The organism is Methanotorris igneus Kol 5 (genome assembly GCF_000214415.1).
Classification (GTDB): Archaea; AGJL01; Methanococci; order Methanococcales; family Methanococcaceae; genus Methanotorris; species Methanotorris igneus.
The window spans coordinates 1,324,491-1,555,176 of sequence record NC_015562.1 but is presented as its reverse complement, the minus strand read 5'-3'; the positions used below and the strand labels follow the sequence as shown (position 1 = coordinate 1,555,176).

Sequence of the window (230,686 nt, the reverse complement as noted above, 5' to 3'; positions counted from 1 at the left end):
TTTGGATTTGATGGGGTTATTTTAACATCTGAGACTGCATAAACCGATGAGATTAATAAAAGTATTAGGCACGACATTAAAATTTTCTTAATAGAAACCACCCCTTGTTTTATATTACATAGTTAACCTTATGAATTTATTAATTTTTATTTTTTATATACTTTCAGATATTTTAAAAATTGGAATGTATGGATCATACCAATATTGGAATTAAATAAAAAATGATGTTAAAAATAAAAAAATTAAATGAAACAAATAATTTCAAGAATTATATTTTCTTCAATTAAATATTAAAAAATTAAAAGAATTTATTGCTGTTCAATTGCAACAATCTTTTTATCTACTGTATCGTAGGCTATTCCTATGGTGTATGAATTTGGAATATCTCTTATTTCCAATGAAGTTGTATTGGATGTTGTAGGAGCACTATATAGTGCAGATGCTGTTCCATTGAATATTTTTTCAATTATATCAAGTATTTTAGAAGCGTTTAATGTTATAAAGTCACTGTTTTCTATTACTGTTTCAGAACCACTACTTCCAACTACTGATACATTGAATAATACATCGTTTGGATTAGTTCCCTCTATTTTTAACTCTATTCCAACATTGCGGTCTATGGACATTATTCCATATCTTATCTTGTTATTTGGGTTACCGCTTAGTGATATTGTATAGTTGGTTTGGTTTATTCCACTGGTTGTATTTGTTAATGTCATATTATACTTACACGCTATAAATCCACCTACTGCAAGGATTTTCACATTATCTGCGTCACTTGCAACTCCATTTCCTTCTGTAATTATTACTGTTGTATATCCTGTGAAATCACTTGCAGGTACTGTCCAGGTTGCTTTGTCATTGGATACTGTTTGAGTACAATTGTATGTGGAGTATTGGTTCTTTTCTATTATTCCAATTAAATCCGTGGCATCTCCATTATTTAGTAAGGCCCTTAGAGCATTTCTTAGTCCATTTCTATCGTTTATTATGGACATTGTTACATTTTTACCATTCATTTCTGGATTGTTGTAGGTTATTGTAATAGTATCTCCACTGTATGCTATGACATTGAAATTATTCATAGCTTCAATTATTGATTTTACACTTGCATTGTCTTTAAAGTATATTTCTATACCTTTACTTATATCTTTTTTATCTACAACATTTACACTTGCAGTTATTGTAGGCAAATTAATGGTTTTTGCTCCTGCAATGGTTAGTGTGTTAGCATCTTGTCCCATAAATTTAACAGTTTTTCCATTTGCTATTATTGTTATTGCAGGTTTTTCTACTACTGGTTGAGCAACTGAAACTGAGATTACAGATGAAACTTCATAAACTCCATCTGATACAGTTAATGTGATATCGTATGTTCCATCTACTGGGTAAGTTATATTTACTACTTTTCCATTGTCAATATATGTTACAGTTTCATTTCCTGGTATTTCCCATTTGAATGTTAAATTTTTACCTTCTGGATCGTATGATTCTGATGCATTTATTAAGACATTCAATCCATTTATAAGTTCTGTATAGACTATTACTGGAGGTTGATTTACTTCTCCCATATTTAATGTAATCTCTAATAATGGGTCATCCTTCATGAATAAGATTACCAATCCATTGTTTGCATCATAGATATAATAGTTACGCTGAGCTCCGCTTCCATCATACTCTGGAATTGCACTTCCATTTTTGACAATTTTATCAACTGAGTTATTACCTACCGGTATTGCTATTACAACGTATGAGTTGTTGATAGTGTCGTTAAAGCTGATATCCGTATGCAATGTTAATTTATTGGCATCTTCATTTATTGATATATTTTTAATATCAACTGAAACATCTTTTACATCCTTACTTGCAACGAGGATAGGTTTTATAAGGTCTTCTGTTATTATTGATGTATTTTTAATTTTATCAGCTCTGGTAAGTACATCATTTATATTTTCTAAATTAATTGTTATATTTTCCACTACTGATGTGTCTGAAGTATTTGTTGTTGGAATTGCAAAGGTTATTGATTTGTTTCCAACTACTGTTTTTATTTCAAATTCATTGGATTTTGAATCGTTTATCTCAATACTTGTATTGGTTACAGTAGTTGTGTTTACAACTTGTAATGAGACATTTTTACCTGATGTGGTAGCTTTTGTTTCTACCTTTGGAATTGAAATTTCACATACAACTGTTTTATTTATTTCGCTGTGACCACTTAATGCAAATGTAATTTTTGCATCGTAGGTTCTTCCGGGTATTAATGCTGAACTATTGGTTATGGTGTAGTTTATAATTTTATCTTGATGTCCAGGAATTGTTAAATCCCCACTTGCTGAAACTGTAAGGTTACCTGTTGTGATATTAATCAGTGATATACTGGTGTTTTGATAGTTTGTTATAGTTATAGGAATAACTTCATTTACGCCACCACTGACGATTTTTGATATATATTCAGGATTTACATTAAAGTACATTAGATTTACATCTTCTGATTTACTGACTTTCTGATCTGCATCATCATAAACTTCCAATGTTACAATATATTTTCCTTGTAAGATATATGTTTTTGATAAATTTTCAACAACTTCAGTTCCTGATATATTTTTGGTTAGTGTTGTTCCATCACCGTACTTCAATACAATCTTTTTTAGTCCTTCTTTATCTGTAACTTTTATGTTAAATGTTACCTTTAATCCGTCAGTAACAATTTTGAACTCTTTTATTTCTGGTTTTTCATTTATTTTTGGAGCTGGTGTAATGCCTCTTCCACCTCTTCTGGTGGGCTCTGCAACGGTCGTTGAAGTTATACCTAATTTATAGGCAATGTCTGATATAATCTCAGATACGTCAGAAGTGTCGCTGGATATTACAATACCTGACGCAAATGTAGATATTTTAGAAATTAATGACTTCAAAACATCTTCTTTCTTTTCAGGAATTGGAACTACTCCAGATACATCTCCTTTAACAAAACTTACTATTGCATCTAAAATTGGATTATTTGATTTTTCAGCATAAGTAACTGCAACTTTCTTATTTTCAATGTCTGGATTTATCTTTGGAGCATAAGCTAAGGCAGTTTTTATTATCTCATCATCTTTACCTGCAGCAATAAGGATATTCTTGGCTTTAATATCTCTAACAACTTTATTAGGAACTTTTTTACCAAGAATTATAACATTTTCAGGACTTACTTTAACTTCTTTTAAAGCTTCTATTACTTTATCATCCCTATTTAATCCATAGTAAAGAACAGGGGAATCAAATGAAACAGCCACTGGAGTTATTTTCTCATTGAATCCTTCAGCAATAATAATATTCTTAGTAAGTTCTGGCCTTTTTTTAATTAAATCATTAAAGACAGCAATAGACGTTTCTATTCTTGTATCCCCATAAATTCTTTTAGTTTTTACCCCCATTTTCTTTAATTGACTTTCTACTTCATTACTTACAGCCACAGGACCCCCAACAATTATAACTTTATCCACTTGATATCTTTCAAGATCCATTTTAACTGTATCTGATAGTGAATCTTTTTGTGTGTAAAATATCTTATAACCAAGAGCTTTAGCGTAAGGAGCTGCTACAATGGCATCTGCTGGAGTGGAAACTATTACAGCCACTACTTCATTCTCTTCAGCAAAACCTATCGGAACTGCTCCAAGTATTATAAATATTGAAACTAATATAGCATACAGCCTCATATACAATCACCAAATATAAATTAGTTACATTATAGTATATTAATGTAATCCAAATATTTATATATTTTTTGGGTGTTGAATACAAATTCTAAGTAATTTCTACATGAATACTTCTATTAATTAAAATCTTAATTAAAACAATGCTAAGAGCAAATATAAAAATAATTATCTAAATTTAAAGGTGTATGCTTTAGTTAGGTAGTTTATTAGGTTATGAACTTTCATATTCAACATAGATATAATCCATATTTAAATATTACTAAAATAAAAAAACGGTGAAGAGTTATGACTTTAATGAACAAAAACTACAACATTGCAATACTCTTTATTTTTATATTATTTATGATGCCAAAAAGTTATTGTAATAATTTAACGGCCTATCACTATTTTCAAGGGATGATTGATGAGAGTAATGATAAGTTAGAGGCTCTACTAAACGGTGAAAATACCACCCCTATACAAGCGAATATTTTCAATGTATCGGAAGATTTAAAAGAATATGAGATAAATGTTACCTTACTCAACATATCCCCTACTTTTAAAGAATTTTACATAGCAACCAATAATATAATTATAAATTATAATAAAATGATTAAATATAGAAATGTATCAAATCTTAATGATTATGTAATATTCAAAATATCACTAAAAAATGCAAAAAACAATTTAGAACTTTTGAATCACTCCATACAAAAGATAGATAATATTACGTTAAAATATGAAAATAAATCATTAAAATTTAATACAGAAAATATTAAAAAAACAATAAATGAATTAAATAGTGAATTAAACATATATGTTAAAAAATTAGACTATATTAACCCAAGAGGATTTTTTATCTATTCCAATAAAGAAACTGCATTTTTAAACTCAAATATAACTATTTATGGCTATATAGACACTAAAAAACCAATAAACATTACAATTTTTTATGACAATACTCCGTATACAATAGAAAGTATAAACGGTATGTTTTCAAAAAATTTTACAATAAATAGAACTGGTAATCATACATTTTATGCAAAATATGACAGTAGAACATCAAACATTATAAAAATAAAGTGTATCAAAATTCCAACGTATTTCGATATAAAATACAATAAGGAAGAGTACATACTATCTCCAGCAAAGGTTGAAGTCCATTTATACGATTATTATAAAAATGAAATAAACGCTTCTATTTATGTAAATTATCAAAATAAAACTTTAGAACTAAAAGCTCCTTGTACATTATATATAAAAGGAACTTCTGAAAGAATATTGCCCATTGAATTTACCTTTCTTGGAAATAGCCTATATTCTTCTACAAAAAAGGTAATTTATATAAATTTTACAAAGATTCCCACCTACATTAACGCAAGATATGAACATAATAAAATTGTAGGAACCCTTACAGATTTTAATGGGAACAAATTAAATAATAAAAGTATTTACTTAATTGTTAATAATAAAACCTACTCTATAACAAAAACTTATAATGGATCATTTGAATTTTTATTTACTAAAGATATTCCTAAGGAATGTAAGGTAGTATTTAAAGGAGATTCAATATATAAACCTTCAGAAAAAATCGTAAGAAGAAATCTTCTTTTTGGACTTATTGCTCATGAGAATTACAATATGGCAATATTTATTTTTATAATATCTATTATTATATCAATAGCAATCACAATAAAAATAAAGTCTAAAAATAATGACCTACAAGATAAAAAAAGTAAAGAAAAAAGAAAAACGGAAAAGGAAGATATTTACGATATTTTTATTAAACTTATAGAAAATAAAAAATATTTTGAAGGAATTGTAAAAACTTACAATATATTTATCAAAATCCTCGGAGCTCCAAAGTATCTCACTCCAAGAGAGATATGTAAAACTTATAAGATAGTAGGTTTAGAGAAAATAACAAAAATATTTGAAAAAGTTTATTATGGAAATAAAAAACCTAAAAGAAAAGATATTAATGAATATAGGAGATACTTCAAATCCCTTAGAGGTGTAACTAATGAAGATTGAACATTATATTCTACTCCTAATCATCCTAATAGGATTTTTAACACTCCCTTTATCAATTCCATTAATTAAAACTAAACAACCTTTTAGTGTATTTAATACAGAAAATAATGGATGCTCAAAATTCTTTAAAGAGTTATATAAAAACAATAAAGTAAAACCTATTTTATTTCCATATAAAAATTTAAAGGATAATTCCATATTATTTATAATTTCCCCCGATGTTGATTTTACTAAAGAAGAAGGAGAAGTAATAAAGAATTATATAAGAAGGGGGAATATTTTGGTTTTAGTTGATAATTTTAATAAAGGAAATTCACTTTTACAATATTTAAATTTATCGAATAGATTTTCAAATAAACCTCTTTATGATATTGTAAGTCCATATGTCGTTATTAACACCTCCTATTATAAGGGGTACATTTTAATAGAAAATCCTACATCTATCAGTGGTAGTGGAACAGTAATTTTATACTCAAGTTTAGCTAGTAAAGTTGGAGATTACCCAAAACCGGGAGATGAGGGAAAGTATCCCTTAATATTAGAGAAAAATTATGGAAACGGGAAAATTGTATTAATTTCTGATCCTGATATATTTAAAAATTCCCTGTTTAAGCATAATAAAGGATTTCTTTTATCTTACTTTAACTATTCAAATAAAATTATTTATGTTGATGAAATACATCATTCAGACGTAAATCCTCAGAACCTAATGACAATAACCATAAGTAGAAATATAAGTCCAAATAGTTTGATATTTTTAGGATTTGTTTTTTTATTAATATTTATAATAGTTGAAAACTTAGAATTCATAATTAAAAAAGTTCTTTCTAATCCAATTATTAAAAAAATATCACACAGTGTAGGAAAAAAAGAAGAATATTCTATATCTTATTTTATTAAAAAATATAATGTAAATGAAAGAATTGTTAAAGAGATAATAAATAAAATTAAGGTGGAAGAATGAATGCCTTTGAGATGATAAAAAAAGAAATAAAAAAAAATATAATTGGGTTAGACGATATAATTAGAGATTTATTTGTTTGCTTAGTTTCTGAGGGCCATATATTGTTAGAGGGGGCCCCTGGACTGGCTAAAACTACTTTAGCTAAAAGTTTTGCAGAATCCCTAAATCTAAAATTTTCAAGAATCCAAGGATGTCCAGATCTTTTACCTTCAGATTTAACTGGAGGAGAAATTTACAGACTACAATCTGGAACTTTTGAATTTATAGAAGGGCCCATATTTGCAAACATTGTTTTGGTTGATGAAATAAATAGAATGTCTCCAAAAACTCAATCTGGTTTATTAGAAGCTATGGAAGAAAGAACCGTAACTATTGGTAGGAAAACCTACAGCCTTCCAAGACCTTTCATTGTTATAGCCACACAAAACCCCGTAGAGTTTGAAGGTACTTATCCTCTTTCTACAGCACAGATTGATAGATTTATGATGAAAATAAATATGAATTATTTGAGTGAAGAAGAAGAGTTTGAAGTTTTGAAGATGAAACTCCATAATGGAGGAGATGAAATAAAACCAGTTGTGGATAAAGAAATGTTAAACAACATAATTAAGGAAATAACTAATATTCATGTTTCATTGCCTATTCTAAAGTATATAAAAGACATAATAGTGAAAACGAGAAAAGATGAAAGACTAATATTGGGAGCAAGTACAAGGGCAGGAATACATTTGCTGAAAGTTGCTAAGGTTTATGCTTATTTGGATAATAGAACTTACGTAATTCCAGATGATGTAAAAAATAATGTTGTTAAGGTTTTATCCCATAGGTTGATTGTAGATTATGAAGAAGAGAGCTCTGCAGAAGAAATCTTAAAAGACATACTGAAAGATGTAGAAGTTCCAAAGGGAGATTTTAGATTTCATTGAGGGACAAAAATGAAGGTGAAAAATAGGGATCTTTTGATATTAGTGAGTTTGTATTTTTATGGAAGTGGTTATGTTATTGGAAATATTACACCAGTGTTAATTGGGGGAATTATCTTAATATATTTATATTTATCAGACAGTATATTTAAAAAACGTATAGAAGAGTTTTATAGTAAGGAGGTTAAAGTAGAGAGTAATGAACTTAAAGAACATGAAACATCAAAAATATTTATAAAATTTTATTCTAAAGGTTTAATACTAAAATTTAACTTTTTTTCTAATGAAGGAAAAGTGGAAATTTTAGAAGAAAGAGAGGAAAAAGATTATAAAGAATACATCTTGGAGATAACTCCACAGAAAAAGGGAGATTTCATTTTAAAAGTCAGTGGAGAAATATTTGATAGAGTGGAATTGAATAAAGTTTTTTACAAAAATTCGTTTAAATTTAAAGTACTACCTTCAGTTAAAAGCTTAGTATCAGAGTTAGAGAAAGGAGAGAGTTTAAGTTCAACTCTTAGATTTTATGTAGAACCTGAGATTAACGAACTAAAAAGATATGAAATAGGAGACGATATTAGAAGAATCGATTGGAAAAAATCTCTTATGTCAAATGAATTGATTGTTAGGAAAGTTTTGTATAAAGAAAAGAGCCCCATCTATTATTTATTAGATGCTGGATACAGTATGAGAAAATGTGTGAATAAAAAAAGAAGCAAAATAGGATATGCATTAGATATATTAATAAGTTTTTTGAAGAGTAAAAATATTGAAAATGATGAGTATATTTTTATCTATGATGAGTTTAAGGTTAGAGATATTATTTTTGTAAGAAAAACTAAAGTTGAGGATATTATAAATCGTCTAATCATAGAGCCTATAAAAATAGAAAGATACATTCCTTCTGAGATTACTATAGAAGGAGGTAGTAGGGATTTAATAATATATAAGTACCTATCAAAAGGAAAAAAATTTGGGATACTAAACTGTGTTCAGCACTTATTAAAAATGATTCCTGGAGTTGTTATAATAATCACTGACTTAGATTCAAACATCTCTCCATTAATAAAAGGAGTAAGATTACTGAATAGAAAAGGTTTTAGAGTAATAATATTCTCCCTATATTCTCCATCTTTTAATATCGATAAAATTGATGAAGAATTGTTAAAAAAACTCTATGAACATTATATAAGTAGGAAAAAAATTATAGAGAATCTTAGGAGATGTGGAGCTTTAGTAATAGATATTTCTTATAGTGATAAAATAAACAAAATAATAAAAAGGATGAGAAGGAGATTATAATGAGAACTGTCTTGTTATTTATTATAGGTCTATTATTTACCAATATAAAAAATGTAATCTTCATTTTAGCCCTTACAATCTTATCCTTGATATTAAGTTATTTTAAAAGATTCTATGGTCTACTGTTATATTCAATAACACTGATCTATCTTGTAAATCAGTTGGTTTTAGAAAATTTATTTTCCGTAAATGGATTTTATGCTATTATTTTCCTTATACTTCCTTCCTTTCTTTTTTTAGACACTCTCATACAAAGAAATATACAATTTAATGAAAAATACCCTATTTATTTAATCCCATTGATATCTGCCATACTTGGTTTTTATAACATATCCACTTTTCTATATACTGTCCTACTCTTTTATACATTATATGAAAGATTTAGATATTTAGATAAAGTTTTAATAGTTAAAATCTTTTTCCTGTTTATAACTCCAATAATCGCTCTCTATATATTCTACCTTCTTTTTCTAAATATTTTTAATAGTGGGGTCTCACAATGTTCAGTTCTCATTAGTATTTCTGGAATTTTATTAATAATCTATAAAATAAAGAAATTTTAACTGAGTATTTCATGTATCTTCCTAAAGACAATTAATATAAATATGCCAATCAATATATAGACTATTATATTCAATTTTTCCTGAGTCTCTTTAGAGAAGTATGGTTTAAATATTTCATACTCTATAAGAAATCCAATTAATATAAGATTTAGGTAAAGATCTGGAGTTCTTACAAAAATGGAAAGTATAGTGATATATACAACCAAAATAATCAAAAATATTGTTTTATACTTCATTCTCTAACACCATTAATCTTATTCTTATTCTATCCTTATCTTTTTTGATCTCTTCAATCTTTAACATCCTATTTAAAACCCTACTAATAACTAAAATTATAAACCCACACACATGGCAAGGAAATCTCTCACATAATTTTTCTTTTTGCATTCTTTCACAGAATTCAGCATTTTTTATCCTATAATTTATAATTACTTCCCTACCTTTAAATTCCACAACTACATCTCCACCAAAGTTAAAAAGAGATAAAGTATAAGAAAGACAATCTTCCAAATTTTCAGTATTTATATTAGAAAATTCTTCTCTCTCCAAAATTTTTAACATACTTTTACCTAAAAGAGGAAACACCAATCCCATTTCTTTTTTATTATCCGAATTTACAAGTAATATGTTCTCATCTATTAGGGAAAGATTTATTCTATAATCTTTCTCAATAGGAAGAAATATGACTCCAGATCTTATATTACCTCCTTTTGAAATAACTATCCCTTTGTTTTCAATCTCTAAACTTCTTATCAATCTTTTAATTAAATCAATATAATCGTTGAAAAGTTTAGTGTTTATATCATACTCGTACTTTTCATAGGAGAATATTGTCATAATTGAACCTATTAATATTAATCCAACACCTATATTAAAAAAATAAAATATATCTTCTAAGTATCCATAAATTCCCAATGAAATTCCAAATATAACACATAATCCACCAATTACCCTTAAGATATTCATTCGATCCCCTTAAATAAGTTCTTCTTTTTCTTTTACATTAACCCATAAGTGTAGTTCTCTATAAACCTTTCTTTCATCATCTTTTAATAATATAAACTCTATCTTATGTCTTCCAGGGATAGAAATAGAAAAGTTTAAAGGGATTAGTATAGTTTCATTATTTCTTAAATATACCTTTTTTGATAGTGCATATTTGTAGGAAAGAGTCTCATTCCACTTATTTAGGATTGTAATATTTACAGTGTAATTGTAATCATAAACTTTATCTGAAAGAAAAGCCAAGATCGTATAGTTCATATCTTTATACTCATGATTACTAACACCAATAAATACCATAGCTGATTCATTAATTAATAAATCTGTAGGATAATCATAGGCTTTTAAATCTTTATTTAATATATAAAATTCAGTAAATCTCTCTCCTATTTTTGGGGCATATATTAAGTAAATTGTCCCTATAATGCATAAAATTAAAAGAAATAGTAAAAAATATGTTAAAATTTTCTCTAATTTCATATTCATTCTTACTACCTTGGTATTGTTTTATTCTTTTAAAGTTTATATTTTCAAACTTAAAGAGTGATAATTCCACATAAAGAGATTAATATTTAATTTAATATTTAAGCATAATTTTTAACCAAACTTTTATCGTCATGTTTTGTCCCTTCATATTACCGATATTATTTACACCAAATACCTTTTTATTACTTACTGATGCGAAATATAGTCGTGTGCGAAATAGTTGAATAATCTACGATTATTCAACTTCCCTGCAACCGAATGTTGCAGTGGATTTTTAAACTTATTTATACGTTAATGAATTTTTAAATAATCGTTATGCATTCATTAAAATTTGAAATAGCTCTATAATCATTAAAAATTTACCAATAGCATATTTCCAAATTATACGGCAAAACCTAAAGGTTTTGCCAAATTTTCTAACGCATACGAATATAATTTTGGGATACCACAATGGCAAATATTACAAAGAAATGGCTTATGTCCTCCATGAATTGGTGTTATTATATAATAAGCATGAGATTGCAAAAGAAATAGTTGGATACAATAAAATCAAGTATTAAAAAGGGCTAAGGGATTGATGAGATTGCTACTAATCAAAATGAAGTTAATTCATGTTCATAAATATTTAAGTGTGAGATAAAAGTTAGATATTATTACTTTATGGAATTCTTTATAATTTTATTATTAACAAGCAATACCATTAAAAAGATGAAAGAAATTAATTAACATTCATAAATATTTAAATACGTGATGAGAATTAGAATTCCAACAATAAAAAAATAAAAAAGTTTTTAAATGATACACATCCAACAATTAGAATAGAAATGCTAAATGTTGTAGAACATTTATTAAATTCGAGATACGAAAGTGTAGCAAATACATTACTACCAGAACTGTTAAGTTTAATTGACGATGAAAAATAGACTGAAAAAGGAGATTAATATCAATAATACCAAAATTGGTTGTTAAGGATGAAGACATCGATAGTATAATATGCAAATGCATAGACGCACTAAAAAAATGTGAAAATGACTTTGTAATGTATATATTAAGGTTATTGAACCAACTATCACCATCAAAAAAGTATGCTGAAGATGTGATAAATGTCTTAGATAAATTTGTGGATAATTATGATTTTGAAGATATAATTAGCAATATTTTGGAAAAATACAACAATATTATACAATAAGGGGTGGGAATAATGATTGATGCACATATCCATGCAGATACAAGACCTTATGAGGACTTTGAGATGATGGCATTATGTATGGATGGAGCGATAACATTAGCTCATGACCCATTTGAAATGAAATCCTCTGATGCTTGGGTTTCCCATGTTGAGAGATTAATTAATAATGATGTGAAAAGAGCACAGGAAAATGGGCTAAAATTGTTTGTGTGCGTTGGTATCCATCCAAGGGCAATACCAAAAGATTACGAAAATGCTATTGAAAAGATAAAAGATTTTGTTAAAAATGACGTTGTTGTTGGGATAGGGGAGATTGGATTAGAAAAGGCAACAAAAGAAGAAAAAGATGTATTTATAAAGCAGTTGTTGTTGGCGAAGGAGTTAGATTTGCCTGCAGTTGTTCACACTCCAAGAAGAAATAAAGAAGAGATAACAAAAATTATAATAGAGGAAATAAATTCACTCGACTTAAAGAATGAAAAGATTGTTATTGACCACTGCAACAAAAATACAGTGAAGGACGTTCTTGATATTGGATGCTATGCTGGCTTAACCGTCCAACCAAGTAAATTAACCCCAATGGAAGCAGTTGAAATTGTTAAAGAATTTGGTGGGGAAAAGATCTTGTTAGATAGTGATTCATCATCAGCACCATCTGATATACTAAGTGTACCAAAAACAGTATTAAAGATGAAGCTAAATGATGTTGATAAAGAGATTATAAACCTTGTTTCACACGAAAACGCAAAGAAATTGTTCAATTTGACAATCTAAATTTATTCTATACTAAATTTATTTGTTTTATTTTTTTAATGAGGTTGTGGTGATATTATGAGAAAATTGTATATTGCTATGGGTTTTATTTTTATTTTAATACTTGCATTAGTGGTCGGAGGAACCTTGATCCTCTTTTCAGATTTTGATTTTGGTAGAGGAAATATTGCTGTAATAAATATAGAAGGTCCCATAGTTCTAAAATCAGAAGATTCTGGACTTTTTGGGCATAGAAAAATGGGTGCATTGGATTATATAGATTTACTCGACAGAGCTGAAAAAGACAGTAACATAAAAGCCATTCTTTTAAAAATCAACTCTCCTGGAGGAGAAGTTATAGCAAGCGAGAAACTCGCAAGAAAGGTAAAAGAAGTCGCAAAGAAAAAGCCAGTCGTAGCTTACATAGAAACCATTGGAGCTTCTGGGGCATATATGGTTGCATGCCCAGCAGATTACATTATTGCAGAAAAGCACTCAATTGTTGGAAGTATTGGAGTTAGAATGGATGTTTTACATTATTATGGCTTGATGAAGAAATTAGGTATCAATGTAACAGTTATAAAAGCTGGGAAATACAAAGACATTGCTTCACCATATAGACCAATGACAGAGGAGGAGAGAGAATATTTAGAAAAGATGATAAACGAAACATATATGGATTTTGTAATTTGGGTTGCGGAGAATAGGAACTTAACTATAAATGAAACATTAAAAATTGCGAATGGAAAGATATACATGGGAAGTGATGCTAAAAAAGTCGGCTTAGTTGATGAAGTTGGAACAGAAGAAGATGCCATCAACATAACCGCAAAATTGGCAAATATAACAACTCCAAAAGTCGTTGAATACAAAGGTGAGGACTTCGGATTATTTAATGTGCTTTATAGTTTGCTTTATAGTTTTGGTTATGGGATTGGGGAAGGACTAGGTGAAGTTTTGGTAAAAATGGACTATAAACCATACAAAACATACATTATGAACTAATGGAGGGAGTTGATGAAGAAAATAACGCTCTTAGAAATTTTGGTCGTAGTGGCAATACTTACAACCTCTTTTGCAGTTGGATATAAGTTTTTGAAAAGTAATAACAACACTGAGTTTAGTGGAGATGAGATGTATAAATGTGCGTGGATTGCAGATAAGATTATAAAAAAAGGTTTTCCATTATATGCGGAGATAGAGGGTAGATGGACATCATCAAATGAAGAATTTAAAGATAAAGTTTTAATCACAAAAGCTAATGGGGGAACCTTATTTGCTATATACAAAAACCAAACAATAACGATTGGAGGAAAATTAGCATCAAAAGAAGATATAGCGGCAAATAAAATAAAATTAATGCCATTGGGAAACACCATAATAAAGTATGAATTAGCCCCTATCAATGCACATTCATTCAAAGATATAAAAACCAAGATAGACATTCCAGAGCATTTAACAGTTTTAGATGTTTATGTCTATGGAACTTTTGGTATTGATTCAAAAACCTATTCCCCATCTGAGCAACAAAAGATAAAGAACTATATTCAGTATTCTATACCAAATGCTAACCTGTATTTTACTTTTGGCGGGGTAATTTTCAACGGTAAGGTAAATTTAGATTATTTGGATGATTTAGATAACTTATTAAAACCAGAGAACATAACAACTTCAAATTTAGACGTTTATATTATAGTTAATGAAACAATAAGCCAAATAAACATGAGTAAATTAAAATTTAATGACGTAAGGCTGATAACATGGTCTTAAAAATCAAAGATTTTCAAAATCGAAGCGAAGCTAAGAGCTGCAAAATCCAAAAGATTTTACTTAATCTCTTTGAGAAAATAAACATAAATCAGTTGGAAATAAAACCCAATCATCTCTTTTTATTTTTGGTTTGTTTATTTTTGGTGTTTTCCAATGTTTCAATAACAACATCAATTTTGGTATTGTTGTCGTCGTTGTTTTTTTATGTTTCTTTTGAAGTTGGAGAAAAGTGGGGAGAATTAAATATTAAAAAAAGTTATAATCCACATAATATTTTTTGGTATAAAATCGGAGTATTTCTCATATTAATTGGGATTATTTTTACAATTCTTGATTTAATTTGGGTTAGAGGAATTCCACTGTTTGAACCTGCATCAAGAAAGTTTTTGAATGTTCAATTTACTATGCTTTCTCATCTTCTTCCCCTTGGATGGGCAATAGTTGTAAGTTCTTCAAAATTAAATGAAATCTCTAAAAATACACTGCCCAAATTTAATGAAATATCAAAAATAAAACATTTCCTTAAAGATTTCTGTAAGTTTGAATTGTCCTTATTCTCTGACAACACAATAAATATAAAAAGGATTATTGTCTATTCTTTAATATTCTCAATGTTCATAGGACTTTTAGGTTATAGAACACAAGTTATGGTTTTGCTATTGGCAACTGCATTTAGTGTGTATTACTCAAACAAAATAAAAACAAAAGATGTTTTGTTACTATTTTTGCTTATATTTTTGGTTTTGTTTGGTCTGTCAGTTTTTAGGTTGTATGTGCTTGGTGTTGAAGGGAATCCAATAACATCAAGAATAAACTTAACTATGAGCATCTTAGACATCCTAATCCAAAATTACGCTGGCTATTTTAATGGGGTTGTCCATGCATCAATCTTCTCATCTTGGAATCTAATTCCAGGACCTTCAAGTGGACCAAGAACAATAATAGCAAATAGCATTGGCGTTGGTGGGGTTACAATAACACCAACGATCTTTGGGGCTGTTGTAATGGATTATGGCATTTTAGGACTTATCCCATACTTTGGAATCCTTGGCATAATTATGGGCTTTTGTTATAAAGTGGCAAAAAAGGTTAAAGGTATCTGTTTGGGGTTTTATTCCATAATGGTTGCATATTTACTCGTTGGAATAGAAACAGGCATCTTAGATTTTGAGGTCGTTTTGTTTTATGTAATTGGATTTTTATTGTGTTTAAAAGAAGCATTTAAAAATAAAATAACAACTACTCTACATTAACTCAATTTTTATTTTTGACCAAATTTTTTATAGTTCTTCATTACACTTTCTAATCATTTCATAAAGTCAAAAAATAAAAAATCAAAAAATAGAAAATAAAATAGTTATTCAGTTCTCAAAAGTTCATCAACAATGATTTTCTTCAACTCATCAAGCCCTATATCCTTATCTGCTGATATTTTTATTACTCTGTAATCTTTAAGTTTTTCTTCAATTTCCTTCAACCTCTCCCCATCAACTAAATCAATTTTGTTTATTGCAACAATTATCGGCACCTTAAACAAGTCACTAACCTCTTTTAATAAATTTAGTTGCTCCTCTATGCTATACCCACAGTATTCACTTGGATCTAACACAAACAAAATCATATTTGCCAAATAATTCAATGCAAGAACTGCCTGCAATTCAATGTCATTCCTCTCATATAATGGCCTATCCAACACCCCTGGAGTATCAACAACTTGAATATCTTCTCCAATATAACCAACGTTTAACCCCTTTGTTGTGAAAGGGTAGGAATTAATTTCTGGCTCCGCACCGGTTAACTTTCTTAAAAGTGTTGATTTTCCAACGTTAGGATATCCTGCTATAACTAATGTTGGCAACTCCTTCACTGTTGGGAGGTCTTTTAATTTCTCCCTTGCAACAGCAAGAAATGCCAAGTTAGGATAAATTTGCTTTAATATAGATGCTGTTCTTCCAACAAACTCTCTCCTAAACCCTGATGCTTCTTTTGGAGTTTTTGCCCTCCTTGCTTTTTTTGCATATTCATTACCAAGTTTCTTTACAAGGTCTGACGCCCATTTCACGGCACCAAGTGATTTTTTAAATTCATCAATTCCAACCATAACTTCTACAAGTTCTTTATAGAATGGCTTCAACCTGTCTATTGATGGGGTTTTTGATATGATTTTTAATAAGTTATCTGAAACCACAGATGCCATGGTTCTAATTTTGTGTTCCTCAACGGTTCTTGATTTAAGTAATTTTGGAACACCTATTAGTGTAGTCCTTAATTCACTTGCTACCTTTTCACCTCTTCTATAGGCTTTGTCCATAAGTTCTTCTGGGGTTAAAATAGTTGGCATCTTTTTAAATGGGTTAGCATCTCCTTTTTTTCTCATGTTAATCACCTTATAAATTTTAATTTTAATTGTGTTAAAATAGAAAACTGTTAAATTATTTTTAATTCCCAAAAATAGGAATTAATTTAGACTTTTCACTATTTTGTTTTCGTTAGTTATTTAGTTTGCCATTATTTTTACTCTTCTTTTATAATAACAATACCTCTATTTCCATCAACAACAATCCTATCTCCATTCTTTATTTTTTCTATATCAACTTTATCGACAAGTGGAATTTTTCCTAAAATTGCCCCAGTGGATACAATTGGCTCGCATTCTTTATTAACAATGCCCTTCAAAATTCCTCTTTTTGCAAGACCATAAATTACATAAGAACCAACGGTGCTTCCTTTCCCATAAGGAAACACAAATATTTTATCTTTTAAACTCTCTCCATAGAGTTCACTATTTTTATCGATTATAATGCCTTTTTCATTAACCCCTCCCAAAAAAGAGAAGGGTTCTTTCGATACAATTGCTATCCCCTCTGCAATGCCCTTTGATATGCTCCTTCCTCTCAACTCCATATTTATCCCTCAAAACCATAAAAACGAAATTATTACCATTAGTTGTCGCTAAGAAAGCACCGCCCTTTAGGGCAGTGATGAATTCTGACAAAAACCTACGGTTTTTGTTATAGTTGTTTGCCAAATTTCTTGCATGAATTTAGATGCAACTAAATTTTTAAAAGGATGATAAATCAATTGTAAAATCCCAAATAAAGGTTAATTACTTCATACAATTTAATGAAGTTTTTGTTCATTTGTAAGGCAAACAACTATACTCTCCTCGCTTGCGCTCGGAGATTGGGGAGGCGGGTGGGACAAGCATAAGTTATATATAATCGAATTTAGCATATCATTTATTGCCCCCAGTCCACGTTATTAATGGGTGGGATTTTCGAAAATCCCACCGCTGGGGGCGTTGTGTTGAGAGAAGGTATCCCCGAATCTCCTAAACGGAGATAGGGGTAGTGGCTTTGGCGGAGCCGGGGAGGGCGAGGTTTTTAACCTCTGCTCTCCCGAAACTCCGCCCTTTAGGGCGGAGAGCCGTCATATATGATGGCACTTAAGAATTTTTCGCAATATTTGCATCTAATTTTTAATGGATTTTTGCTTTCTATGACAAATTTTCCTTCAACATTCTCCCTATTTGTTATACAATTTGGATTTGTGCATTTTAAAAGTCCTTCAATATAATCTGGGATGTTTACTTTAAATTTCTCTACAACCTCACCATTCCTTATAATATTTATTGTCGCATCTGGGGCAATTAGAGCTATTTTATTTACATCATCTGAGCCAAGTTCTAATCCCTCTATTTTTAGAATGTCCTTTTTGCCCATCTTTTTTGAAGGAACATTCATAGCCAACATAACAGGTAAATCATCCGGTATCTTTAAGATGTTATAAACGTCAAGTGCCTTTCCACTTTTGATGTGGTCTATAACAGTGCCGTTTTGTATAGGTTTTACTTTTAGTTCTCTATTTTTCATGGCACACACCATTAAACAAAATTTAATAGTCAATAAGGAAAGTGCTTACAATAGAGCTAGGCTAAGGAAGGATGCCGAGCAAAGCAAGGCATCCTATCCGTTCCAAACCGAAGGTTTAGGTGATGAAATCCGAAGGATTTCATCGATTGATCAACTTTTACTAAATCAACTTTTACTAAAAGGTGAATTATAAATACCTAAATAAATAAAAATAAAATTATAAAAATAAGAAGAATTTAAGCAAATTTTGTGAATAAAAGCAGAAAGGAGAAAAATTATTCTACCTCTTCTTCTTTGAGTTTCTTACCAACAGTTTTTGGGTGATATCTTTCCCTATCAGCATCTATTTGTTTTTCAACTGATATTAAAGCATGTTTCAATACCTCAATGAAGTCCCATCTTTGTTTTTCTGATATGTATCCAATGTCCTCTCCTTCTGCCTCTAATCTCTTTGTCTTTGATAATTTTGGTGATGCATCTCCAACATACAACTTGTTTGGTGTTTTAACATATACAGTTATGTGGTAGTATGGTGTTCCCCCTTTGTCATGTTCTTTCTTAATGTTTATTTTTATCCAGTGTATTCTTCCTGCATGTTTAACCATTTTCTTAACTTCTGTTGCAATAATTCTTTCTGCCAAGTCCTTCATTTCCTCATCTAACGCCCCATGAAGTTCGACTTCAATCATCGCCCCCTTCTTCAAGTCAGCAATATACTTCATTATGTCCAATCTTGTTACAATCCCCCTCAACATCTTATTCTTTAAAATTGGAACTCCCCTAATGTCATATTCTTGCATTAATTTTGCAACATCTGCAACTGTAGCGTTTACATCTGCTGTTATTAATGGGGAACTCATTATTGACTTAACCGGTTGTCCCATTCTTGGGGTTTTTTCTCCTGAATATTCCCCAACAGTCATTCTTCTTTTTGGTTTGAAGACCTTCTTCAATATGTCATCTTCTGTAACAATGCCTATTGGATTTTCCTCATCATCAACAACTATTAATCTTCCAATGTTGTGTTTTCTCATTAATGACCTTGCTTTACCAATGCTTTCATTTTCATGTATGGTTATTGGGTTTCTTGTCATTATTTTTGATACTTCAACATCTTTCAAGATTTTTGAGGTTGCTGCCCTCTTCATTATGTCGTAGTCAGTTACAATCCCCACCAATTTACCCTTATCATCTACGATTGGTGCTGCTCTCTGCCCACTGTCGATTAATTCACAAACCGCATCCATCACTGGAGTGTCTTTGTGTATGCAGTGTGGTTTAAACATTAACTCCCCAACATGCTCATAAACTGATGAAGCCAACAACAAATCATGCATGGTTACTAAGTATAACTCCCCCCTCTCATCAACAACTACTAAGTTGTGGAAGTGGTTCTCTTCCATTATTCCTACTGCTTTTGTTATTGGCGTGTCTGGTGTTACTGTAACTACTTCCTTTGTTGCTATTTCTATTACTGGTTCGTTCAACATGTATCTCACCTTTTACTAAAATTTATTTTCATTATAATATAATTTAACTAAATTGGCTATTTAAACTTATCTCAAATTAAGATTGAAAAAAATTAATTTTTGGATTTTTACAACCTCATTGGTAGATTTCAATATCCATCTCCTTTATTTTTTACTCTTTATGTACTCGAGCATTCCTTTAAACATCCTAAGACCATCATCTGAACCCAGTATCTTTTCACTTGCCCTTTCTGGGTGTGGCATTAGCAATACACAGTTCCCATTCTCATTACAAACTCCTGCTATATTATCTATTGAACCATTTGGATTTGCATTTTCAGTAACTTCTCCATATTCATTGCAGTATTTGAATACAATCATATTTTTCTTATACATCTCCTGCAAAGTGTCCTCATCGACGTAGAATCTTCCCTCAGCGTGAGCAATTGGAATTTTTAAAACCTCTCCTTTTTTGTATTGGGATGTAAATGGTGTTTTATTATTTTCCACTCTAATATAAACCCACTTGCAGATAAACTTTGCATTTAAGTTGTTTGTTAATGTTCCGTAAGAAAATCCTGCCTCTAAACCAATCTGTGCTCCATTACAAATACCCAAAACTGGTTTTCCTTCTTCAACCATTTTTCTTAAGGCGTTTATTATTGGGGTTCTTGCACTAATCGCTCCAGCCCGTAAATAATCCCCATAGGAAAATCCTCCTGGTATAACAGCACCATCATAACTATCTAAATTCTCCTCAGTAAACCAAACAATCTCTGGCTCTCCTCCTGCCAATTTTACAGCATGATAAACGTCCATATCACAATTTGTCCCCAAAAACTTTGTTATTGCTATCCTCATTTTTCCAACCCCTCAAATTTTAAGGGCTATTTGTGTTTTAAAAAGGCTTTAAGTTATCTTTTAATTAACTGTAAAATTTCAAATAAGTTTATGCCTTCAATATATGGCTATAATTTAGATTTTTTACTCTAATTCAGATGAAATTACATTTAGAAACTCTCTTGTCAATATATTCATCTTTTCTGTTCTATTGGCAAGTTCTATGATTTTTTCTCTAATTCTCTCTTTATCACATTTTTTAATATCTCTTGCTTTTATGGTTTTTCTATTATCTGCCCTTGCATTTTCCTCTGCGGTTTTTGTGGTGATTACAATGATCTCCTCTAATATATTTGAAAGCTCCTCTACGGCCTCAGATGAGATGTTCATATCTGTGTGTTTTTTCATAATCCTTTTAATGGTTCCCTTTGGTATCAAAATAAAACCTCCAACTTAAATTTTCAATGGGATATATATTTAATATTATTTATTGATTGCTATTCCGAAAACACCTTAGACATGCATCCTGCAATTAAACCAGCAATGGCATCATCTAAAAATAATCCCAACTCCTTAATAATCCCAGGTTTTTTTGCATCATACCATCTGAAATTAAATATTGCTCTTGTCCCTGCGATCTCATTTGCTATTGCCATCCCAATAACCTCATCCACATATATATAGTTGGGATCTTCATCATAATTAAAAGGCAAATTACCTTTTTTTCCCTCCTCCTCCAACTTTACTGCTGCTATTAGCAAAGTGGAAACATTTGGATTGTTTAGTTCTTTTATTATTGTTTCTTTTAGTTTTTTCCTTATTTTTTCCTTCTCTTCCTCCTCACAAATGCAAAGTTCCATTCCAGAATCAACTAAATCCTCCAAAGTTATTCCAAAATTTTCAAGGATTTTCAATATATTCATTTTATCCCTCAAACCTCAATTTATATAACTTCTCCGCCAAACTAATTATATAATCCCTATTTTCTAAGCCCTCAATCCATTTTTTTGGTATATTGTTATAGCCATAATAAGCCCCTGCCATTGCTCCAACCATGGCTCCTAAGCTATCTGTATCCCCTCCAGCATTTACCGCCTTGATTATTGCATCCTTAAAATTATCTGTCCTTAAAAAACACAGTATTGCAGAAGGAACACATTCAATAGCATCTATTCCAGTTCCAAAAATCTCAAAACCCTTCTCAATATCTCTAATATCTTTTATTAATCCTATCCTCTCTGAAAATTTGGGACAAACGTTATTTATAAATTCACTGCATTCATTTACTAATTCTTCGTCTTTCCTATCCTTTAAAGCATTAAAAATAAAGAAACCTACTGCTAATGCCCCAGCAATTGCTTCATCATTGTTGTGTGTTATTTTTGATGCTTCAATGATGTTTCTCTTTAACTCATCTAAATCTCTACAATACAACGCTAAAGGAGCGACTCTCATCGCTGCACCACAAGTTTTTGAATTTATTCCCTCCAATTTTCCATTGATTAGGTTTTTTATGGCCTTTTCACTTGTGGGACCTATTCCCCTCGGTTCATTTTTATACCATTCTATGAGATTTTTTATGAATAACTCATCACTAAAACCTTCTTTTGTTATCGCCTCTGCAAGTGCAATGGTTTGTTGTGTATCATCAGTATATTGTCCCGCCTTTAAATAGGGCTTAAAATGATTCTCTGGGTTTTTGTAGTCATCTATTATTCCGTAGATTGACTTTATCTGCTCCTTTGTTAATCCCTCAGAAGGCATTCCCATTGCATCCCCTATAGCCACGCCAACCAAACAACCTTTGAACTTGTTTAGCATAAAATCACCAAAAAAATAATAAAAAATAAAACAAAAAATAAAAACGGAAATGTTTATTTAAAAAGCACCATAGCAATGTATGCAAAGATAATAATCAACATGGCAATAAAAAATATCTGTTGACTTCTCATCATCTTTTTTCTCTTTGCTATAAATTCTTCCTTACATTTTTGAGAACAAAAACTTTCCTCTGGAGGAATAGATATTCCACAGTTTAAACAATGCCTATGGGGAGGAATCATAATTTCACACTCAATTTTATTTTTACTATCTTTATTTTTGGTTATTTTTCAATTTATAATTTTATCCATGCATATATTTATAAATTTGGAATTTATTCTTCTGGCTCAATAACCGTCCCATTATGTCCGCCAATAACTGCCTTTAAAATCTCTTCTGGAACCCCTTTAACAACAACTGCCCTCATTTTTGCCCTATCTATGATTTTTGATGCCAATGGATCAACAACACCAGAAGAACCTGCTTTAATAGATGCTGATATGGTTAAATCAACGAGTTCCTTTGTTGTTATTTTCGTTAATTTTTTGGCATCTGCATATTTGTTTGGATCTTTGTCATAAACACCATCAACATTTGTCGCTATGATTAGCAAATCAGCATCAATAAATTCTGCCAAAGAAGCGGCAACAGCATCAGTTGTGTGTGCTGGATGAGTTCCACCCATAACCACAATTTTACCCATATTCAAAATAGTTTCTGCCTCTTGGAAGCTTGTAGGGACTTTTTTCATTGCATAATCTCCCAACGCTGCAATTAAAAGCATAGAGTTCATCCTTGTTGCCATAATCCCAATCTCATCACAGAACGATTCGTTTGCCTTAAGTTCCCTTGCAACAGATATGTAGTTCCTCGCTGTCCAACCACCACCAACAACAATACAAACATCATGACCCAAATCCTTTATTTTCTTAAATGTTTCCGCATATTCTTTAATTTTCTCTACAGAGGCTCCATCTTTTGGCATTATAACCGAGCCACCAAGTGCAAAAACAGCCCTCATCAAAAGCCCTCCATTAAGTTAAATTTACAGAATCCTAATTAGTTAAGTAATTAAAACTAAAAAAATTAGAATGTATTTTGTTATGGTTGCACAAAATATAATCCATAGAGATATTTAAGGTTTTACCTAAGTAATTTGAAAATAGAAACATTTAAAAATAGAAAATAATCAATATCCATAACTCATAAAAATAAGTAAGGATAATACATATACTGCAATGTGACTTAACCTCTTAAAGCCATCTTAATATCTTCAACTTTAACTGTCTTTCTACCTGCGTGCTTAGCTAATGCAGCAGCTTCTTGAGCAATGTTCATTGCAATTTCTTCTAAAGCCTCAGCAAAGAATTTACCTGCTTCTTCACTTACCCTCTCAGCACCTGCCTTCTTCAAGATTCTTACTACTGGTGCAACTGGAAGCTCTGCCATAGAATCACCTCGAAATTTTTATATTTTTAAATTGGATAAAAGGGTATATAAATTTTTCGGAAATTTTAGATAAAATTAGGTAAAATCTTAAGCTCTTTTCTGACACATTAACGTTACTTCATTTTTGGTATTTGCCCTTAAATTCATTATCTTCAATATCTTTATATTTGCATTTTCAAAGATTTTTTTAACCTTATCGATATCTTCTTTTACGTTATATTTATTTTCAGATTTTATTGTGTGGATTATATAGCCATTTTCCTCCAAAAATTTTGACAATTTAACCGTTAACAATGCAGATTCTTCTGGATATAGATTGGTGTCGTTGGTTAGTAGTTGGCATTGTGGTAAATCCTCAACGTCCTCCGCTCTCTTTTTTATGTGGATGATGTTATCTTTTTTTATCTTTAACTCCCCAGTATCTATTGCATAAACAACTTTTGCATTCTCTGCCAATACCTTTGCCCAGCCACCAGGAGCAGAGCCAATATCTATTACCACATCAACATCAAATATATTAGGATATCTCTCCACCAATTCCCTCATCTTTCTTTCTGACCTGTTTAATGGTCTCTCTATGTATCTTTTTAAGTATTTTGATTTTTTTATGTTCTCTTCATGCCTAAATTCATTAAAATTATCATCAAAAATTGAGATGTATGCAGTATCTTGAAGAATTTCAATATTTATCTTAAAATCGTAGTTTTTTAAGTCAACCTTTAAATCAAAACTTTTTAAGACCTCTTTTCCAATAAATCTCTCAACTTCTTCACTTGTGTATTTATGCTTTCCTCTTCTATTGCATCTAACGACAAAAGATTTTCCAGTAATTAGTTTATTTTTTAATAATTTCCTTTTTAATAAAAAAATGGTGTTTTCTTTTATACTCTCCAAATCTGATGGGCACTCAACCTCCAATGGAACAGCGCGCATCAAAAATTTAAATTTATCCTTTTCCTTCTTTATTGCCTCAATAGTTTCATATGGGCTTTCAGATAAAACCTTTAAAAGTCCTCTAAACATAGTGTATTTTATAATTTTCTTTATGCTTAGGGTCTTTAACTCTTCCTTTAAATAACCTTCAAACCCCGGCTGTGTTGTAACTAATAACGTAGGTTTCATAATCTCACAATTTAGTTGTTTGCGAAATTTTTTTACATTTGTTTACATAAAATAATAAAAAATTTTAAATAACTCTTACTCTTCCTTAAATTTTGAAATAATGCATAATGACTTCGTAGAATTTCTTAAAAGTTAATGTCCAATATCTAACACAAACAACCATAACCTCTAATAAACTCTAATATTGCCTTTGCAAGATTTATTTTATCATTTAATGTTTTCATAATAGTGTTTGTTACTAATGTTTCGCATTTTATCTTATCTGCTTTATCTGCATCAACCTCATCAATAACCATGACATCAACAATATCCTTATAAAACTCATAAACCCCTAAAACATCAACACTTAACCCTTTAGCTTTCATTAAAGTTCCAGCAGGACCGCTGACTGCTTTATCTCCAACAATTGGGGAAACTGCAACAACAAACTTATCATTTAAAGCATCTTTTATATCTTTAATGCTCAATATTGGACCTATTGATGTTATGGGGTTTGAGGGACCAATTAAAACAAAATCGCTCTTTTCTATTGCTTTTAATGCCCCTTCACATCCTTTTGCATATTGTGCATTCTCATAAATTACATCAACAACATCAACATTCCCTCTCCTTTTAACCCAAAAGTCATGAAATTTAAGAAGTACCTTCTCATTACCTTCTTTTGCAAGTATTTTTGTCTCAACTCTATCATCCGTCATAGGATATACCTCTGCCTCAATACCCAACGCCTTCCTTTCCATATCAATAACTTCTGACAACTTAAAGCCTTTTTTAAGGAAATGTGTTTTATGCATCTTTAATGCCCTATCTTTATCCCCAATCCTCAAAACCTCATCAAATCCAAGTTTTTTCAGTTGTTCATGGCAGTAGAATGTATCTCCCCTTATTCCATACCATGTTTCTTCATTTATCAAATCCGTCAAAGTATATAAAACGGTATCAACATCAGGAGACAAATATAAATCCCCTATCCAGGTATCTTCCCCAGTATTGACGATAACTGAAATATCTTTTTGTGGAATAACCTCTTTTAACCCCTGAATGAGTTTTGGTGTTCCAGTTCCTCCTGAGAGAACAGATATTTTCATTATTTCACCGCCCTAAGCATCCACATGTATTTTGAAAACTTTGATTTCCAAAAATGTATTATATTTTTGTTCTGATTTTATGTATTGTTCTTAAATACTCTTGCTTTATGCGTGTCATTAGATTCCTTTTTTTGCGTTTTAGCCTCTTAGATATTATCTTTCTTATATTTTCTCTTCCATTGTATTGTTTGCAGAGTTTTTTAAGTTTTTTAGCATTTTCAGCGTAGATTTTGTTGTTTTGAATTTCATTTATAGCCATTTCCAATTTTTCAATTTCGTTGTGAGAAATAGTTATCCCACATGCTAAATCTTGCACTTTCTTGGCGTTGTTTTCCTGCTCTGGGTGGTTTAAGTCAGGTATAACAATGAGTGGCTTACCGAATGAGATACCCTCCATTATTGTTGAATGTCCACCATGGCACACTATAAAGGAGCAGTTTTTTATTAACTTTTCCATATTATTCGTAAATGGGATTATCTCAATATTTTTTGGATTATCCGTTAATTTATTTACATAACTTTCCAATTCTCTCCCTACCCCCCAACTTCCACAAACCAATTTAACATTTAAATCATTTTTCACTGCAATTTCTGCTAAATACTTCAAAATTCTATACCTATACTCAAATCCACCAATGACACTCAATATGTAGCCCCCATCTTTGATATTTTTTGGTTTGTATCTTATTAAAGGCCCAATAAACTCTAAATTATCAATAATTTTTAGGTTGTATTCACATATAGTGTAAGGCAAAGGCAAATCTGGAACTAAAACCTCCTCAGCAGACCTGTTAATAACATTCAACATGCTCATAACAGGATAAACAATGAACTTCTCTTTTTTATCAGTTTTTGTGTAGTTTTGGTTTGTTATAATGTAGTAGGGTTTTTTTAAGAACTTTGATGCTATAATAGTGCTATACTTGCAATCGGAGATTATTAAATCAGGGTTGTAGTGTTTTATTATTTCCCTTTCCCTTTTAATTGCCTTAGTTGGGTTGTATTCCTTATTAAATATGCTCTTTTTAATATCAAATTTCCCCTCATACCCCGTTAATTTGATTTCCGGATATGTTTCAAAAACCTCATACCCAAGAGATTCAATGTAATTTTTACTTTTTCCATAGGCAATAAATGCTATATCGTAGTGATTTTTTAATTCTTCTGCTACTGCAATGCATCTTGTCGTATGTCCAAACCCTTCCCCACAAACGGAGATTAATATTTTCATAAGTTTCACCATCGTTCAGCTTCCATAAGAGATATCATTATTAAACATGAACATAATAACATGAAGGTATCACAAATATCTCAATGTATTCGCAAGATAGAATATTTTTATACCATAAATAATATTTATTCCTCAATTTTATTTTTCAATATACCTCCTAGCATATTCGTAGGGAATGTTATATTTCTCAACTGGTAATTTTTTAGCCCAAAGTTGTGTTTTTGCTTCATCAATTGCCTGTTTTGCATTTCCACTATTTTCATAAAGTTCTTTTGCCTTTTTTAATACAAGGATATCAACTGCAACTGCAATACTGCTTTCGATAGGGTCATCTTCCAAGTATATAATTGTGTGCCCATCTAATATTACTGGGACTTTAAGATATTTTGATAATAGCATAGCAGTTGGTGTATTTTTAGTTATTAAGATGCCTTCTCTAAAATCCCTAACCTCTATTTTCTCATATCCAAATTTACAGAGGTTATTGTTGTAGCAATACTTTACATTATACTTTGGTTTTTTAAATATTATAATCTTTCCAGGAAATTCAAATACACAATCTTTGCTATATTCCCCAACAAATATTTTGTGGTTTTTGTGCATTTCATAGATTTTAACAGTATCATTCTCATAAACTCTAATTGTATATTTTGGGTTTAAGATTTTTAAAGATGCATAATATGGCACATAGAAATTTGAAACAGTGACAACATCATCAAAATCATAACCATTCACAAGGCAGTAATTTAGATAGATGCTTTCATTTGAAACTTTTTTATTTTTTAATTGATAATCAATTATTTTTTCAAAAGTTTCTGCCCTATCATTTCCCCAAATTCTCACTGTTGGGGCGTATTTCTCCAACTTTCTCTCAACATTTTCAGATATTGCCTCTGGCCCTCCAATAATGATTATATTTTTTGGATTAACGATTTTTATTATCTCTTCCACTTTTGGATTTAGATTGTCTTTTTCCGTTTGGAGGATTATGGCATCTGATTGATACGCGTAATTTGCTACTGCCAAACAATCTGCCCAATTGTCATTGGTAATTATTACAGTATCAACTAAAGATGGCTTTTCCCCAATTGTTAATGCGTCAATGCATGGAATTAGTATTAGTATTATTGTTATTAATTTTAGATATCTCATAACAACCCCTCCATTAAAAGTTTAAAAAATAATTAATTATTTTAAGAAAAATTAAGTATTTTAGTCATTTTCCTTCAGAACATCTTCAGAAAGGATCAGTTTGTTTATCCTTCCAATCTTTATCTTTTTTATGATGCCTCTCTGCTCCAAATCAGATACAAGACGTGAAACCTTAGGTTTTGTCATTCCAGTAATTTCAACAATTTCCTTTTGCGTTATTGAACCATGCTTTGCTATTAAATCAATAATCTCCTTCTCCTCATCTGTTAAAACATTCATTAATATGTCTCTCTTATTGGATTCATATTCTTTAATTTTGTTTTCCAACATTTTTATGTATTCGTCTTTTTTGTTTATTGAGTCCTTTAGTGTTTCCAGTTCTTTTTTGTATCTTTCTGACAATTCCTTATATGCTTCAAGTTCATCTTTTATTTCATCAATTTTTGATAATTCTTTTTTCAATTCTTCAATTTTCCTTAAACATTTTTCATATTCTTCCTTAATTTTTTCTATTTCATTGTCTTTTTCAAGAATTTCTTTTTTATATGCTTCAATGTTCTTATTTACATTTTTTAAATCGTTGTTTAATAAGTTATTTATCTCATTTAATTTTTTAACTTCTTCATCTTTTTTCTCCAAAATTTTACTTAAATTTTCAATCTCATTTTGCATTTCACTTATTTTGTTTTTGTATAGTTTGTTTTTTCTTGTTGTGATTACAAGGAAGATTATTGAAATCATCAATAGTAAAGACACACCTACAAACCCATAAGTTAATGTATTGTTGGTTATGGGCTTTGTGATTATTGCATAGGCCACTGTTGCTGTGAATGATTTCTCATTTTCCAGTACCTTTTCCCATTTAATAACGATTCTTTTCCCATCTGTGTCAACAACATAACCTTGTGGAGTTATGCTTAGGAATCCTTGGGGGGAAACTACCGCTGCTCCTGGGGGGAGTTTTATAATTAATTCAAACTTTGATTTAACGGCTGGGACACTTATAGACAGTAATTTTTCCCCATTTTCTTTATCCCAAACTAAATTATTGCTATCAAATTCTAACTTTATCTCTCCACGTTCTCCCTTTTTTATTGGATTTTCTAATTCAATATATATCTCAGTGGCTCCCTCAATTAACTTTGCAGAATATGATTTAACCCCCCTGTCTGAATAAACCTCCAAATTTTTTAGTGTTTGAGGAACGATGTAGGTTATATCCTTAATATCTTCAGAATTGTTGTTGAATATTAAGAGTGTTATGGTCTCATGGACATTGTTGTTTGCATCCACATCGCACACTACTTCATATTTCTCAAAGGATATTCCAAACCCAGTATTCAAAAACAACATTATTAAAAGCAAAAGGCATATTTTTTTGAGCTTTATGTTACCCACCCTTTGAAGGCTTTTAACACTAAAATATTTATAGTATATCCGAAAAGTGTTTGTAATGAATAACCTCATAAGAGAAAATTATAAGCAAAGCCCCTACATCCCAACCCTTTGATTAAACTTTTTAAAAGTTTCTTATAAATAAGGTTTTGATTATAAGATATTTGTTTAAATCCTTGTTTTTAATATTTTTGGTGGAGGGAATTTGATGAAAATAAACTACAAGATATTGACAATAGTTCCAATAATACTAACCCTTCTTTCCGCTATTTTTGTAGCAGTGCATGGCATTCCAAAGAGTATTGATGTTGTTGGAGGAACAGAAATTACCATAAAAGCCCCCAAAGATACCAATATTGAACAACTAAAAGAAATCCTAAAAAATGCAGAAGTTAAAAAACTTGAATCCCAATCAGGAACATTTATTGTTATTAGAGTGGATAAAAACACAAATATTGACGAAGTTAGAAAAGTATTAAAAGAATTCTTTGGTGTTGATGACTTAAGTAAGTTAGATTATGGTGAAAAACAAATTGGACCTTCACTAAGTGAGAAGTTTTGGGAAGAAGGGATTAAAGCAGTAGGATTTGCATTTTTGTTCATGGCCGCTGTGGTTTACTTTGTGTTTAGAAACCCAATACCAAGTGGTGCCGTGATTCTTGCGGCGTTATCGGATATTATATTGGCACTTGGGGGAATGAGTTTATTTAGCATTCCTCTCTCAACTGCAACAATTGCCGCATTGTTAATGCTCATTGGTTATAGCGTTGATACTGACATCATGCTAACAACAAGAGTACTGAAAAGAAAATCTGACGGTTTAGATGAGAGAATTAAAGATGCTATGAAAACAGGAATAACGATGTCAGTAACAACCATTGTGGCGATGATGGTGCTTTATTTGGTTGTTACTTTCTTTGTCCCAGTTGCAGAGACGTTGAAAAACATTGCAGCAGTATTGTTAATTGGTTTGATAGCGGATTTAATGACAACATGGCTTACAAATGCTGGGATACTTAGGTATTACATAAGTGAATATAGAAAAGAGAAATAATTCCAATCTACTTTATTTCTCAATTTATTTTATTTTTTACTTTTATTTTTCGTCCATTTTTTATTTTATACCCAATTTGAGATAAGTTTAGTTATAGTCCCCTCAATTACAGCAGCAATAACAAACAATAAAATTGACACCAAAAATATCCTTAACGAATCTTTTAAATCTTCTCTTTTGTATTCAAAGTGCTTTTTTAATGGTTTTATTTTAATTGTTGAGATTATCAGGCATAAAATTCCTCTAAACAATACCAAACCACTTGATGCGGAAAGTATCAATGCAGGAATCTCAAAGATTCCGTGGGGAGCAATTAGCAAAAAGAAATCCAGAGGATTTGAAATATAAAGAACATAAGCCAATAAAAAGGCATTAACAATTAAAATAGCTAATGACATAATCATTCCAATGTAGTTAATGATTGCAACTGAAATATTGTTGGATAATATAACTAAAATTAAAACTAATGATGGTGTCTCTTTTGAAATTCCAAGAGAACTTACCTTATCTCTAAAATTGCTATACATTAACTCCCCGAAATACCTCAAATATTCAGATTGGTGTATTAAAATATATGATAATATAAAGGCAGAGACGAACACAAATGCTGTAAAGCCTATTGTATGTTTGTGTCTTTTCAATGCTTCCATTATTTCCAAAATTTCGTAAACTGCCCTACTCATAAAAATTCACCAAAATTATCTTCCCAATTCAGCATGTGCCTTTGCCAAATGCCCTGCTGCCAATGCTCCAAGTAATGAGAGTTCTCCTGCTAAAACCGCTCCCCCAACAATTTCAGCAAACTTTAATGCCTTATCACTTCCATAACACCCAAGCATTTCAAGGCATTCCCTCTGCGTTTCCACCCTCGTTCCTCCTCCAACAGTCCCAATTGGAACATCTGGAAGTGTGACTGAGAAATACAATCCCCCCTCTGTTGCCTCAGCAACTGTTATCCCTAAACTACCCTCAACAATATGTGCCTCATCCTGCCCAGTTGCTAAAAAGATAGCACCAATAATATTAGCATAGTGTGCATTGAACCCCATTGAATTGCTTATTGCTGAACCAATAAGGTTTTTATACATATTCACTTGCTCTATTGCTTTTGATGTTGTTTTTAGATACTTTTGGACATATCCTTCCTTTAAAAATACCTCCGCAACAATGCTCTTCCCTCTTCCTTCAATTAAATTTATTCCTGAGGGTTTTTTATCCACACATGCATTTCCACTCAAAGCAACAGTATGGACAGTTATTCCCTCTTTCTTTAATTCCTCCTCAATAAAGTTACATGCCTTTTCTGTTGCAATTGTGACCATGTTCATTCCCATAGCATCCCCAGTTTTATAGACAAACCTTGGATAAACATATCTCCCAACAATGAGTATTGGATTTATATCAATTAATTTTCCATGCCTTGTTGTGGATTCAGCAACCTCTTTTATTTTTTCAAAGTTCTCTTTTATCCAATCCCTCAACCTTATTGCATCAACAACGGAGTTTGTTTTTATTACTGGGGCTCTTGTCATCTTATCCGCTATAACTCTAACTGTTGCCCCACCGCATTTGGTGATAACTGAACATCCCCTATTAACAGACGCCACCAAAGCCCCTTCTGTTGTAGCCAATGGTATGTAAAATTCTCCTTTTGCATACTCCCCATTAATCTTTAATGGTCCAGCAAAGCCGAGAGGAATTTGAATAGCCCCAATCATATTTTCTATATTCTTTTTCATTGCCATCTCTTCATCTATTGAGTATTTATCTATATAGCCAAATGTTGTGTTCGTTACCTTTTCAATAAATCTTCTCCTTATCTCCGTTGCTTTCTTTGCATCAAACATGCTCTCAAGTTGGTAAGGTTTTATTTCGCCTTTAATCATTTTTTCTACAATTTCATCATTATTCTTTGGCATTTTGTCACCATTTTCAATTTATAGTTATTTGTGAATTCTTTACAATATTAATAAATCAGATAAATAATATTCTAAATTAAATCAAGAGCTTCATAAAACTCAACTAAAATATCAACATCCGATGTTTCTTTTTGCTCATTTCTTGTATAAGAACCAAAAATCTCAATAGATTTAATTTTGTATTTTTCTTTTAATTCTTTTTTATGCATCTTAGAATTTTTATGATTTCATTTAGAGTTTTCATATTCTTCCCTCATTTATTTATGAACTATACTTTGTTTTTTCACATATTTCTTTAATAACCTCTTCAACAAATAAATCTTTTCCATGCAAGTGTCTCTCTTCAATAACATTTACAAAATCATAGATAATTTTCTTAGAGAATGCCTTTGAAAAGTTCTCCAAAATTTCCTCTGGACTTTTGTTTTTATTTTTTAGCATATTAACTGCTTTTTCAACTTCCTTTCTCCTAATACTTTCAATGTAGGTTGTGAAATTCTTTATAAAGTCCTGAATTTCAAGTTTTTTAATTTGTCTCTTCAAATTCTCAAACTCTTCCATTATAATTTTTTCAACCTTTGGAATCTCCTCCTTTCTTTTCTTCAAATTCTCTTCGGAAATGAGTTTTAAGTCATCAATGGTAAAAAGCTTAATGTGGGGGAGTTCCCTAACACTATCATCAACGTCCCTTGGGTTAGCGATATCGATGATTATTGTCTCTCCAACATCCACCAAATCTTCTTTAGTTAAAATTTGATGGGGGGCTCCTGTGGCACTTATAACAATGTCCGCATATTTCAATGCCTCTTTTAACTTATCAAAATGTATTGCAATACCACTCAATTCCTTTGCTAAACGTTCTGCTCTTTCATATGTTCTATTTGCTATAATGATGGCTTTTATGATGGCTTTTATATGTCTCTCTTTTAATGCCTTAGCCACAAGTGTTCCGATTTCCCCAGCACCGATTAGTAGGACGTTCTTATTTTTTAATCCAAAAATCTTCTCTGCCAACTCAACAGCAGCACTTCCAATTGAAACTCCGCCCTCATTTATTTTTGTCTCACTCCTCACTCTCTGCCCAACATGTATCGCCTTTAAAAAAATTGTGTCAAGGAATTTAGTTGTTTTTTTCAATTCCTTTGCTTTTAAATAACTCTTCTTAATTTGCCCGAGTATTTGATCTTCTCCAACAATCATTGACTCTAATCCAGATGCTAATCTTAAAAGGTGCAATACTGCCTCATCTCCCTCCAAAATATCAAATTTGTCAACATCAATATCTATTTCATCAAGATTGTCAACATCAAAATATATCTCAACCCTATTACACGTCTGCAACAAAACACACCCATCAAACTTCTCATAAAACTCATCTTCATCCATTCTAAGTTTTTCAAGTTTCGATGTGGGGTATTTTTTATAATCTGCCTTGAGTAGAATCATAGAATCACCATTCAACCTTTAGCATAAAAATTTCATGAACTCTAAAAATTAGGTAAAAGAACATAGAGAACCTCACTACACTCTTATAAATGATTTTCAATTTTTCCATATTTTCCAATTAATTTTGATAACTCCTTTTTAAATTCATCGTTTTTGAATAATTTTTCAAGGATTTCCTTTCTCTCCTTTTGGTTACTAATTTTTTCTTTTAATTTCTCTCTTACATAACTTTGAATGATTAAATCTTCCTCATGATACAACAGATAACTCTCAACTAACTTTCTTATTTCTCTTGCTATTAATGGACTTTTTCCCTTTGTATACACTGCAAATAAAACGCCATCAACCTCAGTACATGCGGGAATAATCAAATTCGCCTCATCTTCAAATGTGGCGGAATTTACAAACTTTCCCAACTTTCTCGCAATTTTTACAATCCTCTCATTGTTTTTTTTATCAATTGCAGTAACTATTATGTCATATTTCTTAATAATTTTTTCCAAATCTCCATCAGATATTTCATTTACATCGCATTTTATAAAATTAATCTTTTTTTCAAATTCTTCATCATCAAATGTTTTTGAATAGATGTCTATATTTGCATTTGCTTTTAATAACTTCTTTGCTCTTCTTTTCCCAACTTCTCCAAATCCAAAAATAGCAACTCTAAAACCTTCCAAATTAACAAATACTGGTATCATGATTTCCCTTTGTTATGACTGTTAATACGCAATAATTCAATATTAATTTTTAATTTATAAGAACAACATTTTTAAGTATTAAATTAAATAATAAATTTGAATATATAAATATACTAAGATAAAAAAGAAGAAAAGAAAGAATAAGGAATATAACAGATTTATCCATACAAGTGTAATGGTTCTTTTTTATCCCCAAGGATTTTCTTTAATGCAGCATCTAAGTCCTCTTTACTAATGTAATCCCTATCCTCCAATATTGCCTTGTGCAATGCAGGTTTTAAGAATTTTTCTTTTATGTCTCTACCACTCATACCTTTGGTTTTTTCAACATACTTTCTCAAATCTGCCTTAATTGGAATTGGCATCTTCTTTGCATAGAGTTCCATAATTTTTAATCTTTCCTTATCATTTGGTAATTTAAACTCAATCTCCTCCTCAAACCTACTTCTAATTGCAGGGTCAAGCATATTTGGGTTGTTTGTTGCGGCAATGGTTACAACCCCTTCATTATCCTTAATTCCATCGAGTTCAGTTAATAAAGCATTAACTACCTCAGAAACGTCTCCTCTTAATGATTGATACTGCCTACTCAATGCTATGGCATCAAGTTCATCAATAAACACAATACATGGAGCATTTTCTGAGGCATTTTCATATAACTCCCTAATCTGCTTTGAACCATCACCAACATGTTCCCCTATCAATTCTGGTGCTTTTATTAGGAAGAGTGGAACATCGGTCTCTGTTGCCAATGCTCTCGCTAATAAGGTCTTCCCTGTTCCTGGAGGGCCGTAGAAGAGGACATTCTTTGGAGCCCATTCTCCAAATAATTTTGGATTTTCAAGGTATTTCATAATAATTTTGCATTTTCTCTTTGCCTCTTCTTGACCAATAACATCACTAAATCTCGCCTTTTTAAAGTCTCTCTTAACAACTTTTGGAGTCTCTAATTTGAATAAAGTATCTTTTGTTACAATTCCACCTTCTCTTGGGTATGTTGAGATAACTTTAAATGCATAATCAGGGATGATTGTATTGTCGAATAAATAATCACCCTCTTTAACAATCTCGCCAGCCCACTGGTCTCTCGCATAAACATTGAATAATTTTGGATCATCAGTAGTGACTTTAACTTTCTCGCTATTTACTTTTATAGGAAATCCCACAGGCTCCAATACAACATATTTGAGAGCCATAGTCTCATCAGGTAATGGGAGTGATTTTGAGAATAAAGGTTTAATCCTAATGGTGTTTACATTGATGTTGCTCATTGGCACACCTCATAAATAGTTATTATAATTTAAATACATTAATTTGGTATTGGTATACTGATATTTAAATATTATTGTGACAACAATTAAATATTAAATATTGAAAATATGGAATAAGGTGCAGATCATGGATCCGCTTTCCAGTTTATTTTGGTTGTTTTTCATATTCATGCTAATCTACCCACAAATGATGTTTAAATTCAGATTGTTACAGAGATACAAGTGCATAAAAGAATTAGAGGCAGAGAGAAAAACAAGAGTTATTGTTTTAATTCATAGACAGGAGCAATTGGCTTTATTTGGAATTCCAATATACAGGTTTATAAGTATTGAGGATTCTGAAGAAGTGTTAAGGGCTATTAGGATGACACCAGATGATATGCCAATAGACATCATCCTCCACACACCGGGGGGTTTGGTTTTAGCGGCAGAACAAATAGCAATGGCTTTAAAGGAGCATAAAGCAAAAACAACGGCAATAATTCCACACTACGCAATGAGTGGGGGAACTTTGATAGCCTTGGCAGCGGATGAGATAATAATGGATAAAAATGCCGTCATGGGCCCAGTAGATCCTCAGATTGGTCAATATCCAGCAGCATCCATATTAAAAACCTTAGAGATGAAACATGCTGATGAGTTGGATGATGAAACTCTCATCTTAGCAGATATTTCAAAAAAGGCAATTAATCAAGTTGAGGAGTTTGTGTTTGAGTTGTTAAAGGATAAGATGGACGAAGAGAAAGCAAGAAAATTGGCTAAGACATTATCACATGGAGAATGGACACACGATTATCCATTGACGGTTAAAAAATTAAGGGAGTTGGGAATAGAAGTTAATACCAACGTTCCGAAGAAGGTCTATGAGTTGTTTGATTTATACCAACAACCAGTAAATCAGAGACCTTCAGTTCAATACATACCTGTCCCATACCACCCAAAGCGTTAATGGGAAATTATGACAAATAAAAAAATAAAAAAAGTTAAATTGGATGATAAAGAATATAAGATAATACTGGCAGATAATTTTTTAAAACGAGCATTTGGACTGATGTTTAAGGATATTAAAGATAATGAAGCAATGCTTTTCCTATACAAAAACAGAAAACTCCACATTCACACCTTTTTTATGAAATATCCAATAGATGTAATATTTCTTAAAGATAATAGAGTTGTTGAAGTCGTGAAAAACCTAAAACCATGGAGAACATACAAATGCAAAAACTACTCAAACGCAATGCTGGAAATGAAAAGTGGAAATATTGATGTTGAGAAGTTGATTGGAAAAAAATTAGAATTCTTTTGAGTTTTATAGTTGTTTTGCAGAATTTATATGAGTTATTTAATAGTGACATTGATAAGTGGAAAATAATGGCTGAAACCATTCCAAATTTAACAGCAAAAACCCCAGGGTTTGCCATTATATTCCAAGATTTGGATTTTAGTATTATAAAATTCATGAAAAGTATTACTACCCTTCCCTCGCTAAAAATTTTTATTTTTTGATTTAATTGATTTTTAGGAGTTATTTTTTAATTTTATGGATTTTTATCAAATTTCGGAGGGTGCTTTATTTTGAAAGATTTGGGTATTTAAATTTAAGGATTTATTGAGATTTTTTAATTTAAAAACCTAATAGATTATATTTCAAATTTTCCCCGATTGATAGGGTTTATTTAACGATTTAAATAGATTTTAAAAAATTATTTCGATTTTAAACGATTTTTAGGGAAGTGCAGAGGTATATAAATGAACACTGTTAATACCCCTTCGAAAATTAACGTCCCAAAAAGAAGCAAATAGAGGTTGTCGAAAAATTATTTCATCAATGAATTTAAATATTACTCTCTAATACTAATAACTCTCATTAGTGTTAAAATATTATGAACGATTGCTACTGCTAAAGTAGCTCTACATCTACTTTCAGGTAGTTTTTCATTTAGAGTTAATCTAAATTTAGTTTTTAGCCCTCCAAATATCGCTTCTATTACCCCTCTAATTTTATACAGTTTCTTATCAAACAATTTTTTAACTTTCTTTCTGATTTTAGAAATACCGTAATCCCATTTAAACTCTTTTGTTTTAACTATTGGAATGAGGTCTATGGATAACAACTCTCTAAGTAAATCTTCATCATCGTAACCACCATCCAACAATATTATCGCACCTTTCACAAAATCTAAAGATTTTATCATTTTTAGTAAGTTTTTACTGTCTGAACTATATCCATTATCCCATTTTACCATAACAATCGAAATTAATCCATAATCTTTATAATAGCAAGCTAATACGTGCATTTTGTCAAAAACCCGATACTTTACCTTTTTTATTTCATTATTCACAACTCTGATTCTTTCACAATACACTCTTAATAAATGGACTCCAGTGGAATCAGCTATGTAAATTATAACCGATGATTTTAACGAATTAGCAATAATTAAGTGTAATCCAACGATTATTTTAGTTAAATCGCTTATTTTAATCCTCTGAAAAGCTTTTCCGTATGTGGAGCTATCTATATGCTTTTTATGTAAATAATCGGAAAGAGTTTCTAAATCTCTTAAACTAATTCTAAAAATGTGTTTTATTATTAGAGTAGCTATATATTCATTGTAACTTATAGCTAAAGGCCTTCCTACTTTGCGTTTTTCTTTATATGGAAGTAAAATATTTATAATAAATGAAACAAAATCATAAGTGTACTTAATATTGAATATCTTAAACCTCTTATCGTAGGCTTTCCAGTATCCTTTTCTTTTGGTTTTTCTGCCGCTCATAATTATTATTACTATTATTTATAGTATTCGTATTTTTCGACAACCTCAAGCAAATAGAAAACTTTATATAGGAAAAGGAGCAAAATATTGTCCTGTTAAAATCAGACCCTTAGGGGGATGGAAATAATTTGCATGCGAACCTTAAGGCTCTTATCATTCGTGTTAAAATCAGACCCTTAGGGGGATGGAAATGATTGCGAATAATCAAAATAATTAGAGAATACATGATACCTTTTGTTAAAATCAGACCCTTAGGGGGATGGAAATTGGTATGTAGATGTTAAAGGTATATTATATCCAGTTAAAATCAGACCCTTAGGGGGATGGAAATTTTTAAAACCAAATATCCATAACATTTTTTATTAACCATGTTAAAATCAGACCCATAGGGGGATGGAAATAAGAATTTTTCATAATAATAACTTTCTTCACCACCATGTTAAAATCAGCCCTTAAGGATGAAAATAGAAAAAAGAAGTTTTTTATCAAAATTAAGTTATTTGTTAAAATCACCCTTAGGATGGAAATTTTATTTTTATCTAAAAGAGGCATTGCTGAGCGAAGCGAAGCAATGCATCCCATTTTGACGAAACTTTTCTAAAGTTTCAATTAGAGCCATAGGGAGATGGAAACTAATAACACAAACGCAATATATTTTATTTTTCACAGATAGTGTAATCAACAAAAACAGGCGTGTTCTTTCCCTTAACCTTCATCTCTCCATTTTCAATGACTATTACATCACCATCCTCAACGTCTCCCTTAACCTCTATCTCATTAAACATTTTTGGATTTGGGCAAATTTTGTCTATTGCTATGTATTTGTCATATAGAACAAGTTTTCCGTTTTTTATTACTCCAATCTCTCCATTTTTTACAATCTTATTCACTATAGTCATGACTTTACCAAAATCAATCATCTTTTTTCTTAAGGTTTCTCTGTATTCAAATAATGCATCTAAATCTTTCTTTACGACCTCCTCTAAATTTTTGCATTCTTTTGTTGTGTATATAATATCATATCCCTTACTCACTGAAGGAGTATTGCATTTTTTGAAGATATTTTCAATTAAATCCCTAATTTCTTCCAAACTCATCATAGTTAATCTATATCCAGCTTTTCTAAATTCCTCTTCAGCTATTTTCTTTACATATCTATTTCCAAAAACTACAACTCCAGAACCCGTTTTTGTCCATTTGTTTCTTATTTCATCATTAAATACATCAACAATTATACATTTTCCTTTTGTTAAGTAAACTCTTCTCCTTTCAGAATCTATACCAATGGACTTTACCTCCCCAACTAAAACATCATCTCCTATTTTTCTAACCTTTTTCCTATTGTCTTCAATGTGTAGTTTAATACCAAATTCCTCTGCCTTCTTTAATAATTCTTCATCATCCTTAATTTCTCCATTATACAACATCTCTTCAAGCTTTTTTCTTTTCTCTATATCCCCCCTAAACATAATGTTTCTCTTATCTCCACCTAATACAGCCCCATTTCTTCCATAATATCCTATTATCAAACTCATTGTATCACCATTTGGTATTATGATGTATGCAAGAATTTATATATCAGTTAATAATATATATTATCAATTATTATTAATGAAGAATCGTAAAAACTATAAAGGGGTAGTAATATGGTGGACATGGATAGAATAAGTATATCCCTCCCAACAAAATTACTCAACGAATTCGATGAAATTATTGCAGAGAGAGGTTATGCAAGTAGAAGTGAGGCAATAAGGGATGCTATAAGGGATTATATAATAAAGCACAAGTGGATACACAGCTTAGAGGGGGAAAGAGCCGGAACAATTAATGTTATTTACGACCACCACATGTCAGATGTTACAGAAAAATTAACAGAGATTCAGCACGACTATACAGATATTATTGTCGCAACTCTCCACGTGCATTTAGATCACGACCACTGTATGGAAGTTATATTGGTTAGAGGAGATGCAAAGCAAATAAAAGAATTAACTGATAAATTAACTGCCCAAAAAGGAGTTAAGCAAGTTAAATTAACCGTTATGGTGCCGGGGGGTAAAGTACCACAGTAATTAACAGATAACCTCAAATCCAGCATTTTTAATTTCTTTCTTTTTCTTTTCAATTAATTCATTCATCCCCTCTAAATCACCAATAAAGTTTATGGTATGTTTTGTTTTTTCATAGAATTTTGGCTCTTCTATGTTATAATTATTAATATATTTTGAAAAACTCTTATTTAAAAATAAACTATATCCCTCTTCAACCGATTCAATGGCTTGAAATGGATTTTTGACACATTTTGTTATTTTAAATGATATGCCCTCATTCTTTAATATCTTCCACACAATCCTTTGGGCAGAATATCTAATCCCAACCAAATTTTTGAAATCAAATTCATCCTTATAAACCATAACAAAGTAATCATAAGCAACTGGATAAACTTCCCCCTCACTCTCAACACCTAATCCACCCTCACTCCTTAAAAACCTACTATCCATTACTCTAAAACTCCAATATGGATCATCAACACCAATGATCTTTGTCAATCCCATGTTGTATAACTTTAAAACATTATCAAATGAGGAAATGATAACATCATCAAACAAGATTCTCCCAATTTCCCCACTAACAAATCCACAAGCAATAAATTCCCCCTCATTCAACCTATTCTGTATTGAGTTAAAGTAATCTATGATTCTTATGCCTTCCTCAGTTAGCATTGTCCCAGAGGGAGATGAGTAGATTAATTTAGTATTTAACTTACTCTCGAGCCTTTTTATTTGTATATTTATTGAGGAAGGTGGGACTTTTAACATCTTTGCTGCTTTGTTTTGAGATTTTGTCCTTAGAATAGCCTTTAGGATATTTATTTGATTAGAGGTTATAATTTTTCCTTTATATTCTATGTTTATTGTTGGATTAAACTCTTCCTTTCCACTCATGGAAATACCTTGACAACTTTGTAAAGAAAATTTTAAAAATCTTTAAATAAGGAATAAATCCAATCCTAAATTTAAATATATTGTCTATATAATTTAATATCTATTATAATTTAAATAAATCTTAGTTTATAAAAAACTTTGGTGGATTATATGGAAGAAAAACCAAACGTTATAGACTTATTCTGCGGATGTGGTGGTTTCTCTATAGGATTTAAAAAACATTTTAACATATTGGGAGGAATCGAAAACTTTAAACCCTCTGCAAAAACATACATGTATAACGTTGGTGCAAAGGTTTGGGTGGACGATATTAAGAGGATTCCTCCAATGGCGTTTGATGAATTTATAAATAAAGAGAAAGTTGATGTAATTATCGGCTCTCCCCCATGTGAACCATTTACAAAAGCAAATATAAAAATTAAAGATAATCCAGTGGATAGGTTATATAAAGATAAAATAGGACAACTTGTCCTCTACTATATAAATTATGTAGATTACTTCACAAAAAAGAATGATGATTTAATATTTATCATGGAAAACGTTCCCCACATAAAGGAAATAAAGGATGAACTAAAGAAATTGTTTGGAGATATTGGACATAAAGTATACTTTAATATACTGAGGGCAGAGGATTATGGAAATCCATCTAAAAGAGCAAGGATGTTCATATCCAACATAAAATTAAAACCAAAAAAACGTGAAAAGAGAGTTGTCATTGATGCTCTCAGCAATATAGATGAAAATGCCCCAAACCACGAGATACAAAAACTCTCTCCAAAAAAATTGGCATTAATTTCAAAATTAAAGTGGGGGGAAAGTTTATATAAATTTAAGGGAAAGAATAAAATCATGGAAAATTGGTTCCGACTACATCCTTACAAATTAGCCCCCACAGTTAAAGGAAAGGGAAGGTTTATCCATCCGTTTGAAGATAGGCTCTTAACTGTTAGAGAGCAAGCGAGATTAATGGGATTTGATGATAATTTTGTATTCTTTGGTGGGAGAAATACACAATATAACATGATTGGAGAGAGCGTTCCACCAACATTATCAAGAGCAATAGCTGAAGTAATTAAAGATAATCTATGAAAGGTTTCAAAGAAAAATTACAAAGGTAGAAACAATGTGTGGAATAATTGGATATATTGGAAATAAAAAGGCATCTGAAGTTTTATTAAAAGGATTATTAAGATTGGAATATAGGGGATATGACAGTTGTGGGATTGGGGTTGTGAATGACAACAACTTAACAATAAAAAAGAACGTTGGAAAAGTTGAAGAAGTTGCAAAGAAGGAGAATTTTTTGAGTGTCGAGGGAAATATTGGTGTAGGGCATTGTTTGCATCCAGACACTTATGTTATACTACCAGATGGAAGAATGAAAAAGATTTCTGAAATTGATAAAGATGAGGTTTTATCAGTTAATTTTGAAGATTTGAAACTATATAACAAAAAAATCAAAAAGTTTAAACATAAAGCACCAAAGATATTATATAAGATAAAAACTGCTTTTTCTGAACTTATTACAACTGGAGAGCATAAACTGTTTGTTGTAGAGAATGGAAAGATAGTTGAGAAATGTGTTAAGGATTTGAATGGAAATGAGTTGATTGGTATAGTGAGAAAGTTGAATTATAATTTTAATGATAGTGTTGAGTTTAAGGATGTATATGTTGAAAGGCATTATAAGTTGGATGAGACAATAAGAAATAAACTAAGAAAAGTTAGAGAAAAATTGAGATTAACAAGAAAAGATATTGAAAAATTGGAAGGGGTAAAAGAAATATATATTACAAAAATTGAGAATGGGAAATTGGAAAGCATTGAAGAAGAGAGATTAAAGAAATTATGCTCTCTCTATGGCATCAACTTTGAAGAGGTTATAAATGAGAATAATTTACATTATACAAATCCAGTTAAATTCCCAAAAACTCCTACTCCTGAATTAATGCAAATTATTGGTTATATTATTGGAGACGGATATTTCTCTTCAAATAGAACATTAAGATTAAAAGATGAAAGAAAAGAAGTTTTGGAGGAATACAACCAACTATTTAAAAATGTCTTTAACTTAGAAGGAAATATCAAAAAAGGAGAAGGTAATCATTACATATTGGAAATAAACAGCAAATACTTGGTTGATTGGTTTAAAGAGAACATTCCAGAGTTATTTAATAAAACAGGTAATGAGAGAACTCCAAAATTTGTATTTAGATTAAATAATGATTTAGTTGCATCATATTTAAGGGGAATATTTGATGCAGAAGGTTATATGGGAGTTAATACTAAGCAAATTGGTATAGAAATGACTTCCGAATGCCTTATAAAAGAAATTCAGTTCTTGTTGTTGAGATTTGGAATTTTAGCATCATATTCAAAAATGGAGAGAAAAGAGAAAAATTGGAATGATTCCCATAAACTTCTTATAAGTGATAAAAAATCCTTTGAATTATTTAAAAAATACATTGGCTTTACTGCAAAGGACAAAATGGAAAAATTAAACGGCATATTAAACAAAATGAAAGGACTTAACTTTAGATATATTTCAGTTCCACTGACTAAAAAAGAAATAATAGAGTTTGTGGGAGTTCCATTAAAAACAATAAAAAATGGAGATAACTATTGTACTGATTACACAATAGAAAAGATTATCGAAGAACTAAACAGTAGGGGATTATATGACAAAGCAAATTACCTAAAAAAATTCTTAGATGGAGATGTGGTTTGGACAAAATTTGAGATTGAAAAGATTGAATCAGATGTTGAGTATGTTTATGATTTAGAGGTTGAAGATTATCATAATTTTATTGGAAATCTAATAATTAATCATAACTCAAGATGGGCAACACATGGAGGGATAAGCAAACAAAATGCCCACCCACATACTGATTGTAAAAATGAAATCGCAGTTGTTCATAATGGAATTATAAGTAATTATAAAGAATTAAAAGAGGAATTAATTAAAAAAGGTCATGAATTTAAATCAGAGACGGATACAGAAGTTGTTGCTCATTTAATTGAAGAGGAGCTAAAGAAATATGAAAACCCCTCTGAGGATGAATACATAAATGCCGTTAAAAATGCCATAAAAAAATTAAATGGTACTTATGCATTGGCAATAATAAATAAAAACTTCCCAAATGTTCTCATTGGAGCGAGAAATGAAAGTCCATTGATGGTTGGTGTCGAAGAGGATGGATATTTCTTAGGAAGTGATATATCCGCCTTCTTGGAATTTACAAATAAGGCAATACCATTAGAAGATGGGGATTTCGTGGTTATTAAAAGAGGAGATGGTTTTTCATTGACAATTGAAAACAACGGCAAAAAAATAGATAGAGAAGTTATGGAGATAGAGTGGAACATAGAAAGTGCTGAGAAGGGGGGTTATCCACACTTCATGCTAAAAGAGATTATGGAAGAACCAGAGATATTAAAAATCTCTGCCAAAATTTCAAGAGAAGAAATAAAAAAACTTGCAAAATTGATGAAGGATTATGAAAGAGTGTATATTGTTGCTATGGGAACATCTCTACATGCAGCAATGGTTGCTGAGTATTGGTTTGCCATGATGGGAAAGGTAGTTATTCCAATAGACGCATCAGAGTTTTTAATTAAGGGAGTTGTTGATGAAAAAACCTTGGTTATTGCAATAACTCAAAGTGGGGAAACCTACGACACAATAAAGGCAATAAGGTATGCAAAGAGTAAAAATGCAAAGACGGCAACAATTGTAAATGTTTTGGGAAGCACTGCAACAAGAGAGGCGGATATAACAATCATGATGGGAGCAGGAATTGAGATTGCGGTATGTGCAACAAAAACATATATGGCCCAGTTAATGATACTATATAGGTTGTTTATTGAATATGGGGAAGTTATTGGCAAGGATATGAGCAAATATAGAGCAGAGATTGAGAAAATCCCTAACTATATAAAAGAAGTGCTGAATGAAAAGGATGAGATAAAAAGGATTGCAGAGAACTTAAAAGTTCATAACTACATCTTTATATCCAAGGGGATAAATCTACCAAATGCTTTGGAGGGGGCTTTGAAGTTTAAGGAAATTACCTATTTGCATGCAGAGGGAATGAGTAGTGGGTTCTTAAAGCATGGAACTATTTCATTGATTGATGAGAACATGGATACCGTTGCTTTAGTCCCACCATCAAACTCCAAGCTCCTAAATTCAGTTTTATCTAATATAGAAGAAATTAAAGCGAGAAATGGAAAGGTTGTTGCAATCTCTCCAATAGATGTTGAGGTTGATGAAATTATAAAAGTCCCAGATGTCATGGAGGAGGTTAGCCCATTCGTCTATGCCCCAGCATGCCAATTGTTGGCTTATTATAAGGCCGTTGACCTCGGTAGGGATGTTGATAAGCCAAGAGGTTTAGCTAAGAGTGTTACAGTTGAGTGAGGGATAATTATGGTTATAAAAAGAATATGTGTCAAAAATTTCAAAAGTTTTAAAGAATTGGATGTTGACCTTGGGAAATTTAATGTGTTAATTGGGCCTAATGCTTCAGGAAAATCAAATTTTATTCAAATATTTAAATTTTTAAGAGATTTATCTATGTATGGATTAGATAACGCAATATCCATGCAAGGGGGTATTGAGTACTTAAGAAATATGAAAATAGGCCCGTCCGAAAACTTATCAATAAGAGTAGTTTTTGATAAAAAATTTAACGTACCAATATTATCCGAAAAAAACCAAAAGTTTTCAATGGAAGTTTGTGAAGTTATTTATGATTTTGTTATGGAATTCAAAAAAAGAGGTTTGGGATTTAAGAGTGTTAATGAACGACTAACTTTGAAATGTAATTTTATTGAAGAAAATACTAATAAAAAGTTGGGAGAAGGAAAATTAATTTGTTCACTTAATAAAGGGAAATTGCGTATTAAATTAGAAACTCCCTCAAAATTACCATTAAAAAAAGAGGATATTGTGTTCCCACCATCATTAAAATTATTAGAAAGTAAATTACCTAATAATATATCTATTCTTAAAGTATCTTTTGCAATTTTGCCTTTAATACCTATAATTGACGATTTGCAAAACGCGGCTATATATGATATAGATCCAAAACTTTCAAAAAAAGCTACACAAATTACAGGTAAATTTGAATTAGAAGAAGATGGAAGTAACTTATCTATTGTTCTTAAGAATCTTATTGAAAATAAAGAGAAAAAAAGAAAGCTCTATAATTTAATTAGTGAGCTTTTACCGTTTGTAGATGACTTAAATGTAGAAAAATTTGAAGACAAATCTTTATTATTTAAACTACGAGAAAAATACTTTAAAGAACAATATTTGCCAGCATCTTTAATTTCTGATGGGACTATTAATATAACTGCTTTAATTATTGCAGTATATTTTGAAGAGAAACCCTTAACAATTATTGAAGAACCAGAAAGAAATATACATCCTTATCTTATTTCGAAAGTCATTGAAATGATGAAAGATGCTTCCCGTAAAAAACAGATTATTGTAACAACACATAATCCTGAAATGGTAAAATATGCAGGTTTGGATAACATTCTGGTAGTTTCAAGAAATAAAGAAGGATTTTCTACAATTTCAAGACCATTAGACAAAAAAGAAATTAAAGTATTTTTGGAAAACGAAATAGGAATTGAAGAATTATATGTTAAGAATATTTTGGGGGGCATCTAAATGACCTACAAACTACTATATGTTTTTGTTGAGGGAAATGATGATGAAAGATTTTTTGAAAGGGTTATAAAACCACTTCTTGAAAAGAAATATGACCATGTACAAATAATAAAATATGCTGAAGAAAAAGATGAAAAAATAATTAATTGGATAAAAAGTATTGAATCTATGGATTGGGCGGATTATATTTATGTTGCGGATATTAATAATTCCCCATGTATAACTAGAAGAAAGGAAAAAATAAAACAACGTTATAAAAATGTAGATAATAATAAAATTATCATAGTAATTAAAAAAATTGAAAGTTGGTATATTGCAGGTATTAGTCCAGAACTTGCTAAAAAATTAAAAATAAAGCTTACACATAATATTGATGCCAATACTATAACAAAAGAGCAATTTAATAATCTAATACCAAAAAATGACTCTCGTATCAATTTTATGATAGAAATTTTAAAGCATTATTCTATTGAAATTGCAAGAAAGAAAAACAAATCATTTGACTATTTTATGAGAAAATTTATTGACGCTTATTGATGCTAAATAATAACCACTTCATCTGCAATCTCTTTTGCTTTTTTTAAATAAATATCTGGTTCCATGTATGGGAATAAATCTACAAAGCATATATCTCCTTTAACATCCAAATCCAAAAAATCGGCGTTAAAAATCTCAACACGCTCAAAAATCTCCTCCCCAAAATTTAATTCCATATTGTAAATCAGGTTGTCTATTGCATGTTTATTTATATCACAAAAAATTACCTTCTTTGCCCCCATTTTTAATGCAACCATTCCCAATGTCCCAACACCACAAAATCCATCAATAACAACCTTATTTTTAAGGTTAAGGCGTTTTATCTTTGAAACTTTTGGATTATAGGGTCTTGGAAATTCTATATGGACTTTTGATTGGTTTTTGCAAACTATTATACAATCATTTCCAAGTGGAAAAACATCACATCTAAAATCATCTCCAGCCAATAGTTTGTTTATATCTGATGAGTTTGAGGAAAATTTTTGATTAGTGGAAAGAACTCCTTTTATTTCTTTTATCTTAACAATCTCTTCTGCACATTCCCTTGAAACATCTGCCATTATGATAAGTTCATTTTCTCTCAGCACTGGAAGGTATTTCAATGGATACCCTACCTCTATTAGTGGGACCCCAACATCTTTCAAGGAGACGTTTTCACTTTTGAATTCCCCAAAATTATTCATTATTTCATAAACATTCAGCATGACATCATCTATATGCCTTTTTCCGCATTCACAAATGTTTTTTCTATTTTTTAGGTTTAATTTTTCTATGGGGACTGTTTTTGGTAGCGGTTTGTTGCATTTTTTACATGGCTTATAGGATTTTATTTTTTTGATGATAGTTTCTTTTGATAGCATTAAGTCCCCTCCCCACTGATAATTTATTGGCTTTATAGTTGTTCGCCTTACAAATGCATGAAATCCCTATTAGATTATATAAGGGATAATTAACCTTTATTTGGAATTTTACAATATGGTTTATACCTTTAAAAAATAAATGGCAAAACAAAGTTTTGCCGTAAAATTTGGCGAACAACTATATTTACTGAATATATTATTTTATTTTATCTTTATTTTTTGTTTTATTATTTTATTTGTTTTTTTCTTCTAATATCTTTCTTAATTCTTTCATCTTAGGTGGAAATTCCTTCCATCTCCAAAATCCTCTCAATGCATCCTCCTCAGCATAGAATTTTTTCAAATAATTAAACCATCTATTGAATAATTTTGGATACAAATCCCTAACTCTCAAAAATTCACTATTTAAAGCAGCAGGGCAGAGATAACACCCAATCCTCTCAAATCCTTTATCATACAATGGATTGTAAAGTATGTTGTTAATATAGATGTAGCTCCACACATCTAAGGCATTCCAATCCAAAATCGGGAAAATTGATGTTTGAAATGGTATAAATCGGTTTCTTCTTTCATATTTTAACTTCGCCCTTGTAAAACTCTCGTATTTCCTCGTGCCATCTATGGTTATAATTTTTTTGTTTTTATATTCTTCCTCAAAGAATTCCTTTAGTGGGATTAGTTTGCATACGCTATTGCACCATCTATTATCTTTTGTTGGAATGCCTTCTTTTTCAAGTTCTTTCCAAAAATCGCCTGCTTTTATAACATGGAGATTTAAATCATATTCCTTAGCAAATTTCTTTACAAAATCTATGGTATCCGGATACTCCAACCCAGTATCTATAAAAAGGACATCAATATCCTCAACGACCTTCGTAGCCAACAATGTAGAGATGGAACTATCTTTCCCCCCGCTGAATGAGGCATTTATGACATAGTTACTTTTATTTTTATACTTCTCGACATATCTTCTAATAAATTCTATGGACTTCTTTTCCATTTTTCTTATTCTGTCTTCATTTTCCTTTAAAAAGTCCTGTATTTTTTTCGTTTCTATTTCTCTCTTAAATGTTAGGTCTTTAACCTTTAACTTCCCTTTTCTCTTAACTGCCACACCAACAAATTTGCCAACTGATACACCAACATATTCCTCATCATCTATCTGATTTAATTCTTCAATATTTTCAATTAAACTTTCATCGACCCACTTTCCTTTCAGTTTTCTCTTTGTAGGTTTTATTTTTATTTTTGGTTCTTCAATTAAATAATAACCAGCAGATGGGATGAATTTCCACTTCAAATCAACTAAATCAAACTCTAACGTCCCAATTTGTGTGTTATTTAAATATACTCTCTTCCTATAATCTAAACCACTCATTTTTTCCAACAATATCAAATCATCATACGCAAAATTCCCATTTGTAAGTTCATTTAATACATCTATTTCAAATTTTGATGCGAATTTTGTATCCTCTTTAAACATGGTTTTCACCGTAAATTTTATACGGCAACGCTTATGTTCATTCAAGACGGCACTTTAAAGGATGGACTTGTTAAAAATATTTTATGATCAATGCATAATATATAGCAAAGTATGAATATTATTCTTCCTTAAAATATACGGCAAAACCCAAAAGGTTTTGCCAAAAAATTTGAAATAAACCACGAATCTTTGAGAGTATTAGTGCATTTTAAATATTGTGCATAACAAATTTATCATGGTTTAAAAAGTTTCATTATGAACTATAAATACCCCCCAGGAGTTAAAAATATAATACAGCAAAACCTAAAGTTTTGTCAAAAAATATACGGATGAGTCTTGATATAGTTGTTCGCCAAATTTTACGGCAAAACTTTGTTTTGCCATTTATTTTTTAAAGGTATAAACCATATTGTAAAATTCCAAATAAAGGTTAATTATCCCTTATATAATCTAATAGGGATTTCATGCATTTGTAAGGCGAACAACTATATTTTTTATTGTTTTTATTGGCTGATATGTGGTTATGTTGTTTTTGATTAGAGGAGCGGTTAGTAGATGACTATAAATTAAAACTAAAAATGGGTGTTATGATAAATTCTAAGAAACAACATAAAAATATTGTAAAAATAATGCTTTAAAATAGTGATGGATTTTACGCAAACAATACATGTTTTTAAAAATTAATGTGATGTTAAAATTTTCATCCTTTGGTGACTATCATGGAAAATTTAAAAAGAGCCGTAAAAACGCTAAGGAAAAATAAAGACAAAAATATTTTGATATGCACACATATAGATACTGATGGAATAACTTCAAGAATTATATTGGAAAAACTAATGGAAAGATTAAATATTGATGCAGATTTTATGTTTTTGAGGCAGATTAATGTTAATAGCATTGAAGAAATCCCATTTTCTGATTACGATTTGATAATATTTGCCGATTTGGGGAGTGGGCAGTTAAGTTTAATAAAAGAAAAAATTGAAAACACCAATAAAAAAGTAATCATATTAGACCATCACATGGTCGAGAATGTAAAAATTCCAGAAAATATAATAAACGTCAATCCGTGGAATTTAAATAAAGATGGTGGAAAAGAGATCTGTGGGGCAGGAGTTTGTTATTTCTTTGCAAAAATATGCAATCCAAGATGGACGGACTTGGCGAAATATGCTGTCCTTGGCTCTATTGGAGATATTCAGAACTTTGAGGGAAAACTCAAGGGATTAAATGAGAAAATTTTAAAGGATGCGATTGAAAGAGGGGATGTTAAAAAATACATGGATTTACAATTCTATGGAAAGCAAACAAGGCCTTTATTTATTTCCATGAAGTATTTTACAGATGTTAGGACTGATTTGGTCAACAATGATTCAAGAATCATTAGATTTATTATGAATGTTGGTGAAAAATACAACTTGGACATAAATCCAACGTTATCGTTGTGCGAGATTCCATTTGAATGTAAGAGGGCCTTAGGAAGTGAGTTTTTGCATAAATGTAACAAATATGTCCCAAGGGAGTGGAGTATATACTTACCAAAGGTTATTTTTGGAGAGGTCTATGAGTTTGTTCATGAGGAATTTAAAACACCACTACGGGATTTGGAGGAATTTTCAACCTGCATAAATGCATGTGCAAGATATGGGGAGTATGAGATAGCGTTGAATGTTTTGAGGGGGGATAGAGAGAGTTATTATAAAAAAATGCTCTCAATGTTGAGGAAGCATAGGAAAAATTTAGCAAAATCATTAAATCATGTTAAAGATGAAGTAGAGGTTATACAAAAAGATAAATTCCAATACTTTGAGACAGACAAAATAAAGGCGGAAATAGTGGGAATTGTTGCAAGTTTAACATATTCCTTAGAAAAGGTTGATTGGAAAAAACCAATATTTGCAATTGCGGATAATGGGGATGGATATAAGGTCTCTGCAAGATGTCCAAAGCTCTTAGCATTTGCTAAGGACATAAATTTGGCAGATGCAATAAGATATGCCTCCTATAAAGTTGGTGGAAGTGGAGGGGGGCATAAGTTCGCATGTGGGGCTTATGTTCCAGATGTAGATGAGTTCATTAAGCATTTAGAAAAGAGATTGTAAAAAACTCATTTATTTTTCAAAATATCAATTAAAACATCAAATTTTTTATTTAATTCATTAATTCCTTCTTTTAATTCATTCATACTATCCTTAATTTCAATCAATAACCTTTTATGTTCTTCCAATTCATTAAAGATTAATTTAATATATTTAACCCCTTCATCTAACTTTTTATTCAACTCCAATAAGTCATCCGCAGAGATTCTATTCAATCCTTTTGGAAATTCAATATATGCATTTAACTCCTTTTCCTCAATTTTATTAATTTTAATTAATTTATCTTCTTCTTCCAAATCCTTTATGAATTCTTTGAACAGTCGTTTTTTCCTTTCAGATGGGAAGTTTGCTAAAATCCTAACACTCCCATCCTCGTAGTTATAAACAATCCCATCAATTCCTAAACCTCTTCCAATATCTTCAAGTCGCTCCCTAAATCCCACATGTTGGACTTTCCCATAAATTATTAATTCATAAGTGATTGTCATCAGAAGCACCTTTTTTATAGTTAGTGACAAAACTTTCTGAATTGAATAAGGAATATTGACTGGCAGTCATTTTTACCATATTGAATGCAATACTTTTTATCACTAACTATATTTTAGTATTTTTTAATTTTTGATATTTATCAAGTTTGCGTTAAAATTGACCATATTCACCAATAATTAAAACCATAAGGAAATTTTTAGAAATTTTTATGTATAAATAAATGACTATATTTTCACTCAATTAGGGTTTTAACTCTATAATCTCTAAATATTTTGTCTTTGTATCAAATACAAAAAAGGCATCTGGTGATGGGTTTACGATTATGGTTTCTCCAATCTTATCTATACACCTACTTTCATGGATATGCCCACATGCACAAAGGATTGGTTGATATTCTTCAATTATTTTTCTTACAGCTTCACTACCAACGTGGGTATCCCCAACTCTATCAGCCATTGTATTCTTTGGTGGAGCATGAGTAACTAAAATGAAATTATTTTTTAGAGTATTTTTATCAATGTCCTTTATTCCTTTTAGAAATTTATTGAATAATTCTTCATCTTCATATTCGTTTGGAGTGTTAAATGGTGTTCTATTGCTCCCTCCAATTCCAACAAACTTTATTCCATTTATTTCGTTGCATTTTTCATCAATATTTAAATTGTATTTGTTTAATTTTTCTATTGCTTCCTTTGTGTCACAATTTCCTGGAACTGCTAAGACCTTAACATTTTCATTGACGCTTTTTAAAAGGTCTATTATCCTAAAATCTCTCCCAAAGTGAGTTATGTCTCCTGAGATTAATATAACATCCGGTTTGTATCTTAAAATTTTATTAAAGTTTATTAATTTTCCATGTAAATCAGTTAAACCCATTATTCTCATTTTTGACACCCAATTTAATTAAAAATTATAAGCAAACTTAATAAGTTATTAAATTTAAAAGTTGTAAATTTTTATTCAAATTCTAATTATTCATCAATTATTATATTCATTTAACTTTTACTATCTTTGCATTACCACTTTGATACAATATTTCAAAGTATTTAGTGTTGTTAAAAAATCCACCATCATACTGACCTATATAATCTGAAATAAATATATAACTTATGTTTTCTTCTTTACATACATTCACAAATTTCTCATAATTTTTATTATCCACCAATTGACAGAGCTCGTTAAAGGTCAGATTTCCAAATTTTGTTTTGTTGGATGAAAATTTAGTAAAATAATAGTAAGGCATGTTTTTAGTGTATAATGGTAAATACTGCCCAGCATCTTCTCCAAAATTTAAAAACTCCTGGTTTGTTATGTTATTCTTATTTATCCAATCGTATAGTTTCAAGTCATTATCATCAATAACAAAATAATGGGTATTTTCGATGTGTTCTTTCTGAATTGTGTAATTTGTTACTGTGGAAAAGGAAAAATAGGATAAAATAGCAATTGCAAAAACCGTCCTCAAAATTCTATGTTTCTTAGGATTTTTAATGTTATTTATTAAATTATTTATGTAATATAATCCCATTCCATAAATTATAGGCATTATTATTTGAATATGGCAGCCCATTCTTACGCTATCATATTGATTACTAAAAAATGGTATATAAATGTGGAAAATCTCAATATTTAGCATATTCAATATTAAGAGTATTAACAAACCAAAGAACGATTTTTCTATTATATTTCCTTTAATTAGCCTATAAGTCCCAACAATGAATAAAAATATAAGTCCAAGGGAGATTGTAAATGTATATTCATTATCAAGTATTTTTCCAGATTTAGATTATCTAATGTATAATGGGTGTGTTTATTTATGGTTGCTTAATTATAGATACCTAAACTACTTAGCATACCTATTAACACTTCAGACAATTACCAACCCGTACTTGTGTCATTTAAATCTTTAACTTCACTATAAACGGTTTTATTTATTTTTATTATAGTTTTATTTGCAGATTTACCCGCATTCTCAGGGTGTGAATTTAGATAATTAGTGATATAATAATAAGATGCAATTGTTGCAACTACTATTGAAGATGCAACCAAAATACCAATTTCCATTGAAACCTGCCCTCTTTTAGAAAAAAGTTTTTTATGCATAAAGACACCCAAAAAGAAAAAATAAGTAATTTATATTTTTATAGTTTATTATTATAGATACCTAAACTACTTAGCATACCTATTAACACTTCAGACAATTACCAACCCGTACTTGTGTCATTTAAACCTTCAACTTCACTATAAACGGTTTTATTTATTTTTATTATGGTTTTATTTGCAGTATCTCCTGCACCTTTTGCTGAAGTTTTAACATTTGTTACATAGTAGTACGCAGCAATAGCAGCAACTGCTACTGCAGCAGCAACTAAGATACCTATTTCCATTGAGACCTGCCCTCTTTTAGACATTAACTTTCTTAATAATTTCATTGGCAATCACCCCACTGTATCTATTTGTATATGTTCATTTTATAGTATATATACTTTATTCTTTATAAAATAATATGAGATTGGAGTGTATGTGATGTGATATTTACATTAAATATATTTGGAGTTTAATTTATATTTTTTTATTATAAAATCAAATAAAACCAATAAAACCAAAATTGGTGTTAAAAATGTATGTGTTAGTTTATATCACTGCAAGCAACCATGAAGTGGCAAAAAAGATAGCATCACATCTTTTGGAGAGTAAATTAGTGGCATGTGCAAACATCTTCCCGATAGAATCCATGTATTGGTGGAGGGGAAAGATTGAAAATGATAACGAAGTGGCAATAATATTAAAAACAAAGGAAAAATTGGTAAAAAAGATTATTGAAGAAGTTAAAAAACTCCACAGTTACACAAACCCCTGCATTATTGCAATACCAATAATTCATGGCTCAGAGGAATTTTTGAAGTGGATTGATGAAGAGACTATTTAATTGTTAATTATTATTTTTTATTCTCAAATAACTTATAAAGCCTATTATACTTGAAAATATGGCTGAAACTTTAAACATATTTGCTATTCCCAAAATATCAGCCAAAAATCCAAAGAATATTGAACCTATAAACATTCCTATGTTTATACTTGTTGTAAAAAGCCCCATAGCTTCTCCTTTTCTATGTGTTGGAATATCTTTAATTGCAAGGGACGTTGTAGCAGGTGTGCATATCGAACTTCCAATTGCTACGATTGTTAATGAAGCCACCATGCTCAAAAATGAGGATGATATTGATAACATATACATTCCAAATGACATTATAAAAATTCCAAAGATTATTACTACATTCCCCAATCTATCGTAGAGTTTTCCAAAATTCCTTTGGAGCAATGCCATTAAAAGATTAGTTGCTGCAATCATGAAACCAATACGACCCATGGTTATGCCATAGTTGGTTGCATATAATGCCAAATAAGTAATTATCCCTGCATTTACCATTACATTAGATGTGTTGATAACAAAAGAAGATAAAAAATTTCTATTTCTTAAGAATTCAAATGAAAATAACTTAATTTTATTTTTTGTATTTCCTATATTTTTAAAAGCAATATCTTCCAGCTTCGTATAACTTATAATTGCCGCCAAAATTCCCAAAAATCCACAAAAGTAGAATGGTGTTTTAATCCCATACATATCAGCAAGAATTCCTCCTACGAACGGCCCTACACCAAAACCCAATGTAATTGCAGAATTAAAGATTCCCATATATTCCCCTAATCTTGTCTTTGGTGCTATGGCTGCCACATAAGAACCTGCTACTGGTGTTACAAAAGAGGAAAAGATTCCTGTGAAAGTTCTAACAATTAAAAGGCCCAAAACTGTATTAACAAAATTATACAGCAGTGTAAAAACTCCATAAAAAAATGCTCCGCTCACAATAAAAAACTTCTTCCCATATATATCCGATAAAACACCCGCTGGAATCTGAGCTATTGTTCTTGCAAGTGCAAATGAACCAAATATTAAACCAATTTCAAAGTTCGTAGCTCCCAAAGTTTGGGCATATATTGACATAATAGGTGCAATAAAACCAACACCAAGCATAGTTACAAAAGTCGTAACCCAAATAACAAACATACTCCTTACTGGTTTTTCCATGACATCACCTAAAAATATTAATAAAAATAAAAAAATACGAAAAATAAAAGGATATTTGGAAAAAGAACGACAAAAATAAATTATATTAATTATTGCTCAATTTTTACTGTTTCTTTCCCTTCAACTGGTAATATCCTATTGCTACTAAAGCAATTATGATTATTATTAACCCCACCAATGTTCCGAAGTTTCCTCCATTGGAATTCTCGACAATCACTTTTAAAGGTTTTTGGGAAATATAAACGTTATCATCCCCTTCATCCCTATCTCCCGCACACCTAATTTCAAGTGTTATGATATATTCTTTTGGATTTGCATCTTTATCTACATCAATAACAATAACTCCAGTTCCATTCTCTCCAGGATAGAGAGTTCCTATCGTATCACTCTTCTGTGGATAGTCAAATGGTTGTCCAGAGTTTCTTATTGCAGAAATCTTAACATTCTCTGCCTTTTCATTACCAATGTTTTTAATGGTTATGTAAACCTTATTTTCCTTCCCCGCCTCTACTTTAACCTCTTTTGTGAGTATTTCAAATATTGGCTTTGGTTTTACATATATATTGATTGTTTTTGTTGTAGAGTATTCTTTATTGAATATATCCAAATAAGTTATGTTTATTGGTACTTCATAATGCCCAGATTTTGCATATTTATCAACATCTATGTAAAAGGTTACTGTTTTTGATTCTCCACCATGCAGGGTTCCAATGTTCTTTATATTGCAATTACTCCAACTATCTTTAAATGGATATTTGGCAATTAAATTAAGTTCAACATCCTTTGCCTCACCATGACCGTTATTTGTTACTGTTACTTCTATCTTGCAGTATGTATTGCCTGGCTTAATTTCCTTTGGCTCAGTCACAACATTACTTATGCCAAGTAAAATATCCCCCCTCACAACGAATCCAAGATTTATATTTTCTGTTCTCTGGGTTCCATCTTCATCTATCCACGTTATTGTTGAAGGAATTATGTAGGAACCTTCTAATGCATTATCTGATGTATGAAGTTTTATATATACGGTTTTCTTTTCCCCTGGTTTTAATGCTCCCAAGTAGAACTTTGTTTTATCCACTGGTGAGATAAAGTTGTTATTTCCAATGTTTAAAGATATTTCCTTTGCAGTTCCAGTTCCTTTATTTATTACAGTTATTGGGATTGTTTGGGTTTTTGCAGGGGTTAAGGTTAAATTATTTGCATCTATCTCAAAGTTTGCAATCCCATAAACTGGCAAATAATAGACCTTGGTAAATTCATGGTGAGTTACTACTTCCTCCCCATTTTCATCTTCAACTTCATCATAACTAACCGTAACATCAATCCTATAATCCCTTGAAGGGGCGTTCTCATCCACATGCAGTTTGAAGTAAACAGTATCACTTTCTCCTGGGTTTAAGTGGGAGATCGTTGCTTTACCTATCTCAGGATTTACTTGTCTTAACTCAAATGGGTAATGCGGGGTTATTTTAACAGTTAAATCCCTAATTTCATTATCATAGTTATCGTTTGTTATTTTAAACCAAATATCAACATCATCTCCTGGATGTATGGTTAATGGCTGATATTGGGGGTTGTCTATCTGCAAGGCATTGACACTGAGTAGTATGGAGAAAATCAGTGGAATTACAAATAATTTTTTAAATCTAAATGTCTCTTTGATTTTAGTTAGCATCATTACCACCTTTTAGTTTTTTAATTAGTGGTATTATGTATTTCTCTTCAATGATTATCATTGCTGGCAATAAAGTCAGAACTGCAATCATACAGAAAAAGATTCCCAAAGCACAAACCTTCCCAAGGTTTGCCATCATTGGTAGGGGGGCTAAGGTCAGTGCAAGGAAACCAACAACTGTTGTTGCTGTTGTGGCCATAACTGCAGTACCTGTTTGGACAACTGCTGTTTCTATTGCCTCTTTTACTGGTCTTTTCTTTTTTCTTTCCTCCTCATACCTATGCATTAGGTGGATTCCATAATCAATTCCCATACCAAGTAATAATGAACCTATCCCAGCTGTTGCCATGTCTAACGGAATTCCTAAGAGCCCCATCGCTCCCCCAGTCCAAATAACTGCTATTAAAACAGGTATTAGAGGCATTATTGTTGATAGTGGCTTTTTGAAGTATAGGAACAGCACCAACAAAACACCAATTAAACCCACTACTGTTGTGAAAGATTGGCTTTCTTTCATTAACTCATCCATTAACTTCCTCATAGGTGGAGTTCCTGTGCAAACAACTTCAACTCCAGGGGGGAAAGGAGCTTCTTCAATCCTCTCATTTACATCATCCAAAACCCTCATCAACTTTTTCTGATCTCCCCCTGCATCGGTATAGGCATTAACAACAACCATCGAGAAATCATTATTAAATATCTTCGCTCTTTGCTCTTCTGGGAGGGAATTGTAAATTTTCTTTACAGTATCAATGTCGTTAGGTACAACCCCTCCGTTTGCAGTTATTATGGCATCAACAGGAGAACTAACGCCTGTTATTCCATCTATTCCCTTTAAATCATCTTCAAGATACTTTATCGCCTTTAAAACTCTTGGGTCCCTTATATCAACAACTTTATCAGAGCTATCAGAGGGTTTCAACTTTATACAAATGGTTATAATGTCTGTTCCTCCAAAGTTATCCCTAACTTCATATAATGTCTTAATAATGGGGTTATCTTGAGGCAGCATCTTTTCAAATGCTGTCTGGGATTTGATGTTTGTTGCAGAAATTCCGGCAAGAATTGTAACAATAAGGATAATTAAAAGCATTAGAAAGGGCTTCTCATCTGAGAACTGTGCCACTTTTTTCAATATCCTTTCAAGCATTATACCACCACAATTTATAATTAGCCCTCTAATTTATTGAGAAGCTCTAAAACTTTCTCTGAGACCTTTTTCATCCTTTCAATACCTTTTATTTTTCTTTTTATGAACTCTTTTTCTTCTCCTTCAGATTTTTGTTCTAATTCCTTTAATTTTTCGTAGGTTTTGGTTATTACATCATGTTTCTTTTTTACAATATCCTTATATGAAGAAAATCCATCCATCGCCTCATAGTAATTCCTTCTTTTTCCCTTAATCCATACCTTTCTTACAAAACCCAATTCTTCAAGTTTATTTAATGCCATACTCACATTTCCTTTGCTAATACCTAATTCATCCATTATATCTGCTATGCATAATGGTTTATCAGACAAATAGAGAATCGCATAAACTCCTCCAACTGATTTGTTCAAACCATGAATCTTGGCAATTTCTGAAAATAACTCTATAACTGCCCTTTTTACCTCCTCCATAATTACACCAACCCAACATATATATGTTCAAAATGTTCAAAATTTTCTGAACAAATTTAATACATTGTAATATATAAGCATTACGTTTTAAAGTTAAAAACAATTTACAAATATTGTTTTTTATAGTTGTCTGCGAAATATTATTTGGCAAAACCTAAAGGTTTTACTGTATATGGGTGATAAGATGAGAAAAGTAACTGTTCGTTCTCCAGCAACATCTGCCAACTTAGGACCTGGGTTTGATGTATTTGGTTTATGTTTAGATGAGCCATATGATATAGTTAGCGTTGAGAAAATGGAAGAAAATGGCATAAAAATTGTGGTTGAAGGGGAAAAAAGTGAAGAAATTCCTACAGAACCTGATAAAAATACTGCTGGTGTTGTAGCAAAGGCAATGATGAAAGATTTTAATATAAAGGAAGGTATAAAAATTCACATAACAAAAGGCATAAAACCAGGTAGTGGTTTAGGAAGTAGTTCAGCATCCTCTGCTGGTGTTGCAGTGGCCATAAATGAACTCTTCAACCTAAACCTCCCAAAATTAAAGTTGGTTGAATATGCCGCATTAGGGGAAGGTGTTGCTGCTGGCTCTCCACATGCCGATAACGTTGCCCCAGCAATATTTGGTGGATTCACAATGGTTACAAACTACAACCCATTAGAAATTTTGCATATTCCCGTTGAGATGAATGTCTTAATTGCTTTGCCAGACATCCAAATAAGCACAAAAGAAGCAAGGGAAATTTTACCTAAAAAAATTGAGATGGAAGATATGATAAATAATGTCGGTAAGGCATGTGGTATGGTTTATAGTTTGTTTAGGAATGACATTGAATTGTTTGGAAAGTATATGATGGTGGATAAAGTTGTTGAACCACGCAGGGCAAAGTTAATTCCAAAATATGAAGAAGTTAAGGAAAAAGTTAAGGACAAGGTTTATGGCATAACTATTAGTGGTGCAGGACCTGCTATAATTTCTATTCCAAAAAAAGAACATCTTTTGGAAGTTAAGGAGTTGTTTGAAGAAGTTTGGGGAAGAGTTTATTACACAAAAGTTGGGAATGGAGTTAGTGTTTTAGAAAAGGATGATTAGATTTTTAATGTGTAATATTATAGTTATTCACCAATTTTTTGCACGGATTTAGATGCAATCAAATTTTTTAAAGGTAATAAATCATATTGTAAAATTCCAAATAAAGGTTATTATCCCCTATAATTTAATGAGGATTTAGTGCATTTGTAAGGCGAACAACTATAGTTTTCTTAGCTCTGGATTCCAAGATTTGGATTTTAGTATTATAAAATTCATGAAAAGTATTACTACCATTCCCTCGCTAAAAATTTTTATTTTTTGATTTAATTGATTTTTAGGGGTTATTTTTTAATTTTAAGGATTTTTATCAAATTTCGGAGGGTGCTTTATTTTGAATAATCCAAATCTTTAATTTTATGGATTTATTGAGATTTTTTGATTTTAAGGAATAATAGGAATTATTTCAAATTTTCCCCGATTGATAGAGTTTATTTAACGATTTAAATAGATTTTAAAAAATTATTTCGAATTTAAACGATTTTTAGGGAAGTGCAGAGGTATATAAATGAACACTGTTAATACCCCTTTGAAAATTAAGGTTTCGAAAAGAAGCAAATAGAAACCTTTATATAGGAAAAAGAGCAAAATATTGTCCTGTTAAAATCAGACCCTTAGGGGGATGGAAACCTGAGAATTTCAAAATTTCAGACGGTAATCTGTACGAGTTAAAATCAGACCCTTAGGGGGATGGAAACGCTTTTTTAGCATACTCATCGGAATCATCAAATAATACGTTAAAATCAGACCCTTAGGGGGATGGAAACTGTAGAGTTTTGAAATATGGGTATTTTCTGGCTATAGTTAAAATCAGACCCTTAGGGGGATGGAAACCACTCTTCTGCAAGTTGTTTGGTTGTAACAAATTGTTAAAATCAGACCCTTAGGGGGATGGAAACCTTTTAACGAATATGTTAGACAGCGGATTAGGAGGAGTTATGTTAAAATCAGACCCTTAGGGGGATGGAAACTATTGAGAGATTTGTTTAACTGCTTATTTTCAAATTGTTAAAATCAGACCCTTAGGGGGATGGAAACATAATCTTTTTTTAAGTGTGGCACATAATAAATGAGGTTAAAATCAGACCCTTAGGGGGATGGAAACAAGTTACTGGAAATTCTTGAGTTACTTGCAAAGTTACGTTAAAATCAGACCCTTAGGGGGATGGAAACATTTTTAGCAGTATTTGGACTTATGCGTTTGGAAAGTGTTAAAATCAGACCCTTAGGGGGATGGAAACTAAGTTTATTGTTTAGTGGGTTTGGCTCTTCATTGTCGTTAAAATCAGACCCTTAGGGGGATGGAAACCCTTCTCAACAACTATAACAACCCTTTTAGCATCATTCATGTAGTTAAAATCAGACCCTTAGGGGGATGGAAACAATGCTTTAACTGTTAATCCATCATCGCATTCACAGTTAAAATCAGACCCTTAGGGGGATGGAAACTGATATTTTACTTCTTAAGTGCATTGCTGAACTTGAGTTAAAATCAGACCCTTAGGGGGATGGAAACTTATGAAGAAAGAAACTCTACGATTTTCTTAACATCATCCTGTTAAAATCAGACCCTTAGGGGGATGGAAACCTCAAGCATTGCTGTTATGTTTGCTCCGATTCTGTTTAGTTAAAATCAGACCCATAGGGGGATGGAAACTCGGGTCTTGTTGTTGCTGTCCACCTTGTTGTTGTGGTGCTACAACGTTAAAATCAGACCCATAGGGGGATGGAAATAGCGATAAAATCAATATCAAAAATAAAACAAAATCAAGTTAAAATCACCCTTAGGATGGAAATTTTATTTTTACCTAAAAGAGGCACTGCCGAGCGTAGCGAGGCAGTGCATCCGATTTGGATGAAACCTTTTTTAAAGGTTTCATTTAAATTTACAAATAAACTATTGAAAAAAATAAAAAATTAAGAAAAGTCATTACCTACCCCAGAATGGGTTGTTTTCTAATTTTTGCTTTAATTCCATGTATCTGTAAAGTGCCTCCTGCTCATCTCCCCTAAGTTCATTTATGTAGTCGTGGTAGAGTTTTCTAACCTCGTTTTCTGAAATTTCAACATACATAAGGTCGTTCTCTTTTATATGTCTTCCAAGGACAACATTTCCATCTATAGCAATGGAAACTTGCTCTCCAACTTTTGCCTCTTTAACACTTTCACCTTTATTCTGAATCTCTTTCACAATACCCAACCTTCTACCATCTTCCCTCATAAGTGGAACCCCAACCCTCAAAGTTCCATACAATACCTCCACTCCACAAATTGCTGGGTTCTTTTGCCTAAATATGCATCCAGGAAGTAACTTAATCACTGCAGGTTTTGTTAATTTTGCCATTTCTCCTAATTTCATCTTTTCAAGTTCTGCCTTTAACCACTCCTCATAATCTTCAACAAGTTTGTAGATAATATTACCCTCAAATACCTTTATATCATATTTCTCAATCTCCTTTTTAGCATCTGGCAATATTTTGGTGTTGAAAGCAATAATTACCCCATAAAGTGGATTTACCTGCTTAAATGATGCAACCTCTATAACATCTTTCTTTGAGACCTCTCCAACCTCGGCCTTCTTAATTTTAACCCCAATCTTTCTAAGTTCATTTGCCAAAGCCTCAAGTGAGCCAAGGGTATCTGCTTTGATTAAAATTCCTTCCTCATCAGTTTCTATTGTGGCCTCTTCAATCTCCTTCATTATCTCTTCTTTTGCTTCTTCTATTTTATCTTCTGGGACTATTCTCAAAGGACTACCGGCAATGACATTTTCTAAGTTTGGTGCTGCTATCTTAACCCCTGCTGCCGCCACAACTTCATTAACTGGCTTAAATTTATCCCTTGGGTCTCTCATTTCATCCAATGGTTTTGGTTTTAGTAATGCTTTGATTTTTGATACAACAATTCCATTTGGTCCACCAACAACAACATAGTCCCCTCTTCTTGCAATTCCATCATAAATAATAGCATCAATTGTTTTACCCAAACCTTTCTCTTCTTTAACTTCTAAAACAGTTCCTTTTGCATATCCTTCAACATCCAACTTCAAGTTTTGCTCTAAGAATTTCTGTGCCAAACCTGCAATCATCATTAACAAATCTGGAATTCCTTCCCCTGTTTTAGCTGATACTGGAATAATACAGACAGTTTTTGTAATATCTTCAACCCTTGTAAACAAGTCCGCATTAAAGCCCATTTCATTTAGTGGCTTTATTATATTTTCATACAACCTAATCTCAAATTCTGTCAATGCGTTAGGATGCTGGTTTTGTTCATTAAAGTTTAAGACAAATGGCCCTTCTTTTGAGTTCCATCCAGGAATTAAGTCGATTTTGTTTGCTGCAACAACGAATGGAGTTTTATACTGCCTTAATATGTTAACTGCCTCGATAGTTTGTGGTTTAAAGCCCTCGTTTATATCAACAACCAAAATTGCGATATCTGCTAATGCTCCTCCTCTCTTCCTTAAAGATGTGAATGCCTCATGCCCTGGAGTATCTATAACTAACAAACCAGGAATTGTTAAATCTGCTTTAAGCATTTGCAAAAGGTTTCCACACACCTTCTTTATCACATCAATCGGTATTTCACTCGCTCCAATATGCTGTGTAATTCCTCCCGCTTCTCTTGCTGCTACACGTGTTTTTCTTATCTTGTCAAGTAACGATGTTTTCCCATGGTCAACGTGCCCCAAAACACTAACTATTGGACATCTTAAAGCCATAAAAATCACCTGATTAAATTGTTAAATTGATATAACTAAACAAAATAGTTGGTGGTTATATTAAACTCCACTTCATATTTATTAGTTGCTCTTAAAAATGACCACATTCAAAATACCTAATTATCTCTAATTTTCTAAAATTTTAATTTATCCTTTAAGAAATTATGGCAAAATTGGATAATTATTCTAATTTACCAAAAAACAACTTTATTTCTCTTTCAGCATTTTCCTTTGAATCTGATGCATGAATTAGATTATCTGGCGTAGATAGAGCAAAATCCCCCCTTATAGTTCCCGGCTCTGCTTCTGCTGGATTTGTTTTTCCTATCATCTTCCTAACAACTGATATTGCATTCTCCCCCTCAATAATCATCGCCACAACCCTACCAGACGTCATGAATTCTATTAATCTTTCGTAAAAATCCTTTCCCTTATGCATTTTGTAAAATTCCTCAGCCATTTCTTTTGAGAGTGTTATCATTTTCATCTCAACGATCTCAAACCCTTTATCCTCAAATCTTTGTATAATTCTTCCAATTAACTTTCTTCTAACTGCATCAGGCTTTAACAATACAAAAGTTCTTTCTTTCATAATATCCCAAAAAATATTTTTTATTTTATATTTTATTTTTTATTTTAATGATTTTAAAAAGGTTTTATTTTTAAAGAGAAAGCATATCTGTTGCAACATAGTAACCCTTTGGATGTCCACATGATGGGCACTTCTCTGGGGGCTCAGTTCCTTTGAAAATATATCCACACTCAAGACATACCCATTCTACTTCCTCATCTCTCTTAAACATTGTTCCATTTTCAATAGCTTCAAGGATTTTTCTGTATCTTCTTTCATGATGTTCTTCTGCCTTTGCTATTGCTCTAAGTTTCCCCGCTATATCATTAAGCCCCTCATTTTCAGCAATTTCAGCAAATTCAGGATACATGATGGTATTTTCATGGTGTTCTCCATCTATTGCAGCCTTTAAATTCTCTACAGTATCTCCACAAACCATTGAAGTCTTAACTTCAGTTTTTATAGATTCTCCTCTCCTCAATTTTTGAATAAGCTTAAAAAGAGTTTCTGCGTGTTCTTTTTCATTTTCTGCTGTCTCAAGGAAAACTTTTGACACAAATATATATCCCTCTTCCTTTGCAATCTTTGCATAGAGTTGATATCTATTTCTTGCCATACTTTCTCCGGCAAATGCCTTAACTAAATTTTCAAGAGTTTTCATATTAACACCTCCGCAAACTAAATATATATGCCCCAAATAATAAAAGTCTTTCGTATTGTTTCATTGTTGAAATAAAAAATAAAAGTAGGTGAAAACATGATCTGCATAATTATGGGAAGTGAGAGTGATTTAAAAATTGCAGAAAAGGCAGTTAATGTTTTGAAGGAGTTTGGTGTAGAATTTGAGGTTAGAGTTGCCTCAGCTCACAGAACCCCAGAGTTAGTTGAAGAGATTGTTAAGAACTCAAATGCAAAGGTCTTTATAGCAATTGCTGGTTTAGCTGCCCACTTACCTGGAGTTATTGCAAGTTTAACAACAAAACCTGTCATTGCAGTCCCTGTTGAGAGCAAGCTGGATGGAATGGATGCTTTATTAAGTGTAGTCCAAATGCCTCCAGGAATTCCAGTAGCAGCAGTAGGAATTGATAGGGGAGAAAATGCTGCTATTTTAGCACTTGAAATTTTAGCATTGCAAGATGAAAAAATAGCCGAGAAGTTAGTTGAATACAGAAAAAAACAAAAAGAAAAAGTCATGAAATCAGATGAAAAAGTTAAAAATATGTTCAAATGAAAATATCTTTTCTCTTTCTCATATTTTAATTATTTTTTTATTTAATTGTTTTTTTTTAATTGTTTTATTAAATTATTTTTAGCAAAAATTCCAACTCTTAGCTTAAATTATGTCAAATCCACGTAAATATCCCTACCTTTTTTCATAGCCTTTAATAATTCCTTACCAATACTTGTTTTTTTGTTTATCTTAACAGTTCCATCAGAACTTACCGTTGCTGAGCAGAGGTATTCCCCATCAATATAAATCTTTATATTTGCTCCAGCAAAGTCCTCTCCAACATCTACAACTATATGTTTGCCTGTCTCTTTGAGTTTTGTGAATTCATATTCTGATATATATTCATAAGAGAGTTCTTCATTTTCAAATTTCTCAACGTCTTCTTTTGCCCTAACACTAATTTTTAATCCAAGGATATTTTCTAATTTTGAAATTTCTCTTCCACCCTTTCCTATTATAGAACCCATGTATTTTTCTGGAACTCTTAACTCAATGGTATTGTGGTCTAAAACCTTAACTTTTGGTTTTGCCCTTCTTGGAAGGAATTTCTTCAATATCTCTTCCAACTTCTCCTCAGCATATTTATAAATTGGTGGTCTATCAAACTCATCCTCCTTTATTGGCATTACTATAACTTCTTCTCCATAGGTGTAGATTTCGTATTCTGTCCTCTTTGTCTCAAAGTCCTTAATCTCAATTACTGGTCTTGCTAAATCAGCCTCTTTCATTCCATGAGGAACTTTAACTGTGAAATCAACCTCATAAACCTTTTCTATTTTTCCATCTTTGAGGAAAATTACGGTATCAACAATTTGAGGAATAACTCCTAACTCAACTCTACCAATTAACCTTTGGATGGCATCAATTGGTTTTGATGCGTGGACAACTCCAATCATTCCAACTCCAGCCATTCTCATATCTGCAAATATTTCAAAGTCCCTCGTCTTCCTCACTTCATCATATATTGTGTAATCAGGCCTAACCAATAAAAGGATATCGCAGGTCTTTTCCATACTACCCTCAAGAGGAGCGTATTGTGTAATCTCTTTACTCACCTGCAAGTCCCTTGGACTTTCCATGGTCTTTACTATTTTACCCTGCTGTCTGTAGAATTCTGCTAATGCTGAAACGAATGTGGATTTACCGCTTCCAGGAGCTCCAGAAACAAATATACCCTCTGCCCTCTCTTTTAACCTCTCCAATAATTCCTCAGATAAATTATAATCCTCTAAGGAAACCTTTGCTATTGGTCTTACTGCCGTAACTTCCAAAGCCTCAGAGAAAGGTGGCCTTGCAATTGATATCCTTATATTTCCAAGCTGGATTACTGTTGCCCCTCTTCTTTGAATTTCAATGAGACCGTTATTTTGCTCAGTGTATTTTATAATGTTATCAATAATTTCTTCCATCTCTTCTTTTGTGAGTTCTTTATCCCCAATAGGAACAAGTTTAACTTCTCCTGGTTTTCCTCTTTTTGCATAAGGAACACAGTTTTCTTTTAAGTGGACTGACATTGTCAATTCATCAAAATACTTATCTAAAACTAATTCAACCTTTTCCTCTTTTGCCTCTAAGTAATATGCTTCTATACCCTGTGCCAATGCCAAATTATATTGAATCCAATCACTTGTTAAAAGTACAGAGTTCGTTTCTTTTGCAACTTTTCTAATCATTGCATCTATTTCCCCACTTTTAGCAAGTGCAATCTCTTCCCTTGTAGGTCTCTCCCCATAGTATTCAATTTCAATGTTGTATTCCTTTGCAATTTCAACCATATGCCTTAACTCTTCAATCCCCTTATAACCAATCTCCCTACCCCTATTTGCTTGATATTCAAGTTCAGAAACCACAGCCTCTGGAATTATTATTTTGCTGTCTTTAATAACCCCTTTCTTTATTAACTCAGTTATTCTTCCATCAATAACAACGCAAGTGTCTACTGTTATGTTTTTATTTTTTAAATCTAATTCCTCAATAGGTATACCTTTTTTATCTAAATTTATGCTTTTTTCTTCTGAAAATTCATTGAACTCGTAATCATCATTAATATTCTCAATTGTGTATTTCATATCACATCACCTCGCTTTTGAATACTTTAACTTTAAATTTTATTTGATTACCCCAATTAATTTCAAGAATTTACAATAATATTTTTGTTTTAAATTAGTTTTAAACCCTTTTAAACTCTTGTATTATTTATTTAAGTATGTTTTTATTTGGATTATTGAAAATTATGTAGACTCGCAAAATTTTAGTTAATTGAAATTCTCTTTAAAATCTCATGCAACAAAATTTAGCAATATTTCAAAATATGGTTGTTCGCGGAATTCTTTGCACTTATTTAACTACAATAAATTTTAAAAGAACAATAAATCGTTCGTAAAATTTCAAATAAAGCATATTTGTCCTTTTAAATTCATTAATAACTATGACCACTTATAACGCAAATGACTATAAATGCGCCCCTGCCCCTCCAATGCCCGGGGAGTTAAATTTAAAAGAAAGCATTAAAAGTCCAATCATCTATATATATTTTAGTATATATTATTTTCGGTCAATAATAACTATATCTCCATCCTCAAGTTTTCTATGGAAGCAGGAATAATAACCTTCATGACATGCTACTCCCTTCTGCTCAACAACAAACAACAAAGCATCACCGTCACAATCCCTATAAATTTCCTTAACTTTCTGTATATTTCCGCTTTCTTCCCCTTTCATCCAAATCTTATCTCTGCTTGTGGAATAATAATGCATCAGTCCTGTCTCAAGTGTCTTTCTTAAAGATTCTTCACTCATAAAAGCAGTCATAAGGACATTTTTATCCTCATCTACTGCAATAGCAATGAGAAGCTTTTTACCTTCAATGTTTCTGAATTTTGGGTTTAGTTTTTTTATAATTTCATCAACATCCACTGACATATTTTCCCCTTAGTCATTTGCTGTTTCATTGCTTTACCATTAAAGCAAAATTTTTCTTTGTAATTTTAATAAGTTTCAAACCATTTATATATTATTTTTATTTATTTTGATTTGTTGTTTTATTATAGACTATAGACAAAATGTTTATTCACTTATTAATGTTATATTTTACTCTATATCCCACATTATTCGCTTTTGTTACTATTATTTCCCCATCAACACCATGTTTGTCAAGGATTTCGTTTGCTTTCTCTGTAATTAAATCCACATTCCCAAGTGCATAGATTGTTGGGCCAAAACTCGATAGTCCAGCATAACCTACCCTCTGCAACTCTTCTATAAGTTCTTTAACAATATCTGATTGCAAAGAGACCTCCACCTTTTTAAACCCAAGTGTTTGAAGTTCATTCACCACTTCCCCAAATGCATTTAAATCATCTTCAATAACCGCTGGAATCATCTTCATTAAAATCAAGTGACAAATTCTCTGAACTTCGTTTAAAGGAACGGGACAGTATTTTTTGAATATATCAACCTCTTTGTTACCATAAACATGCTCTCCCTTTGGGATAATTAAAACCACATCCCAATTGAAGTCATGTCTAAATATTATTGGTGCTGGTTTTACGCCTTTTGATGCTGATGAAGGCCTGAAATCTTCCTTATCTTTTCCCTTTCCAAATGAATGTCCTCCATCAACTAAGAATCCACCCATTTCAAAAGCCCCAATTCCAATTCCAGAAGTTCCTCCTCTCCCAGTAATCTTTGCTATTTCATAGGCATTAAGTTCCTTCCCATATATGAGGGATACTAATTTTCCTGTTGAAAGGGCTATCTGTGTTCCACTACCAAGCCCAGAATGGGACGGAAAGGATTTTTTTATGAGTAATTTTACCCCATCTTCGTTTATATGCTTTAATATTTTCTCTGCTGCATCTTTAACCCTTCTTTCTACATCTTTAATATAATTTTCATTAAAATTTTTAAGAATTGATTTATCAAACTCAATCTCAATTTCCTCACTTTCTTTTCCTTCAATTATTAAGTTTGGATTTTCAAGAGCTAAACCAACACCACCATCCACTCTTCCAATACTTCCATTCAAATCAATAAGTCCCATGTGAATCCTTGAAGGGGAAACAATTTCCATCTTGTCTCACCAAATTTTTTAATGTTTTTTTACTCACGATTATAATGATCAAGGATCATTTTTAGATTATTTTGATTATTTTATTTTTAAAATTTAATTTAAATCCAAATAATATGGGATATTTAGCATAATGCCTCTATCAAATCACCCCTTGTAACAATGCCCACCAATTTCCCATTTTCAACAACTGGGAGCCTTTTTATATTATTCTCGATCATTAACTTTGCCGCATCATTTATAGTTTCATCTGGAGAGATTGTTATAACGTCTTTTGTCATAACATCTTTGACCTTTGTTTTTAATGCCTTTTTTATATCTTCTTTAAATTCTTCAATTTTCAAAGTTGTTTTTAATGGTAGTTCTATTAAATCTAACGGGGAAGGTAAAATCAAACCAATTGACTCATTATGGGTAGTTATTGTTTTTACTATATCACTCTCAGATATAATACCCACTAATTTCCCATCTTCAACAACAGGGGCTCCGCTGATTTTATGTTCTCTAAATAATCTTATAACATCCCTTATGTCATCATCAGGATTTACAGTTATGGGTTTTTTCATAACATCTCTAACTTTTATCATAAGTATCACCAAATTTATATATTGCAATACCTAATATAGAATACCTAATATAAATACGGTGAGATTGTGAAGCATATTAAGATAAATAATGGTTTCAATGAATGTAACATTTATTTAATTGGGACAGCTCATGTTTCTGAAGAGAGTGTGAGAAAAGTTGAAGAAGCCATTATTAATATAAATCCTGATGTTGTGGCTGTTGAGTTGGATAGGGAGAGATTTTTAGCAATTATGGGAAACAATGATAATATGGATAACATTGACATTAAAAGAGTTATTAAAGAGGGAAGAGTAGGAATTTTTTTACTTCATATGATACTATCATATTTCCAAAAAAAGATAGGTGAAGAGTTAGGAGTAAAGCCGGGAAGTGAAATGAAAAAAGCCATTGAAATTGCAATACAACATCAAAAACCAATATCATTAATAGATAGGCAAATAAACATAACATTAACAAGACTCCTAAACAAAATGTCACTAAAAGAAAAGATAAATTTCTTTTTGAGCTTATTTGAAGAGAATGGGGAGATAGATATTGACAATAAATCAATTAATGATATGGTAAATAATGCGGATGAGTTAGTCCTACTTTTAAAAGATATTTCTCCAACAATTTACGAAGTTTTAGTTGATGAAAGAGACAGATACATGGCAAAAAATTTGTACGAGTTAAGTAAGGGCAATGAAAAAATTGTTGCAGTTGTTGGTGCAGGGCATATTAGGGGAATAATAAATTATTTAAAGAAATTAGAGAAAGGAGAAGACATAGATTTAAACGAACTAAATATGACCAAAAAAAGCAGGATTTGGAAATATATTGGAAAAATTATTTCAGTAGCAATAGTTCTTGTTATACTCTATGGCTTTTATAGCATATCTTCAAATATTGATGCATTGAAGAAATTAACCTTAGAGTGGGTAATTATAAATGGTTTCCTATCAGCATTGGGGGTTGTTATTGCAAGAGGTCATGTAATTTCTGCATTAGTTGCATTTCTCTCTGCTCCAATAACCTCACTAATCCCATTTGTTGGAGCAGGATGGATTGCAGGACTTGCCGAGTTAAAGTTTAGAGAAATTAAAAAAAGTGATATAATAGCCCTATTCCACGCAAATTCAGTAAAAGAATTGTTAAACAACAATCTTATGAGAATTTTACTTGTTGCTGCACTGGCAAACCTTGGAAGTGCCATTGGAACACTTTATTTCATTCCAAAGTTTTTAGGACATTGAGTAAGAAAACTAATAGGTCGAATTTCAAAACCTCTAAATTTCAAAAATTCCGATATTCTATTTTTTCATTCTCAATTTCGTCAAATAACGAATACAATTACAACAAAATCGAAATGTTTTTATATAAAAAGTTTGGAAGGTATTGGTATGGAAAAGATAGCAATACACATTACTGGGGACATAGTATTGTCAGAGAATCCTGGAAAAGCCATGAAAAAATGGCGGGAATTATTTAATATCCCGCAAGTTGAAGTAGCAAGGTATTTAGGAGTTTCTCCATCTGTTGTAAGTGACTATGAAGTCGGGAGGAGAAAAAATCCTGGAGTCAGCATAATAAAAAAATATGTCCATGCTTTAATTGAGATAGATAAAGAAAGAGGAGGACACACAATTAAAGCATTGAAAAGAATATTGGACACATCCCCATCCATAAAAGCAATATTGTCCATTAAGGAATATGAGAATCCAATAAGTATTGAAGAGTTTGCCAATATCATTGATGCAAAGATTGTCTATGGAGAAAATTTAGGCAATGTGATTTATGGACACACTGTTGTGGATAGCATAAAAGCCATCCTTGAAATGGATGGGCAGGATTTTTTAAACCTTTATGGTTGGACTACTGAGAGGGCTTTAGTATTTACGAATGTCTCTTCTGGAAGAAGCCCAATGGTTGCTATAAGGGTTAGCAATATGAAGCCAAGGGTCGTTGTCTTTCAGGGGGTTCAAGAGATAGATACTCTTGCCATAAAATTGGCTGAGGTTGAGAATATTCCCCTACTAATTACCAAATTGGATATAAAAGAGTTGTTAAAAAGATTATCAGATATAAAATGAATTTGAATAAATTGGTGAAATCATGAAAGTGGGAATAGTTGGTTATGGGGCATACATTCCAAAATATAGAATAAAGGTTGAGGAAATTGCAAGAGTTTGGGGAAAAAATCCAGAGAGTATAAAGAAAGGATTAATCATTAATGAAAAAAGTGTTCCTGGCCCTGATGAAGATACGGCAACAATAGCAGTTGCAGCAGCAAGAAATGCCTTAAAAAGGGCAGGGATTGAGGGGAAGAGAATTGGAGCTATCTATGTGGGGAGTGAGAGCCATCCATATGCTGTAAAACCAACGTCAACTATTGTAGCGGAGGCAATTGAGGCAACTCCTGACTTAACTGCTGCTGATTTGGAGTTTGCATGTAAAGCAGGAACTGCGGGCATTCAAATGTGTATGGGATTGGTTGGGAGTGGGATTATTGAATATGGTTTAGCTATTGGGGCAGATACTGCCCAAGGAGCCCCAGGGGATGCGCTGGAATATACAGCAGCAGCTGGTGGGGCTGCATATATAATTGGAAATAAAAAGGACGAGTTAATTGCTATTTTTAATGGAACCTACTCATTTACAACAGATACGCCTGACTTTTGGAGAAGAGAGGGACAACCCTACCCAAGACATGGGGGAAGATTTACTGGAGAACCAGCTTACTTTAAGCATGTTTTAAGTGCAGCAAGGGGATTAATGGAAAAGATGGATACAACACCAGAAGATTATGATTACTGTGTTTTCCACCAACCAAATGGAAAATTCTACATAAAGGCAGCAAAAACGCTCGGATTTAAAGAAGAGCAATACAAAAATGGACTGTTAACTCCTTACTTAGGAAACACATATTCAGGAGCAGTTCCTTTGGGATTATCCAATATATTAGATAATGCAAAAGAAGGGGACAGGATTTTGGCTGTCTCTTATGGAAGTGGGGCAGGAAGTGATGCATTTGACTTAACTGTAACAAAGAGAATTGAGGAAGTTAAAGATAAAGCCCCAAAAACAATGGAAATGCTCAATGACAAAATTTACATTGATTATGCAACCTACGTCAAGTTTAGAGGGAAAATTAAAATGTGAAGATGTGGTAGAGCCAAAATACTTGTTAATTTGGATGCAACCTTTTTTAAAGGTTGCGAAGAAAAATTAAGATGTGAAAATAATGTAAATGTTTGGTGATATGAGTTGAGATGTGATATAATGATTGAAAAAATAAAGAAGGACTTTGAGGAATTTAAAGATAAGGCATTTGGTATATTGTTATATGGTTCTTACGCAAAAAATGAATATACAGAGAGAAGTGATGTGGATATTTGTTTGGTTGGGGCTGAAAAAGATATTTACTTAGAAATCTTAGGAAAATTGGGGAATAAATATGACATAAAAATCTTTGAAGATCTACCACTTTATATAAAAATGGATGTTATAAAAAACCATAAAGTTATTTGGGGAAATGAATTGGAGCTTTCAGAGTATTTCTACAAATTCAGAAAGACTTGGAAGGATATGGAAAAGAGGATTAGAGAGAATCAGTTTGAAAGTGTGAGGGAGAAGGTCTTTTTGAGGAGGAGATTTAATGGAAAGAAAAAAGAGATATTTGGAAAAACTTGAAAAGTTTGAGGAAGAATATTACTTCATAAAAGAGCATAAAATTGAGGATGAGGTTACAAAAAGGGCACTGCTATATTCTCTCCAAGTGTGTGTTGATGTTGCAATGGATGTTGTAGCAATGCTTGTTAAGGATGTTGGATTAAATGTTGAGGACGATTACACAAACATTGAAAAACTTTTGGAACATAATATTATTGCAAAAGAAGAAGCAACCTTACTAAAACAATACAACGGGCTTAGAAATGCAATTGTTCATAAATATGATAAATTAAATTTGGAAGTTGTAAAAGAAGGACTAAAAAGAATTGATGAACTCTATGAAATAATAATTAAACTCATTGAATTTTATGAAAAGGTGGAACAATGAGGGATGTTGCAATCATTGGTTATGGACAGACGAAATTCGGTGAGTTATGGGAGAAATCATTCAGAGAACTAATCGTTGAGGCAGGAATTAAGGCAATAAATGAGGCAAATGTAGATGGGAAGGATATTGATGCAATGTATATAGGAAATATGAGTGGGGGTTTGTTTGTTGGGCAAGAACACATTGCTGCATTAATCGCTGACCATGCTGGCTTAAATCCAATCCCATGCACAAGAGTGGAGGCAGCATGTGCATCTGGAAGTTTGGCTTTGAGAAACGCTGTCTTATCAGTAGCGAGTGGGCATCATGATGTTGTTTTGGTTGGTGGAGTAGAGAAGATGACTGACGTCAGTGATGCAACCTCTGCTATTGCCTCCGCATCAGACCAAGAGTGGGAGGCGTTTTTTGGAGCAACATTTCCATCTCTATATGCAATGATGGCAAGGAGATATATGTATGAATATGGTTTAACAATTGAAGAACTTTCAATGTGGAGCGTTATTATGCATGAGAACGCATCAAAAAACAAATACGCCCAATTTCCATTCAAGGTAACATTGGAGCAAGTAATTAATGCTTCTCCTGTTGCAGAGCCATTGACTTTGATGCACTGTTCACCAATCTCTGATGGTGCAAGTGCATTAATTGTCTGTGAGGCAGAGAAGGCAAAGGAATTTGTTAATAGTGATGACATCATCTACATTAAAGCATCAACACAGGCATCAGACACCATGGCTTTGCATGATAGAGAAAGTATGACAACATTAAAGGCTGCAAAAGTTGCAAGTGAGAAGGCATATAAAATGGCAGGAATAAGTCCAAACAAAATTGATGTTGCAGAAGTGCATGATTGCTTTGCTATAAATGGACTCATTCTCATTGAGGATTTAGGATTCTGCAAAAAAGGAGAGGCTGGAAAGATTGTGTATGAAGGGAAGATAAAGATTGACTATGATGAATTCCCAACAGTAAACCCAAGTGGTGGATTAAAAGCAGCAGGGCACGCATTGGGAGCAACTGGAATTAGACAAGTTGGGGAAATATATTGGCAATTAAAGCAGGATAAAGAATGCAAAGATAGGCAGGCAAGTATTAAGCATGGTTATGGAATCACTGCAAATGTAGGGGGAACTGGAGGAACTGTCTGCGTCCATATTCTTTCAGATAAGCGGTAATTAGGGAGATTATGGACAAAATTTTAAAATTATTTATTAAATTCCTTGTGTTGTTCATTGGATTTATTATATTGGATTTTGTAGTTGAGTATTATTTATTTGATGGATTAGCAGTTTATCTGTATGTTTCTGCTGCAATGGTATTTGTGGTTTTGATGATACTCGTTATAATATATACAAAAATTACGGCAATTTATTAGAACAATAAACCCATATCATAAAAATAACCAAAGAAACAACAACAAATAATAAAAGCGTGATTGTTTATGTGCAGTTGCAACCTTTACTTAAATGATGAATTAGTTATGGAAGACGTTATTTTAGTAGAGAAAAAAGATAACAAAATTATAGCAGTTGATTTGTTTGGGGAAAGGAAGGAATTTGAGGGAGAAATTAAAAAAATTGACTTAAACAACAATAAAATTATCATTGGATAACTTAAGCGTTAATATCCAAACCTTTTAACATATGTAGGGAGATATTTGGGGTTGAGAACATGGTAGTTAGAACATGGAGGCACATAAGGGAAAGATACAACTTAATAGGAGTCAAATGTAAAAATTGCGGAACTGTTTATTTCCCTTCAAGAATATTATGCCCAAAGTGTAGAAGAAAGACACAAATGGAAGAGATAAAATTAAGTGGAAAAGGGAAAGTTTATACTTACTCAGTTGTCCATACACCACCAAAGGAGTTTGAAAAAATCGCCCCATACATCATAGCAATAGTAGAGCTTGAGGAAGGGCCAAAGGTAACTGCCCAAATTGTGGATTGTGATAAAGATGAGATTTACATTGGTATGCCAGTTGAGGCAGTATTTAGGAGAATAAAAGAAGATGGAGAAGATGGTATTATAAGTTATGGATACAAGTTTAGACCAGTTAAAGAATAATTATTATATCCAATTGTAGGAATTAAGGAAAATAATATAAAGCATAAAATCATATTCAGTATAAATTTCGAGGAGGAATCCTCTTTTTTATATCTTTATTTGGCAGAAAAAACTTTTTTCTGCTTTTAATTAAGATTTCAATTTAAAGGAGAGTATATTATGAATTTGAGTTTTAAAGAATTAGGTTTATCAGAAAATACATTAAAAGCTTTAGAAAAAAAAGGATTTAAAGAACCTACTGAAATTCAGGAAAAAACAATTCCAATTCTTTTAAATGGAGATGTTGATGTCGTAGGGCAGGCACAAACAGGAACCGGAAAGACGGCAGCGTTTGGATTACCGTTAATTGAAAAGATTGATGAGAATTCAAAAGACGTGCAGGCATTAATTCTCACTCCTACAAGAGAATTGGCTATCCAAGTTTCAGAGGAAATAGATTCTTTAAAAGGAGAAAAAAAGCTAAAAATATTGCCAGTATATGGAGGACAACCAATAGAACCGCAAATTAGGCAATTAAAAAGGGGCGTTCACATAGTGGTTGGAACACCCGGGAGAATATTAGACCACATTAGAAGAGGTAGTTTAAATTTAAAAAATATCTCCTATTTGGTTTTGGACGAGGCAGATGAGATGCTAAACATGGGATTCATTGATGATGTAGAGGAGATTTTAAGACACACTAATAAAAATAAAAGAGTTCTTCTCTTTTCTGCAACATTGCCAAGAACCATATTAAACTTAGCAAAAAGGTATATGGAAGAATATAGATTAGTAAGTGTGAAAAAAGAAACACTCACTACAAATTTAGTGGAGCAGATTTATTATGAGGTCTCCAACTCAAAGAAATTTGAGGCACTATGCAGAGTTATAGATGTTGAAGATGATTTCTATGGATTGGTATTTTGTAAAACAAGGGCAGATGTGAACGAAGTCGCAAATAAACTTATTGAAAAAGGATATGAAGCAGATGCATTGCATGGTGATATTGCCCAAAAACAAAGAGAAAGAATACTAAATAGATTTAAGAAAAAGAGAATCAATATTTTAGTTGCTACAGATGTTGCTGCAAGAGGTATTGATATTAACAACTTAACACACGTGATAAACTACTCTCTTCCCCAAAATCCTGAATCTTATGTGCATAGGATAGGAAGAACAGGGAGGGCTGGAAAAAAAGGAACTGCTATAAGTTTTGTTACGCCTAATGAATATAGAAAACTCAAATATATCAAAAAAATTGCAAAGGTAAATATTAGAAAAGAAAAACTCCCTGAGATAGATGATGTTATAAATGCAAAAAAATCAAAAATTTTGAATAACATCGTAGAAATTATCAAATCAGAGGATTACCAAGAGTATGTTGAAATATCTCAAGAATTAATAAATGAGTTCGGAGCGGAGAGGGCTTTAGCTGCTCTTTTAAAGTATGTATTTAAAGATAAGTTGGTGATTATTGGTGACTAATATGTATTAGAAAACTATATATACGATAAATATGCATAATTGCTAATAGGAGTAAATGTGGATAAAAGTACTCCCGCTTAAATTAACCCTCACGATGGACAGACCCCAAAGAAAGAAAATCAAACCTATTAATTTTTTAATTTTAGTTTATTATTGAATCAAGGTTAACACTATTTTCAACAATTTTTGCTAATTTATCCATGTTTTCTTCAAAAACCTTCCTATAATTATCTCCTTTTATTGGTTTTAGGCCTTTTCTTTTCCTTACAATATTAATCAAATAATTCCTAAACTCATAGTTATCCAAAATTCCATGGAAATAAGTTCCAATTAAATAAGCATCCCCTATTTTCTTTATTGAGCCATCAAAGCCATCTCCTCTGTTTCCAAAGCCCTTCTCTAATTTGATAAGTGGTTTTTCATTTGAATGCGTAATTCCCTCATGCAACTCATAACCTTCGACTTCAAAAACCTTCCCGTCAATCTCTAAAACTCCTTTTGAGTTTTTTATTGCCTTCTCATTACCAAAGTAAGTTACAGCATCAAATATTCCCAAACCCTCAATTGTTCCAACTTCACTTTCCTTCTTGTTTTCATCAACCAACATCTTTCCCATAACCTGATAGCCCCCACAAATCCCCAAAACAATACCTCCCCTTCTAATAAACTCCCAAATCTTCTTATCCATGCCATATTTTTTTATTAAATACATCTCCTTTGTCGATGTCCTTGTTCCTGGGAGGATTAATATGTCTCCCGTTATGTCCTCTCCAAAATCAATAAATTTTATAAACGCATCCCTTGATAACGCATCAACATCTGTAAAGTTGGAGATTTTCGAAAATCTCAAAACATTAACCTCTACCTTACTATTTAAATTTCCAAAAGTTTTTTTACTTTGCAATGCTTGGCTATCCTCTTCTGGCAAAATTAGATGTTCATCATAAGGAACAACCCCTAAAACTGGAATGCCTGTTAGTTCCTCAATTTTCTCTATTCCACTCTTTAAAACATCAACATTTCCTCTAAATTTATTTATTACAATTCCTTTTATCAATTTTCTCCAATTTTTAGGGAGGAGTTCAATAGTTCCATAAATTGATGCAAATACCCCTCCTCTGTCAATATCTGCAACTAAAATTGCCTTTGCATTAACCATCTCCGCTATCCTCAAATTTGCTATGTCATCATCCAACAAATTAATCTCGCAACAACTTCCTGCCCCTTCCATAACGACATAATCATAATTCTTATCCAAATAATCCAAACTTTCTTTTATTTTTTTTAGGAAATAGTCTTTATTTTTCCTATATTCGTTGTAATCCATATCTTTATATGGCTTCCCATGGACGATAACTTGAGAGATAAAATTTCCTTTTGGCTTTAATAAAATAGGGTTAAAGTGTATTGAAGGTTCTGTTTTTGCCGCCTTTGCTTGAGTATATTGGGCAACTGCAATCTCCCCATCTTCCTTTGCAACTCTTGAGTTTAAACTCATATTTTGGGATTTGAATGGAGCAACTTTATATCCCCTATTTGCTAAAATTCTACACAACGCCGAAGTTAATACTGTCTTTCCACTATTTGAGGATGTTCCAACGACCATTATAAATTTTGCCATAATTTCACCAATATTTACAAAAAATTATTTTCTCATATAAATTCAATGGTAAAATTGTTATAAAAAATTTCATTATATGTCCAAAATAATAAAATTAAAATAAAAAAGTAAAAAAGAATTTTTAATTTATGGTTTTTCAATCTTCACAGCCTTTCCATCTTTCCATTCTACGAATATTGGTTCATCTGGAATATCATCTAATGTCTTGAAGTATTCTACAGCCGCTTTTGTTCCCCATCTGTCTGAACCTGCTAAGAGTATTACTATGTGGTCGTTTATCATCTGTTTTTCTATAACTCCTCTATTCTTACCTGGATAGTCATTAGTTATTTTAACTGGAAATGCCCATAGCCATTTTTTAACTACTGGATTTGCTACAGGACCTCCAATTAAAATACAATCTTCTTTTATTTCTAATGACTGATTCACTAATTCAGTGGTATTCTTAAGGTATTTTGCAGATAAGTTGTTATCTACTTCTGAACCGATTATTATCTTAGCCTTATAAACCATTTCTTTTATTTTCTCTGATTTTATATCTTCTGCTACTCCTGGGTATTGCTCAGTAGTAGTTATGTGATGGCTGCCACCTCCTCCTCCACTACTATAGGATGTAGTCGTTGTTGTAGTTGTTGATGCTTGTGGTTCATATTTTAACTTAATAATTCCTGATTTTGATTCTCCTATATTATCAAATAAGAAAAATGCATATCCAAGTGTTTTATTCCATCCTACAAAAGTACAATTTGTAGTTTCTTCAATTTTATTATAGTTTGATGCATTAACTCCCACTATTGCAATTGTCCCATTTAATAGAGAGATGTTATATGTCTTTGCTGATGAATCATTAGATGGCCTATATAAAAATAATGGCTTATTATCAAAATATGCTACAATATCACCTTCTTTTGAAGTGTTTAGTTCCAATATTGTTAGATTTTTATCTTCTTCAAGCGTGTAGTTGAACGATACATTATATTGGATTATATTTATTTCAACATTCCCTTGAGGTATCTCTTTAACCTCCCCTGCAACCATTGGAATCAATAATAAAAGCATCATTCCTAACATGACATAAATATATTTCATTAACTCCACCTCCAAAATTTAAAAAAAGAAAATTTAAAGTTATTTAATGGTAATTATTGTTTTATCTTCTTTTTCTTCAACATCCATTGTCCATCCTGTTGGAAGTGCTATATTCATTTTTCTTATTGGAGTTACGGTTATTGTTGCTTTTGCTGGAGCTATTGTTTCTTCATTGTACATCGGATAGAATACGGCTTCAATATCATTTGCATTTTCTTCTGTTACATTTAATGGAATTGTTATTGATAAACTGCTTGATGCATTTACTATTTCAGGATAAATGTATAGTGTCGTTTCATTTGTTGTTGAGTTGAATTTAATGCTGTATGGTAGATCCATGTATTTTGTTATGTTTGTATAGTTCATTCCTTTCGGTAATTTTATTTCTAAAATTCCTACTTCAATAGGTTCAGTATCTTTGTTAATTATGGTAAATGTTGCATTAAATTCCCTACCAACAATGGCTTTTGTTGTTGTTATTGTTAAGTTGAAATCTTCTGCTAATGGGTCGATATAATCCTTACCATCACTTTTTATTGCTATTGAATATGGTGTTGTTTGTGACATTAGAACTCCACATAATATTTTGGAGTCTCCACTAAATTCAAATGTTATATTGTGTTCTCCACTTGTTAATAGTGTGTTGTTGTAGTATTTTCCTATGAATTTTGGATTTGTTGCATTTACAGTTATTGTATCTATTTTATTTCCATCAACTTTTACAGTTATTTGGATGTTGTTGGTGTTTGTTGCATTTCCTGATTCAGTTAATGCCCTTAATGCTAAGCCAGTGGATTTTGTTGAACCCCATCCAGAACCGCCATATCTGCTGTATATGTTTATTAGCATGTTGTTTAGGGTTATGTATTCATCGTTATCTATAATATCTTTTGCTTTTTGACATCCAATTGAGGCTACAGCAATACTCTCTGATGCAACTCCATATACGCTGTAACTTGAAGTTCCTCTGAATAATGAGATGACATTTGCATTATTGTGTTCATTTATCCAGTTTCCAATATCTTTAATTGTTTGGTTTAATGCATCTTTAACTTCTGAGTCATTAATTCCCATATTGTATGCTTCTGATAATGCCCATGCTTTGAATCCTAAGTCGTAGATGTTATTTTTATCTATGTTTTGACTGATCAGGTATCTTACTGATTTGTTTGTTGCATTGAAGATTTCTTGTTTCAGTGTTTCATTTGTTGTTAAGTTGTATGTTTGTGCCAAACTTATTGTAATTAATGCATTGCTTGAGAATTCATCCCTCATGTAATATGTATATCCAGTGTTCCAGCTTCCATCGCTATTTTGTGAATGTACTAAATATCTTGCTCCATTTTCAATATATTTCATATCTACAGCATAACCACTCATATTTGCAGTAGTTAATCCGTATAATACATATCCAGTGTGGATTGGTTTTGGATATAATGATCCCCAAAGTCCCCAGGCGTATTCATTATTTGAGATTACTTTTGGTTTTCTGATTCCGGTTGTTAATCTTTCAATCCCATTATTTACCATAGAATCAAAGTCAATATTTGTTGAAATATTGTTTTGCTCACAGTATTTTTTAACATAGATAGATGCAACCATTGGTGATGTTGTTTGCTCAATACATCCGTGTGGATATTCAGCGAGGTATTCAATTCCTTTTAGAATTCTTCCTTGTTCTCCAACCATTACCATATATTCAATATGTCTATCGACATCGTATTTTGTTGTATTAAATACCATAAATGTTAAATTCGCTGATGAATTTGTGCAAGTGATGTTCGAATACTTAATTTCAACTGGATGGTCAGTTATTTTTATTCCGGTTAGTGTTTTATTTGCCAATAATTTGTTGTTATTGTCAAATATCTCTATTGATATATTTTCATCATTTGAAATATCAACTGCTTTTATTTTGAAGTATGTCCATCCATATCTCCAAGTGTATCTTGTTTTTTCAGAATCTCCAATTATTTGGATACCTTTCGTTGTGTTTATTTTAATTGTGTAGTAACTTGGAACTGAGACATTGTAGTAAACATCTATCCAGTACTCTCCATCTGCCTGTAAGACATTGTTGTATGGCAATCCATAAACTTCTTTAATGTCTGCTTTTATCTCTTTTACTGTAACACTTATGGTTTTTGTGTTATCCGCCACATTTCTGTCTTTTGTACCTATTGGAGTTATGGTTATTGTAATGTTGTGGGTTCCTGATTCGTTGAAAGTTATTGGAATTTCTTTATATATGTAATCATAATACCATTCATCAAATGTTATTTTCTCGTTGTGTATTATTTTATCGTCTAATTTTACTGTTAAGTTTGCTTCAACAGTTCCATAGCCCTCTTTTCTTAAATCAAACCATAATTTTTTGGTTTCATTTATTTTTACTGCTGTTGGTATGTATGTCCATGCAATTCCAACATCTGGGAATTTTATGGTTTTTAGGATAATGTTATTATTTTCATCAACTTCATCAACTTCGTTATTTGTATCAATAACTGCTTTTATTTCAATGTCGTTTGTTGAATTTGTTGTATAGTTGATTTTAATTTCTTTTGATTCTCCTGCATTTAATGATAATCTTTCGGTTTTTACTGGATTGTTGTTTATGTAGATTGTTGTATTAAATTCTCCACTATTTGAGTTTCCGTTGTTTGTTACTGTTAATGTTATTTCGAAGGTTGTGGCATTTTCTGTTTCATTTATGATTTTATAATTTAGGTTTCCTAATAAGTCGATGTATGTGGTTGTTGTTTCATTTCCAATGATGTAGTTCTTTACTGGGTTTATTAGTGGGTATTGGTCATATACTCCATCGGCTATTGTGTATGGAGTATCTCCAATTCCATCTCCATTTGAGTCAGTTCCACTGTAATCTGAATAGTAGTTTCCTAAGTAGTTTGTGTATTGATTTCCGTTGTAAGTGTAGGTTATTGGTGTTGGTGAGTGGAAGGTGTTGTTTGATGAATCCCTAATCATAATGCTATTTTTGTTATTTATTAAGTTGTTGAGGTATATTATGTTGTTATTTGATGAATTGTCGAGGTAGATTCCCACTTCATTGTTTGAAGCACTTACATTTGTTATTGTGTTATTTGATGAAATCCAAAGGTCGATTCCAGATTCATTATTGTTATTAGCAATTACATCTGTTATTATATTATTATTTGATGAACTGTCAAGGTGGATTCCCTCTATATTGTTATTAGCAATTACATCTGTTATTGTGTTATTTGATGAACTGTAAAGTAGAATTCCATACTCATTATTATCGGAAGCATTTACATTTGTTATTGTGTTATTTGATGAAATCCAAAGGTTGATTCCATACCAATCATTATTTGAAGCACTTACATTTGTTATTGTGTTATTTGATGAACTGCCAAGGTAGATTCCATCCTCATTGCTATCAACATTTACATTTGTTATTGTGTTATTTGATGAACTGTCAAGGCAGATTCCTCTCCAAAACTCCTTAACAGTTAGATTCTTTATTGTGACATTCTTATGTCCATTCACAATGATTCCATTATATTTACCAACTCCATCCAAAACCTTTCCGTTCCCATCTAAAACAACATTATCTGCATCTATGGTTATAGCAGTTCCAGAGAGATTTTCACAGGAAGTATTTAACACATAGTAGCCACTTTCATTTATGGTGTATGGTAGAGAGTTTATGTATTTAACTTCATGGGTTTCATGGGTTGTATTTCCAATAATGTAGTTCTCTACTGGTTTTATTAATGGATAGGAGTCGTTTATTCCGTTATTTGTGTATGGAGTATCTCCAATTCCATCTCCATCTGAATCATTTCCGTTGTAATCTGAATAGTAGTTTCCTAAGTAGTTTGTGTATTGATTTCCGTTGTAAGTGTAGGTTATTGGTTTTGGAGAGTGGAAGGTGTTGTTTGATGATGAACCCCAAAGTCCAATATTTTCACTGTTGTTTATTAAGTTGTTGAAGTAGATTATGTTATTTGATGAATTGTAAAGGTGGATTCCATCCCAACCATTGTTATTAGCACTTACTGTTGTTATTATGTTGTTATTTGATGAACCACCTAGGTGGATTCCACAATCATTATTATTCGAAGCATTTACATTTGTTATTATGTTATTTGATGAATTCCAAAGGAAGATTCCTTCATAAAATTCTTTAACAGTTAGATTCTTTATTGTAATATTTTTATGTCCAGTTATATTGATTCCATAATATTCTACACAGATTCCAGGGATAGTATATTTTGTATTATCTCCATCTAAAACCTTTCCGTTCCCATCTAAGACAACGTTATCAGCATCTATGGTTATAGCGGTTGTATTGAGATTTTCACAGGAAGTATTTAACACATAGTAGCCACTTTCAGTTATGGTGTATGGTAGAGAGTTTATATATTTAACTTCATGGGTTTCATGGGTTGTATTTCCAATAATGTAGTTCTCTACTGGGTTTATTAGTGGGTATTGGTCATATACTCCTCCTTTTGTGTATGGAGTATCTCCAATTCCATCTCCATCGTTATCGGTTCCGTTGTAATCTGAATAGTAGTTTCCTAAGTAGTTAGTGTATTGATTTCCGTTGTAAATGTAGGTTATTTCCTCTGGGGAGTGGAGGATGTTATTTGATGAATCCCAACCTTCAATATTACAACTGTTGTTTATTAAGTTGTTGAGATATATTATGTTATTATCTGACGAATCCAAAAGGACGATTCCATCTTCATTATTCGAAGCATTTACATTTGTTATTGTGTTATTTGATGAAATCCAAAGGACGATTCCACAATCATTATTATTTGAAGCATTTACATTAATTATCTTACTTTTTGACACATTCAAAAATTCTACTCCAACGGTTGTATTACTTAAATCTACATCTTTAACGGTTATATTCTTACAATTTACTGCAATTACTTGTCCAGCGTTGCTACTACTATCTATTACTACATTTTCCTTATTTTCTAAGTAAATCAGTAGTTTTCCATTAACTGTGTTATTTGTTATTGTGTTGTTGAATGAATAATACACATCTAACCCACAATTTTTAAAGTTATTGTTGGTTATTGTGTTATTTGATGAGCTGCCAAGGGAGATTCCACAATTATTATTATTAGCACTTACATTTGTTATTATGTTATTTGATGAATTCCAAAGGAAGATTCCATCATAAAATTCTTTAACAGTTAGATTTTTTATTGTAATATTTTTATGATTTCTTATATAGATTCCATAATATTCTACACAGATTCCAGGGGTGGTATATTTTGTATGATTCCCATCTAAAACCTTTCCGTTTCCATCCAATACAACATTATCTGCATCTATGATTATAGCAGTTGTATTGAGGTTTTCACAGGAAGTATTTAACACATAATACCCACTTTGACTTATTTTGTATGGTAATTTATTTATGTATTTAACTTCGATATAATTCTCTATTGGTTTTATTAGTGGATATTGATCATATACTCCATCGGCTATTGTGTATGGAGTATCTCCAATTCCATCCTTATCTGAGTCAGCTCCATTGTAGTCTGAGTAATAGTTCCCTAAGTAGTTAGTGTAGTTTGTTCCGTTGTATATGTAAGTTATTGGTTTTGGTGAATGGAAAGTGTTGTTTGATGAACCATAAAGTCCAATATTTTCACTGTTGTTTATTAGGTTGTTTAGATAGATTGTGTTATTTGATGAACTGACAAGGCGGATTCCCTCTTTATTGTTATTAGCAATTACATCTGTTATTGTATTATTATTTGATGAATCCCAAAGGTAGATTCCACTACCATTATTATTCGAAGCATTTACATTTGATATTGTGTTATTTGATGAACTGTCAAGGAAGATTCCACAATCATTATTATTTGAAACATTTACATTTGTTATTGTGTTATTTGATGAACTGTCAAGGCGGATTCCATAATGATTATTATTTGAAGCATTTACATTTGTTATTGTGTTATTTGATGAACTGTAAAGGGAGATTCCATCCCAAAATTCTTTAACAGTTAGATTCTTTATTGTGATATTTTTATGTCCATTTACTATGATTCCAGTAGGATAGGTATCTGCACAATATCCATCTAAAACCTCCCCGTTCCCATCCAATACAACATTATCTGCATCTATGGTTATAGCGGTTGTATTGAGGTTTTCACAGGAAGTATTTAACACATAATATCCACTTTGAATTATGGTATAAGGAAGCTTATTAATTACATAATAGTTTGGTGGAGTATAATTGCTATTTTCATTTATAGTCAAAGAAGGATCTCCATATAAATTAAAATCCATTAAATTCATTATATCACATGAATCAAGATTATTTCTAAAAGAACTTTTTGCTAAATATAAAGCTTCACCAACAGGATGTCCATCCACCACTCTTTTAACAAACTCGTATCCAATTTCTGCATTGTCTGGATCTCCATTGGGTGACCAATACCCTGGTTTATACCAAGATGCTCTTGAAGCTGAAACTGTAGCAATAGCCCCTCTTTTTAATAAAGCATATCCTAAATTATCACTGTCTTCTGGGTAGCCATTTGAACATGAACATTGATAGGTTATTGCTGGTTTATCATTATTTAGCTTTAAAGTATCATAAGAGTTTAAGAAACTTATCCAACTCATCTCATTAGATTCTGGTACACCATCTCCATCATCTTCAACCCATATTTCCCTATATACTATTTTATGATAGCCATGTCCCCACCAAAATACTATCCCACAACCATTGTTCCATTCATTAATGACATTTGACTTATTTATTGGTGCATTGTAGTATGGAGCAGTAGTAGGAACTGGATTTATACCACTTCTTTCATACATTACGTAATGAGAAAATCCATTTTGATTTAGTGAATTTTCAATTAAATATTTTGGTAAATCCCTACCATCTGTTCTATTATATCCATCTTCATTTTCATAATTTGAAATCGCCATTGGCAACATTACATTTTTTCTCCAATCTCCATAAGTGTTTCCATAAGTCATTATTTTATATAATATAGCATCTAATGCCCCATAATCATTATTATACACAGGAATCCTACCAACAAATACTTCAGGATAAAAATCTACAGTATCATTAGGATCACCATATATACCATTTCCGTCAGAATCCCAATTTCCGGTTAAATCTGCATAGAAGTAATCTGTTGGACAATCTTCATCGTCGTCCCCAGCACCATATCTTGGATAACACATCATCATTGGTATATCTCCATAGCTATCTGAACTATTCAAGGGGTCATCAGGATCTGGGTTTCCTATTAGTAACACATATTTTATTCCGTAAGTCAGATAGTGGTTTCTAAGCCAGTTTCTAATATTTATGGCTCTTTGCTGTCCAGTTTCATATCCATAATCATCTTCAGTAATAATTAAAGGATTATATCCTTTAAATTTTAAATAATTAACAAAGTTATTGTTATTTAATTGACTTGAGTACTTTACAATATCATTTGTTGTTACAATTACATAATCATATATGGCATTAGTGTTGCTATTTGGTAATGTAGTTTCTTTTAGTACATTTTTATTTAGGATATTATAGTTATTCAGTAGTTTATATGTCTGTGGAGACATCACATATCCTTTTTCAGTTGAGGAACTGGTGCCTAATAAGTTATATGATATTTTAAAAACAACTTTTTTGTTTATGTAAGCTTTCTTCTCTACTGGATTATACTGCACTGGTGTAAATACTACCCTAACCAATTTAGCTTCTCTAAGCTGACCTTTGTGAACTATTGAGATAGGTTTACTTGGATAAAGTTTATTAACGCTATATATATCTAAATTGTATCCATTCTTTATATTTTTGTTACTTCCATAACTAATTATGGTCTTATTAACAATGTTTGCCACATATGGTGGTGCAGGCGGGATATTTAGAGTTTTATTAATATAACATCCTTCAGTTTCTACTATTTCCAATTTTACACTTGATAAATCACAGTTTAATGGAAGTAGTATGTCATACTGTTTATATGGCAACATAGGATTTCCAGGGGAGTTCCCATTGTTAAATCCATCTATTAATATAAGTTGTGAATTATTGTCTATATTTTTAATTTTATAGCTATCTATAGTTAAGGTATATGTATCAGAATTTTCAGCATATGATATTTGGAATATTATTAGTAACAACACTCCTATTACAAATCCAGTGTATTTTTTCATATTCATCACCCTATTGCCAGTTGTGACCTCCAATAATGAATAGTGCCATTTATTTCTCTTGGCATGTTATTAGTTACTTTTATTACCAAACATGTATTTTTATCAATGTAGTTTAATGGAGGATACCCTATACAATAGGTATAGTTTTCATGTAGATCTGAAATATTTAGTTGTATAATAGCCACATATTTGTTACTTCCAACCTTTTTTAGAGGGAATGTTTTTAACTTTTTGAAATATGATGCTCCGGGGATACTTTCATTTTTTACATATTCATATAAAGATACACTATTTGGCTCATTTTTTGGCAGTAAGTAGTTTTTTGATACTGGATTATCATACAGTACTGTTATTTTTATTGTAATGATTTCAGATTCATTGTTGGATGATTTAGTTGAATTATTTTTTATACACCCGGTTAAAAACAGCATTCCAATAATCGTTATTATGTAGATTTTATAATTAGACCACATTGTATCACACTGTTGTACCTCAAAATTATTTCACATCAGTAGGTAATAAAGGGAAGTGCTAACAATAATAATTATGAAAGTATCAAATATTTCCTCATCTTTATCACCACATAACTACTTTAATAATCTAAAGTGTCGTTCAAAATCTTAAATTTAAAAAATATAACAGATTTTATGTCATATCAAAAACTATATTTAAAAATTTCTGTTTAAAAATAAACCAAAATATTTTTATATAAAATAGAATAAAAAAAGTAGTTTTAAAAATTAAATACAAGTACAATTATTCAACAATTTCTTCTAATATTTTTAAGAACCTCTCATTCTCTTCAAATGTTCCAATTGAAATTCTAACATAATTATCTCCCAAACCATCAAAGGATGAACAATCTCTGACAATAACTCCTCTTTTTAAGAGTTCTTCGCAGAACTCTTTTGATGTCATTGTTTTAAGTTCAACAAGTACATAATTTGCTTCAGATGGATAGACCTTTAAGTCCTTAAATTTCTTCAACCCCTCATAGAGCATTTCCCTACTTTTTATTCCATCTTTTACACATTTTTCAAAAAACTCTTTATCTCTTAAGGCAGTTATTGCACAAATCTGGCTTAATCTTGTTAAGCTAAATATTGGCTTAACCCTCATCATGTAATTAACTATTTTCTCATTTGTTATACCATAACCAATTCTCTGCCCTGCTAAACCAAATACCTTCGAAAATGTTCTCAAAACTAAGACGTTATCGTATTTTAATGCCCATTTTGTTAAATCATACTCTTTCTTCGCATATTCTATATATGCATGGTCTATAACAACAAGAGCATCAGTTGAGTTTATAATTTTTTCAATGTCCTTTTTGTCAATAACGTTTCCTGTTGGATTGTTTGGTGTGCAAAGAAAGATAACTTTTGTTCTTTCATCTATATTATTTAGGACACTCTCAACATCCAATTGAAAGTCCTTTTCTTTATCAAATTTTGCATATCTTATTTCTGCCCCATAAATCTTTGCCGATATGGCATATTGTGTAAATGTTGGGATTGGGATGACAACATTATCTCCCTTGTCAATAAAAGTCCTCATTATTGTGTCGATTACCTCATCTGCTCCATCTCCACCAACGATGATGTTCTCTTTTGGCACATCTAAGAATTTACTCAACTCCTCTAACAACTCTGGGCTAACGGGTTCTGGATATTGATGGAGTTTTGGAATTTCCTTCAATATTTCTTCCTTAATTTTTGGTGAAGGACCCCAAGGATTTTCATTTGAACCCAATTTAATAATTTCTTCTGGTTTTATTCCGTATTTCCTTGCAATTTCTTCCTTTGATTTTCCTGGGACGTAGGGCTTGAATTGTTTAACTATATCCCTTATTTTGTCCTCAATCAAATAAACCACCTCAACAATAAAAAATTTTTGGCAAAACCTTTTAAGGTTAGTTTTTAAGGTCTTAAAGTTTTTTCTCTAATAATTCTACGATTTTATCTAATTTTTCATTCATTTTTTCCATTTCTCCAAAAATCAGTTTTATATATTTAACCCCTTCATCCAACTTCTTATTTAATTCAATTAAGTCATCTGCTGAAATCCTATTAATCCCATCTGGAAACTCAATATATGCATTTAATTCTTTTTCCTCTATTTTCTCAATCTTAATTAATTTATCCTTCTTTTCCAGTACCTTAATATTCTTTTTAAACAACTCTTTAATTTCTTCATCATCAAAGTTAGCCAATATTCTAACAGTTCCATCCTTATGATTATAAACTACCCCATCAATCCCCAAACCCCGTCCAATATTTTCAACCCTATCTCTAAATCCAACATGTTGAACTTTGCCATATATTTTTAGCTCGTAGGTTGTTGGCATAAAAACATCACCATTACTCCAGGAGTTCATTAACATCAATCTTATCAGCATTATAAAGTTCTTTTGCTCTGTTGTAAATGAGCTCATCTGCCTTATCCTCAACAACTACTACAACTTTTGAAGGTTTCGTTTTTTCAATTCTCTTTGCAATATTGTTTTTTGTTATTTCTATTTTCTTCTTAATTCCTTCCAATGCTTTCTCTGGAATGTTTGGATTTATTGTTTTCATGTCCTCTATATCCAACATACCTTCTGTGCAGATAACATTTAAATCTGGATTCTTATCCTTCAACTTTCTAAACAATTTTTTATTTGATACAATGTATAATGCATTTTTGTCAATTTCCTTCTCTTCAAATTCAAATCCAAAGTCCTTTAAAACATTGTTCAAATGCCTTTCTGCCTTTAAAATTAACCTACAAAATTCTTTTGCCTCTTCCTCATTAAGTTCATGCAATGGGGCCTTTTTGTATAAGAACTCATCTGCCTCAATCAATGCATAGATTGCCTTTTTGAACTCATCGACATTTATTTTCCCAGCTTTTGCATCTTTGTAGGATATTGTTTTGCTATCTGCGGATGGCTTTCCCATTCTCTCTATTTCTGATATTGTGGATATTGCCTTTATAATTAAATTTTTTGAATCTTCCACCCTTTTGGCTATCATTATATCACTTATTTATTGTTCTAATTATAGTTGTGTGCGAATTTTTTAAGCTTTTATAACAACTTATTAAATTTTAAGAGGTCATTTTTCCTCTTTTAAATTTTGAAATTGAGAACCTAATATTCACAAATTTTATTGAAGTTATGTTCATCGAAGCGAAGCTTCGAGCAGCTAAATCTTTGATTTCGCCTAATCGAACCGAAGGTTCGAGCAGCGAAAACTCCTGCGGAGTTTTCGCCTAAATTTCTAACGCACACAACTATTTCTTATTTTTCATTTTTCATTATTTTTCTTTTTATTCTCTTTTTCTAACCTTTCCAACTCTTCAACGAGCATAGGTAAGAATACACCAACATCAGTAACTACTCCAATAGCTTGGGAAGTTCCCCTATCCATCAATTTTGTAACTGTTGCTGGGTTTATGTCAACGCAGATGGTTTTTACATAAGATGGGAGCAAATTACCTGTTGCTATTGAGTGTAGCATTGTCGAAAGCATTAAAACCATTTTTTTACCTTTTAGCATCTCTCTCATTTTATCTTGTGCTTCAACAACATCTGTTATGACATCTGGTAAAGGCCCATCATCCCTAATACTTCCAGCCAATACGTATGGAACATTATTCTTTATGCATTCATACATAATTCCTTTCTTCAATATCCCTTTTTCTACTGCTGCCTTTATACTTCCTGCCTTCATTATGGTATTTATTGCATACAAATGATGCCTATGCCCTCCTGAGACGGGTTTTCCAGTTTCTATATTAACGCCGAGTGAAGTTCCATATAATGCCCACTCAATATCATGTGTAGCAAGTGCGTTTCCACTAAATAATGCCTGAACATAACCCATCCTTATTAACTTAGCCAATGCCTCCCCAGCTCCTGTGTGCACTATTGCTGGCCCCCCAACGACTACAATACCCCCTTTTCCTGTCTTTCTATACTCTTCTCTTATTGCATACATTTCCTTCGCTATTTTTCTTATTATTGTTTCTTTTGGTTTTTCGGAAGAGGCCTCTGATTTCATAAATTCAAATAATTCTCCTTTTTCCCTTGGTTTTTCTGGTGGGATGACTCTAATTCCCTTATGCCCAACAACAATTAAGTCCCCTTTCTTAACTTTCCTTATTGTTTTAACCTCTGCCCTCTTTTCCTCTGGATAAACAACAATAACTCCGTCCATTTTTGGATTCTCTACTTCGATCCACTCTCCTTTATACCTTATGAATGTTGGGTGGTTGGTTGTTGAATAGAAGCCATCAGGCAAAACCATATCTCTCTCTGCTTCTTTCAACTCAACTTCTTCAATCTCTGGAATCTCTGCCCCAATGTCCCTAAGTTCCATTAAAATCTCATCAACATGTTCTTCATCTCTTCCAATAACCAATATCTTTGCGTAAGATGGATCCGTCTTCCTCTTTCCAATCTCAAATTCTAAAACCTTATAGTCCCCACCTAAATCCAAAATTTTGTCAAATACCTTTGGAAGGATTAAGCTATCTATTATATGCCCTCTCAACTCAATTTCTCTCATGAACATAATATCCCACATTTATTTTTTTTGTTCAATTATCTATACGGCAAAACCTTTGGTTTTGCCATTAAATTTTCCAGCGTATTCATAACCCTTATTAAATGCTAATAAGTTCTTTTCTTCAGTTCCTTTTGGAACACTATCTAAGATTGCTTTTTCCATACTCTCTTTTGAAACAATACCAGTGATTCTTGTTAAAGCCCCTAACATCACAATATTTGCCACAATTCCCAAACCAACTTCTTCATTTGCAATTCTTGTAAATGGAATCTTGTATAGGTTTACATTTGGAACATCCACTGCTGAAACTAAATCCTCATCAATAAGTAAAAATCCATTTTCCTTTACATCATTAACATATTTATCAAATGCTGGCTGGGACATACAGACCAGAATATCTGGTTTTATAACCTTTGGGAAGTCAATTGGCTTATCATCAATAACTACCTCTGATTTACTTGCTCCTCCTCTTGCCTCTGGACCGTAGGATTGTGTCTGAACTGCCTCTTTTCCATCATATAAAGATGCTGCTCTTCCTAAGATAACTCCTGCCAATATAATCCCTTGCCCACCAAATCCGGACAACCTTATTTCTTTTCTCATGTTTGCCCTCCTTTATTACATCATTATGCCATAAATTTTGAAATATAAGTTTTAAAAATTTAAGTTAAAATTTTAAGTTGGTTGTGGTTTTCATTGATAACAATACATTACTTACATAATTAAATGCCCAATATTAAAATTAACCGTAGTTTAAACAACCTTTAAAAAATTCGCACACAACTATACTCGCTACGCTCGGTAATGCCTCTTATTCTTGTTGAAGTTTTTTCAATTCTTCGATAAATTCTGGTTTTTCAATATCCACAAACTCCCCAACAATGATTTTTCCGTTCAACTCTTCCTCTGACATATCTTTTGCTCTGTTGATGGTGATAGAGCTTTCTTTTAGGAATTTCATCATTTCAGCTGGTTTTCTTGATACATTAAATCTTCCATAGTATGTTGGACATTGGGAAACAACCTCAATAAATGAAAAGCCTTTCTTTTGAAGTGCTTTCTTTATTGCGTTTACTAATTGTATTGGATGGGCTGTTGTCCATCTTGCTACGTAAGTTGCCCCTGCTGCTTCAGCCAATTTACATAAGTCCATTGGATTTTCTGGGTTTCCATAAGGTGCTGTTGTTGCTTTCTTCTTGTGTGGTGTTGTTGGTGAACACTGCCCTCCAGTCATCCCATATATGTTGTTGTTAATACAGATGACTGTCATGTCTATATTTCTCCTACACCCATGGATGAAGTGATTTCCTCCTATTGCTGCTAAATCTCCATCTCCTGTGAATACAACAATCTTTTTGTCTGGTCTTGCTACCTTTATACCTAAAGCAAATGCAATAGGTCTTCCGTGTGTTGTGTGCAAAGAGTCACAATACAAATAACCTGGAATTCTTGAAGAACAACCAATTCCTGAAACTGCAATGTAATCTTCTGGCTTTATGTTGAGTTTTTCAATGGCATTTAAAAAGCAGTTTATTACAATCCCGTTTCCACATCCTGAGCAAAATATGTGTGGTAATCTATCTGTTCTCATATACTTTAAAGATGGATGCATTTGTTATCACCTCATTATAATATTATTTTTAACTTATCCTTATCTTTTTACTAAACATCATCAATTATCTCCGCAATTTTACCGCATGGCTTAGTTCAAACACTGCTCCAGACAACTCATTCCCGATATCTTGCAATTCTGAAATATCCAATTCAATTTCTTTATCTCCTTCAATAACTACTGCAACAGGTAAGAACTTATATGCTATCTCTACTATCTCAAAAGGTTTGCAGAGCATATCAACTGCTACCAATCCATGAAATCCCTCTGCCCTATCCTCCAATACTTTAGTTATAATCTTATTTATGTGGATATTGTTGTCTAAGGATAGGATAATATTTTTTATTACAACTTCTTCTGATTTTCCCTCAACCTCAAATACTGCCTTTACTCTTAAATATCCTTCCTCTTGTAACTCATGTATGTCATCTTCATCATAAATACCTTCTCTATATTTATCAATATCTATATCTTTTTCCTCCCTCACAACAACATTAAATCCAACGTTGTATTTTTTGCAGAAATTGCTAAAGAATTGGATGATGTGAGCGATAGCATTACCAAACTCTTTTGAATCCATCTTTAATTTTGGGGGAGATATTACCTCAACATCAGCACCATGCTTTAAGCAAAAATCTATATAATCCAAAAATGACTCAAACTTTATCTCCAACTCTCCAACCTTAGTGTATAAATTACCTTCTTCCTCATTCTCAATAGACAAAAGTTTAGCATTGTATTTTTCTTTTAATTCATTAATTGCTTTTTCAAATTCCTCCTCAACAACATCTTTTTTGTTTCCTCTAAGTTCCTCATATACAATAACTTCAATCATCAAATCACCATTAGATAAATTAAAAGATCTATTGATTTTGATTATAGTTTTTTGAATTTATATAATTATCCAAAAGAAAAAAAAGAAAAGATTTATTTAAACATACCGTATCTCTTAACAACGAACTCTCTACCAAGAGTCGCTAAGAAACTTCCCAATTTAGGCCCGTATCTCTTTCCTAATAATATTTTATAGGACGCTAAGAATGCCTTCTTTGGCTCCAATCCAACTTCTTTTGCTGTCTCATAAATAAGTTCATGTATGTTTAAGGCATCAAATTCGATATCTTTAATTTTTTCTCCAAAGTATTTAATCCATTCTTTTTGTTTGTCATCCAATTCATTGTATATTTTCTTTGCCTCTTCCTCACTAATTATAACCAACTTCTCTCCGTACTCCAATGCCCAATTTCTCGCCATCATCAACCTATCTTTTAACCTTTCTATGTCATATTCGGTGATGTTGTCCAAATCATAGTTATTCCTCTTTAATATCTCAAACACCTTGTCCATATCCAACTTATCATCTTTCATAGCGAGTTGAGCAATGATGGAGCAGAACCTATATGGCACTTGTAAAGGCATTTTTTCTGGGATTCTTGGGGTGGAGAGTTCATACATCCTCAATTTTTCAATGTCGTTTTCATTTAAATCATCTCTATCTCTATTTTCAAAGTAGAATCTCTCCAAATTATCATAGTTATCAACTAAATCTGGTATCTTCTTCAAATCAAAGTCAATGTGTTTTGCTGGTTTACTCCTAAGCATTAAATACCTCAAAATTTCTGGATGTGCAATTTTTTCCCAATCTTTAACAGCAAACACCACTCCTGATGAGGATGACATTGGTTTAACAACATCTCCAACCTTCAACTGTATCCACTCATAAACAACTTTCTCTGGTGGGATATAGTTGAATACTTCCCTCGCTATTCTCACACCAGTATCGTAAGAACCTCCAGCCGCTGCGTGATCTTTACCCATTGGCTCAACAACAACCCCAAATATACTCCACCTTGCTGGCCAATCCACTCTCCATGGGAGTTTTGCTCTTCCTTTAAATGGTTTAACTGTATTTTCATGCCCACAACTGCATTTGTATGTTACTGTTTGCTCTTCTTTGTTATAACTTATGATTTTTGTTATATTCAACTTGCCACACTTCTCACAAACAACATTCAATGGATACCAGTCCTCTGGTAATGGTTCTTGTTTTGCCCTCTTTCTAAATTCGTCTAAGATGTTTTTTATTTTATCCCTATTTTCCAATACAATCTTTATTTTTTCATCGTAGATACCTTTTTTGTAGTTCTCATCTGCTCTGTATGTTGTTAGCTCAATTCCCAAATCATCCAAACTTTCCAAGAATGGGGTTAAAAAGTGTTCTGCATAACTCTTACAGCACCCTTCTGGGCAAGGGATTTCACTTATTGGCATTCCTACATACTCTGCATAACTCTCTGGTAAGAATGGATATACTTTCCTCAATGGGTCGTAGGTATCTGCAATGAATATAAGTTCTGCATCAACGCCCTTATTTAATAATCCCTTATAAATTGCATCTGCTGTGAGGGTTTCCCTTGCATTTCCTATGTGTATATGTCCTGAGGGTGTTATTCCACAAGCAACTACGTATTTATCCACATCTCTCTTTTTTATCACTTTTTCAGCAATTACATCTGCCCAATGCAAGTCATCGCCTCCTTAATATAATTTTTTAAAATTTATATGGGTTATCCTAAAAGACAAAAATAGTTAATTATCAAAATAAACACAATCTTAAATAAAAATTTTGCCCTAATTTTAGTCAAATTATTTAAAATTGAAAAGAGGGTCTATTAAAAGTTCACTAATAAGTACATAACTATAATTCAAAAATTCAAACATAAGATAACTTTAGTATAAATCATTTTTTTCAGTATTTTTATGATGGATAGAGATATATATTATTGCAGTTTTCATATTAACTCCCCAATTATTATGTTTTATTGTTAAATATCAGTATCTAACCCATATTTTTTAGCCAACAAAAGTGCTTTTGCCATCTCTTCATGATTTAACGCTCTGTCTATATCCTCATAAAGAATAGCTTTATATTCTGGTCTGTATTGGAACATTACATTTACCTTTGCATCTAAATGCTTTCCAATCCACTTAAATATTCTCTCAGTGCAACACTCTAAGTGATTTGGCATAACCAAGTGTCTAATTATAATATCTTCACCCTTTATCATCAAGTGGTTTCTTTTTACAACTTTGCAGTAATTTTTTATCTTAGATAACCTCTCAGCACACCTATCATTTCCAAACTTAAAATCACTCAGCCATAAATCAACGACCCCATCTAATAGATGCATTGCCTCCTCACTCATATACATATTTGAATTCCACACCACTGGAATATTTACATTAACATGCCTTAGGATTTCCAAAATTGTTAGTAAGTGGGGCGTTGGCTCCCCTCCCACAAAATTTACGTTTTTGGATATTGCTCTTTTTTCCTCTATAATCTTTGCCATTAGTTTGCGGTTAACTTTTTTGCAGTAGTTTTCAACTGGAAGATTCTCAAAATAAATCTGTGAAATTTCCCAATTTTGGCAAAATACACATTTAAAATTGCATCCACAAAAAAATATTGTGTGGGAAGGTATTAAAACGTCCTCTTCACCATAGTGCAAAAATTCGGATGAATAATAACTTTCTCCAATTTTACAAAATCCCAACTCTTTCTTTCTATTTACATAACACTTATGCTCACAAAAATGACAATTTTCAAAGATTTTCTTTGCTATCTCTATCTTTAAGTCCAACAAATTGGGATGGGTTATTTTAATGTCCTTTATATTTGTTGTTTCTTTAAATTCATCCATTGCATTTTTATGCATTTCCCAAAGTTCGTCAATATCTTTCTTAGCAAAATTGTCAACCTTTATTGATTTTGAGATTAAAAATTTTGCTGGTAGTTTATTTTCAGAAACTTTTAGATACCTTTCCAATAACATTTTCTCACCAATACTATACACAACACATAAACATAATTAAGCATGGATTATTTATTTAAAATAATTTATTCATTTATTTAAATTTTTAGATTTGGATAATGTAAAAAATTAAGAATTATGACGAAAAATAAAAAATAGAAATTCATCTTATTGTTGCTCAATTAAAACAGCGTTGACAACTCCGTCTTGTCCTGGTCTTGATGTTACTTTTGCTAAACCTAACTCTGTTTCAATAATTGCTCCTTTTGTAATGATGTTTCTTCTGATGTAGTGTTTGTTTGCTTGGTTGTCAACTACGGTTTTAATTGCAACTTTTTTACAAACTCCTGTTTTTGGGTCTAAAACGTTTGCATAGTTTGTTCTTAATAATCTAACTTTTCTATTTCCTCCTCTACATCTAATAATTTTCATCCTTATTTCTTCTGATAAAAGTGTTTCTGTTGGTTCTCTTCCCATTTCATACTTTCTCTTTTTTCTTGCCATTTTGTATTTTCCACCTGTTGGCTTTCTTCTACTCTTTCCTTGCCATACTCCCATATTAACACCCTAAACCTGTTTTAAGTAGTTAGTAGATTGTTTATTCCCATTGGGATATATAAACTTTAACTTGAAGTATAGTTGTTTGTGGAATTTCTTGCATTTATTTAATTGCACAATTCTTTTATAAGAATGACAAATGAAGGTAAAATTTTTAATAAAGAACCACATTTTTCAAATTTTATTTATATTTATGTATTTATATTATTTATATGCAAACAACTATAACCCAATAATAAAAAAGAGACATATATATACTTTGCCATGCGAGCCAAAAGTTTTATTGAATTTATAATATAAAAAATTAACTACTGACAAAATACCTTAACTAATAAATAAAACATAGATATTGGTTATGCTTTTTCAAACTCTTCAATCAAAATCTTCAAAATTGCCATCCTTACTGGAATTCCATAGAAGGACTGTTTAAAGTATTTTGCCTGAGGAAGTTTATCAACTTCGTAATCAATCTCATCAACCCTTGGCAATGGGTGCATAACAATCAAATCTTTATTTTCAACATGCTCCCTCTTTATCTTATAGCTTCCTTTAACCTTCTGATATTCATTCAAATCTGGGAACCTCTCCTTCTGTATCCTTGTAACATAAACAACATCAACATCCAAATCATCAATCTTATCGGATTCATATATCTTAACTCTCCCCTTCAAATCCTCAATGATTTCCCTTGGCATTTTCAATTCTTTTGGGGAAATAAAGTGTAACTCAACACCCTCAAAAAGTGCCAGTGCATAGGAAAGAGAATGGACAGTCCTCCCATACTTCAAATCCCCAACAAATGCAACCCTTATATTATCAATCCTTCCAATCTCTCTCTTTATTGTGTATAAATCCAATAGTGTTTGAGTTGGGTGCTGATTACTCCCATCTCCCGCATTTATAATAGGGACCGATGAGTATTCGCTTGCCAACCTTGCCGCTCCCTCAGCAGGATGCCTTAAAACAATAATATCACAATAATTACTAACAACCCTAATGGTGTCTATTAAACTTTCTCCCTTTGCTACTGAAGTGTTCTCAATATCCCCAAATCCAATAACTTCCCCACCAAGTCTCTTCATTGCAGTTTCAAAAGATAGCCTTGTTCTTGTCGATGGCTCATAGAATATTGTTGCTAAAATCTTTCCTTCTAAAATTTTTGATGGTTTTTTTGAATTTAATATCTCCTCCATCTTCTCTGCTTCATCTAATATTCTCAAAATGTCCTCTTTACCAATATCCCTCATTGAAATAAGATGCCTCATAATCTCCCTCCTAATGCAATATTATTTATAGGCTTTATTTTATATTTATTCCTAATACGGTGGGATGTTATGAGATTCAGTGAAATTTTTAAAAAGTTTCATCAAAGAAATAGGATACTTCGCTCCATCCATATCTTTTCATAGGAGGGATACGTATGGAAATTATACAAATATTTGGAATATTGTTTGCATTGTTTGCATTATCAAGAGTTATTTTGCAGATAAGGAATAGGAACATGAACTTGGATGAAGGAATATTTTGGATATTTGTTTGGACTTTGGTTGTTGTTGTATTGGTATTTCCTCAAACACTTGATTACTTAGCAAGGGTTCTTGGTGTAGGGAGGGGTGTAGATGCTATAATTTACCTAAGCATAGTAGCCCTATTCTACTTAATATATAGGATGTATGCAAAAATGGAACATTTGGAGAGAGAAATTACGAAGGTCGTTAGGGAAATAGCAATTAAAGATAGATATGAACCAAAAGATAAAAATGAGGGATAATATGGATAAATTAGAATTGGTTTTGACTGAGGCCTTGCCTTATGTGTCAAACTTGGAATATGCAAAAGAACTTATATTGAATTCAAAGGATTTAGAGGAGTTAAAAGAAAAGATAAACAACCTCCTTAAGGAAGAGAAGGATATAACAAAAAAGACAGATTTGAGGATAATACTTGAAAAAATTGAGGAGATTGAAAATGAATAAATAATTAGGAAATTAAGTAAATTAACTTTTTTGATTATTTCTTTTTCCTATATTCATGCTCAAATTCTTTATCGTAAAGTTTTGAATATGCATAATGTCTTGGATTTAAAACCTCTCCAACAATAATTAGGGCTGTCTTTTTTATGCCTTCTTTTTTAACCTTCTCTGCTATATCCTTCAAAGTTCCAACAATAATCTTTTCATCTTCCCATGATGCATGATAAACCACTGCAACAGGCGTATCTTCTTTGTAACCCCCTTCTATCAACTCTCTGCAAACCTTGTCAATCATTGAAACTCCCAAATATATTGCCATTGTTGCATTGTGCTTTGCTAAATCCCTTAATTTTTCCTTCTCTGGCATTGGAGTCCTTCCTTCTGGTCTTGTAATGATTACTGTTTGGGAAACATCTGGCAAAGTAAGTTCTACCTTTAAGGATGCTGCTGCAGCAAATAATGAGGTAACTCCAGGAATTATTTCAACATCTATGCCATGCTTTTTTAACTCATCAATCTGCTCCTTAATTGCCCCATAAATGGAGGGATCCCCTGTGTGCAATCTAACAACATTTAGGCCTTTTTTGACATTTTCAACCATAATTTTAACTATTTCTTCCAAATCCATTGTTGCACTGTTATATATCCTTGCGTTCTTTTTGTTGTATTTCAAAAGTTCTTTATTAACCAATGAACCAGCGTATATTATTACATCTGCATTTTCTATTGCCTTTTTTCCCTTTAATGTTATCAACTCTGGGTCTCCTGGACCTGCACCTACAATGACTACTTTTTTACAATCATCCATTTTCTCCCTCAAGTTTTTATATGACATAATCCATTACAAAAATCGAGGATGACTATGTATTTGGATATTGTATAATCGTTTGCGTTATAAGTGGTGTTCATGTTCCTCTGTTGTATTGTATTATAGTCCCGGACGTTAATAAGTGGAAAATTACCATTGGAAAATTATTATGGTTTTATATTCAAAACCAAAATTTAATGACAAAACAAGGTTTTGCCATATAATTTCTGTCCGAGACTATAAATATAATGAGGGATGATGAGACATCGATGTGCTGATTATGAAGAGAACCATTTCCTGACCTCAGTTATTTTAATTTTTAATTTTTAGAACATTAACATTATGAGCATTATTAAAAAAATTTTTATAATTATCGATATTGTATAATTAATCATGGCTAATTTTAAGCCAAATCTACCAAATAATGCAACATAAGTCCCTATAGAGTGCTTTAAATATATCATGGTTATTCCAATTATATTTCCAATTAACAGCGTTAGTAGTGCCTGCTTCTCATTTAACACACCATTCTTTATCAAAATACTCACAGTAGCATATCCTGCGGAGAAATGGGCAAAATTTGCAACTAAAACCATTACTGCTTCTCCCGGTAAATCCAATATGCTAAATATTGGTGTGAATATCTCTTTTATAATATCTATTAAACCAAAAGTCATTAGGCAATGTATTAGTAATGTAAATATTACAATCATAGGAATTACTTTTTTTAGAAGTTTTATAGATTTTTTTATGCCTTTTGTAATAACAGCCCTATTAAATATAATTTTTTCATTGTTGTTGGTATCGATGTTTAAAAATTTTCTTTCAAAAGCGATATTCGAATATATAATTCCAATTAAAGCCATTAAAAATCCAGAAAGCATATTAAAAAGCACGTATATTGTCCCTAATTTATATCCAAGGAGAACAATTGCAAGGGGTAGTTGCACTCTAAATATGCTTTCCCCTAAAATTATTGGTAATGGACTAATTATTGTTGTAACTATAGTTTCCCTACTATTTATTTTATTTTCTTTGTAGAATTTGGCAAGCATGGATTTTCCAACTGTTGGATTTATAAAATTCCCTAATAACGCCACTACACATTCTTCAGGTAAATTTGAGATTAAACACAATGGTTTTGTTATTTTCTTAATTATGGACAATAGATTTGTTTCTTCAATGATTCCTGCAATAATAATCCCAACTGATGATAAAAGGATTGTTTGAGTTAAATAGGATAATACATCCAATGGTATCGCCCTTATGCATTTTAGTAAATATAAATAAATAACAATGAAATAAAAATGTTGTAAATAAGATTAATTTGCGAATAAATTAACACTAAATTAGTTCCTCATTTTTTTAATCCTTTCCTTAATAGCCAATCCAATTTGCATTAATTCCTTGTTTTCCAATGGATTTGGGATAACTCCATTTTTATTTTTGTAAATCTTCTTAGCAAGTTCTCTATAAATTGATGCAATCTCACTGTCTGGGGCATATTCAATAACCGTCTTACCCTCAATCTCCGCCTCAGCAATTAACAAAGAATTTGGAATTTTACCAATAATCTCAGTTCCCAATTTTTTAGCAAACTCAGTAACAATATCCTCCGCATCCAAAGAACCCCTAACGTTATAAATTAAACCACCTAACCTACTTCCACCTCTTTTTGCAAATTCTTTCATCCCTCTGCAAATATTGTTTGCAGCATACATAGCCATGTAATCGGAAGAAGTAACAATATAAATTTGCTCAGCCAACCCCATCCTCAAAGGCATCGCGAATCCACCGCAAACAACATCCCCAAGGACATCATATAAAACAACATCAACTCCCAACTCTTCAAAAACATTCATCTTCTTTAACAAATCAATAGCAACAATAACACCCCTCCCAGCACACCCATAACCCGGTTTAGGACCCCCTGCCTCAATACAATAAATACCCTTATATCCCTTATAAACAATCTCATCCATTTCAATCTTTTTTCCCTCTATTGCATCCTCCAAACTGAGTTTCTCCATACCCTTCTCCCTCAACGTATCTAAAACCGTTGGAATCTCTTCTCCTCCCCTTAAATTCGATGTACAATCATGCTTCGGATCACAACCAACAACCATAACCCTTTTCCCCTCATCTGCCAATGCCGCCGCTATATTACAGACAGTCGTCGATTTACCAATTCCCCCTTTCCCATAAAAAGCGATCTGTTTCAAAATACCACCCTTATTCTTATTTTTATAAAATAATTTTGATCAGTCCTTATAATCACAATACCAGCATGTTTGGAATATATCAACAATGTTTGCCCAGTAGTTTGATAAACTTGGATATTTCATTGAATAATCTATATTTCCCAATAGTAAGTGTGATTTTGGTTCTTTGGAGATGATTTTATAGGCCTCCCTTGCTATATTTATAGAATTGCTAAAACCCATTTTTGATATCTGCATCATCCTCCTCATATCGAATAATTTTATGCCGTTTCTTAAATATTCAAACATGTTATTTTCCATTCCACCTACGCACAATTCAATACCATGTTCCTTCATTGCCTTTATTTCTTCCTCAGTAGTTGGATTTATCAATACTTCTGGGGCATATCCTTGATGATTTTCAATAAATCTTATCATTGAATTGGATATATGCTTAATAGCATTTTCTTTCATCATTAAACTCATTCTTCTAGTTTTTAATATTAAAACAGGGCATTCCATTCCTACATCTTCAATCAATGTTTGCATTGCTCCCCCATGAACTGAAAATCCACTTGCTATTTTTTTACCTTTTAATTTATTCCTATATTTTTCAAGTTTTTCATCTGCTTCCTTTTTTCTTTTTTCAATCACATTAGTATCTAAATCTAAGATATCAGCAATAGCATACAAATATTTGGCAAATCCATTTAAGGTTGTTAGAGAGTCCTCTATTTTCAGCCGGGGAGGTACAAGATATTTTGTCCCAAATTTCTTCTCAACATACAAAACCCAATCTGCTGGAAAATCTACCAAATTGAGCTCAGCCCTTGGAATGTTTTTTATATCTTCAACGGTGTTGTTGTTGAAATAAACTCCATTGACATGAGCTCCCATCTCTTTCAAAATATCTACAAATTCATCAACTAAATCTGTTCTATGGTATGAAAGTTTGCAGATATTCAGACTTTTTTCAATTTTATCCTGTTCCTCCATTACCTGAGTGGCTAATGAATATAATACACTTTGCATGCCAACGGGAGCTCTCTTTGCATTTCCTGTGTCATATATAATTTTTGCATCAATCATATCTCTGACTTCATCCAATGTAATATCGTAGTCCTCTCCAATCAAATCTGGGGCACATGTTGAGATAATTAATATGAGTTCAGGATGGTATTTTTTATTAACCTCTAAAATCTTTTCTACCAATTTCTCATGACCGCCATAAACTGTATCAACCTCTGTTAAATTTGTGCAAGGTAAATTATAGGTTATCTCATAAGGTGCAAAAGTGTTTATCTTCCTTTGAAATGCACAGCCTACTGGTGAATGGAGTATTGGGATACATCCTTTTATTTGATTTGCAATCCTTAAAGCCCCACAAACCTTTCCAGGAATACCGCTTTGCCTATGCAGTGGAAGGTTTGAACAAATCCTTATTTTCTGTTCTTTATACTGCATATCGCCACCCATTATGCTTTTATAATTTCATTTATAATTCTTTCAATAATTACAGAAACACCCCTAAATCCAGCAAGTGGAGTATTACTTAAAGATATTTCATCAACCACTGGATAGGAGAACCTTATTAATGGTATGTTTTTATTTTGTGCTATTTTCTTTTCATAACTGGAACCAAACAGTATCTCAATATCATTTTCCATAATTTTATCTTCCAGTTCCTTTCTGTCGTCTATAACAACATTTTCCACGATATGCTTAATTTCCTTTATTTTGCTGTCGATATTGTAAAATTTTGAAATTCCCAAGGTATCAATGTCAAACCCAATCTCATCAGACAAAAATTTGGCAAATCCAAATGCCTTATAATCTCCAACTACTGCGGAGTTCATGCCGTAGAATCCTTTTAAATAGAACTGAACCTTTTCAACAGTTTTGATTATCCTCTTCTTTTCCTCTTCAACAAACTTAAAATCAACATTAACATACTCATTTAGCGAGTTTAAAAACTCCAAGGTTCCATTTAAGCCATATGGATAATCAACAACAACATATGGGATGTCAAATTTCTTTTTCATTAATTCTGCCAATTTAATTCCATCTCCAAAGACGACATTTAATTCAGCATTTGGAGCATTCTTTATTGAATCGAAAGTGTCGCAGGTTAAAATAGAATTTATATTAACTCCTGCATTGCTACAAATTCTTTTTATTTCTTCAATATCTTCCTTAGCTTTGAAATCATCTATTTTTATGCCAATTAAATTTATTGAGTTTGGAATGGTTTCTTTTTGTTCCATAAATTGAACTAATGATTTTAATGCTTCTTCATAACCCAAATACGCCAAACTGTGGTATCCTGCTCCACTAAAATAGATTATATCCATATCTTCGCCAATCTCCCTCTTTGCCATATTCACAACACTTTCTAAATCTTCCCCTAAAATACCAGATGAACAGCAATCCATAACAACAATAAAATTTGGTTTAATAGTCTCATATACCTTTTTTATTGCCAATAAACACTTGTTCTCTGCACCATAAACCAAATCCCTTTGATGCATTCCAGAAACTGCAACTCTCCAATCACTGTTATCCTGTAAAACTTCCAACATCATCACACCAGAGTGACATCCCGGTGGTGAGTGAAGTATTATATATCCATCAAGTATTCCATTAAATGCCCTAACGGCACCAATCATTCTACAACCCTGCAAAGGTTCCACTTAAATCACCAATTATCTTATTAACATTTTTAATGTAATTTAACATAAATTATTACATAATATTTATTGTTTATTACTAAATTATTAATATATTCAGAGTTTCCTAATTATACTTCACTTCAATAAAATAAAGAAAATTAACAGGTTTTTTCACAAACAATCATTAAATTTATCTTCTCACAGTCTAGAGTTTCTACTTTAAATGTCAAATTACATTCATTTGCTATTTCTTTGAATCTTTCCAAATCTAACCCATTTGAAAAAGGCAAATTTTTTATAACCTTATCATCATCATAATGATGCTTGGCAACATTAACCCCTCTACTCTCACTTTCAATTAATATTATTTTTCCTCCATCTTTTAAAACCCTCATCCATTCTTTAATTGCCTTCTTAGGATTTGGGAGCGTCCATAATATATGCCTCTCCACAATAGCATCAAAGGTATTATCTTCAAAGGGTAGGTTTTCTGCATCCCCTACCATAAACTCGATATCCAATCCCAAATTCTTTGCTTTCTCTCTCGCTTTATTTAACATTCCTTCAGACAAATCAATTCCAACAACCTCATGCCCTAACTCAGCCAAGATTAAAGATAAAAAACCTGTCCCACACCCAACATCGAGGATCTTCATTTTCCTTTTAAGTATCTCCTTTAAAGCATTTTTAACAACTTTCTTATCCTTTTCAGAATTCACTCCGTGGGCTGGAATTTTGTCATAGTTCTTTGCATGTTCGTTCCATCTTGATTTTATATACTCCTTAATATTCATTTTATCACCTTTCCATTTTAGTATTATAATAACTTCAATTTTTATTATTTTTTATTCAATTCTATTCTCTCTTGGGTCTAAAATGTCTCTTAATGCATCACCAATAGTATTAAACATCAATACACAGAACGATAACACCAAACCTGGAAAGATCATCATCCAAGGGGCTGTATCAATGTAAGTTACAGACTCTTTCAACATAAGCCCTAATTCAGGAGTTGGAGGCTGAACTCCAAATCCAAGAAAACTTAAGCCTGCTATAGATAATACAGAATGTCCAATCATTAGAGTTGCAAGAGGGATTATTGGAATTATTGCATTTGGGAGGATGTGCTTAATTAATATATAGAAATTACTTCCTCCAGAGGTTCTTGCTAGGGTAACAAAATCCCTCTCTTTTAAAGATAAAACCTCTCCCCTTATGATTCTTGCATAACTTGCCCAACCTAATAAAGATAAAGCCAAAACCAACACAACCATACTCTGCCCAAATATTGAGACTATAGCCAAGGCAAAAATGATGTTTGGAAATGCTATTACTATATCTATAATTCTACTAATTATTTCATCAACAATTCCACCATAGTACCCTGCTATCAATCCAAGAGATATTCCAATAATTAATGATATTGCCTCAATACAAACAGCAAGAATAAGAGAAATCCTCAAACCACATAATGTTCTTTTAAATAAATCCCTACCAAAATTATCCGTCCCAAATGGATGTTCTAAACTTGGCTTTTGAAGTTTTTCAGTGAAGTCTATTTTATTCACATCTTTAAAAATATATGGAGACAATATTGAGACAAGGAATATTAAAACAACCATAGATAGTGATAAAATAAACCTTTTATTCATATTAGACCCCTTAACATGAGCTCTTAACCATACCTAATCCTTGGATCTAAGATTGTATAGGATATATCAACTATTAAATTTGCAATAACAACCAAAATTCCAATTATGAAGACAGTACCTGAAACTGCAGGAAAATCTTTTGCATTTATGGCTTCAATGAGATAACTTCCTATCCCAGGCCATCCAAAAATACTCTCAACTATAACACTTCCACCAAGTAAATACGTGGTTTTCATACCTATCAAAGTTATAACTGGGAGAAAAGCATTCTTTAATACATGTTTAAGAATAATGATTCGTTCTGAGAGCCCCTTGGCTCTTGCTGTTAATACATAATCACTGTTAAACACTTCAAGGATAGAGACTCTCAAAACCCTCGCCAATGATCCAGCCATTCCTAATCCTAATGCCAATGAAGGGAGGATTAAACTATATACCCCATTATATCCAAAAGTATCAATGATTCTAAGTTTTACAGAAAAGATCCATATTAGCAATAATGCCAACCAAAAGTTTGGTATAGACATGTTTATTGATGCATAAGCTCTAACAATATTATCAATAAAACTGTCTTTATAAACTGCAGATAACACACCCATCAAAATTCCCAATATTAAATAAACAACAGTAGCCCCTAACATTAGCATGAGTGTATATGGTAATCTTGCCATTATTTCATCAATAACAGGTTCTCCGTTTTGTAATGATGTTCCAAAATCTCCTCTTAATACTTTACTAAGCCAAATTAAGTAGAGTTCATAAAATGGTTTGTCCAATCCAAGCTTTTTTTCATATTCTTTAACAAGCTCACTATTTGGCCCTGCGTCTGGAGATTTTTGCTCTAATATAATCTCTGCAGCATTTCCAGGGGAGAAATAAAGCAAAGAAAATGAAATCAATGAAACTGCTATCGCCGTAGGGATGATTAAAAATAATCTCTTTATTATAAAGCCTTTCATAAACCACACCCTAAAAAAGATAAAAGAATAAATAATATTATTCTATTGTGACATTACTTAGATCAATACATCCAACATCTGGATCAAATCTAAATCCTTTTATATTGTCTTTAAAGACAAACACCCTTGGCCTAACATAAAGCCCAGTGGCTGGACAAAAGTCGTATTCTATTTTCCAAAGTTCATTCCATGCATTTTTAATTTCTTCATCACTTCCAGTGTATATTATATTAATTAATTCCTTGACTCTGTCATTTACTCCAAATTTAATCCCAAAACTGTCGTATCCATCATCCATGCATCTCCATTTTAGGTATCTAACAGGTGGAGCAACCCAAGGATGTGTTCTACAGATGTCCCAATCTCCTTTTTTGGCTCTTTCTTTTCTTGCTTTCTTTTCCAAACATACAATATTTAGGTCAATACCAATGTCTCTTAAGTTTTTTTGTATATACACCGCTGTGTCTCTTTCCATTTGTGTATTTCCTGTTATTAATGTTAATCTTAATGGCTTTCCATCTTTATCTTCTAATATGCCGTCTCCATTTGTGTCTTTATAACCTGCCTCTGCAAGGAGTTGCTTAGCTTTTTCTGGGTTGTAGTAGTATGGTTTAACATTTTTTGGCCCGTTCTTAAATTCTGGCAATAGTAAATGTCCTGTTGGTTGTGGAATTCCATTGAATAAATTTTTAGATATTCCTTCTCTATCAATTGCATAGGCAATTGCCTGCCTAACCCTTTTATCAGTTAGCGGTCCTTTTTTGTAATTGAAACAATATGTTTCAATAGTTCCCTTATCTGCAATCATTACTTTTAATCCTGGCGTTTTTTGTAATTCCGGAATTCTCTGAGCAGGAACTGATAAATAATGCTCTGTCACTCCAATTGCATCTACAGCCCCACTCTTTAGAGCCATGATTCTTGCATTCTCGTCAGGGATCACTTTCCAAATGACTTTTTCAATTTTAGGTATCTTTTCTTTGTTCCAATAGTTATCATTTCTTACTAAAACAGCTTTTTGGCCTTTTTGATATTCTTTTAATATGAATGGCCCAGTTCCAATCCATTTTATGATATTTCCTTTATCATCTACAGTCTCTGGCAAAGTTAAGTATATTCTTGGAAGTTCTTCTAACAATGGTGCATAAGGTTCCTTAAATTTGAGTTTTAAAGTATAGTTATCAATTTTTTCTATGCTATCAAGATATTTTATGTATCTACAGTATCTGTATGGTGCCCAATACTCAAGTGAGAATTTAACGACATCGGCATTAGCCTCTTTTCCATTTGTGAAATAAACTCCTTTCCTAATATGGAGAATATAGGTTTTCTTATCTTTTGAAACTTCCCAACTCTCTATAATATTTGGTTTTGGGGAGAAGTCATCATTGTATTTCATCAAAGTGTCAAATACTAAACTTTTACTTTCAAACGAATCTTTGAAATCGTTCTGAGCTCCTAATGTCAATACCTGCGGTTTTATTTGATTCTGTATTTGGGTATTTGTATTAGTATTTGCATTAGTTTGTGGTTGTGTAGTGGTTTCTGTTGCTGTAGTGCATCCACACATCGCTACTGTGAATATAAGCAGTCCACATAATAGGAGAATTCCAATTCTCTTCATATTCAAAGTATCACCTTTTTAAAATTTCTTAAATTTCTTAAAATATGTAACCCATAATGTATTATAAACTATATATAAATGTTACTATATGTTTCTAAATGACAATAAAGTTATTATAAAATATTCAAAATTTATATATAAATATTATTAGTTAAAAATAAAAAATTAATTTAGACATATCTGAAACATCTAACCTTTCTATTTTTATCGACTTCAACAACTGGCGGATTTTCTTTTAAACATTTTTCGTCATGATATGGGCAGAGATGATAATATTTGCATCCTCTATTGTTATTGGATTTTTTAATTTCAGTTTCAGTTTTATCCAGTAATTCATTGATATTTTCAATATCCATAGTAGTTGATTTAACAAGTAGTTCAGTATATGGATGAAGTGGTTTATCCATGATTTTATTTCCTTCTTCAAGTATCTGTCCGCCATACATCACAGCAAATCTCTGTCCAACGATATTTGCTATTTCCAAATCATGAGTAATAAACAAATATGATATATTATACTTTTTTTGTAAATTTAGTAGCAAATTAATAATTGACGCCTGAACCGAAACATCCAACATCGATGTTGGTTCATCACATACGATAAACTTTGGTTTCAATGATATTGCCCTTGCTATAACTGCCCTTTGCAATTCCCCTCCGCTTAACTCATGTGGATATCTGTCTAAGTGCTCCTTCTTTAATCCGACAGTCTCTATAAGTTCTTCCAGTTTTTCCTGCTCGTTATTTTTATCGATAAGTTTGTGAATCCTTAAAGGTTCAAGAATGCTATTTTTTATTGTCCATCTGGGATTTAATGCACTATCTGGATACTGAGGAATTAACTGCATATACCTTCTGATTTTTCGGAGCTCAGTTTGTTTCATTTTTGTAATATTGTAATTGTTAAATATAACCTCGCCATTGGTGGGCTTAATTAAATTTAAAAGCATTTTGCCAAGTGTTGATTTCCCACTTCCACTTTCTCCGATAAGGCATAGTGTTTCCCCTTCTTTTATTTCAATATCAACATTATCCACCGCAATAAATTTGCGTTTTGAAAATATTCCAGATTCAAAAACTTTTGTTAAGTTTTTACCTTTTATCATATAAGTGACACCTCACAAAATTGCCGTTATACTCAATAAATGGTGGCTCCTCATTACGACATTTTTCTGTTGCAAACTCACATCTTGGATGAAATTTGCATCCCTTTGGTGGATTCACCATGCTTGGAGGAGAACCTTTAATAGGTTTTAATCCTCTTGAAGGGAGGGCATTAATCAATGCCTTAGAGTATGGATGTAAAGGCTCATCAAAGAAAGTTTCGGCATTGCTGACTTCCACCACTTGACCACAGTACATAACTCCAACCCTATCGGCAAGTTTTTTTGCAAAGGGAATATCATGAGTGATTAACAGCAAAGATAACTTATCGTTATTCCTTTTGATTTGCTCAAATAGTTTAACCACATTTACTTTTTTTATTAAATCCACACCTTTTGTTGGTTCATCTGCAATGATGAGTTTTGGTTTTGTTGATGTCCCCATTGCCACCAGAGCTCTCTGTCTCATTCCTCCACTAAACTGATGTGGATATTCCTCTGCTCGTTTATCTGCTGGATATATTCCAAAAAAGTTCAACAAATTAACTGCCTTACTCCATGCACTTTTTTTATCCATATTAAGATGCAACATCATAGGCTCTGCAACTTGATAGCCCACTTTTAATACTGGATTTAAAGATGTCGATGGACTCTGTGGAACCCATGCTATTTCCTTTCCCCTAATTTTTCTTAATTCTTTTTCAGGCAATTTCAATAAATCTTTATTATTAAATAATATACTACCGCTAATATTCACATTACTTGGTAACAATTTCAATATCGATAGACCTAAAACTGATTTCCCACTTCCACTTTCTCCGATAAGGCATAGTGTTTCCCCTTCTTTTATTTCAAGATTTACACCATTAACTGCTTTTACTTTAATATCCCCAAGCAAAAAATCAACGTGCAAATCATTAACAACTAAAAGATTACCCATAAACAGACCTCCTTGATTTAGGTTCGAATATATCTCTCAGACAATCGCCCATCAAATTAAATCCAAGGATTGCAAGCATTATAGCCAATCCAGGAAATACTACAACCCAGGGAGAAGTCATTATGTAATTTTTTCCTGAGTTTAGCATAGCCCCCCATTCAGGTGTTGGTGGCTGAATTCCAAGACCTAAGAATCCTAAGGTTGATATTGTCATGATAACATTTCCAATATTCAAGGTAACTAAAACTATAATTGGTAATAAAGCATTTGGCAAGATATGTTTCAATAAAATATAGAGATCATTTGCCCCAGAAGATTTTGCTAAAAGAACAAAGTCGCTCTCTTTTAAGGATAAAACTAAACCCCTTGTAATCCTTGCATATGTAACCCAATTTGTAATTACAATGGCTAAGATCACAATAAATATTGATGAACTTAGGTTCAAAGATACTGACAAGACTCCAACCATAGCTATGTTTAACACAATTTCAGGGATTGATAAGAAGATATCAGTGATCCTGCTAAGTATGTCATCTATAACTCCACCAAAGTATCCACTTAAAGCTCCAATTAGGCTACCTATGGTTAGAGAGAGTAAAGATACAGCAAATGAAACTAGTAAAGTTACCCTTGCTCCATAAATAACCCTTGAAAATATGTCCCTTCCAAGCTGATCTGTTCCAAAAGGATGCTCTAAGGATGGTGGAGACAATCTTTTAAGCATGTCTGTTTTGTAAGGATCTTCGGCTATAACTGGGGCTAAGATTCCTAAAATAATCATAGAAAATATAATTAAAAATCCAAAAAAGAATTTTTTGTTTTTGAAGATCATAATTATCCCTCATACCTTATCCTTGGATCAATAATGGCATAGAGGATATCAACAACTAAATTGACAGTTACAATTAAAACTCCACTGATAAACACTAAAGCCTGAACAACGGGAAAGTCTCTTTCAAACACAGATTTTACAAGTAATGATCCTAAACCAGGCCAGGCAAATAATGCCTCTATAACAACAGCCCCTATAATAAGATGGCTAATACTCAAAGAGAAATATGTAATTATTGGAATTAATGCATTCCTAAATGCATGTTTTATAACAACATCCTTATCTGACAAACCTTTAGCCCTTGCAGTTGTTATATAATCTTCACCCATTACTTCCAATAAAGTAGATCTGACAAACCTTGTTTTAATAGCCATAAAAGATAAAGTCCATGTTAAAACTGGGAGAATCATATGCTTCAAAGTTCCATAACCAAATGCTGGGAGTATTTTTAAACAAACTGCAAAGATCCAAATGAGTATTAATCCTGACCAAAAGTGTGGGATACTTATCCCAATAATTGAGATTATCCTGCAAAAATTATCAACAAATCTATCTTTATAAATTGCCGATAGGATGCCAAGAACAATAGCAAAAGTTATAGATAAAATGAATGTTGGAAAGAATAACTGCATAGAGGCTGGTAATCTATCTAATATAACTTTCATAACTGGCTCTCCTGTGCTCCAAGAGGTTCCAAAATCTCCTCTGATAGCATGTGAAAGCCAGTTAATGTATTGAATATAGATTGGTTTATCCAAACCAAATTCATGTTTATATTTCTCTATCATCTCTGGTGTTGGCTCCATTCCAGTATTTACTCTTATTACCAACTCCACAGGATCTCCAGGGAATATATAAAGTAAAGAAAAAGAGATTAATGAAATTCCTAAAATAGTTATTATTGCATGTAAAATCCTTTTTGATAGATATCTGATCATGATTTCACCAAAAAATTAAAAAGGGTTATTTTCTAACCCCAACATAGTAGAATACTGGCTCACCAAATCTGAACAAGTGGGCTTTATCTACATCTACATTTGGACTTGCTACAACTGTCATTACATCATGGTATAATGGAACAACTCCCATCTCATCATATAAAGCTTTATAGAATTCTATTAATTTCTGTTTTCTTTTCTCTTTGTCAAAGTTTTCAGGATTTTCTAATATATCTTTACATAAACTACAGACTCTCTCACTTTCATATGCATCCCATTTTCCTCCTGGATAGAATCTCCAGTATAACCTTAAGTAAAATCTTCTATCTGTTCCTCCAATGTAATACAACCTCATATCATAATCTCCGGCATCTCTCTTTTTCTGATAAACCCCACTCTCAACTATATCCAATACTGGGTCAAATCCTGCTTTCTTTAACTGCTGTTGTATTAACTGAGCTACAAGTATTTGATCTTCCTGGTTTTTATTAACTAAGATTCTAACCTTTAATCCTAATAATCCTTTTTTCTTTAATATTTCCTTAGCTTTCTCTGGATTGTATTCATATTTGATTCCAGCTTCTTTCATCCCTGGAGCTTCTGGTGGGAACATTCCATTCCACGCTGGCCTAACTTGTCTGTCAAATATCTTCACAATTTCATCTCTATTTATTGCCAAACTAACAACCTTTCTTAACTCTGAATCATTGAATGGTGCTTTCTTATAGTTGAATGCAATAACCCATGTTAGAGGAATATTTCCCTTAAATACTTTAAATCCTTCTTTCTCCAATACACTTAACTGGTTTCTTGGTGTATATGCAGCCCCTCCATGCACATAGTCTGAGATAGCATCAACTTCTCCACTTCTCAAAGCCATAATTCTTGTATTCTCATCAGGTATAACTTTCAGAATGAACTTTTTAAACTTAGGAGTTGTGTCTCTTGCTTTATACCAATACATGTTTGGCTCAAATGTTGCATATTGATCCTCTTTATAATCAACAACTTTAAATGGTCCAGTTCCAATAGGCTTAACTAAAGTTCCATTTGGATCTCCAACAGGTTTAACTGATGTTGGAGACATAATACCCAAGTGGAATTCTGCCATCTTTACAAGGTTAAAGAATCCTGGTTTATCAAAGTGAATAGCCACTGTATAGTTATCAATAACATCGGCTCCTTTTGGAGCTAAAGAGTGCCCTCTTGCAATCATTCTATCTATTGTGAATTTAACAGCATATGCATTGAAATCAGTACCATCAGAGAACTTTATCCCTTTCTTTAAATGGAAGATTATGGTTTTTCCTCCATCTTTTATCTCCCAACTTTCTGCTAAGGAAGGAATAACATCATCATTTTTTATATCATATTCAACCAATCTCTCAAGCACATGAGTCTTTGGGAAAAAACCAATTCCCCATGGCCCTCCTTTTAGCCTTGGATCTTTTCCATATCCTAAGACAAAAGTATCTTTATATTGTGGCTCAGTAGTGGTGGTGGATTTCTCATTTGTGTTAGTTTGTGCCTGAGTATTTACTGGTGCTTTAGATGTTGAACTTTCACCTACACAGCCTGCTATCATGACACAACTTGCTATAAGTAATATGGCAGTAGAAAATATAACCACCAATTTTTTCATGTAATCACCTCAGATCTTATATATACACGCCTCGGTCATCAAAAATTGACAAGACCTCATCGGCAGGGATTTTTGTTTTATCTTTATTTTTTATTTTTTAAAACCCTCAACGAGATAATAATGGGTGTTTCCCCATGCTAATCTATATAACAATGGCAAATTCTTCTTCTGGGTTTCTTTAATCCAACTTAAATCATTAACCTTTATTTCATCCAAATTTGCATTTTTAAATAGTTTGACTATATTTTCAGCATCCGTTCCTCCATTGAATGGCAGCATTTTAGCCACTTCTTCTTTATAGCCCATATTTTGGAAGGGGTTTCTTTTTTCATAGATCGCTACTGCCAAATATCTAAAAATAGTCCTTAATGACTCATTGAAGGAATTTTTACGCCATTTTCCATCTATGACAACAACTTTACCACCTCTTTTTACAACCCTTGCCCATTCCATAATTGCCTTATCTGGATTTGGAAGTGTCCATAACAGGTGCCTATTAACAACAGCATCAAAGGTATTATCTTCAAAGGGCAGGTTTTCTGCATCTCCTACCATAAACTCGATATCCAATCCCAAATTCTTTGCTTTCTCTCTCGCTTTATTTAACATTCCTTCAGACAAATCAATTCCAACAACCTCATGCCCTAACTCAGCCAAAATTAAAGATAAAAAACCCGTCCCACACCCAACATCGAGGATCTTCATTTTCCTTTTAAAAATTTCAGATAAAACAGTTTTCCAAATATCTACAAAACCAGAATGGCCAGGAGAATTGTCATAGGAATCACTCCTAAAGTCCCAGTATGCTCTAATTTCTTCTTTAATATTATTCACCATTTTATCACAATTTATATTATTAATTACTATGATTTCCATAATTGGTAATATTTGATATTTATATTTTACGGTTTTGTAACATGTCTTTGTGTAGTTAGGAAAAAAGTCTTTAAAAACTCCATAAATCAAAAACACATAAAATAGATATAGAATTTAATATTAAGGCTCCCCGTATGTTTTAACTGAGTATTTTAAACTAAGCATATTAATGGTAGAGACAATTACATATCATGGGTTATTGAATTTCCTGGCGTTGTTAATAAACAACAGATAGCAATTCTCAGAGTTAATCACAAATTAGGACATGTAGATTAATTTTTAAGAATATCTTTAATGTCCCCATAAATAACCTCACTCTTACAGAAACTTGGCAAATAAACCCCTGCTTTACCAGAGTTTGTCGCAACTTTTTTATACCCTATTTCCTCAATTGGAGCCACTACCATGCATGTATCTTTAACTACCCTCCCCCCAGCTTTTTCTATAATCCTTGTATGGCCCATCCTATCCAATATCGCCTTCGTATGTAGAGATGTGCAAATCCAGAAATCACAATCTAATTTTATATCATGTTTCTTTATAAATTCCGCTATCTCCTTAATTTCCATTAAACTACAGTGAGGACATCCAATGCAAATTAAATCTGGCTTATCGTTGGTTGTATTTAACTTTTCATAAGATTCCTTTATCTCTTCAATCCCAATGGATATCTTTTCAATTTTATCGTCAACAACCTCTTTCACTTTACATTCAGCAGTTAGTTCTTTAGCGTGATATAGGGCAACTCCCCCACTGGCTGCCATACTTGCTCCTAAGCTTTTTAAATTGTCATTACTTGGATTTAATTTATATAAATTTTCAAAGTATGGAACTCCATTTTTTACCATCTTTCCAATTAAATAGCCCAAAGCTCCATAAAAACTCTCTCCAAATTTTAAACTTTTTAATAAATTTAATAATTCTTCATCAAGTTTTATCATAACTTCTGCCTTCCTATTCTCATCTAAATGATAGCCATAGTAAGGAGTCTTTCCCAATATAGCAGAGGCTAAAGCACTGGGTCCCCCTTCTCTATTAGTTTTAGCCCCTAAGACAGAGTTTGCAAAACTGACTGCAGAACTCTCAGCCCAACTTATATGCTCACCAAATTTTGGAAGATTTCCTATTAAATAAGGTGTGCAAGTGCAACTAATCTCAACTCCCATTTTTTTAAATGCATCTATTATTCTTAACTGCTTTTCAGCAAACTCTTCTTTAATTCCAAGTTCTTTCCATTTATCCAAGTCCATGCCTGCTGGATTTAATGTTGAATGAACCTTAACTTTAACATTCTCCTTAGCAAAATCCTCTAAAAACTCTAAGCCAACATCTTTAATAGTTTTATATGAAACTCCCGATATTTGGGATGAAGTTATGGGAATTAATCTTTCAGCTCCATAAATGTCCCCCAAAGAAACTAATAAGTTCATACATCTCCTTAAGATTTCTCCATATTCCCCATCCAATATTTTTTCTTCTTCTTTTGTCAAATACATAATTTCACCTTAAATTAGAAAGTTAGAAAGATTGTCAATAATAAATTATTAAATATATTAGGTTATCACCATAGTACAGGTTAGTAAATAATAAAATAAAAATTATCAAAAGATTATCAATAGTAAAACCTTTATTTATTTAAAAATTTATCCAAAGTCATCTGCTTGGTGTAAGCTTTTTCAATTCTCGTTTGAATTATTTCAAAACATTTATATCTAAAAGCTTCTATTTGTCTTGAATTTTTCATGACTCTAATTTTCCAGATTGATTTCTTTTTACGCTTTTCATATTCCAATAATTTTTCAAATTTATCAGTAGAAATAATACTTTTCAAAATTTCTTCTATTTTTTTTAACAATATATTCTTATCTTTTCTATACATATAATTTAAAGAAATTAATCCAAACCTATGTCTAAAGATGTCTAATAACTTACCGGGGGTAAAACCCCTTTTTTCGAGCTTATTCATGTCAATACATACATTAAAAACATCAATAACTTTAATATGCCATTTTTCTAAAGGTTCTCCTTTTTTACATATCACAATATCTTCTAAAATTTCAATACTATCAGAGCTTTCAACATTTTTTATTTTATCTCTATGTTCCTCAAAGAAGTTTTTAATCTCTTCTATATCAGCAATATCAGCATTAATTTTATAATTGCCCTTTTTTAAGATAATATCTTCACTAAAAATCATGCCTTCCTCAGGAATTTCATGCCCTGCCGTTGCTAAAGTTATTAAAGCATTTAAAATATACATTTCCAATATTATGTATTCATGACCATTTTTTATATCAATTGGATACATTATAAAAGAAGGTTTATGTTTATCATCTATTTCAATAGGAAATATATCATTTAATTCATTTACCTTATATTTTCCCCTTTTTAATACAATTCTTTTTATTTTCTCAATTTTTCCGTTCTGTTCTTTAGCATCAACTTTTAAAATTTGAAATTCATTAAATTTTTTTAAAATAGGATTGTTTGTCAAGTCATCAAATGAGATGTATGACACATCACCTACGAACTCCCCCGGTTTTTCTTTTAAAGGAAATTCTCTAATATTTAAGTTAATAATATCATTGAGATTGCTTATTAAAAATTGGTATCTATTGGCCTGCTCTTCTTTTACAGTGTTAGATTTACATTCAAAAAATAGAATGTGCCCTTTTTTCTCATTTATTAGAATAATATCTGGATTTGCCATTCTTTTTTCATCTAATTGAAGTTCCACATCTATACAATAACCTTTTTTAGGTTCATAGCCAAGTTTATATAGTGGGTTAGGAAACTTTTTATTTGGCCAGGTAAGATTTAATAGTAGGTTTACTAACTTTGTGTGCTTTGATTGGAGTTTGTATATATGTTCGCTACCAATAAAATCATTTGATTTTTTCTTCATTAATACCCACCTCTAAGTATGTGTTGGCATCGTGGGTTTGTTGTAAGTTAGTTAGCAACCTTAAAGCAGTATTACCACAGGAGCCCTTTGGTAGATACATCCTAATCCACCAAGGAGTTATTTCCAAATCGAAATTATCTCCATTGTGCAAATCAACTGCTGAAATATAGAACATATCTTCCTCAACTTTCATGGGAATGCCAAATATTTTAAATGGCTGTTTTAAAGAGGTTAGATAGCTTACAAAGGCCTCTAAATCCTCAATATCCTTCTTAAATTCATATAATAATGGGGTTTTATCCCCTATATTATCAGACTCTATATCAATTAATGAACTCTCAATTAAATTCAGTTTATCTTTGTATTCATCCAGGACTCTATTGACAATTTTGAAGTGTTTATTTATATCATTCCCTTTAACTGTGAATTTTCCCCAATAATATACATCCTCTAAAACAAATTCATCATTTTCTTCATCTTCAAATTTTATTTTAGCTTTTGATAACCTTAGATAGTTTTTTACTTTTAATAAGTTCTTTAATGATCTCTTTATTTTTTCGTTTGTAATATTTCTTAAATCCTCCTCTGAAATCTCATTTATTGCTTTTATTAATTCATATGCCTCATAACCTAAACTATCTATTGACAACCTGTTGGACTCTTCATCCACCACTGGTGAACCTATAAACTTTGTTGCAACTCCTCTTATTGTGTAGTTATCCAATAGACTTTTTAAAATACTATTTGGAAGCCACAAATTATCCAATCTTGACTTTAGTGGAGATATTAATTTATTTATATATTTATCTGAAATTTCTGATTTCTGTAAAGAATAAAAAATCCAAAATCTATCGTCAATAGCATCTAAGTAATATGTTGCCTCTCCAAATTTTATATGATACAGCCTGTAATCCTCTAAACTTTTTATTTGAATACCCAAATTTTTTAAGTATTTTACATTTAAATTAGATTCTATAATGTATGTTTTTGGGATATTTTGTTCTGGTTCTAATTTTGTATCGTCCAAAATATCCTCATAGCTCCTTTTCATATTGACTTCTAACAATTCTACTAATTCAGCTCTATTTGTAACTTCCATAAGAACCACTGTTCATATCATTTTTATTTGGATGGTTTTATTTTAACATTATTTTAATTTTTGCCACAAGATTTACAAAAATCTTTAATAAAGTTATTGAAAGAAAAAAAGGATGTAATGGTGTATAATTTAAATATAATTTAGCAACATTTTCCCTTTCTCACTTACTTTAATATATCTTGACCTTCCTATTTTCTCATCCACTATTAACTCAAATTCCTTAAGTTTTTCTACAACATTCTTATTAACCCAGACAAGATCACTTTGTGGAGTTTTATTTTCTGAGAATTTTGTTCTATTTCTCCAATTGACAATCTTATTTAGCTCCTCTTTATCATCCCCAACTATCTCTAATAATTTTTGAATAGTTCTTTTATATCTCTCAATTCTAATTCTTGAAGGATTTGAGTTTATATGTTCAATGGCTTTAATTAATCTCCTTATACTCTCTTCATTATTTAAATTTACATCTAAAAATTCTTCCCTTGTTAAGATGCTTAACTCCTTTATAGTTAATCCTCTATCTCCTGCCCTATTAATGAATTTTAAAAATATTAACAACTCTTCCCTTGGGAGGCTTATATTAAATGGATAAATTAATAATACATTCTTAACTCCAAAACTTCTTGGGAGATATTTATATTCTTCCTTCAACTTTTTACATTCTTCATCACTCAAACTATCTAATAGTTTTTTTGGAATTACATAATATGGAATTATTTTTGAGTTTTCTTTATTTAAAATCATTGCACATGTTATTCCAGCAATGCATCCAATTGTAGAGCCAGAGGAGACATTTATATAAAATTTAACCTCTTCAAATTCCTTTCTTTCTTTATTTATTGCATATTTTATTTTCTTAGCAATTTCATCCAAATTAAATATATTAGCCTCAAGGATTTCATAATCAATTTTATTTTTCTCAAATCTTTCTATAATCATATTTTTAAATTCTTTTCCTCTTTCTGAATCTTCTTCCTCTGGCATACAAATTAAATAAACTTTTTCAGCCCTTCTTTTAATTGGAACTTCAGTGATTCTATCAACTTCATATCCTTGAACTGCTATATGAACTCCTCCTCTGATTTTACCTACCTCATCCATTGTTTCACCACAATTAACATTAATAATAATAAGAATAATAAGAATAGTAAGTATGGTAAGCTTACTAATATAGTGAATATTATATTTTATATATTTCACCATATATTTTTGACATTTTAGAATGGTGAAAATTATGGAATATGTTTTTGTTTATGGAACTTTAAGGAGGGGCTTATGGAACAATAGGTTATTAAAAAACTCCAAATTCATTGGAAAAGGAAAAACTAAAGAAAAATATGCTATGTATGCTGATATAATCCCCTATGTTGTGGAAGATGAAAAGGTATCTCATATAGTTGGGGAGGTGTATGAGGTTGATGAAGAGACCTTAGAAAGGATAGATGCTCTTGAAGGACATCCTTACCACTATAAAAGGAAGAAAGTCCCAATAATCTTAGAAAATGGGGAAGAGATAGAGGCTTGGCTATACTTTTATCCTGAACCTTATGGAACTTTAGTAAAATCTGGGGATTATAAAGACTACTATGAGGGGTAAATATGTGTGAATTATTGGGAATTTGTTTTAATAAGAAAGTTAATGTTGGGTTATCTCTGAATAGCTTTAAGCAGAGAAGTAATATGCACCCAAATGGTTGGGGGATTGCATTCTATCCAGATGAGTTTGTTAGAGTAATAAAAGAGCCAATTAAAATGAATGATGCTTTATTAGCCAAGTGTGTTAGATGGATCAATATAAAATCAAAGATATTCATTGCCCATATAAGGAAAGCCAGTGCTGGAAAAGTGTCTTATGTCAATACACATCCATTTGTTAGAAAATTAGGTGATAAAGAAATAGTTTTTGCCCACAATGGCACTTTATATGATTATTGGGATTTAGAACTTGATGAATTCTACCCAATCGGAGAAACAGATTCAGAATATGCATTCTGCTATTTGTTGTCCCAAATTAAAAATAATAAAATTGAATGGGGCGGGGAGGGATTTGATGCTCTATTAGATATACTTTATGAGATTAACTCTTGTGGTCCATTTAATTGCCTGTTTTCTGATGGGGAATATTTGTTTGCTTATAAAGATTATGAAGGAAGGAGAAATTTATATTTCTTAAAGAGAACGCCGCCCTATAAACCAATTAAATTAATAGATGAAGATTATACTGTAAATTTAGGGGATATAAAAAATCCAAAAGAAGAAGGATTCATAATAGCCACAAATCCACTAACTAATGAAAATTGGCAACCTTTTAAGAATGGGGAGCTTATAGTGTTTAAAAATGGGGAAATGATTTATTCCAATAAGAGATTGAGTGATTTGGAATTGAAAATATTAAAGATTCTTAGAGAAAGTCCACACAGGGTTAGTTTAAGGGATATTATTAAAAATCTTAATGATTTACCTCAAAATATTGAGTATGATGAGTCTGTTGTAAAAATTGGGATTAGAAGTTTGTTAGATAAGGAGTACATTAAGCAAGATGGTAGAGATACTGTTGATTGGAATGATTTGGAGGCAACATTTTATACTAAACCAGAGAGGAGGGCAGAGATTGATAAAAAACTTAAGGAGTTGAGATGGTCATAATTAGAGAATTCAAAATATGGGGGGTAATAGAGTGGATGAAACAGAATTTATGCAGATTAAAGAGTTTGTAAAGGATATGGATAAAACACAGAGAATTGTCTATTATGAGCAGAAAAAGAAGAGTGTGGGAATTGCTGTATTGCTTAGTGCCTTAATACCTGGAGCAGGACAAATGTATCTTGGAAAAGTTGGGAAAGGTATAATAATATTACTAACATTTTGGTTTTTTCTCATACCATACATTTATGGGATTTATGTTGCCTACAAATCTGCAAAGGACTACAATGCAAGACTTTATTCCGTGATTTTTAGTGAAAAATAAAAATAAATTGGGGGATGACATTGTGGAACCTTTAAAAAATTAGGCGATATAATATTGTTAAAAAGTTTAAAGAGGAGATTTTATTTATTGAACCGTATAAAAAGGAAAGTAGGTGCTTCTTTAAGTTGTATTAAAGAAACCAGTGTATAAAATCCGATAGAAGAGTATTTATCTTTAATTTCAGTTATGATAGGGGGTATAGACTTTGGAGAAAATATTTCCAATGAAACTAAGTTTTAAATAATTTTAATAGGGGTGGTTATTAATGAAAACCCCTTTAATGGAACTCTACGAGCAAAGAAAAGATGAAATTGAAAACTGTCTTAAAAAACTTAGAGAATCAGATAAATGTATGGATTGGGGCAATTTTGCATCTGTTAGAAGGCGTCCAATGATAGCCACGGTTATATATTATCTTCAACAATACGCAGGATATGCTGATGGAGTGAGTATAAAAGAACTAAGGGCTTTCCTTTACTGCATATATCTTGTAGAAAAGGACAAGTATGAAAAAATGGTAAGTTCTATGGTATGGTGTCCCTTAGAGCAGACATTAGAGGAGATTACAGGCAGATTGGTTAAAATAAACTCTGATGGAAAATATGAAGTAAATTTAGAAGAATTTAAACAAAAGGAAAAAAATAGAAAACTAACATATTGGAAGGTTTTGAGACCTATTTGTGAAAAGGCTGAAAGAATATGTAATTATATGCTAAATCCATTGAATGTTAGACCAGAAGGAATTACAGTTGAAGAATTTTTTGAAAAAGGATTTTCCGAGAAAGATTTAGATAAACTCATAGATGCGTATGAGAGCGCTTGGGAAAAGGAAAAAACACTTTATGCAGATGGATACGCAAAATTACTCATAAGTGTTGCTGAATACTATGAGAAAAAACCGAATAAATATGAAGATGAAGAGATATTAGAAAAATATGGAAAATTATGTGAGAAGTTGTGTAAGGTGATTAATGAAAGAAAACATGAGATGCCAATTTTGAATCGTATGATTATAGATACTTTTGAAGTGGAAAGTTACATAAAAGCAAACTATGGGAATGAGCTGAACTATAAGTTAGTAAATACATTAGAAAGAATAGCTTCTGAGTTAGGTATTTATCATGAGGTTTATGGAGCGTTATATTATGGTATGGAGTTTAAATTCAAAAAAGACAGAAATAAAAAGAATGAAAAGAAAGAACGTAAAAAAGAACGTAAAAAAATAGACCTTAAACAGCTCGTTAAACCAGAAGGAATTACAGTTGAAGAATTTTTTGAAAAGGGATTCTCTGAGGAAGATTTAGATGAACTCATAAATGCGTATGAAAGCGCTTGGGAAAAGGAAAAAACCATCTATGCAGATGGATATTTAAAACTACTTATTAGCATAGCTGAGTATTATGAAAAAGAGCATGAAAAATTTAGTAGCGATGAATTTTTAAGGAAAATATACGAAATTTTTGAAAATGCAAAACTTCCAGTTTACAAAAAACTGGCAGCGAAATATTACATAAGGGCTTCTGATATTGCAACATCAGTTTCACTGATTTATTCTCCACAGCAAAACTATCCTGAAGAGGCTGAGAAGTATCTAAAAATGGCTGTTGAGTTTAATGAAAAAGCCATAAAACTTGGAATAGTTCCTAAGTTTCATTCAATAACCTTAAACAACTTAGGTACTCATTATTATGAGATGAACCGTTCTGAGGAAGCTTTGCCTATACTTAAAAAGGCTTTAGAATATGCAAAGACCCCAAAGGAGAAAGGTTTGATAATGCACAATTTAGCCCTAACTTATGCAGATTTAGGAAAAAAGAGGGATGCAGTTAGATGCATGATAAAGTCAATTTGTATTCACTACAAAACCCAACATGAGTTTGGACATGTGACGCTATACAATGAAGATATTGATAGAATAATAAAAATGACCGGAGATGTAAATACTGATATTTATGCTTTAAAAGTAGCCCTTGACTTAGTTGGGGGAAATTTGACAGTCGAAGAGGCTAAAAAGTTTCTTGATCTAATTGACCGTAGTGAGTGGCCACTAACTGATGCTTTACTTTCAATACTAAGTGGGGAGGAGTATAAAGTACCTGAGGGATTGGAGGAATGTAGTACGCTCTTAGAGGATGTTGTAAAAGTAGTTGAGTATGTAAGAAGAAGGAATGATAGGAAATGACAGTTAAAATTATAGAAAATAAAATCCCAGAATTAAAAAGAAGATTAAAACTTTGGAAAGATTTTATGGAATATATATAAAAAAAGTATGGTAAAAAAGTATTTCACTTAAAAAAACTATGGGGGGAGGACATTATGGCAAATGAAAGTATATTAGAAAAAATTGAAAGTGAAAAGAGAATTTTTGTTATTAATAATGATGATGAAGTTAAAAGATATATTATTAAAAAATTTGAAGAAGTAAAAGATTTAGATTTGTCTGATGAAGTGTTAGATAGTAGTATAGTTGAAGATGAAAAAGAAATGATTGTTGGAGTTGAAGTTAATGACAAAATAATTGTTGATACTCTAACAATAGCGTTAGCTAGAGTTTATCAAAAAATAGATGGTAAGTTGAAAGAGAAATTTAATTATTTCCTAAATAATTTTGAGATAGAGTTATATAAAAAATCTGGTTTTAAAAATGCTCCATTCTTTAAAGTTTATGTTGATGGTAAAATGGTAATATCTGATAGGAGAATTAAAATTAGATTTAGCCAAATGGGTTGGGTAAAGAAGGGCAATAATGGTAGAGAAAGGAAAGAAATTGGAAGTAAAAGATTTTTACAGGAAATTCATGTTTTAGAAGATAGAATAATGAAATATTTAAAAAATTAATTAGGTTGAGGTGATAGAGATGAAGAACTTAGTTTCTTTAGTAGCTTGGCATGACTCAGGATGGAATGGTAGATTTTGTAGAAAGCCAGAGGAGAATAGATACTGTGAAAGCTTTAAGTATGTAAAATTTAATAAATATAATTCAAAATTATGCTTAAACAACCCTTCAGGAGTCATTAGCACTATCCCTAAAGGAATGCCATGCCATGAATCAGTAATGTTCATTGAGAATAATAATGTAATTAAAGAGGGAGGAAATAGAGTTGGTAGAATTCCAACATTATTATTCTCAAATGTTGAAAGGTTTAAGGAAATATTGGATTATGTTAAAGGAAAATACACTGTTATACATGTGAGAGAAAATCCTTTGTCTGATAATAAGGTTATAATTGGCTGTGTAAAGATTAAAGAAATAATAAATAAAGATGAAAAAAATAAGAACAAATTAGGTTTTGAAATAGACTTTGATTTAGAGGATATTGTATTTACTCTACCTTATCAGGAGTTTATAGAGTTTTGTAAAGATAAAAATTTAGACTATAAAGAGTTTGAACATTTAGTTGTTTTTGATGTTGAAGATTTCAGTAGGTACTTTAGAGGGATGTGTAATATTATAACTGATAAAACCCTAATAGAAATATTAAAAAAAGCTATAGAAATTTTAGAAGGATTTAATAAATTTATTGAGGAATATCCAGACTTTATGGAGTATCTAAAAGGAAATAAAGCTTTTAGGCCATGGGTAATGAAGGATTTTGATAAGTTTTTAGATAGAATAAAAAATGTTATCAGTGAATTAGAGGGTAGAGAATACAAATACCCTGGATTGCCAGCAGTGATATACTATTTAGGTGATAAAGAAGCTTATTCAAAATATTTTGAAGCTGTTGAGAGTAATAAAGAAGAGGAGCTTTATAAGGAATTAAAAGAGAGTTTAGAAAAAAGAAAAGAGAACAGTGACTTTAAAAATGAGTTTAAAGAATTCTTATTAAACTATGCAGTGTACTATGATTTAATGGCTTATGACATTAAAATAATAAAGGAACAAATAAAAAAAGGATTCATTAGCTTAGAGGAAATTTTAGAAAATCCCTATGTCTTAGTTGAAGATTTAAAAGAGAAGGAAGATTTTTCTGGATTTAGTTTTATTGAAGTAGATTCCTGGGAACAGAGGAGAGTTAAAGATTTTGATAAACATAACCCTTACAGGATAAGAGCTTTATTAGTTGAGATTTTAAAGAGGCTACTAAAGCACGGGCATACAACAGTAACTACTGGAGAGGTTAAAAATATTTTTGATAAAATTGGGGTAGACATTAGCTTTAAAGAATTTTTAGAGATGATTGAGAAGAATGAGGAAATTATAAAAGAGAAAGTAGTTATTGAGGAGAAGATTATTGGAAATGAGAAAGTAAAATTGTTTACTTTAAAAGACATAAAAGAAAGTGAGAGGGTTATAGAAGAAACTATTAATAAAATGCTTGATAAACCAAAAGAAGAACTTAGGGTTAGTAAAGAGGAAATAGAAAAGCTTTTGAGAAATGAGAAAAAAGAAGATGAAGATTATAAGAAAGCTATAGAAATGCAAATAGAAGCTGTTGAAAAGCTATTAAAAAATAGAGTTGGCATTTTAACTGGCCCAGCAGGAACAGGGAAAACAACTGTAATATCTACTTTAGTAAAAATTTTAAAGGATAAATATGGTTATGAGGATATCTATATCCTAACTCCTACTGGAAAATCAGCAATGGTTATTAGAGAGAAATTAAAGGAGAAGAAAATAAATAATGTCAAAGTAATGACTATCCATAGATTTATAGCCCAAGAATTTAGTGATTATTTTAATTTTGATTTCTTTGTATTGAGAGATGTTCCAGAAAATGCAAAGAAAAAGGTCTATGTCCTAATATTAGACGAGAGCTCTATGATAGACACTAAAATATTAGGGAATTTATTTAAATGTGTTGATATAGAGAAGCATCTGGTATTTGTTGGAGACATTAACCAACTACCCCCAGTAGATGCTGGAAAGCCATTCCATGATATTTACAGATACTTAGAGAGGGTTAATAAAGATGCTATAGCAAAATTAGAGATTCCACTAAGATCTGAATCTAAGAAAATTGCTGAGTTTTCAGAAATATTCTTAATGGATGGAGAAGAAAGAAAGATTAAGTTAGAGGAGTTATTAAAAGAAAAAGAAGTTTTAGATAATAAAGAAATTTATAGAATAAGAGATGGAGAGAAAGAGGTTATAACAATTGAAGTTGTTAAAGATAATTTATTAAAAGCTTTAGAAGATGCTATAGAGAAAATATTGGAGGAGAACAGCAAAGATAATTTCTTTGAATTTGCTGTATTTGATGATAAGTTAGAGATCCTATCTCCAACAAAAACAAAGGGAGAGCTAAACTCTTACATAATTAACCTCTATATAAGGCAAGATTCAAAGTTTGTCCCTGAAAAATATAGAGACAAAATGAAATTAAATTTGTTCTATGGAAATAAGTATGTAGCTGATAAAGTTATTCAGACTAAAAATAAGTACAAAAAAGGGATTTATAATGGGATGATGGGTTATGTATATTTCTACAATAAAAATTATAAAAAATATGCAATAAAATTCTATTCTGATGAAAATGAAAGAAGACCTTATGTATATGTTAGTGATGATAATATAGAACATGCCTATGCCATAACCATACACAAAAGCCAAGGTAGTGGTTTTGAAAATATAATAGTTGCTATTCCTAAAGGATTAAACAAATTTGTCTCAAAGGAAATGCTTTATACAGCAGTAACAAGGGCTAAAAAAAGATTATGGATAATTGTTGAAGAGAGTTTAGAGAATTTAATTAATGTCTATAACTCGGAGTTAAGAAATAGAAAAACTAATTTATTTGACAATTTTGATATTGACTCTTTAATTCCTTTTTATGAAGAGAGAGCTATAGAAACTGAGAGAGGAGAAAAGGTTAGGAGTGAAGATGAGAAGAAGTTGGCAGATATTTTTCATAAGTTAGGAATAGAATATGAATATGAGCCAATCTCTGAGTATTTAAAATTGGGAGTTTTACCAGACTTTAAACTATGCTTAGGAGATAAAGAAATTCTATGGGAACATTATGGCGTGGATAGCTTAGATTATAGACTTAGACAGAGAGAGAAAGAGGAAATTTATAAAAAAGAGGGATATAAGATAATCAAATTAGGAGATATAGATAATGCTAAGTTAGATGAGAAAGTAGTTATTATCTCCACTCCAGAGGATTTGAATTGTGTTGAAGAGAAAATAAAAATATTGTTAGAATTAGTAGAAATTTAGTATTCCTTTCCTTATTAATACTAATTAATAATTAGGTAAATAAGAGCTGTTAGGACATAAATTTAGATGTATAAATTATGCACCACCCTTAAGAATAAAAATTATTTAAATTCATTAATATATAAATAAGTTTAAAAAATTCGCAACTATAAATGATTAAGGCGATAGTAATGGAAATTACAAATCTTGAAGAAATTATTAAAAAATATGGAAATATTGATAAAAATAAAGTTGAAGAAATTAAAGAAATTCTTAAGAGTATTAAAAATGAATTGGTTGAAAAGTTAGATGAATTGAAGAATAAAAAATATGATGAAGGTTGGAGAGATATTGTAGGTAAAGCAACAAGCATATGTTATATAGAAACTGGATTTCCATCAAATTTTTCACAAGCTCTGAGAGATGAGCCTACAAGAGAAAAATTAATAGAATTTATTAGAAATGTAAAATCAGCAGAAACTAAGGATGATGCATATAATGCTTTCAAGAACCTCTTATCTGATAAAGGTACAAAATCTGCCAGTATAACTGTGGTTTCTACATTAGGACATATTTTAAAACCTGAATGGTTCATACCCCTAAATCATAAAATATCAGATGCTATTGAAAAATTAGGTTTAGTGAATATCCATCTTGCAGGTGCAAAAGGAAATTATGAAGATGCTATCAATGTATTTAAGAAAATTTCAGAAAATGTAAGAAATATTGAGGATAGTATCAAAACTTCTTATGCTTTATATGAATATGGAGAAGTACCCAAACCTAATAATTCTAAAAATAGTACTAGTAATAATATAATAAGTGACTCCAATACTGTTCCACCAGAAATAAAAGAAAAAATGGACAAAATCTTAGATAAAAAGAGGCAGATAATATTATATGGAGTTCCAGGGACAGGGAAAACACATTCAGCTTTAAAATATGTAGAGGGTAAAGGATATTATAAATTTATAACTTTCCATCAATCTTACTCCTATGAAGATTTTATAGAAGGACTTAAGCCAAAAACAACTGAAGATGGAAATATAACTTATGAAGTTGAGGATGGAATATTTAAAAAAATGTGTATTTTAGCAATTTGGGAAGCTCTAAAAGATAAAGAAGATATTAAAAAGGAAATAGATTTAGATAGGTTGTTAGATAAAGCTTTAAAGGAATTTGAAGATAAATATCCTGTTGGTAGTGTATTAAAAACTAAAATGGGTAAAAAATTCAAAATACTTGATTATAAATACAAAAACGAAAAAATCTCGAATATATTAATAAAACCAAATGAAAGTGTAAATGAATATTACCCGTTAAATATTCCATTTTTAAAGGACATGTTCGAAAAGGATTTAATTGAAGGTGAAAGAATAAACGGTCCAAAAGATGTAAATGATAAAATAAGGCATACTAGTTATGATTCCTATTACTTTGCATTATATAAAGAACTAAAAGAAATAATCAACAATAATATAAAAGACTCTCAAAATGAAAAATTAGAATATAATCCTAACTATGAAACCATAAAAGAAATAGTCATTGAAAAACTCAAAGAACATAAAGAAACAAAAAATGTCTTTAAAAAAGAAGATTTCCAAAATGCTCAAAAGTTCTATTTAGTAATAGATGAGATAAACAGGGGGAATATTTCCAATATCTTAGGGGAGTTAATAACTCTCTTAGAGAAAGATAAGAGGCTAAGTGAGGACAATGAAATTATTGTTGAGTTACCTTATTCAAAAGAGCCTTTTGCAGTCCCTCCAAATCTATATATAATTGGAACTATGAACACTGCAGATAGGAGTATAGCATTATTAGATATTGCTTTAAGGAGAAGGTTTGGATTCTTAGAAGTTGAGCCAAATTATGAACTAATTGAGAATAATGCTAAAAATAAACAAATTGAAGGAATTAATTTAGCAGAGTTATTAAAATCTCTAAATGAAAAACTCATGAAATTAAAAGATAGAGACCATAGGATAGGGCATTCATATTTCTTAGGTGTTGAAACTCTTGAAGATTTAGAGTTTGTTTGGTATCATGAAATTATCCCACTATTGGAGGAGTATTTCTATGGAGATGTTGATGGATTAAAAGAGATTCTTAAAGATTTTATTGAGGAAAAGGAAAACTCTTATGAAATAAAAAGGTTAACTGGAGAAGAGTTCAAAAATGCTATCAATAAGATATTAAGTGATTGATTATGAATTTAATTACTTTTTATGAATATCAGGAGAAAGATATAGAAGAGCTAAAGAATGAACTAAACCTAAATGAAAAAGAAGAAATTTTTAATTTATTTAAAAAAATAAATGGTGGATCTGAAGATAAAATATTCACCCTTTACCATAACAAAATAAAAGCCAACAATTATGTTGGATTTGCTTCTATAAAAGATGTTTCTATTCAAATTTTACCAAAAATCTTTAAAAATAGTGAAGAAAAAGAATATCTCTTCCTGAATATGCTTAACTTTGCCTTTGATTTAAAATTAGAAGAGAAAGAAGTTAGAGCAATAAACAGTCTATCAAAAGCCTTTTATGAAATTTTCATTTATCTATTTGCAAAATCTCTATTGGAAGAAATAAAAAGAGGAATTTATAAGGAGTATATTAAAATTAGAGGGGAAGAAAAATTTCTAAAAGGAAAGTTGTTGATTGAGAAGGAGATAAGAAAACTTCCTCATCAAAGAGATAGATTTTTTGTTGAATATTTCTTATTTGATGAAAATAATTTATTGAATCAGATATTTTATTATGCAGTTGCAACTTCTTTAAGGAAAACAAAAATAAGGACAAACAAAAAATATCTAAGTGAACTAATGTTAATATTTGATGGTATTGAACTAAAAAAGATAAATGTTGAAGATTTTAAAAAGGTTAAATTCACAAGATTAAACAATAGATTCAAAAAATCCTTTAATTTAGCTAAAATAGTACTAACCTCCTTAGGAGAACTTAGAGGGGAAGATAATGTTGGTTTCTTCATAGATATGAATGAATTGTTTGAGAGGTTTATATGCAACATACTAAAAAGAAAATTTTCCATTGGCTATCAGGAAGAATTTAATTTACTTAAAGAAACAAAATATTTAGATAAAATAAAACAAAAACCTGACTTTATAGTATATAAAAATGGAGAAGTAAAGCTTGTATTAGATGCAAAATACAAAGAAATTGAAGAAAATCTTTCTCCAGACATCCTTAGGCAAATTTACACTTATGCTAAAAAATATAAAGTTCCTTCAGCTTTGATATTCCCAAAGTTTAAAAATTATAACAATTTCAAAACAAATGTTGATTACTGTAAGTTCTTTGATGAAACTGAGCTTTATCTCTTAGTATATAACCTTGAAACATTAAAAAATAATGAGATGGATGAGGAGTTTTTAAATGCCATTGATAAATTGCTAAATAAATTTTGGTGAAACTAAATGGGATTTTTAAAAACTTTATTTAAATTTTTAGTTTTAGTGTTTGTAGGGTTTATTTTTACACTTATTGGGGTTGGGCTTAAAGGAATCCTTGGTTTAATATGTTATGCAATTTCCTTTATTATCTTCTTAGTGGCTTATGCATACCTAATCTTTAAGATTGTCACTTGGAAGTACTTTTGGTATATTGCCTTTCCAGTTCTTATAATCATCTTAATTCTTGCTCCAATTGATGGAATTATATTAACAATTGCATTAATAATATTAAGAAATTCATTAATAAAGTTAAAAAATGTCTTTGAGGGGGAAGATGAAAATAACCATCTATGATGGGGCAAATACAATAGGTGGAAATAAAATTTATATAAAAGAGGGAGATAATGGGCTATTTTTAGATTTTGGAATGAATTTTGCCAATTACTCAAAATATTATGAGGAATATTTAAATGAAAGGTCTGCAAGAGGTATTTATGATTTGTGGCATCTCAATTTAATACCAAAACTAAACATTTACAGAAGTGATTTAATTCCCAAAGATTTAGATATTTATAGGTATCCAAAAATTCCTATTAATGCTGTTTTAATAAGCCATGCTCATCTTGACCATGTTGGAAACATTGCTATTCTCAATGAAGAAATTCCTATGGTTGGATCTTCAATAACAATGACAATTCTAAAGGCATTAAGAGATACTTCAACTGGCAAACACTTAGGGATGGATTTGCCTTACTATAGTATAAAAAAACCAAAAGATGAAAGTGGCCATGTTCTTGAATCAGATAGAAAATCCCCCTACTGTTCAAGAAAAATTATTCTTACAGATGACAATAAAAATATTGAAGAATTTATCTTTTATAGACCTGGGCAGAACTCATCTAATAAAGTGAAGAAAATTAACCAAAATGAAGTTAAAACGCTATATGAAGAAGACTTGGGACTTGAAATTAAGGCATTTGAGGTGGATCATTCAATCTATGGGGCTGTTGGTTATATTGTTGAAGGTGATGTAAGTGTAGCATATACAGGGGATTTTAGGGAACATGGGAAAAATAAGAATAAAACAAGAAAATTTATTAAAGAGGCTAAAAATGCAAGTGTTTTAATTACAGAAGGGACAAGAGTTAATAGGGATAATGATGTCAATGTTAGTGAGGAGGATGTTTATAACAACTCTTTAAAAATCATTGAAGATGCTAAAGGGTTAGTTATTGCTGATTTTTCACCAAGAAATTTTGAAAGATTAGAAATTTTTAAAGAAATTGCTAAAAAAACTGGCAGGGAATTGGTTATAACTACAAAAGACGCCTATTTCTTATGGGCTTTAAAAGAAGTGGCTAATATTGATATAATTGATGATGATGTAAAAATTTATGAAAATCTTAAAGCCACTCAACAGAAATGGGAAAAAGAGATTTTAGACTTATATTGTAATTATATCATCTCTCCATTTGAAATTAGAGAAAATTGTGAGAACTATATTTTATGCTTCTCATTCTATGATATGCCACACCTATTGGATGTTAATCCAGATGGGGGGATTTATATCTATTCTTCAAGTGAGGCATTTGGGGAAGAGCAGGAGTTTAGCTTTTTAAGATTGTGGAATTGGCTTAAACACTTTAACTTTGAAATTTATGGTTTTAAAGTTGATGAAAATGGGAAACCAATATTTGAAAAAGGACTCCATACATCAGGGCATATTTCAAAAGAAGGGCTGAGGGAGGTTATTGAAAAGATAGATCCTGACTACATAATTCCAGTGCATACTGAAAATCCTGAATTATTCAGATGGGCTTTTGGAGAGAGCGTTGTTTTATTAAACAATGGAGAAAGTTTGGAGATTTAAAAATTTATTATTTATGGTTGAGATGATGAAAGCATATCCAATAAAAACGAGATATATCAAACCAGGAGAGAACTTTATACCAATAGTCATTGAAAGTTTAAAAAATAGCAATATAAAATTAAATGATGGAGACTTTGTGGTGTTAAGTGAGAAGATGGTTTCAACAAGTGAGAACAATTTTGTTGATGAGAGGGAGGTAAAACCAAAATTTTGGGCATACTTTACCTACTATTGGTCAAAGTATTTGTGGGGTTATATTTTAGGACCTTTATTGGGAACAAGAAAGGATAGAGTAAAAAACCTAAGAAAGATGCCAAAAAAAGAGACGTTGAGGCATAAACAAGTGGTTATTGACCATGTTGGTTTAATATATGCTTTAAAACCTGCATCAGAGGGAGGGGTTGATTTAACAAATGTTCCTGGAAGTTATGCCTCTTTATTACCAAAAGAACCAAAAAAATGGGCAGAGAAATTACATAAAAAAATAAAAGAGGAGTTTGATGTTGATGTTGTTGTTATGGTTGTAGATACCGATGCAACGTATAGGTTTTTTAAGTGGTATGTAACCGCTCTTCCTTATGCAATCGATGGAATTATTAGCGGGATTGGTGTTTTGGGATATATTATTGGAAAAATTGGGAAAAGATTGGGTGTTGGTGGATTAGTTGGGGCTACACCATTAGCCATTGCTGGAAATGAGATTTATAAAAAATATCCATTAGAGAAGATATTAAAAATAGCGGATTTAGCAGATAGGTCTCACATAACAACGAAATCCATCCACGATGTTATGAAGAAATATAACACCTTTGAAATTACCATTGAGATTTTAGAGGAGTTAGAACATACTCCCGTTGTTGTTGTTAAGGTTTAAAGTTTATTTGCTTTCCGTCTTTTATATCTTTCCTATATGCCTCCAATAAGTAATTTTCTTCCCCAATATATTCTGCAATTGTTTTAAAATCTACACTCAGTTTTTCTTTGTAGTTTTTATCTCTCAAAAAGTGATGATCTAAAATCAGCTGTGCATCTGTATTTTTTAATATGTCTATTAAATTTTCATCTACCTTTTTTAGATTCTCTTTTCCAAATCTGTTTATTAAATAAGTTGGAGGACCACTCATTATTATTAAATCTGGGCATTCATTTATTATATAATCCTTTAACTCATCAAAAATAACTCCTTGGACATCAGAAGCGTGGAGGAATGTGAAGTTTTTATCTTTTATAGTTGTTAGCAAAACATACCCTAACTTAGCATCTTTTCCATGTGGGAATGGTGGAGAAAATTTAATTTGGGTATTTTTGAAGCGGAAGGTTTTGTTATCTGCATAGTTTATTTCTTTTGCTATGTTTTTGACATTCTCTAAGAAAACCTTTGCCCTTTTCATTTGACTTCGGTTTATAAATTCTGTTGGGTGTTTTATGAGTAAAATTTTATCCTTGTAGAGAGTTTTTGCATAATCTTTTGAATCTAAGTACTCATCATCATGAAATGGCGTGTAGTGGTCATAATGGTAGTGGGAGATGGTTATAATGTCACATTCTTTGGCAAAATTATTTAATTTTTCCCTTATTTTTCTCAATTGCTCAAATTCTATTTCATTTGGGGGTAAGCCATATCTCTTTGGTGCTATTGCTACACCAGGGTCTATTAAAACTTTAACATCTTCTGTTTCAACATAAGTGGCTAAACTCCTAACTCCTAAACTTTCACTTGCAATTGGGATGATTTTCATACTCCCACAATTCAATAATTATTCAATTCAATAATCATTCAACAGATATTGCTTGGTCTGGGCACTGCAAAACACACAGCATGCATTTTACGCATTTATCTTCATTTACTGGGATTGGTGGGTAAATACCTTTTTTATTTAATTTTTTAGATTTTTCGAAAACCTTCTTTGGACATACCTCAATACATATATCACATCCTTTACAGAAGTTTTCGTTTATGCTTATCATTTTTCTCCTCCTCCATGTTTGCTTTTTGGTCTTATGGTTTTTAGAAGTTTTTTCATTATCAATAACACATTCTCTCTATTTAAATTTATATATATCTTGTTAGCTATTTTATATTCTTGATTGGGTTTATGGTAACTTTGGTTTGAACATTTTTCCACTCGCAAATGGAGTTATCTAAAGTTGCAGTTTGAACGTTTAATTTCTATTTTTCCATATTTTTTAGGGTCTTTATTTTTAAGATATTCTAAATATAGCTTCCAATGTTCTTTATTTTCTACCTTTGGCCCAAGAATAATTTCTTTAATATACTCCCTTAAATCTTTCTCTATTTCAACATATAATCTTGGCGGAGTGTGATTTGTATCTAATTTTATTTTATCTTTGTGGAATTTTAGATTATAAACCTTCACAACCCTGCATTCTTTTTCTTCTTTGTAATATTTGGATTTTACTAAGTATCTAATTTCATCCAATAGAGATTTTATAAGTGTTCTTATCGGTTCATAGGTTTTTAATACCTCACAAGTAATGCTATTAAATTCTTCTAATTTTTTAATTAACTCTGTAGGAATTTTATCTTTGTTATTTTCTATAAAGGATGTCGTTACCTCATTCAATATTTTTAGGTATTTATAGTAATTTTGTCTTGTTGTTATTCTCATCTGTAATAATTTAAATAGTATAACCCATCTTAAAACATCCCCAATTTTTTCTAATTCATCTTTTTCTTTGTGTTTAATTATGATATTATCTATGAGTTCCATTAGGCTTTGTGAATATTCAATTAATTTTTGATGATTATTTCTATTGATTTCATTTAGCTCTTGAATTAATAAACTTATTAACTTATCTATTTCTTTTAAAGTATTTTTTAATTTTTCAAATTTTGAGTCATTAGAATGTTTTTTATCTTCCGTTTCATCATCTTCATAATAAATTACATAATATAGACAAAATATATCTCCAATATCGCTCCCAAGTCCAATATTTTTAGAAGTTTCTAAATAGTCATGCTTATTATCAAAAAAATCTTTTTTTATACCAATACAAACCCCTTTTGCTTCTTCTTTATTTTCATCTTTTCCATAAGTCCTCCATAAGAATAAATTATCTCCTTCATAATCATCAACTACAAAACTTCCAATAAATGCTTGGAATTCTCCACTTTCTTTAAAATTTTGTATATCAAGTTCATGTTCAATTTCATAAATATATTTTAGATTATCCAAACTTAATTTTTCATTAGCAATCATTCTTAAAAATGTTTTACCCTCTTCAGGGTCGTTCATATAAGACACATTGTACAACCTAAAATGAAAACCTTCTAAAAGATTTTTTATAACTATCGGTTTAGTGTAGTGATAAATCACTTCTTTATCTGAAACCATTAGTTCTTTTTTAAGATCCATTATGTAAAATGCAATTTCACATAATAATCCAAAAATTTTTATAAATCCATCTTTATCGATTTTATCTTTTGAACATAAGTTCTGTTTTAGATATTGGTATAAATCAATGATAGTATCATGAAAGTCAGGATTTATTTCTAATGCCTTTTCAAAACATTCTATTGCTTCTTTATATTTTTTTAATCTTGCAAGTGCGATTCCTTTATTATTCCATGCATAAGAAAATAATTCTATATTTTTATTATATTTAATCTTATTTTGGTTATAATTATTATTGAGTAATCTTTCAAAATATCCTTTTAATATAGACCAAGATAAATCTGATAATTTATTTTTTTCATTTTCGTAGATTTTATAATTTGAGTAATTTAAAAACTCTTCATAGGATTTGATTAATTTTTTATCAATATCATCTTTTTTATGGCTTTTATTAATTGATTTTAATAATTTGTTAGGTAATTTATTATAATCCCCATCAGATAACACTCCAAAAAACATTTCATAAACTTTAATTATTTTATCAAAATATTTAATAGATTCTTCATATTTCTTTTCATTGAAATGCCTTGTGCCTTCATCAAACCATGGTTCTATTATTGCTTTAAGTCCTTCTAATTTTCTGTTAATTTTTTCACTATATACCAATATGCCCCCACTATTTGCTATTTCCCTATTAATCCAAGCACCAATAAATACGCCAATTTCTTCTTCATTTAAATTCTTTAATTTATCAACTAAATTTTTATAATCTTTATGTGATTTTATTCCTAGTTTTTTCTCATAATACTCAATTACCTTATCCAAATATTTACTTGCTTTATTAAATTTTCCTTCATTAAGATACTTTAATCCATTTTTATAACATTTTTTTACATCCATAACCTCCCCCCACAGAACATTTAACTTAATAAATCTTAATCAGCACATATATTAAATTTTTTTGATTTATTAGCTCTATTACTTGTTGAATTATTCACTAACTGAGTACTGCTCTAAACTCTCTAAATCAAACACTAAATAATTCACATCTAACTCTATTTTCCCTTTAATTCCCTTACAAAAAACACAATAATATTTATCATACTCCTTCAACCCAACTAATTCAGATTTCCTCTCCAAATCCTTAAAAATACCATAAACTTCCTTAACACTTAACTCCTTCCATTTTACCTCAACAAATAATGCCTTTCTCTCATTTTCATTCAAGGTAATTAAATCAACCTCCTCTCCCTTATGCCACCATCTACCAATCTTTGAAAACTTAAATGGCAAGTTATCATTTTTGTTCAACTCAATTAAAAACTCTTTAGCTATATACTCAAAAACCTCTCCAACATATTTATTAAAAGATAAATAATCCATTTCATAAGTTCCAATTTCAATCTCACTCTTATTTGGATACACAAACCTAAACCAAAACCTAAAGAAATTATCCTTTATCTTATACCTCCCCTTCTTACTCTTCAGACCCTCAGTTATTGGAATCTCCCTCTCAACCAAATCCAAACTCATCAAAACTCTCAAATATTTTGGTAAATCCTTTGCTTCAACGCCTGTAACACTCGAAATCTCACTAACTCTATTATAGCCCTTAGCAAGTGCTTCAAGGATTAAATAATACCTATGAACATCTCCAACCTCTTCCCTCAAAATAAATTCTACCTCTTCATACAAAATAGATGTTTTTGAAAAAACAACCTCATTTAATTCCTTCTCAAAATCCTCCCCTTTAAAAAGCTTAAAATACATTGGAATGCCTCCAGTTACAGAATAGATTTTAACAACCGTCTCAATATCAGTATTCTTAAAATACTCTCTAACATGTAAAAAATTTAATGGAGATAGTTTTAGTTGGGCTGTTCTCCTCCCATACAGTGGATTTTTGTAGCTCATTAAACTCTCCATCAATCCAACAAGAGAACCGCAAAGAATTATAAAAAACCTATCATCCAAAATCTCATCAATTATATGCTGAAAAATTGCTGAAGTATTTTTGTCCTCTAATAAATATGAGAATTCATCAATAACCACAACTATCCTATTATTTGGGATTATTTTTAAAAGATTAAATGCATCCCTAAAATCATCCACTTTAACCTTTGGTAAATTGAATTTTTTAGCAGCTTTTTCATAAAACCTCTCTGCATTTGTTTTTAATCCACTTTTATCTGCCAAAAAATAAATAACATTCTCTGAATTAATATTTTTTATAAATTGCTTTATAAGTTCAGTTTTTCCGACTCTTCTCCTTCCATATAAAATTAAAACTTCTTTTTTGTTTGATTTGTAAAGTTTTTCTAAAAAAGATAGTTCTTCTTTTCTATTTATAAACATTAGAATCACCAAGATTATACCTATCAATATTATCCTGCTCAAGATAATATTTTATAGCATAATATAAATAAGTTACGATTTAGAAAATTTATTTTAAATTTTTAAGAATTAACTCTATTTGGGATTTTTCATTTGGATTTCGTGTTGGTTTGAAAATTTTTGAACTATCCTTATAAACCTCTGAAACAACCTCATATATCTCATAAACCTAACTTTGACATTATTTATTGCATACTACTTCTCCATAAAATCCACATTAATCAGTAAACATAAAAAATCAATAAGTTACTCCATTAATTCTGTATCCTCATGAGAATATGGTGGAAAACTACAACACAAGATCTTTAAAGGAACCTTACCTATATTTTCAATCTTATGAGGGGTTTCAGGAGGGATGCATATAGTATCTCCTTTTTTAACTTCAAATTTTTCGTTACCTAATGTCATCAACCCTTTGCCTTCCAAAATGTAATATATTTCCTCAGATTCATGATGCTTATGTAATAAAGTTTTAGAACCTACTGGAACAATCGCTTCTGCCAAACTTTGTTTTACATCTCCATGAACACTTGGATGCATTAATTCACGAATTATTGAACCATCTTTGGTAACATATGGTTTAATTTTGTCGTATTCACTTTTTATAATTTTCATAATTATCATCTTAACACGTTTATTTTGACTTTCTAAATTACTATTTTGAATTTAAGTTTAATATGGTTTGTTATTTCTCATATTGGTCTTATATCGCCAATTGATAAATTACTTCTTCCTTTTCCACATTCTTGGATATGTATTTGGTTCCATATAAATCCTCTCTACATCAACAGCAACACCTTCATTTGCCTTTAAAATCTCCTTTGTGTTCATCAATGCCTTCCCCACTCCAATTGCCTCTCCTTTTAAAGTTTCAACTAAAACAATCTCTCCCTTCCCAATTCCCTTGCTCAACTTAGAGATTCCTTTAACATAAACATCTGCTCCATGGCATATTGCATCAACTGCTGAATCTTTAACAACAACCTTTTTTAAATGCCTCAACCCATATTCAATTGGCTTTATTATTCTCCTTAACTCCTCCTCATCACCATCTTCTTTCCAAAAATGATATGCATCAACTAAATCTTGCAAGTAAACCGCATCATTTTCCTCAAAAACCCCACTTTTTACCCTTCTCAATTCCTGCATATGGGCAGAGGTTCCTAATGCCTCCCCCATATCATCAACTAACTTCCTTATGTAAGTTCCTGATTGACATTTAACTCTAAACAAAATATCTCTCCCATCAATATCCAATATCTCTAATTTATGTATCTTTCTTATCCTTAAACTCCTCTTCACCGCTGCCTTTAAAGGAGGCCTCTGCAGTATTTTCCCTTCAAATTCCTTAAATATTTCCCTTATTTTTTCCTCATCCGCATCCCTATGCAAATGCATTAAGCAAATATATTCTTTTGGAGGGATGTGCCACATAGGAATGCATTTTGTAGCATTCTCTAATGCAATTGGCAAGACACCAGTTACCTTTGGGTCTAATGTCCCACCATGTCCCGCCTTTTTTAAATTTAATATCTTCTTTACCCATGTAGAGACCTCATGTGATGTAGGACCGGAAGGTTTATCAATAACAACTACACCACTTTTTAATAGGTCTTCTATTTTTCTTTCATATGGATTGCATCCATACTCTTCATTCGTCTCTGCCTCTTCTTTAATTATTAGTTCCTCTTTCTCTGAAGAAAAATTAGGATAATTTTGAACATTTTCGATTTTTGTCAATATATCACCACTGTTTATAATTCCTTATAAATTTAATAAACCGTGAAATTCCAGCTAAGATACCAATTAATAGACCAATAACTACATAAATCATATTGTTAGTTTGGGCCCCTATTATATAACCAACCACAATACCTATAACTATGCATGAAACAAATTCCAATGCTATATCTCTAATTTTCATAACCATCAATCTTTATCGTTATAATACATAAAAATTATGTATAATCATTTTATGATTTTTATTGGTGGTGAGATCATGGATAAGTACCTCTTGATGAAGAGAATAGATGAGAATATACATAATTTAATAAAAAATAATTCACCAAAGAGAGATTTGGGAGATTTAATTCCATTGTCAATATTTCAGGCAGTGAGGATAGGTATTTTAACGGCAGGGTGTGGAATTGAAGCGATAATATACAATATAGGTAAAGACATTGGAAAGAGCGTAATATCAAATTACGTCGAAAACTCCCCAACCGAGTTATTAGAGAATTTTGCTGAAATATTAAAAAAGACAAAAATTGGAATATTGGGAATAGAGAAAATTGACGATGATGAGATGATTTTATCATTGAGAGAGTGTGTCTCTTGCTACAATGCCCCAAATGTTGGAACTACATTGTGTCATTTTGAGGCAGGGTTGATTAGTGGAACTTTGGAAAGTAAATTAAAGAGACATGTTAAGGTTACGGAGACAAAATGTTGTGGTAAAGGAGATGATTACTGTGAGTTTTATGTCAAAATTGGGGAGAGAAGATACTGGTAAACGGTGAAATAATGAATCTTGATAAAATTGATTTAAAAATACTAAGAATCTTGCAGGAAGATGGTAGAAAATCATATAGGGAAATTGGAAGGGAGTTAAAAATTAGTGAAGGAACAGTTAGAGCAAGGATAAAAAAGATGAAGGAAAATGGAATAATAAACGGATTCCATATATCAGTAAATCCCCACAAATTAGGAAAAGATGTTATTGCAATTTTAGGACTTTATTTAAAACCTTCTGAGGTAAAGAAAACCCTTGAGATTTTGAAAAGTTATGATGAGATAACCCAACTTTATCAAACCACTGGAGAGTATGATGCTGTATGTGTGGTTGTTCTTGAAGATATGGAGGAACTGGGGAGATTTTTAAGTGAAAAGATATATCCGCTTGTTAATGTGAACGGTTGTAAGGTCACTCTCGTTCTCAACATCTTAAAAGATGGTCATAAGATTCCAATCTAAATTATGTTTTTGATATTCAAAAAAACAGGAAAAATATTACTCAAAATCAAAAATAGAAAGCTTTAAAAACCCCATTTTTTTACTACGCATTTATACATTTTCTTTTGATAATTCTTAATCTTGCAAATAATTTTTTGCAAATTTTTGCTACTTTTGTAAATAATCATCAATAAAAATACGCACTGCGTAATTTACTATAATATATAGTTTGTAGTTGAAAAACATTTGTAATGATTAATCGTTATAAATTAATTTTGGTGGTGAAATTAATGGTTGTTGAAAATATAATTAAAGGGGCAAAGAAAGTATTGAATTTAACAAAAGATGCATTAAAAGATATAGAAAATAAAGAAGTTGGCTATAAGGGAACAAACTACAATCTTCCTTTAATATATGGGCTTTTGGGAAAAAAAGTAAAAGATATTAACGAATTGAGAGAGTTAATAAATTCACTTGAAATTAAAGATGAAAAGACGTTGGAAAATGCTCTTGATGCAGGAGTTGTAACACTATTGTGTGCGGAGGCGTTAGAGGCGTTAAAATACGCAACAGAAGAAAAACCATACAAAGAACCCTACGTTGGCTTTATTCCAGATGAAACCTTAAGGGGCTTAGGGGTTCCACTTGTAGAAGGAAAAATCCCAGCAATTTTGGTTGTTATTGGAAAGGTTGGAGATGAGGAGAAATTAAGAAAATTAATTGATGATATAAGGAAGAGAAATATTTTGGCTTTGTTTGTTGGGGAAATAGTTAAGGAAATGGATGAAGCAGGAATAGAATATGGATTGGATAAATTGTTGGTTCCACTTGGAGATAGCATAACTTCTGCAGCACATGCGGCAAACCTTGCTATAAGAGCCCCACTAATCTTTGGAGGTATTGAGCCAGGAAAGACGGAGGAGATAATTGACTACATAAAGAATAGAGTTCCGGCAATTGTTGTAGCATTGGGAGATATTGATGATATAACACTTGCAGCAGGGGCAGGATGTATAAAAGCAGGAGTTCCAGTTATAACAAACAACCCAGTTCCAGTTATTGAGGGGGCATTAGAAAGCTCAGATATTGAAAATATTGTTGAAAATGCTTTGAAAATGAAGGGAGTTGAGGTTAAAGTTACTGAATTTGATATTCCAGTTTCAGTAGGACCAATGAATGAAGGGGAGAGAGTTAGAGGACCAGATATGCATGTTGAATTAGCAGGGCCTAAGAGTTATGGTTGTGAGTTAGTTTTGGTTAAAGATGATGTCGAGGAGGGTATTGAGGTTATTGGAAAAGAGTTAGATGAGATGGAAGAGGGGAGCAGAAATCCATTTGCAATAGTTGTTGAAGTTAGTGGAAAAGGATTAGAAAAGGATATTGAAGGAGTTTTAGAGAGAAGAATCCATGAGTTCTTAAACTACATTGAGGGAGTTATGCACTTAAACCAAAGAGACCAAGTTTGGATTAGGATAAATAAAAACTCATTCAATAAGGGATTAAGGTTAAAGCATATTGCGGAGGTAGTAAAAGCGCTATTCAAAGAACACTTCCCAATAATTGAAAAATGTAAGGTTAAAATCATAACTGATGAAGAAAAAGTTAAAGAAATCCTCGAAGAGGCAAGAAAAATATATGCTGAGAGGGATGCGAGGGCAAGGGAGTTGAGTGAGGAGGATGTTGATGTATTCTATGGATGTGTAATGTGTCAAAGCTTTGCCCCTACACACGTCTGTATTATAACCCCAGATAGACCTTCATTGTGTGGAAGTATAAGCTATTTTGACGCAAGAGCAGCAGCAAAAATAGATCCAGAGGGGCCAATATTTGAAGTTCCAAAAGGAGAACTACTTGATGAAAAATTGGGTATCTATTCAGGAGTTAATGAGGTTGTGGAAAGTAGGTCTCAAGGAAGTGTTAAAGAAATTGCAATGCATAGTGCATTAACAAGCCCATGCACGTCTTGTGGGTGTTTTGAGGCAATAGCATTTTACATTCCTGAGGTTGATGGGTTTGGAGTTGTAGATAGAAACTTTAAAGGAGAGACACCATTTGGTTTGCCATTCTCATCACTTGCAGGCCAGTGCAGTGGTGGAAAACAAGTTCCAGGATTCGTTGGAATTGCAATAGAGTACATGAGGTCTCCGAAATTCCTGCAGGGAGATGGGGGTTGGCAAAGGGTTGTTTGGCTTCCAAAGGACTTGAAGGAAAAGGTAAAAGATGCAATACCTGAGGATTTATATGACAAAATTGCAACAGAAGAAGACGTATCAAACACTGAAGAATTGGCAAAGTTCTTAGAAGAGAAAGGACATCCAGTAATGAAAAAAGCTGAAGAAACTGAAGAAGAAAAAGTAGAAGAGGTTAAAGAAGAAAAAGGTATCGAAGTTGGAGAAACAATATTAGATATTGCAAAAGATAGAGGTATTCAAATAATAATGAAGAATGTGAAGATTGTTATAAACTTCAATGTTAAAAAATAATTACATCCCAATTTCTTTTTATTTTTTGTCTTTTTTGCAATTGTATATTTAAATTTATAAATTTTGCAAATCAAAAATTTTTCTGTAGAATAAATTAAAAAATGCGTATTTTTATATGTTTTTATTTAAACATATAAATTGATAAATTTGCAAATCATCAAAATTTTTTACAGTAGGTTGAATAAATGCGTAATTAATTTATTTGATTCCTACAAAAACGCCATGGTAATACTTTTTGAAAATTTTTCATAACAAAATATTTATATGACACGTAAAAAATTAGTTACCAAGTAAAATTGTTAATGATTAATAATGATAAATTCGACAATTACCGATGGTGGAACTGTGAGAATGGAAGGAGATATAAAATCAATGTCATCCCCATTATTGAAATTAAAAAACTTCAAAATAAAAGGAACCATAAAATTTGGGGAGGAAGTTGAGGAAGAAGATTGGGAGCCAATGGGACCCACACCAATGCCAAAAGTTCCTACATTAAGGAAATGGGACTTTAGACTATTGAAGAGGTACCCTCCATTCTACATGCCAATTTGTGACATGTGTTGTCTATGTACTTTTGGAAAGTGTGACTTGAGTAGAGGAAAGAAGGGGGCCTGTGGATTAGATATTAAAAAACAACAGGCAAGAATTGTTTTAATTGCATGTTGTATAGGGGCTGCATGCCACACAGCCCACAGTAGGCACCTTGTTCATTACTTAATAGAAAAGTTAGGTAAGGACTATCCAATTAACTTAGGCAATAATATAGATGTTGAGGCACCAATAACCAGAACTGTCACTGGAATAAAACCAAAAACACTTGGAGATTTAGAGAAAGTTTTAGATTATTGTGAAGAGCAAATAACCCATTTACTCTCTGCAACACACACAGGACAAGAAGGAGATTACCTTGATTTTGAGAGTAAGGCAATGCATGCTGGGATGATTGACGATTTAGCGAGAGAAGTGGGAGATATTGCTCAAATTGTTGGTCTTAATATGCCAAAAGGAGATGAAGATGCACCACTTGTTGATTTAGGTCTTGGAACAATAGACAAAAACAAACCAGTAATTTTGTGTATAGGGCATAATGTCGTTCCTGGTAGGTATATTATAGATTATTTGGAAGAAAACGGGTTAGATGATGAGATAGAAGTTTGTGGAATTTGTTGTACTGCATTGGATATAACAAGATACAATGAGGGGGCAAAAATTGTTGGTCCTTTATCAAGGCAGTTGATGTTTGTTAGGAGCGGAGTTGCTGATGTGGTTGTTGTTGATGAGCAGTGTATTAGAACAGATATATTAGAGGAAACATTAAAAACTGGGGCTGTTTTGATAGCAACAAACGAAAAGATGTGCTTGGGCTTAGAAGATATTTCCCATTTAAGTGAAGATGAAATGATAAATTATATCTTGAGAAATAGGGCGGCTTTAATTTTAGATGAAGAGAAGGTAGGAAAAGTTGCCGTAGAATTGGCTAAAATAATTTCAAAAGAGAGAAAGGACAAAAAATGCTTGCCTGACTTAAATGAAGTTGTAGAACTTGCAAAGAAATGTACAGAGTGCGGATGGTGTAACAGAGTATGTCCAAACTCATTTGAGGTAAAAGAGGCGATGATTGAGGCAAAACAAGGCAAATTTGACAAATTTGTTGAGTTATACAAAAAATGTTACAGCTGCGGTAGATGTGAATGTGAATGTGAGAGAAACTTGCCAATTGTTAGCATGACAACAAAGGTTGGAGAATACTTCATAAAAGACATGAAATTTAAAATAAGGGCAGGAAGAGGGCCAATACAAGACGTTGAAATAAGAAGAGTTGGGGCCCCAATTGTATTTGGGGACATTCCAGGAGTTGTTGCGTTAGTCGGATGTTCCAACCATCCAAACGGTGAAGAAGAGGTTGCAAAGATAGCAAAGGAATTCTTAGAGAGGAAATACATTGTTGTTGCAAGTGGATGTGCGGCAATGTCAATTGGAATGTGGAAAGATGAAGATGGAAAAACACTTTATGAAAAATATGGCGGAAGTTTTGAAGCTGGTGGGTTAGTAAATGTTGGAAGCTGTTTAAGTAACTGCCACATAACCGGAGCAGCAATAAAAATAGCCAACATCTTTGCAAAAGTTCCATTGAGAGGAAACTTTGAGCAAGTTGCGGACTACATATTGAACAGAGTCGGAGCTGTTGGTATTGCATGGGGAGCTATGAGTCAAAAAGCAGCGGCAATCGCTACTGGAGTAAACAGATGGGGAATCCCAGTCATAGTTGGGCCACATGCAGCAAAATACAGAAGGATGTATTTGAGTGACGGAAAGGACTTTGAGGTCTTAGACAAAAGAACTGGAGAAATAATGAAGATTGAACCAGCCCCAGAACATTTGATTGTGACTGCAGAAACAGTAGAAGAATGTATCTGCATGATTCCAAAACTCTGCATGAGACCAAATGACAGTCCAAAAGGAAGGGCAATGAAAATCTACCACTACGTAAGCGTTTATGAGAAATACTTTGGAATGATGCCACCTGATTTGGAGAAATTCGTGAGAACTGAGCAAGATATTCCATTCATGATAAAAGACAAAGTTATGGATTATTTAAAAGAAAAAGGTTGGAAACCAAGGGAAAAAATTCCAAAAGAGCCAACAATAATCTACTAGACCTTCAATACAATTTTTTTGATAAAACAACTTATGGTGAAAAGAATGATTGATAGAACTACTCCATACCAACCAACTGCTGGGACAAATTTAAACCATGCTGATGTTGTCTCCCCAACTATATTAATTCAGATGATAAAAAGGAGCAAAAATCCTATCTTAATTGTTGGGTGTAAGTTGGATAAGGACGTTGAGGAAATTCTGAGCAAATTAAACATGAAAAAAATCCATACGCCAAAGGAGATGAACTTGCTGGATATTATGAAATATCTTGCAAAAGGAGAACATGATTTGGCATTGTTCATTGGAATTACTTATTATTACCTCGCCCAGGCATTAACACATTTGAAACACTTCTCTTCCGTAATAACTGTGACAATTGACCCCTACTATCACCCAAATGCATGCTACTCACTCCCAAACATGGAGAAAAATGAGCATGTTGAGGTTATTAAAAAGTTAGTTGATGCCTTATAAAGATAGTTTTTGCTTAAGCATCAATTTTTTGTTTTTATTCATCATTTAGGTAAGAGGAGGGATGATCATGAATCCAAAAATCATTGTACTTGATCCTTCAAAGTGCTCAAAATGTAATGATTGCATCAACAAATGTGCTGAAATTCATGGGATAAGTAGGGTGAAAAAATTCGATGGCATTCCAATTTTCTGTATGCAGTGTGAAACACCACCATGCAAAGAAATCTGTCCAGTTGATGCCATATACTTAAAAGAAAACATCCCAATAGTCAATAAAGAAAAATGTATTGGTTGTGGGATGTGTGCTATAGCATGTCCAATTGGAGCAATTTTTGTTGAAGAGAAGGTTGCTCATAAATGCACTCTTTGCTTGGATGTGGATAGGATAACTCCTGCATGTATTGAAGCGTGTAAAGACAATGCATTAAAACTTGTCTGTGATGAATCACTTGAGATGATTAAGGAAGAAAAACGGAAGAAACTCATCAAAATCATAAGTGAAAAATTTGAAGAATTATAATGGAGGTTTAAAACATGTTTGATGATATTCCTGTATCAGTAGGGCCGATGAATGAAGGAGAAAGAGTTAGAGGACCAGATATGTACGTTGAGTTGGCAGGACCTAAGAGTTATGGTTTTGAACTTGTTAGGGTTGGAGAGGCGAGTGATAAAGTAGAGGTTATTGGAAAGGATATTAATGAAATGGAAGAAGGAACAAGAACACCTTTTGCAATTATTGTTAGAGTTAGTGGAGATAACCTGGAGGAAGATTTAGAGGGAGTTTTGGAAAGAAGAATCCACGAGTTTTTTAACTATATCGAAGGTATTATGCACTTAAACCAAAGAGATAGTGTATGGATTAGGATAAACAAAAGTTCCGCATCAAAAGGATTAACATTAGAGCATATAGGCAAAGTTATCCAAAGATTATACAAAGCAGAATTTCCATTCATAAAAAGTGTTGATGTTACATTGATTACTGATCCCGATAAAGTTAAGGAAGAACTTGAAAAGGCAAGAGAGGTATATGCAAAAAGGGATGCAAGGGCGAGGGAGTTGAGTGAGGAGGATGTTGATGTATTTTATGGTTGTATTATGTGCCAAAGTTTTGCTCCTACACACGTCTGTATTATAACCCCTGACAAACCAGCATTATGTGGTGGGATCACATACTTTGATGCAAGAGCAGCAGCAAAAATAGACCCAGAGGGACCAATATTTGAAGTTCCAAAAGGAGAACTACTTGATGAAAAATTGGGTATCTATTCAGGAGTTAATAAAGTTGTAAGTGAAAAATCTCAAGGTTCAATTGAAGAGATTGCATTGCACAGTGTTATGTATAAGCCATCAACATCATGTGGATGTTTTGAGGCAATAACCTTTTACATTCCTGAAGTTGATGGGTTTGGAATAGTGCATAGGGACTTTAAGGGAGAAACTCCAATGGGTGTTCCATTCTCATCACTTGCAGGCCAGTGCAGTGGTGGAAAACAGGTTGAAGGTTTCTGTGGAATGTGTATCGAATACATGAGATCCCCAAAATTCTTCCAGGCAGATGGAGGTTGGCAAAGGGTAGTTTGGCTTCCGAAGGACTTGAAGGAAAAGGTAAAAGACGCAATACCTGAAGATTTATATGATAAAATTGCAACAGAAGAGGACGTATCAAACACTGAAGAATTGGCAAAGTTCTTAAAAGAGAAAAACCATCCTGTTGTTGAGAGATGGGGCAAAGTTGAGGAAGAAGAAATTGAAGAAGAGGAGTTTGTTGAAGAGGCGGAAGAAGGATTTGCAGTACCAACCTTAGAACTTCCAGCAGGATTTGGTGGATTACCACCAGGAATAAAAATTATATTACATAACGCAGTTATAAAGGCAGAGAAAATAATCATCACAAAAGAAGAACCTTCTAAAAAATCTTCTAAAAAATAAGCCTAAAAAAGAGAGTTAGTTTCTTCTAAATTAGCAAACATACTATTTTTTTCATTTTTATTTAAGTCATTGGTCATTTCCTTGATATTTTCCAAGAACTTTTTTAACTTTATTAATTCAAGTTTTATCTCATCTATATCATCAAAGCTTAACGGCCTACCTGATAAATATGTTATATAATATAAAGAAATTATATGAATGTTCACAATAGACTTTAGTTCCAATGACTCGCCATCTTTTTTATCGAATTTTTTATCGAAGTTTGTATGCTCCAAAATTTTTAGAAGTTTCATTAAAACCTTATCAGATATCCAATTGATCTCGTTGTAATAAATAAGAATGTCCTCAGCTTTAGATTTGCCTACATGAGAAATTAAATATTCTATCCATTTTGTTAATATTGCCATTGTTTTAGCATCGTCGTTTAATGAAGTTAGCAAATAATTCCCTTCCAATATATCAAACATGAAGTTAATTCCATGAGGTTCCTTATAATATTCTTTTGTTATTAGTTTCATAATAAAACCTCCAAAAAAAGAATTTGACCCTATGACATGATCTCATTATTTTGTTAATAACGCATATGTTTTTTATTTAGTCCATACTATAAAAAATTTAAATTTTTTGTTCTATTTATTATTTATCTTCATCATTTAACCAATATATTTAAATATATCGATACAAACATGTAAAATAAAATACAACAGTTCTTCCCACAAATTCCAATTTAACCCCACATTTTGGGTCACACATAAGCCCCCGTACCTTTGGGTGTCCAGGTACCCCGCCGCGTATCCCTCGGGCGATTAGTACCGGCGGGCTCAACACCTCGGCCAAAGGCCTCGGTGCTTACACCCCCGGCCTATCAACCCCGTCTTCTACGGGAGCCCTCGTCCCCGAAGGGACTGGCTGCCTATTTTCGGGGGGGGTTTCGGGCTTAGATGCTTTCAGCCCTTATCCCCTGGCGCGTAGCTGCTCGGCAATGCCCTGTCGGACAACCGATAGACCAGAGGCGCCGGCGGCTCGTTCCTCTCGTACTAGAGCCACCTTCCCCTCAGGCAGCCAACACCCCCAGCAGATAGCAACCAACCTGTCTCACGACGGTCTAAACCCAGCTCACGATCCCCTTTAATGGGCGAACAGCCCCACCCTTGGGTCCTGCTGCAGACCCAGGATGGGAAGAACCGACATCGATGTAGCAAGCCGCGGGGTCGATATGGGCTCTTGCCCGCGACAACTCTGTTATCCCCGGGGTAGCTTTTCTGTCATCCCTGGCCCCCATCGGTGAGGCACAGGGGTTCGCTAGGCCCGGCTTTCGCCTCTTGGTCGGCCTCTGTTACCGACCAAGTCAGGCCGGCTTTTGCCCTTGCACTCCACGGCGGAGTCCTGACCCGCCTGAGCCGACCTTTGGGCCCTCCTGATGCCTTTTTAGGAGGGTGCCGCCCCAGCCAAACTGCCCACCTACCGGTGTCCCCCTATCCGGGGTTAGGGACATGGCCATGGGTGGGTGGTGTCCCATGGGCGCCTCCACCGCCCCCGGAGAGGCGGCTTCGACGGCTCCCACCTACGCTGTGCACCCACGACCATGCCCCAACGGCAGGCTGCAGTAAAGCTCCACGGGGTCTTCGCTTCCCACTGGGGGTCTCCGGCCTTTGCACCGGAACGGTAGGTTCACCGGGCTCCGGTCGGGGACAGTGGGGGCCTCGTTACGCCATTCATGCAGGTCGGAACTTACCCGACAAGGAATTTCGCTACCTTAAGAGGGTTATAGTTACCCCCGCCGTTTACTGGCGCTTCGCCCGGTTGGACCCGGGTTTCACGTACCAGCACTGGGCAGGCGTCAGCCTTGGTACACACCCTTACGGGCTAGCCAAGACCTGTGTTTTTATTAAACAGTCGGGCCCCCCTGGTCACTGCGACCAGCAGCCCCGCATTTAAGCAAGGCCGCTGGCACCCCTTCTCCCGAAGTTACGGGGCCAATTTGCCGACTTCCCTCGACCGGATTACCCCGACACGCCTTAGGATACTCGCCTAGGGGCACCTGTGTCGGTTCTGGGTACGGTCACCCGGAATCCTTGCCAGCTCCCTTTTCACGGGCTCCAGGGCTCGGCCAAACCCTCCTAACGGAGGGCTCATCGCGCTTTCATCCGGTTCTCGCCATTACGGCACTCCCCGGACTTATACGCTTGACCACCCCGACGGGGGTGGTTGGCCTACCCCGAAGCGTCAGGAGCTGGCCTTGCGTTGCCGCACGTATCCGGGTGGCGCGGGAATATTAACCCGCTTCCCTTTCCCCCCAAGGGAATTACCCCGGGGGTTAGGACCGGCTAACCCACAGCTGACGACCGTTGCTGTGGAAACCTTGCCCCTTCGGCGGTGGGGATTCTCACCCCACTTTGCTGTTACTACTGCCGGGATCCTCGTTCCCACGAGGTCCACTCGACCTCACGGCCGAGCTTCTGCCCTCGTGGGACGCCCCCCTACCGGATCACCTTTCGGCGCCCCCGGGTCTCGGCGGCCGGTTTAGCCCCGTCCATTTTCGGGGCCCCTGACCTCGGCAGGTGAGCTGTTACGCACTCTTTAAAGGATGGCTGCTTCTAAGCCAACCTCCCTGCTGTCTTAGGCCAGGGACTCCCTTCGGCTTCACACTTAACCGGCACTTAGGGGCCTTAACCCGGGTCTCGGTTGTTCCCGTCTCGGACATACGGCTTACCCGTATGCCCTCACTCGGGGGCTACGGCGATGGCGGGTTCGGAGTTTGACAGGATGGCGAGGGCTCTCGCCCCCTAACCACCCTATCAGTGCTCTACCCCGCCATCTACCTAACCCCCGGCTAACCTGCGGGCTATTTCGGGGGGAACCAGCTAACGCCGGGCTCGATTGGCCTTTCACCCCTAGACCGGGGTCAGAGGAGTGCTTTGCACGGCAACACCCCTGCGGGCCTCCACCCCTCTGGTGAGGGGCTTCACCCTGCCCCGGCCTAGATCGCCCGGCTTCGGGTCGTACGGGTGTGACTCCGGGCCCTTAAAGACCCCGCCCCTCGCCCAAAAGGGCTGCGGGCTTGTCGGTTTCCCTACGCCTCCGGGGTTGAACCCCTTAGGCTCGCCACACCCGTACACTCCCCGGCCCGTTTTTCAAAACGGACGGCACGACCCTGGCGCCGCCTCTCGTACTACCTCCTCGCGGAGGGTTCCTTCGAGGCGGTTGCCTTTGGGGCCGTGCCTTACTGTCCCCGCCTGGTTTCAGGCTCTTTTCACCCCCCGCTAGGGGTGCTTTTCAGCTTTCCCTCACGGTACTAGTGCGCTATCGGTCTTGGGACGTATTTAGGGTTGGAAGACCGATGCCTCCCAGCTTCCCGCGCGATATCCAACGCACGGTACTCAGGGACTTCCCAAGACCTGGGTTGGTTACGCCTACGGGGCTTTCACCCTCTATGGCGGGCCGTTCCAGGCCACTTCGGCTTCCCAACCCAGGTCTTATAGTAGGAAGCCCTGCAACTCCACATCCCCCATACCTTGCGGTATGGGGTTCGGTTTGCCCTCTGCCGCTTTCGGTCGCCCCTACTCACGGCATCCCTGTTGGTTTCTTTTCCTGCGGGTACTAAGATGTTTCAATTCCCCGCGTTCCCGACCCCTGCCGGGGTCGCCCCAAATGGGGCAGGAAGTCCCATTCGGGGATCCCGGGTTCGACAGCTGTCTGCGCCTCGCCCGGGCTTATCGCAGCTTACCACGCCCTTCCTCGGCGTCCCAAGCCGAGCCATCCACCAGGCGGGATACCGGATACCCGGCGGAGTACCTGGATATCACCAGGCACGGGGGCTTATGCGTGACCCTCACTGATCAGGTCCTTCGTCCATAATCCCTACGGATTATGGACTGCACGTAAAAATTAGACGCAAGCCCGCGACCATTTGGTGCCCAGTAACGGCCACTTTTTTTCTCAGGAGGTGATCCAGCCGCAGGTTCCCCTACGGCTACCTTGTTACGACTTCGCCCCCCTCGCTGAGCCTAGGTTCGACCCCAGCCAGAGGCCAGGGCCTCACCTAGACCCAACTCGGGTGGCGTGACGGGCGGTGTGTGCAAGGAGCAGGGACGCATTCACCGCGCCATGATGAGGCGCGATTACTACGGATTCCAGCTTCACGTGGGCGAGTTACAGCCCACGATCCGAACTACGGCTGGGTTTAGGGGATTCGCTCCCCCTTTCGGGGTCGCGTCCCATTGTCCCAGCCATTGTAGCCCGCGTGTAGCCCAGGGGATTCGGGGCATGCGGACCTGTCGTTGCCCGCTCCTTCCTCTGGCTTAGCGCCAGCGGTCCCCCATGAGTGCCCCTCCCCCGGAGGGGAGGATGGCAACATGGGGCGCGGGTCTCGCTCGTTACCTGACTTAACAGGACGCCTCACGGTACGAGCTGACGACGGCCATGCACCACCTCTCGGCTCGTCTGGCAAGGTCGTCAACCTGGCCTTCATCCTGCCGTCGCCCCTGGTAAGATGCCCGGCGTTGAATCCAATTAAACCGCAGGCTCCACCCGTTGTAGTGCTCCCCCGCCAATTCCTTTAAGTTTCAGTCTTGCGACCGTACTCCCCAGGCGGCGGACTTAACGGCTTCCCTTCGGCACCGGGTAGGCACGAGGCCTACCCGACACCTAGTCCGCAGCGTTTACGGCCGGGACTACCCGGGTATCTAATCCGGTTCGCTCCCCCGGCTTTCGTCCCTCACCGTCGGACCCGTTCCAGGCGGGTGCCTTCGCCATAGGTGGTCCTCCGGGGATCAACACATTTCACCGCTACCCCCGGAGTACCCCCGCCCTCTCCCGGTCCCAAGCCCAGCAGTATCCCTGCCAGTCCTACGGTTAAGCCGTAGGATTTAAGCAGGGACTTACTGGGCCGGCTACGGACGCTTTAGGCCCAATAAAAGTGGCCACCACTCGGGCTGCCGGTATTACCGCGGCTGCTGGCACCGGACTTGCCCAGCCCTTATTCCCGGAGCTGTTTACACTCCGGAAAAGCCCACGCAGTGCGTGGGCACTTGGGGTCCCCCCGTCGCGCTTTCGCGCATTGCGGAGGTTTCGCGCCTGCTGCGCCCCGTAGGGCCTGGGGCCGTGTCTCAGTCCCCATCTCCGGGCTCCCCCTCTCAGGGCCCGTACCGATCGTAGGCTTGGTGGGCCGTTACCCCACCAACTACCTAATCGGCCGCAGCCCCATCCTCGGGCGCATATGCTTTCGGGGAAGGATCATTCCAGACCTCTTCCCCTATGGGGGATTATCCTCAGTTTCCCGAGGTTATCCCCCACCCGAGGGTAGGTTAGCCACGTGTTACTGAGCCGTCCGCCATGGGCACGAGGCCCATCGACTCGCATGGCTTAGTCGGACCCCAATAGCAGTGGCCTCCGGCGGGATCAACCGGAATTAAGTGGGAGACGGTCGCAAGAGAGGATAGTTTCCTCTTGTGGCCGTTACTGGGTTTCACCTTGGTCGCGGGCTTGCATCCAACCTGAGCCTCTCGGTCAGGTTGTCACGTCAGTTCATTTCAACTGCACACTATGATGATATTCTGGTGAGTGTATTGTTTTTAGGTTTAGAACAATATGATCCAAAAAAATAAAATAAGGGCCGGGACCGGGAATTGAACCCGGGTCAGGGGATCCACAGTCCCCCAGGATGGCCACTACCCCACCCCGGCCACAATAGTGCAGGGGCAGGGATTTGAACCCTGGAACCGCTACCGGACAGGATTCTAAGTCCTGCGTCTTTGGCCAGGCTCGACAACCCCTGCACTTATTAAATTAAAGTGCTCCGGCCGGGATTTGAACCCGGGTCGCGGGCTCGAAAGGCCCGCATGATTGGCCGGACTACACCACCGGAGCATTAGCGTTATTATAAATATTAGCGATAAATAATAACGCTGCTAATAAAAAATATTTAATGATGGGCCCGAAGGGATTTGAACCCTTGGCCACTCGGTTATGAGCCGAGCGCTCTGACCAGGCTGAGCTACGGGCCCACAAAATAATTCTAAAACATTAATGCTTAAATTAACCTCATTTAAATAAACAAAAAAAATTAAAATGGCGCCCCCAGCAGGACTCGAACCTGCGACCTACGGATTAACAGTCCGTCGCTCTACCTACTGAGCTATGGGGGCTCATCAGCACAATAACAATTATCTTTCTACTATATAAACTTTTCGGCGAAAAGTATATATACCAGGAATACAATGTTTGATAATGCAAATTATTGAGCCGCGGTAGTTCAGCCCGGGAGAACGCTGGACTGAAGATCCAGTTGTCGGGTGTTCAAATCACCCCCGCGGCACCATTATTTTTTATTTTGGACATTTCTATTCATATACTTAAATATATAAAACTAAAATATATAAAACTAATTAATTTAAGTTTTGTAATCAAGAACCCTCATCTTATTATTTTTTAGTTTTAATTTTAATAGTGTTAAATCACATTATCAGTTCTTAATTTTTTGTAAGAATGCGAGATCTTATTCTATTAGATAAAAAATTTTTGAAAAGTCATTATAAATCCATTCTTTTCTGCTTTTTGAGGAGGTATCTATCAATTGGCTCATTAATGTTTAAAATCTTTGCACACATTTCCAATTTATCATCGGTTATCTCAACAGTTTCATGAGATTTTTTTAATATATAAGGATAGCCATTTACAGAGATCTCCTTTAAACTTGATAACACTTGCTCATCTATTGGTTTTAATGAAGAAATCCCAAGAATACCTTTGTTATTTTCTAACCTAACAAATTGCAGGTAGAGGTTATCTAAAGCATGTTCAAATCTATTTATATACTCTATATTGTGCACTATCCCTCTTATATAATTATACTCTCTTTTGAGTTCATCTTTTTTGTTTTTATTATCCTCATTATCTATTTTTTCTTTTAATTTTTCCATTTCTTCTTTTAGCATTTTGAGACTTATTGGTGTTGAATATCCACTGTTTTTTGTGTTTTTTGAAAATACTGCAATGTCTGGCATCAACGCATTTTTGAAATAGATATTCATCTTTGAAGTTTTTGAGATGCCTATTAATTTATCCTTATGCTTTTTTAATAATTTTAGAAGAGTTATTATGTATTCAACCTGTTCTACTACAATTTTTTCATTTTTGTCCTCTATTTCAATGTTATTTGATGCTATACAAATATTTCCACTTTTAATTTCTTCTTCAATTGAATTTTTTATCTCTTTGCTATATTCTTCGTATATTTCCTCAACATCAACATATTTTGAACCATAGGTATGTGTTTGGATTAAAAGGGAATATAGCGAGCCATCAACTAAATAATAATCAACATTTTTATTTTCCAAAGTCCATAATGCAGTTTTTAGTTCCATTGTTAGCATATACAACCTTAACCTGTCCCTCACAGAAACGTAGGGTTGGATAATGTCAATATCATAACTGGATTTTGCTTTCTCTATCTTTTCACCAACTTTATGTAAGTAGGAGATACTCCCAACCATATACAATGAGTAGGAAATATAGTCTATGTTGTTAAAGCTCCCATCTCCTCCACCAAAAATTAAATCCTCTGGATTATCAAAATCACACTCAACCCAATAATCATTAACATTTAAATTTTTGTTTCCTAATTCTTCAATTTTTTTCTTTATAATCTCTTTCTTTTTTAGAATTATGGATAAATCCATACTACCACCAAAAATAAAATTGAAAACAAAATAGACAGTAAGGATATAAAAACAAAAAACTAAAAAATAATTTAGATAGTCAAAAAGAATTTAAAGAATTTTATTGAATAATTCCATATCCAATTAATCTCCATCTTGAACCAATTCTTCTGCTCAATGCTACTCTATCCCCTTTATCTGCACAGATTGGGAGTTTTAATTTTATATCTGCAATATCTCCCCTTGCGGATGTAATAACCCCAACAGTTGTTGCTGTTCCAACGTTAATCATTAAAACTTCATTAGTTCTTAATGGCTCTATGACAAGTTCTTCTTTTGAACCTACAACTCTATCCAACAAGTGCACTTTTATGGTTATCCTATCATGCACTGGTGGTAAAGTTCCTGGCTCACCTAAAACGCTACCGCTTAAATAATCTGATTTTGTTAATGATGGGTCTAACTCAGTTCCAACTCCAACCAATCCTCCTGGATATGCTTTTTTAACACTTTTACCTCCTGCTACAAGTGATACAATTTTTGTTCTTAATGGTTTCCAGTAGGTTTTATTACCTTCTGTAACTTGTATTCCTGGCCTAATCTCAATTTCTTTTCCAACTTCCAAGACACCCTGAATAATACTTCCTCCTAAAACTCCACCTTTCAGGTCTTTTATTTCAGTTCCTGGCTTGTTGACATCAAAACTTCTTGCAACATACATTCTTGGTGGTAAGTCAGGGTTTCTCTCTGGTGTTGGAATGAAGTCCTGAATTGCCTTTAAAAGCACGTCAAGGTTTGCCTCGTGGTGTGCTGAGATTGGGATTATTGGAGCGTTTTCTGCAACAGTTCCCTTTACAAACTCCTTAATTTGTCTGTAGTTTTCTTTTGCCTGCTCTTCATCAACTAAATCAATTTTATTTTGCACTATAATGATGTTTTTAACTCCCAAAATATCCAATGCCATTAAATGCTCTTTTGTTTGAGGTTGTGGACATGGTTCATTTGCAGCAATAACCAAAATAGCTCCATCCATTAAGGATGCTCCAGAGAGCATAGTAGCCATTAATGTTTCGTGTCCTGGGGAGTCAACAAAAGACACTCTCCTTAAAAACTTTGTTTTAGAACCACATTTAGGACAAACTTCTTTTGTTGTATAGCATTCTGGTTCTGGACATTTTGGACATTTTCTTATTTCACAATCTGCATACCCTAACCTAATGGAAATTCCCCTCTTCAACTCTTCACTATGTGTATCAGTCCAAACTCCTGTTAACGCCTTTGTTAATGAAGTTTTTCCATGGTCAACGTGCCCCACCATTCCAATATTAACTTCTGATTGTTTTCTTGTAGCCATGATATCCCCTCTTTGTAATCTTTAATATTATCCTTAATTAGTTATCAAAATTAACATTAAACTAACTTCTTTCATATAAAAATAATGGCATTAATGATTTTTATAGTTCACGTAAAAACCAAAAGTTAGAAACAAAATCCTTAAAAGCCAAAAACAAAACAGGCCTAAAAAATTAAAATTTGTAAAAAAAAGATTAAAAATTAATTTACTCCTCTCCTCCACCCAAACCTAATAATTCAGCAACAGGTTTGTCTCCATACTCAACAATTTTTGTGTTTACTTGGACAATGTCACTTGATATTGTGTTTCCTCTAACAGTTTTTCTTCTTCTTTCACCTTTTTCTTTTGGCCTGAATCCTGGACCTTTGCTTAATAAGATTCTTACTCTCCCACTACCATGGACGTCTGGTCTCATTGGGAATCCACAGTAGTCAGAACCACCGGTGATTTGTAATTTGTATCCTTCCAATCCAACAATTTTTCCATCTATAACATCACCAATCTTTTTTCCAATTAATGCATCTGTTTCAACTTCTACTTGGTAACATTTTCCTTCTTTTGGGTCAGCAACTACAACTTTAAACTTTGGCATATCCAAACCTCCTATTTTTGTTGGCAATATTTGTCACTTCTGTTAAATTTAATTTTAATATCAAAAAATAGTTGTTCTTATTTTCAACGTTCGCTCCCTTAGCCTCCCCAATTTCATCACAGGGTTTGTGGGCGGGAGTTCCCACAAAATGCTCCATTGGGTCATCGACTTTTAACCCCAACCCCACATTGGGGGTTAGGATAATAGCAGGAATTGCAAAAATCCATAGTAGCTCATTATTTTTATATTTTTTCATTAAACTGTCAATTAAAAATTTAAAAGATTTAAATATATAAATTTAGGTAGACAAAAAAATAAAAAACGAAAAAGGAAAGGAGATTGATTTAGTAGACCAAGTAGTTGTCCAACTCCCAGTTTGTAATTGAGGTTCTGAAGCTGTCCCACTCTGCTCTCTTGATTTCCATGAAGTTTTCGTAGATGTGTTTACCTAATGCTTTTTGCAATACTTCGTCGCATTCTAATTCATCTAATGCTTCTTTCAAGTTGGATGGAACTGATTCAATTCCAAGTTGTTTCTTCTCTTCTTCGCTCATCTTGAAGATGTTCTTCTCAACTGGTTCTGGAGCTTCCATCTTCTTCTTAATTCCATCTAATCCTGCAGCGAGCATTACTGTGAATGCTAAGTATGGGTTGCATGTTGGATCTGGAGCTCTGAACTCAATTCTTGTACCTTTTCCTCTTGCTGCAGGAACTCTAATGATAGCACTTCTATTTTTGTTTGCCCATGCGATGTTTACAGGAGCTTCGTAACCTGGAACTAATCTCTTGTATGAGTTAACTGTTGGGTTTGTAATTGCAACGATTGCCTTAGCGTGGTTCAATATACCTGCAATGTATTGCATACAGGTTTCACTTAATTGGTATTTTGCATCTGGGTCGTAGAATGATGGCTCTCCGTTAAACCAGACACTTTGGTGGCAGTGCATACCATTTCCGTTCATTCCAAAGAATGGTTTTGGCATGAATGTTGCTTTTAAACCGTGCTTTTGAGCGATTGCTTTGATTGTTGTTTTGAATGTTACAACACTGTCAGCTGTTTTTAATGCGTTGTCGAATTTGAAGTCAACTTCATGCTGACCTGGAGCGACTTCGTGGTGGGATGCCTCAACGTGGAATCCTAAGTTCTCCAATGCAAGAACAATATCTCTTCTAATGTCTGGAGCTTGGTCTAATGGCTCAACATCGAAGTATCCACCATCGTCAGCAGGAATCCATTTGTGTGGGTTGTGTGGGTCTCTCTTTAACAAGAAGAACTCTGGTTCTGGACCAACGAAGAACTCTCCGTTCATTTCTTCTTTTAATTCGTTTAATATTTTCTTTAAGCAGCTTCTTGGGTCTCCTTCGAATGGTTTTCCTTCTGTTCTGTAAACATCACAAATAACTCTTGCTACACTCTTTTCATTTGGTCTCCATGGGAGGACTGAGAATGTTGAAACATCAGGTTTTAAAATCATATCTGATTCTTGAATTCCTACGAATCCCGCAATTGATGAACCGTCAAAGTAAACTCCATTTTCTAAGATGTCTCTTAATTCATCTAATCCTTTTTCTCCTTCTTTTATTGGGTATGCAACATTCTTTGGAAATCCTAAGATGTCAACGAACTGCAACCTTAAGAACTTAACTTTGTTTTCCTTTACAAATTGTATTACTTTTTCTATGTCGCTCATTTTTTGACCCCCTTGCTATGGTCGGAAAACTATTTCCAACATATCGGAAATTTATTTCCTAAACTATCTATATATACTTTACGGATTGATTTCAACAATTCAACAACACTAAATTTAAATGCCATATGAGATATAGTCGTTTGTGTTATAAATGATGAAAACTTCAGTTTCATTTATAGTTGTTTGCCTTACTAATGAACGAAATCTCCATTAAATTATAAGGGATAATTAACCTTTATTTGGAATTTTTATGGTTGATTTATCATCCTTTTAAAAAATAAATGGCAAAACAAAGTTTTGCCGTATAATTTGGTTGTATCTAAATCCGTGCAAGAAATTGGCAAACAACTATACTCAAACCTTCGGCCCAATAAGTACAACCCCAATAAAATTAAAAACAACATAAATATGTTTATTTTGGAATTTTATGCTTAATTTATTGTTATTGTTCTTTAAAAAAATTTATTGTAGTTAAATAAATGTAGAAAATTCCACAAAATGATTATAGATCCAAGGGCTACAAAAAAGCATAGAAAGTGCGTGAAACTATGAAAGTTGCTTCTTTATATTCGGGAGGAAAAGATTCAACTTATGCTCTTTGGTGGGCATTACACCAAGGTTGGGAAGTTAAGTATTTGGTAAATGTTATTTCAAAAAATAAAGAGAGTTACATGTTCCACATTCCAAATGTTGAACTCACAGATCTTATTTCCGAAAGTGTTGGTATTCCTTTAGTGAGAGTTTATACAAAAGGGGAAAAAGAGAAAGAGGTATTAGATCTAAAAAAGGCATTAGAAAAATTGGATATAGATGGGATTGTGTGTGGAGCGTTGGCAAGTGAATACCAAAAAACAAGAATTGACCATATATGTGAAGAAATTGGAATAAAATCTTTTGCTCCTTTATGGCACAAAGACCAGGAGTTAATTTTAAGGGATGTTGCAAAGTTCTTTGATGTTAGAATTGTAGGGGTCTCTGCCTATGGGTTAGGGAAGGAGTGGCTTGGTAAGAGGATTACGGAAGAGAATATTGATAAATTATTAAAAATTTGCGAAAGATATCAAATAAATAAGGCATTTGAAGGCGGGGAAGCGGAGACGTTTGTATTTGATGCACCATTTTTTAAAAAGAAGATTGAAGTAGTTGATTATGAGATTATATGGGATGGTGTAAGTGGGGTTTATATTGTTAAGGATGCTAAATTAGTGGATAAATAATAATATAATAAAATCATAAAGCAAAAAACAAAAAAGAAACATAAAAGGTGGAATTTTGAAGGTAATTATTGGGACGAGAGGAAGTAAGTTAGCATTAGCTCAAACATACCAAGTTGCCGATTTACTAAAAAGTGAAGGGGTAGAAACTGAGATTAAAATAATAAAAACTGTTGGAGATAAGGTTCAAAATAAGACACTTTCTGAATTGGGAATAGGAGTTTTTACAAAGGAACTTGATTTGGCAATGTTAAATAACGAAATAGATATAGCAGTTCATAGTTTAAAAGACGTCCCAACTGTATGGAATGAGAATTTAATAATTGCCGCAACGCCTAAGAGGGAAAGCTATCATGATTTGATTATTTGGAATAAAGACAATGAAAAGGTTGAGGAATTTTTGAATGGAAAATGCAAGGCTGTAGTTGGAACATCAAGCATAAGAAGGAAAGAATTTTTAAAGATAATGTATCCAAACATTGAGATAAAACTTTTGAGGGGGAATGTCGATACTCGTTTGAATAAGTTAAGAAATAAGGAATATGATGCCATTATCTTAGCAGAGGCAGGGATAAATAGGCTTAAAATAAATTTAAATGAGGAATTTAACTTTAAGAGATTGGACATATTGCCATCTCCTGCCCAAGGAGCCATAGGCATAGCTGCAAGGAAGGATGATGGGGAAATTATAGATATCCTAAAAAAGATAAACGATAAAAAAACTTTCTTAGAAGTTACTGCAGAGAGGTTTGCTTTAAGAGAGTATGGTGGAGGTTGTCAAGCTCCATTTGGGGCTCTTGCAAAATACGATGAAAAATTAGGAAAGTTAGAACTTGAATGTGCCATTGTAGAGAATGGAAAAATTAAAAGAGAAAGAAGAGAAATTTGTTGTGGTGTTGATGACATAGAATGTGCAAAAAAACTTGGTATGGAAGTTGGGAGGTTATTGAAACAATAACCGACAATTTTTATTTTTTTCGACATTGTTAATTTATTAATCTAAATATATCAATACAAGTTCCTAAAATAAAATGCTTGAAAGATCCAAACGAAACTTTTGGAAAAAGTTTCATCAAAAATTCATATAACAATCTACCTGTCCAAAAATAAAATGGTGGGCTCGGGGAGATTCGAACTCCCGACCACCGCCGTGTCAGGGCGGCATCATAGCCAGCTAGACCACGAGCCCACAACAATTAATTGCAAATTAAAAATTGACAAAGTAGTATATAAAGTTTTCGGTTTTATAGAGGTTGTCGAAAAATTATTTCATCAATGAATTTAAATATTACTCTCTAATACTAATAACTCTCATTAGTGTTAAAATATTATGAACGATTGCTACTGCTAAAGTAGCTCTACATCTACTTTCAGGTAGTTTTTCATTTAGAGTTAATCTAAATTTAGTTTTTAGCCCTCCAAATATCGCTTCTATTACCCCTCTAATTTTATACAGTTTCTTATCAAACAATTTTTTAACTTTCTTTCTGATTTTAGAAATACCGTAATCCCATTTAAACTCTTTTGTTTTAACTATTGGAATGAGGTCTATGGATAACAACTCTCTAAGTAAATCTTCATCATCGTAACCACCATCCAACAATATTATCGCACCTTTCACAAAATCTAAAGATTTTATCATTTTTAGTAAGTTTTTACTGTCTGAACTATATCCATTATCCCATTTTACCATAACAATCGAAATTAATCCATAATCTTTATAATAGCAAGCTAATACGTGCATTTTGTCAAAAACCCGATACTTTACCTTTTTTATTTCATTATTCACAACTCTGATTCTTTCACAATACACTCTTAATAAATGGACTCCAGTGGAATCAGCTATGTAAATTATAACCGATGATTTTAACGAATTAGCAATAATTAAGTGTAATCCAACGATTATTTTAGTTAAATCGCTTATTTTAATCCTCTGAAAAGCTTTTCCGTATGTGGAGCTATCTATATGCTTTTTATGTAAATAATCGGAAAGAGTTTCTAAATCTCTTAAACTAATTCTAAAAATGTGTTTTATTATTAGAGTAGCTATATATTCATTGTAACTTATAGCTAAAGGCCTTCCTACTTTGCGTTTTTCTTTATATGGAAGTAAAATATTTATAATAAATGAAACAAAATCATAAGTGTACTTAATATTGAATATCTTAAACCTCTTATCGTAGGCTTTCCAGTATCCTTTTCTTTTGGTTTTTCTGCCGCTCATAATTATTATTACTATTATTTATAGTATTCGTATTTTTCGACAACCTCGGTTTTATAGATCAGCAAATGCAAATGTTAAAATTTAAAAAATTATTTGGGGCATAGTCGTTTATAGTCGTTCTACAATTAGATGACAGTTAACATAACTCTAATTTAAATTGGAGTTTTGTTAAATTACCTAAAATTTAAAATTTGAGATTATGGACAGTGCCGTAATTTGTAGAACGACTACAATGGAATTTTATTACTCATCTAACCATAACAATTAATCATGGCTAAATTTTCAAATAAAACATGTTTATGCCTTAATTTCATTAAGTTAACCATTTATAACACAAACTGCTATTTAATGCTTATTCCCCTCCATATTTATCTTTTTCTTTGTTATTATTGGTTATAATACGGGATATATATGCATTTAACCCCCCAACGATTGCTGCAACTTTCTTATTGTCTTGGAATACTTTCTCAATGAATAATTTATCCATATCTTTTGCTTCTATTGCATATTTAAGCATCTCATCTTTTAAGACATCCCAGTGCTCCTCAACGTAGTGAGTTGAGAGATTTCCTTTTATAAAGTCCTCTTCTTCCATCACAGCTCTATGGAATGGAATGTTTGTAGTAACTCCAATAATTATATATTCAGATAATGCCCTCCTCATCCTTGCAATAGCCTCATTTCTATCTCTTCCATACGCTACAAGTTTTGCTATTAACGAATCATAGTATGGGGGTATCTCAGCTCCTGCATAAACTCCACTATCTAACCTAATTCCAGGCCCTCCTGGGGATCTGTAAGCCCTAATCTTTCCTGGACATGGAACGAAGTCATTTATAGCATCCTCTGCATTTATCCTACACTCTATCGCATGCCCTCTAAATACAACATCTTCCTGTTTAATTGATAGTTCCTCCCCCGCAGCAATCTTTATCTGCTCTTTTACAATATCTATTCCAGTTATCATTTCTGTTATTGGATGCTCTACCTGAATTCTTGTATTCATCTCTAAGAAGTAAAATTCTCCATCACTGTATAAGAACTCAACAGTTCCAGCACTGTAATAATTTATTGCTTTTCCTGCCTTTATTGCCGCTTTCCCCATCCTTTCTCTTAACTCTTCTGTCATTATTGGTGATGGAGCCTCCTCTATCAACTTTTGGTGTCTCCTTTGGATTGAACATTCCCTATCTCCCAAGTGAATCATATTTCCATACTTATCTCCAAGAATTTGAATCTCAATGTGTCTTGGCTTTTCCAAATACTTCTCAATAAATATTGTAGCATCACCAAATGCACTTTTTGCTATTGATTTCGTAGATTCTATTTTTTCAATTAACTCTTCTCTGTTATAAGCAACACTCATCCCCATTCCGCCTCCACCAGCGGAGGCCTTAATTATTACTGGATATCCTATTTCCTCTGCAACTTCTACTGCATCCTCCTCAGTTTCTATTGGCTCCTCTCTTCCTGGGAGCACTGGAACTCCCGCTTTTTTCATTATTTTCTTTGCATTTATTTTACTTCCCATTGCCTCTATTGCCTCTGGGGAAGGCCCTATAAACTCAAAACCTCTCTTTATACATTCTCTTGCAAAGTTTGCATTTTCAGACAAAAATCCGTAACCCGGATGGATAGCATCAACACCTGCCTTTTCAGCAACATTTAATATTGCATTTATGTTTAAATAACTCTTCAATGCTGGTGGAGGGCCAATACAGTAGCATTCGTCAGCAAGGGAAGTATAGAGAGCATGCTCATCCGCCTCAGAATAAATAGCAACAGTTTTTATGCCCAACTCTTTGCAAGCCCTTATAATTCTTACGGCAATTTCTCCCCTGTTGGCTATCAATACTTTTTCGAACATGTATCTCACCAAAAGAAATTTAATTTTATTTTTTGAAATAAAAAGAGCATATCTAAAATAAATTGTGGTAAAAAATTGTAGGATTTAATATTTAGTTTATTTTATTTAATTATCATTATTACGTCTCCAACATTCACTGATTGTCCTTCATGAACCAATATCTTCTCAACTTTACCATCTACTGGACTTTCAATTGGGTTCTCCATTTTCATAGCCTCTAATATAGCAATTACATCTCCTTTTTTAACTGTGTCTCCTTCTTTAACTTTTATCTTTGTAATCATTCCTCTAAATGGAGATAAAACTGCCCCTTCAGTTTCAGCAGTTATTGTTTCCTTCTTTTCTTTTTCTTTTAATTCAGACCCCCAAACTGGTTCAATTTTAACATTGAATATCTCTCCATTAACTTCAACAACGTACTCTGTTGGAACTTCCATGAATTTGGAGACTTCTTTTTCTTTTGGTATTGGCTCTGCTTTCAATTCTCCTCTCAAGAATTTCACAGCAATTTGTGGGTATAACGCGTAAGTTAAAATATCTTCTTCCTTCTTTACAATACCTTTTTCTAATGCCTCTTTCTTTCTCTTCTCGTATTCTGGCTCTAGTAAATCCGCAGGTCTGCATGTTATTGGCTTCTCCCCTTCTTCTAAAACCCTCTTCATCAATTCTTTGCTTATTGGAGCTGGTGGTTTTCCATAGAACCCCTTGACATAGTTTACAACTTCATTTGTAACGATTTTATACCTTTCTTCAGTTAAAACGTTCATAACTGCCTGAGTTCCAACAATTTGAGATGTTGGAGTTACAAGTGGTGGATAACCAAGATCTTTCCTAACTTTTGGAATTTCCTCTAAAACTTCTTCAAACTTATCTAATGCATTCTGTTCTTTTAATTGGGAGACGAGGTTTGACAACATTCCACCAGGAACTTGGTAAAGCAAGATTCTTGCATCTACTCTCTCTGAGATTGGGTTTATTAAACACTTGTATTTTTCCCTAACTTTCTCGAAGTATTTCCTAATTTCCTCCAACAACTTCAAATCCAATCCAGTGTCGTATTTAGTTCCTTTTAATGCAGCAACAATACTTTCTGTTGGTGGTTGGGAAGTTCCCATTGCAAATGGGGACATTGCACAATCTACTACATCAACTCCTGCCTCAATAGCAGCAAAGTATGTCATTGGGGCTATTCCACTTGTGCAGTGGCTGTGCAATTGAATAGGAACTGAAACTTCCTCTTTTAATCTTGTAATTAATTCTTTTGCTTCAAATGGTCTTAAAAGCCCAGCCATGTCCTTTATACATATAGAATCACATCCAAGTTCTTCCAACTTTTTTGCAAGTTCTACATATTGATCTATTGTATGAACTGGGCTTATGGTGTAACAAATAGCCCCTTGGACGTGAGCATCACATTTCTTTGCAGCTTTTATTGCAGTTTCCATGTTTCTTATGTCATTTAACGCATCAAATATCCTAAAAATATCAATCCCATTCTCTGCTGATTTTTGGACAAACTTCTCTACAATGTCATCTGGATAGTGTCTGTATCCAACTAAGTTCTGTCCTCTTAAAAGCATCTGCAAAGGAGTGTTTTGAATCCTCTTTTTTAATGCCCTCAATCTTTCCCAAGGATCCTCATTTAAGTATCTAATACATGCATCAAATGTTGCACCACCCCAAGCCTCAATAGAATGGAATCCAACTTCATCCATCTTCTCGGCAATAGGAAGCATATCCTCTGTTCTCATTCTTGTAGCCATTAACGATTGATGTGCATCCCTAAAAGTAGTATCAGTTATCTTTACCATCCTATCCCTCACAAATATTGTCTGAAAAATAGGGAGTAAAAATCGTAATAGTTAGTAAATGAATGATTATCATCCAAAAATTGCATTAGATAATAGTTAAAATATGTGCGAATTTTATGTATAGTGATAAGCTCTAACCTAAAATATAAAGGTAGGTTGTCATATTTATATTTTATCTATGAATTTAACTATCTCGACATTAAAACTTTATTTTTTTAATTTTTATTTTTTTAATTTTTTGGATAATATTTACAAAATTTTGCATAATTCAATATTATAGGTTGTATTTTGCTCCTTGTCTGCTGTTTCTTCTTTCTAACTCCTTATTTACTTCATTTAATATCCTCAATCTACTCAAAGACCATTCAGGTGACACTTTTATATCTTCTGGAACCTTATCTTTCGAAATTCTTTGAATTAAAACATAAGGGGAAAGATGTTCCAAAAAGTCACAAACTAAGTTGATGTATTGTTTCTCATCAAGAGCCCTATATTCCCCTCTCCAATACATCTCCTCTAATTTTGTGTTTTTTACAACAACAAGAGGGTAAATTTTTAATGCATCCACTTCAAGAATAGACAAAATCCTTGCTGTTTCCATCATTTCGCTCCATGTTTCATTTGGGAGACCTAAGATTACATGACCACAGACCAAAATATTCCTTTTTTTACATTCTTTTATTGCCCTTATTGTATCTGAGACATTATGTTTTCTATTTAAAAGCTCAAGTGTTTTTTGGTGCATGGTTTGAATACCTAAATCAATCCAAATTTCATAACCTTCCTTAACATACTCCTCCAAAATATCCAATTTTTCCTTTTCTAAGCAATCTGGCCTTGTTCCAATAGATAATCCAATAACATCATCATAAGATAATGCAAGATCCCAAAGTTCTTTTAGTGTTTCTAAATCAGCATATGTGTTAGTTCCTGGGTAAAAGTAGATGTAAAATTTTTCTATGCCTTTACTTTTTTGTTTTTTCATTTGCATTTCAATCTGCTCTTTTAGTGGATATTTTATGTTACAATATTTAACAGCAATAGGTCTACCCATTTTTGGGCAAAATATGCATCCACTATCATCATTGTTTTTATTTGGACAACTGAACCCCGCATCAACAGGAATTTTGAAAGTTTTGTAGGGTTTTGACTTTTTTGTGTATATACCATATTGGGCAACCCTATAACCCTCCCTATACATCTCATCAATGATACTTTTGTCAATCATTAAACCACCATTGCAATGATAAATAAATTCAAACTTTCTAAATTTCCAAATGTGTTATTTAATTTTTTTAATCCATATTATTACTTTTTCTAAATTTATAAATTTAAATATATATTGATTTTTTTGAAAAATTTTTTATTTGGTAGGCAAAAATAGAATAAAATCATAGTTATCTATAGGATTCATAATTTTATTCCTAACTAAATTTTTCTAAGATAGTAATTAAATTTTAAAATTCTAACGCAAATAACTATAAAAATCATTTAGGTGGTAATTGTGGAACTTCATATGGATGAAAAAAGATTATTAAAGGTTTTTCAAGAAACCCGAAAGGAAATTATGGATGTTGATGAACTCTCCAAACATATAGAAAAAGAAAAAATTATGAGAACCGCCTTATGGCTTTCTGGGAAGGAACTCGTAGATATTATTGAAAATAAAGAATCTATTGCCATATTAACTGAAGAAGGGAAGAAAGTATTAGAAAAAGGTCTACCAGAGAGAAGAATAGCAAAATATTTAAAAGAGAACGATTTAACGTCAATACCAATAAAAGACCTTAAAAATATTTTAGATAAAGATGAAATAAATGCAGCATTAGGTAATTTAAAGAAAAAAGGTATTGCAAAAATAGAAAAAGGAAATATTATTTTTGAGAGCTTAGATTATGAGGACGAAGAAGAAATCTTACTGGCAAAATTAAAGGAAAATCCACACTTAAGCTTATATAATGAAAAAGAAAGAAAAATTATTGAAAACCTAAAAAAGAGAGGATTTATCAAAATTGATGAAAAAGTCGAGAGAAAAATAAAACTTACCGAAAAAGGTAAAGAATACATAAAGAACCCAATCGAAATAAAAGAGGAAATTACCCAATTAACAAGAGAAGATATTATTGGTGGAAGATGGAGAGAGGCGTATATAAGACCTTATGATGTCAAAATTCCTGTTGAAGAGGTTTATCCTGCAAAGATGCATCCATTGACGAGAATTATAAGAGAAGTTAAGGAAGTTTTAATCAGTATGGGATTCAAGGAAATAAAAAGCCCTATTGTAGAGACCGAATTTTGGAACTTTGATGTTCTCTTTGAGCCACAAGACCACCCTGCAAGGGAAATGCAAGACACATTCTTCTTAAAATACCCAACTGAGGGGGATGTCCCAGAAGATTTATTAAAGAAGGTTAAAAGTATCCATGAAGATGGAACTATTGATGGTGTAAAGGTTTCAGAGGGTTGGAAATATAAATTCGATGAAAATGTTTCAAGAAGAACAGTTTTAAGGACACACACAACGGCATCATCAATAAGATACCTTGCATCACTCTCAGAGGAGGAGAAAGAAAAACCTCACAAGGTATTTTGCATAGATAGGGTATTTAGAAATGAAGCAATTGATTATAAGCATTTGCCAGAGTTCTATCAATGTGAAGGAATAATAATGGATGATAACGTTACATTTGATAACCTTGTGGGTATTTTAAAGGAATTTTTAAACAGATTGGGCTTTGAAAAAGTTAGATTCAGACCTGCATATTTCCCATTCACTGAACCATCACTTGAGGCAGAGGTTTATTTGGAAGGCAAAGGATGGCTTGAATTGCTTGGGGCTGGAATGTTTAGGCCAGAGGTTTTAGAGCCATTGGGGATTAAAAAGCCAGTTTTAGCTTGGGGTATTGGATTCAGTAGATTAGCAATGCTTAAATTGGGGCTTAATGATATTAGAGACTTGCATAAAAATGATTTAGATTGGTTGAAAAGGGTATAATGGATTTTAGTTTAGTTTTATTATTATTTATATTTTAATTTCATTTATATTTTAATTTCACAACTTAATTTCGTGGTATTATGGAGAACCTCATAAAAAAGGCATATACCCAATCCATAAAGAATAAGCGGAGAGGGGATGAGGAGGAAGAGGTTGAGGCAATAAAAAGAATCATACTAAATGCGAAAAAAATAATAATCGCAACAAACAATCAAAAAAAATTTAAAGTAATAAGTGATATTCTCTCACGTGTCGTAAATGCAAAAATTGAGATGCTCAACATAAATACAAATTGTGCCGATTTAACAAGAATGCCTGCTGTAAGTAAAGGATTGATAGCAGTTGATACAGAAGAAGCGGATGTGGTTATTGCAAGGGGTAGGTTGGGGGTTCCAGGTTCTGGTTCAATGCTTGTTATAATGGATGGCAAAGGGAGGATTTTATCTGCCTCTTTATCACCATCATCAGTAGTGCATAAAGAGGATATTGAAACAAGAATAAAAAAAGAGATAATAGACGCATTAAAAAGGGTGGGGATTGAGTTAAAAACGGATGATTTGAGGAAGGACTGAGGGGTGGAAGTAATGAAATACGGCATAACTGAAAGAGTAAAGACAATAGATACAAAAATAAAAATTAACGATATAATAAAGCACATTGTTGAGAAAAAAGCAAAAGCCATAAAATATTTTTTAGAAGGGGAGGAATTCAGACAAACCGTTATTTTTGGAGCATACTTATGCGGTGGTTATATAGCCCACTCAATTACAGATTACTCTGAAGAGGTTATTTTAGTTGATATCCAACAGCATTTAAAAGAATTTGTTTTTAACAAAAATGTAAAATTTATGGAAATGAACCAATTTAAATTAAAAATGAGGACTGGAGAAGTGAACCCAGATTTAGTTATTGACATAACTGGTATTGGAGGAATATCTCCCGACTTCTTACAAAAATTCAATCCAAAATGTTTAATTGTTGAAGATCCAAAAGGTTGCTATGATGAATATATTTACAAAGCAGATAACACCATGGAAAGGGCAACAGTTGGAGAAAAAATAGGTATCCTAAAAACTTATAGAAAATCAAGGATATCAAAAACATCTGGAACCATGACATTAACAATAGATACCGTTATGGATTCTGCAAGAGAAGTGCTTGATTTAGATGGGGTATTGTATGTAATTCCTAATTTGAGATATTATGAAGGTATAATATTCCATGAAAAGAACATACACAAATTTTTAGATGAAGTGCATATGCCTGCTTTAACAATAAGTGCGTTAGAGGACGTTGAAGAGGAAGCAAATAAAATATTAGAAAACAATTTAAGTAGAATAAAATCTTTTGTTGAGAAAAAATAACTACTATAATTATAGTCGTGTGCGTTAGAAATTGGAAATATGCTACTGACAAAGTCATAAAGATTTATGGCTTATTTCAAATTTTAAGGATGGATAAATGTTATTTAGAAATTCATTAATGTATAAATAAGTTTAAAAATCCACTGCAACCTTCGGTTGCAGGGAAGTTGAATAATCATAGATTATTCAACTATTCCGCACACAACTATATGGACATTATGAATGAGTATTACAAATTACAAATGTAGTTCATAAGTTTATTATTTTTTATTATTTTTATTTATTTTTCATTATTTTCAAAAATGAAAAAATAGAAAAAATATTTAAATGTTCAACTCAATATAATATTCATAGCAACATACACCAACACCTACACAAATATATCTTATTAAGGTAGGAATATTATTATGGAGAGGGACACGATGAAAATCCTGCAAAAAGAAAAAATTGAACAAAAAGAAAGAATTAACATCAATTTTGATGATTTAGATGATGTTGATAGGCCGACGTTAGGTAGGAGTGTTGATGCGGTGTTGTTTAGAGTGCTTAAGTTTTCAATGCTTAATTATTTGGGATTTAGTAAAAACTCCAAAATATACTCTGCTGGAAAGTCTTTTGGAAAATATCTTGGAGTTAAATCAATAGAAGAAATGAAAGAATTCTTCAAAGCATTCGGTATTGGAATTTTAGAGGTTGTTGATGAAAATCCACTAAAAATAAGGATTTACGAGTGTATCGACTGCTCTGGACTGCCAAACACCGGAAGACCTATCTGTTTTTTTGAAGCAGGGATTATTGCAGGCATGTTAGAGAATATACTAAATGAAAGTGTGCATGTTAATGAAGTGAAATGTCATGCAACAGGGCATGATTATTGTGAATTCGAAGTCAGGATTCTTAAAAAATAGATTCACTTTAATTTATTATTTTTATTTATTTTTTATATCTTGTCAACTACAACCTCCAAAGCATTCATAAATGCATCTTTTTCAGGAATTATAACTGCCACTGGAATTCTAACAACTTTTTCAATACTGGCACTTACTATAGGAGCACATACTATAGCTTTAACCCCTTCCCTTTCAGCTTGAATTGCAGCAATTATACAGTCCTCTAATGTATTGGCAGGATATTCCCTCAAAATATACTCTCTCCCTTTTATTTTTACTTTTTTACTTCTAATTCTATCCAATGCAGGCCTTGCAGCGATTATTGCAATAACATCCTCACAAGTTTCATCTTGTTCAAATCTTTTTATAGTCTCTACTATTTTCCTTAATGTTGAAATCCTAAAATCTTTACCCTGCATTATTTTATAGAGTGTGCTGTAAGGAATACCAGATATTTCAGAAAATTCTTTTAATGGAATATTCAATTCCAAAAGGATTCTTTTTAATTCTTCTATGAATTCTTTTGATGACTCTAACTTTAATAACAATCTCTCATGAGCTTTCATACTCCACCACATCACACATTTTAATTTAAACAACATAAACACCATTAAATAACATTAATAACACAAAACAACAAAAAGTTATTTAAATTAACATCAAAAAACATGGGGCAATTAAAACACAAAATAAAATTTTAGATCTTAAATTATACAATATAATCTATTCCCAAACTGCCAGTCTTTTTCCTTTCTGGTTTTGGCCAAATTCTTTTAGGCCCTCTATCTTTACCAAGAATATTTGGTGATTTCACACCTGTTATAATTGCCATTACTCTTATACAACCCTCCATTGATGGGTCTATTCTTGCTCCCCAAATTACGTTTGCATTAGGGTCCAAACTCTCAGTTATTCCTTCTCCAATGTCGTTTGCCTCTTTTAATGTTAAGTCTGGCCCCCCTGTTATGTGTATGATAGCCCCTTTTGCCCCTTTGTAATCAATATCCAACAATGGACATTCCAAGGTTTCTTTAACCACTGTTTGAACTCTGTCTCCCTTAGAATCTGAGTCAACTTCTCCAACACCAATCATTGCTACTCCACCATCAGTCATTACAGCTTTAACGTCAGCATAATCTATGTTAATCAAACTTGGAACAGATATTGTCTCAGTGATTCCTTTCACTGCCTGTGCAATAATCTCATCTGCTACTTTAAATGCATCATTCATAGGCAAGTTTGGAACTAAGTCAACTAATTTGTTGTTGTCTATAACAATAACTGTATCACAACTTTCTGTTAATCTTTCAATTCCTTCATCAGCTTTTTTCAGCCTTGCTCTTTCAATTTTGAATGGGTATGTTACAACCCCAATCACTACAGCCCCATTTTCTTTTGCTATCTCTGCTACAACTGGAGCAGAACCAGTTCCAGTTCCTCCACCCATTCCTGCTGCAACGAATACTAAATCAGCACCTTTTAATACATCTTCCAAGACATTCTTTGCCAATTCTGCTGCCTTCCTACCTATTTCTGGATAACCTCCAGCACCAAGACCTCTTGTTAATGTTGAACCAATCAATATCTTTTTATCTGCTTTAATTGCCTCTAAGTGCTGTTTATCTGTATTTATAGCAATGGTCTCTGCCCCTTCAATACCAATTTCCATCAATCTGTCTATGGTGTTGTTTCCAGCTCCTCCACACCCAACAACCAAAATTCTTGCTTCTCCAAAGTCATCCTTCAAATTTTTTCTAAGTTCATCATTGTTCTTAGATAAAGCCTCTCTGACTAATCTCATAATCATCCTCCAATATAAATTATTAAAATATATTGTGTTAAACTATTGGATATTGATTTATAAAAAGTTTGTTGTAGATTTCAATAGAAATGTTATTATTTAATATTTTTTGTAACATAGCTTAAAAAATTTTATATTATATGCTTTTCATATTGTAACAACTTAAATAATTTAGCAGTAAATTATATATACCTCCAATATTGTTATAATACAAATGTGTGTGGCTAGGCCGGGGGGTTGGGCGTCCCCTGTAACCCGAAATCGTCCTCATGCGGGGGCCGAAAACTTGGGGGCGGCATGGTTCCCATGCCGTCACTCCCAAACTCTGCAATGATATCTCGTCCCATGGGGTTTGATGGTGGAGGAGCTCCCTCTGGAGGGAGGGAGTAACCTCCTTTGCTCGCCGAACCCCGTCAGGCCCGGAAGGGAGCAGCGGTAGGCGGGACATCAACGCTCATGGGGTAACGGGGTAGAGCAGAGGTTTGGGGCAAAGTGGCGGCATGAGGAACCGTGCCCACCCCAAGGAAGCCACACACATTTTATTTTTGGCAGTATTATCAAAATATTTAAATATATTAGTGGTGAGATTATGTTGATTGGTATCATATCAGATACACATGTACCAGATAGAGCTGATACTCTACCAAAAAAGGTCGTAGATGAGTTCTCAAATGTAGATTTAATTGTGCATTGTGGTGACGTAACATCCCCTCAAGTGCTAAATGAGCTGAAGGATTTATCAAAGGTTGTCGCTGTTAAAGGAAACATGGATTATTTAGAACTGCCAAGAAAAGAGATTTTGGACATTAATGACATAAAAATTGGAGTTATTCACGGAGATATCATATACCCAAGAGGAGATACTTTAAAATTAAAATACTTGGGTCTGGAAATGGGCGTTGATATTTTAATCTCTGGACACACACATACGCCATTAATTGAAAAACAAAAAGATATTTTATTATTGAACCCTGGAAGTCCAACAACTCCAAGATGTCCAATAAAATCCATAATGAAGTTAGAAATTGAAGATAAAAAAGTTAATGCAAACTTAATTCCAATTTAAATGAACAATTTGCTTAGCATTCTATTAGATGTATGAGTATATTTTTTTGAATTTTGAAATGACATTTTGTTGCTTGTTATCTATAGTGTGTTCAAGTTCATCCAATGCATTTGTTGGACATACCAATTTGCAGAGCTCCTCTTCTCTATCGTAGCATCCGTTACATTTTGAAGCAACATCTAAACTGAACCTTATTGCCCCAATTGGACAAACTGTCATGCAAAGACCACAGCCAACACATTTATCTTTATTTAAAACAACTTTTCCGTTGATTCTTTCTATCGCTTCCTCTGGGCACACATTTAAGCATGGGCTTTTTTCACAATGCATACATTTAATTGGAATCCCATCAATAACATAAATCCCATTATTTGGACAAATTCTCTCACATTTCCCGCAACTTACACATAACTCAACATTAGCCAGTACTTTCATAGAATCCACCTGAAAATTTTTAATTAGAATTCTAATTGAAACCTTTTAAAAAGGTTTCATCCAAACAGGATAAGATGCCTCATTTCATTCGGCATCTCTCATAGATTTTCTATTTTAAAACTTAACTCTAGCATTAATAGTTATTTTTGAAAGTAATCCATCTTTATTTTCAATTTTTTTGTTCAATGTCAATTTTGCAAAGTTCTCAATATTTCTGAGTTTTTTATCCCATATAGCATCTTCAACACTAACAACTTCAAGGCATCTCTTTGAACATGCTTTAACACATGCTTGCTCTCCCCTATCAATGCAGAGAATACACTTATGTGCCTTATCTGCCATTACTATTGCCCCAAACGGACATGCTAATGCACACAACCCACAACCAATACATTTTTCACCATCTAAGTAAACAACTTCTCCCCTAAACTCGATAGCATTAACTGGACATACCTGCATACATGGTGCAGAGGAACAGTGCTGGCAAACTATCGGCAAATAGTTCCCATCGTGTTCTAAAATGCTTATCCTACTCACTCCATAAATTTCCATACATGCTTTGACACAGTCCCCACAGTTGTCGCATTTATCATTTATCATCATTATTTTTTTCATGATAATGCACCTATTGTGTTTTTATTAAAATAGTATTAAAATAGTAAAATTAAATAAATTTCAAGATTGAGGGTTTAATCAAAATTTTAAGTATATTTAAAGTCCCAATTCTCTGCATCTCTCATCAATGTATTTTTGCAATCTCTCAATATCTTCATCAGTTAAGTGTCTGTATCTCTTTTGCATTCTTATGTATTCTTTTATTGGTTTTCTTTTTGCTGGTTTGTAGGTCAATCTAAACTCTCCATTCTCAATCTCATATAATGGCCAAATTCCTGTTTCAACAGCCAATCTCCCAATTTCTATGGTTTTCTCTGCAGGATAACCCCATCCTGTTGTGCATGGTTGTAACACTTGGATATATGCAGGGCCTTCAATCTCGCATGCCTTCTTAACTTTGTTCATGAAATCCTCTGGATAGGAGATGCAGGCAGTAGCGACATAAGGAATTCCGTGTGCTGCCATTATTAACGGCATGTCTTTTTTAGGCCTGTCTTCTCCCCTAATCTTTGAACCTGCTGGGGATGTTGTGGTTGCAGCCATTAATGGAGTAGAACCACTTCTCTGAACTCCTGTGTTCATGTATGCCTCGTTATCATACATAATATAAACAATATCATGCCCTCTTTCCATTGCCCCACTTAATGCTTGGAAACCAATATCCGCTGTTCCTCCATCCCCACCAAAGGCGATTACATTTATTTTTTTGTTGAATTTTCCTCTCTTTCTTCTCAATGCTTTAATGGCACTTTCAACACCACTTGCAACTGCAGCAGAGTTCTCAAATGCAGTATGTATCCATGGGACTCTCCATGCTGTTTCTGGGTAAGGTGTTGTCATAACCTCTAAACATCCAGTGGCGTTTGTACAAATTGTGTCCTTTCCTGCAGCTTTCAATACTAATCTTGCAACGATTGCAGCTCCACATCCTGCACATCCTCTATGTCCTGGAGCAAAGTATTCTTCTCTTGGAAATTGCATAATTTCACCATAATTTATGTTTTTTAAATTTTTCAAAAATTTCATTGGAAGATTGAATATTATATAACGCAAACCATCATTCTTAGTCCAATCATGCGATTTCCTATGAAACCTTTTAAAAAGACTTCATCCAAACGGGATAGTCTGGCATTTCTCATTTAGTTATTTATTCCTTTAATCCAATCCATGCAGTTTCTCCATCCTTTGCAACTTCAACGTGTGAGATGATTTTTTCAATGTCCTCTATTCTTATGTCTCTTCCTCCCAAACCAACAATGTAATTAACAACTTTTTTGTCTCTAACTGTTGAAGCTAAATCTAAGTATAATGCTCCTTTATTTATACCTAAACTTATGTTTTTGTCGAGAACTGCAATGTTTTCTGCATCTTTTAATGCTTTTGCAATATCTTCTGCTGGGAATGGTCTGTAGCATCTGACTCTCAACAAACCAACTTCTTTTCCTTTCTCTTTTAACCTATCAATAACTTCCTTAATTGTTCCACAGACACTTCCCATTGCAACGATAACAGTATCAGCATTTTCCATGTTGTATTCTTCAATTAAACCATTTCCATAGCTTCTCTTGAACTTTTCTGCAAACTCATCGTGAATCTCTTTAATAACTTTCTTTGCATTTTCCATTGCCTTTTCAACTGCGTATCTTGTTTCCATGTAGCACTCTGGAACTCCGACACATCCTTGTGTTATTGGCCTATCTGGGTCTAAGTAAGCATGTTTTGGTTCATAAACTCCAACGAATGCTTTAGCATTCTCTTCTGAAGGAATTGTTACTGGTTCTACTGTGTGAGTCAAGATGAATCCATCAAGGTTAACCATTACTGGCAATAAAACATCTTCATGCTCCCCTATTCTGTATGCTTGTAATATTGTATCGAGTGTTTCTTGGTTGTCCTCAACATAAAATTGTATCCATCCAGTGTCTCTTTGGGATATACTATCTTGTTGGTCGTTCCAGATGTTTATTGGGGCAGATAATGCCCTGTTTGCGTTCATCATGACAATTGGTAACCTCATCCCTGCAGCAATAAACAACATCTCATGCATCAAAGCAAGTCCTTGGGATGCAGTTGCTGTAAATGTCCTTGCTCCTGTTGCACTTGCCCCTATACAAGCACTCATTGCTGAATGCTCACTCTCTACTTTGATAAATTCTGCATCTAACTCCCCATTAGCAACAAACTCAGCAAGTTTCTCAACACATGTTGTTTGTGGGGTTATTGGATACGCTGCAATAACATCAACATCCGCCAATTTTGCAGCCTCTGCCGCTGCACTTGTTCCAGTTATAACTTTGACCTTACACATTTAATCTCACCAATTTTTAGTTTTTAGGTTATTTAGGATTATTATTCGTTTGTTTTATTATTTTATTTATTTTCCTTCTCTAACTTTTGTTATTGCATTTACTGGGCACTCATTTACGCAGATTAAACATCCCTTGCAGTAGTCATAGTTAATGGTGAATTTCCCATCAACTTCCTGTATAGCTCCTTCTGGACAGAATATATAGCAGTTTTCACACTTTATACATTTATCCGCATCTAAAATTGGCCTAAATACTCTCCAACTACCAGTCTTGTTTCTAATTGAACTTCCTGGCTCATATATAATTGCACCAATTGTAACCATAAAATCACCATTTTTGTTTGATTTTGTTAAAATTTTTATTTTGTTTATTAATTTGAACTATAGTTGTTTGCCAATTTCTTGCACGGATTTTATACGGCAAAACAACTTTGTTTTGCCATTTATTTTTTAAAAGGACGATAAATCAGTTTGTAAAATTCCAAATAAAGGTTAATTACTTCATATAATTTAATGAAGTTTTCGTTCATTAGTGAGGCAAACAACTATAATTTGATTTGATTTATTTTTTGTATTTCTCAATCATTGCTTCATAAGCTACTTCTGCTGCTTTAGCGTTCTTTTCTCCCAATTTTGCTGGGAAGGTTTCCATAATTGCCTTTTTTAATGACTCTATGCTAACTTCCCCTGTGACACCAGCAAACGCTCCCAACATTGTAGTGTTTACAATAGGAACCCCTAAAACATCCAATGCAATCCCTGTAGCATCGATGCAGTATGTATCGTAGTCACCCAACTTAATGTCTTTTACTGTGTTTATTATAACTTTTCCATCATTTTTCAAACCACTTGTGACATCAACTGAATCCAACAATGTAGCATCTTGAACTACAACATAATCTGGCTCGTATATTTGGCATCTTAACCTTATCTTTTTGTCATCGATTCTTGTAAATGCCATGACTGGGGCTCCTCTCCTCTCAACACCAAAGAATGGGAATGCTTGACAGTATTTTCCATCATAAAATGCAGCTTTTGCTAAAATTTGAGCAGCAGTAACAGCCCCTTGTCCTCCTCTACCGTGGAATCTAATTTCTATCATCTCTTCACCTCAGGGCAATGGTATTAATCATCATTATTAATCATTACAATTATTGTTATATAAATGTTTGGATTGTTAGTTGATTGTCGTAATATTATTTAGCATGTGTTTTAAAACTAAAGCTAACCAAGAACATCATCAAAAAAGTATTTTGTTATTTTTTGAATTTTTGCACAATAAACCTTAAATAGGCAAATGTAGTAAGTATAATATAAACTTTTTGTATAGTGGTGAGATATGTCTGAAAAAAATGAAAAGAACATAAAAAATATAATCACTGACGAAAAGTTGAATGATTACTTAAAAAGAACAGAAGAAGCAATACAAATAATAAAAAAGGGTTTACCTCCAAAAAGAAGTTTGCTCCATGATGTTGCAGAGGATTTTCTTTTGATGATAGAGAGTTATTACAAAGATGCAAAAGCATTTATAGAAGTAGGGGATTATGTTAATGCATTTGCATCATTAAATTATGCTTATGGTTGGATAGACGCAGGGGCAAGGTTGGGTATCTTTGATGTGGGAGATGATGATGTCAGATTCACATTGGCGAAATGATTAGAATATAAGGCAATATTCAGAACCTTAGATAACAATACCAATTATACTAAATTAGAATTAATTAAAATAAAAATACGTTAGAAATTGCGAGAAAAACTTTGTGAGGTTTTGGTGAGACCTATGGGGAATTATCACGTAACACTACAAGCAGCATATGTTGTAAAGAATGTAGATGATGTTGAAGATGCTATTAGTGTAGCTATCTCTCAAATAGGGAGGACCTTAAACAGACACGGTATGGAGTATGTAGATATTGATATCGGATTAACAATATGTCCAAAATGTGGTGAACCAATAGATTGTGTGCTTGTTGTTGCAAGAACAGCATTAGTTGGGGTCTTGCTATCAATGAGAGTATTTAACGCTGAGAGTACAGAACACGCAATAAGGATAGCGAAGGCAACAATTGGAAAAGCTTTAAAAGACATTCCATTAGAAGTCGTGGATGTTGTAGAGATGCGCAAATAATTTCATTAAATTTTTATTTACTTTATTTTTATACTCAATTTTGGTAATATTGATTTAATTACCCTACACGCCATAAAATGCTTTTTTTATTTTTTATTAAATTTTATTAAAACCGCAATATTTTTATACAAATTTGTCAATAATTTGTCATTAATTATCATGATAAATTTTTTACTGTTGTTAATGTTTGAGGTGGATTAGATGTCATTAAAGACATTATCAAGGAAAAATTGCATCCATGTTATGCTCGCCTACACTGGAGGGTGTAATGGGTGTGATATTGAAGTGGTTAATTGTGTTTTGTCCCCCTTTTATGATGCGGAGCAATATAATGTTCTTTTAACATGGAATCCAAGGGAGGCAGATATTTTAATTGTCACTGGATGCGTTACAAAGGCAGTTACTAAATCATTAAAGAAAATCTATGAAGAGATCCCAGAACCTAAGGCAGTTGTTGCAGTTGGGGCATGTGCATTAATGGGTGGGGTTTATAAGCATATAGGTGCGGACTTGGGAACATCATCATTTATTGATGGGCCTGTTGAGAATGTAATCCCAGTTGATGTTAAAGTCCCAGGGTGCCCACCAAGACCAGAAGATATAATAACTGGCATTGTCAAAGCACTTCCTAAAATCTTAGAGGGCTAATTAATTTGGTGAGATTATGATAGAAGAGATTTTATCAGCAATAGGCGTTCCATTAATTGCTTTTTCATTATCCACATGGATTCCAGGAATACAAAGGAAAATCCAAGCAAGAATACAACAAAGAATAGGGCCCTCAATAGCAACACCGGGATTTTGGGCATTATTTAAATTTCTCTACAAAATCCCAAAAGAACCAGTAGCAAAGTTGCCAAATTTATATAAAGCCCTTCCTCTTGTTAGTTTTGTTGTTTTGTGGGCTGTCTTTGCATTAACAACATTAACACACTACCACATACTTTCGAATGAGATTGGTCTTGTTGGACTTTTGAAGATAGAAGAGATGGTTTATATCATAATGGGTTCATTGTCCAATACTGTAATGGGTATTAGGATGCCATTTATTGATGAATGTAAGGGAAGTAATTTTTTAGGCACGGTAAAAATGACTCTTGAACAACTTGGGGCAGTCAGGGCATTTAAAATGATTACTATCGGCTCATTCCCATTCTACTTAGCAACATTTATCCCATTTATCCCACAACACAGCATATTTTTAAAGGATGTTGTAGGAGAGATGTTTTTATTTACACTTGGAGGATTGTTTGGGGCGTTGTGTTATTTAATTGGATACATAATAATGCTAAAGGAATATCCATTCTCAATCATGCACACAAAGGCGGATGTTATTGAGGGACCTACAATGGAATATTCAGCAAAATACAGGGCATTTTATTTGTGTGTTAAGGAACTCTTGATGATAACTCTTGGAAGTTTATTCGCTACTCTGTATTTGGGCATTGCTCCAGATATCAACAATCCAATAACTATTGTAATAAATCTTGCAATCGCCATGTTATTCCCAATAATCGCTGCTATAGTTAATGCATTTACGCCAGTGTTTACATTTAGGCAAGTTTATCCAATGTCACTATTCGCAACAACCTTAGGAATCATCGGGGTTTTATGTGCACTGTTGGGAATCTAAATGAAACCTTTAAAAGAAACTTTAAAAAAGTTTCATCAAAAAGGATGCACTGCCTCGCTTCGCTCGGCAGTGCCTCTTAGGGAGTTTAATATCAGATATTAAATTTTCTAATTAATCTTTCTTGCTTCTTACGAACGAAGTGAGTAAGTCGTAAAAATTCCGAAGGAATTTTGAGATTATATACCCCCTGTTGAATTTTGGTACTAGAAAATTGGGAAAAAGTATTACTCATTTTTTCAAATTAAAATTGAGATTTTTGGAAGATTTTTGTTGGTTGTTTTTATTTTTGTAGTTTTAAGTTTGGATTGGTTTTGGATTGTATAATATCTCTGCTAATTATTGAGATTTATTGGTGTGGTTGTGCATTGGATTTATAAATAATTTGCACAATCTTTCTTACTTTTATAAAGGGTTTGATAATCATACAGTAAGAAAATTCGGGTTGAAAAAGAAAGATTTATATAGGAGTTTAGGTATAAAATAAGGATGAAGTTATAGGGTTTGAATACCTCATCCATTAAAACAAGGATGGAAACAGTTTGGTGCAGTTCTCATTTGAACCCTCAATCTACGTTTGAATTGCTCATCCATTAAAACAAGGATGGAAACAGAAGAATTAAATAATACTTATAGATTTAAATTTTTAAAATCAAAATATAAACTCTGTTTTATTAGTTGCTTTATATAAAGAAGTGAAACATTTTATTTATTTAGCACTATTTTCTATGATTTTATCATCAAAAAACTTCATTAAAAAATCAATCAATATTTATAAATATTCAAATGTATATATATTTTTGGTGGGAATTGTGGTAATAAAAATCATCCTAACATCCCAAATAGCCAAAAAATTATTCAAAAACACAAGGGATTTGCGACAGTCTATTTACTCTCAAAATCAAAAAATAAAAACAAAAAACAAATAAAATTAAAAGATAAAAATTTTCAGTAGAGATAAACATTTTAAGTTTAAAAACTATGCAATTTTATTTTAAGTTTTTTTCTCCAAAATTAATTTTACTAAATCGAAACTTTTTTACTGTTTTTAAAAATTGATGCAATAAAAAATAGTCCCAAAATTTATTTAAAACATGACAAAATAATTTGAAACATTATCAAAAATCTACGGTGAAAAAATGGCAGTGCATCCAATTGACTACAGATATGGAACAGAGGAAATGAAGAAAGTTTGGGAAGAAGAAAATAAATTACAAAAGATGCTTGAAGTTGAAGCAGCGTTGGCAAAGGCAGAGGCAGAACTCGGTATAATACCAAAAGAGGCAGCAGAAGAAATCAATAGGAAGGCATCAACAAAATATGTTAAATTGGAGAGAGTTAAAGAAATAGAAAGAGAAACAAAACACGACGTTGTTGCTATGGTTAAAGCATTTGCAGAAGTTTGTGAGGGAAATGCAGGGGAATATATACACTTCGGTGCAACTTCAAATGATATAGTTGATACAGCCCAATCATTGCAATTCAAAGAGGCAATTGCCATATTGGAGAGGAAGTTGAAAGAGTTAAGAGATATTTTATTGGAAAAGGCAGAGGAGCATAAATACACCGTCTGCATTGGAAGAACACACGGACAACACGCAATCCCAACAACATATGGGATGAGATTCGCTTTATGGGCATCTGAGATACAGAGGCACATTGAGAGATTGGAGCAGTGCAAAGAGAGGATTTGTGTTTCAATGATAACTGGTGCAGTAGGAACAATGGCAGCACTTGGTGAGAAAGGTTTAGAAGTGCATAAAAGAGTCGGAGAAATTTTGGGATTAAATCCTGTTTTAATATCCAACCAAGTTATTCAGAGAGATAGACATGCAGAGTTTATTGCACTTCTCGCTTTAATTGCTCAAACATTGAATAAGATTGGAGTTACTGTTAGGAGCATGCAGAGAACTGAAATTGGAGAATTAGAGGAAGAATTCGACCCAACAAAACAGACAGGCTCTTCAACAATGCCACACAAGAGAAACCCAATCACATTTGAGCAAATTTGTGGTTTATCAAGAGTCGTTAAAAGTTTGGCATTGGCAGAGTTTGACAACATTCCCCTGTGGGAAGAAAGGGATTTAACAAACTCATCAGCAGAGAGATGTATCTTTGCTGAGGCATGTGTTTTATTAGACCACATCTTAACTTTGGCAGTTAAAGGGATTAAAAAGTTAAGAGTAAATATTGAGAATGTTGAGAAAAACCTTGAATTGACAAAAGGTCTTATCATGGCAGAGAGAATAATGATCGAACTCGCGAAAAGAGGAATGGGTAGGCAAACAGCCCACGAAGTTGTTAGAAAATGTGCAATGAAAGCATATGACGAAAAGAGACATTTAAAAGAGGTCTTATTAGAAAATGAAGAGGTAATGAAATATTTAACAAAAGAAGAATTAGAAGAGTTAATGAATCCAAAAACCTATATTGGATTAGCCCCACAAATCGTAGATGAAGTTATAAGAGAGTTAAAAAATAAATAATAAATTAAAAAAACATTAATACGCTATTAAAAATAGACAATTACTTTTTTCAACAAACCTAATTATTTTTACTCTGTTTTCTGATTAAAATTTTTTAAATTACTCAATAAAATAAATTAAAATAATCCTATTCAAATTCAAAAATACAGAAAAAATAAAAATAAAAATTATAGAGAAATTGTCAAATTATTCATTATCTTCTTTACCCACAACGATAATTGTAAATACCAAATCCTCCCCCGCCAATTCGTGATTGAAGTCTAAAGTTACATATTCATCTGTAACCTCAGTGATCCTTGCAGGAATTCCCTCAGCAAGTATCATCATACCTTCCTCTGGCTCAAAGTCAGCACCCTCAAATGCACTTAAAGGCACTTTTTGAACAAGCATTTCATTTCTTTCTCCATACGCTTTCTCAGGAGGAATTGTTACAGTTTTCTCTTCCCCAATGTCCATACCAATAACTGCTTCTTCAAAACCTTCAATTAGAGCCCCTTCACCAACAACGAATTCTATTGGTTCATAAACTCTCTCAGGATTGTAGATACCTTCTTCTTTTGCCACGTCTTCCATTGATGTATCAAAAATTTCTCCATTTACAAGTCTTCCAATATAGTGCACCTTAACTTTATCGCCTTTTTTTATCAAATGAATCAACTCCTTTTATCTTTAGATTTTAAATATCTGTTTGCTTAAATTGGTGGAATGCTATATCCACCCTACATAATACGAAGGTTTTGTTGTTATATTATATATATTTTATGATGCATACATTAAAATGGAATTAAAAAATCTAATTAAGTAAATTACTTAATTTCAATCTCAGCACTTAAAAATACTGGTCCCCTTACATCAATAACCCTATTTCTTCCCATAATTTGCCTTAATGCAAGTTCATCTATCTTTAAGTTTATATCACTCAAACTTCTAACAATTGGAACTCTTATCTTAGCATTTTTTTGGTTAGTTACAAGCATATCCTCAATCTTTGCCGTTATCTTATAACAGATTCCATCTATATATCTTATTCCCGTTGGGACTCCTTCTTCTTTTGCTTTCTTTAAAATATCTACATATTCCTTCTTAACCCCTTCAAAACTCTGTGGGATTCCATAAACATTGCTGTCGTAAACATAAACCTCATTCAGTATTGAAGGACCAAGTAGTTTTTTACCTTCTTCATTCTCAAATATTCTTATCTTTATAGTTTTTTTGGTTTTGTTAAAGTTGATTTCCTTTTTAAGTTCAACAGAGCATGGACTTTCTTTATCTTTATTTGCTATACACAAATCAATAAGTTCATCAGTCAATGCATAGAGTTCATTGGTTATTGGTAACTTGTCAATCCTTATCATCCCCGCAATTTCCCTATCACTCAAAACATTGTCATAGAATTGCGGATAAACCATCTCCCTAACGTCCTCATATCCATAGATAATCATAGCCAATCTCTCAACACCCAAACCTAAATTCATAACAGGCACATCTATGCCATACTTTGCCAATGCGATTGGTGAATAGACACCAAATGTAGCAACCTCAATCCACTCATTTAGTTTTGGGTGGTAGGCATAGACCTCTGTTTGTGTTTCTGGGGTGTAATATTTGCTTTTCTTTTCGTCTGGCTTGAATTTAAATTTTGTAAATCCAAATTGGGACAACAACCCCTCTGCAACAATTTTTCCATCATCGACATCCACATCTTCCCCAACAACCACACATGAAGCAGAATGGTAAGTCATTAAATGGCTTTTATCTTCTCTCTGCTCTCTTCTAAAGCACCTATCTATTGAGAATAATTTGAATGGTAAAGGCTTTTTCTTTATTAACTCTCCAACAGTTATAAACCATCCAGAGGTCATGTGGCTTCTTAATGTTAGTGTTGTTGCCTCTGGTTTTAGGTCTTTAAATTCTGGAAATACCTCTTCTAAAACCTTTAAACCCATTTCACTACTTGTATTTAATGCCTTTGCAATTTCAAAAACCAAATCATCCCCATCTATAGTTCCCTTTTTATATTGATGCAAAACCTTCCTCAAATTCTCTTTTTTCTCATCATCAATAGCAATACCTAACTTTCTTATTTCTTCCACTTTACTCTCACTCAAACCAACATCAGGTCTCGGCAATCCAGCCAAATAAAAGCATCTATCCAAAACTGCCATCGCTTCAGGCCCAAATTGCTTGTAGATATCTTGCTCATCAACAATTACTGGGTTTATATACTCTTCAAACCCCATCCTCAAATATGCTTGCCTCAATCTTTCTATGGTCTCCATTACTGGATGTGGTTTTCCATAGTGGGGTTTTATCCTCGGATATCTCAAATCAACATGTTTCCTCTTTATCAACTTCTTTGTTTCTCTCCATGCCTTCTCAAAATCCTTATTTGCCATTTCCAAAATTTTTTCTTTGTCAAACATGTTTTCCCCTTACATACTTATTTTACTATTTTCATCTTCCAAAGCATATACAAATCTTTTAACTATAACTACCTAATTTTTTGCAGTATTCTTTAACGTCCCCACCCAATACTTTCTTGAATAACATAAAATTAAATCCTTTATTAAAAAATTCCATTTAAATTACCAATTTTAATTCCAATTTCTATTTAAAGCATTATCATCAAATATCATCACTTATGGGTTTCAACAATCTCTTTAATAGCATTTACAACATACTCTACTTGTTCCCATGTTAAGCCATAAACACTCATTTTAATTTCCTTTGTTACTCCCCTCTTAATTCCACCAATACCTCTCTTCTTTAGCTCTTCATAGAAGAAGAATCCTCTTCTCTTATCTTTTTTAGCAATTTCATCTAATACTGGTGTTTCAAACTTAGTTAAATCATGTTCCTTTGGCTTTACCCCCAATTGCTTAAATCCTATTTTCTCCAACTCCTCAACAACATACCTTGCTTTTTTAACCTCTTCATCCCATCTCTTTACCCTCTCAACTACATGTGGAAAACTTGCCATTAATGTAACTATAGGCAATCCTCTACTTGTGCATCCCAACATTTCAATTTCTTTAACTGGGAATTTTGATGAGGTTTTTAATATTTTCTCTGCAAATTCATCCCTAAACGCCAATACTCCACACGGTCCAGATGCTGCCATACTCTTATGTCCTGATGCCACAATAAAGTCAGCATTTAATTTTTTCCCATCTACTGGCATTCTCCCAACGCTGTAAGCACAGTTCAATAAAAATGGATATCCCTTTTCTTTTGCTATCTTTCCAACCTTTTTGGCATCGCTAACATTTCCATAATTTCCATCGACATGGGTCAATAAAATTAGGCCTATATTTTTACCTTTATCCTCCAAATTGTCAATAACCTCTTTATATTTCTCTGGATTTATTCTAAATGTTGGGTATCCCTCACTTTCAACCTCTACAACATTCAACCTTGCCCTTTCAGCAGAAACATAAGTTGTGTAGTGAGCATTCCCATCAACAACCACATAATCCCCTTCATTACAAATTGAGTGCATAACTATGAATTTTCCTTCCCTTGCTCCATGTGTCGGTCTTGAGATATCCAAATTTACAAACTTTGAAAAGTCCTCTAAAAACTCACATATTGGTGGTGTAGAAATCTCATCTAACCTCCCACCGCAGTAATCACATACACTATAACCGTCCCAAAACTCATAAACTGCTTTTCTTGCTTCGACTGGTAAAATTCCTCCTCTCTGAATTGGATTTAGATTTATAATTCCCCTTTCAAAATTTCTTGTGAGATTTTTATACTTATCCAAATTAATCTCCAAAATAATCACCCTATTTAATTTAATTAGGTCTTAGTATTTTTAGACATGTTATTTGCATAGAATATAGTGAAACCAATATAAAATTTTTCCTTAAAATTACATCTAAGAAAAAAGTTTTTAAAAAGTTTTTTAGATAAAAGTTTAAAATTCCCAATTTAAAAAAAATAGGCATAATATTAGTTAAATGTCGCAATTGTTATTCATTAAATTTAAAAATGCTAAAACCCCCTCATAAATCCCAATGAAAAATCTTCACTTTTATTTCCAGCACCTTTTGAAAAATCCAAACTCTCAAAACCAAAAAACAATTTTTTATAGTCAGCACTTTAAGAAGCACCAGCCCAATGGCTTTTTATTTGCTACGCGCCTTGTCTTTGGGAAATCATTCACAATTTTCTTGGTTTTTGGATTTCTCCCTAAGCCAAGCTTCCTTCTAAGATTTTCAAAATTTGGATGAGTTTTCAGTAAAACTCCAAGAGTTGTTGAATACCATCCACTTCCCCAACCTATTCTTATTGGAATTTCTCCACTCTCCAACTTCATCTGCATATCTTGATAGAACTCCAAAACCTCATCTCTATACCTACCATACTTATGAATTTCCCTGAGTTCAACCTTTATCACTTCCTCATAAAACTCTCTAAGGGCATTTTCAATAAACTCCCAGTTTATATCTTTTAAAGTCCCATTAAACTCCCCATAGTTAAGTTTAAGAAGGTTTTCATCGATTGTGAATTCAAAATCTATTTTAACATTTTCCAACCCTTCAACGTACTGAGGAATTGTACCTCTTTCCCCAATTGTCCAAACTCCATAAACTTTGAGTTTTCTTGGGCTTATCCTTTCGCTGTCCCTAATAATTAACCCCTTTAAGGTATCTTTTTTCGGCTCATAGTAGCCTCTATTATTGCATCCAAAAATTCGGGCTTCAAGCCAGTTATCTGCTGTTTTTATTACTCTTCCAATACCTCTTGAATTTAAATCTTTTACTTCATTATATAACTTTCTAACTGCCTGATTTAAAAGTTCTGGATTATTTTTAACAATTTTATACATGATTGCCGTCCTTATTGCCCCTTTTATTGAAGAACCCGGAATGTAGGGATAACCTCCACTTTTTATAAATGCTCTAACTTGCATGGAGTATTTTCCTTTGTTTCCTATCAGTTTAAGGGAATATCTCTCAAATTCCTTTGGATTTAGATTATATTTTTTCAAAATTTTCTTCCAAGGATATGATTCAGTTTCTAAAATCTCTGTTATCTCATCAATGTTGGCTCCTATTGAAATTAGCATATTAAAGAGCTTATTAAGATCTAAGACAATTATTTCTGATTCATTAGCTATGAAATCTGCTGGTGTTAGTGTTTCTCCTGAACCAATATGAAGAGGGGAGAGCATTTCAAGCTTCAATGCTTCCACCTCACAGGAATTAAAAATGATTTTGCATTTACCAAAACTTTATGTCCAATTTCACCTGAAAAATTACCATAGTTATCTAAATCTATAATTTCCCCAGGGTCTTTATTAAGTATTGAACCTTCTTTAACCATCATTATCGTAGGCTTTCTTCTTGGCTTTCCATTTCTTGTGAAAATCCAATCCCCTCTCTTAATAAAATCCCATAAATGTAGAACATTTTTATTTTTTGGAATGGTCAATGAAAGCGTTACAAACAAATCAGATTCCTGAGTTTTTAATGCAATATCTTCAAATTTAGGTTTAAACTTCCCAAGTCCCCAAGTTCTTTTGCCCCCTATACCTTCATCCCCCAATAACCTTATAGCCGGCTTTATGTAATTTTTAAAAATTTCATCATCTCCTTGGAATAGAAAGTAAAGGCCAGCATTATCCTCAAAAAACACCTGAGAAATATGGTAGAGATGGGAATTTACTGTAATCCTGTCAAGAACAATTTTTGGGATATCTGCAACTTTATAACCATACTTTTCTTCATAATTTATCTCATCAAGATCTGGAATTTTGCCATTTATCATTTTTTCAAAGTTTTCTTTGTCAAAGAATTTCTTTTTCTTAAATTTTTTTAACTTTAAGTAGCCCTCCAAGTTAGGGTCTTTATCAATTTTTTTATTAATGTAACTATTGATATGAAATGGCTTTGGAAAAAATAATTTCTCCCCCCTAAACGGAAATGCAGAGGATATTGAAAATCTATTTTCTTCAAATGCTCCAACAAAAGGTTCAATATCAACATTAAGGTAGATGAGTGCATTTATTATGGCACCAAAGATTGTATCAGAATGCACTGGAATTATAGCCCCCCTTTCACCACCCATATATAGTGGAGTTTGAAAATAAAGTTTTATTGCTTTCATCTGCATTATCTTCACCATTAAATGGTTATTTTCCCAAATACCTCTTCAAATTTATCTAACAATTCCTTAATGTCTTCTGTATCGAGTTCAATTTCTTCTTCCTCTTTCTTTCCAAAGTAAAACTCCCTGCTTCTAAAAATTGGATTTTTAAGTTTGAATTTAATTTTTCCATAACCTCTTGAACCAGATCCCCCCAAATAAGAGTCTTCAAGCATTTTCATTGCACTGAGAAGGTTCTTTAAATCATCTTTCCAATTTTCATCTTCAATATTGTAAATTATTTCAAATTCAAATTCCACTCCCGCTGGAACCCTTTCACTCTGCCTTGGACTTGCAGCTGAGGTAATTCTATCAATTGCAGTTTCCACCTTTGCTTCAGTAAAAACTTCACCACTTTCAAATCTTTTTTTCCATTCTTCGGTTAATTGAGAATCTCTAACAATAACTCTTGATGGAAAGTTCTCTTCCCCACTTGCTCCAAATAACCGACATACTTCACATTCTATTGCATGATCGTATTTTTTACATACATGAATCCAAATATTATGTACTTTCGTATTAAAAAACTTCTCCTCGCCAGTGCCTTGCTTTTCTTTAGGTTGCTTTGAATTTACTGCAATCTCAAGCAGAGACCTCAATCGTCCCTTTAATGATGACCCTGGAATGTAAGGCAGGCCTGTTACAGGATCTTTTATAACTGGATTATCAATACCCCCTATTTCAGAAACTTCTCTTTGAGCCCCTATGTGGAGTCCAGTAACTGCTTTAATATTTCCTTTAAGAATTATTTTGCCATAAAATGCCCTATTTTTATCATAGGATTCTTTATTCATTAGTCAGCACCTCCAAAGAATTTGTGGTAGGCAACAATAGCCTGCAAAAATTCATAAAACTTTCCAAAATTCTTTTTAAAGTTATTATCATCTGCTTTTTGGAGTATTTGGAGCATTGGATCAAGGACAGCATAGAGTTTTTCAACTGTTCTTTCTTTTCCTGCTTGATAAGCTAAAATATACCTCATTTTTATTATTCTGGGTAATATTTCCTCATGCAAATTTTTTTGATGTTTTTGATATTTAATAAGGTTATGTACATTAGTTGCTAAATCTAAAAACTTCCTAAGCTGAGAAGATTTTAACCCATCAAGTCTTAGATATATCGAAAGTAGCATTGCTTTTTTAATTATATCTTCTTCTTTCCACCCATCAGCAAAGTTTGCACAAATTGGTGCTGAAAACTGCCTGCTTAACTCCTCATTCCAGAATTTTTCTAAAATTTTATCTTTCTCTTTTTTCTTATTTTTAAAGTACTTACTTACTTTTTCAATTTTAGAACTTAAGGATATTGGATTAAGAACTTCTTTACTTTGTATTTTTTCAGAAATTTCCTTTAATTCTTTATAGATATTATTATCAATTTTGATTTGTTTATTATCATTTCTCATATATTTCACCTCCTAATAGCAAATAATAACACCTTTAAAACCCCATCAACAAAATAAATTTCTTGTGGTTTATTTCGAGCTTTGGAAATATCTATGGTTAGAAGATCTTTGAATATCTTTTCAGCACCATGCCTTCCTAAGTAATATGCCAAAATGTATGCCCACCTTATACTTTTTGGATTTCTTGCATAAAGTTCCTGAGCCTGAATAATCTTCCAAATGAGACTTTTACTAAGCTTTTTGCCTTTGCCGTTGGTTTCTTTTAATTCAATTAATTCAATTTCCTTCTTCTCCTTATTTATTTTATAAATGCTCTCTGCATATTTTTTCCATAGGTCTTTATAGTGATCCCACCCGTATGAAACCTTGTGCGTCTCTGCAAACTCTGGAAAATCTATTTCAAACCTCTCAAGGAGCATAACCCTATTTTTACCCTCATCCTTTGCTTTTTCTAATCGTTCTTTGGTAACTTCTGCCATTCTTGCTAATGGATACTTCTCATCAAAAAATCCAATTCCAGCAGAGAGGGTTATGTTTGGATTTTCACCAACATATTTCTTAAACAATTCTCTAATTTTGAAAGTAAGGGTAAATACTTCATTCCATGAACCAACAATAAAAAGGTCATCACCACCAGCATAAACAACCACAATATTTGCCTTCTCATTATTTGGCTTTAATTCTTCCTCCACCCTTAACATTGGGACGTCTTCAATTGCATTCTGAAACTTTCCTTGAATTATTTGGTTTAAGTATCCTTTAAAGAAGTAATCAAGGAACCTTGAAAGTGTTGCAAGCCTTGATGGTGATGTATTTTTCAAACCCTTCGCAAAGATTAAACCTAAATTATCAACATCTGCCCTTAATACTCCAATTTTCTTTGCCCCAATTGAATATTCCGCAAGCTTATCAAAAGATATTATATGTTTAGTTTCATCAGCTATCTTTGCATAATCAGCAACTATATAAGGCAATATCTCAAAGTTTTCTGGAACAGCAAAAATATCAAAAGAATTTTTGAGGAACACAATTCCTCTAAATTTATTTATAAATTTATTTGTAATAGATTCCAAAGATTCGATAGCATAAAACGTTGAGAATGGGCATTTAATGGATGGGTATTTAATGTCAGTATCGTCAATCTTTCCCTTCATCCTCAAAAACCCCTGAACTTTTGGAAGTCTATCGCCAAGATTCCATAAATACTTGCACATTTTACATACATGAATGTCTTTATCTTCAATGTATTCAAGCTCTCCTTCTTTAACCTGTTTTTTGCATACATCACATTCTTTTTTCTTTTCAAAGCCATCCCTATCAATAAGTGAGATTTCATTAATAATATCAACAAATCTCTTATTTTTTCTTTCATCCACTTTGGCTTTTAACTCTTTCCACAACTCCCCATTTTTAAAATCTTTAAGTTCTTTTGGAGTTATCTCAATCCATTCCATTGCAAGGTATAAACTCCCTTCAAATTTATCATATAACCATTTACACACTTCTTTTCTAATTTCTTTAAGTTTGGATTTAGCTTCCTCTGTATTTTGGGCTAAGATTATAAAATTACCCCCTCCATTGTAAATTACATTTGCCCTTGTTAAATTTAAGCGCTCAATTATCTCCATTACAATATCCCAGCTAAGCAAATCAAGGTAAGTAGATCTTGCTCTAAGGTATTTCAATGCCCCTCTTATATTTATGGTATATATAAAATCCTGAATACCAGAAAAATCAGCTTCAATAAGGAGAAATTTCATTTCATCATTATTTAGCTTATTTATGAAATCTTTTGGGTCCATATTAAAGTCATTCTTGTGGTAGTGATATAGGGCAAGTGCTATGGCACTTGTCATTCTTAAATGGTCATAAAGAGAAATGTCATTTTCTTTTGAGGTCATAGCTGGAACAAAAGTTAAATAATGCTCTAAAATTACCAAAATTCTATCAATGCTAATCTTTTTTAGTTTTTTGAGATCATCATAGATATTATTCTTTAAATCTATATAATCCTCTTTTATCTTCTTTTCTTCAATATTCTTTTGTGGGCTTGGAAATTCTCGTTTAAACTCTAATGGCATTAAAGGATAATATTTGCTTTCCACACTTCCCTTTCCAATATCAATTGATGTAAAGATTGATTTTAAAGGATTTCTAATATTTAATTTTGAAGCTTCTTCCCTTTCACTTGATGAAATGTTATCTGACTCATAAACAAGCCATAATGCATTTATTAACTCCCTTTCAGATATTTTAAATTCTTCAGCAACCTTTTTTATTTTTTCTTTTAGTTCTTCCTTTATTTCACCCTTTTCATTTACCATATCTCCCTTATGATGAAACTCTGAAAAAAGGGCTAAGATTTCATATTCTTTAATTTTTGTTTTATTTGCAAGATCTCTAAGAAATTCAGCACCTATTGATGAATGTTTCCCCCCACTAATTCTTTGGGCAACTTTACCAATATCATGGAGCAAACCACCCAAAGCTATAATCTCTCCAAGCTTCTCCACAAAAAACCCCTCCCTACCTAAGCAGATTTAGAAATCTGAATCCAAAACTAATTTCTTAACTTGCATTATAGTACCTGTTATATTCATTTAGTATTTACTACTATTATTTATACTTTATTATTTGTTATACTTTAAGCTTATTCTTTAAGTTATTCTTTTAATTTACTAACGAACTTAAAAATTCTAAGGAATATAAAAAGCATATTTTTAAATATCTAATTAATGTAAAAAATAAAAGTGTAAATAACTACATGAAAGAAAAGGGGGGTAAATATAAAACTGCTAACATTTCTTGGTACTACCAAATATTCAGAAGTTGTTTATACCCATGAAGGAAAAGAAGTTAAAACAAGATATATTCAAAAGGTTCTTTCAGAGATTTTTAAACCAGATGAGGTTGTAATATTTGTAACTAATGAAGCTTACAAAGAACATGGCGATAGCATAAAAAAAGAACTCGGCAATGTATCCTTTGTTCAAATTGAAATTCCAAAAAGTCAGGAAGATTTATGGGATCTCTTTGAAAAAATTGTTGAAAGTGTTAATGATAATGATGAAATAATTTTTGATATAACCCATGCTTTCAGACATATACCCTTCATGTCTTTTATTGTCCTCCTGTATCTCCAACAGGTTAAAAATGTTAAAATAAAGGGGATTTATTACGGTGCATTTATGAAAGATTATAATAAGGCTCCGATTTTTGATTTAAGTTCCCTTCTGAACTTGGCTGAGTGGCTCTATGAAATAAGAGATTTGAAAAAATATGGAAGGGGCTGTTTCATAGATAGCAACAAGCGCAAAGTTTGTGTATTTTCGAGTAGCGTAATTTTTATATATCATGAAATATTAATTATTTATGACAGTACAGTCTCCGATATGTGGGGTCTTAAGCCCGAATGGGGACTGTTGAGAGCTTTGAAGATGTGGGGAGTTTCCGTTCCCCCCGAAAGCCAGCCAATGAAGATGGGAGGGTGGAAGGTTATCCGCTACGATAGTTTCGTATGTTTCAAAAGTAGCGGATAACCAGAACGGGAGAGATTGGCAGAATTAATAAGTGAGATAAATAAAAAACTTTATACTGGAAATTTTCCAAAGAAACCAAAATCATTGAGTAGCTATGCTAAGTTCATTAACCTCCTTTCACTCAGTCTTCAACTGAATCAAATTTCAACTTTCATTGAGTACTCATCAAAAGCCAAAGAGAATTATGAGAAATTCAAAAGCGAAGTGACAGAATATATACCCCCTATTAAACACACCTTAGTGAAATTGAGCGATTAACGTCTTTTAGCTGTAAAAAATTTGGGAAGGAATGCCTTGAAGTACAGGTTGAAATAATTAGATATCTCTTGGAAAAAGGTATGGTGGCAAATGCCTTTGAACTGATGAGAGAATGGATAGTTAATGCAGTTATATTACTTGTCGGTGAAGATGAGTGGTTGAAGAGAGAAGTTAGAAACGAAGCAGAAAAAACTTTGGAGTGGTTTGCCCCAAGTTCTAAAAACAAGAAACAAAACAAAGAACTTAAAGAAACAAAGTATTTGCCATCGGTTAAGGAAAATGAAGTTATGGATGACCTCGGAAAGTTATGGGATGAAGTCAGAGAGATGAGAAATACAATTGCCCACGCTGGAATGAAAAAAGAGAGACCTAATGTGGAAACTGTTCAAAGAAAAGCATCAGAAATTCTTAAAAAAATCGAAAAAATCATGGAGAATATTTCCATCCAACAATGATTTTATTTTAACTTGTTGCTTTTGCATTTCTCAATAATTTTTTATTTTTTTAATTGGTATTTATATATTTAAATATTTTGATTTTTGGTTTGATTAAATTTTTTTTGAAAATAATTCCCACAATGGCCTGATTTTAACTTTAATATTCAATTAAATACTTTCATTTCCATCCCCCTATGGCTCTAATTGAAACTTTAGAAAAGTTAAGCAAAACCTGTCGGTTTTGCAGCTCGAACCTTACGGTTCGATTTCATCAAAAGGGATGCACTGCCTCGCTACGCTCGGCAGTGCCTCTTTTAGGTAAAAATAAAATTTCCATCCCAAGGGCTGATTTTAACGAATATTAATTCCCCTTTAAACTTTAAACTTTTTTTTCTTTAAAAACATTTCCATCCCCCTAAGGGTCTGATTTTAACAATTTTATCTGGCAAGCGCAAAGTGTTAATATAATGTATTTCCATCCCCCTAAGGGTCTGATTTTAACGACAACGCTTACCATATTGGATTGATGATGATGGGGATTTAATTTCCATCCCCCTAAGGGTCTGATTTTAACGACAACGCTTACCATATTGGATTGATGATGATGGGGATTTAATTTCCATCCCCCTAAGGGTCTGATTTTAACGGATATAATGATTTCAAAATTTTAATCTGACGGAAAATTGATTTCCATCCCCCTAAGGGTCTGATTTTAACTATTTAACGATAAAACTATAAGAAGATGTTACGACTAATTTCCATCCCCCTAAGGGTCTGATTTTAACAAGATTTGTATGGATTTCATAATAAACAAGTGTGAAAATTTCCATCCCCCTAAGGGTCTGATTTTAACACATCAATGCCATAATCTTTGAACCAATTTACAATATTTCCATCCCCCTAAGGGTCTGATTTTAACAGGACAATATTTTGCTCTTTTTCCTATATAAAGGTTTCTATTTGCTTCTTTTTGGGACGTTAATTTTCAAAGGGGTATTAACAGTGTTCATTTATATACCTCTGCACTTCCCTAAAAATCGTTTAAATTCGAAATAATTTTTTAAAATCTATTTAAATCGTTAAATAAACCCTATCAATCGGGGAAAATTTGAAATAATTCCTATTATTCCTTAAAATCCAAAAATCTCAATAAATCCTTAAATTTAAATATGCAAATCTTTCAAAATAAAGCACCCTCCGAAATTTGATAAAAATCCTTAAAATTAAAAAATATTGCCTGAAAATTTAGTAAACTAAAAAATAAAAATTTTCAGCGAGGGAAGATTACCTGAAGAAATCACTTAACTTAACTTGCTTATTCTTCTCATTTTCAAACAATGAGTCAATACCTTCCTTAATTAACATCAATCTTTGTTTTATGTAGTCATTTGCGTTATATTTCTCTGCCATTTTCTGGGAAACCTCCATGTATTTCTCCACAGCACCTTTTGAAACGGTTAATATCAAGTTGCTTCCGCACTTTGTGCAAATCCCCCTTAATGGAACCCTTCTATATTTTGCTCCACATTTACACCTAACTCCTTGCCTTGAAAATGCCCTAAGGTTTCCAATCAAATCAGGGATAAAGTGGGACTGAATAACCTTCTCAGCAACATCTCTCTCATCTGTAGCCCTAATCTTCTTAGCAACGCTTAATTGTGCCTCTGTTTTCTCAAGCATTGAACCTAATGTCTTATATGCACAAACTAATGGCCCATTGTCAATTCTACTTGTTTCGTGAGTGTAACCAATCCCCTCATATTGCTCTGGTTTTCCTAACCTATCCTCAACAATTTCCATAAACTCTTTGACTTCTTTTGGAGATGGCATTTCAAGGGTCTTTTCATAAAACTCCAATGGATACTCCCACATGGTGTCCATGTTGTGGACTTCCCCGTCAACCTCTTTTGGGTCTAATATCGTTGTCAATACAAGTGGAGCATCCATCTGTCCTCCTCTCTTATCTGGCAGGAATTTCTTAGAGAAGTTTAAAAACGCGTCTAAAAGCAAGAATAAAGCGTCTTCGTCTCCATCACATTGGAATGTGGATATATTATTGTTTATTATTACAGTATGGTATTTTTTAGCGTTTAATGAGTAAATAAATTCATCTTCTGCTTTTATTATTTCTACCTTTCTAACTGAACATAACCATCCAAATTCCCAATCACTTTCATCAATTTTCCATTTTTTATTTTTGTGCAACTCAAATATTTTCTGTTTTCTTTCTAAGGAAAATCCAATTTCTTTGAAGAATCTTTCATAATAGTATCCTGTTATATTTAATGCATAAACAACTGATTTTGGTGTTTCTTTGTCCTTTTCCTCATAGCATCTTCCTTCCCTTTCATCTGCATTTTTATCAACTGTCCAATATGTTTTAATTTTAAACCTATTCAATAGCAAATCAATATCTCCCAACAACCTTTTATTTGCACTATAAACTACAATTTTTGGTGTTGTTCTTAAAGCGATTCCATCTCCATCGAAATAAGATGATAACATTAATCTAACCTTTTCTTTTGGCAATTTAAATACAAAACTTGGAATTCTCTTTGATTTCTTTCCAATCTTCAATATTTTTGTAAAGAATAAATAAACAACTCTTGACGATAATGCTAATTTTCCATCTTCTTTATTTTCATAAACATTCACATCCCCAAATGCCTCTTTTATTGCATTCTTTATATTTTCTCTAATTTCTTCTTCTGAATTTGAGAAGGTTATCTGATAAATGCTTTTTGATTCCTTTGCATATCCCCCAGAGAGATAATAACCAATCAATTTTAATAATGGTTCAATTTTAATGATTCTTTTAATATACTCAGCATCTTCAACTGCAACATAGCAATCCTTCGGAACATCATCTATGGTTAGGTTTGATTTTTTTAGCAATTCCAATAATCTATCATAAGGAATTGTATCGCATCTTAAATAGTCGTTTAATTTTAACTCCCCAATTAATTTTTTATCAATATTATTTTTAATCCAATCACTAATTCCCCTAACTCTCAAAGTGCCCCAAAACTCTCTAAATTCATCTTTTGAGAATTCTTTTAATAAATCAAATGCCTCAATATCCTCTTCTTCAAACTCAATTTTTGGAATTAATATTAAGTCTCCTTCTTTAACATCCATTGCCAATTTTTTAACAAACTCTCCATTTTCATAAACCATAACGGGATGGTCAGGAGTTGTTGTAAAGTCCCTTCCATCGTCTGTATTTATTTTTATGAGATGATTTGGGGAAGGGATTTTCATAACTTCCTCAATGTCTGTTAGAACAACCTTTCTGTTTTCTCTATCAAAAGAATAAACTTTAACATTTTTCTTTGGTTTTCTTCTAATGAATGCGTCTTTTTCAAATACCTCTTCATTTTCATCAAACAACTCGTAGAGTTCTTTTAATGTTAGTCGCTCAATATTTCCATCAACATTAACTAAAATTTCAGTGTTTGGTGGGAAGCAGTTTCTCCTCTTTGATGCGTGGAAGTAGGGATGAGCATAACCGACATTTGCCTTACAATAACCAATAATCCTTCCAACCATTCCTGCAGAGGTGTGCGGAGCCATTCCTATAACCAAATGTCCAATTAAATCCTCTTTTTTCTTCACATTGTAGAATCTCTCTTTTTTATAGAATTTCTCTAACAAATCATCAATAAAGTTTGCAACATTTACAAAATACTCTGCACATTTCTCAGGCAAAATTACATCTTGTGGTTTTAACTCAACAACTTGCTCCCCATCAACTAAAGGATTCCCGTGGATATCTGTCTCATATCCCAACTCTCTCAACTTCTCAACGCTTACATTTATTTCATTTGGTTTGAAGTGAGTTATTGGCACATCCGTGCAGTCAAATCTTGTAGTCCCATCTTTAAATACATATACATTGTGCATTGCCCTCAAAATTGCCTTTTCCAAAGGCTCTACGATTTTTTCTCTTGAAGTCATACCTTTAATACACTTAACATCCCCTGGCTTGTTTATTTTTAATCTTTCCAATGCCTTATACCAATAATCTTTTAGTGGAGCCTTTATTTTTTCTGGACCTTTGAGTTCCACTTTTGTTCCACAGAATGGGCATGTTTTGTATAAACTTATTCTTCTACATTTTGGACATATCGCATAGGAAACATCAATATCATCAGTGTTTCCTTCCTCGACTGCCTTGTTTATCAACCTCACTTGCCCCCCTGCATTACCTATTGGGAAGAGACCATTGACCGGTGGCTTCATTTTCCTTGCCGCTGCCTTCTCTGGTCTTCCCATCCTTGCCCCAACATAGACATAGGCATTTCTCCTAATTTCAAATGGAGACAGCAAATTAATGAAATGCATACTATTCTTTGCCTTATTTAGTAATTCTCCCACATTTTCGACTAAATCTTTCTTATTTTCCACATCATAACCTAAGGAATATAGCAATGGATAATACTCTTCAATAATAACCTTCTTGTTTCTAACTAAGTGACAACATCCTATTAATTCCAAAACCCTCTTTGCCTTTTTATCAAAATCTACAACCCAAACATTTTTTCCATCAATTTTCTCTTCTTTACCTCCCAAAAGCCAACTTCTAAGTAATAATATATCTTCCTTTGAAACATCATGCCAGTGGTATGTATATCTTGGGTGAAGAGGGGTCTTTGTCTCTATGGCAAATTTCACAGCCTCTATTGGGTCTGGGTTCTTTATGAATTCCTTCTTATATGGGATGTTATTTGCTATCAAAATCTTCTCATACCACTCTTCACACCAACAACTTGGTATTAATGGGTGGTTGTTTTCTAAGAAATCCCCAAAATTAACCAAAATGTCTCCTAAGAATAAGATTTCCTCAACAGCATTCCTAACTTCTATCGCTTTCTCTATTGTATCAACCCTAATAACACTTCCATCTTTAAGTTTTACAATTGGTGGCTCTATGCTATCAACCGGAACTACACATGTAGCCTTTCCGGGTCTTTCGGTTTTTAGTTGAGTTCCAACAGCCATGAATTCATCAACCAAATACATCAACGCTGGATGAAAACCATCTGTTGCAAAGCCAGTGTTCCTACTTCTCCCATATCTCAACCTAAATCCACCAACCTTTGATGGGTGGGCAAAGACAGGCCTTCCTGCAATAACTTCACTTATAAACTTTTTGTTTGCTTCAATCTCAACATCATCATATTTTTTATCTTCTTCATCCTCCTCCTCTATGTTTTCATCGCTTTTTAATTCATCTTCTTCTTTTTCTTCCTCTTCTTTCTTACCTTTTAAATCTTTTAACCATTCCCAACCTTCAATACCTAACTTATCTACGTGCCTTAATATCTTTGGTGCCTTTAACAAAACCCCCTCAACCAAAACTAATAAAGCCCCTCCCCTTAGCTGGTTTGTCTCAACTCTCTCCAAATCCCTATGCCCAGAGACCTCAACATCATCTGTTGCCTCTCCAGTAATCTCAACTGGAATATTTTTTATTGCAGTCCTTATTTCATCTGCAGTTGGAGAATACTGGAAACTACCAACTTCTGATTGATATAAATCAACTTCTTCCACATATCTCTCTATCTCATCCTCTGTTGGTTTGTATCTGTCCAACCCCATTGCCTTCCTAACATAATCCCCAACTAAAACAGCTAACGCCTGTGCAGTCCCCCCTGCACTCCTAATAGGCCCTGCAAAATAAAGAGCAAGATACTCGCTCCCATCAGAGTTCTTTTTTATTTTAACTTGGGCAATCCCTTCCAATGGAGCAGCAACAATACCCTCTGTTAAGACAGCCAATGCTGTCCTCACTGCCTGTTCTGCAGCTTTCTCTCTATCAAATTTTCCAAACTTGCCCTCCACAATTTCCTTTGCAATCTCTAATGCCGCTGGCTCTTTACCCATTTCTTTAACTAATTCTCTAATTCTCTCAGCCACGCCTTTTGGCCCTACCAGTCCCTCAACCCTATCCGCCATATCATTCGCTAATGGAATTTCAACTTCATCTACTGGATCTAAACCCATTTTTCTACATTCTTCTGCTATTTTGTAAATTCTCTTGACTTCATTTACAATATCATCAAAGTATTTTTTCATTTTTTCAGAGCATGCGACATGAACCATAATCATCCCCATGACTATTAATGATGAGCATGATGTTTAGAAATTATGTTGTTGGTGTATATGTGTGTTTTTGTCATTCATTAATTTGTTAATTTAAATATATAAATTTATATTTTGAAAAAATTCATGGCTGATTTTAACATAAAAATCAAAAAATCTTAAAAAATTAATAGAAAAATTTCCATCCTAAGGGTGATTTTAACGGAAGTGATGCAATCATAGAACTAATTAAGAAGTATGCAACCCTTCATCCCCCTAAGGCTCTAATTGAAACTTTTAAAAAAAGTTTCATCAAAAGGGATGCATTGCTTCGCTTCGCTCAGCAATGCCTCTTTTAGATAAATATAAAATTTCCACCCCTAAGGGTTGATTTTAACTTGATTTTGTTTTATTTTTGATATTGATTTTATCGCTATTTCCATCCCCCTAAGGGTCTGATTTTAACTGCCATGGTATTTCGGTTTCAATTTCACAGAAATTTCCATCCCCTAAGGGTCTGATTTTAACTGTTAATTTACTTTTTAAAATCAGACCGCTGTGGGATATTTCCATCCCCCTAAGGGTCTGATTTTAACGGATATAATGATTTCAAAATTTTAATCTGACGGAAAATTGATTTCCATCCCCCTAAGGGTCTGATTTTAACTATTTAACGATAAAACTATAAGAAGATGTTACGACTAATTTCCATCCCCCTAAGGGTCTGATTTTAACAAGATTTGTATGGATTTCATAATAAACAAGTGTGAAAATTTCCATCCCCCTAAGGGTCTGATTTTAACACATCAATGCCATAATCTTTGAACCAATTTACAATATTTCCATCCCCCTAAGGGTCTGATTTTAACAGGACAATATTTTGCTCTTTTTCCTATATAAAGGTTTCTATTTGCTTCTTTTTGGGACGTTAATTTTCAAAGGGGTATTAACAGTGTTCATTTATATACCTCTGCACTTCCCTAAAAATCGTTTAAATTCGAAATAATTTTTTAAAATCTATTTAAATCGTTAAATAAACCCTATCAATCGGGGAAAATTTGAAATAATTCCTATTATTCCTTAAAATCCAAAAATCTCAATAAATCCTTAAATTTAAATATGCAAATCTTTCAAAATAAAGCACCCTCCGAAATTTGATAAAAATCCTTAAAATTAAAAAATATTGCCTGAAAATTTAGTAAACTAAAAAATAAAAATTTTTAGCGAGATACGTTTTTACATTTATTCCATAATTAAAGATGCATTTGACCAACAAACTTAAATATAACTTATATATATTATAACTTTAGAGATTGTTAAAATTGGAATTAATTTTGGTTTGGGTTTTTGGTTTTTGTTGTGCATGTTTTTGACATAAAGATTTTTAGGCATCAAATTTTTTCTATTAAAATATATAGGCAGTATTTAAATGTTTTTGCATAAACATGTTGCGGGGTGATACCAGATGTTTGCACCAAAGAAATTAACTCCTGAGGAAAAATTGCAACAAATCGCTATGATGTTGGATGAAATCATCAACGATACAACAGTTCCAAGAAACATAAGGGCTGCTGCTGAAAAAGCAAAAGAAACTATTTTGAAAGAAGGAGAAGAGCCAATTGTTAAAAGTGCAACTGCAATCCAAATTTTAGATGACATAAGTGATGACCCAAACATGCCTTTACACACAAGAACCCAAATTTGGAGTATTGTAAGTGAATTAGAGACTGTCAAAAATGAGTAAATTCTCTATTTTTGACTTAGTGTATTTACTATGAGGTTTAATTTTGCTACTTCTTCAAGAACCTCTATTTTTATATATGCGTCTATTAAATCCTTGCCCAAACAAACAACACCATGATTTTTTAAAATAATTACATCCTCATCTCTTTTTGCAACTTCCTCTGCAAGTTTCAAACTTCCCGCCTCAAAGTAATCTACATACCCAATCTCTTTTAAAAATATCTCTGCCTCAGGAGTTAAAAGTTCTATTTTTTTATCTGCAATTGAGAATGCAGTTGAATACAATGAATGGGCATGTATTATTGCATTTATATCTTCCCTCTTCCTATATAGATTGAGGTGCATATTTATTTCAGATGTTGGTTTTCCTTTTATTACTTCCCCATCAATATTAACAACGCATATATCTTCCTCTTTCAAAAAACCTAAAATAGAACCAGTCGGTGTTACATAGACCAAGTCCTCTTCCCTAACCGAAACGTTCCCTCCACTGCCGACCAAATACTTTCTCTCATATAATTTGTGACATATATCCACAAATAACTTAGCATCCATTCTCATCACCTAAGATTAAAAACAAAATACATAAATATTCCAAATACTGCCAGATAAAACACCAAATTTAATAACAATAAAAAATATTTTATCCTTTTTAATTCCTTTGCAATATCATTGAGCATTTTTATATACATGGCAACTAAAAACATGGAATTTTGTTTGGAAAATTCCTGTATCTTTTTATCTACCTTTTTTTCACTTTCTTTCATTTTTGCATCAATCCGTTTCTCAAGTTCAACCATTTTTTTACTTAGCAGTTCCAGTTTTTCCTCGATATCATCCATAACAACCACTTCACAAAAATAATAAAAAATTAAAAATTTTAAAACCAAACCCAAAATTTAATTTTTAGATATTGAATCTAAATCAAAGACAAGTGGTATTAACTCATCTAAGGTTTTAACTGGAATTATTTCTATCCCTTCAGGGTCTATAACATCAATCATATTTGCCTCAGGTATAATAACCCTCTTAAATCCATACTCCTTTGCAGCATTTATCTTTTCATTAATTCCCCCAACTGCAAGAATATTGCCACTCAAATCCAAACTTCCAGTTATAGCAAAGTCTTGCTTTAATGGAATCTCTAACAATGCTGAGATTATGCTTAAGCAAGCTGCTGCTGTTGCACTATCCCCGTCAATTTTTGAGTAAGATTGGCTAAATTGGATATATATCTCTTTTGATGTTAAGTCAATATCCTTCTTAGGTAACGGTAATTTTCCTTCTGCAATAAGTTTTTTTGATAATGCTGACGCAAGGGTTATGGAATGCTTTGCCAAGTCCCCAGATATGTTTAGGAGGTGAGTTCCTGGATTCTTTGAATCTACTATTTGTGTAATGATTTTTGTTACATCTCCCAAACCATCTTCCCCAAGCACAGCAAGACCATAGATAATTCCAACTTTTGGTTCATCATTTGGAACGATGTGTTTGTATCTTTTAAAGTCTCTTAAATATTCAAGTGCTACTTGTTTTGATAAACTGTAAATTCCACTTTCTATAACCTTTCTAACGTGCTCTGCTGTAATGTAAACCTTTTTGTTGCTATTTCCAATACTCTTATACTCATCCTTTTCTATATTGCCTTTAATCTCCTCTATATCCTTACCAAGAGCAATATCATTTGCCATCTTAATAATGTTTGATAATTTCCTCAACCTCAATGTCAATTTATCCCTTGAACCTGCCAATAATTGGGCAAGTTTGACAATTTCACAGCACGCATCATAGGTCATTGGATTTAAGTTGTTATTTCTTATCTCTTGGACAATAAATTGCAATAATTTATCCCTATTTTCTAAGGTATTGTCCATTTTGTTCTTTAGGACTATCTTATAGTCAATCCTATCCAATAATGGGGCTCTTAAATTGTGAACGTCATCCATGTTCCCAGACATTATTAAGATGAAATCACATGGTATTGGGTTAGTTTCGACTGTTGCTCCACTTGAATTTGGGTTTCTACCACTAATTTGAAGTTGTTTATCTTGGAGAGCTGTTAAAATATAATCTTGAACTTCAAGTGGCATGGTTTTTATCTCATCTACATACAAAATTCCTTTATGTGCCTCGTGAATCGCTCCAAGGACTATTCTTTTGTGTGGAGGGGTTCCAAGTGGTGGTCTTCCCCCTAATGGACAGTGCTTAACATCTCCAAGTAATTTTGTTACGTTGTATGCACTTGCTCTCACAAGTGGTCTTTTTTTGCACTCATATAACACAACTGGTTTTAAATCCGCTGGGTTTATAGCATTTGGCATTGATGATTTTGTAGCTCCAAGAACTCCTAAGAAAATAGATACAAAGGCAATTAAAGAACCAACAATTGCCACAATTGCTATGGTAGCGAGCATTTTACTCTCTGGTAGTCCCCCCATCAACCATGATAAGATTACAGTAAATGCTATCATTATTAAAAATAAAGTCATCAAACTTGGTGGCTGTGTAGGGATGCTTATTTTTTCCTCTTTAGTATCTTCCTTATATTCTCCCTCTATAAGTTCTACTATTGGCTTTTCTGGATTTTTTAAATTTGGTTTTGCTATTATGGTATATGGTGTAAAGTTATCAAATTCATCCAATATTTCCCCAACTGCCTTAACTATCATTGACTTTCCTACTCCAGGATCTCCTAAAAGGAGGACATGCCTTTTATTTTTAACTGCACTTAACACTACTTTAACCGCCTCATCTTGACCAATAACTTGGTCTATTAACCTTGGTGAAGGTTCAGGCAATTCCTCTGTAGTCTTAAACTTAACTGAAAATACTTCCATATATTCCACCTTAAATAAATTGAGCGAAAATTTATGGTTTTCGCAGCTCTCCGCTTCGCTACGATAAGCGTAAATTTTTTAAGATTAACATCTAACAAAAAATAGTGTTAATTATCTTAATCAAATATTCAACAAAATTGTCTGCACATCGTCTAACCTCATCAGACAACGGCTTATCAAAATCTATGATTTTTGGCTCTATACCTATTACTATTATTTTGGTATTTATAGATTTCTTAATGTACTTAACAATTATTGACAATGGCAATGCATGTGTGGAAAATCCAACATCTGCAATATCTTCTGGATTTATTACCTTTATTGTTCCAATTTCCTCATTCATCAATGCAGCATCAACCATTATAATGTGTGTTGGGCTTTCTCTCTTCAAAACATCTGTAAAGTTTTCTGGAACGGTTCCACAGTTTAATAAAATAATATTTTCACTGATTTTTATAACTTCACTATTAATGTCATTAACGTCTTTTCCAAAGCGTTTGGCAATTTCTTTAACAATATATATTCCAACTCCATCATCACCTTTCATCTCATTTCCTATCCCCATTATAACCAACTTTTCACAATTTTCCAAAAATTCTTTCAATCCTAACGCTTCCATCACAACACCTAAAAAATTTATAGCAACAATTAAGTGGAAAATTATAATGTGGGAAATTTTTAACTTTATTATATGCCTTCTTAAAATTTTGAATAACATTCATCATAACCTAAATTATAAAATCCCTACTAACTTTAAAAGTTTCATTTAAAAGTTTATATATCATTGCAATAGTATTAGCAAATACAACAAAAATTGACAAAGGTGGAATCATGATAATAATACCTGGCTCAAACTCACAGGATTTAGCATTTAGAGTAGCAAAGTTGACGAATTCAAAATTGGCAAGAGTTGAGAGCAAAAGGTTCCCAGATGGAGAGATTTATGTTAGAGTTCATGATGATGTAAAAGATGAGGACGTTGTTATAATCCAAACTCAAAATAGGCAAAATGACGGTATTATTGAGACAATTTTGCTTTGTGATGCTTTGAGAGATGAAGGGGCAAATAGCATAACTGTTGTTGCTCCTTATTTAGCCTATGCAAGACAGGATAAAAAGTTCAACCCAGGGGAACCAATCAGCATTAGGGCATTGGCAAAAATCTATTCAGATATTTGCGATAAATTAATAACAATAAACCCACACGAAACACACATTGAGAGGTTCTTTGAAATACCGTTTATTTATGGGGATGCAGTCCCAAAATTAGCTGAGTATGTAAAAGATAAGTTAAACAACCCAATAGCTCTCGCTCCTGATAAGGGTGCAATCGAGTTTGCAAAAACAGCAGCAGAAATATTGAATTGTGAATATGATTACTTAGAAAAAACAAGAATCTCCCCAACTGAAATACAAATAGCCCCTAAAAATTTGGATGCTGAAGGTAGAGATGTGCTTATAGTTGATGATATTATCTCAACAGGAGGAACAATGGCAACAGCAATAAAATTATTAAAAGAGCAAGGGGCAAAGAAAATCATAGCGGCATGTGTCCACCCTGTTTTGATTGGAGATGCGTTAAATAAATTATACGCAGGAGGGGCTGATGAGGTTGTAGGAACTGATACCTTCTTATCAGAAGTTAGTAAAGTAAGTGTTGACGATGTAATTGCAAAATTGTTGAGATAATTCTTATTTAATTAACTCCATAAATCTTTTTGCCAAATCAACATGTTTTTTTGAACCTACTTTTTTTATTATTTTGAAGTATTTTTCCATATCTTTTTTCATTGCCTCTCTATCATCATTTTTCATTATTATTTTTTCATTATTTAGTCGAGAGTAAATGACTGCCATCTCAACCAAAAGTCCATCTGCCCTGTTGTAGGGTGTTATTATATTGTTCAATTCTTTCTCAAATACAATTTCCCCGTTAACAACCATAAGTTTTGACTCTCCAAAGTTGTCTCTCTTTGTTATAAATTTCCTTTTGTTTATTTTAACAACAAAAATTTTGTATGCATTTTTTAAATAAGGTAATTCTTTGCCATTCCAATCCAAATAACCATAATCATCCTCATCGTCCAAAACCGCCTCTGCAATATCTATTGGATGGCAAACATTTACTACAAAATAATCATCATTTTTTAGGTTTTCATATGTATGAGAACCCTCAAACAAATGCAATACTACTTCCTTTTCTTTATCGGAGCGAAGCGTAGAGTTGCAAAATCCTTCGGATTTTGCTCTAAAATAAATGCCTATCGGTGCTTTATTCTTTTTCCCAGATGTTATAACAACCTCATGTATCATAATATCCCTTATTCTATAGTGTTCCTAAAAAAAGTATTTTGCAATAACTATAGTTGTTCGCCAATTTTTTGCACGGATTTAGATGCAATCAAATTTTTTAAAGGTAATAAACTATATTGCAAAATTCCAAATAAAGGTTAATTATCCCTTATAATTTAATGAGGATTTAGTGCATTTGTAAGGCGAACAACTATACTCAAGAGAAAATAAAGGTTTCATTTTGAATTATAGACATCTCCAACCTTTAACTTGCTTATTTTAATAATCCCCTCAATATTCAACTCTCCAGCAGACAAATCAACATAAGAGCCATTGCTCAAGATAATCAACCAATGTGTGTTCCCATTTTTCTCGTATTTTATAATATCTTTAATAGTAACCTTTTTAATACTCTCAGTTCCCCCATTTTTTATAAATGAGGAGTATTCATCATAGGAATTAAATATTTCAACGTCTCCAGTTTCCACATCAACTAAAACTATCTTTGAAATACCCCCTCCTGATTTTGGGATAATTATATATCTCCAATATAATTTACCATCCACAAATATCGGCAATGGTTCAACAATTTCAAACTTATCCCAATCGTAAGTTGGGAGGGATTTTTGCACGTAATCCATGCCTTTTATAGGCCCTATTTTTGGATCACTAAATTTGTATTGCATAATATTTCCATCCATGCCTATAACATAGATTCTTGAAATTCCATAAGCCCTACCATACGGTTCAACTGCAAGTACCCAATATGGTTTTTTATCTACCATAATTAGGTATGGTTGTTTATTCTCATCAGAATCAACTAACTCAATCTCATTTTCATGCTTAAACCAGAGATTTAATATATTTGCTATTGGGGATGATTTCCAATAGTTTTGGGACTCCACAATCCTCCTTGCCAAACTTTCTGGAAATATTGGGGAATCCCCAAATCTCTTCAGTGCCTCTTCTTTTGAGTAATATCTTATATTTCCTTCTTCATCCAAAACAACAATCCCACTCCAATATGGAGTTGTATAGAATCCATGGAACCTATATTTTATTTGTGGAACTATTGTGTATATTTTATTTTCTTTAACAACAACTCTCGGCTTTCCATAGTCAGCAAAGTAATCAACCCTATACAACTTCCAATAAAGGTTATCAGTGATTAATTGCCCTGGAGTGTACTCAATATTTTTCTCCTCCCTTATCACAACTCTCTCGGTTGTGTTAACTGGAATCATAAAGATACCTTTTGATTTGAGTATTACCCTATTAAATAACCCATCCGGCTCTAAATATGCAAACCAAAACATGGAGTTGTTGAATGTTGTTATATGAACACTGTCTATTGTGTATCTTGGATATTCTAATGATGAGATCATATATGTCTCTGCAACCTTTTTTGGCAATATTCTTAAAAATCCTCCCCCATTATCAAACTCTAACCCATCAAAATTCTCAATATCTTTTGGAATATTTTCCTTTTGGAGTGTCGTTAATGAATATGCATTTGCTATATAGAGCACTGGCGATAAAACAACAAAATACCCTAAAATGAGCATTAGGATGGTATACATAATTCTGTTAATTTCTCTCTGCCTATATGCTAAGAATACGATAATTCCCACGACTAAAAAACCTAACTCAATTGTTGATGGATTCTTATAAAAAAACATGAAAAAAGGATGAAGTATTGGAGAGATAGCATACAATAAAATTAACCCCAATATCACAAAAATTAGTGTATAAAGTTTCTTTTTTAAGTTTAATTGCATATTATCCCCCCAATTTGTTGGCTATCCTTAAAATTCTATTAACTTCTTCTTCCTTTGCTCTAAATGTTACAATATATTTTCCATTTTCCTCAATCTTCTCTATAATTTCGGTGTTTTCATATAAGTATGATATTAATTTCATATCTGACGTTTCCACAACTCCAATGCTTGCGTTTAACTTTTCTAAAATTAGTTCAATAAGCTTATCTATATTGATGTGGTATTTTGCTGAGACAAATATGGGGCTCACTATATACCTCTCCAATGACGTTAAAATCTCTTTTTTCTTTTCCTCATCTATCTTATCACATTTATTAAACACTGTTATTATTGGAGCACTGCAACCAATCTTACTCAAAATTTCGTAATTTGTCTTTAACTTCCTCTCGATATCTTCAATGCTATCAGATGCATCAACAACAATCAAAATTAAATCACTCTCTGCACTTTCCTCAATAGTTGATAAAAACGCCTCAATCATAAACGGTGGCAAATCCTCCATAAATCCAACTGTATCAGTAACTAAAATTTTCCTTGGGGCATTTTTTATGGCCCTCGTTGTTGTGGTTAATGTTGTAAATACCTGGTTTTTTGATGTTTTATTTTCCCCTGTTAAAGCATTCAACAAACTTGTTTTTCCAGCGTTTGTGTAGCCAATTAACCCAACAACCTCGAACTTTTTCCTCTTCTTTCTTAGACGTTTCCTATGCTCCCTGATCTTTTTTAATTTTTCCTTTATGATGGCAATTTCCCTCTTTATTTTGTTGTAGTATTTATTAACCTCATAGTCCCCATATCCTCCAAATCCTGGCCTCTCCCCCAATTTTGCCAATCTAACCTTTTCTTTTGCTTGGGGTAGTTCATATTGAAGTTCTGCCAACCTAACTTGCAACTGTGCTTCTTTTGTATGGGCATGCTTGTAGAATATCCTCAAAACTAATTCAACCTTATCTATAACTTCAACACCAAATTTCCCAGCCAAGTTGTATTTTTGGGTTGGGGAAAGTCGATTATCAAAAATCACAATCTCTATGTCCTTTTCTTTTATCTTCTCTACCAATTTCTCCACTAATCCACTACCTATCTGATACTTTGGATGTGGAGGGCGGACTTGGACTACACACTCAACTGGTTCATACAAAACACTCGCCAATTCCTTCAATTCCTCAATATTTTTCCTCTCGCTAAATTCTTTTCTTAAAATTAACATTGCCCTTTTCCTTAACACGTTTATCATCCGCTGTGATATTTTTTGTTTATTTTTATGCTATCAAGTTATCAACATCATTAACAAAAATATATTATTATATTATTTATGTTATGTTTAGAGTTTATTAATTTTTCAACATAAAAAGAAGTAAAAATTTTGTTTTAAAAATAATTTTTTAAGTGATAATTGGTGATAACATGAGTATGAAAGCAACTGCCATAGCATCTGCATCTGGAACAATCATAAATGCCATAGCCACTGGAAAGGGTTCAGCATTTGGGATAAACTTGAAGGTTAAAGCAACAGTTGAACTTTTTGATGATGGGAAAAATAAAATTGAAGGAATTGTTAAAGATAACCCAAAAGTCAAACCAAATTTGATTAAAAGATGTGTGAAGAATGTTTTAGATTATTTTGGGCTAAATTACTCTGCAAAAGTGGAGACAGAGACGCAAATTCCAATAAAATCAGGATTGAGTAGTAGTAGTGCAACATCAAACGCCGTTGTGTTGGCAACTTTTGCAGCATTGGGGGAAAAGATAGATGATGAATTAGTTTTAGATTTGGGGATAAAATCATCATTTGATGAGAAACTAACTGTTACTGGAGCTTATGATGATGCAACTGCCTCTTATTATGGTGGAATTACAATAACAGACAACATTGAAAGGAAAATTCTAAAAAGGGATAAATTTAAGGATGATTTAAAAGTTTTAGTTTTAATTCCAAACCTAAAAAAGAACGTTGATGTGAATAGGATGAAACTTTTAAAGGATTATGTTGAAGTTGCCTTTAATGAATGTCTAAACGGAAACTACTACAGAGCTTTGTTTTTAAATGGGATTTTATATGCGTCTGCCTTAAACTTCCCAACAAACATTGCAATAGAAGCAATCGAAAACAACGCAGTAACCGCAGGTCTCTCTGGAACAGGGCCATCATACATTGCATTGTGCTATGAGGAGGATGTTGAAAAAGTAAAAAAAACCCTTGAAAAATACGGGAGAGTTATATCATCTGAATTAGATTATGGAGGGGCTGAAGTGATTGGTTAGCGTATAGGTAAAACACAATACCCAACAAAACAACCATCCTCGTTATTTCATTGGTAGCTCCCAAAACATCACCATTAACACATCTGAAATGTTTATTTGCCACTCTTGCTATATATCCTCCAGTTAATATTGCCAAAATTACGCATAAAACCCCCAACTTTCCAGCCAATGGGAATACTATGAGCAAAGTCAGCATTAATCCCATAACAATAAATTTTTCATCACTCTTTTTTACAAAATATCTTCCAGTTCCTTCACTACATGGTGTTCCACAGCATGCACATGCCAACATTCCCAATCTTGAGCAAATCTCAGCAATTAAGATATAAACTACTGAAAATTCAATAGCATAAATAATAGCGAATATAGAGATTAATTCCACAAAAAATACAAAAATCAATCCTCCTATACCCATATAAACATCCTTCATAACTTCTAACTTCCTTTTTGGAGAACCCATCAACATCCATGCATCCCCAAAATCCGCTAAACCATCAACATGATGAAACCCCTGCACATAAAGTAAAAAGAACATCACAATAATACCAACAATGGTCGATGGGAAAATATAACTCAGAATATACGCTAACAATGCCCCAAATCCACCAATAATTAATCCAATAATTGGAATTATAAAGAAATACTCTGCTATCTTCTCAAAATCAAAATTTTCAGTCCCTATTGGTATTCTTGTCATAAAGGCGATGAGATTCCTGATATCTTCAATCATGGTTTCACTTTTTGTATTCTTATATTGAAAATCAACCATTCCTAAAACCATGTCAGAAAATGGTTTCACTTTTTTATGCTTATTTTTTTATGTTAATTATTCATTTTTTTCTATCAAATTTTTTACTATATCAACTATCTCTGGCAATTTGGTAACCGTATAATCACTCTCCCCCTCCATATCCTTATACTTTCCTTTTAAAATTCTTATAGTTGTCATTCCAAGTTCTTTTGCAGGTTTTATATCCTTATCAACCCTATCTCCAACATAAATAACCTCTTCTGCCTTCAACCCCATCTTTTTCAATCCAAACTCAAAAAATTCCAAATGTGGCTTTCCCAATCCATACTCTTCTGATGTAACAACAACGTCGAAAAATGGATGAATCCCTAACCTTATAAGTTTTTCCCATTGTTTTATTGTTATTCCATCAGTAATAACCCCCAATTTTAACCCCATTTTCTTTAATTCTATCAATGTTTTTATTGTGTCTGGGTAGGGCCTTAATAAAGCAAATTTCACATTATGGTAGGTGATTATCCCCATGCAGATGATTTTTGGGTCATAATAACCCATAACTGCCTTTACCAAATCATCAAAATGCTTTCCATAATTAGAACCCTTATCTTTTATAATCTTTTGTAAGATTTTGTACGCCTCTTCCTCAGTAGTTTTTAAACCAGCATCTATCATGGATTTTATTGCTTCTCTCCTTGCTATATCAACAAAATTTGAAGAATCATATAGAGTATCATCTAAATCAAAAAATATTCCTTTTATCATAATTTCACCGTCTGCTAAGCAAAATTAAAGAGGTAATAATTCAAATAAGTATAATTGTCTTTTTAATTTCATTGAAGATTTTAGTCATCGAACCGTTAGGTTCGAGCAGTGAAATCTTTGATTTCGCCTAATCGAAGCGAAGCTTCGAGCAGTGAAAACTCCACAGGAGTTTTTGCCTAATATTTATTATTTTCCTCCTCTTTTAACCTTCTCTTCAACCATCTTAAATAAACCAACGAAATCATCATTTTCTGTAACAGGAACTACAATTAGACCTAATTTCCTATGCCTTTCTATCCAATCCTCATCGTACGCAGGCACATCTATTTTTATTGGTTCATCTGTTGGATTTCCTACGATAACATTCCTGTATGGGAATGGCTTTGCCTCATCTTCACTATATGGCATTACTGTCTCTCTAATATATCCTCCAAGAGCCATTGTAAGTTTTGGAAGGAGCACCATCTTAGGCATAATTCCACCATCGCTAAATTTATAGTTGTGTTTCTACTTCAAGCTTTTTTCGATACTTTATTTATACTTCTAAATTTTTTAAGTATCTTTCTTCTGCAAACATATATTGGTTATCATTATAATATTTGAATATATAAATTAAAAATAAAATATAAAATAACAAAAACTAAAATTAAAAAATATGGGGATGAAGGAAATTTATTTCTCAAATTCTATGTAGTCAATTGCATGCTTGAAGATAAGCATGTTCTTTATTTCATTGTCTTTCATAACGGTTGCCATAATCTCGTAGTTTGAGACACCTGTAACCTTTGCATCTAAAACTTCTCCATTCCTTAAGTATATTCTAACATTTTTACCAACAAATCTTCTTGCATACTCAAAGTTTGGTATTTGCTTAGGTTTTCTACTCTTATTCTGCTTCATCATAATATCCCTCACTATTCAATAGTATGATTGGTTTATATACTTTTTGCTTTTAATGATGATATACTTCATCTTTTTTATTTTTATTCTTTTTTCTCTTTTTTGTCTTCCACATATATAAATTTGTAATTTTTAATATACCATTCCAACAACACATAATAACAATGAAGATATATTCAATCATAAGATTTCCATCCCACTATACTCTAATTGAAACTTTTAAAAAGTTTCATCAAAAAAATAAAAAAATAAACAAAAATTTTAAGGAAAAATTGATAAAAATAATTTTAAAACCTTAAATAGTCAAAATCTCAGTAAATTGATAAATCCAAATTTATAAAATTATCTTAAAATGCGTGAGATTCGCGATTAAAATTAAAAAATAAAGATAAAAAACCCTTTAAATCAAAAAAATAAAAACTTTCAACAAGGATAAACATTTGAAGTTTAAAAATCCAACTTAATAATTTTCCACTTATTAATGTTCAGGACTATAAAACTACTTACTTTTTACCCTTCTTCTTTTTCTTTTTTAATGTTTTTACACCTTTAGCAGTTCCAACCAAAACTTTATCCACTTTTGTAAAGATACCGTTTTCAACAACCCCTGGGATACTGTTGAGTTCTTTTTCAAGTTTTTCAGCATTATCTATATCCATACTAACATCTATAATCATATTTCCATTATCAGTGATGATAGGACCTCTTTTCCTCTCCCCTAACCTTATTGTTGGATTTCCTCCCATATTTATAAGTTCCTTAATTACTACTGAATAAGCAAAAGGCACGACTTCTACTGGTATTGGGTATTTCTCACCTAATTTATTAACCAATTTGGATTCATCAACAATAACGACAAATTCCTTTGCAGAATAGTCAACAATCTTTTCTTGTGTATGGCAACCTCCCCCGCCTTTTATTAAATAGAGTGTATCCTTTTCTACCTCATCCGCTCCATCTACTGCTATATCCACATCATACTCATCGAGAGATACCAAAGGAACACCATATTGTAACGCCAACATCCTCGCTTCAAATGACGTAGGTACACCAAAAACAGTAAGTTCTTCCTCTTGTATCCTCTTACCAAGCTCCATAATAAAGAGCCCTGCTGTTGAACCTGAACCTAAACCAACAACCATCCCATCCTCTATTAATTTTGCTGCTTCTTTTGCAACCAATGACTTTGCATTTTCCATAATATCACCATGATTATTTTTGTTCGTTTTAATTGATTACTTTGGAATTTTAATATCACTTTAGTTTCCCAATACTTATTAATGTATCTTATTTAAAATCAGATTAAATATGACATTAGAATTTAAAATTGTTTGTAATATTCATTCGTCGAGAAACTATGCCATGCATTTATTTTTATAATTTTTCGTTTATAGTGCAAATTTGAAATATACTGTTGGTAAATTTTTAATGATTGTAGAATTATTTCAAATTCTAATGAAGGATAACGACTATTTAAAAATTCATTAACGTATAAATATAATGGCAAAACCCAAAGGGTTTTGCCGCATATATTTCGCACACAACTATAAATAGACAATACATTTAAATAAAAAATACATAATTACAATACTTTTGTAATGTCCGCATTTCTATTTTATACTACCTAATAAATACTGACCTAACTATCAAAGTGGCACAGTTAAATTTAAATAATACATAATTAAAACTTTGATAAGCTAATTATAGTTAACTGGAGATAAAATGAATGATGCAAAGACACAACTCGAAGCCATTAGAAAACGAATTGATGAGATTGACGAGGAATTGATAAAACTAATGGCTGAGAGAACGAATTTTGCAAAAGATATTGCCATGTTAAAAAAAGCTTTAAATATGCCAATAAATGACAGTAAACGAGAAAAAGAAGTTTATGAAAAAACACGAAAATTATGCAACAAATACAACTTTGATGAAGAAATTGGCGTAAAAATCATTAAAATACTCGTTGAGCATAATAAAGCTATACAATCTAAATACCTAAAAAAATAAAAATTATTAAACAAATATACTCCATGCAAAAAATGCACAAAATCATGAGGGTGATACATTGGGAAGGATTAGGCAATCATTCATAAAGAGAATTGGAGACGAGTTAATTGAGAAATACAAAGACAAATTCACAACAGACTTCGAGACTAACAAAAAAATTGTCCAAGAAGTAGCATTAATTTCCACAAAAAGATTAAGAAACAGAATTGCAGGATATATAACCCACAAAATGAAACAAATGAGTCAATAAAGAGGAGATTTTTATGCGAGGGGTTTTTCCTGCAATTATAACCCCCTTTAAAAATGGGGAGATTGATTTTGAAGGATTAGAAAAGAACATAAATTTTTTAATTGAAAATGGCGTTAGTGGGATTGTAGCCGTTGGAACAACAGGAGAGTCCCCTACGCTATCCCATGAAGAGCACAAAAAGGTTATAGAAAAAGCCGTAGAAATAGTAGATGGAAGAGTAACAGTTATTGCAGGAGCTGGCTCCAATTCCACAGCAGAGGCAGTTGAACTTTCACAGTTTGCAGAGGATGTTGGAGCAGACGCAGTATTATCAATAACTCCCTATTACAACAAACCAACACAAGAAGGGTTAAAAAAGCACTTTGGAACCATTGCAGAAAGCATTAACTTGCCTATTATCCTCTACAATGTTCCATCAAGGACAGCAGTAAACTTAGAGCCGTCAACAGTAAAATATTTGGCAGAAGAATACAGCAACATAACAGCAATAAAAGAGGCAAATCCAAACCTCTCACAAGTATCAGAGATTATAAGGGAATGTAATATAACAGTCCTATCTGGAAATGATGAGCTCACTTTACCAATCATCGCCCTTGGCGGTAAAGGAGTTATTAGTGTCGTAGCAAATATTGTCCCAAAAGAGTTTGTTGAAATGGTTGATTATGCATTAAAGGGAGAGTTTGACAAGGCAAGAGAGATACACTATAAGCTATACCCATTAATGAAGGCAATGTTTATTGAAACCAACCCAATCCCAATAAAAACTGCTATGAACATGCTTGGAATGCCATCTGGAGAGTTAAGACTGCCTCTCTGCAAGATGAAGGAAGAAAATAAGAAAAAGTTGGAAGAAGTTTTGAAAAACCTTGGGCTTTTGAAATAATTGGTGATTTTGATGGTTGATATCGAAAAGATAAAAAAAGAAGCAGATGAAATTATTAAAGAATTTTCAAAGGTTCTTGAAAGTTTTGAATTGGATGAGGAAGAAACCTACTACATCCTTGATACAAAAAATGTTTTAAGAACTGACGATGAACCATCTTTAGATGAAAACTTTAGAGATGATGTTTTAAGCATAGCTCCAAAAACAAAAGACGGATACGTTGTTGTTGAAAAGGGTAAGTGGAGCAATTAACCCATCCAAAAAGTATTTGCAGTAGGAACGTCTAAGAGGGGATGTTGAGTACAGAGAGGCATCTTATCTGTTCCAAACCGAAAAATTTGGGTAATGAAATCCCGAAAGATTTCATCTTATTGATCAAACTTTTAGTAAAAGTTTGAACTTAAATATATAAATATCAGTTCAGTAAATTAAACATAAAAACCAAAAACTAAAAGGAGGCTGGGACTATAAAGAGGAGTTCAAGAAGATGGAAGAAAAAAGGTAGAATGAGATGGAAATGGTACAAGAAGAGATTAAGAAGAATGAAAAGAGAGAAAAGACAGAAGAAATAATTAAAACTCCTATTTTATTTCGATTTGTTGTACCTTATCTTTTTTATAATTAATTTCAATTGTTTTGTATAGTTTTATAAACAACATAATTGAAATATTTATATATTTAAATACAATTGTCCAATAAATAATGGAAAACAATAATAAAAAACTAAGATCAAAAATAATAAGATTAAATTAGAGCAGCATGTTTATTCCTTCCATAACTGCCATTACAGACGCCATTATAATATCTCCGTGGGACTTTCTAACCTCTACGACCTCACTTCCTCTCCTCAACTTAACAACAACCTCTATCAACGCATCAGTTCCTCCACTCATTGCCTCAACTCTATATTCTTCCAACCTTATATCTGCAACTCCACTTATTGCCTTCTTAACTGCATTTATTGCAGCGTCAACTGGACCAACACCATAGGACGTCTCTATTAAATGTTTGTCCTCTCCAGCAAAGTGCAATTTTACAGACGCTATTGGGGTTATTTTATTTCCAGATACAACAGTCAATTCATCCAATTTTATTTTTTCCTCTGCATGTTTTCCAGTAACTTCGTTAACTATTGCTTTCAAATCAATATCAGAGATATATTTTCCTAAATCCCCAAAGTGCTTAACTTTCTCATATATTTCATTTAATTGCTCTTCACTTACCTCTATTCCCATTAAGTTGAGTTTATACTTCAATGCTGCCCTTCCGCTGTGTTTCCCAAGTATAATTCTCCTTCTATTACCAACAAGTTCTGGCTGAATTGGTTCATAAGTCTGGGTATTCTTGATTAACCCATCAACGTGTATTCCTGCCTCATGAGCAAATGCATTATCTCCAACTATTGCTTTATTTGGAGGTACTGGAAGTTTCATTAATCTTGAGACTACCCTTGAGGTTTCGTAAAGTTTCTCTGTTTTTATATTTGTTTCATAACCATAGAGAACTTGCAATGCCATAACAACTTCTTCTAAGGAGGCATTTCCTGCCCTCTCTCCTACTCCATTCACAGTAACGTGGCACTGCACTGCCCCTCCTCTGATGGCACAGACAGTATTAGCAGTAGCCATCCCAAAATCATTATGACAGTGCACTGAAATTGGAACTTTTATATGTTCTTTTAATGTTTTGAATAATTCTATGGATTTTTCTGGGGTTAATACACCAACAGTATCACACACGCAAACCCTATCTGCCCCTAATTCTATACCTTTATTAAACAACTCGATTAAGAAATTCACATCACTTCTTGTAGCATCCTCTGCTGAAAGCTCTACAATCAACCCATGGTCTTTTGCATATTCAACAGCATTTGCAGCACATTCCAGTGTTTCTTGTGGTGTTTTTTTAAGCTTATATTTCATATGGATGTCTGATGTTGGGATTACCAAATGAACGCTATCTACATCACATTCTAATGCAGCATCTATGTCTATTGGCAATGCCCTGACAAATGAACATATCTCAGCATTTAAATTTTCTCTTGTAATTAACTTTATCCCTTCTCTTTCTCCTTTTGAAGTTATGGCACTTCCTGCCTCTATAACATCAACTCCTAACTCATCCAGCTTTAGTGCTATCTCCAATTTTTCATTTGGAGTTAATGAAACCCCTGGTGTTTGTTCTCCATCCCTTAAAGTTGTGTCAAATATTCTAACCTTCATAAAAATCACTTTAAATCTTTTTATAGTTGAGATATATGGAGAGTATAGGTGTTTGCGGAATTTTTATCATTTAGTTGAGCATAATAAAATTTTGAAAGAGATGATTATAATCATAGTCGTGTGCGGAATATATACGGCAAAACCCTTTGGGTTTTGCCATTAATTTTTTATTTATACGTTAATGAATTTCCAAATAATTGTTATTCATTCATTAAAATTTAGAATGATTGTACAATCCTTAAAAATTTACCAATAGCATATTTCCAAATTATACGGCAAAACCTAAAGGTTTTGCCAAATAATGTATCTAAGAGGCATTGCTGAGCGAAGCGAAGCAATGCATCCCATTTTGATGAAACTTTTTTTAAAAGTTTCGATGAAACCTTTTTAAAAGGTTTCATTATGAATTTTTTCTGTTTCTCCGTTATTTTTATGAATTTTGTTTGTGTAATTCTTATAGTATTTTGCGTATGCCCTATTTGAAAACACTTTTATAAATATATCTACAAATGGAAATGTCAGAATGAATAGGGCAATAATTATAACCATAAGTAATTTACTAACAAACCAAAGTGCTACTCCAAACATAACCACAACTAATATATATAAAATTATTATCACAAATGATATGACAGCTATTGCAAATAAAACACCTACATACTCAAAGGACATCATCCTTATTATCTCTCTAAGATAAAAAAATGCAAAAAACCTATCCTTTGCCACAAAATTCACTGTTGCCAATGGGATTATCAGCCATGCAACTAACGAACATATTATGGAAATTATATTGTCAAGAATGGAGATTATCAGTGAGTTATTAAATACATGTATTATAGCAAATAAATAACTTGGGATATTTATTAATATGCTGAGTATTGAAACACCCACCATATATAAAAACCCTTTTTTAATCATATCTAAGAAGTTTTCCCATTCTGGAAGTTCATTTTTATCATTCAACGTATACTTAATTATTTGCATATAATAGCCAGAAATGACCAATGAGCACAACAATCCAACTAAACTAAATCCTCCCCCTAAAATTACTCCCAATACCCCAAAAACTTGTAAATGTTGTATATTTTCAGGCATCATATGTGGCATTATTCCCAAAATTATTAAAAACATTCCAAACAAAATACTTATCATCCCAACTAATAATATAACGCCCCCAACAAACAATTTTTTTGTATCCGATAGAGCATATTTCAAAGGTTCTTTTATATAACTCTCAAAAAACATAACAACCACCAAAAAATACTTTAAATATAATAATAATGATTATGATTTTTGTGCTATATTTACTTTGTGCTTATTATGATTAATAGCTGTGCGTTAGAAAATTTGGCAAAATCCAGGGGATTTTGCCGTATAATTTTTAAGATAGAACAATTGCAATTAACGACAAAACTATGTTTTGCCGTATATATCAAAGATTATTTGGTGAATATAATGGTAGTAGTAATGAAATTTGGAGGAACATCCGTAGGGGATGGAAAAAGGATAAGGCACGTAGCAAATATAGTACTAAACAAAAAGAAAAAAGAAAATAAAGATGTAGTTGTAGTTGTTTCTGCGATGAGTCAAGTTACTAATTCATTGGTGGACATTTCAAAGGAAGCATTGGATATAAAAGATATTGAAAGGATAAACAAATTCATAAAAGATACCAGGGAAAAACACTACAAGGCCATTGAAGATGCAATAAAAAGTGAGGAAATTAGAAATGAAGTAAAAAAAGTAATAGATGAGAGAATAGAAGAATTAGAGAAGGTTTTAATAGGAGTCGCTTACTTGGGAGAATTAACCCCAAAATCAAAAGATTACATCCTATCATTTGGTGAGAGGTTATCTGCCCCAATATTGAGTGGAGCAATTAGGGATTTAGGAGAAAAATCAGTATTCTTAACTGGTGGAGAAGCGGGAATTATAACAGATGACAATTTTGGATGTGCAAAAGTTGTAAAATTGGAAGTAAAAGAGAAACTCTTGCCGTTATTAGAGAAGGGCTACATCCCGGTTGTAACTGGTTTCATTGCATCTACTGAGGATGGAAGAATCACAACATTTGGTAGAGGAGGAAGTGACTACTCAGCAGCAATTATTGGTTATGGATTGGATGCAGAGATTATTGAGATATGGACTGATGTTAGTGGTATCTTAACAACTGATCCAAAAATTGTCAAAAATGCAAGAAGAATTCCAAAAATTTCATATATCGAGGCCATGGAATTAGCATACTTTGGTGCTAAAGTTTTGCATCCAAGAACTATTGAGCCTGCAATGGAAAAGGGTATTCCAATATTGGTAAAGAACACATTTGAGCCAGAAAATGAAGGAACCCTAATAACCAATGATTTAGAGATGAGTAACAGTATAGTCAAAGCAATAACAACAATAAAAAATGTTGCATTGATTAATATCTTTGGGGCAGGAATGGTTGGTGTTAGTGGCACTGCAGCAAGAATATTTAAGGCATTAGGCAAAGCAAACGCTAATGTGATTTTAATTTCCCAAGGTTCCTCTGAAACAAACGTATCCATTGTTGTTGATGCAGAAGATGTAGAGAAGAGTGTCTATGAGTTGAAGAAGGAGTTCGAAAACTCTGGGCTTATAAGAGACATTAATGTAGATGAAAACGTGTGTGTTATCTCTGTTGTGGGAGCTGGAATGAGAGGTTCAAAAGGCATTGCTGGAAAGCTGTTTACTGCCGTTGCTGAAAGTGGAGCAAATATAAAGATGATTGCTCAAGGTTCATCAGAAGTTAACATCTCATTTGTTATTGATGAGAAAGACCTAATTCCGTGCGTCAAAAAATTGCATAAAACATTTATTGAAAATGTAGAGTAAGCGAATAATGTTATTAGCATATTTAATGTTTTAATGCTGGATTTCTTAATTTTATTATTTTTTATTTTCTTTTCTTACTTTTCTACGAGCGAAAAAATATTACAATTTTGGATATAAAAAATCAATTAATTCAAATATATAGATTATTAGATATACGAATTATCTTAATATTAAAAATAACACTATACCAAATTCTACAAACAAAATGTGGGCCAGAAGTTCTCGCTCATCACAAAAATCAGCCGGCCAATCACTCATCATCCCCACAAAACTATAGTTGTTCGTGAAATTATACGGCAAAACTGGGGTTTTGCCATCAATTTTTTACACTTATAAATATAATGAATTTTTTGAAAGGAGAATAAATCAGGAGTTTAATTATAAAAATGGACTATCCCACCTTTAAATTTATTAGCGGTTATAACCAATTATTAACGCGAACAACTATAATGATTCCTGAATCTTAATACATTATAAATGGCTAATTTTCGATATTTTTAATAAAATTAAAAGCATAATTATGCTAATTTTGAAATTTTACATGTGATTCGTTGCTCTTTCAAAAATTAATGGCAAAACAAGGTTTTGCCGTATAATTTTGTTGTAGTTGAATAATTAGCATGAATTCCGCAGACCTAAACCTTCTTACCAACAACTCCCAACGCCTCTTCAACCCTCTTAACATCAACAAAACCAACATTCCTCAATCTCTCCATAACACCCCTCTGCAAATCCTTGTGTCTATACTTTTTCCCAGGGTTGCCAACATAATGGAATAACCTTCCTCCCGGTTTTAAAATCCTATAAAGTTCCCTATAGAACTCCTCGCTATAAAGTTCTCCCGCCAAACTAAACCTTGGTGGGTCGTGAACAATAGCATCAAAGGTCCCATCCTCAAATTCTTTAACAACATCGAAGGCATTTCCCATCCTTACTTCTATATTTTTGTTTGTGAAGAGTTCCTCACTATATGGGTTTATTTTTGCAATTTCCAAAACATTTGGGTTCTTTTCTATGGTTATTACTCTTGCTCCTCTCTTAGCACATTCTATAGCCGTATACCCCAAACCCATACATGTATCAAGGATAAACTCCCCTTTTTTTGGTTTTATAGTGTTGATTTTTTCAAGTGTATCCTTGTAAGGATTTGTATCCTTTGTTCTGTGCATCCTTATACCATTAATCTCTATGGTTGGGGGAATTGTGGAAACAAGCTTATAATA

201 protein-coding genes, 7 tRNA genes, 2 rRNA genes, 1 other RNA gene, 2 pseudogenes and 4 CRISPR repeat arrays (2 of these 217 only partly in view) are annotated in these 230,686 nt (G+C 32.7%); of the genes and pseudogenes, 75 read left to right on the top strand and 138 right to left on the bottom strand.

Translation table 11 applies throughout. From position 1 onward, the window contains the following. Nucleotides 1-77, bottom strand: the start of a protein-coding gene (locus tag METIG_RS07675; RefSeq protein ID WP_048055593.1) for a hypothetical protein. The gene continues 1,333 nt to the left of window position 1, outside the view; the window shows 77 of its 1,410 coding nt (coding positions 1-77); the start codon lies at nucleotides 75-77; its stop codon lies off the left edge, out of view. Nucleotides 78-308: 231 nt separating this feature from the next. Further along, on the bottom strand, nucleotides 309-3,707 hold the full coding sequence (locus METIG_RS07670) for a PKD domain-containing protein (RefSeq protein WP_013799645.1): 3,399 nt from the start codon (nucleotides 3,705-3,707) through the stop codon (nucleotides 309-311). 285 nt (nucleotides 3,708-3,992) lie between these two features. Here METIG_RS07670 and METIG_RS07665 point away from each other — a divergent pair, with 285 nt between their 5' ends. The 4 genes from METIG_RS07665 to METIG_RS07650 are packed head-to-tail and all read left to right on the top strand — an operon-like array spanning nucleotide 3,993 to nucleotide 8,909. Beyond that, nucleotides 3,993-5,720 carry a hypothetical protein gene (locus METIG_RS07665; RefSeq protein WP_013799644.1) on the top strand — a complete coding sequence of 576 codons (1,728 nt, stop codon included), beginning with the start codon at nucleotides 3,993-3,995 and terminating at the stop codon, nucleotides 5,718-5,720. Continuing rightward, the gene (locus METIG_RS07660; RefSeq protein ID WP_013799643.1) at nucleotides 5,710-6,684 is read left to right on the top strand and encodes a DUF4350 domain-containing protein; all 975 of its coding nucleotides are present in this window, start codon (nucleotides 5,710-5,712) and stop codon (nucleotides 6,682-6,684) included. Before METIG_RS07665 ends, METIG_RS07660 begins: the two co-directional genes overlap by 11 nt. Then, nucleotides 6,681-7,610 (top strand): AAA family ATPase, encoded by a 930-nt coding sequence (locus METIG_RS07655; protein ID WP_013799642.1) that lies wholly within the window; start codon nucleotides 6,681-6,683, stop codon nucleotides 7,608-7,610. The genes METIG_RS07660 and METIG_RS07655 overlap by 4 nt, the downstream gene beginning before the upstream one ends. Before the next feature lie 9 nt (nucleotides 7,611-7,619). Then, nucleotides 7,620-8,909 (top strand): DUF58 domain-containing protein, encoded by a 1,290-nt coding sequence (locus tag METIG_RS07650; protein ID WP_013799641.1) that lies wholly within the window; start codon nucleotides 7,620-7,622, stop codon nucleotides 8,907-8,909. A gap of 788 nt (nucleotides 8,910-9,697) precedes the next feature. On the opposite strand, the gene METIG_RS07635 is transcribed toward METIG_RS07650, so the two are convergent. Then, nucleotides 9,698-10,438, bottom strand: coding sequence for a hypothetical protein (locus METIG_RS07635; protein ID WP_013799638.1), 741 nt, complete (start codon nucleotides 10,436-10,438; stop codon nucleotides 9,698-9,700). Between the two features lie 9 nt (nucleotides 10,439-10,447). Continuing rightward, nucleotides 10,448-10,954 carry a DUF1616 domain-containing protein gene (locus tag METIG_RS07630; RefSeq protein WP_245527604.1) on the bottom strand — a complete coding sequence of 169 codons (507 nt, stop codon included), beginning with the start codon at nucleotides 10,952-10,954 and terminating at the stop codon, nucleotides 10,448-10,450. Nucleotides 10,955-11,918: 964 nt separating this feature from the next. Here METIG_RS07630 and METIG_RS07625 point away from each other — a divergent pair. Genes METIG_RS07625 through METIG_RS07605 form a run of 5 tightly spaced genes read left to right on the top strand, consistent with a single transcriptional unit; the run spans nucleotide 11,919 to nucleotide 15,925 of the window. Beyond that, on the top strand, nucleotides 11,919-12,149 hold the full coding sequence (locus METIG_RS07625) for a hypothetical protein (protein WP_013799636.1): 231 nt from the start codon (nucleotides 11,919-11,921) through the stop codon (nucleotides 12,147-12,149). 12 nt (nucleotides 12,150-12,161) lie between these two features. Beyond that, entirely contained in the window at nucleotides 12,162-12,923 is a 762-nt protein-coding gene (locus METIG_RS07620; protein WP_013799635.1) for a TatD family hydrolase, read from the top strand. 57 nt (nucleotides 12,924-12,980) lie between these two features. Further along, nucleotides 12,981-13,907: a signal peptide peptidase SppA gene (sppA, locus tag METIG_RS07615; protein ID WP_013799634.1), complete on the top strand. Its 927-nt coding sequence runs from the start codon at nucleotides 12,981-12,983 to the stop codon at nucleotides 13,905-13,907. 12 nt (nucleotides 13,908-13,919) lie between these two features. After that, nucleotides 13,920-14,672: a TrmB family transcriptional regulator sugar-binding domain-containing protein gene (locus tag METIG_RS07610; RefSeq protein ID WP_013799633.1), complete on the top strand. Its 753-nt coding sequence runs from the start codon at nucleotides 13,920-13,922 to the stop codon at nucleotides 14,670-14,672. Further along, nucleotides 14,663-15,925 (top strand): oligosaccharide repeat unit polymerase family protein, encoded by a 1,263-nt coding sequence (locus tag METIG_RS07605; RefSeq protein WP_013799632.1) that lies wholly within the window; start codon nucleotides 14,663-14,665, stop codon nucleotides 15,923-15,925. The genes METIG_RS07610 and METIG_RS07605 overlap by 10 nt, the downstream gene beginning before the upstream one ends. Before the next feature lie 104 nt (nucleotides 15,926-16,029). Here the strand turns inward: METIG_RS07605 and METIG_RS07600 are convergent, their stop codons facing one another. The 16 genes from METIG_RS07600 to METIG_RS07525 all read right to left on the bottom strand — a co-directional run bounded on the left by METIG_RS07600 (nucleotide 16,030) and on the right by METIG_RS07525 (nucleotide 30,081). Beyond that, nucleotides 16,030-17,049, bottom strand: coding sequence for an NOG1 family protein (locus tag METIG_RS07600; protein WP_013799631.1), 1,020 nt, complete (start codon nucleotides 17,047-17,049; stop codon nucleotides 16,030-16,032). Between the two features lie 137 nt (nucleotides 17,050-17,186). Further along, a complete protein-coding gene (locus METIG_RS07595; RefSeq protein ID WP_013799630.1) occupies nucleotides 17,187-17,576 on the bottom strand; it encodes a DUF126 domain-containing protein in 390 nt (129 codons plus the stop codon). A 509-nt stretch (nucleotides 17,577-18,085) separates the two neighbouring features. Next, on the bottom strand, nucleotides 18,086-18,544 hold the full coding sequence (pyrI, locus tag METIG_RS07590; protein ID WP_013799629.1) for an aspartate carbamoyltransferase regulatory subunit: 459 nt from the start codon (nucleotides 18,542-18,544) through the stop codon (nucleotides 18,086-18,088). Nucleotides 18,545-18,819: 275 nt separating this feature from the next. Continuing rightward, nucleotides 18,820-20,034 carry a CBS domain-containing protein gene (locus tag METIG_RS07585; protein WP_013799628.1) on the bottom strand — a complete coding sequence of 405 codons (1,215 nt, stop codon included), beginning with the start codon at nucleotides 20,032-20,034 and terminating at the stop codon, nucleotides 18,820-18,822. A 144-nt stretch (nucleotides 20,035-20,178) separates the two neighbouring features. Next, nucleotides 20,179-20,874, bottom strand: coding sequence for a phosphoribosylformylglycinamidine synthase I (gene purQ, locus METIG_RS07580; protein ID WP_013799627.1), 696 nt, complete (start codon nucleotides 20,872-20,874; stop codon nucleotides 20,179-20,181). 123 nt (nucleotides 20,875-20,997) lie between these two features. Then, on the bottom strand, nucleotides 20,998-21,291 hold the full coding sequence (locus METIG_RS07575; RefSeq protein WP_013799626.1) for a histone family protein: 294 nt from the start codon (nucleotides 21,289-21,291) through the stop codon (nucleotides 20,998-21,000). Nucleotides 21,292-21,350: 59 nt separating this feature from the next. Beyond that, nucleotides 21,351-21,776, bottom strand: a complete 426-nt coding sequence (gene cobZ, locus METIG_RS07570) for an alpha-ribazole phosphatase CobZ (protein ID WP_013799625.1) — start codon at nucleotides 21,774-21,776, stop codon at nucleotides 21,351-21,353. Between the two features lies 1 nt (nucleotide 21,777). Then, nucleotides 21,778-22,674, bottom strand: coding sequence for an ADP-ribosylglycohydrolase family protein (locus METIG_RS07565; RefSeq protein ID WP_013799624.1), 897 nt, complete (start codon nucleotides 22,672-22,674; stop codon nucleotides 21,778-21,780). A 53-nt stretch (nucleotides 22,675-22,727) separates the two neighbouring features. Next, nucleotides 22,728-22,916, bottom strand: a complete 189-nt coding sequence (locus tag METIG_RS07560; RefSeq protein WP_013799623.1) for a DUF2116 family Zn-ribbon domain-containing protein — start codon at nucleotides 22,914-22,916, stop codon at nucleotides 22,728-22,730. Nucleotides 22,917-23,008: 92 nt separating this feature from the next. Then, the gene (gene pyrH, locus METIG_RS07555; RefSeq protein ID WP_013799622.1) at nucleotides 23,009-23,695 is read right to left on the bottom strand and encodes a UMP kinase; all 687 of its coding nucleotides are present in this window, start codon (nucleotides 23,693-23,695) and stop codon (nucleotides 23,009-23,011) included. A 224-nt stretch (nucleotides 23,696-23,919) separates the two neighbouring features. After that, nucleotides 23,920-24,123: a histone family protein gene (locus METIG_RS07550; protein ID WP_007044809.1), complete on the bottom strand. Its 204-nt coding sequence runs from the start codon at nucleotides 24,121-24,123 to the stop codon at nucleotides 23,920-23,922. An 87-nt stretch (nucleotides 24,124-24,210) separates the two neighbouring features. Beyond that, nucleotides 24,211-25,245, bottom strand: coding sequence for a THUMP domain-containing protein (locus METIG_RS07545; RefSeq protein WP_013799621.1), 1,035 nt, complete (start codon nucleotides 25,243-25,245; stop codon nucleotides 24,211-24,213). 146 nt (nucleotides 25,246-25,391) lie between these two features. After that, entirely contained in the window at nucleotides 25,392-26,333 is a 942-nt protein-coding gene (gene cofD / locus METIG_RS07540; RefSeq protein WP_013799620.1) for a 2-phospho-L-lactate transferase, read from the bottom strand. A gap of 58 nt (nucleotides 26,334-26,391) precedes the next feature. After that, nucleotides 26,392-27,564: an MJ1255/VC2487 family glycosyltransferase gene (locus METIG_RS07535; protein WP_048055591.1), complete on the bottom strand. Its 1,173-nt coding sequence runs from the start codon at nucleotides 27,562-27,564 to the stop codon at nucleotides 26,392-26,394. Between the two features lie 138 nt (nucleotides 27,565-27,702). Continuing rightward, nucleotides 27,703-28,716 (bottom strand): cell wall-binding repeat-containing protein, encoded by a 1,014-nt coding sequence (locus METIG_RS07530; protein WP_013799618.1) that lies wholly within the window; start codon nucleotides 28,714-28,716, stop codon nucleotides 27,703-27,705. A 60-nt stretch (nucleotides 28,717-28,776) separates the two neighbouring features. Beyond that, nucleotides 28,777-30,081: a DUF7343 domain-containing protein gene (locus tag METIG_RS07525; RefSeq protein ID WP_245527603.1), complete on the bottom strand. Its 1,305-nt coding sequence runs from the start codon at nucleotides 30,079-30,081 to the stop codon at nucleotides 28,777-28,779. Nucleotides 30,082-30,319: 238 nt separating this feature from the next. On the opposite strand from METIG_RS07525, the gene METIG_RS07520 reads away from it, so the two are divergent. Continuing rightward, on the top strand, nucleotides 30,320-31,165 hold the full coding sequence (locus METIG_RS07520; RefSeq protein ID WP_013799616.1) for a protein translocase subunit SecF: 846 nt from the start codon (nucleotides 30,320-30,322) through the stop codon (nucleotides 31,163-31,165). 65 nt (nucleotides 31,166-31,230) lie between these two features. Here the strand turns inward: METIG_RS07520 and METIG_RS07515 are convergent, their stop codons facing one another. From METIG_RS07515 to METIG_RS07490, 6 genes and pseudogenes are all read right to left on the bottom strand, one after another. Next, nucleotides 31,231-31,848, bottom strand: coding sequence for a stage II sporulation protein M (locus METIG_RS07515; protein ID WP_013799615.1), 618 nt, complete (start codon nucleotides 31,846-31,848; stop codon nucleotides 31,231-31,233). Between the two features lie 15 nt (nucleotides 31,849-31,863). Further along, complete coding sequence (hmgA, locus tag METIG_RS07510) at nucleotides 31,864-33,084, bottom strand: hydroxymethylglutaryl-CoA reductase (NADPH) (RefSeq protein ID WP_013799614.1); 1,221 nt, start codon at nucleotides 33,082-33,084, stop codon at nucleotides 31,864-31,866. A 74-nt stretch (nucleotides 33,085-33,158) separates the two neighbouring features. After that, nucleotides 33,159-33,328, bottom strand: a pseudogene (locus METIG_RS07505) (nucleotidyltransferase family protein); the annotation flags it as partial. Nucleotides 33,329-33,345: 17 nt separating this feature from the next. After that, a complete protein-coding gene (gene hemA, locus METIG_RS07500) occupies nucleotides 33,346-34,530 on the bottom strand; it encodes a glutamyl-tRNA reductase (RefSeq protein ID WP_013799612.1) in 1,185 nt (394 codons plus the stop codon). 83 nt (nucleotides 34,531-34,613) lie between these two features. Continuing rightward, a complete protein-coding gene (locus METIG_RS07495; protein WP_013799611.1) occupies nucleotides 34,614-35,231 on the bottom strand; it encodes a precorrin-2 dehydrogenase/sirohydrochlorin ferrochelatase family protein in 618 nt (205 codons plus the stop codon). Nucleotides 35,232-35,389: 158 nt separating this feature from the next. Next, the gene (locus METIG_RS07490; protein WP_013799610.1) at nucleotides 35,390-36,502 is read right to left on the bottom strand and encodes an AAA family ATPase; all 1,113 of its coding nucleotides are present in this window, start codon (nucleotides 36,500-36,502) and stop codon (nucleotides 35,390-35,392) included. Between the two features lie 127 nt (nucleotides 36,503-36,629). Here METIG_RS07490 and METIG_RS07485 point away from each other — a divergent pair, with 127 nt between their 5' ends. Continuing rightward, nucleotides 36,630-37,451, top strand: a complete 822-nt coding sequence (locus tag METIG_RS07485) for an SDH family Clp fold serine proteinase (RefSeq protein WP_013799609.1) — start codon at nucleotides 36,630-36,632, stop codon at nucleotides 37,449-37,451. 9 nt (nucleotides 37,452-37,460) lie between these two features. After that, nucleotides 37,461-37,808, top strand: coding sequence for a DUF192 domain-containing protein (locus tag METIG_RS07480; RefSeq protein ID WP_013799608.1), 348 nt, complete (start codon nucleotides 37,461-37,463; stop codon nucleotides 37,806-37,808). Between the two features lie 535 nt (nucleotides 37,809-38,343). Here the strand turns inward: METIG_RS07480 and METIG_RS07475 are convergent. Together METIG_RS07475 and METIG_RS07470 are read right to left on the bottom strand one after the other, a co-directional pair. After that, nucleotides 38,344-39,279, bottom strand: a complete 936-nt coding sequence (locus METIG_RS07475; protein ID WP_013798476.1) for a transposase — start codon at nucleotides 39,277-39,279, stop codon at nucleotides 38,344-38,346. Between the two features lie 93 nt (nucleotides 39,280-39,372). Then, a CRISPR array of direct repeats spans nucleotides 39,373-39,680; the repeat unit is 32 nt; unit sequence TGTTAAAATCAGACCCTTAGGGGGATGGAAAT. Between the two features lie 255 nt (nucleotides 39,681-39,935). Continuing rightward, nucleotides 39,936-40,814 carry a DUF2121 family protein gene (locus tag METIG_RS07470; RefSeq protein WP_013799607.1) on the bottom strand — a complete coding sequence of 293 codons (879 nt, stop codon included), beginning with the start codon at nucleotides 40,812-40,814 and terminating at the stop codon, nucleotides 39,936-39,938. Between the two features lie 111 nt (nucleotides 40,815-40,925). On the opposite strand from METIG_RS07470, the gene nikR reads away from it, so the two are divergent. After that, nucleotides 40,926-41,351, top strand: a complete 426-nt coding sequence (gene nikR / locus METIG_RS07465) for a nickel-responsive transcriptional regulator NikR (RefSeq protein WP_013799606.1) — start codon at nucleotides 40,926-40,928, stop codon at nucleotides 41,349-41,351. Here nikR and METIG_RS07460 read toward each other — a convergent pair whose 3' ends face one another. Continuing rightward, nucleotides 41,352-42,224: a helix-turn-helix domain-containing protein gene (locus METIG_RS07460; protein ID WP_013799605.1), complete on the bottom strand. Its 873-nt coding sequence runs from the start codon at nucleotides 42,222-42,224 to the stop codon at nucleotides 41,352-41,354. Nucleotides 42,225-42,374: 150 nt separating this feature from the next. Here METIG_RS07460 and METIG_RS07455 point away from each other — a divergent pair, with 150 nt between their 5' ends. Genes METIG_RS07455 through METIG_RS07440 form a run of 4 tightly spaced genes read left to right on the top strand, consistent with a single transcriptional unit; the run spans nucleotide 42,375 to nucleotide 48,441 of the window. Further along, on the top strand, nucleotides 42,375-43,313 hold the full coding sequence (locus METIG_RS07455) for a DNA cytosine methyltransferase (protein WP_013799604.1): 939 nt from the start codon (nucleotides 42,375-42,377) through the stop codon (nucleotides 43,311-43,313). A 34-nt stretch (nucleotides 43,314-43,347) separates the two neighbouring features. Beyond that, nucleotides 43,348-46,644: a glutamine--fructose-6-phosphate transaminase (isomerizing) gene (gene glmS, locus METIG_RS09330; RefSeq protein WP_013799603.1), complete on the top strand. Its 3,297-nt coding sequence runs from the start codon at nucleotides 43,348-43,350 to the stop codon at nucleotides 46,642-46,644. Between the two features lie 9 nt (nucleotides 46,645-46,653). After that, nucleotides 46,654-47,904: an AAA family ATPase gene (locus METIG_RS07445; protein WP_013799602.1), complete on the top strand. Its 1,251-nt coding sequence runs from the start codon at nucleotides 46,654-46,656 to the stop codon at nucleotides 47,902-47,904. Next, nucleotides 47,905-48,441 (top strand): hypothetical protein, encoded by a 537-nt coding sequence (locus tag METIG_RS07440; protein WP_013799601.1) that lies wholly within the window; start codon nucleotides 47,905-47,907, stop codon nucleotides 48,439-48,441. It begins immediately after the preceding gene. Nucleotides 48,442-48,443: 2 nt separating this feature from the next. On the opposite strand, the gene METIG_RS07435 is transcribed toward METIG_RS07440, so the two are convergent. Both METIG_RS07435 and METIG_RS07430 read right to left on the bottom strand, forming a co-directional pair. Continuing rightward, complete coding sequence (locus METIG_RS07435) at nucleotides 48,444-49,301, bottom strand: RsmD family RNA methyltransferase (RefSeq protein ID WP_013799600.1); 858 nt, start codon at nucleotides 49,299-49,301, stop codon at nucleotides 48,444-48,446. Nucleotides 49,302-49,533: 232 nt separating this feature from the next. Further along, entirely contained in the window at nucleotides 49,534-50,784 is a 1,251-nt protein-coding gene (locus tag METIG_RS07430; protein ID WP_013799599.1) for a phosphoadenosine phosphosulfate reductase domain-containing protein, read from the bottom strand. Between the two features lie 719 nt (nucleotides 50,785-51,503). On the opposite strand from METIG_RS07430, the gene recJ reads away from it, so the two are divergent. Continuing rightward, nucleotides 51,504-52,886 (top strand): single-stranded-DNA-specific exonuclease RecJ, encoded by a 1,383-nt coding sequence (gene recJ, locus METIG_RS07425; protein ID WP_013799598.1) that lies wholly within the window; start codon nucleotides 51,504-51,506, stop codon nucleotides 52,884-52,886. Nucleotides 52,887-52,891: 5 nt separating this feature from the next. On the opposite strand, the gene METIG_RS07420 is transcribed toward recJ, so the two are convergent. The 5 genes from METIG_RS07420 to METIG_RS07400 form a co-directional block, all read right to left on the bottom strand. Beyond that, nucleotides 52,892-53,371: an acylphosphatase gene (locus METIG_RS07420; protein ID WP_013799597.1), complete on the bottom strand. Its 480-nt coding sequence runs from the start codon at nucleotides 53,369-53,371 to the stop codon at nucleotides 52,892-52,894. A gap of 241 nt (nucleotides 53,372-53,612) precedes the next feature. After that, nucleotides 53,613-54,257, bottom strand: a complete 645-nt coding sequence (locus tag METIG_RS07415; RefSeq protein ID WP_048055589.1) for a metallophosphoesterase — start codon at nucleotides 54,255-54,257, stop codon at nucleotides 53,613-53,615. Between the two features lie 106 nt (nucleotides 54,258-54,363). Beyond that, nucleotides 54,364-54,918 (bottom strand): hypothetical protein, encoded by a 555-nt coding sequence (locus tag METIG_RS07410; protein ID WP_172632620.1) that lies wholly within the window; start codon nucleotides 54,916-54,918, stop codon nucleotides 54,364-54,366. A gap of 329 nt (nucleotides 54,919-55,247) precedes the next feature. Then, nucleotides 55,248-55,475: a class III signal peptide-containing protein gene (locus METIG_RS07405; RefSeq protein WP_048055588.1), complete on the bottom strand. Its 228-nt coding sequence runs from the start codon at nucleotides 55,473-55,475 to the stop codon at nucleotides 55,248-55,250. 98 nt (nucleotides 55,476-55,573) lie between these two features. After that, nucleotides 55,574-55,804 carry a class III signal peptide-containing protein gene (locus METIG_RS07400; protein WP_048055587.1) on the bottom strand — a complete coding sequence of 77 codons (231 nt, stop codon included), beginning with the start codon at nucleotides 55,802-55,804 and terminating at the stop codon, nucleotides 55,574-55,576. 188 nt (nucleotides 55,805-55,992) lie between these two features. On the opposite strand from METIG_RS07400, the gene cutA reads away from it, so the two are divergent. Then, nucleotides 55,993-56,301: a divalent-cation tolerance protein CutA gene (cutA, locus tag METIG_RS07395; protein WP_013799593.1), complete on the top strand. Its 309-nt coding sequence runs from the start codon at nucleotides 55,993-55,995 to the stop codon at nucleotides 56,299-56,301. A gap of 3 nt (nucleotides 56,302-56,304) precedes the next feature. Here the strand turns inward: cutA and METIG_RS07390 are convergent, their stop codons facing one another. The 4 genes from METIG_RS07390 to METIG_RS07375 all read right to left on the bottom strand — a co-directional run bounded on the left by METIG_RS07390 (nucleotide 56,305) and on the right by METIG_RS07375 (nucleotide 60,760). After that, the gene (locus tag METIG_RS07390) at nucleotides 56,305-57,462 is read right to left on the bottom strand and encodes an MFS transporter (RefSeq protein ID WP_013799592.1); all 1,158 of its coding nucleotides are present in this window, start codon (nucleotides 57,460-57,462) and stop codon (nucleotides 56,305-56,307) included. Between the two features lie 103 nt (nucleotides 57,463-57,565). Then, complete coding sequence (locus METIG_RS07385) at nucleotides 57,566-59,140, bottom strand: COG1361 S-layer family protein (protein WP_013799591.1); 1,575 nt, start codon at nucleotides 59,138-59,140, stop codon at nucleotides 57,566-57,568. Next, a complete protein-coding gene (locus METIG_RS07380; RefSeq protein WP_013799590.1) occupies nucleotides 59,130-60,290 on the bottom strand; it encodes an efflux RND transporter permease subunit in 1,161 nt (386 codons plus the stop codon). Before METIG_RS07380 ends, METIG_RS07385 begins: the two co-directional genes overlap by 11 nt. Nucleotides 60,291-60,310: 20 nt before the next feature. After that, on the bottom strand, nucleotides 60,311-60,760 hold the full coding sequence (locus METIG_RS07375; RefSeq protein ID WP_013799589.1) for a GbsR/MarR family transcriptional regulator: 450 nt from the start codon (nucleotides 60,758-60,760) through the stop codon (nucleotides 60,311-60,313). Nucleotides 60,761-60,944: 184 nt separating this feature from the next. Between METIG_RS07375 and METIG_RS07370 the strand changes: the two genes are divergently transcribed. Then, nucleotides 60,945-61,853 (top strand): homoserine kinase, encoded by a 909-nt coding sequence (locus METIG_RS07370; protein WP_048055586.1) that lies wholly within the window; start codon nucleotides 60,945-60,947, stop codon nucleotides 61,851-61,853. 596 nt (nucleotides 61,854-62,449) lie between these two features. After that, nucleotides 62,450-63,584: direct repeats of the CRISPR family, unit length 31 nt; unit sequence GTTAAAATCAGACCCTTAGGGGGATGGAAAC. A gap of 196 nt (nucleotides 63,585-63,780) precedes the next feature. Here the strand turns inward: METIG_RS07370 and infB are convergent. From infB to rbr, 3 genes are all read right to left on the bottom strand, one after another. Further along, entirely contained in the window at nucleotides 63,781-65,574 is a 1,794-nt protein-coding gene (gene infB, locus METIG_RS07365) for a translation initiation factor IF-2 (RefSeq protein WP_013799587.1), read from the bottom strand. Between the two features lie 181 nt (nucleotides 65,575-65,755). Then, a complete protein-coding gene (locus tag METIG_RS07360; RefSeq protein WP_013799586.1) occupies nucleotides 65,756-66,166 on the bottom strand; it encodes a nucleoside-diphosphate kinase in 411 nt (136 codons plus the stop codon). 70 nt (nucleotides 66,167-66,236) lie between these two features. Next, nucleotides 66,237-66,806 carry a rubrerythrin gene (gene rbr, locus METIG_RS07355; protein ID WP_013799585.1) on the bottom strand — a complete coding sequence of 190 codons (570 nt, stop codon included), beginning with the start codon at nucleotides 66,804-66,806 and terminating at the stop codon, nucleotides 66,237-66,239. Between the two features lie 96 nt (nucleotides 66,807-66,902). Between rbr and purE the strand changes: the two genes are divergently transcribed. Further along, nucleotides 66,903-67,376: a 5-(carboxyamino)imidazole ribonucleotide mutase gene (purE, locus tag METIG_RS07350; protein ID WP_013799584.1), complete on the top strand. Its 474-nt coding sequence runs from the start codon at nucleotides 66,903-66,905 to the stop codon at nucleotides 67,374-67,376. A gap of 107 nt (nucleotides 67,377-67,483) precedes the next feature. On the opposite strand, the gene METIG_RS07345 is transcribed toward purE, so the two are convergent. The 4 genes from METIG_RS07345 to METIG_RS07330 form a co-directional block, all read right to left on the bottom strand. Beyond that, on the bottom strand, nucleotides 67,484-69,445 hold the full coding sequence (locus METIG_RS07345; protein ID WP_013799583.1) for a PINc/VapC family ATPase: 1,962 nt from the start codon (nucleotides 69,443-69,445) through the stop codon (nucleotides 67,484-67,486). 475 nt (nucleotides 69,446-69,920) lie between these two features. Next, nucleotides 69,921-70,298 carry a phosphoribosyl-AMP cyclohydrolase gene (gene hisI / locus METIG_RS07340; protein WP_013799582.1) on the bottom strand — a complete coding sequence of 126 codons (378 nt, stop codon included), beginning with the start codon at nucleotides 70,296-70,298 and terminating at the stop codon, nucleotides 69,921-69,923. A gap of 148 nt (nucleotides 70,299-70,446) precedes the next feature. Continuing rightward, nucleotides 70,447-71,448, bottom strand: coding sequence for a beta-ribofuranosylaminobenzene 5'-phosphate synthase (locus METIG_RS07335; RefSeq protein ID WP_013799581.1), 1,002 nt, complete (start codon nucleotides 71,446-71,448; stop codon nucleotides 70,447-70,449). Nucleotides 71,449-71,570: 122 nt separating this feature from the next. After that, entirely contained in the window at nucleotides 71,571-72,032 is a 462-nt protein-coding gene (locus tag METIG_RS07330; protein WP_013799580.1) for a CBS domain-containing protein, read from the bottom strand. Nucleotides 72,033-72,098: 66 nt separating this feature from the next. On the opposite strand from METIG_RS07330, the gene METIG_RS07325 reads away from it, so the two are divergent. From METIG_RS07325 to METIG_RS07285, 10 genes are all read left to right on the top strand, one after another. After that, nucleotides 72,099-73,265: a TraB/GumN family protein gene (locus METIG_RS07325; RefSeq protein ID WP_013799579.1), complete on the top strand. Its 1,167-nt coding sequence runs from the start codon at nucleotides 72,099-72,101 to the stop codon at nucleotides 73,263-73,265. 147 nt (nucleotides 73,266-73,412) lie between these two features. Then, nucleotides 73,413-74,102 carry a helix-turn-helix domain-containing protein gene (locus METIG_RS07320; protein ID WP_013799578.1) on the top strand — a complete coding sequence of 230 codons (690 nt, stop codon included), beginning with the start codon at nucleotides 73,413-73,415 and terminating at the stop codon, nucleotides 74,100-74,102. Nucleotides 74,103-74,124: 22 nt separating this feature from the next. Beyond that, nucleotides 74,125-75,171 carry a hydroxymethylglutaryl-CoA synthase gene (locus tag METIG_RS07315; protein ID WP_013799577.1) on the top strand — a complete coding sequence of 349 codons (1,047 nt, stop codon included), beginning with the start codon at nucleotides 74,125-74,127 and terminating at the stop codon, nucleotides 75,169-75,171. A gap of 120 nt (nucleotides 75,172-75,291) precedes the next feature. Beyond that, nucleotides 75,292-75,702 carry a nucleotidyltransferase domain-containing protein gene (locus METIG_RS07310; RefSeq protein WP_013799576.1) on the top strand — a complete coding sequence of 137 codons (411 nt, stop codon included), beginning with the start codon at nucleotides 75,292-75,294 and terminating at the stop codon, nucleotides 75,700-75,702. Beyond that, entirely contained in the window at nucleotides 75,668-76,069 is a 402-nt protein-coding gene (gene hepT / locus METIG_RS07305) for a type VII toxin-antitoxin system HepT family RNase toxin (RefSeq protein ID WP_013799575.1), read from the top strand. Before METIG_RS07310 ends, hepT begins: the two co-directional genes overlap by 35 nt. Further along, nucleotides 76,066-77,244: a thiolase domain-containing protein gene (locus tag METIG_RS07300; RefSeq protein WP_013799574.1), complete on the top strand. Its 1,179-nt coding sequence runs from the start codon at nucleotides 76,066-76,068 to the stop codon at nucleotides 77,242-77,244. The genes hepT and METIG_RS07300 overlap by 4 nt, the downstream gene beginning before the upstream one ends. An 11-nt stretch (nucleotides 77,245-77,255) precedes the next feature. Continuing rightward, nucleotides 77,256-77,444 carry a hypothetical protein gene (locus METIG_RS07295; RefSeq protein ID WP_013799573.1) on the top strand — a complete coding sequence of 63 codons (189 nt, stop codon included), beginning with the start codon at nucleotides 77,256-77,258 and terminating at the stop codon, nucleotides 77,442-77,444. A 66-nt stretch (nucleotides 77,445-77,510) separates the two neighbouring features. After that, nucleotides 77,511-77,681, top strand: coding sequence for a CooT family nickel-binding protein (locus tag METIG_RS09325; protein WP_013799572.1), 171 nt, complete (start codon nucleotides 77,511-77,513; stop codon nucleotides 77,679-77,681). Between the two features lie 59 nt (nucleotides 77,682-77,740). Further along, the gene (locus METIG_RS07290) at nucleotides 77,741-78,136 is read left to right on the top strand and encodes a Zn-ribbon domain-containing OB-fold protein (protein ID WP_013799571.1); all 396 of its coding nucleotides are present in this window, start codon (nucleotides 77,741-77,743) and stop codon (nucleotides 78,134-78,136) included. Between the two features lie 159 nt (nucleotides 78,137-78,295). Continuing rightward, the gene (locus METIG_RS07285) at nucleotides 78,296-79,600 is read left to right on the top strand and encodes a DEAD/DEAH box helicase (protein ID WP_013799570.1); all 1,305 of its coding nucleotides are present in this window, start codon (nucleotides 78,296-78,298) and stop codon (nucleotides 79,598-79,600) included. 142 nt (nucleotides 79,601-79,742) lie between these two features. Here the strand turns inward: METIG_RS07285 and cobQ are convergent, their stop codons facing one another. The 15 genes from cobQ to pyrB form a co-directional block, all read right to left on the bottom strand. After that, the gene (gene cobQ / locus METIG_RS07280; RefSeq protein WP_013799569.1) at nucleotides 79,743-81,221 is read right to left on the bottom strand and encodes a cobyric acid synthase CobQ; all 1,479 of its coding nucleotides are present in this window, start codon (nucleotides 81,219-81,221) and stop codon (nucleotides 79,743-79,745) included. Nucleotides 81,222-81,347: 126 nt separating this feature from the next. Beyond that, on the bottom strand, nucleotides 81,348-82,310 hold the full coding sequence (locus METIG_RS07275) for an S-layer protein (protein ID WP_013799568.1): 963 nt from the start codon (nucleotides 82,308-82,310) through the stop codon (nucleotides 81,348-81,350). Nucleotides 82,311-82,349: 39 nt separating this feature from the next. Next, nucleotides 82,350-90,503 (bottom strand): NosD domain-containing protein, encoded by an 8,154-nt coding sequence (locus METIG_RS07270; protein ID WP_048055585.1) that lies wholly within the window; start codon nucleotides 90,501-90,503, stop codon nucleotides 82,350-82,352. Between the two features lie 5 nt (nucleotides 90,504-90,508). Next, nucleotides 90,509-90,976 (bottom strand): hypothetical protein, encoded by a 468-nt coding sequence (locus METIG_RS07265; protein ID WP_048055584.1) that lies wholly within the window; start codon nucleotides 90,974-90,976, stop codon nucleotides 90,509-90,511. A gap of 283 nt (nucleotides 90,977-91,259) precedes the next feature. Continuing rightward, on the bottom strand, nucleotides 91,260-92,369 hold the full coding sequence (gene hisC / locus METIG_RS07260; protein ID WP_013799565.1) for a histidinol-phosphate transaminase: 1,110 nt from the start codon (nucleotides 92,367-92,369) through the stop codon (nucleotides 91,260-91,262). Between the two features lie 61 nt (nucleotides 92,370-92,430). Beyond that, nucleotides 92,431-92,850, bottom strand: coding sequence for an acylphosphatase (locus METIG_RS07255; RefSeq protein WP_048055583.1), 420 nt, complete (start codon nucleotides 92,848-92,850; stop codon nucleotides 92,431-92,433). Nucleotides 92,851-92,863: 13 nt separating this feature from the next. Then, nucleotides 92,864-93,517: a DUF2100 domain-containing protein gene (locus METIG_RS07250; protein ID WP_013799563.1), complete on the bottom strand. Its 654-nt coding sequence runs from the start codon at nucleotides 93,515-93,517 to the stop codon at nucleotides 92,864-92,866. 273 nt (nucleotides 93,518-93,790) lie between these two features. Next, nucleotides 93,791-95,059, bottom strand: a complete 1,269-nt coding sequence (locus tag METIG_RS07245) for an ornithine cyclodeaminase (protein ID WP_048055582.1) — start codon at nucleotides 95,057-95,059, stop codon at nucleotides 93,791-93,793. 33 nt (nucleotides 95,060-95,092) lie between these two features. Continuing rightward, nucleotides 95,093-95,656 carry a 2-oxoacid:ferredoxin oxidoreductase subunit gamma gene (locus METIG_RS07240; protein ID WP_013799561.1) on the bottom strand — a complete coding sequence of 188 codons (564 nt, stop codon included), beginning with the start codon at nucleotides 95,654-95,656 and terminating at the stop codon, nucleotides 95,093-95,095. A gap of 208 nt (nucleotides 95,657-95,864) precedes the next feature. Beyond that, nucleotides 95,865-96,665: a 2-oxoacid:ferredoxin oxidoreductase subunit beta gene (locus METIG_RS07235; protein ID WP_013799560.1), complete on the bottom strand. Its 801-nt coding sequence runs from the start codon at nucleotides 96,663-96,665 to the stop codon at nucleotides 95,865-95,867. A gap of 64 nt (nucleotides 96,666-96,729) precedes the next feature. Continuing rightward, on the bottom strand, nucleotides 96,730-97,500 hold the full coding sequence (locus METIG_RS07230) for a hypothetical protein (protein ID WP_013799559.1): 771 nt from the start codon (nucleotides 97,498-97,500) through the stop codon (nucleotides 96,730-96,732). Between the two features lie 92 nt (nucleotides 97,501-97,592). Next, nucleotides 97,593-99,191 carry a lysine--tRNA ligase gene (gene lysS, locus METIG_RS07225; RefSeq protein ID WP_013799558.1) on the bottom strand — a complete coding sequence of 533 codons (1,599 nt, stop codon included), beginning with the start codon at nucleotides 99,189-99,191 and terminating at the stop codon, nucleotides 97,593-97,595. A gap of 299 nt (nucleotides 99,192-99,490) precedes the next feature. Beyond that, nucleotides 99,491-100,501, bottom strand: a complete 1,011-nt coding sequence (locus tag METIG_RS07220) for a radical SAM protein (protein WP_048055581.1) — start codon at nucleotides 100,499-100,501, stop codon at nucleotides 99,491-99,493. A gap of 147 nt (nucleotides 100,502-100,648) precedes the next feature. Next, nucleotides 100,649-101,038 (bottom strand): 30S ribosomal protein S8e, encoded by a 390-nt coding sequence (locus tag METIG_RS07215; protein ID WP_013799556.1) that lies wholly within the window; start codon nucleotides 101,036-101,038, stop codon nucleotides 100,649-100,651. A gap of 353 nt (nucleotides 101,039-101,391) precedes the next feature. After that, nucleotides 101,392-102,303, bottom strand: a complete 912-nt coding sequence (gene pyrB / locus METIG_RS07210; protein ID WP_013799555.1) for an aspartate carbamoyltransferase — start codon at nucleotides 102,301-102,303, stop codon at nucleotides 101,392-101,394. Between the two features lie 155 nt (nucleotides 102,304-102,458). On the opposite strand from pyrB, the gene METIG_RS07205 reads away from it, so the two are divergent. Both METIG_RS07205 and METIG_RS07200 read left to right on the top strand, forming a co-directional pair. Next, nucleotides 102,459-102,809, top strand: a complete 351-nt coding sequence (locus METIG_RS07205; protein ID WP_013799554.1) for a DUF2304 domain-containing protein — start codon at nucleotides 102,459-102,461, stop codon at nucleotides 102,807-102,809. 1 nt (nucleotide 102,810) lies between these two features. Continuing rightward, nucleotides 102,811-103,014 carry a hypothetical protein gene (locus METIG_RS07200; protein ID WP_013799553.1) on the top strand — a complete coding sequence of 68 codons (204 nt, stop codon included), beginning with the start codon at nucleotides 102,811-102,813 and terminating at the stop codon, nucleotides 103,012-103,014. Nucleotides 103,015-103,048: 34 nt separating this feature from the next. Here the strand turns inward: METIG_RS07200 and cobM are convergent, their stop codons facing one another. The 19 genes and pseudogenes from cobM to METIG_RS07105 all read right to left on the bottom strand — a co-directional run bounded on the left by cobM (nucleotide 103,049) and on the right by METIG_RS07105 (nucleotide 124,363). Then, on the bottom strand, nucleotides 103,049-103,819 hold the full coding sequence (cobM, locus tag METIG_RS07195; RefSeq protein ID WP_013799552.1) for a precorrin-4 C(11)-methyltransferase: 771 nt from the start codon (nucleotides 103,817-103,819) through the stop codon (nucleotides 103,049-103,051). A 326-nt stretch (nucleotides 103,820-104,145) separates the two neighbouring features. Then, nucleotides 104,146-105,072, bottom strand: coding sequence for a nucleoside recognition domain-containing protein (locus tag METIG_RS07190; protein WP_013799551.1), 927 nt, complete (start codon nucleotides 105,070-105,072; stop codon nucleotides 104,146-104,148). A gap of 96 nt (nucleotides 105,073-105,168) precedes the next feature. After that, nucleotides 105,169-106,050 (bottom strand): annotated as a pseudogene (gene nifH / locus METIG_RS07185) (nitrogenase iron protein); the annotation flags it as partial. Between the two features lie 30 nt (nucleotides 106,051-106,080). Then, nucleotides 106,081-107,484, bottom strand: a complete 1,404-nt coding sequence (locus METIG_RS07180) for a nitrogenase component 1 (RefSeq protein WP_013799549.1) — start codon at nucleotides 107,482-107,484, stop codon at nucleotides 106,081-106,083. Between the two features lie 11 nt (nucleotides 107,485-107,495). After that, entirely contained in the window at nucleotides 107,496-108,710 is a 1,215-nt protein-coding gene (locus tag METIG_RS07175) for a nitrogenase component 1 (RefSeq protein WP_013799548.1), read from the bottom strand. 137 nt (nucleotides 108,711-108,847) lie between these two features. Continuing rightward, entirely contained in the window at nucleotides 108,848-109,483 is a 636-nt protein-coding gene (locus METIG_RS07170; protein WP_013799547.1) for a class I SAM-dependent methyltransferase, read from the bottom strand. Between the two features lie 51 nt (nucleotides 109,484-109,534). Continuing rightward, nucleotides 109,535-110,341 (bottom strand): ABC transporter permease, encoded by an 807-nt coding sequence (locus tag METIG_RS07165; protein ID WP_013799546.1) that lies wholly within the window; start codon nucleotides 110,339-110,341, stop codon nucleotides 109,535-109,537. 23 nt (nucleotides 110,342-110,364) lie between these two features. Continuing rightward, the gene (nikB, locus tag METIG_RS07160) at nucleotides 110,365-111,300 is read right to left on the bottom strand and encodes a nickel ABC transporter permease (protein ID WP_013799545.1); all 936 of its coding nucleotides are present in this window, start codon (nucleotides 111,298-111,300) and stop codon (nucleotides 110,365-110,367) included. 37 nt (nucleotides 111,301-111,337) lie between these two features. Then, nucleotides 111,338-112,924 (bottom strand): ABC transporter substrate-binding protein, encoded by a 1,587-nt coding sequence (locus METIG_RS07155; RefSeq protein WP_013799544.1) that lies wholly within the window; start codon nucleotides 112,922-112,924, stop codon nucleotides 111,338-111,340. Nucleotides 112,925-113,094: 170 nt separating this feature from the next. After that, nucleotides 113,095-114,030, bottom strand: a complete 936-nt coding sequence (locus tag METIG_RS07150; RefSeq protein WP_013799543.1) for an ABC transporter ATP-binding protein — start codon at nucleotides 114,028-114,030, stop codon at nucleotides 113,095-113,097. Then, nucleotides 114,017-114,967, bottom strand: a complete 951-nt coding sequence (locus tag METIG_RS07145) for an ABC transporter ATP-binding protein (protein WP_013799542.1) — start codon at nucleotides 114,965-114,967, stop codon at nucleotides 114,017-114,019. Before METIG_RS07145 ends, METIG_RS07150 begins: the two co-directional genes overlap by 14 nt. Then, entirely contained in the window at nucleotides 114,960-115,799 is an 840-nt protein-coding gene (gene nikC / locus METIG_RS07140; protein ID WP_013799541.1) for a nickel transporter permease, read from the bottom strand. The genes METIG_RS07145 and nikC overlap by 8 nt, the downstream gene beginning before the upstream one ends. A 2-nt stretch (nucleotides 115,800-115,801) precedes the next feature. Next, a complete protein-coding gene (nikB, locus tag METIG_RS07135; protein WP_013799540.1) occupies nucleotides 115,802-116,737 on the bottom strand; it encodes a nickel ABC transporter permease in 936 nt (311 codons plus the stop codon). Nucleotides 116,738-116,762: 25 nt separating this feature from the next. Then, nucleotides 116,763-118,379, bottom strand: a complete 1,617-nt coding sequence (locus METIG_RS07130) for an ABC transporter substrate-binding protein (protein ID WP_013799539.1) — start codon at nucleotides 118,377-118,379, stop codon at nucleotides 116,763-116,765. Between the two features lie 90 nt (nucleotides 118,380-118,469). Continuing rightward, nucleotides 118,470-119,216: a class I SAM-dependent methyltransferase gene (locus METIG_RS07125; RefSeq protein WP_172632619.1), complete on the bottom strand. Its 747-nt coding sequence runs from the start codon at nucleotides 119,214-119,216 to the stop codon at nucleotides 118,470-118,472. A gap of 311 nt (nucleotides 119,217-119,527) precedes the next feature. Next, on the bottom strand, nucleotides 119,528-120,751 hold the full coding sequence (locus tag METIG_RS07120) for an aconitase X (protein ID WP_013799537.1): 1,224 nt from the start codon (nucleotides 120,749-120,751) through the stop codon (nucleotides 119,528-119,530). A 131-nt stretch (nucleotides 120,752-120,882) separates the two neighbouring features. Further along, a complete protein-coding gene (locus METIG_RS07115; protein ID WP_013799536.1) occupies nucleotides 120,883-122,160 on the bottom strand; it encodes a hypothetical protein in 1,278 nt (425 codons plus the stop codon). Next, entirely contained in the window at nucleotides 122,141-123,259 is a 1,119-nt protein-coding gene (locus METIG_RS07110; RefSeq protein WP_013799535.1) for a hypothetical protein, read from the bottom strand. The genes METIG_RS07115 and METIG_RS07110 overlap by 20 nt, the downstream gene beginning before the upstream one ends. Before the next feature lie 129 nt (nucleotides 123,260-123,388). Then, a complete protein-coding gene (locus tag METIG_RS07105) occupies nucleotides 123,389-124,363 on the bottom strand; it encodes an HFX_2341 family transcriptional regulator domain-containing protein (RefSeq protein WP_048055580.1) in 975 nt (324 codons plus the stop codon). Nucleotides 124,364-124,496: 133 nt separating this feature from the next. Here METIG_RS07105 and METIG_RS07100 point away from each other — a divergent pair, with 133 nt between their 5' ends. The 11 genes from METIG_RS07100 (at nucleotide 124,497) to METIG_RS07050 (ending at nucleotide 138,531) form a co-directional block, all read left to right on the top strand. Continuing rightward, nucleotides 124,497-124,859, top strand: a complete 363-nt coding sequence (locus METIG_RS07100) for a gamma-glutamylcyclotransferase family protein (protein WP_013799533.1) — start codon at nucleotides 124,497-124,499, stop codon at nucleotides 124,857-124,859. A gap of 2 nt (nucleotides 124,860-124,861) precedes the next feature. Continuing rightward, entirely contained in the window at nucleotides 124,862-125,908 is a 1,047-nt protein-coding gene (locus METIG_RS07095) for a class II glutamine amidotransferase (RefSeq protein WP_013799532.1), read from the top strand. Between the two features lie 31 nt (nucleotides 125,909-125,939). Next, the gene (locus tag METIG_RS07090) at nucleotides 125,940-126,230 is read left to right on the top strand and encodes an NINE protein (RefSeq protein WP_245527600.1); all 291 of its coding nucleotides are present in this window, start codon (nucleotides 125,940-125,942) and stop codon (nucleotides 126,228-126,230) included. Nucleotides 126,231-126,495: 265 nt separating this feature from the next. Further along, nucleotides 126,496-128,412, top strand: coding sequence for a tetratricopeptide repeat protein (locus tag METIG_RS09580; protein ID WP_013799530.1), 1,917 nt, complete (start codon nucleotides 126,496-126,498; stop codon nucleotides 128,410-128,412). Between the two features lie 134 nt (nucleotides 128,413-128,546). Further along, nucleotides 128,547-129,068, top strand: coding sequence for a hypothetical protein (locus METIG_RS07080; protein ID WP_013799529.1), 522 nt, complete (start codon nucleotides 128,547-128,549; stop codon nucleotides 129,066-129,068). A 19-nt stretch (nucleotides 129,069-129,087) separates the two neighbouring features. Beyond that, a complete protein-coding gene (locus METIG_RS07075) occupies nucleotides 129,088-132,393 on the top strand; it encodes an ATP-dependent DNA helicase (RefSeq protein ID WP_013799528.1) in 3,306 nt (1,101 codons plus the stop codon). Nucleotides 132,394-132,545: 152 nt separating this feature from the next. Then, on the top strand, nucleotides 132,546-134,579 hold the full coding sequence (locus METIG_RS07070) for an McrB family protein (protein WP_013799527.1): 2,034 nt from the start codon (nucleotides 132,546-132,548) through the stop codon (nucleotides 134,577-134,579). Between the two features lie 2 nt (nucleotides 134,580-134,581). Beyond that, nucleotides 134,582-135,805: an McrC family protein gene (locus tag METIG_RS07065; RefSeq protein WP_013799526.1), complete on the top strand. Its 1,224-nt coding sequence runs from the start codon at nucleotides 134,582-134,584 to the stop codon at nucleotides 135,803-135,805. A gap of 6 nt (nucleotides 135,806-135,811) precedes the next feature. Further along, the gene (locus METIG_RS07060; protein WP_013799525.1) at nucleotides 135,812-136,141 is read left to right on the top strand and encodes a hypothetical protein; all 330 of its coding nucleotides are present in this window, start codon (nucleotides 135,812-135,814) and stop codon (nucleotides 136,139-136,141) included. Beyond that, a complete protein-coding gene (locus METIG_RS07055) occupies nucleotides 136,122-137,657 on the top strand; it encodes a ribonuclease J (RefSeq protein WP_013799524.1) in 1,536 nt (511 codons plus the stop codon). Before METIG_RS07060 ends, METIG_RS07055 begins: the two co-directional genes overlap by 20 nt. A 13-nt stretch (nucleotides 137,658-137,670) precedes the next feature. Beyond that, nucleotides 137,671-138,531, top strand: coding sequence for a coenzyme F420-0:L-glutamate ligase (locus METIG_RS07050; RefSeq protein ID WP_013799523.1), 861 nt, complete (start codon nucleotides 137,671-137,673; stop codon nucleotides 138,529-138,531). On the opposite strand, the gene METIG_RS07045 is transcribed toward METIG_RS07050, so the two are convergent. From METIG_RS07045 to METIG_RS07015, 7 genes are all read right to left on the bottom strand, one after another. Beyond that, complete coding sequence (locus METIG_RS07045) at nucleotides 138,521-139,396, bottom strand: MBL fold metallo-hydrolase (RefSeq protein WP_013799522.1); 876 nt, start codon at nucleotides 139,394-139,396, stop codon at nucleotides 138,521-138,523. The two genes, METIG_RS07050 and METIG_RS07045, sit on opposite strands and share 11 nt — an antisense overlap. A gap of 34 nt (nucleotides 139,397-139,430) precedes the next feature. Next, on the bottom strand, nucleotides 139,431-139,625 hold the full coding sequence (locus tag METIG_RS07040; RefSeq protein ID WP_013799521.1) for a 4Fe-4S dicluster domain-containing protein: 195 nt from the start codon (nucleotides 139,623-139,625) through the stop codon (nucleotides 139,431-139,433). Nucleotides 139,626-139,795: 170 nt separating this feature from the next. Beyond that, nucleotides 139,796-141,913, bottom strand: a complete 2,118-nt coding sequence (locus METIG_RS07035; protein WP_013799520.1) for a tetratricopeptide repeat protein — start codon at nucleotides 141,911-141,913, stop codon at nucleotides 139,796-139,798. A gap of 90 nt (nucleotides 141,914-142,003) precedes the next feature. Then, nucleotides 142,004-143,368: an ATP-binding protein gene (locus METIG_RS07030; RefSeq protein WP_048055578.1), complete on the bottom strand. Its 1,365-nt coding sequence runs from the start codon at nucleotides 143,366-143,368 to the stop codon at nucleotides 142,004-142,006. 285 nt (nucleotides 143,369-143,653) lie between these two features. After that, nucleotides 143,654-144,031, bottom strand: coding sequence for a cupin domain-containing protein (locus tag METIG_RS07025; RefSeq protein ID WP_013799518.1), 378 nt, complete (start codon nucleotides 144,029-144,031; stop codon nucleotides 143,654-143,656). Between the two features lie 99 nt (nucleotides 144,032-144,130). Then, on the bottom strand, nucleotides 144,131-145,138 hold the full coding sequence (locus tag METIG_RS07020) for an RNA-guided pseudouridylation complex pseudouridine synthase subunit Cbf5 (RefSeq protein ID WP_048055699.1): 1,008 nt from the start codon (nucleotides 145,136-145,138) through the stop codon (nucleotides 144,131-144,133). Nucleotides 145,139-145,151: 13 nt separating this feature from the next. Continuing rightward, nucleotides 145,152-145,331 (bottom strand): AtpZ/AtpI family protein, encoded by a 180-nt coding sequence (locus tag METIG_RS07015; protein ID WP_048055576.1) that lies wholly within the window; start codon nucleotides 145,329-145,331, stop codon nucleotides 145,152-145,154. 75 nt (nucleotides 145,332-145,406) lie between these two features. Here METIG_RS07015 and METIG_RS07010 point away from each other — a divergent pair, with 75 nt between their 5' ends. The 7 genes from METIG_RS07010 to cdhC all read left to right on the top strand — a co-directional run bounded on the left by METIG_RS07010 (nucleotide 145,407) and on the right by cdhC (nucleotide 153,909). Next, nucleotides 145,407-145,919 carry a V4R domain-containing protein gene (locus METIG_RS07010; RefSeq protein WP_013799515.1) on the top strand — a complete coding sequence of 171 codons (513 nt, stop codon included), beginning with the start codon at nucleotides 145,407-145,409 and terminating at the stop codon, nucleotides 145,917-145,919. Nucleotides 145,920-145,930: 11 nt separating this feature from the next. Beyond that, a complete protein-coding gene (locus METIG_RS07005; protein WP_013799514.1) occupies nucleotides 145,931-146,380 on the top strand; it encodes an Lrp/AsnC family transcriptional regulator in 450 nt (149 codons plus the stop codon). Nucleotides 146,381-146,649: 269 nt separating this feature from the next. Next, nucleotides 146,650-148,842, top strand: a complete 2,193-nt coding sequence (gene acsB, locus METIG_RS09315; protein ID WP_013799513.1) for an acetyl-CoA decarbonylase/synthase complex subunit alpha/beta — start codon at nucleotides 146,650-146,652, stop codon at nucleotides 148,840-148,842. Between the two features lie 351 nt (nucleotides 148,843-149,193). Continuing rightward, a complete protein-coding gene (gene cdhA, locus METIG_RS06995; protein ID WP_157209590.1) occupies nucleotides 149,194-151,503 on the top strand; it encodes a CO dehydrogenase/acetyl-CoA synthase complex subunit alpha in 2,310 nt (769 codons plus the stop codon). Nucleotides 151,504-151,548: 45 nt separating this feature from the next. Continuing rightward, a complete protein-coding gene (gene cdhB / locus METIG_RS06990) occupies nucleotides 151,549-151,980 on the top strand; it encodes a CO dehydrogenase/acetyl-CoA synthase complex subunit epsilon (protein ID WP_048055575.1) in 432 nt (143 codons plus the stop codon). Between the two features lie 67 nt (nucleotides 151,981-152,047). Further along, nucleotides 152,048-152,500 (top strand): 4Fe-4S dicluster domain-containing protein, encoded by a 453-nt coding sequence (locus METIG_RS06985; protein ID WP_013799510.1) that lies wholly within the window; start codon nucleotides 152,048-152,050, stop codon nucleotides 152,498-152,500. A gap of 14 nt (nucleotides 152,501-152,514) precedes the next feature. Then, on the top strand, nucleotides 152,515-153,909 hold the full coding sequence (gene cdhC, locus METIG_RS06980; RefSeq protein ID WP_013799509.1) for a CO dehydrogenase/CO-methylating acetyl-CoA synthase complex subunit beta: 1,395 nt from the start codon (nucleotides 152,515-152,517) through the stop codon (nucleotides 153,907-153,909). Between the two features lie 2 nt (nucleotides 153,910-153,911). Here cdhC and METIG_RS06975 read toward each other — a convergent pair whose 3' ends face one another. From METIG_RS06975 to METIG_RS06940, 8 genes are all read right to left on the bottom strand, one after another. Next, entirely contained in the window at nucleotides 153,912-154,427 is a 516-nt protein-coding gene (locus tag METIG_RS06975) for a FlaD/FlaE family flagellar protein (RefSeq protein WP_013799508.1), read from the bottom strand. 268 nt (nucleotides 154,428-154,695) lie between these two features. Then, nucleotides 154,696-157,697: ribosomal RNA gene (locus METIG_RS06970) — 23S ribosomal RNA — on the bottom strand. A gap of 153 nt (nucleotides 157,698-157,850) precedes the next feature. After that, a 16S ribosomal RNA gene (locus METIG_RS06965) occupies nucleotides 157,851-159,320 on the bottom strand. The 16S and 23S rRNA genes sit together here with 5 tRNA genes alongside, the layout of an rRNA operon. Before the next feature lie 201 nt (nucleotides 159,321-159,521). Beyond that, a tRNA-His gene (locus METIG_RS06960) sits at nucleotides 159,522-159,593 on the bottom strand. A gap of 8 nt (nucleotides 159,594-159,601) precedes the next feature. Next, a tRNA-Leu gene (locus METIG_RS06955) sits at nucleotides 159,602-159,686 on the bottom strand. Nucleotides 159,687-159,702: 16 nt separating this feature from the next. Continuing rightward, nucleotides 159,703-159,777: transfer RNA gene (locus METIG_RS06950), tRNA-Glu, on the bottom strand. A 62-nt stretch (nucleotides 159,778-159,839) separates the two neighbouring features. After that, nucleotides 159,840-159,914, bottom strand: a tRNA-Ile gene (locus METIG_RS06945). 65 nt (nucleotides 159,915-159,979) lie between these two features. Beyond that, a tRNA-Asn gene (locus METIG_RS06940) sits at nucleotides 159,980-160,055 on the bottom strand. 96 nt (nucleotides 160,056-160,151) lie between these two features. On the opposite strand from METIG_RS06940, the gene METIG_RS06935 reads away from it, so the two are divergent. Next, nucleotides 160,152-160,228 (top strand) — tRNA-Phe (locus tag METIG_RS06935). A gap of 211 nt (nucleotides 160,229-160,439) precedes the next feature. On the opposite strand, the gene METIG_RS06930 is transcribed toward METIG_RS06935, so the two are convergent. From METIG_RS06930 to glnA, 5 genes are all read right to left on the bottom strand, one after another. Continuing rightward, a complete protein-coding gene (locus METIG_RS06930) occupies nucleotides 160,440-161,588 on the bottom strand; it encodes a DNA double-strand break repair nuclease NurA (protein ID WP_013799507.1) in 1,149 nt (382 codons plus the stop codon). 100 nt (nucleotides 161,589-161,688) lie between these two features. Then, nucleotides 161,689-162,921 carry a translation initiation factor IF-2 subunit gamma gene (locus tag METIG_RS06925; RefSeq protein WP_013799506.1) on the bottom strand — a complete coding sequence of 411 codons (1,233 nt, stop codon included), beginning with the start codon at nucleotides 162,919-162,921 and terminating at the stop codon, nucleotides 161,689-161,691. Nucleotides 162,922-163,126: 205 nt separating this feature from the next. Further along, entirely contained in the window at nucleotides 163,127-163,513 is a 387-nt protein-coding gene (locus METIG_RS06920; protein WP_013799505.1) for a 30S ribosomal protein S6e, read from the bottom strand. After that, nucleotides 163,500-163,769, bottom strand: coding sequence for a hypothetical protein (locus tag METIG_RS06915; RefSeq protein WP_013799504.1), 270 nt, complete (start codon nucleotides 163,767-163,769; stop codon nucleotides 163,500-163,502). The genes METIG_RS06920 and METIG_RS06915 overlap by 14 nt, the downstream gene beginning before the upstream one ends. Before the next feature lie 88 nt (nucleotides 163,770-163,857). Continuing rightward, on the bottom strand, nucleotides 163,858-165,204 hold the full coding sequence (gene glnA / locus METIG_RS06910) for a type I glutamate--ammonia ligase (protein ID WP_013799503.1): 1,347 nt from the start codon (nucleotides 165,202-165,204) through the stop codon (nucleotides 163,858-163,860). A 548-nt stretch (nucleotides 165,205-165,752) separates the two neighbouring features. Here glnA and METIG_RS06905 point away from each other — a divergent pair. Both METIG_RS06905 and hemC read left to right on the top strand, forming a co-directional pair. Continuing rightward, nucleotides 165,753-166,421, top strand: coding sequence for a diphthine--ammonia ligase (locus METIG_RS06905; RefSeq protein ID WP_013799502.1), 669 nt, complete (start codon nucleotides 165,753-165,755; stop codon nucleotides 166,419-166,421). Between the two features lie 55 nt (nucleotides 166,422-166,476). Then, complete coding sequence (gene hemC / locus METIG_RS06900; RefSeq protein ID WP_013799501.1) at nucleotides 166,477-167,376, top strand: hydroxymethylbilane synthase; 900 nt, start codon at nucleotides 166,477-166,479, stop codon at nucleotides 167,374-167,376. A 154-nt stretch (nucleotides 167,377-167,530) separates the two neighbouring features. Here the strand turns inward: hemC and METIG_RS06895 are convergent. The 5 genes from METIG_RS06895 to METIG_RS06875 all read right to left on the bottom strand — a co-directional run bounded on the left by METIG_RS06895 (nucleotide 167,531) and on the right by METIG_RS06875 (nucleotide 173,548). Continuing rightward, nucleotides 167,531-167,607 (bottom strand) — tRNA-Val (locus tag METIG_RS06895). 99 nt (nucleotides 167,608-167,706) lie between these two features. Next, on the bottom strand, nucleotides 167,707-168,642 hold the full coding sequence (locus tag METIG_RS06890) for a transposase (RefSeq protein ID WP_013798476.1): 936 nt from the start codon (nucleotides 168,640-168,642) through the stop codon (nucleotides 167,707-167,709). A 352-nt stretch (nucleotides 168,643-168,994) separates the two neighbouring features. Further along, on the bottom strand, nucleotides 168,995-170,509 hold the full coding sequence (locus METIG_RS06885; RefSeq protein WP_013799500.1) for an acetyl-CoA carboxylase biotin carboxylase subunit: 1,515 nt from the start codon (nucleotides 170,507-170,509) through the stop codon (nucleotides 168,995-168,997). 101 nt (nucleotides 170,510-170,610) lie between these two features. After that, nucleotides 170,611-172,320, bottom strand: coding sequence for a sodium-extruding oxaloacetate decarboxylase subunit alpha (gene oadA / locus METIG_RS06880; protein WP_013799499.1), 1,710 nt, complete (start codon nucleotides 172,318-172,320; stop codon nucleotides 170,611-170,613). A 274-nt stretch (nucleotides 172,321-172,594) separates the two neighbouring features. After that, on the bottom strand, nucleotides 172,595-173,548 hold the full coding sequence (locus METIG_RS06875; RefSeq protein WP_013799498.1) for a TIGR01212 family radical SAM protein: 954 nt from the start codon (nucleotides 173,546-173,548) through the stop codon (nucleotides 172,595-172,597). 276 nt (nucleotides 173,549-173,824) lie between these two features. On the opposite strand from METIG_RS06875, the gene pheS reads away from it, so the two are divergent. From pheS to METIG_RS06855, 4 genes are all read left to right on the top strand, one after another. Then, nucleotides 173,825-175,315, top strand: a complete 1,491-nt coding sequence (gene pheS, locus METIG_RS06870; protein ID WP_172632618.1) for a phenylalanine--tRNA ligase subunit alpha — start codon at nucleotides 173,825-173,827, stop codon at nucleotides 175,313-175,315. Nucleotides 175,316-175,395: 80 nt separating this feature from the next. Beyond that, the gene (locus METIG_RS06865; protein WP_013799496.1) at nucleotides 175,396-175,887 is read left to right on the top strand and encodes a DUF3236 domain-containing protein; all 492 of its coding nucleotides are present in this window, start codon (nucleotides 175,396-175,398) and stop codon (nucleotides 175,885-175,887) included. Between the two features lie 12 nt (nucleotides 175,888-175,899). Continuing rightward, nucleotides 175,900-176,679: an SAM-dependent methyltransferase HcgC family protein gene (locus METIG_RS06860; RefSeq protein WP_013799495.1), complete on the top strand. Its 780-nt coding sequence runs from the start codon at nucleotides 175,900-175,902 to the stop codon at nucleotides 176,677-176,679. Nucleotides 176,680-177,101: 422 nt separating this feature from the next. After that, nucleotides 177,102-177,587: a V4R domain-containing protein gene (locus METIG_RS06855; protein WP_013799494.1), complete on the top strand. Its 486-nt coding sequence runs from the start codon at nucleotides 177,102-177,104 to the stop codon at nucleotides 177,585-177,587. Nucleotides 177,588-177,619: 32 nt separating this feature from the next. Here METIG_RS06855 and METIG_RS06850 read toward each other — a convergent pair whose 3' ends face one another. Both METIG_RS06850 and ftsZ read right to left on the bottom strand, forming a co-directional pair. Further along, nucleotides 177,620-178,135 (bottom strand): helix-turn-helix domain-containing protein, encoded by a 516-nt coding sequence (locus tag METIG_RS06850; RefSeq protein WP_013799493.1) that lies wholly within the window; start codon nucleotides 178,133-178,135, stop codon nucleotides 177,620-177,622. A 143-nt stretch (nucleotides 178,136-178,278) separates the two neighbouring features. Continuing rightward, nucleotides 178,279-179,370, bottom strand: coding sequence for a cell division protein FtsZ (gene ftsZ, locus METIG_RS06845; RefSeq protein WP_013799492.1), 1,092 nt, complete (start codon nucleotides 179,368-179,370; stop codon nucleotides 178,279-178,281). A gap of 217 nt (nucleotides 179,371-179,587) precedes the next feature. Between ftsZ and ffs the strand changes: the two genes are divergently transcribed. Together ffs and METIG_RS06840 are read left to right on the top strand one after the other, a co-directional pair. Beyond that, nucleotides 179,588-179,905, top strand: an RNA gene (ffs, locus tag METIG_RS09310) — signal recognition particle sRNA. Nucleotides 179,906-179,959: 54 nt separating this feature from the next. Then, nucleotides 179,960-180,436, top strand: coding sequence for a metallophosphoesterase (locus tag METIG_RS06840; RefSeq protein WP_013799491.1), 477 nt, complete (start codon nucleotides 179,960-179,962; stop codon nucleotides 180,434-180,436). Nucleotides 180,437-180,460: 24 nt separating this feature from the next. Here the strand turns inward: METIG_RS06840 and METIG_RS06835 are convergent, their stop codons facing one another. The 6 genes from METIG_RS06835 to METIG_RS06810 all read right to left on the bottom strand — a co-directional run bounded on the left by METIG_RS06835 (nucleotide 180,461) and on the right by METIG_RS06810 (nucleotide 184,896). Further along, complete coding sequence (locus METIG_RS06835) at nucleotides 180,461-180,871, bottom strand: 4Fe-4S dicluster domain-containing protein (RefSeq protein WP_013799490.1); 411 nt, start codon at nucleotides 180,869-180,871, stop codon at nucleotides 180,461-180,463. Between the two features lie 114 nt (nucleotides 180,872-180,985). Then, nucleotides 180,986-181,486, bottom strand: a complete 501-nt coding sequence (locus METIG_RS06830; RefSeq protein ID WP_013799489.1) for a 4Fe-4S dicluster domain-containing protein — start codon at nucleotides 181,484-181,486, stop codon at nucleotides 180,986-180,988. Between the two features lie 96 nt (nucleotides 181,487-181,582). Next, on the bottom strand, nucleotides 181,583-182,467 hold the full coding sequence (porB, locus tag METIG_RS06825; RefSeq protein WP_048055574.1) for a pyruvate synthase subunit PorB: 885 nt from the start codon (nucleotides 182,465-182,467) through the stop codon (nucleotides 181,583-181,585). Between the two features lie 166 nt (nucleotides 182,468-182,633). Further along, nucleotides 182,634-183,794 carry a pyruvate synthase subunit PorA gene (gene porA / locus METIG_RS06820; RefSeq protein WP_013799487.1) on the bottom strand — a complete coding sequence of 387 codons (1,161 nt, stop codon included), beginning with the start codon at nucleotides 183,792-183,794 and terminating at the stop codon, nucleotides 182,634-182,636. Between the two features lie 66 nt (nucleotides 183,795-183,860). Beyond that, nucleotides 183,861-184,118 carry a pyruvate synthase subunit PorD gene (porD, locus tag METIG_RS06815; RefSeq protein ID WP_013799486.1) on the bottom strand — a complete coding sequence of 86 codons (258 nt, stop codon included), beginning with the start codon at nucleotides 184,116-184,118 and terminating at the stop codon, nucleotides 183,861-183,863. A 238-nt stretch (nucleotides 184,119-184,356) separates the two neighbouring features. Next, nucleotides 184,357-184,896 carry a pyruvate ferredoxin oxidoreductase subunit gamma gene (locus METIG_RS06810; protein WP_013799485.1) on the bottom strand — a complete coding sequence of 180 codons (540 nt, stop codon included), beginning with the start codon at nucleotides 184,894-184,896 and terminating at the stop codon, nucleotides 184,357-184,359. 237 nt (nucleotides 184,897-185,133) lie between these two features. Between METIG_RS06810 and METIG_RS06805 the strand changes: the two genes are divergently transcribed. The 5 genes from METIG_RS06805 (at nucleotide 185,134) to purB (ending at nucleotide 190,041) form a co-directional block, all read left to right on the top strand. Beyond that, a complete protein-coding gene (locus METIG_RS06805; RefSeq protein ID WP_013799484.1) occupies nucleotides 185,134-185,454 on the top strand; it encodes a DUF357 domain-containing protein in 321 nt (106 codons plus the stop codon). 123 nt (nucleotides 185,455-185,577) lie between these two features. After that, nucleotides 185,578-185,925: a DUF555 domain-containing protein gene (locus METIG_RS06800; protein WP_013799483.1), complete on the top strand. Its 348-nt coding sequence runs from the start codon at nucleotides 185,578-185,580 to the stop codon at nucleotides 185,923-185,925. A 201-nt stretch (nucleotides 185,926-186,126) separates the two neighbouring features. After that, nucleotides 186,127-186,573, top strand: a complete 447-nt coding sequence (locus METIG_RS06795; protein WP_013799482.1) for an NADH-quinone oxidoreductase subunit B family protein — start codon at nucleotides 186,127-186,129, stop codon at nucleotides 186,571-186,573. Nucleotides 186,574-186,589: 16 nt separating this feature from the next. Beyond that, nucleotides 186,590-187,558, top strand: a complete 969-nt coding sequence (locus tag METIG_RS06790) for a respiratory chain complex I subunit 1 family protein (RefSeq protein ID WP_013799481.1) — start codon at nucleotides 186,590-186,592, stop codon at nucleotides 187,556-187,558. A gap of 1,136 nt (nucleotides 187,559-188,694) precedes the next feature. Continuing rightward, nucleotides 188,695-190,041: an adenylosuccinate lyase gene (purB, locus tag METIG_RS06785; protein ID WP_013799480.1), complete on the top strand. Its 1,347-nt coding sequence runs from the start codon at nucleotides 188,695-188,697 to the stop codon at nucleotides 190,039-190,041. A 186-nt stretch (nucleotides 190,042-190,227) separates the two neighbouring features. Here purB and METIG_RS06780 read toward each other — a convergent pair whose 3' ends face one another. The 8 genes from METIG_RS06780 to cas10 form a co-directional block, all read right to left on the bottom strand. Further along, nucleotides 190,228-190,689: an FKBP-type peptidyl-prolyl cis-trans isomerase gene (locus METIG_RS06780; RefSeq protein ID WP_013799479.1), complete on the bottom strand. Its 462-nt coding sequence runs from the start codon at nucleotides 190,687-190,689 to the stop codon at nucleotides 190,228-190,230. A gap of 158 nt (nucleotides 190,690-190,847) precedes the next feature. Further along, nucleotides 190,848-192,464: an O-phosphoserine--tRNA ligase gene (gene sepS, locus METIG_RS06775; protein WP_013799478.1), complete on the bottom strand. Its 1,617-nt coding sequence runs from the start codon at nucleotides 192,462-192,464 to the stop codon at nucleotides 190,848-190,850. A 212-nt stretch (nucleotides 192,465-192,676) separates the two neighbouring features. After that, on the bottom strand, nucleotides 192,677-193,819 hold the full coding sequence (gene pscS, locus METIG_RS06770) for an O-phospho-L-seryl-tRNA:Cys-tRNA synthase (protein WP_048055573.1): 1,143 nt from the start codon (nucleotides 193,817-193,819) through the stop codon (nucleotides 192,677-192,679). A 318-nt stretch (nucleotides 193,820-194,137) separates the two neighbouring features. Further along, nucleotides 194,138-195,241 (bottom strand): type III-A CRISPR-associated RAMP protein Csm5, encoded by a 1,104-nt coding sequence (gene csm5 / locus METIG_RS06765; protein WP_394295222.1) that lies wholly within the window; start codon nucleotides 195,239-195,241, stop codon nucleotides 194,138-194,140. Then, a complete protein-coding gene (gene csm4 / locus METIG_RS06760; protein ID WP_157209589.1) occupies nucleotides 195,229-196,161 on the bottom strand; it encodes a type III-A CRISPR-associated RAMP protein Csm4 in 933 nt (310 codons plus the stop codon). Before csm4 ends, csm5 begins: the two co-directional genes overlap by 13 nt. 11 nt (nucleotides 196,162-196,172) lie before the next feature. Beyond that, nucleotides 196,173-196,988, bottom strand: a complete 816-nt coding sequence (csm3, locus tag METIG_RS06755) for a type III-A CRISPR-associated RAMP protein Csm3 (protein ID WP_013799474.1) — start codon at nucleotides 196,986-196,988, stop codon at nucleotides 196,173-196,175. Continuing rightward, a complete protein-coding gene (gene csm2, locus METIG_RS09120; RefSeq protein WP_013799473.1) occupies nucleotides 196,988-197,599 on the bottom strand; it encodes a type III-A CRISPR-associated protein Csm2 in 612 nt (203 codons plus the stop codon). Before csm2 ends, csm3 begins: the two co-directional genes overlap by 1 nt. 5 nt (nucleotides 197,600-197,604) lie before the next feature. Then, the gene (gene cas10 / locus METIG_RS06745) at nucleotides 197,605-200,112 is read right to left on the bottom strand and encodes a type III-A CRISPR-associated protein Cas10/Csm1 (protein WP_013799472.1); all 2,508 of its coding nucleotides are present in this window, start codon (nucleotides 200,110-200,112) and stop codon (nucleotides 197,605-197,607) included. 273 nt (nucleotides 200,113-200,385) lie between these two features. On the opposite strand from cas10, the gene csx2 reads away from it, so the two are divergent. Next, nucleotides 200,386-201,138: a TIGR02221 family CRISPR-associated protein gene (gene csx2, locus METIG_RS09570; RefSeq protein ID WP_322785246.1), complete on the top strand. Its 753-nt coding sequence runs from the start codon at nucleotides 200,386-200,388 to the stop codon at nucleotides 201,136-201,138. Between the two features lie 326 nt (nucleotides 201,139-201,464). Beyond that, nucleotides 201,465-201,851: a hypothetical protein gene (locus tag METIG_RS06730; protein ID WP_394295221.1), complete on the top strand. Its 387-nt coding sequence runs from the start codon at nucleotides 201,465-201,467 to the stop codon at nucleotides 201,849-201,851. Nucleotides 201,852-202,236: 385 nt separating this feature from the next. Beyond that, nucleotides 202,237-202,752: direct repeats of the CRISPR family, unit length 31 nt; unit sequence ATTTCCATCCCCCTAAGGGTCTGATTTTAAC. 365 nt (nucleotides 202,753-203,117) lie between these two features. On the opposite strand, the gene METIG_RS06725 is transcribed toward METIG_RS06730, so the two are convergent. Next, nucleotides 203,118-207,938, bottom strand: coding sequence for a DNA-directed DNA polymerase II large subunit (locus tag METIG_RS06725; RefSeq protein WP_013799471.1), 4,821 nt, complete (start codon nucleotides 207,936-207,938; stop codon nucleotides 203,118-203,120). 414 nt (nucleotides 207,939-208,352) lie between these two features. Further along, nucleotides 208,353-208,786: direct repeats of the CRISPR family, unit length 31 nt; unit sequence ATTTCCATCCCCCTAAGGGTCTGATTTTAAC. Nucleotides 208,787-209,382: 596 nt separating this feature from the next. On the opposite strand from METIG_RS06725, the gene METIG_RS06720 reads away from it, so the two are divergent. Next, nucleotides 209,383-209,661, top strand: a complete 279-nt coding sequence (locus METIG_RS06720) for a UPF0147 family protein (protein ID WP_013799470.1) — start codon at nucleotides 209,383-209,385, stop codon at nucleotides 209,659-209,661. Between the two features lie 5 nt (nucleotides 209,662-209,666). Here METIG_RS06720 and fucA read toward each other — a convergent pair whose 3' ends face one another. From fucA to hycI, 4 genes are all read right to left on the bottom strand, one after another. After that, nucleotides 209,667-210,215, bottom strand: coding sequence for an L-fuculose phosphate aldolase (gene fucA, locus METIG_RS06715; RefSeq protein ID WP_013799469.1), 549 nt, complete (start codon nucleotides 210,213-210,215; stop codon nucleotides 209,667-209,669). A gap of 5 nt (nucleotides 210,216-210,220) precedes the next feature. Then, nucleotides 210,221-210,502, bottom strand: coding sequence for a hypothetical protein (locus METIG_RS06710; protein WP_013799468.1), 282 nt, complete (start codon nucleotides 210,500-210,502; stop codon nucleotides 210,221-210,223). Nucleotides 210,503-210,559: 57 nt separating this feature from the next. Continuing rightward, the gene (gene lonB, locus METIG_RS06705; protein ID WP_013799467.1) at nucleotides 210,560-212,497 is read right to left on the bottom strand and encodes an ATP-dependent protease LonB; all 1,938 of its coding nucleotides are present in this window, start codon (nucleotides 212,495-212,497) and stop codon (nucleotides 210,560-210,562) included. A 91-nt stretch (nucleotides 212,498-212,588) separates the two neighbouring features. Continuing rightward, nucleotides 212,589-213,116, bottom strand: coding sequence for a hydrogenase maturation peptidase HycI (gene hycI / locus METIG_RS06700; protein WP_048055696.1), 528 nt, complete (start codon nucleotides 213,114-213,116; stop codon nucleotides 212,589-212,591). A 212-nt stretch (nucleotides 213,117-213,328) separates the two neighbouring features. Between hycI and METIG_RS06695 the strand changes: the two genes are divergently transcribed. After that, complete coding sequence (locus METIG_RS06695) at nucleotides 213,329-214,186, top strand: ribose-phosphate diphosphokinase (protein WP_013799465.1); 858 nt, start codon at nucleotides 213,329-213,331, stop codon at nucleotides 214,184-214,186. 3 nt (nucleotides 214,187-214,189) lie between these two features. Here METIG_RS06695 and METIG_RS06690 read toward each other — a convergent pair whose 3' ends face one another. The 3 genes from METIG_RS06690 to hflX all read right to left on the bottom strand — a co-directional run bounded on the left by METIG_RS06690 (nucleotide 214,190) and on the right by hflX (nucleotide 217,804). Further along, nucleotides 214,190-214,810, bottom strand: coding sequence for a DUF447 domain-containing protein (locus METIG_RS06690; RefSeq protein WP_013799464.1), 621 nt, complete (start codon nucleotides 214,808-214,810; stop codon nucleotides 214,190-214,192). Nucleotides 214,811-215,025: 215 nt separating this feature from the next. Further along, complete coding sequence (locus METIG_RS06685; RefSeq protein WP_013799463.1) at nucleotides 215,026-216,567, bottom strand: hypothetical protein; 1,542 nt, start codon at nucleotides 216,565-216,567, stop codon at nucleotides 215,026-215,028. A gap of 1 nt (nucleotide 216,568) precedes the next feature. After that, nucleotides 216,569-217,804, bottom strand: coding sequence for a GTPase HflX (hflX, locus tag METIG_RS06680; protein WP_013799462.1), 1,236 nt, complete (start codon nucleotides 217,802-217,804; stop codon nucleotides 216,569-216,571). A 176-nt stretch (nucleotides 217,805-217,980) separates the two neighbouring features. On the opposite strand from hflX, the gene METIG_RS06675 reads away from it, so the two are divergent. Next, nucleotides 217,981-218,832 (top strand): shikimate kinase, encoded by an 852-nt coding sequence (locus METIG_RS06675; RefSeq protein WP_048055693.1) that lies wholly within the window; start codon nucleotides 217,981-217,983, stop codon nucleotides 218,830-218,832. On the opposite strand, the gene cobS is transcribed toward METIG_RS06675, so the two are convergent. The 5 genes from cobS to rpiA all read right to left on the bottom strand — a co-directional run bounded on the left by cobS (nucleotide 218,786) and on the right by rpiA (nucleotide 222,444). Beyond that, entirely contained in the window at nucleotides 218,786-219,562 is a 777-nt protein-coding gene (gene cobS, locus METIG_RS06670) for an adenosylcobinamide-GDP ribazoletransferase (protein ID WP_048055569.1), read from the bottom strand. The two genes, METIG_RS06675 and cobS, sit on opposite strands and share 47 nt — an antisense overlap. Before the next feature lie 96 nt (nucleotides 219,563-219,658). After that, complete coding sequence (locus tag METIG_RS06665) at nucleotides 219,659-220,345, bottom strand: TIGR02253 family HAD-type hydrolase (protein ID WP_013799459.1); 687 nt, start codon at nucleotides 220,343-220,345, stop codon at nucleotides 219,659-219,661. Between the two features lie 186 nt (nucleotides 220,346-220,531). After that, complete coding sequence (locus METIG_RS06660) at nucleotides 220,532-220,819, bottom strand: energy-converting hydrogenase B subunit P (RefSeq protein WP_013799458.1); 288 nt, start codon at nucleotides 220,817-220,819, stop codon at nucleotides 220,532-220,534. Between the two features lie 198 nt (nucleotides 220,820-221,017). After that, nucleotides 221,018-221,248: an RNA chaperone Hfq gene (locus tag METIG_RS06655; RefSeq protein ID WP_013799457.1), complete on the bottom strand. Its 231-nt coding sequence runs from the start codon at nucleotides 221,246-221,248 to the stop codon at nucleotides 221,018-221,020. Nucleotides 221,249-221,748: 500 nt separating this feature from the next. Then, a complete protein-coding gene (rpiA, locus tag METIG_RS06650) occupies nucleotides 221,749-222,444 on the bottom strand; it encodes a ribose-5-phosphate isomerase RpiA (protein WP_013799456.1) in 696 nt (231 codons plus the stop codon). 523 nt (nucleotides 222,445-222,967) lie between these two features. On the opposite strand from rpiA, the gene METIG_RS06645 reads away from it, so the two are divergent. From METIG_RS06645 to gatC, 4 genes are read left to right on the top strand one after another with little or no spacing between them, the layout of a single operon-like run. Beyond that, nucleotides 222,968-223,255, top strand: a complete 288-nt coding sequence (locus tag METIG_RS06645) for a chorismate mutase (protein WP_013799455.1) — start codon at nucleotides 222,968-222,970, stop codon at nucleotides 223,253-223,255. A 58-nt stretch (nucleotides 223,256-223,313) separates the two neighbouring features. Then, nucleotides 223,314-223,505, top strand: a complete 192-nt coding sequence (locus METIG_RS06640; protein ID WP_013799454.1) for a 30S ribosomal protein S17e — start codon at nucleotides 223,314-223,316, stop codon at nucleotides 223,503-223,505. 13 nt (nucleotides 223,506-223,518) lie between these two features. Then, complete coding sequence (gene dapA, locus METIG_RS06635) at nucleotides 223,519-224,388, top strand: 4-hydroxy-tetrahydrodipicolinate synthase (protein ID WP_013799453.1); 870 nt, start codon at nucleotides 223,519-223,521, stop codon at nucleotides 224,386-224,388. Nucleotides 224,389-224,400: 12 nt separating this feature from the next. Then, nucleotides 224,401-224,640 (top strand): Asp-tRNA(Asn) amidotransferase subunit GatC, encoded by a 240-nt coding sequence (gene gatC, locus METIG_RS06630; protein ID WP_013799452.1) that lies wholly within the window; start codon nucleotides 224,401-224,403, stop codon nucleotides 224,638-224,640. A 497-nt stretch (nucleotides 224,641-225,137) separates the two neighbouring features. Here gatC and METIG_RS06625 read toward each other — a convergent pair whose 3' ends face one another. Then, nucleotides 225,138-226,610, bottom strand: coding sequence for a 2-isopropylmalate synthase (locus METIG_RS06625; protein WP_013799450.1), 1,473 nt, complete (start codon nucleotides 226,608-226,610; stop codon nucleotides 225,138-225,140). Nucleotides 226,611-226,997: 387 nt separating this feature from the next. After that, nucleotides 226,998-227,855 carry a DUF4013 domain-containing protein gene (locus METIG_RS06615; RefSeq protein WP_013799449.1) on the bottom strand — a complete coding sequence of 286 codons (858 nt, stop codon included), beginning with the start codon at nucleotides 227,853-227,855 and terminating at the stop codon, nucleotides 226,998-227,000. A gap of 210 nt (nucleotides 227,856-228,065) precedes the next feature. Between METIG_RS06615 and METIG_RS06610 the strand changes: the two genes are divergently transcribed. Further along, nucleotides 228,066-229,463: an aspartate kinase gene (locus METIG_RS06610; protein WP_048055567.1), complete on the top strand. Its 1,398-nt coding sequence runs from the start codon at nucleotides 228,066-228,068 to the stop codon at nucleotides 229,461-229,463. Between the two features lie 635 nt (nucleotides 229,464-230,098). Here METIG_RS06610 and METIG_RS06605 read toward each other — a convergent pair. Then, on the bottom strand, nucleotides 230,099-230,686 hold the 3' portion of the coding sequence (locus METIG_RS06605; protein ID WP_013799447.1) for a class I SAM-dependent methyltransferase. Its footprint extends 243 nt past the window's final position; the window shows 588 of its 831 coding nt (coding positions 244-831); its start codon lies off the right edge, out of view — the gene reads right to left on this strand; its stop codon occupies nucleotides 230,099-230,101.

Coding starts and splice junctions, on each gene's coding strand:
- METIG_RS07670 (WP_013799645.1), bottom strand. CDS start 3,707: ATGAGGCTGTATGCTATATTAGTTTCAATATTTATAATACTTGGAGCA.
- METIG_RS07665 (WP_013799644.1), top strand. CDS start 3,993: ATGACTTTAATGAACAAAAACTACAACATTGCAATACTCTTTATTTTT.
- METIG_RS07660 (WP_013799643.1), top strand. CDS start 5,710: ATGAAGATTGAACATTATATTCTACTCCTAATCATCCTAATAGGATTT.
- METIG_RS07655 (WP_013799642.1), top strand. CDS start 6,681: ATGAATGCCTTTGAGATGATAAAAAAAGAAATAAAAAAAAATATAATT.
- METIG_RS07650 (WP_013799641.1), top strand. CDS start 7,620: ATGAAGGTGAAAAATAGGGATCTTTTGATATTAGTGAGTTTGTATTTT.
- METIG_RS07635 (WP_013799638.1), bottom strand. CDS start 10,438: ATGAATATCTTAAGGGTAATTGGTGGATTATGTGTTATATTTGGAATT.
- METIG_RS07630 (WP_245527604.1), bottom strand. CDS start 10,954: ATGAAATTAGAGAAAATTTTAACATATTTTTTACTATTTCTTTTAATT.
- METIG_RS07620 (WP_013799635.1), top strand. CDS start 12,162: ATGATTGATGCACATATCCATGCAGATACAAGACCTTATGAGGACTTT.
- sppA (WP_013799634.1), top strand. CDS start 12,981: ATGAGAAAATTGTATATTGCTATGGGTTTTATTTTTATTTTAATACTT.
- METIG_RS07610 (WP_013799633.1), top strand. CDS start 13,920: ATGAAGAAAATAACGCTCTTAGAAATTTTGGTCGTAGTGGCAATACTT.
- METIG_RS07605 (WP_013799632.1), top strand. CDS start 14,663: ATGGTCTTAAAAATCAAAGATTTTCAAAATCGAAGCGAAGCTAAGAGC.
- METIG_RS07600 (WP_013799631.1), bottom strand. CDS start 17,049: ATGAGAAAAAAAGGAGATGCTAACCCATTTAAAAAGATGCCAACTATT.
- METIG_RS07595 (WP_013799630.1), bottom strand. CDS start 17,576: ATGGAGTTGAGAGGAAGGAGCATATCAAAGGGCATTGCAGAGGGGATA.
- pyrI (WP_013799629.1), bottom strand. CDS start 18,544: ATGAAAAATAGAGAACTAAAAGTAAAACCTATACAAAACGGCACTGTT.
- METIG_RS07585 (WP_013799628.1), bottom strand. CDS start 20,034: ATGTTGAACGAACCAGTAATAGAAATAGCAACAAAGGAAGTAGTTACA.
- purQ (WP_013799627.1), bottom strand. CDS start 20,874: ATGAGGATAGCAATAACAAAGTTTTTGGGGACAAATTGTGATATGGAC.
- cobZ (WP_013799625.1), bottom strand. CDS start 21,776: ATGAATATATTGAAAATCCTTGAAAATTTTGGAATAACTTTGGAGGAT.
- METIG_RS07565 (WP_013799624.1), bottom strand. CDS start 22,674: ATGCTAAACAAGTTCAAAGGTTGTTTGGTTGGCGTGGCTATAGGGGAT.
- METIG_RS07560 (WP_013799623.1), bottom strand. CDS start 22,916: ATGATTCCTCCCCATAGGCATTGTTTAAACTGTGGAATATCTATTCCT.
- pyrH (WP_013799622.1), bottom strand. CDS start 23,695: ATGAGGGCTGTTTTTGCACTTGGTGGCTCGGTTATAATGCCAAAAGAT.
- METIG_RS07550 (WP_007044809.1), bottom strand. CDS start 24,123: ATGGCAGAGCTTCCAGTTGCACCAGTAGTAAGAATCTTGAAGAAGGCA.
- METIG_RS07545 (WP_013799621.1), bottom strand. CDS start 25,245: ATGAAACCTACGTTATTAGTTACAACACAGCCGGGGTTTGAAGGTTAT.
- cofD (WP_013799620.1), bottom strand. CDS start 26,333: ATGAAAATATCTGTTCTCTCAGGAGGAACTGGAACACCAAAACTCATT.
- METIG_RS07535 (WP_048055591.1), bottom strand. CDS start 27,564: ATGAAAATATTAATCTCCGTTTGTGGGGAAGGGTTTGGACATACGACA.
- METIG_RS07530 (WP_013799618.1), bottom strand. CDS start 28,716: ATGAGATATCTAAAATTAATAACAATAATACTAATACTAATTCCATGC.
- METIG_RS07520 (WP_013799616.1), top strand. CDS start 30,320: ATGAAAATAAACTACAAGATATTGACAATAGTTCCAATAATACTAACC.
- METIG_RS07515 (WP_013799615.1), bottom strand. CDS start 31,848: ATGAGTAGGGCAGTTTACGAAATTTTGGAAATAATGGAAGCATTGAAA.
- hmgA (WP_013799614.1), bottom strand. CDS start 33,084: ATGCCAAAGAATAATGATGAAATTGTAGAAAAAATGATTAAAGGCGAA.
- hemA (WP_013799612.1), bottom strand. CDS start 34,530: ATGATTCTACTCAAGGCAGATTATAAAAAATACCCCACATCGAAACTT.
- METIG_RS07495 (WP_013799611.1), bottom strand. CDS start 35,231: ATGATACCAGTATTTGTTAATTTGGAAGGTTTTAGAGTTGCTATTTTT.
- METIG_RS07490 (WP_013799610.1), bottom strand. CDS start 36,502: ATGAGCAACATCAATGTAAACACCATTAGGATTAAACCTTTATTCTCA.
- METIG_RS07485 (WP_013799609.1), top strand. CDS start 36,630: ATGGATCCGCTTTCCAGTTTATTTTGGTTGTTTTTCATATTCATGCTA.
- METIG_RS07480 (WP_013799608.1), top strand. CDS start 37,461: ATGACAAATAAAAAAATAAAAAAAGTTAAATTGGATGATAAAGAATAT.
- METIG_RS07475 (WP_013798476.1), bottom strand. CDS start 39,279: ATGAGCGGCAGAAAAACCAAAAGAAAAGGATACTGGAAAGCCTACGAT.
- METIG_RS07470 (WP_013799607.1), bottom strand. CDS start 40,814: ATGAGTTTGATAATAGGATATTATGGAAGAAATGGGGCTGTATTAGGT.
- nikR (WP_013799606.1), top strand. CDS start 40,926: ATGGTGGACATGGATAGAATAAGTATATCCCTCCCAACAAAATTACTC.
- METIG_RS07460 (WP_013799605.1), bottom strand. CDS start 42,224: ATGAGTGGAAAGGAAGAGTTTAATCCAACAATAAACATAGAATATAAA.
- METIG_RS07455 (WP_013799604.1), top strand. CDS start 42,375: ATGGAAGAAAAACCAAACGTTATAGACTTATTCTGCGGATGTGGTGGT.
- glmS (WP_013799603.1), top strand. CDS start 43,348: ATGTGTGGAATAATTGGATATATTGGAAATAAAAAGGCATCTGAAGTT.
- METIG_RS07445 (WP_013799602.1), top strand. CDS start 46,654: ATGGTTATAAAAAGAATATGTGTCAAAAATTTCAAAAGTTTTAAAGAA.
- METIG_RS07440 (WP_013799601.1), top strand. CDS start 47,905: ATGACCTACAAACTACTATATGTTTTTGTTGAGGGAAATGATGATGAA.
- METIG_RS07435 (WP_013799600.1), bottom strand. CDS start 49,301: ATGCTATCAAAAGAAACTATCATCAAAAAAATAAAATCCTATAAGCCA.
- METIG_RS07430 (WP_013799599.1), bottom strand. CDS start 50,784: ATGTTTAAAGAGGATACAAAATTCGCATCAAAATTTGAAATAGATGTA.
- recJ (WP_013799598.1), top strand. CDS start 51,504: ATGGAAAATTTAAAAAGAGCCGTAAAAACGCTAAGGAAAAATAAAGAC.
- METIG_RS07420 (WP_013799597.1), bottom strand. CDS start 53,371: ATGACAATCACTTATGAATTAATAATTTATGGGAAAGTCCAACATGTG.
- METIG_RS07415 (WP_048055589.1), bottom strand. CDS start 54,257: ATGAGAATAATGGGTTTAACTGATTTACATGGAAAATTAATAAACTTT.
- METIG_RS07410 (WP_172632620.1), bottom strand. CDS start 54,918: ATGCCTATAATTTATGGAATGGGATTATATTACATAAATAATTTAATA.
- METIG_RS07405 (WP_048055588.1), bottom strand. CDS start 55,475: ATGCATAAAAAACTTTTTTCTAAAAGAGGGCAGGTTTCAATGGAAATT.
- METIG_RS07400 (WP_048055587.1), bottom strand. CDS start 55,804: ATGAAATTATTAAGAAAGTTAATGTCTAAAAGAGGGCAGGTCTCAATG.
- cutA (WP_013799593.1), top strand. CDS start 55,993: ATGTATGTGTTAGTTTATATCACTGCAAGCAACCATGAAGTGGCAAAA.
- METIG_RS07390 (WP_013799592.1), bottom strand. CDS start 57,462: ATGGAAAAACCAGTAAGGAGTATGTTTGTTATTTGGGTTACGACTTTT.
- METIG_RS07385 (WP_013799591.1), bottom strand. CDS start 59,140: ATGCTAACTAAAATCAAAGAGACATTTAGATTTAAAAAATTATTTGTA.
- METIG_RS07380 (WP_013799590.1), bottom strand. CDS start 60,290: ATGCTTGAAAGGATATTGAAAAAAGTGGCACAGTTCTCAGATGAGAAG.
- METIG_RS07375 (WP_013799589.1), bottom strand. CDS start 60,760: ATGGAGGAGGTAAAAAGGGCAGTTATAGAGTTATTTTCAGAAATTGCC.
- METIG_RS07370 (WP_048055586.1), top strand. CDS start 60,945: ATGAGAAAAGTAACTGTTCGTTCTCCAGCAACATCTGCCAACTTAGGA.
- infB (WP_013799587.1), bottom strand. CDS start 65,574: ATGGCTTTAAGATGTCCAATAGTTAGTGTTTTGGGGCACGTTGACCAT.
- METIG_RS07360 (WP_013799586.1), bottom strand. CDS start 66,166: ATGAAAGAAAGAACTTTTGTATTGTTAAAGCCTGATGCAGTTAGAAGA.
- rbr (WP_013799585.1), bottom strand. CDS start 66,806: ATGAAAACTCTTGAAAATTTAGTTAAGGCATTTGCCGGAGAAAGTATG.
- purE (WP_013799584.1), top strand. CDS start 66,903: ATGATCTGCATAATTATGGGAAGTGAGAGTGATTTAAAAATTGCAGAA.
- METIG_RS07345 (WP_013799583.1), bottom strand. CDS start 69,445: ATGAAATACACAATTGAGAATATTAATGATGATTACGAGTTCAATGAA.
- hisI (WP_013799582.1), bottom strand. CDS start 70,298: ATGTCAGTGGATGTTGATGAAATTATAAAAAAACTAAACCCAAAATTC.
- METIG_RS07335 (WP_013799581.1), bottom strand. CDS start 71,448: ATGGAAATTGTTTCCCCTTCAAGGATTCACATGGGACTTATTGATTTG.
- METIG_RS07330 (WP_013799580.1), bottom strand. CDS start 72,032: ATGATAAAAGTTAGAGATGTTATGAAAAAACCCATAACTGTAAATCCT.
- METIG_RS07320 (WP_013799578.1), top strand. CDS start 73,413: ATGGAAAAGATAGCAATACACATTACTGGGGACATAGTATTGTCAGAG.
- METIG_RS07315 (WP_013799577.1), top strand. CDS start 74,125: ATGAAAGTGGGAATAGTTGGTTATGGGGCATACATTCCAAAATATAGA.
- METIG_RS07310 (WP_013799576.1), top strand. CDS start 75,292: ATGATTGAAAAAATAAAGAAGGACTTTGAGGAATTTAAAGATAAGGCA.
- hepT (WP_013799575.1), top strand. CDS start 75,668: ATGGAAAGAAAAAAGAGATATTTGGAAAAACTTGAAAAGTTTGAGGAA.
- METIG_RS07300 (WP_013799574.1), top strand. CDS start 76,066: ATGAGGGATGTTGCAATCATTGGTTATGGACAGACGAAATTCGGTGAG.
- METIG_RS07295 (WP_013799573.1), top strand. CDS start 77,256: ATGGACAAAATTTTAAAATTATTTATTAAATTCCTTGTGTTGTTCATT.
- METIG_RS09325 (WP_013799572.1), top strand. CDS start 77,511: ATGTGCAGTTGCAACCTTTACTTAAATGATGAATTAGTTATGGAAGAC.
- METIG_RS07290 (WP_013799571.1), top strand. CDS start 77,741: ATGGTAGTTAGAACATGGAGGCACATAAGGGAAAGATACAACTTAATA.
- METIG_RS07285 (WP_013799570.1), top strand. CDS start 78,296: ATGAATTTGAGTTTTAAAGAATTAGGTTTATCAGAAAATACATTAAAA.
- cobQ (WP_013799569.1), bottom strand. CDS start 81,221: ATGGCAAAATTTATAATGGTCGTTGGAACATCCTCAAATAGTGGAAAG.
- METIG_RS07275 (WP_013799568.1), bottom strand. CDS start 82,310: ATGAAATATATTTATGTCATGTTAGGAATGATGCTTTTATTATTGATT.
- METIG_RS07270 (WP_048055585.1), bottom strand. CDS start 90,503: ATGAAAAAATACACTGGATTTGTAATAGGAGTGTTGTTACTAATAATA.
- METIG_RS07265 (WP_048055584.1), bottom strand. CDS start 90,976: ATGTGGTCTAATTATAAAATCTACATAATAACGATTATTGGAATGCTG.
- METIG_RS07255 (WP_048055583.1), bottom strand. CDS start 92,850: ATGCCAACAACCTACGAGCTAAAAATATATGGCAAAGTTCAACATGTT.
- METIG_RS07250 (WP_013799563.1), bottom strand. CDS start 93,517: ATGATAGCCAAAAGGGTGGAAGATTCAAAAAATTTAATTATAAAGGCA.
- METIG_RS07245 (WP_048055582.1), bottom strand. CDS start 95,059: ATGTTCATGAGAGAAATTGAGTTGAGAGGGCATATAATAGATAGCTTA.
- METIG_RS07240 (WP_013799561.1), bottom strand. CDS start 95,656: ATGAGAAAAGAAATAAGGTTGTCCGGATTTGGTGGGCAAGGGATTATA.
- METIG_RS07235 (WP_013799560.1), bottom strand. CDS start 96,665: ATGCATCCATCTTTAAAGTATATGAGAACAGATAGATTACCACACATA.
- METIG_RS07230 (WP_013799559.1), bottom strand. CDS start 97,500: ATGATTGAAGTTATTGTATATGAGGAACTTAGAGGAAACAAAAAAGAT.
- METIG_RS07220 (WP_048055581.1), bottom strand. CDS start 100,501: ATGTTATTGGAAAGGTATCTAAAAGTTTCTGAAAATAAACTACCAGCA.
- METIG_RS07215 (WP_013799556.1), bottom strand. CDS start 101,038: ATGGGAGTATGGCAAGGAAAGAGTAGAAGAAAGCCAACAGGTGGAAAA.
- pyrB (WP_013799555.1), bottom strand. CDS start 102,303: ATGAGGCATCTTATTTCAATGAGGGATATTGGTAAAGAGGACATTTTG.
- METIG_RS07205 (WP_013799554.1), top strand. CDS start 102,459: ATGGAAATTATACAAATATTTGGAATATTGTTTGCATTGTTTGCATTA.
- METIG_RS07200 (WP_013799553.1), top strand. CDS start 102,811: ATGGATAAATTAGAATTGGTTTTGACTGAGGCCTTGCCTTATGTGTCA.
- cobM (WP_013799552.1), bottom strand. CDS start 103,819: ATGGATGATTGTAAAAAAGTAGTCATTGTAGGTGCAGGTCCAGGAGAC.
- METIG_RS07180 (WP_013799549.1), bottom strand. CDS start 107,484: ATGCAGTATAAAGAACAGAAAATAAGGATTTGTTCAAACCTTCCACTG.
- METIG_RS07170 (WP_013799547.1), bottom strand. CDS start 109,483: ATGAATATTAAGGAGTATATAAAATCAAGATGGAACGAACATGCAAAG.
- METIG_RS07165 (WP_013799546.1), bottom strand. CDS start 110,341: ATGAATAAAAGGTTTATTTTATCACTATCTATGGTTGTTTTAATATTC.
- nikB (WP_013799545.1), bottom strand. CDS start 111,300: ATGAAAGGCTTTATAATAAAGAGATTATTTTTAATCATCCCTACGGCG.
- METIG_RS07155 (WP_013799544.1), bottom strand. CDS start 112,924: ATGAAGAGAATTGGAATTCTCCTATTATGTGGACTGCTTATATTCACA.
- METIG_RS07150 (WP_013799543.1), bottom strand. CDS start 114,030: ATGATAAAAGGTAAAAACTTAACAAAAGTTTTTGAATCTGGAATATTT.
- METIG_RS07145 (WP_013799542.1), bottom strand. CDS start 114,967: ATGGGTAATCTTTTAGTTGTTAATGATTTGCACGTTGATTTTTTGCTT.
- nikC (WP_013799541.1), bottom strand. CDS start 115,799: ATGATCTTCAAAAACAAAAAATTCTTTTTTGGATTTTTAATTATATTT.
- nikB (WP_013799540.1), bottom strand. CDS start 116,737: ATGATCAGATATCTATCAAAAAGGATTTTACATGCAATAATAACTATT.
- METIG_RS07130 (WP_013799539.1), bottom strand. CDS start 118,379: ATGAAAAAATTGGTGGTTATATTTTCTACTGCCATATTACTTATAGCA.
- METIG_RS07125 (WP_172632619.1), bottom strand. CDS start 119,216: ATGGTGAATAATATTAAAGAAGAAATTAGAGCATACTGGGACTTTAGG.
- METIG_RS07120 (WP_013799537.1), bottom strand. CDS start 120,751: ATGTATTTGACAAAAGAAGAAGAAAAAATATTGGATGGGGAATATGGA.
- METIG_RS07115 (WP_013799536.1), bottom strand. CDS start 122,160: ATGAAGAAAAAATCAAATGATTTTATTGGTAGCGAACATATATACAAA.
- METIG_RS07110 (WP_013799535.1), bottom strand. CDS start 123,259: ATGGAAGTTACAAATAGAGCTGAATTAGTAGAATTGTTAGAAGTCAAT.
- METIG_RS07105 (WP_048055580.1), bottom strand. CDS start 124,363: ATGGATGAGGTAGGTAAAATCAGAGGAGGAGTTCATATAGCAGTTCAA.
- METIG_RS07100 (WP_013799533.1), top strand. CDS start 124,497: ATGGAATATGTTTTTGTTTATGGAACTTTAAGGAGGGGCTTATGGAAC.
- METIG_RS07095 (WP_013799532.1), top strand. CDS start 124,862: ATGTGTGAATTATTGGGAATTTGTTTTAATAAGAAAGTTAATGTTGGG.
- METIG_RS09580 (WP_013799530.1), top strand. CDS start 126,496: ATGAAAACCCCTTTAATGGAACTCTACGAGCAAAGAAAAGATGAAATT.
- METIG_RS07080 (WP_013799529.1), top strand. CDS start 128,547: ATGGCAAATGAAAGTATATTAGAAAAAATTGAAAGTGAAAAGAGAATT.
- METIG_RS07075 (WP_013799528.1), top strand. CDS start 129,088: ATGAAGAACTTAGTTTCTTTAGTAGCTTGGCATGACTCAGGATGGAAT.
- METIG_RS07070 (WP_013799527.1), top strand. CDS start 132,546: ATGATTAAGGCGATAGTAATGGAAATTACAAATCTTGAAGAAATTATT.
- METIG_RS07065 (WP_013799526.1), top strand. CDS start 134,582: ATGAATTTAATTACTTTTTATGAATATCAGGAGAAAGATATAGAAGAG.
- METIG_RS07060 (WP_013799525.1), top strand. CDS start 135,812: ATGGGATTTTTAAAAACTTTATTTAAATTTTTAGTTTTAGTGTTTGTA.
- METIG_RS07055 (WP_013799524.1), top strand. CDS start 136,122: ATGAAAATAACCATCTATGATGGGGCAAATACAATAGGTGGAAATAAA.
- METIG_RS07050 (WP_013799523.1), top strand. CDS start 137,671: ATGGTTGAGATGATGAAAGCATATCCAATAAAAACGAGATATATCAAA.
- METIG_RS07045 (WP_013799522.1), bottom strand. CDS start 139,396: ATGAAAATCATCCCAATTGCAAGTGAAAGTTTAGGAGTTAGGAGTTTA.
- METIG_RS07040 (WP_013799521.1), bottom strand. CDS start 139,625: ATGATAAGCATAAACGAAAACTTCTGTAAAGGATGTGATATATGTATT.
- METIG_RS07035 (WP_013799520.1), bottom strand. CDS start 141,913: ATGGATGTAAAAAAATGTTATAAAAATGGATTAAAGTATCTTAATGAA.
- METIG_RS07030 (WP_048055578.1), bottom strand. CDS start 143,368: ATGTTTATAAATAGAAAAGAAGAACTATCTTTTTTAGAAAAACTTTAC.
- METIG_RS07025 (WP_013799518.1), bottom strand. CDS start 144,031: ATGATAATTATGAAAATTATAAAAAGTGAATACGACAAAATTAAACCA.
- METIG_RS07015 (WP_048055576.1), bottom strand. CDS start 145,331: ATGAAAATTAGAGATATAGCATTGGAATTTGTTTCATGCATAGTTATA.
- METIG_RS07010 (WP_013799515.1), top strand. CDS start 145,407: ATGGATAAGTACCTCTTGATGAAGAGAATAGATGAGAATATACATAAT.
- METIG_RS07005 (WP_013799514.1), top strand. CDS start 145,931: ATGAATCTTGATAAAATTGATTTAAAAATACTAAGAATCTTGCAGGAA.
- acsB (WP_013799513.1), top strand. CDS start 146,650: ATGGTTGTTGAAAATATAATTAAAGGGGCAAAGAAAGTATTGAATTTA.
- cdhA (WP_157209590.1), top strand. CDS start 149,194: ATGGAAGGAGATATAAAATCAATGTCATCCCCATTATTGAAATTAAAA.
- cdhB (WP_048055575.1), top strand. CDS start 151,549: ATGATTGATAGAACTACTCCATACCAACCAACTGCTGGGACAAATTTA.
- METIG_RS06985 (WP_013799510.1), top strand. CDS start 152,048: ATGAATCCAAAAATCATTGTACTTGATCCTTCAAAGTGCTCAAAATGT.
- cdhC (WP_013799509.1), top strand. CDS start 152,515: ATGTTTGATGATATTCCTGTATCAGTAGGGCCGATGAATGAAGGAGAA.
- METIG_RS06975 (WP_013799508.1), bottom strand. CDS start 154,427: ATGAAACTAATAACAAAAGAATATTATAAGGAACCTCATGGAATTAAC.
- METIG_RS06930 (WP_013799507.1), bottom strand. CDS start 161,588: ATGGATTTATCCATAATTCTAAAAAAGAAAGAGATTATAAAGAAAAAA.
- METIG_RS06925 (WP_013799506.1), bottom strand. CDS start 162,921: ATGGCTACAAGAAAACAATCAGAAGTTAATATTGGAATGGTGGGGCAC.
- METIG_RS06920 (WP_013799505.1), bottom strand. CDS start 163,513: ATGCCAAAGTTTAAAGTTGTAGTTGCTGACCCAAAAGAAGGAAAATGT.
- METIG_RS06915 (WP_013799504.1), bottom strand. CDS start 163,769: ATGAAAAAATATAAAAATAATGAGCTACTATGGATTTTTGCAATTCCT.
- glnA (WP_013799503.1), bottom strand. CDS start 165,204: ATGAGCGACATAGAAAAAGTAATACAATTTGTAAAGGAAAACAAAGTT.
- METIG_RS06905 (WP_013799502.1), top strand. CDS start 165,753: ATGAAAGTTGCTTCTTTATATTCGGGAGGAAAAGATTCAACTTATGCT.
- METIG_RS06890 (WP_013798476.1), bottom strand. CDS start 168,642: ATGAGCGGCAGAAAAACCAAAAGAAAAGGATACTGGAAAGCCTACGAT.
- METIG_RS06885 (WP_013799500.1), bottom strand. CDS start 170,509: ATGTTCGAAAAAGTATTGATAGCCAACAGGGGAGAAATTGCCGTAAGA.
- oadA (WP_013799499.1), bottom strand. CDS start 172,320: ATGGTAAAGATAACTGATACTACTTTTAGGGATGCACATCAATCGTTA.
- METIG_RS06875 (WP_013799498.1), bottom strand. CDS start 173,548: ATGATTGACAAAAGTATCATTGATGAGATGTATAGGGAGGGTTATAGG.
- METIG_RS06865 (WP_013799496.1), top strand. CDS start 175,396: ATGGAGAACCTCATAAAAAAGGCATATACCCAATCCATAAAGAATAAG.
- METIG_RS06860 (WP_013799495.1), top strand. CDS start 175,900: ATGAAATACGGCATAACTGAAAGAGTAAAGACAATAGATACAAAAATA.
- METIG_RS06855 (WP_013799494.1), top strand. CDS start 177,102: ATGAAAATCCTGCAAAAAGAAAAAATTGAACAAAAAGAAAGAATTAAC.
- METIG_RS06850 (WP_013799493.1), bottom strand. CDS start 178,135: ATGAAAGCTCATGAGAGATTGTTATTAAAGTTAGAGTCATCAAAAGAA.
- ftsZ (WP_013799492.1), bottom strand. CDS start 179,370: ATGAGATTAGTCAGAGAGGCTTTATCTAAGAACAATGATGAACTTAGA.
- METIG_RS06840 (WP_013799491.1), top strand. CDS start 179,960: ATGTTGATTGGTATCATATCAGATACACATGTACCAGATAGAGCTGAT.
- METIG_RS06835 (WP_013799490.1), bottom strand. CDS start 180,871: ATGAAAGTACTGGCTAATGTTGAGTTATGTGTAAGTTGCGGGAAATGT.
- METIG_RS06830 (WP_013799489.1), bottom strand. CDS start 181,486: ATGAAAAAAATAATGATGATAAATGATAAATGCGACAACTGTGGGGAC.
- porB (WP_048055574.1), bottom strand. CDS start 182,467: ATGCAATTTCCAAGAGAAGAATACTTTGCTCCAGGACATAGAGGATGT.
- porA (WP_013799487.1), bottom strand. CDS start 183,794: ATGTGTAAGGTCAAAGTTATAACTGGAACAAGTGCAGCGGCAGAGGCT.
- porD (WP_013799486.1), bottom strand. CDS start 184,118: ATGGTTACAATTGGTGCAATTATATATGAGCCAGGAAGTTCAATTAGA.
- METIG_RS06810 (WP_013799485.1), bottom strand. CDS start 184,896: ATGATAGAAATTAGATTCCACGGTAGAGGAGGACAAGGGGCTGTTACT.
- METIG_RS06805 (WP_013799484.1), top strand. CDS start 185,134: ATGTCTGAAAAAAATGAAAAGAACATAAAAAATATAATCACTGACGAA.
- METIG_RS06800 (WP_013799483.1), top strand. CDS start 185,578: ATGGGGAATTATCACGTAACACTACAAGCAGCATATGTTGTAAAGAAT.
- METIG_RS06795 (WP_013799482.1), top strand. CDS start 186,127: ATGTCATTAAAGACATTATCAAGGAAAAATTGCATCCATGTTATGCTC.
- METIG_RS06790 (WP_013799481.1), top strand. CDS start 186,590: ATGATAGAAGAGATTTTATCAGCAATAGGCGTTCCATTAATTGCTTTT.
- purB (WP_013799480.1), top strand. CDS start 188,695: ATGGCAGTGCATCCAATTGACTACAGATATGGAACAGAGGAAATGAAG.
- sepS (WP_013799478.1), bottom strand. CDS start 192,464: ATGTTTGACAAAGAAAAAATTTTGGAAATGGCAAATAAGGATTTTGAG.
- csm4 (WP_157209589.1), bottom strand. CDS start 196,161: ATGCAGATGAAAGCAATAAAACTTTATTTTCAAACTCCACTATATATG.
- csm3 (WP_013799474.1), bottom strand. CDS start 196,988: ATGAATAAAGAATCCTATGATAAAAATAGGGCATTTTATGGCAAAATA.
- csm2 (WP_013799473.1), bottom strand. CDS start 197,599: ATGAGAAATGATAATAAACAAATCAAAATTGATAATAATATCTATAAA.
- METIG_RS06725 (WP_013799471.1), bottom strand. CDS start 207,938: ATGGTTCATGTCGCATGCTCTGAAAAAATGAAAAAATACTTTGATGAT.
- METIG_RS06720 (WP_013799470.1), top strand. CDS start 209,383: ATGTTTGCACCAAAGAAATTAACTCCTGAGGAAAAATTGCAACAAATC.
- fucA (WP_013799469.1), bottom strand. CDS start 210,215: ATGGATGCTAAGTTATTTGTGGATATATGTCACAAATTATATGAGAGA.
- METIG_RS06710 (WP_013799468.1), bottom strand. CDS start 210,502: ATGGATGATATCGAGGAAAAACTGGAACTGCTAAGTAAAAAAATGGTT.
- lonB (WP_013799467.1), bottom strand. CDS start 212,497: ATGGAAGTATTTTCAGTTAAGTTTAAGACTACAGAGGAATTGCCTGAA.
- hycI (WP_048055696.1), bottom strand. CDS start 213,116: ATGGAAGCGTTAGGATTGAAAGAATTTTTGGAAAATTGTGAAAAGTTG.
- METIG_RS06695 (WP_013799465.1), top strand. CDS start 213,329: ATGATAATAATACCTGGCTCAAACTCACAGGATTTAGCATTTAGAGTA.
- METIG_RS06690 (WP_013799464.1), bottom strand. CDS start 214,810: ATGATACATGAGGTTGTTATAACATCTGGGAAAAAGAATAAAGCACCG.
- METIG_RS06685 (WP_013799463.1), bottom strand. CDS start 216,567: ATGCAATTAAACTTAAAAAAGAAACTTTATACACTAATTTTTGTGATA.
- hflX (WP_013799462.1), bottom strand. CDS start 217,804: ATGATAAACGTGTTAAGGAAAAGGGCAATGTTAATTTTAAGAAAAGAA.
- METIG_RS06675 (WP_048055693.1), top strand. CDS start 217,981: ATGAAAGCAACTGCCATAGCATCTGCATCTGGAACAATCATAAATGCC.
- cobS (WP_048055569.1), bottom strand. CDS start 219,562: ATGATTGAAGATATCAGGAATCTCATCGCCTTTATGACAAGAATACCA.
- METIG_RS06665 (WP_013799459.1), bottom strand. CDS start 220,345: ATGATAAAAGGAATATTTTTTGATTTAGATGATACTCTATATGATTCT.
- METIG_RS06660 (WP_013799458.1), bottom strand. CDS start 220,819: ATGCCTAAGATGGTGCTCCTTCCAAAACTTACAATGGCTCTTGGAGGA.
- METIG_RS06655 (WP_013799457.1), bottom strand. CDS start 221,248: ATGATGAAGCAGAATAAGAGTAGAAAACCTAAGCAAATACCAAACTTT.
- rpiA (WP_013799456.1), bottom strand. CDS start 222,444: ATGGAAAATGCAAAGTCATTGGTTGCAAAAGAAGCAGCAAAATTAATA.
- METIG_RS06645 (WP_013799455.1), top strand. CDS start 222,968: ATGAATGATGCAAAGACACAACTCGAAGCCATTAGAAAACGAATTGAT.
- dapA (WP_013799453.1), top strand. CDS start 223,519: ATGCGAGGGGTTTTTCCTGCAATTATAACCCCCTTTAAAAATGGGGAG.
- gatC (WP_013799452.1), top strand. CDS start 224,401: ATGGTTGATATCGAAAAGATAAAAAAAGAAGCAGATGAAATTATTAAA.
- METIG_RS06625 (WP_013799450.1), bottom strand. CDS start 226,610: ATGAAGGTTAGAATATTTGACACAACTTTAAGGGATGGAGAACAAACA.
- METIG_RS06615 (WP_013799449.1), bottom strand. CDS start 227,855: ATGTTTTTTGAGAGTTATATAAAAGAACCTTTGAAATATGCTCTATCG.
- METIG_RS06610 (WP_048055567.1), top strand. CDS start 228,066: ATGGTAGTAGTAATGAAATTTGGAGGAACATCCGTAGGGGATGGAAAA.